General features: G+C 67.3%; 149 protein-coding genes and 9 tRNA genes (1 of these 158 running past the window's edge). 69 read left to right on the forward strand and 89 right to left on the reverse strand.

Translation table 11 applies throughout. The annotated features are described in order from the left end of the window. From DOM67_RS05380 to DOM67_RS05390, 3 genes are all read left to right on the forward strand, one after another. Window positions 1–460: the end of a DHA2 family efflux MFS transporter permease subunit gene (locus DOM67_RS05380; RefSeq protein WP_110674634.1), read on the forward strand. The gene continues 1,088 nt to the left of window position 1, outside the view; 460 of the gene's 1,548 nt are visible here — the last part of the coding sequence; its start codon lies beyond the left edge, outside the window; it ends in the stop codon at window positions 458–460. A 46-nt stretch (window positions 461–506) separates the two neighbouring features. After that, a complete protein-coding gene (locus tag DOM67_RS05385) occupies window positions 507–1,715 on the forward strand; it encodes an HlyD family secretion protein (RefSeq protein WP_110674635.1) in 1,209 nt (402 codons plus the stop codon). Between the two features lie 79 nt (window positions 1,716–1,794). Continuing rightward, a complete protein-coding gene (locus DOM67_RS05390) occupies window positions 1,795–2,406 on the forward strand; it encodes a LysE family transporter (protein ID WP_232825147.1) in 612 nt (203 codons plus the stop codon). Here DOM67_RS05390 and DOM67_RS05395 read toward each other — a convergent pair. The 3 genes from DOM67_RS05395 to DOM67_RS05405 all read right to left on the reverse strand — a co-directional run bounded on the left by DOM67_RS05395 (window position 2,324) and on the right by DOM67_RS05405 (window position 5,568). Further along, complete coding sequence (locus DOM67_RS05395; protein WP_110674637.1) at window positions 2,324–3,229, reverse strand: AraC family transcriptional regulator; 906 nt, start codon at window positions 3,227–3,229, stop codon at window positions 2,324–2,326. The two genes, DOM67_RS05390 and DOM67_RS05395, sit on opposite strands and share 83 nt — an antisense overlap. Window positions 3,230–3,453: 224 nt before the next feature. Beyond that, complete coding sequence (locus tag DOM67_RS05400) at window positions 3,454–4,251, reverse strand: MBL fold metallo-hydrolase (protein WP_110674638.1); 798 nt, start codon at window positions 4,249–4,251, stop codon at window positions 3,454–3,456. A 348-nt stretch (window positions 4,252–4,599) separates the two neighbouring features. Beyond that, on the reverse strand, window positions 4,600–5,568 hold the full coding sequence (locus DOM67_RS05405; protein WP_110674639.1) for a DMT family transporter: 969 nt from the start codon (window positions 5,566–5,568) through the stop codon (window positions 4,600–4,602). Between the two features lie 94 nt (window positions 5,569–5,662). On the opposite strand from DOM67_RS05405, the gene DOM67_RS05410 reads away from it, so the two are divergent. Continuing rightward, on the forward strand, window positions 5,663–6,574 hold the full coding sequence (locus DOM67_RS05410; protein ID WP_110674640.1) for a LysR substrate-binding domain-containing protein: 912 nt from the start codon (window positions 5,663–5,665) through the stop codon (window positions 6,572–6,574). A gap of 56 nt (window positions 6,575–6,630) precedes the next feature. On the opposite strand, the gene DOM67_RS05415 is transcribed toward DOM67_RS05410, so the two are convergent. The 6 genes from DOM67_RS05415 to DOM67_RS05440 all read right to left on the reverse strand — a co-directional run bounded on the left by DOM67_RS05415 (window position 6,631) and on the right by DOM67_RS05440 (window position 12,880). Beyond that, entirely contained in the window at window positions 6,631–7,341 is a 711-nt protein-coding gene (locus DOM67_RS05415; protein ID WP_110674641.1) for a PIG-L family deacetylase, read from the reverse strand. 69 nt (window positions 7,342–7,410) lie between these two features. Next, the gene (locus DOM67_RS05420; RefSeq protein ID WP_110674642.1) at window positions 7,411–7,899 is read right to left on the reverse strand and encodes a hypothetical protein; all 489 of its coding nucleotides are present in this window, start codon (window positions 7,897–7,899) and stop codon (window positions 7,411–7,413) included. A gap of 112 nt (window positions 7,900–8,011) precedes the next feature. Next, on the reverse strand, window positions 8,012–8,950 hold the full coding sequence (locus tag DOM67_RS05425; protein WP_110674643.1) for a DNA/RNA non-specific endonuclease: 939 nt from the start codon (window positions 8,948–8,950) through the stop codon (window positions 8,012–8,014). Between the two features lie 97 nt (window positions 8,951–9,047). Next, entirely contained in the window at window positions 9,048–10,757 is a 1,710-nt protein-coding gene (locus DOM67_RS05430; protein WP_110674644.1) for a thiamine pyrophosphate-dependent enzyme, read from the reverse strand. A gap of 283 nt (window positions 10,758–11,040) precedes the next feature. Then, a complete protein-coding gene (locus DOM67_RS05435; protein WP_110674645.1) occupies window positions 11,041–12,480 on the reverse strand; it encodes an amidase in 1,440 nt (479 codons plus the stop codon). 73 nt (window positions 12,481–12,553) lie between these two features. Then, window positions 12,554–12,880, reverse strand: a complete 327-nt coding sequence (locus tag DOM67_RS05440; protein WP_110674646.1) for a YrhK family protein — start codon at window positions 12,878–12,880, stop codon at window positions 12,554–12,556. A 156-nt stretch (window positions 12,881–13,036) separates the two neighbouring features. Between DOM67_RS05440 and zwf the strand changes: the two genes are divergently transcribed. The 3 genes from zwf (at window position 13,037) to DOM67_RS05455 (ending at window position 16,787) form a co-directional block, all read left to right on the forward strand. Beyond that, window positions 13,037–14,617 carry a glucose-6-phosphate dehydrogenase gene (gene zwf / locus DOM67_RS05445; protein WP_110674647.1) on the forward strand — a complete coding sequence of 527 codons (1,581 nt, stop codon included), beginning with the start codon at window positions 13,037–13,039 and terminating at the stop codon, window positions 14,615–14,617. 252 nt (window positions 14,618–14,869) lie between these two features. Then, the gene (locus DOM67_RS05450) at window positions 14,870–15,634 is read left to right on the forward strand and encodes a DeoR/GlpR family DNA-binding transcription regulator (protein WP_110674648.1); all 765 of its coding nucleotides are present in this window, start codon (window positions 14,870–14,872) and stop codon (window positions 15,632–15,634) included. After that, window positions 15,627–16,787 (forward strand): MFS transporter, encoded by a 1,161-nt coding sequence (locus tag DOM67_RS05455; protein WP_110674649.1) that lies wholly within the window; start codon window positions 15,627–15,629, stop codon window positions 16,785–16,787. Before DOM67_RS05450 ends, DOM67_RS05455 begins: the two co-directional genes overlap by 8 nt. On the opposite strand, the gene DOM67_RS05460 is transcribed toward DOM67_RS05455, so the two are convergent. The 5 genes from DOM67_RS05460 to DOM67_RS05480 form a co-directional block, all read right to left on the reverse strand. Next, window positions 16,771–17,328 (reverse strand): GNAT family N-acetyltransferase, encoded by a 558-nt coding sequence (locus DOM67_RS05460; protein WP_110674650.1) that lies wholly within the window; start codon window positions 17,326–17,328, stop codon window positions 16,771–16,773. The two genes, DOM67_RS05455 and DOM67_RS05460, sit on opposite strands and share 17 nt — an antisense overlap. Before the next feature lie 9 nt (window positions 17,329–17,337). After that, window positions 17,338–18,285, reverse strand: a complete 948-nt coding sequence (locus DOM67_RS05465) for a cyclodeaminase (RefSeq protein WP_110674651.1) — start codon at window positions 18,283–18,285, stop codon at window positions 17,338–17,340. Between the two features lie 36 nt (window positions 18,286–18,321). Further along, complete coding sequence (eutB, locus tag DOM67_RS05470; RefSeq protein WP_110674652.1) at window positions 18,322–19,308, reverse strand: hydroxyectoine utilization dehydratase EutB; 987 nt, start codon at window positions 19,306–19,308, stop codon at window positions 18,322–18,324. A 157-nt stretch (window positions 19,309–19,465) separates the two neighbouring features. Beyond that, window positions 19,466–20,866: an aminotransferase gene (locus DOM67_RS05475; protein ID WP_110674653.1), complete on the reverse strand. Its 1,401-nt coding sequence runs from the start codon at window positions 20,864–20,866 to the stop codon at window positions 19,466–19,468. Window positions 20,867–21,077: 211 nt separating this feature from the next. Beyond that, a complete protein-coding gene (locus DOM67_RS05480; RefSeq protein WP_110674654.1) occupies window positions 21,078–22,541 on the reverse strand; it encodes an NAD-dependent succinate-semialdehyde dehydrogenase in 1,464 nt (487 codons plus the stop codon). Window positions 22,542–22,948: 407 nt separating this feature from the next. Between DOM67_RS05480 and DOM67_RS05485 the strand changes: the two genes are divergently transcribed. The 4 genes from DOM67_RS05485 to DOM67_RS05500 all read left to right on the forward strand — a co-directional run bounded on the left by DOM67_RS05485 (window position 22,949) and on the right by DOM67_RS05500 (window position 27,280). Beyond that, a complete protein-coding gene (locus DOM67_RS05485) occupies window positions 22,949–24,043 on the forward strand; it encodes an aromatic ring-hydroxylating dioxygenase subunit alpha (RefSeq protein WP_110674655.1) in 1,095 nt (364 codons plus the stop codon). 13 nt (window positions 24,044–24,056) lie between these two features. Beyond that, on the forward strand, window positions 24,057–24,776 hold the full coding sequence (locus DOM67_RS05490) for a GntR family transcriptional regulator (protein WP_110674656.1): 720 nt from the start codon (window positions 24,057–24,059) through the stop codon (window positions 24,774–24,776). 28 nt (window positions 24,777–24,804) lie between these two features. After that, window positions 24,805–25,815, forward strand: a complete 1,011-nt coding sequence (locus tag DOM67_RS05495; RefSeq protein ID WP_110674657.1) for a PDR/VanB family oxidoreductase — start codon at window positions 24,805–24,807, stop codon at window positions 25,813–25,815. 76 nt (window positions 25,816–25,891) lie between these two features. Further along, window positions 25,892–27,280, forward strand: coding sequence for an MFS transporter (locus tag DOM67_RS05500; RefSeq protein ID WP_110674658.1), 1,389 nt, complete (start codon window positions 25,892–25,894; stop codon window positions 27,278–27,280). Window positions 27,281–27,434: 154 nt separating this feature from the next. Here the strand turns inward: DOM67_RS05500 and DOM67_RS05505 are convergent, their stop codons facing one another. The 3 genes from DOM67_RS05505 to doeA form a co-directional block, all read right to left on the reverse strand. After that, complete coding sequence (locus DOM67_RS05505) at window positions 27,435–27,908, reverse strand: Lrp/AsnC family transcriptional regulator (RefSeq protein WP_110674659.1); 474 nt, start codon at window positions 27,906–27,908, stop codon at window positions 27,435–27,437. Continuing rightward, the gene (gene doeB / locus DOM67_RS05510; RefSeq protein ID WP_110674660.1) at window positions 27,905–28,930 is read right to left on the reverse strand and encodes a N(2)-acetyl-L-2,4-diaminobutanoate deacetylase DoeB; all 1,026 of its coding nucleotides are present in this window, start codon (window positions 28,928–28,930) and stop codon (window positions 27,905–27,907) included. The genes DOM67_RS05505 and doeB overlap by 4 nt, the downstream gene beginning before the upstream one ends. 161 nt (window positions 28,931–29,091) lie before the next feature. Continuing rightward, entirely contained in the window at window positions 29,092–30,291 is a 1,200-nt protein-coding gene (doeA, locus tag DOM67_RS05515; protein WP_110674661.1) for an ectoine hydrolase DoeA, read from the reverse strand. Window positions 30,292–30,490: 199 nt separating this feature from the next. On the opposite strand from doeA, the gene DOM67_RS05520 reads away from it, so the two are divergent. The 6 genes from DOM67_RS05520 (at window position 30,491) to DOM67_RS05545 (ending at window position 38,352) form a co-directional block, all read left to right on the forward strand. After that, the gene (locus DOM67_RS05520) at window positions 30,491–31,897 is read left to right on the forward strand and encodes a PLP-dependent aminotransferase family protein (protein WP_110674662.1); all 1,407 of its coding nucleotides are present in this window, start codon (window positions 30,491–30,493) and stop codon (window positions 31,895–31,897) included. A 450-nt stretch (window positions 31,898–32,347) separates the two neighbouring features. Beyond that, the gene (locus DOM67_RS05525) at window positions 32,348–33,646 is read left to right on the forward strand and encodes an MFS transporter (RefSeq protein WP_110674663.1); all 1,299 of its coding nucleotides are present in this window, start codon (window positions 32,348–32,350) and stop codon (window positions 33,644–33,646) included. A 471-nt stretch (window positions 33,647–34,117) separates the two neighbouring features. Then, window positions 34,118–35,053 carry a glyoxylate/hydroxypyruvate reductase A gene (locus DOM67_RS05530; protein WP_110674664.1) on the forward strand — a complete coding sequence of 312 codons (936 nt, stop codon included), beginning with the start codon at window positions 34,118–34,120 and terminating at the stop codon, window positions 35,051–35,053. A gap of 194 nt (window positions 35,054–35,247) precedes the next feature. Next, window positions 35,248–36,531, forward strand: a complete 1,284-nt coding sequence (locus DOM67_RS05535; RefSeq protein ID WP_110674771.1) for an MFS transporter — start codon at window positions 35,248–35,250, stop codon at window positions 36,529–36,531. A 118-nt stretch (window positions 36,532–36,649) separates the two neighbouring features. After that, window positions 36,650–37,339, forward strand: a complete 690-nt coding sequence (locus DOM67_RS05540; RefSeq protein ID WP_110674665.1) for a hypothetical protein — start codon at window positions 36,650–36,652, stop codon at window positions 37,337–37,339. Between the two features lie 86 nt (window positions 37,340–37,425). Beyond that, on the forward strand, window positions 37,426–38,352 hold the full coding sequence (locus DOM67_RS05545) for a lysine exporter LysO family protein (RefSeq protein ID WP_110674666.1): 927 nt from the start codon (window positions 37,426–37,428) through the stop codon (window positions 38,350–38,352). 139 nt (window positions 38,353–38,491) lie between these two features. Here DOM67_RS05545 and DOM67_RS05550 read toward each other — a convergent pair whose 3' ends face one another. Then, window positions 38,492–40,081: a carbohydrate porin gene (locus DOM67_RS05550; protein WP_110674667.1), complete on the reverse strand. Its 1,590-nt coding sequence runs from the start codon at window positions 40,079–40,081 to the stop codon at window positions 38,492–38,494. A gap of 466 nt (window positions 40,082–40,547) precedes the next feature. On the opposite strand from DOM67_RS05550, the gene DOM67_RS05555 reads away from it, so the two are divergent. From DOM67_RS05555 to DOM67_RS05590, 8 genes are all read left to right on the forward strand, one after another. Beyond that, a complete protein-coding gene (locus DOM67_RS05555; protein ID WP_110674668.1) occupies window positions 40,548–41,813 on the forward strand; it encodes an ABC transporter substrate-binding protein in 1,266 nt (421 codons plus the stop codon). Between the two features lie 39 nt (window positions 41,814–41,852). Then, window positions 41,853–42,839: a sugar ABC transporter permease gene (locus DOM67_RS05560; protein WP_110674669.1), complete on the forward strand. Its 987-nt coding sequence runs from the start codon at window positions 41,853–41,855 to the stop codon at window positions 42,837–42,839. Then, window positions 42,836–43,678, forward strand: a complete 843-nt coding sequence (locus DOM67_RS05565) for a carbohydrate ABC transporter permease (RefSeq protein WP_110674670.1) — start codon at window positions 42,836–42,838, stop codon at window positions 43,676–43,678. Before DOM67_RS05560 ends, DOM67_RS05565 begins: the two co-directional genes overlap by 4 nt. Before the next feature lie 56 nt (window positions 43,679–43,734). Beyond that, window positions 43,735–44,853, forward strand: a complete 1,119-nt coding sequence (gene ugpC, locus DOM67_RS05570; RefSeq protein WP_110674671.1) for a sn-glycerol-3-phosphate ABC transporter ATP-binding protein UgpC — start codon at window positions 43,735–43,737, stop codon at window positions 44,851–44,853. Then, the gene (locus DOM67_RS05575; protein ID WP_110674672.1) at window positions 44,850–46,172 is read left to right on the forward strand and encodes an ABC transporter substrate-binding protein; all 1,323 of its coding nucleotides are present in this window, start codon (window positions 44,850–44,852) and stop codon (window positions 46,170–46,172) included. The genes ugpC and DOM67_RS05575 overlap by 4 nt, the downstream gene beginning before the upstream one ends. A 51-nt stretch (window positions 46,173–46,223) precedes the next feature. Beyond that, entirely contained in the window at window positions 46,224–47,837 is a 1,614-nt protein-coding gene (locus tag DOM67_RS05580; RefSeq protein ID WP_110674673.1) for a glycoside hydrolase family 13 protein, read from the forward strand. Window positions 47,838–47,980: 143 nt separating this feature from the next. Then, window positions 47,981–49,018, forward strand: coding sequence for a LacI family DNA-binding transcriptional regulator (locus tag DOM67_RS05585; RefSeq protein ID WP_232825148.1), 1,038 nt, complete (start codon window positions 47,981–47,983; stop codon window positions 49,016–49,018). A gap of 187 nt (window positions 49,019–49,205) precedes the next feature. Continuing rightward, window positions 49,206–50,216 carry a LacI family DNA-binding transcriptional regulator gene (locus DOM67_RS05590; protein ID WP_110674675.1) on the forward strand — a complete coding sequence of 337 codons (1,011 nt, stop codon included), beginning with the start codon at window positions 49,206–49,208 and terminating at the stop codon, window positions 50,214–50,216. 36 nt (window positions 50,217–50,252) lie between these two features. Here DOM67_RS05590 and DOM67_RS05595 read toward each other — a convergent pair whose 3' ends face one another. Beyond that, entirely contained in the window at window positions 50,253–50,798 is a 546-nt protein-coding gene (locus tag DOM67_RS05595) for a gluconokinase (protein WP_110674676.1), read from the reverse strand. 505 nt (window positions 50,799–51,303) lie between these two features. Between DOM67_RS05595 and DOM67_RS05600 the strand changes: the two genes are divergently transcribed. Beyond that, entirely contained in the window at window positions 51,304–52,650 is a 1,347-nt protein-coding gene (locus DOM67_RS05600) for a gluconate:H+ symporter (RefSeq protein WP_110674677.1), read from the forward strand. Between the two features lie 179 nt (window positions 52,651–52,829). Here the strand turns inward: DOM67_RS05600 and DOM67_RS05605 are convergent, their stop codons facing one another. The 8 genes from DOM67_RS05605 to lptD all read right to left on the reverse strand — a co-directional run bounded on the left by DOM67_RS05605 (window position 52,830) and on the right by lptD (window position 61,433). After that, window positions 52,830–53,966, reverse strand: a complete 1,137-nt coding sequence (locus tag DOM67_RS05605; protein WP_110674678.1) for a polynucleotide adenylyltransferase — start codon at window positions 53,964–53,966, stop codon at window positions 52,830–52,832. Window positions 53,967–53,974: 8 nt separating this feature from the next. Beyond that, the gene (gene glpE / locus DOM67_RS05610; RefSeq protein ID WP_110674679.1) at window positions 53,975–54,301 is read right to left on the reverse strand and encodes a thiosulfate sulfurtransferase GlpE; all 327 of its coding nucleotides are present in this window, start codon (window positions 54,299–54,301) and stop codon (window positions 53,975–53,977) included. A 20-nt stretch (window positions 54,302–54,321) separates the two neighbouring features. Further along, on the reverse strand, window positions 54,322–55,155 hold the full coding sequence (locus DOM67_RS05615) for a symmetrical bis(5'-nucleosyl)-tetraphosphatase (RefSeq protein ID WP_110674680.1): 834 nt from the start codon (window positions 55,153–55,155) through the stop codon (window positions 54,322–54,324). A 225-nt stretch (window positions 55,156–55,380) separates the two neighbouring features. After that, a complete protein-coding gene (gene apaG, locus DOM67_RS05620) occupies window positions 55,381–55,764 on the reverse strand; it encodes a Co2+/Mg2+ efflux protein ApaG (RefSeq protein WP_110674681.1) in 384 nt (127 codons plus the stop codon). After that, entirely contained in the window at window positions 55,761–56,582 is an 822-nt protein-coding gene (gene rsmA / locus DOM67_RS05625) for a 16S rRNA (adenine(1518)-N(6)/adenine(1519)-N(6))-dimethyltransferase RsmA (protein ID WP_110674682.1), read from the reverse strand. The genes apaG and rsmA overlap by 4 nt, the downstream gene beginning before the upstream one ends. An 83-nt stretch (window positions 56,583–56,665) precedes the next feature. After that, the gene (gene pdxA / locus DOM67_RS05630) at window positions 56,666–57,715 is read right to left on the reverse strand and encodes a 4-hydroxythreonine-4-phosphate dehydrogenase PdxA (protein WP_110674683.1); all 1,050 of its coding nucleotides are present in this window, start codon (window positions 57,713–57,715) and stop codon (window positions 56,666–56,668) included. Window positions 57,716–57,726: 11 nt separating this feature from the next. Further along, a complete protein-coding gene (locus DOM67_RS05635; RefSeq protein ID WP_110674684.1) occupies window positions 57,727–58,686 on the reverse strand; it encodes a peptidylprolyl isomerase in 960 nt (319 codons plus the stop codon). Between the two features lie 284 nt (window positions 58,687–58,970). After that, window positions 58,971–61,433 (reverse strand): LPS assembly protein LptD, encoded by a 2,463-nt coding sequence (gene lptD, locus DOM67_RS05640; RefSeq protein WP_110674685.1) that lies wholly within the window; start codon window positions 61,431–61,433, stop codon window positions 58,971–58,973. A gap of 276 nt (window positions 61,434–61,709) precedes the next feature. On the opposite strand from lptD, the gene DOM67_RS05645 reads away from it, so the two are divergent. From DOM67_RS05645 to DOM67_RS05655, 3 genes are read left to right on the forward strand one after another with little or no spacing between them, the layout of a single operon-like run. After that, a complete protein-coding gene (locus DOM67_RS05645; protein WP_110674686.1) occupies window positions 61,710–62,750 on the forward strand; it encodes a phosphotransferase in 1,041 nt (346 codons plus the stop codon). Beyond that, a complete protein-coding gene (murU, locus tag DOM67_RS05650; RefSeq protein ID WP_110674687.1) occupies window positions 62,747–63,415 on the forward strand; it encodes an N-acetylmuramate alpha-1-phosphate uridylyltransferase MurU in 669 nt (222 codons plus the stop codon). The genes DOM67_RS05645 and murU overlap by 4 nt, the downstream gene beginning before the upstream one ends. A gap of 60 nt (window positions 63,416–63,475) precedes the next feature. Then, window positions 63,476–63,895 carry an OsmC family protein gene (locus DOM67_RS05655; RefSeq protein ID WP_106418540.1) on the forward strand — a complete coding sequence of 140 codons (420 nt, stop codon included), beginning with the start codon at window positions 63,476–63,478 and terminating at the stop codon, window positions 63,893–63,895. A 101-nt stretch (window positions 63,896–63,996) separates the two neighbouring features. On the opposite strand, the gene coq7 is transcribed toward DOM67_RS05655, so the two are convergent. The 4 genes from coq7 to purD all read right to left on the reverse strand — a co-directional run bounded on the left by coq7 (window position 63,997) and on the right by purD (window position 67,419). After that, window positions 63,997–64,638, reverse strand: coding sequence for a 2-polyprenyl-3-methyl-6-methoxy-1,4-benzoquinone monooxygenase (coq7, locus tag DOM67_RS05660; protein ID WP_110674688.1), 642 nt, complete (start codon window positions 64,636–64,638; stop codon window positions 63,997–63,999). A gap of 47 nt (window positions 64,639–64,685) precedes the next feature. Beyond that, complete coding sequence (locus DOM67_RS05665) at window positions 64,686–65,030, reverse strand: histidine triad nucleotide-binding protein (protein WP_110674689.1); 345 nt, start codon at window positions 65,028–65,030, stop codon at window positions 64,686–64,688. Window positions 65,031–65,085: 55 nt separating this feature from the next. Continuing rightward, window positions 65,086–65,958: a phosphoribulokinase gene (locus DOM67_RS05670; protein ID WP_035472335.1), complete on the reverse strand. Its 873-nt coding sequence runs from the start codon at window positions 65,956–65,958 to the stop codon at window positions 65,086–65,088. Between the two features lie 153 nt (window positions 65,959–66,111). Next, a complete protein-coding gene (gene purD / locus DOM67_RS05675) occupies window positions 66,112–67,419 on the reverse strand; it encodes a phosphoribosylamine--glycine ligase (protein WP_110674690.1) in 1,308 nt (435 codons plus the stop codon). Between the two features lie 188 nt (window positions 67,420–67,607). On the opposite strand from purD, the gene DOM67_RS05680 reads away from it, so the two are divergent. After that, on the forward strand, window positions 67,608–68,321 hold the full coding sequence (locus DOM67_RS05680) for a 16S rRNA (uracil(1498)-N(3))-methyltransferase (RefSeq protein WP_110674691.1): 714 nt from the start codon (window positions 67,608–67,610) through the stop codon (window positions 68,319–68,321). Window positions 68,322–68,403: 82 nt separating this feature from the next. On the opposite strand, the gene DOM67_RS05685 is transcribed toward DOM67_RS05680, so the two are convergent. The 4 genes from DOM67_RS05685 to DOM67_RS05700 form a co-directional block, all read right to left on the reverse strand. Continuing rightward, window positions 68,404–68,799 (reverse strand): hypothetical protein, encoded by a 396-nt coding sequence (locus DOM67_RS05685; RefSeq protein WP_110674692.1) that lies wholly within the window; start codon window positions 68,797–68,799, stop codon window positions 68,404–68,406. Then, window positions 68,796–71,066, reverse strand: coding sequence for a flagellar biosynthesis protein FlhF (gene flhF, locus DOM67_RS05690; protein ID WP_188115185.1), 2,271 nt, complete (start codon window positions 71,064–71,066; stop codon window positions 68,796–68,798). Before flhF ends, DOM67_RS05685 begins: the two co-directional genes overlap by 4 nt. 203 nt (window positions 71,067–71,269) lie before the next feature. Beyond that, a complete protein-coding gene (locus DOM67_RS05695) occupies window positions 71,270–72,613 on the reverse strand; it encodes a lytic murein transglycosylase (protein WP_232825149.1) in 1,344 nt (447 codons plus the stop codon). Between the two features lie 97 nt (window positions 72,614–72,710). Continuing rightward, window positions 72,711–73,742: a deoxyribodipyrimidine photo-lyase gene (locus DOM67_RS05700; protein ID WP_157958796.1), complete on the reverse strand. Its 1,032-nt coding sequence runs from the start codon at window positions 73,740–73,742 to the stop codon at window positions 72,711–72,713. 486 nt (window positions 73,743–74,228) lie between these two features. On the opposite strand from DOM67_RS05700, the gene DOM67_RS19760 reads away from it, so the two are divergent. The 7 genes from DOM67_RS19760 (at window position 74,229) to DOM67_RS05730 (ending at window position 80,524) form a co-directional block, all read left to right on the forward strand. Then, window positions 74,229–74,405, forward strand: a complete 177-nt coding sequence (locus DOM67_RS19760; RefSeq protein WP_157958797.1) for a hypothetical protein — start codon at window positions 74,229–74,231, stop codon at window positions 74,403–74,405. A 289-nt stretch (window positions 74,406–74,694) separates the two neighbouring features. Then, complete coding sequence (locus tag DOM67_RS05705; protein WP_110674695.1) at window positions 74,695–77,499, forward strand: monovalent cation/H+ antiporter subunit A; 2,805 nt, start codon at window positions 74,695–74,697, stop codon at window positions 77,497–77,499. Beyond that, the gene (locus tag DOM67_RS05710) at window positions 77,499–77,849 is read left to right on the forward strand and encodes a Na+/H+ antiporter subunit C (RefSeq protein ID WP_110674696.1); all 351 of its coding nucleotides are present in this window, start codon (window positions 77,499–77,501) and stop codon (window positions 77,847–77,849) included. Before DOM67_RS05705 ends, DOM67_RS05710 begins: the two co-directional genes overlap by 1 nt. After that, the gene (locus DOM67_RS05715) at window positions 77,846–79,360 is read left to right on the forward strand and encodes a monovalent cation/H+ antiporter subunit D (RefSeq protein WP_110674697.1); all 1,515 of its coding nucleotides are present in this window, start codon (window positions 77,846–77,848) and stop codon (window positions 79,358–79,360) included. The genes DOM67_RS05710 and DOM67_RS05715 overlap by 4 nt, the downstream gene beginning before the upstream one ends. Beyond that, complete coding sequence (locus tag DOM67_RS05720) at window positions 79,357–79,854, forward strand: Na+/H+ antiporter subunit E (RefSeq protein WP_110674698.1); 498 nt, start codon at window positions 79,357–79,359, stop codon at window positions 79,852–79,854. The genes DOM67_RS05715 and DOM67_RS05720 overlap by 4 nt, the downstream gene beginning before the upstream one ends. Further along, window positions 79,851–80,120: a K+/H+ antiporter subunit F gene (locus DOM67_RS05725; protein WP_035472357.1), complete on the forward strand. Its 270-nt coding sequence runs from the start codon at window positions 79,851–79,853 to the stop codon at window positions 80,118–80,120. The genes DOM67_RS05720 and DOM67_RS05725 overlap by 4 nt, the downstream gene beginning before the upstream one ends. A gap of 11 nt (window positions 80,121–80,131) precedes the next feature. After that, window positions 80,132–80,524: a Na+/H+ antiporter subunit G gene (locus DOM67_RS05730; protein WP_188115184.1), complete on the forward strand. Its 393-nt coding sequence runs from the start codon at window positions 80,132–80,134 to the stop codon at window positions 80,522–80,524. Between the two features lie 54 nt (window positions 80,525–80,578). Here DOM67_RS05730 and hemH read toward each other — a convergent pair whose 3' ends face one another. Then, complete coding sequence (gene hemH / locus DOM67_RS05735; RefSeq protein ID WP_110674699.1) at window positions 80,579–81,553, reverse strand: ferrochelatase; 975 nt, start codon at window positions 81,551–81,553, stop codon at window positions 80,579–80,581. A gap of 256 nt (window positions 81,554–81,809) precedes the next feature. On the opposite strand from hemH, the gene DOM67_RS05740 reads away from it, so the two are divergent. Then, entirely contained in the window at window positions 81,810–83,372 is a 1,563-nt protein-coding gene (locus tag DOM67_RS05740) for a cryptochrome/photolyase family protein (protein ID WP_110674700.1), read from the forward strand. A gap of 121 nt (window positions 83,373–83,493) precedes the next feature. On the opposite strand, the gene DOM67_RS05745 is transcribed toward DOM67_RS05740, so the two are convergent. The 10 genes from DOM67_RS05745 to rnr all read right to left on the reverse strand — a co-directional run bounded on the left by DOM67_RS05745 (window position 83,494) and on the right by rnr (window position 93,353). Continuing rightward, entirely contained in the window at window positions 83,494–83,796 is a 303-nt protein-coding gene (locus DOM67_RS05745) for a DUF6482 family protein (RefSeq protein WP_110674701.1), read from the reverse strand. Between the two features lie 169 nt (window positions 83,797–83,965). Beyond that, window positions 83,966–85,732 (reverse strand): bifunctional diguanylate cyclase/phosphodiesterase, encoded by a 1,767-nt coding sequence (locus tag DOM67_RS05750; RefSeq protein WP_110674702.1) that lies wholly within the window; start codon window positions 85,730–85,732, stop codon window positions 83,966–83,968. A gap of 137 nt (window positions 85,733–85,869) precedes the next feature. Further along, window positions 85,870–86,163, reverse strand: coding sequence for a hypothetical protein (locus DOM67_RS05755; protein WP_110674703.1), 294 nt, complete (start codon window positions 86,161–86,163; stop codon window positions 85,870–85,872). Between the two features lie 28 nt (window positions 86,164–86,191). Beyond that, a complete protein-coding gene (gene dnaB / locus DOM67_RS05760; protein ID WP_110674704.1) occupies window positions 86,192–87,577 on the reverse strand; it encodes a replicative DNA helicase in 1,386 nt (461 codons plus the stop codon). 187 nt (window positions 87,578–87,764) lie between these two features. After that, entirely contained in the window at window positions 87,765–88,211 is a 447-nt protein-coding gene (gene rplI / locus DOM67_RS05765) for a 50S ribosomal protein L9 (RefSeq protein ID WP_110674705.1), read from the reverse strand. Between the two features lie 16 nt (window positions 88,212–88,227). Further along, window positions 88,228–89,079 (reverse strand): hypothetical protein, encoded by an 852-nt coding sequence (locus DOM67_RS05770; protein ID WP_110674706.1) that lies wholly within the window; start codon window positions 89,077–89,079, stop codon window positions 88,228–88,230. Between the two features lie 29 nt (window positions 89,080–89,108). Next, window positions 89,109–89,336: a 30S ribosomal protein S18 gene (gene rpsR / locus DOM67_RS05775; RefSeq protein WP_110674707.1), complete on the reverse strand. Its 228-nt coding sequence runs from the start codon at window positions 89,334–89,336 to the stop codon at window positions 89,109–89,111. Between the two features lie 23 nt (window positions 89,337–89,359). Beyond that, entirely contained in the window at window positions 89,360–89,773 is a 414-nt protein-coding gene (gene rpsF / locus DOM67_RS05780; protein WP_110674708.1) for a 30S ribosomal protein S6, read from the reverse strand. A 332-nt stretch (window positions 89,774–90,105) separates the two neighbouring features. After that, window positions 90,106–90,927 carry a 23S rRNA (guanosine(2251)-2'-O)-methyltransferase RlmB gene (gene rlmB, locus DOM67_RS05785; protein WP_110674709.1) on the reverse strand — a complete coding sequence of 274 codons (822 nt, stop codon included), beginning with the start codon at window positions 90,925–90,927 and terminating at the stop codon, window positions 90,106–90,108. Next, entirely contained in the window at window positions 90,927–93,353 is a 2,427-nt protein-coding gene (rnr, locus tag DOM67_RS05790; protein ID WP_110674710.1) for a ribonuclease R, read from the reverse strand. Before rnr ends, rlmB begins: the two co-directional genes overlap by 1 nt. 294 nt (window positions 93,354–93,647) lie before the next feature. Here rnr and DOM67_RS05795 point away from each other — a divergent pair. The 10 genes from DOM67_RS05795 (at window position 93,648) to DOM67_RS05840 (ending at window position 102,767) form a co-directional block, all read left to right on the forward strand. Further along, window positions 93,648–93,734: transfer RNA gene (locus DOM67_RS05795), tRNA-Leu, on the forward strand. 49 nt (window positions 93,735–93,783) lie between these two features. Then, window positions 93,784–93,870, forward strand: a tRNA-Leu gene (locus DOM67_RS05800). Between the two features lie 29 nt (window positions 93,871–93,899). Continuing rightward, a tRNA-Leu gene (locus tag DOM67_RS05805) sits at window positions 93,900–93,986 on the forward strand. 863 nt (window positions 93,987–94,849) lie between these two features. Continuing rightward, window positions 94,850–95,308, forward strand: a complete 459-nt coding sequence (locus DOM67_RS05810) for a MarR family transcriptional regulator (protein WP_110674711.1) — start codon at window positions 94,850–94,852, stop codon at window positions 95,306–95,308. An 83-nt stretch (window positions 95,309–95,391) separates the two neighbouring features. Next, the gene (locus DOM67_RS05815) at window positions 95,392–96,297 is read left to right on the forward strand and encodes a transporter (protein WP_110674712.1); all 906 of its coding nucleotides are present in this window, start codon (window positions 95,392–95,394) and stop codon (window positions 96,295–96,297) included. A 35-nt stretch (window positions 96,298–96,332) separates the two neighbouring features. Continuing rightward, window positions 96,333–97,097 (forward strand): coniferyl-alcohol dehydrogenase, encoded by a 765-nt coding sequence (locus DOM67_RS05820; protein WP_110674713.1) that lies wholly within the window; start codon window positions 96,333–96,335, stop codon window positions 97,095–97,097. 25 nt (window positions 97,098–97,122) lie between these two features. Further along, a complete protein-coding gene (locus tag DOM67_RS05825; protein ID WP_110674714.1) occupies window positions 97,123–98,592 on the forward strand; it encodes a benzaldehyde dehydrogenase in 1,470 nt (489 codons plus the stop codon). Between the two features lie 124 nt (window positions 98,593–98,716). Continuing rightward, a complete protein-coding gene (locus tag DOM67_RS05830) occupies window positions 98,717–99,559 on the forward strand; it encodes a p-hydroxycinnamoyl CoA hydratase/lyase (protein ID WP_110674715.1) in 843 nt (280 codons plus the stop codon). A gap of 24 nt (window positions 99,560–99,583) precedes the next feature. Next, window positions 99,584–101,731, forward strand: coding sequence for an acetate--CoA ligase family protein (locus DOM67_RS05835; RefSeq protein ID WP_110674716.1), 2,148 nt, complete (start codon window positions 99,584–99,586; stop codon window positions 101,729–101,731). 73 nt (window positions 101,732–101,804) lie between these two features. Then, the gene (locus DOM67_RS05840) at window positions 101,805–102,767 is read left to right on the forward strand and encodes an alpha/beta hydrolase (RefSeq protein WP_110674717.1); all 963 of its coding nucleotides are present in this window, start codon (window positions 101,805–101,807) and stop codon (window positions 102,765–102,767) included. Window positions 102,768–102,862: 95 nt separating this feature from the next. Here DOM67_RS05840 and DOM67_RS05845 read toward each other — a convergent pair whose 3' ends face one another. Both DOM67_RS05845 and DOM67_RS05850 read right to left on the reverse strand, forming a co-directional pair. Beyond that, window positions 102,863–103,717, reverse strand: a complete 855-nt coding sequence (locus tag DOM67_RS05845) for a DNA/RNA non-specific endonuclease (RefSeq protein WP_232825150.1) — start codon at window positions 103,715–103,717, stop codon at window positions 102,863–102,865. Window positions 103,718–103,724: 7 nt separating this feature from the next. Then, a complete protein-coding gene (locus DOM67_RS05850) occupies window positions 103,725–104,000 on the reverse strand; it encodes an Lrp/AsnC ligand binding domain-containing protein (RefSeq protein WP_110674718.1) in 276 nt (91 codons plus the stop codon). 200 nt (window positions 104,001–104,200) lie between these two features. Here DOM67_RS05850 and DOM67_RS05855 point away from each other — a divergent pair, with 200 nt between their 5' ends. Then, window positions 104,201–104,497 (forward strand): high-potential iron-sulfur protein, encoded by a 297-nt coding sequence (locus DOM67_RS05855; protein ID WP_110674719.1) that lies wholly within the window; start codon window positions 104,201–104,203, stop codon window positions 104,495–104,497. Between the two features lie 193 nt (window positions 104,498–104,690). Here DOM67_RS05855 and DOM67_RS05860 read toward each other — a convergent pair whose 3' ends face one another. The 11 genes from DOM67_RS05860 to DOM67_RS05910 all read right to left on the reverse strand — a co-directional run bounded on the left by DOM67_RS05860 (window position 104,691) and on the right by DOM67_RS05910 (window position 115,004). Continuing rightward, on the reverse strand, window positions 104,691–106,247 hold the full coding sequence (locus DOM67_RS05860; RefSeq protein ID WP_110674720.1) for a SpoVR family protein: 1,557 nt from the start codon (window positions 106,245–106,247) through the stop codon (window positions 104,691–104,693). 28 nt (window positions 106,248–106,275) lie between these two features. Continuing rightward, a complete protein-coding gene (locus DOM67_RS05865; protein ID WP_110674721.1) occupies window positions 106,276–107,559 on the reverse strand; it encodes a YeaH/YhbH family protein in 1,284 nt (427 codons plus the stop codon). A gap of 115 nt (window positions 107,560–107,674) precedes the next feature. Beyond that, entirely contained in the window at window positions 107,675–109,597 is a 1,923-nt protein-coding gene (locus tag DOM67_RS05870; RefSeq protein WP_110674722.1) for a PrkA family serine protein kinase, read from the reverse strand. Window positions 109,598–109,924: 327 nt separating this feature from the next. Then, complete coding sequence (locus DOM67_RS05875; protein ID WP_110674723.1) at window positions 109,925–110,980, reverse strand: low specificity L-threonine aldolase; 1,056 nt, start codon at window positions 110,978–110,980, stop codon at window positions 109,925–109,927. Window positions 110,981–111,169: 189 nt separating this feature from the next. Then, window positions 111,170–113,182 carry an NADPH-dependent 2,4-dienoyl-CoA reductase gene (locus tag DOM67_RS05880; RefSeq protein WP_110674724.1) on the reverse strand — a complete coding sequence of 671 codons (2,013 nt, stop codon included), beginning with the start codon at window positions 113,180–113,182 and terminating at the stop codon, window positions 111,170–111,172. A 430-nt stretch (window positions 113,183–113,612) separates the two neighbouring features. Further along, window positions 113,613–113,689, reverse strand: a tRNA-Asp gene (locus tag DOM67_RS05885). Window positions 113,690–113,720: 31 nt separating this feature from the next. After that, window positions 113,721–113,797 (reverse strand) — tRNA-Val (locus DOM67_RS05890). A 30-nt stretch (window positions 113,798–113,827) separates the two neighbouring features. Further along, window positions 113,828–113,904: transfer RNA gene (locus DOM67_RS05895), tRNA-Asp, on the reverse strand. A gap of 103 nt (window positions 113,905–114,007) precedes the next feature. After that, a tRNA-Asp gene (locus DOM67_RS05900) sits at window positions 114,008–114,084 on the reverse strand. 42 nt (window positions 114,085–114,126) lie between these two features. Further along, window positions 114,127–114,202 (reverse strand) — tRNA-Val (locus DOM67_RS05905). A 64-nt stretch (window positions 114,203–114,266) separates the two neighbouring features. Then, window positions 114,267–115,004, reverse strand: a complete 738-nt coding sequence (locus DOM67_RS05910) for an alpha/beta family hydrolase (protein ID WP_232825151.1) — start codon at window positions 115,002–115,004, stop codon at window positions 114,267–114,269. Between the two features lie 229 nt (window positions 115,005–115,233). On the opposite strand from DOM67_RS05910, the gene hpxO reads away from it, so the two are divergent. Next, entirely contained in the window at window positions 115,234–116,406 is a 1,173-nt protein-coding gene (gene hpxO, locus DOM67_RS05915) for an FAD-dependent urate hydroxylase HpxO (protein ID WP_110674725.1), read from the forward strand. A gap of 104 nt (window positions 116,407–116,510) precedes the next feature. Here hpxO and ttcA read toward each other — a convergent pair whose 3' ends face one another. From ttcA to DOM67_RS05935, 4 genes are all read right to left on the reverse strand, one after another. Next, a complete protein-coding gene (gene ttcA / locus DOM67_RS05920; protein WP_110674726.1) occupies window positions 116,511–117,413 on the reverse strand; it encodes a tRNA 2-thiocytidine(32) synthetase TtcA in 903 nt (300 codons plus the stop codon). Window positions 117,414–117,583: 170 nt separating this feature from the next. Next, the gene (locus tag DOM67_RS05925) at window positions 117,584–117,805 is read right to left on the reverse strand and encodes a hypothetical protein (RefSeq protein ID WP_232825152.1); all 222 of its coding nucleotides are present in this window, start codon (window positions 117,803–117,805) and stop codon (window positions 117,584–117,586) included. Between the two features lie 111 nt (window positions 117,806–117,916). Next, the gene (locus DOM67_RS05930) at window positions 117,917–119,701 is read right to left on the reverse strand and encodes a sodium:solute symporter family protein (RefSeq protein WP_110674727.1); all 1,785 of its coding nucleotides are present in this window, start codon (window positions 119,699–119,701) and stop codon (window positions 117,917–117,919) included. A gap of 48 nt (window positions 119,702–119,749) precedes the next feature. Continuing rightward, window positions 119,750–120,007 carry a DUF4212 domain-containing protein gene (locus DOM67_RS05935; RefSeq protein ID WP_110674728.1) on the reverse strand — a complete coding sequence of 86 codons (258 nt, stop codon included), beginning with the start codon at window positions 120,005–120,007 and terminating at the stop codon, window positions 119,750–119,752. 450 nt (window positions 120,008–120,457) lie between these two features. Here DOM67_RS05935 and DOM67_RS05940 point away from each other — a divergent pair, with 450 nt between their 5' ends. Then, window positions 120,458–124,423, forward strand: a complete 3,966-nt coding sequence (locus tag DOM67_RS05940) for a NahK/ErcS family hybrid sensor histidine kinase/response regulator (protein ID WP_110674729.1) — start codon at window positions 120,458–120,460, stop codon at window positions 124,421–124,423. A gap of 185 nt (window positions 124,424–124,608) precedes the next feature. On the opposite strand, the gene DOM67_RS05945 is transcribed toward DOM67_RS05940, so the two are convergent. Continuing rightward, complete coding sequence (locus tag DOM67_RS05945) at window positions 124,609–125,904, reverse strand: outer membrane protein transport protein (RefSeq protein WP_110674730.1); 1,296 nt, start codon at window positions 125,902–125,904, stop codon at window positions 124,609–124,611. A 333-nt stretch (window positions 125,905–126,237) separates the two neighbouring features. On the opposite strand from DOM67_RS05945, the gene DOM67_RS05950 reads away from it, so the two are divergent. The 3 genes from DOM67_RS05950 (at window position 126,238) to DOM67_RS05960 (ending at window position 130,051) form a co-directional block, all read left to right on the forward strand. Next, window positions 126,238–126,681, forward strand: a complete 444-nt coding sequence (locus DOM67_RS05950; RefSeq protein ID WP_110674731.1) for a MerR family transcriptional regulator — start codon at window positions 126,238–126,240, stop codon at window positions 126,679–126,681. Further along, the gene (locus DOM67_RS05955) at window positions 126,678–129,494 is read left to right on the forward strand and encodes a heavy metal translocating P-type ATPase (protein WP_280951046.1); all 2,817 of its coding nucleotides are present in this window, start codon (window positions 126,678–126,680) and stop codon (window positions 129,492–129,494) included. The genes DOM67_RS05950 and DOM67_RS05955 overlap by 4 nt, the downstream gene beginning before the upstream one ends. Window positions 129,495–129,601: 107 nt before the next feature. Next, the gene (locus DOM67_RS05960; protein WP_110674732.1) at window positions 129,602–130,051 is read left to right on the forward strand and encodes a VOC family protein; all 450 of its coding nucleotides are present in this window, start codon (window positions 129,602–129,604) and stop codon (window positions 130,049–130,051) included. 10 nt (window positions 130,052–130,061) lie between these two features. Here the strand turns inward: DOM67_RS05960 and DOM67_RS05965 are convergent, their stop codons facing one another. The 12 genes from DOM67_RS05965 to ffh all read right to left on the reverse strand — a co-directional run bounded on the left by DOM67_RS05965 (window position 130,062) and on the right by ffh (window position 141,997). Further along, the gene (locus DOM67_RS05965) at window positions 130,062–130,676 is read right to left on the reverse strand and encodes a YitT family protein (protein WP_110674733.1); all 615 of its coding nucleotides are present in this window, start codon (window positions 130,674–130,676) and stop codon (window positions 130,062–130,064) included. A gap of 231 nt (window positions 130,677–130,907) precedes the next feature. After that, entirely contained in the window at window positions 130,908–132,716 is a 1,809-nt protein-coding gene (locus DOM67_RS05970; RefSeq protein ID WP_232825153.1) for a DHH family phosphoesterase, read from the reverse strand. A 41-nt stretch (window positions 132,717–132,757) separates the two neighbouring features. Next, window positions 132,758–133,378, reverse strand: coding sequence for a glutathione S-transferase (locus DOM67_RS05975; RefSeq protein WP_106418574.1), 621 nt, complete (start codon window positions 133,376–133,378; stop codon window positions 132,758–132,760). A 64-nt stretch (window positions 133,379–133,442) separates the two neighbouring features. Further along, window positions 133,443–134,831, reverse strand: a complete 1,389-nt coding sequence (gene thrC / locus DOM67_RS05980) for a threonine synthase (RefSeq protein WP_110674735.1) — start codon at window positions 134,829–134,831, stop codon at window positions 133,443–133,445. 50 nt (window positions 134,832–134,881) lie between these two features. Beyond that, window positions 134,882–136,198, reverse strand: coding sequence for a homoserine dehydrogenase (locus DOM67_RS05985; protein ID WP_110674736.1), 1,317 nt, complete (start codon window positions 136,196–136,198; stop codon window positions 134,882–134,884). Window positions 136,199–136,549: 351 nt separating this feature from the next. After that, window positions 136,550–137,299, reverse strand: a complete 750-nt coding sequence (locus DOM67_RS05990) for a DsbC family protein (protein ID WP_110674737.1) — start codon at window positions 137,297–137,299, stop codon at window positions 136,550–136,552. 2 nt (window positions 137,300–137,301) lie between these two features. Continuing rightward, entirely contained in the window at window positions 137,302–138,189 is an 888-nt protein-coding gene (xerD, locus tag DOM67_RS05995) for a site-specific tyrosine recombinase XerD (RefSeq protein ID WP_110674738.1), read from the reverse strand. Between the two features lie 137 nt (window positions 138,190–138,326). Further along, complete coding sequence (gene rplS / locus DOM67_RS06000; RefSeq protein ID WP_110674739.1) at window positions 138,327–138,683, reverse strand: 50S ribosomal protein L19; 357 nt, start codon at window positions 138,681–138,683, stop codon at window positions 138,327–138,329. A gap of 112 nt (window positions 138,684–138,795) precedes the next feature. Beyond that, window positions 138,796–139,560 carry a tRNA (guanosine(37)-N1)-methyltransferase TrmD gene (gene trmD, locus DOM67_RS06005; protein ID WP_110674740.1) on the reverse strand — a complete coding sequence of 255 codons (765 nt, stop codon included), beginning with the start codon at window positions 139,558–139,560 and terminating at the stop codon, window positions 138,796–138,798. A gap of 50 nt (window positions 139,561–139,610) precedes the next feature. After that, complete coding sequence (gene rimM / locus DOM67_RS06010) at window positions 139,611–140,153, reverse strand: ribosome maturation factor RimM (protein ID WP_110674741.1); 543 nt, start codon at window positions 140,151–140,153, stop codon at window positions 139,611–139,613. An 11-nt stretch (window positions 140,154–140,164) separates the two neighbouring features. Continuing rightward, complete coding sequence (rpsP, locus tag DOM67_RS06015; RefSeq protein WP_110674742.1) at window positions 140,165–140,416, reverse strand: 30S ribosomal protein S16; 252 nt, start codon at window positions 140,414–140,416, stop codon at window positions 140,165–140,167. Window positions 140,417–140,575: 159 nt separating this feature from the next. After that, window positions 140,576–141,997: a signal recognition particle protein gene (gene ffh / locus DOM67_RS06020; protein ID WP_110674778.1), complete on the reverse strand. Its 1,422-nt coding sequence runs from the start codon at window positions 141,995–141,997 to the stop codon at window positions 140,576–140,578. A gap of 276 nt (window positions 141,998–142,273) precedes the next feature. Between ffh and ccsA the strand changes: the two genes are divergently transcribed. Both ccsA and DOM67_RS06030 read left to right on the forward strand, forming a co-directional pair. Then, entirely contained in the window at window positions 142,274–143,077 is an 804-nt protein-coding gene (ccsA, locus tag DOM67_RS06025; RefSeq protein WP_110674743.1) for a cytochrome c biogenesis protein CcsA, read from the forward strand. Window positions 143,078–143,248: 171 nt separating this feature from the next. Beyond that, the gene (locus tag DOM67_RS06030; RefSeq protein WP_110674744.1) at window positions 143,249–144,532 is read left to right on the forward strand and encodes an HlyC/CorC family transporter; all 1,284 of its coding nucleotides are present in this window, start codon (window positions 143,249–143,251) and stop codon (window positions 144,530–144,532) included. Between the two features lie 39 nt (window positions 144,533–144,571). Here DOM67_RS06030 and DOM67_RS06035 read toward each other — a convergent pair whose 3' ends face one another. Together DOM67_RS06035 and DOM67_RS06040 are read right to left on the reverse strand one after the other, a co-directional pair. Then, window positions 144,572–146,473 carry an MFS transporter gene (locus DOM67_RS06035; protein ID WP_232825154.1) on the reverse strand — a complete coding sequence of 634 codons (1,902 nt, stop codon included), beginning with the start codon at window positions 146,471–146,473 and terminating at the stop codon, window positions 144,572–144,574. Next, entirely contained in the window at window positions 146,470–147,084 is a 615-nt protein-coding gene (locus DOM67_RS06040) for a TetR-like C-terminal domain-containing protein (RefSeq protein ID WP_110674745.1), read from the reverse strand. Before DOM67_RS06040 ends, DOM67_RS06035 begins: the two co-directional genes overlap by 4 nt. Before the next feature lie 272 nt (window positions 147,085–147,356). Between DOM67_RS06040 and DOM67_RS06045 the strand changes: the two genes are divergently transcribed. Continuing rightward, a complete protein-coding gene (locus tag DOM67_RS06045) occupies window positions 147,357–148,031 on the forward strand; it encodes an SOS response-associated peptidase (protein WP_110674746.1) in 675 nt (224 codons plus the stop codon). A gap of 268 nt (window positions 148,032–148,299) precedes the next feature. Then, on the forward strand, window positions 148,300–151,152 hold the full coding sequence (locus DOM67_RS06050) for an insulinase family protein (protein ID WP_110674747.1): 2,853 nt from the start codon (window positions 148,300–148,302) through the stop codon (window positions 151,150–151,152). Window positions 151,153–151,294: 142 nt separating this feature from the next. Here DOM67_RS06050 and sbcB read toward each other — a convergent pair whose 3' ends face one another. The 4 genes from sbcB to minC all read right to left on the reverse strand — a co-directional run bounded on the left by sbcB (window position 151,295) and on the right by minC (window position 154,751). After that, entirely contained in the window at window positions 151,295–152,758 is a 1,464-nt protein-coding gene (sbcB, locus tag DOM67_RS06055; protein WP_110674748.1) for an exodeoxyribonuclease I, read from the reverse strand. 83 nt (window positions 152,759–152,841) lie between these two features. Further along, entirely contained in the window at window positions 152,842–153,096 is a 255-nt protein-coding gene (minE, locus tag DOM67_RS06060; protein WP_035475350.1) for a cell division topological specificity factor MinE, read from the reverse strand. Next, a complete protein-coding gene (gene minD / locus DOM67_RS06065; RefSeq protein ID WP_110674749.1) occupies window positions 153,093–153,914 on the reverse strand; it encodes a septum site-determining protein MinD in 822 nt (273 codons plus the stop codon). The genes minE and minD overlap by 4 nt, the downstream gene beginning before the upstream one ends. 93 nt (window positions 153,915–154,007) lie before the next feature. Continuing rightward, complete coding sequence (gene minC, locus DOM67_RS06070) at window positions 154,008–154,751, reverse strand: septum site-determining protein MinC (protein WP_110674750.1); 744 nt, start codon at window positions 154,749–154,751, stop codon at window positions 154,008–154,010. Between the two features lie 308 nt (window positions 154,752–155,059). Between minC and DOM67_RS06075 the strand changes: the two genes are divergently transcribed. Next, entirely contained in the window at window positions 155,060–157,759 is a 2,700-nt protein-coding gene (locus DOM67_RS06075) for a DUF349 domain-containing protein (protein ID WP_198651734.1), read from the forward strand. A gap of 28 nt (window positions 157,760–157,787) precedes the next feature. Further along, window positions 157,788–157,864: transfer RNA gene (locus DOM67_RS06080), tRNA-Met, on the forward strand. Between the two features lie 296 nt (window positions 157,865–158,160). Here DOM67_RS06080 and DOM67_RS06085 read toward each other — a convergent pair. Then, window positions 158,161–158,946: a DUF3750 domain-containing protein gene (locus tag DOM67_RS06085; protein ID WP_110674752.1), complete on the reverse strand. Its 786-nt coding sequence runs from the start codon at window positions 158,944–158,946 to the stop codon at window positions 158,161–158,163. Between the two features lie 103 nt (window positions 158,947–159,049). Here DOM67_RS06085 and DOM67_RS06090 point away from each other — a divergent pair, with 103 nt between their 5' ends. Then, the gene (locus DOM67_RS06090) at window positions 159,050–159,982 is read left to right on the forward strand and encodes a tetratricopeptide repeat protein (RefSeq protein WP_110674753.1); all 933 of its coding nucleotides are present in this window, start codon (window positions 159,050–159,052) and stop codon (window positions 159,980–159,982) included. 112 nt (window positions 159,983–160,094) lie between these two features. Here the strand turns inward: DOM67_RS06090 and DOM67_RS06095 are convergent, their stop codons facing one another. Then, entirely contained in the window at window positions 160,095–161,243 is a 1,149-nt protein-coding gene (locus DOM67_RS06095; protein ID WP_110674754.1) for a PatB family C-S lyase, read from the reverse strand. A gap of 82 nt (window positions 161,244–161,325) precedes the next feature. Between DOM67_RS06095 and DOM67_RS06100 the strand changes: the two genes are divergently transcribed. Further along, a complete protein-coding gene (locus DOM67_RS06100; protein ID WP_110674755.1) occupies window positions 161,326–161,775 on the forward strand; it encodes a hypothetical protein in 450 nt (149 codons plus the stop codon). 26 nt (window positions 161,776–161,801) lie between these two features. Here the strand turns inward: DOM67_RS06100 and DOM67_RS06105 are convergent, their stop codons facing one another. Next, entirely contained in the window at window positions 161,802–162,098 is a 297-nt protein-coding gene (locus DOM67_RS06105) for a hypothetical protein (RefSeq protein ID WP_110674756.1), read from the reverse strand. Window positions 162,099–162,262: 164 nt separating this feature from the next. On the opposite strand from DOM67_RS06105, the gene ybaK reads away from it, so the two are divergent. From ybaK to DOM67_RS06120, 3 genes are all read left to right on the forward strand, one after another. Beyond that, entirely contained in the window at window positions 162,263–162,733 is a 471-nt protein-coding gene (gene ybaK, locus DOM67_RS06110) for a Cys-tRNA(Pro) deacylase (RefSeq protein WP_110674757.1), read from the forward strand. A gap of 135 nt (window positions 162,734–162,868) precedes the next feature. Next, window positions 162,869–163,390, forward strand: a complete 522-nt coding sequence (locus tag DOM67_RS06115) for a DUF501 domain-containing protein (RefSeq protein WP_110674758.1) — start codon at window positions 162,869–162,871, stop codon at window positions 163,388–163,390. Window positions 163,391–163,425: 35 nt separating this feature from the next. After that, window positions 163,426–163,977 carry a TIGR00730 family Rossman fold protein gene (locus DOM67_RS06120; protein ID WP_157958798.1) on the forward strand — a complete coding sequence of 184 codons (552 nt, stop codon included), beginning with the start codon at window positions 163,426–163,428 and terminating at the stop codon, window positions 163,975–163,977. Window positions 163,978–163,985: 8 nt separating this feature from the next. Here DOM67_RS06120 and DOM67_RS06125 read toward each other — a convergent pair whose 3' ends face one another. Further along, window positions 163,986–165,728, reverse strand: coding sequence for a lysophospholipid acyltransferase family protein (locus DOM67_RS06125; protein ID WP_110674759.1), 1,743 nt, complete (start codon window positions 165,726–165,728; stop codon window positions 163,986–163,988). Window positions 165,729–165,842: 114 nt separating this feature from the next. Here DOM67_RS06125 and DOM67_RS06130 point away from each other — a divergent pair, with 114 nt between their 5' ends. Then, a complete protein-coding gene (locus tag DOM67_RS06130; RefSeq protein ID WP_110674760.1) occupies window positions 165,843–166,808 on the forward strand; it encodes an NAD(P)H-quinone oxidoreductase in 966 nt (321 codons plus the stop codon). Window positions 166,809–166,907: 99 nt separating this feature from the next. Here DOM67_RS06130 and DOM67_RS06135 read toward each other — a convergent pair whose 3' ends face one another. Together DOM67_RS06135 and DOM67_RS06140 are read right to left on the reverse strand one after the other, a co-directional pair. Further along, window positions 166,908–167,405: a hypothetical protein gene (locus DOM67_RS06135; protein ID WP_232825155.1), complete on the reverse strand. Its 498-nt coding sequence runs from the start codon at window positions 167,403–167,405 to the stop codon at window positions 166,908–166,910. Window positions 167,406–167,526: 121 nt separating this feature from the next. Beyond that, the gene (locus tag DOM67_RS06140; protein WP_110674762.1) at window positions 167,527–168,042 is read right to left on the reverse strand and encodes a tetratricopeptide repeat protein; all 516 of its coding nucleotides are present in this window, start codon (window positions 168,040–168,042) and stop codon (window positions 167,527–167,529) included. Window positions 168,043–168,330: 288 nt separating this feature from the next. Between DOM67_RS06140 and DOM67_RS06145 the strand changes: the two genes are divergently transcribed. The 3 genes from DOM67_RS06145 to DOM67_RS06155 all read left to right on the forward strand — a co-directional run bounded on the left by DOM67_RS06145 (window position 168,331) and on the right by DOM67_RS06155 (window position 171,230). Then, window positions 168,331–169,368 carry an NADP(H)-dependent aldo-keto reductase gene (locus DOM67_RS06145; RefSeq protein WP_110674763.1) on the forward strand — a complete coding sequence of 346 codons (1,038 nt, stop codon included), beginning with the start codon at window positions 168,331–168,333 and terminating at the stop codon, window positions 169,366–169,368. Between the two features lie 115 nt (window positions 169,369–169,483). Further along, window positions 169,484–170,266, forward strand: a complete 783-nt coding sequence (yaaA, locus tag DOM67_RS06150) for a peroxide stress protein YaaA (RefSeq protein WP_110674764.1) — start codon at window positions 169,484–169,486, stop codon at window positions 170,264–170,266. Window positions 170,267–170,402: 136 nt separating this feature from the next. After that, window positions 170,403–171,230, forward strand: coding sequence for a TIM44-like domain-containing protein (locus DOM67_RS06155; RefSeq protein ID WP_110674765.1), 828 nt, complete (start codon window positions 170,403–170,405; stop codon window positions 171,228–171,230). A 142-nt stretch (window positions 171,231–171,372) separates the two neighbouring features. On the opposite strand, the gene DOM67_RS06160 is transcribed toward DOM67_RS06155, so the two are convergent. Then, window positions 171,373–171,573 (reverse strand): hypothetical protein, encoded by a 201-nt coding sequence (locus DOM67_RS06160; RefSeq protein WP_110674766.1) that lies wholly within the window; start codon window positions 171,571–171,573, stop codon window positions 171,373–171,375. Window positions 171,574–171,863: the final 290 nt, after the last annotated feature.

Here is a 171,863-nt window from a genome sequence, read left to right on the forward strand (position 1 = left end):
CGCCCACCTGGCGCTGGCGATGGCGATTCTCTCGATCGGCATGGCCGCCTTTCCGCCGCCTACCCTCTCCAACGCCATCACCAGCCTGCCACCACGGCTGATGGGCCACGGGTCAGGGGCGATCAACTTCTCGATGCAGCTCGGCGGCGCCCTGGGCACCGCCGGTCTGGTGATCCTGCTCGATCGCCATACCGCGATCCACGGCCAGTTGCTCAACGCCGGAGTCAACGCCGGCAACGCGCTGTCGCAGCAGGCGCTCGGCGACTACGCCCACCTCGCCGCGCGGCTGGGCATCGCGGCGCCCCAGCAGCAGGCCGTGGCCGGCTACCTGCTGGGCCGGGTCGAGGCGCTGTGGGCGTCGATCCTGGCCTATCAGGACGGTTTCTGGACCCTGATCGCCAGCCTGCTGGCGGTGGTGGTGCCGTCGCTGCTGCTGAGCCGCTGGCGGCGGCACGCGTGAAGCCGCCGTGCATTCTCCACTCTCCGACCGAGGAAGATCCGACACCATGACTGCCGACGCCCCCGCTCGCTCCCCCCGCCTGTCGCGGCGCCTCAAGCTGGCGCTGCTCGCGCTGCTCCTGCTGTTGGGGCTGATCTGGCTGGGGCTGGCGATCGCCCACCGCCTGACCCATGTCAGCGTGCAGGATGCGCGGGTGATGGCGGATCAGGTCACCGTCAGCAGCCGCCTGGATGGCTGGGTCACCGACTTCCACCTGACCGAGGGCGATACCCTGCAACGCGGCGCTGCCGTGGCTACCCTCTACAGCAAGCCGGACCGGCGCAAGCTGGCGGCGCTGGCGGCCGGCGTCGGCGCCCAGCAGGCGCGCCTCGACTACCAGCAGGCTCGCCTCGAACTGGCCCAGCGCCAGTACCAGGGCGGCCTGGATATCTCGCGTGAGGAGCTCGACGCCAGCAAGGCGGCGGAGCAGGCATCGCAGGCACGGCTGACCCAGGCCCAGCGCGACTATCAGCGCTCGGCCAAACTGCTCGAGAAGCACTCGATCTCGCAGCAGCGCCGCGATCAGGACTACTACCGCTACCGCGCGGCGGTTGCCGAGCACAAGCAGGCCAAGCAAGAGGTGGCGGTCAATCAGGCCCAGGCCGATAACGCCCGGGTCGGTTTCCTCAACGGCGTGCAGGTGCCGCTACCCAATCCGACGATCCTGCGCCAGCAGATCCGGATCGCACGCCAGGAGCTGGCCGAGGCCCAGGCCAAGCTCGACGAGGAGCGCCTGCGCATCGCCGATCTCGAGGTCAAGAGTCCGATCTCGGGGGTGGTCAACAAGACCCTGATCGACCAGGGCGAGTATGTCAGCGCGGGCCAGCCGATCCTGATGATGCACGACCCCTCGAAGCTGTGGGTCGAGGCCAACGTCAAGGAGACCGACATCGGCCAGCTGCGCCCCGGGCAGCCGGTGGCGATCAGCGTCGACGCCTTCCCCGACCGCCACTTCTCCGGCCATGTGGCGATCATCGGCCGCGCTGCCACCAGCCAGTTCGCGCTGCTGCCGGACCCCAACCCCTCGGGCAACTTCACCAAGATCACCCAGCGCCTGCCGGTACGCATCTACATCGACAAGGGCCCGACCGAGCTGATCGGCCCGGGCATGATGGTCGAGGTGGATATCGACGTCGGGGCAGACACCGTCTCCCCCGACGTCGCCCACACCCGGAGCGAGAAGGATGCGCAGGGTAAGAGGGGCACGGCCGGCTGAGAGATCAAGATCGTTCAATCCTGACGCGCCCTCCCCAGGCTAGGCTGCCGGCGACCTCTTTCGCTCAGGAGTGCGCTGCGTGTCTCTCTCCCTTGCCCTCTCGATGGCGGCCTTCGCCCTGGCAGCCTCACTCTCGCCCGGCCCGGTCAATCTGGTCGCCTTCAACCTGGGGCTCAACCGCGGCCTGGGGCCGGCGCTGCGCCACGTCAGCGGCGCCACCTGCGGCTTCAGCGTGCTGCTGCTGGCCATCGGCGGCGGCCTGCAGTGGCTGGCCCAATGGACAGCGCTGATGCATGCGATCCGCCTGGGCGGCGTACTTTTCCTGCTCTATCTGGCGTGGCGTCTGGCGCGCAGCGACGGCGCGCTCGTGCAGGAGACTCCCGGGCGGGCGCCCTCCTTCGTTGCCGGGGCGCTGATGCAGTGGCTCAATCCCAAGGCGTGGATCGCCTCGAGCGCCGGCATGGCCGCCTACACCGCCGGTGACCCGGCGCGGGTCGTCCCCTTCGCGCTGATCTTCTTCGGCATCTGCTATCTGAGCGTGGGCAGCTGGGCCCTGCTGGGTGCCAGGCTGCGCCGACGGCTGCCGAGCCCCGCTTGGGTGCGCCGGCTCAATCGCGGCATGGGGCTGGCACTGCTGGTGAGTGCGCTGATGCTGGCGACGATGCCACTGAGCGGTAGCGGTGCGGCGTGATCGCGGTCAGCCGCTTGAAGGCGCGCTGGAAGTGGGCCTGATCGGCGAATCGACACGCCAGCGCCACCTCGGCGATCGGCTCGCCGCGCTTGAGCGCGGTCTGCCCCTGGCGCACCCGGCAGTCGGTCAGATAAGCGTGGGGCGTGATGCCGTAACTGCGCTTGAAGCAGCGCACCAGATGCGCCGGAGAGACCCTCGCCACCGCAGCGAGATGTTCGAGCGTCAGCGCCTCGCGGCAGTGCTCGCGGATGTACCTCACCAGATCGGCCAGCGGTGGCGTGTCCACCGGGGCTTGCTGACGGAACAGCTCGCCCCGCGCCATCACTGCGCCGAACAGCCTTTCGCACTCGCCGGCCAGGGTGGCGGGACTCGCCTCCGCGGCGAACAGGCGCCGGCTCAGCGCCACCAGCGACCCGTGCAACGCGGGGTCGCGCCAGTGATGCCAGGCCAGCGGCCGCCACCCACCAGCGAGATCGGTGCTGTGACGACACTGCAGCGCGGCGAGCCAGTCCGGGTCGAGATAGAACATGACGTAGGACCAGGGGGCGTCACCGCACGGGTTGCAGGCGTGGACCTCGCCCGGATTCATGGCCACCAGGGCACCGCGCGACACCGGCAGCGTGGTGAAGGCCTCCCCCGGCACCTGATATTCGTAGAGACTGCGCCCGCCGGTGACCGCGCCCAGCGAGACGCTGTCGTGGCTGTGGCGGGCATAGCTGACCTCGCGCCCGTCGCGGGTCTCGCGCAGTTCGAGAAAGCCGAGCGCCGGATGGCGCCAGAAGCGCCGACTGTCGCGTTCGGCCGGGATCGGCTTGGCAGGCATGCTCATCTCCGCGATCGATGCTGTCTGGCGCCAGCATACACCGCCGCGAGGCTCGCCGCCGGGCCGAGGGCCCGGTCACCTCGGAGGGGGTTTACAAATTCGGCGAGCGAAGGCAAGACAAGGCAAAATCGGTCGAAAAAGCGGAGTTTACACGGGGTAAATGAGCTTTTTGAGGCCGATTTTAACGCCGTATTGCCGAGCACAGACATTTTGTAAATACCCTCTCAGGGTGTGAGCGCGCGACAGTGGCGCTGCACCGACTCGGCGACCACGCGGTCCGCCTCGAGCAGAATCTCGCGTCCGGCGAAGGCCGAGTAGAGGCTATCGAACTCGAGCCGGGAGAGACGCTCACCCATCGCCGCGACACAAGCGGCGTCCAGCGGCACGTTGTTGGGGTAGGACCACATGAACGAAGCCATCCGATCCGGGGTCACCAGCAGAGTGTCACCGCTCAACAGCAGACGGCGGGCCGGCCAGTGCAGCACGCTGGCACCGGGGAAATGCCCGCCCAGGCAGTGCACCTCCAAACCCGGCAGTGGCGCGAACTGCTCCCCCTCCCAGCAGTGCAGCCGCTCGCTGGGCAGAGTGACCCAGTCACGATCCGCCGCGTGCACGTAGACCGGACAGTCGAAGGTCTCGCCCCAGGCGGCCATGGTGCTGAAGTAGTGGGGATGCGAAAGCACGATGGCATCGACCCCGCCGAGCCCGTCGAGAATGTCCCGCGTCGCCTCGTCGAGCAGCGAGAGACAGTCCCACAACAGATTGCCGTGGGGTGTGCGCAGCAGGAAGGCCCGCTGGCCGATGGCGAAGCGCGGCGTGGTACTGATCGCCAGCAGCCCCTCGGCGAGATAGCGGAAGGTATTGCTGTGCCCCGCCGCCAGGCGCCCCGGCGTGGTCCACTGCTGCCCCTCCACCGGCACGAACTGGCGCTCATCCTCGCAGATGTCACAGTGTGCCGGCGGCGTTTCGCTGGCGGGATACTGAATGCCACAGGTGGCGCACAAGAAACCCTGGTGATGCATCGCGACCTCCTCTTCGTCTCCATGAGCGATGACGACATCCTCTTCCCTCAACTGAGGGCCTGTCGAGGCTCCCATCGCGGCCGCGACATAGTGTCATGAGGTGCAAGACAAGGCGCAGCGAGTGAAGTGTAGTGGTTCTACAGTCGCGAGCTGTAACGCCGTATTGCCACCTCATGGCCAATGGCCCTTCGGGTTGGGCCGCCCGTCGCGCCATGCTGCGTTGCTCGCCTGGGCCGTGGCCCACCACGGTCGGCGGCTCGCGCATGCCGGGCGGCACCACCGCGGCTCGTGCGGGGAGTCTCGACAGGCCCCAGCTCGAGGTCAAACCCACGCTAGCCTGGATAGCGATCAGCCACCGCGGCGCGTGAGTGCCAGCCCGCCGGCACTCAGGATCGCCGCCATGCCCACCAGCGTCTGGACATCCGGTACTTCGTCGAAGAGCCAGAAGCCCCAGCCGGCGGCGAACGGCAGATAGGCATAGTCGAAGATACCCACCAGCGCCGAAGGCGCGACCTGATAGGCCCGGGCGACCCACGTATTGACCGCGACCATCAGCAGCGCATAGAGCCCGATACGCCAGATGAGAGAGAGGTCGAGCGGTTGCCAGCCCCGGCGCAGAAAGCCATCGGTCTCGGGGGATAGCGCGATCACACCGAGCGTGCCGATGATGCCCATGAGCAGGAACCCCAGGTTGAGCCCCAGTGCCAGCAGCCACGGCGATACCGCCCGGCAGTGGTGCCGGGTCGCCACCATCGCCAGCGCGTAGCACAGGGCCGCCAGCAGGGGCAGCAGCATCGCCGGGGTGAATGACGCGCTGCCGGGGCGCAGCACGACCAGCACGCCGGCGAAGCCGAGCAGCAGCGCCACGCCCTGCCGCCACCGCAGGGCCTCGCCGCCGAGCCTGGCGAGCAGGGCGATGAACAGCGGCGTGGTGTAGATGCCGACCGCCGCCACGCTCAGCGGGATCCACGGCAGCGCCGCATAGAAGGCGATCCACATCGCCAGCAGCAGTGCGCTACGCACCCCGATCCAGCACCAGACCGGAACCTCCCGGGGCAGCCCCCACCCCTGCCGCCACCAGCCGACGCTCAGCAGGGGCAGCGACACCAGCGGTGCCATCACCAACAACTGCCACAGCGATAGCGCATGTCCCAGCGATTTGACCAGGGCGTCGGCCAGCGACAGCAGCATCACCGCGACGACGATCAGCGCCACGCCCTGGCCAGGCTTGTCTTTCTCGCCGACGTTGGGGATGGTGGCAGTGACGCTGCCGCGCGGCGCCGCTCTGCGCGCGCTCGTCTCATGTCGGGTCTGCATGGCAACGGCCTCATCTGGCGGATGAGCGGGCAGGATCACCCACGCCAGCCCCGGCCAACAGCGATCTTTACGTCACCATCCATGAGTCTGGATTATGCATGCCTTGAGCCGATCGCTACCGCCCCTGGCCGCGCTGCTGCCGTTCGAGGCCGCCGCCCGCCTGGAGAGCTTCACCCGTGCGGCCGCGGAGCTCCACCTGACCCAGGCGGCGATCAGCCGGCAGATTCGTGCGCTCGAGCGCGATCTGGGCGTAGCCCTGTTCGAACGTCGCAATCGCGGCGTCTTCCTCACGCCCGAGGGCCGCGAGCTGGCCCGCACGCTCGCCGAGAGCCTGGGGCAGATCGCCCGGCACGCCGAGACGATTCGCGGCGGCGAACGCGGCCAGCGGGTGATTCTGTTCTGCCAGCTATGCGAAGCGTTCTACTGGCTGATGCCACGCCTGGCCGACTTCCATCGGCGTCATCCAGAGATCGATCTGAAGCTGATCACCTCCACTCGCCCCCTGAGCGAACAGCGCGACCCCTTCGACGTGGCGCTGCAGACCCATGGCCGCCCCAGTGGCGGCCATGCGCTGGCATTCACCGCCAGCGACACCATCCTGCCGGTGTGCAGCCCGGACCACCCCGCCGCGCAACAGGCCCCGCTCGCCCCGGCGGAACTTGCGACTTTCGAGCTCCTGCACCATCACGTAGCGCCGGCCGAGTGGATAGGGTGGCATGACTGGTTCGAGGCCATGGGAGAGACGCCAGCGACCGATCTCGGCGGCAGGCGCTTCGACAGCTACCCACTGCTGCTGCAGGCGGCGCTCTCCGGACACGGCATCGCCCTGGGCTGGGCGCGCACCACCCAGCGGCTGATCGCGGCCGGCGACCTGGTCGCCCCGGTCGATGAGCGGTTTTTCCAGCCCGAGGCGATTGGCGTCTACGTGCACCGGAACGCCACGCAGCGCCGCGCCAGCCGCGCCCTGCTCGACTGGCTGGAGGACGCACTGCAACAGGAGGGGTGAACGGTATTCGACGCACCGTGACCTGGCGGAGTGACTCGGTGCGACACTAAGGCCGCTCAGCGGCTGTCGTTGCGCTCGCGCCAGGCCGCGACGAAGGCCTCGCTGGGCAGTGCGCGGAATAGCTCGGTGGAACGGATCGCGGCCTGGAAGTAGCGATCGCGCTCCGGCGCGAAGGTGGGCACGAAGCCCGCCCGCCGTGCCCGCCGGCGCCGCTGCGACCAGTCGGCTCGGGGCGAGAGATCGCTCATCGCATCCAGCAGCAGCGCCTTGTGCTTCTGCATCGCGGGAGAGAGTGGCCACGCCAGCGGCGTCGGCGCCGACGCAAACAGCCGTTCGATGGCGATCTCCGCCGGCGGCATCCACGCCGGCTGGAACGCCGGGCCGGGGGGAAAGGCGTCGCGATAGTGGTTGGCGTAGAGCAGCACCGTGCGCGGCCGGTGGCGGCTACCGTCGAGGGCCAGGGCGAGGGCCAGCGACGCGGCGCGGTGATCCGGATGCGGATCGAACTCGGGATCGGTGACCAGCAGCGTGGCCGGCTTCAGGGTGTCGATCAGCTGACGCAGCGCCGCGACCACGTCATCGCGCTCGAGCCGCTCGTCGCGGCTTGGCGGCAGCGCAATACGGTTGAAGCGGCGGGCATCAGACAGCGGAATGGGCAGGCGCTGGCCGATGCCATCATGCATCAGCGCCCAGCCGGCGCCGTCGGGCACCCCGACCAGGGTCGAGCGCTCCGGCGGGATGCCCGACAGCAGCGGCGTGGCAAACACGTTCCAGCGCCGCCACTCGGCCTTGCGCCGGATCGCACTGTCTAGGTCGTCGTCGAGCCCGCTCAGATACTAGCGCTTGAGCCCCTTGAGCTGCTCGCCGCAGGAGAGCGTGACCAGATGCACCGACTCGGCATGATCGGTGTAGAAACCGCCAGCGGCGATCTCGGCATCATCGGGGTGCGGGGCCAGAATCAGGATCGGCCCCTCGATCGCCGGCTGCACGTGGCATCGCGCCTGCGGCGCCTGAGTCAGCCGGGCGCCGGAGAGCGTCAGGCTCAGCGTGATGGCAGTGGCGCAAGGCGGCAGCCGCCAGGCGATGCGCTGATCGCGACGCCGCGCCTCCAGCGAGTAGGTGAGCGTCGCCTGCCCCGCGCCGGAAAGGGTCACGCTCGGCAGACCGCGGCGCCAGCGCGACCGCGGCGCCAATGCCAGCGAGATCTCGATCAGCCGGGTCCGCGCCGGGGCGGCGGGGAGCGTCAGCGTGGCAGCTTGACGCTGCCAGTCAGTGGCCGTGATCGTCTGCTCCCTCGTCGCCTCCCCCGTCATCGACTGCCACATCAACCTCTTCCTCCCGCGTGAAGATCGCACGCCCTCTCCGCGCGCTCGGGGCATGGTAAGGCAAGCACGCGCAGGGGCAAGCGCTATCCACGCTGCCGTGCCGATCCCGAACTCACACGCGGATGTCCTCGGGCCCGCGGATCTCCGCTTCGATGCGAGTGCCGGTGGCACGCTCCTCCACGGAGAAGCCGTCGAAACGCGAGAGCTCGCCGAAATCGAGCTGGGTCAGCGCCTCGATACGGGCGATGCTGCGCTGGTAGGTGCGGTACTGGCCGAACAGGAAACCGGGTCCCAGCTCGTCGAGCTCGTCGGCCTGATCGATCATGTAGGCCGTGGCCGAGGGGCGGCCATCCTCGCCGCGGAAGGCGATCACCTTCCAGTAGGCTTCGGGGATGCGTACGCCGCGATAGTGCCGATCACTGGCGCGGAAGACCGGCCCGGTGAAGATGCACAGCCGCTGGTCATCGGCGCGGGCGTGTTCGAGCAGATAGTCCTCCAGCCCCAGCCAGGTACGCTGGTTGAACGCCGCCATCTGCGGCGTGCAGTTGGTGAAGTGGAAGGTGTCGGCATTGGCCTGCTCGGCCAGCTCCCCCCAGTTGGCCGAGGTGCGCCGCACCAGATGGCCGCGATCCAGCGGATTGCGCGCATAGAGATCCTCCCCCGCCTGCAGCGCAGGGTCGATGCGCGGATCAAAGCGCCAGTTGTCGTTCTCGCGTGGCACCGAGACCAGCCGGCTGCCGTCGAGATTGAGCGCAGTGAAGATCGCCAGCCGCCGCGAACGCGACATCACCAGCGAGAAGTGGGTGTAGTCGAGACGCCCATCGTCGCGCCCGGGTACCGGGGTGACGTCCTCGGCGCGCGTGCCCACCGGCGTGGGCAGCGACACCGCGAAGTCGTTCAGGAACGTTTCCGTGAACCCCTGGCGGTCGGAGAGATCCTCGCGTGCCGTCGCCGTCGCCGGAGCCATGGCGGCCCGCCGCGCTGTCACCAGCGGGCGCATGTCGCGCAGCCCGCCTCTCGCACTCTGGCCAGGCCTGGTATCGTCGTTCATCGCTGCCTCCTATCGCAGCCGTGGCTCTACAGGCGCGCGGCCGCGGCGTCTGCCGCAGCCGCGCTCTCGTCCACCCCTTTCGTTCACACCCTCTCGCTCATTTCCAGAAGTTGTTCTTGACCAGATCGACCACATCGCTCAGGCGCCCGTTGAGTACCGCCTTGCCCGAGTAGAGGGCAGTGGAGGCGACCTGGCCCGGCTCGATCTTGGGCGGCATCACCAGCTCCATGCGGTTGACCTTGACGTCGAGCAGCGCCGGACCGTCGTGGGCCAGCCATTCGGCAATCGCCCCTTCGAGTTCGTGGCGCTTCTCGACCCGACCGCCCCACAGCCCCATCGCCTGCGCCATCTTGCCGAAGTCGGGATTGTCGAGATCGGTGTAGCTGTCGAGCAGCCCCTCGACCTTCTGTTCCAGTTCGACGAAGCCGAGCGAGCCGTTGTTGAACACCAGCACCTTGACCGGTACCCGCTCCTGCTTGAGCGTGAGCAGATCCCCCAGCAGCATGGTCATGCCGCCGTCGCCGCACATCGCGATCACCTGGCGCTCCGGGAACGCCTTCTGAATCCCGATCGCCTGGGGATAGGCGTTGGCCATGGTGCCATGGACCAGGCTGGAGAGCGTGCGCCGCTCGCCGCGGGCGCGGATATGGCGCAGCATCCACACCATCGGACTGCCACCGTCGGCGGTGAAGAAGGCGTCATCGGCGGCGGCGGTATCCAGCGCCAGCGTCAGCTCCTGGGGATGGATCAGCGTATCGTCCTGGCTCTCGGGCTCGTCGTGGGCCAGCGCCTTGTGGTACTGATCGCGGCACTTTTCCAGCCAGCGGGTGTCGCTCTGGGCATCGACGATCTGTGCCAGCGCCGCGCAGGTGTCGCGGACACTGCCGACCAGGCCGATGTCGACCGGATGGCGCTTGCCGATCTGCTGCGGGTCGATGTCGACCTGGATGATGGTCGCCTTCTCCGGATAGAACTGGGTCCAGGCGAAGCTGCAGCCGAGCAGGATCAGGGTGTCGCAATCGGCCACCGCGTGATAGCCGCCGGCCAGCCCGAAGACCCCGGTCATGCCGACCTCGAAGGGGTTGTCCGGCTCGATGAAATCCTTGGCCCGAGAGGTCCACGCCACCGGCGCATTGAGCTTGGCCGCCAGCGCCAGCACCTCGGAACGCGCGTGCTCACAGCCGAAACCGGCGTAGATCGAGATCTTGCCACCGGCGTTGATCCGCTTCACCGCCGGCACCAGCTCCTCGGCGTTGGGGCGCACCACCGGATCGAAGCGGTGGGCGCGGTAGGGTAGATCCTGGCTCGGCGTCTGGGTGAACAGGTCGCCGTGTACCACCAGCACCGCCACGCCGTTCTTGGCCAGCGCCGTCTGTGCCGCCAGGGCCGCCATCCGGCGCGCCTGATCGGGATTGACGATGGTTTCGCAGAAGACGCTGTACTGGGCGTAGATCGGCTTGGGATCGACATCCTGGGGAAAGCCGACGCCACTGTCGCCGGTGGCCACCTGGGAGGCGATCATCACCACCGGAGAGCCGTTGCGGTGCGTCTCGAACAGGCCATTGACGAAGTGCAGCGAGCCGGGCCCGCAGGTGCCGGCACACAGGGTCAGCTCGCGGGTCATGTAGGCCTCGCCCCCGGCAGCAAACCCACCCACCTCCTCGTGACGCACGTGGACCCACTCCAGCTCGCTGCGACGAATGGCATCGGTGAAGTGGTTGATGGTATCCCCGACCACGCCGTAGCAGCGCTTGGCACCGGCCTCGGCAAGGGTTTCGACGATGATTTCGGCGACGTTCTGACTCATGGGATCACTCCTTCGCAACGACGTGGGCGGCGCTTTCCGCCATGACGCAGGGTAAGACCCGGCTCACCGGGTGATGACGGTTCTCTGTCGCGGACGCAACGGCGCGGGCCGTTCCTTGGCATCCTGCTTAAACCGGCCCGCCTTCGGCCTGCCGGTTTAAGCGTAGTCGCTGGCCGTGCGACGGCTAGCGCTGAAGCGCGCCAGGCTCCGCCGGAGGGCCCCGGCGGCGCGTCCCGGTGGAGAGTCCCGCGATATGCTGGCACGGCCGCGGGCCGTCAGCCGCTCACGCCTGGATCGCCGGGTCCGGCACCCGCGGAAAGCGCGGCGGATGTGCCTGCAGATAGGCGTGGCAGGCACGCAGCACGCGGGCATCGTCGTGCTTGCCGCCGGCGAGCTGGAAGCCCACCGGCAGCCCCGACTCGGTAAAGCCGCACGGTACCGAGGCCGCCGGCTGCTGACTCAGATTGAAGGGATAGGAGAATGGCGCCCACTCCTCCCAGTCGCGCATGTCACTGCCGGGGGGGACCTCGTGATTCACCGCGAACGGCGCGATCGGTACCGTGGGGGTCATCAGCAGGTGGTAGTGCTGGTTGAAGCGCTCCAGACCCTGGGTGAGGCTGGCGCGCTCGCGCAGCGCCTGGAACAGATCGAGTGCACTGAAGCGCTCGGCCCGCTGGGCGTTGGCCGCCAGCCCCGGGTCGAGCTGTTCGCGCTGGCGCGCATCGCAGTGGTTCCAGAAGTCGAGGGAGGCAGTGAACCAGAGCTTCTGAAAGATCTCGATCGGTGATTCGAACCCGGGATCGAGCTCCTCGACCTCGGCTCCCAGCGCTTCGAGATTGTGCGCCGCCTCGCGCACCCGAGCAGCGATCTGCGGGTCGACCTCGGCATAGCCCAGTGTCGGCGAGTAGGCGATACGCAGCCCGCGCAGGTCGCCATTCAGCTCGGCGCCCCAGTCGTCGGGCTGGCCGCGGGTGGCATAGGGGTCGCGATAGTCGTAGCGGCCGATCACGTTGAGCATGCGCACCGCATCTTCGACGCTGCGCGTCAGCGGCCCGATATGCGACAGCGACGGCTCGGTCGCCGGCGGCCACTGCGGAGTCCAGCCGTAGGTGGGCTTGAAGCCGAACACCCCAGTGAAGGCGGCCGGGATACGGATCGAGCCCCCGGAGTCGCCGCCCTGGTGCAGCACGCCCAGGTTGAGCGCCGCGGCTGCCGCGGCACCGCCGGAGGAGCCGCCCGGCGTCAGTCGGGTATCCCAGGGGTTGCGGGTGGCGCCGAAGACCCGGTTGTCGGTCACCGCCTTCCAGCCGAACTCCGGCGTATTGGTCTTGCCCAGAATCACCGCCCCCGCCTCACGCAGCATGCGCGCCGGCGGGCAGTCGTGCTCGCAGAGCGCGCTGGAGGTGGTCAGCGAGCCCTCACGGGCCGGCATGCCGGCGACCTCGGCCAGGTCCTTCATCGAGACCGGAATCCCATCGATCGCGCTCAGCGGCTTGCCCTGCCCCCAGCGCCGCGCCGACGCCTTGGCCGCCGCCTCGGCGCCCTCCCGGTCGACATGGACATAGGCGTTGACGGCGTCGTTGAAACGCTCGATGCGCGCCAGCGCCGCCCGGGTCGCCTCCAGCGGCGAGGCCTCGCCGCTGGCGAACAGCCGCTGGAGGGTACCGGCATCCATATTGCCCAGGTCGCTTCCCAGATCGCTATCGTGATTCGCGCTGCTCATCCTGAACTCTCCGCTTGCGTCGGTGACATCCTGTGGACGTTCAGGCTAGCAGCGCAGCGCCGGTGGCGCCGGGTCAGAAATCGTGCTCGGCCTCGGGCGGCAACTGCGGCGCCTCGCGCAGGCGCCGGATGTGGATGTGCCGCATCAGGCGGATCACCGGCCGGATCAGCATCTCGATACTGCCGATGAAGAACAGCCAGGTCCCGTAGTAGGTCAGCGCCTCGGAGAAGAAGAACAGGCTGCCGATCACGAACCAGATGCCGATCAGAATGTCGTTGATGATACTGACGACCTCGTAGCGCTTACGGATCACCAGCTCCTCATGGCCGATCCGCAGCGTCAGTGGCGGCAGAGTTGGCGGGTTGCTCTTATGCTTGTATTGGGTCTGCGCGTCAGGCATGTCTTTCTCCTCGTGACCAGGTTCGTGTCGCCGTCGGGCCGCGGATCGCGGCGCCCGCCCTGCGGCGGTGACGGCAGCACCCCGGCGTATGACGCTGACAGCAGCGTAGTGAATTGTAAACGCCGGCGCGTCCGGCACCGCATGGAGACGACTTTCATGGCAGCATCCGCACAGCGCCAATCCCGCGACATCCCGGTCGCCGACGACACCACCCTGTTCATCTTCGGCGCCAGCGGCGACCTGGTGAAACGCCTGCTGATCCCATCGCTCTACCATCTCGACCGCGACGGCCTGCTCGACGATGCCATGCGCATCGTCGGGATCGATCTCGCCGAGCACGACGACGCCAGTTTCCGCGAGCATCTCCAGGCCTTTCTCGCCGACAAGGACGCCGCCAACCACGCCGAGGGGCGCGATGCCGATCTCGACCCCGACACCTGGGCCGCCTTTGCCCAACGTCTGCACTACCGTCAGGGCGACTTCACCCAAAGCGACATCTATGCCGAGATCGCCACGTTGATCGAGGCCGGCACCAGTGCCAACGCGGTCTTCTACTGCGCCACCGGCTCGCGCTTCTTCGGCGCTATCGCCACCCGCCTGGGCGAGGCGGGACTGCTCGCCGAGCGCGACGGCCAGTACCGCCGGCTGGTGGTGGAGAAGCCCTTCGGCCATGACCTGGAGTCGGCGCGCACGCTCAACGCCCAGCTGCTGGAGGTGATGCAGGAGCGTCAGATCTATCGGATCGATCACTTCCTGGGCAAGGAGACGGTCCAGAACATCCTGGTCGCCCGCTTCGCCAACGTGCTGTTCGAGCCGTTCTGGAACAACCACTACATCGACCACATCCAGATCACCGCCGCCGAGACCGTCGGGGTCGAGAAGCGCGCCGCCTTCTACGACCGCACCGGGGCCATGCGCGACATGGTGCCCAATCACCTGTTCCAGCTGCTGGCCATGGTCGCCATCGAGCCGCCGTCGGCGTTCGGTGCCGATGCCCTGCGCAACGAGAAATCGAAGGTGCTAGAGGCGATTCGCCCCTGGACGCCGCAAGAGGCCGCCGCCAACTCGGCGCGCGGACGCTATACGGCGGGCAGGATGGGCGACGCCGAGGTGCCCGGCTATCTCGATGAAGAGGGCGTCGATCCGGACAGCCAGACCGAGACCTATGTGGCGATGAAGGTGATGGTCGACAACTGGCGCTGGATCGGCGTGCCCTTCTATCTGCGCACGGGCAAGCGCATGAGCGCCCGCGACACCGAGATCGCGATCTGCTTCAAGCCGGCGCCCTACGCCCAGTTTCGTGACACCGATGTCGAACGCATGGCGGCCAACTGGCTGATCATCCAGATCCAGCCCAACGAGGGCATGTGGTTCGACTTCCAGGCCAAGCGACCCGGGCCGGAACTCGAGATGGACACGGTCAAGATGGGCTTCGCCTACAAGGACTTCTTCGAACTGCCCGCGGTCACCGGCTACGAGACGCTGATCTACGACTGCCTCACCGGCGACCAGATGCTGTTTCAGCGCGCCGATACCATCGAGAACGGCTGGCGCGCGGTGCAGCCGTTCCTCGACGCCTGGACCGAAACCGCCGACCTGGCGGACTACCCCGCCGGCGAGGATGGACCGCAGAGCGCGCATGACCTGATCGAGCGCGACGGGCGCCAGTGGCACCAGGTCGGCTCCCCCACCGGCCCCGGCGTGGCACCGACACCGGGCAAGACGCGGCAAGAGTAGTCTGCGGGGAGAGCCAAGCGCGGACGGGGCGACTGCGCGTCGCCTCGCCCCCGTGGCCTGCCAGCACCCGCTCTCCCCGAGCGCGTGCTCTTCCCGCCATGTCCGGCTCGCCTCGCGGCCTGTCGGCCAGCCTCCAGATATCAGCACGATGGTGCACCCCGAAACACCCGCGCCGGCTCGTGGACACTCGCGCTGGATGTGCGCACGTCGCCATGCTATAAACCGCACAAATCAGCAAATGACAGCAAAAACATGCATTATGACGCAAAGCTCAATGTCCCCGAAACCCGCCAGGAGCTTCTGGCCGCGCGCCTGTCCCGGGGCGATCAACTGATCGCGAGCCGGCTGGCGCAGGAGTTCGACGTCTCGCTGGACACCATCCGCCGCGACATCATCGCGCTCGAGCGTGCAGGCATGGCACAGCGCGTGCGCGGCGGTGCCGTGGCCGCAGTACCGGCGCCACCGATCCAGTATCGGCTCCCCCAGCGCTCAGCCGCGGCCGATGCCATGATTCAGCGCGCGCTGCAGGAGGTCGCCGAAGCCAAGACCTTGCTGATCGATGGCGGCAGCACGCTGCTCGGGCTCGCCGAGCGTCTCCCGCCACGTCCGGGGCTTCTGGTCATCACCCCCTCGCCTTGGATCGCCGTCGCCTGCCAGAAGCAGGGCATCGCCGTTTTCATGCTGGGGGGCGATCTGAGCGCCTCAGGGGGTGTCAATGTGGGCGACACCGCGCTATTGGCCGCTGGCGACCTGCATGCGGAGATCGCCCTGCTCGGCGTCTGCGGGATCGATAGCACCTTCGGACTCAGCGCCGACGACGCCCAGGAGGCGCGACTCAAGCAGGCGATGGCGTCGGCTGCCGATCGCACCCTGATTCTCGCCTCCCGGGACAAGATCGGTCGTCGTGCACGCCACCGGGCCGTGCCGCTGACACAGATCGACACTCTGATCACCGACGCCGCAGCCGCTGACACGAGCGCTTTCGCGGAGAGCGGCCCGAGGATCGTACATGCCTAGCCCTGTTCGCATCTGGAGCGCGGTGGCCGCCATGTTCTTTCTCAATGGCGGTCTGTTCGGCACCTGGGCGTCGCGCATTCCGCGGGTCACCGAGCTGCACGGTCTCGATGACGCCGGGCTCGGCCTGCTGCTGCTGGGGTTGGGGGGCGGCGCGCTGATCTCGTTTCCGCTGGCCGGGCGCGCCGCCGACCATTTCGGTGCGGCACGCACCACCCGCGCCCTGGCCATCGCCTGCGCCCTGGCACTGGGTCTGGTCGCCGCGGCGCCCGGAGTGTGGACACTCGCCCTGGCGCTGGTGCTGTTCGGGGCCGTGCAGGGAGCCATGGACGTGACCATGAACGGCTGGGCCGGCGAGGCCGAACGTGCCCTCGCCAAGCCGGTGATGGCCTCCTTCCACGCCCTGTGGAGCCTGGGCGCCGGGGCAGGCGCGGCGCTCGGCTACCTGGCGACCCACCTGGCGCTCCCACTGCCATGGCACTTCCTCATGGCGGGCGGTCTGCTCTACGCGGTCACCGCGGTGGTGGCCGCCGTGCCGTGGCCCGGCGAGCGCCGCCAGTCACCGCCCAAGGCCGCGGCCCGGCGCCTGCCGTTACCGCGAGGGGCGCTGCTGTGGGTCGGCGTGGTCGCCCTGTGCGCCTCCCTCGGCGAAGGCGCCGTGGCGGACTGGAGCGCACTCTTTCTGCTCGATGCCACCTCGGCCAGCGCGGCCCAGAGCACCCTGGGCTACGCCATCTTCTCCACCGCCATGGTGATCATGCGGCTGGTCGGCGCGGGGCTGATCCTGCGTCTCGGTACCACCACGGCGACGCGTCTCGCCGGCCTCTCGGCCGCCCTGGGCGTGGCCCTGGCGGTGCTCTCCGGCACGCTATACCCCGTCCTGGCCGGCTTCTTCCTGATGGGAATCGGCTATGCCCTGGTGATGCCGCTGGCGTTCTCGCGCGCGGCCAACGACCCCGAGATGTCACCCGGCGCCGCGATCGCCAGCGTCGCCACCCTGGGCTACGGCGGCATGCTGCTGGGGCCGCCGCTGATCGGCTTCGCCGCCAGTCTGATCACGCTGCACTACGCCTTCGCCCTGCTCGGCGTGCTGTCGCTGTTCATCGTCTTGCGTGCCCGAGCGCTGGCGCCCCCCGCCGTCAGCGAGCCGGCATGACCAGCGGCCGCGCCATCAGTTTCTCCACCAGCGGCTGCGCGTCGATGGCGAAATCCTGATCGAGTTCCAGATCGCACAGACCGCAGCACTGGTAGAAGCGAATCGCCGGCGCATTGTCGGCGAGGACCCACAGCCCCACCTCGCGATAGCCCTGGTCAAGGCACCACCTCAGGGCGGCCTGCCACAGGGCGCTGCCGACGCCCTGGCGCTGTGCCCGCGGGGCGACATAGAAGCCATAGAGCTCGGCCCAGCCGGGGGTGAGTGTCTGGACCTCGGGCCGCGCGCTCTCGCTCTGGCGAAAAGGCCCGACACTCACCCAGCCGAGCGGCTCACCTGCCTGGGTGTCTGTACGGATGTCCGAATGCGTGCCGACATAGACCACCGCCCCCGCCTCGAGCTGCGAGCGCCAGGCAGCGGCACGCGCGGCGACATCCAGCCCCGCCAGCGTGGCCTCGGCGATCCAGCTGCGGTAGTTGTTGCGCCAGGCGTCGACGTGGATGGTTGCGATGGCCTCGGCATCGGCTGGGGTGGCACGGCGCACCCGCCCTGCTCACGGCGTCAGCCGAGACAGCGCAAAGCCGGCGATGGCGGTGTCCTGCACCCCGGTGCCGGTGAGGTCGCAGACGGTGATGGCGCGGGCGTCCCGGCGCGGCGACTGGCCGCCGGCGATCACCTGGCCCAGCTCATGCACCGTGAACGGCGGGCGATGGCCGGCATAGACCTTGAGTTCGCCATTGTGCTCGCTCTGGGCCTGGGTATCGGCGACGAAGACGTCGGCACGCTCCAGCACCGAGGAGTCGAGTTCGCGCTTTTCGGGGCTGTCCGATCCCATCGCCGTGACATGCACGCCCTCGCGCAGGTGTTCCCCGGAGAGCAGCGGCTCGCGCGACGGCGTGGTGGTGACGATGATGTCCGCTTCGCGGCAGGTGTTGCCGATCTCGGTGTGCACCGCCACGCTCAGCCCGTAGGTCTCCTGCATCCGCGCCGCATAGGCTTCGGCCTTGGCGATGTCGCGGGCCCAGACGTCGAGCGTCTCGATGTCGCGCACCAGCCTGAGCGCGGCGACCTGCAGCTCCGCCTGCAGCCCGGCGCCGAGCACGGTAACGCGGCGGCTGTCGCGCCGCGAGAGATGCTTGGCGGCGATGGCGCCGGCCAGCGCAGTCCGGATGTCGGTGAGATAGCCTTCGTCGAACAGCACTGCCTCGACCAGCCCGGTCTTGGCCGAGAACACGATCATCAGCCCGTTGAGGCTTGGCAGACCCAGCTTGGGATTGTCGAAGAAGCCGGGGCTGACCTTGATCGCGAAGCGCGAATTGCCCTGGATATGGGCGGTCTTGACGTCGACCTCGCCGTTGGACTCTGCGATCGCCATCGACAGGATCGGCGGCTGGACCACGTTACCTTCACCCAGCGCACGAAAGCCGGCTTCGACCGCCTCCAGGGCGGCATGATCGAGCGTGACGACGTTCTCTATCTGCTCGCGGTTGTAGAGCTCCATAGGGATGTCTCCTGCGTCCATTCACGTGAATTCGTATCAGCGCGGCGGATAGTCGATCAGGGTTCTCGCCCGCATCAGCGTCTCTGCGTCCACGCCGTTGCCCGAGACGATCAGCGCCACCTTCTGGCCGCGGATGTCGAGGGCGTGCTCCTCGATCGCGGCGAGCCCCACCACGGCAGCCCCCTCGACCAGCATCTTCTCCTGCTCGAAGAAGTGCAGCATGGCGCGGGCAATCGCCGGCTCCGAGACCCGGTAGTGATCGTCCATCACCTCGCGCACCAGCGCGAAGGTGCAGCGGTTGTCGAGCCCGATCCCGCCCCCGAGCGAGTCGGCGAGCGAGGCTTCTTCCTCGACCTCGACCGGCCTGCCCGCGGCCAGGCTATCGAGCATCGCCGCGCCTTTCTGCATGCTCACGCCGGTCACCTGGACCTCGGGGTGGATGCCTTTGACCGCGCGCCCGATACCGCCGAGCAGCCCACCACCGGAGAGCCCGATCAGCACGCGGTCGAGATCCGGCAGGTCCTCCATCAGCTCGAGCCCGATGGTGCCCTGGCCGGCCACGATCAGCGGGTCATCGAAGGGCTCGATCAGCGCCATGCCCGCCTCGGCGACCAGACGCCGCGCCTCGACGAAGGCATCGTCCTGGGAGCGCCCGATCACCCGCGCCTCCGCCCCCAACGCTTCGATGGCGGCGACCTTGTTGGCCGGCACCAGCTCGGAGAGGCAGATCACAGCCCGTGCGCCGAGTCGCCGGGCCGCCCACGCCACCGCCCGGCCATGATTGCCGGTGGAGGCCGTGGTGACACCGCGTTCGAGCTGATCCGGCGACAGCGAGGCGATCTTGTTGAGCGCGCCACGCAGCTTGAATGCGCCGCTCGGTTGCAGCGTCTCGAGTTTGAGATAGATCTCGGCATCGAAGCGCGCCGATAGGGTCTGGGAGAGGATCAGCGGCGTGCGTGCCGCCTGCCCGGCGAGTCGCTGGCGGGCCAGGTAGATATCGTGCAGGGTGACGGGGTCGGACATACAGGCTCCCGAGGCGATCATGCCAAAAGCGGCAGAGCTTTCACCCTGCCGCAGGCGCGTGCCGGTATCAATGCGCGTCGCGGTATGCCACCGCGACGCCGGGGCACATCTCTCTAGATCACCCCTTCAGCGCAGCGCTTCGGATCGGCTCTTTAGTTCACCCCTGCAGATCGCCGCTGCGCGTCAGCTCGTCGGTCACCTTGTCGATGGCACGCTTGGCGCGGGCGATCACCTCGTCGACCTGGCCGCGGTCGATCACCAGCGGCGGCGCGAAGCCAAGGATGTCGCCGTTGGGCATGGCACGGGCGATCAGGTTCTCCTCGAGTGCCGCCGCCGCGACCCGCGGGCCGACCTTGAGCGCCGGATCGAAGGGGGTGTAGGCGCCTTTCTTCGGCGCGAATTCCAGCGCCGCCATCAGCCCCTGGCCGCGCACGTCGCCCACCAGCGGGTGCTCGCCGAAGGTCTTGGCCAGCTGGGCGTTGAAGTAGGCGCCGGTCTCGGCGGCGTTGCCGACCAGATTCTCGCGCTCGATGATGTCCAGGTTGGCCATCGCCGCCGCCGCGCCCAGCGGGTGCCCGGAGTAGGTCCAGCCGTGGCCGATCGGGCCGTACTCGCCGGTGCCCTGCTCCAGCGCTTGCCAGACCCGTTCGCCGACGATCACCCCGGAAAGCGGCTGATAGGCGCTGGTCAGCCCCTTGGCGATGGTCACCAGATCCGGCTGGATGCCGTAGTGCTGGAAGCCGAACTCGCTGCCCAGGCGCCCGAAGCCACTGACGACTTCGTCCGCAATCAGCAGGATTTCGTGGCGCTCGAGCACCGCCTGGATTGCGTCCCAGTAGCCCTCCGGCGGCGGAATGATGCCGCCGGTGCCGAGTACCGGCTCGCCGATGAAAGCGCCCACGGTCTCCGGACCCTCGCGCTGGATCAGCGCCTCCAGCTGCTCGGCGCAGTAGGCGGAGAACTCGCGTTCGCTCATCTCGCCCCGCGGCCGGCGGTAATAATACGGCGCCTCGGTGTGCAGCACGCCCTCGATCGGCAGATCGAAGTGCTGATGGAAGGCGGGCAGCCCGGTGAGCGAACCGGCGGCAATGCTGGAGCCGTGATAGCCGCGCTGGCGCGAGATGATCTTCTTCTTCTGCGGCCGGCCAGTGACATTGTGGTAGTAGCGCACCAGCTTGATCTGGGTCTCGTTGGCATCGCTGCCGGAGAGTCCGTAGTAGACCTTGTTGAGGCCGTGGCCGGCGAGCTTGGCGATACGCTCGGAGAGCGCGATCAGCGGCTCGTTGGAGTGGCCGACATAGGTGTGGTAGTAGGCGAGTTCCTTGGCCTGGGCGTAGATGGCCTCGGCGATCTCGCTGCGCCCGTAGCCGATGTTGACGCAGTAGAGCCCGGCAAAGGCGTCGATCATCTCACGCCCGTCGCGGTCGACGATGGAGATCCCCTGGCCACCGGTGATGATACGCCCCGGCGCATCGCCATGGGCGTAGTCGCGCAGATGGGTGGAGGCGTGAAAGACGTGGCGACGATCGTTGTCGATCAGGCTACGCGTATCGGTCATGACGTTTTCCTTGCTGAAGGCGGAACCACCACCGCGACTGTCGATGGTGTTTGATGGTGGTTCCCGGCGGGCGCAGCGGTCACCGTGACCCTTGTGTGATACCCGCGTGATAAAGCTATGCGACGCTGATGATACGGCGCGACACCGCTCATGCGACAGCGCTTGGGCGCCAGACGAGCCGGCGAAGCGCCGTCAGCGATTCAGCGTTGGCTCAAGAAGAACTGGCCGAGGGCATATTACCCAGACAGTAATACTTGGTGTCGAGATACTCCTCGAGCCCCTGGGCGCCGCCCTCGCGGCCGAGTCCGGACTGCTTGATGCCGCCGAAGGGGATCGGCGCGCCGGTCATCTTGACGCTGTTGACGCTGACCATGCCGTACTCCAGCCCGCGCATCAGTTTCCAGATGCGGCGCACGTCATGGGTGTAGACGTAGGCGGCGAGACCGTACTCGGTGTCGTTGGCCAGCCGGATCACCTCGTCGTCGCTATCGAACACGCCGATACCCGCCACCGGCGAGAAGGTCTCCTCGCGGAACACGCGCATCTCCGGGGTGATATCGGCGAGCAGCGTGGGGACGAAGAAGTTGGCCCCCGGTGCCGAGCGCTCGCCGCCGAGCTTGCGCGCACCGCGGCGCACCCCATCCTCGACGATGCCCTGGGCCATCTCCACCGCACGGCGATGGATCAGCGGGCCGATATCGCACTCGTCGAGCCCGTTGCCCACGCTGAGCGCTTCCATGTGCGCGACGAAGCGCTCGATGAAGGCGTCGTAGATACCGCGCTGGACGAAGATGCGGTTGGCGGCGAGGCAGTCCTGCCCGGCGGTCTGGAACTTGGCCGCCACGGCTTCCTTGGCCGCGGCGTCCGGGTCCATGTCGTCGCAGACGATGAAGGGCGCGTTGCCGCCCAGCTCCAGCGACATGCGCTTGACGCTCGACGAACTCTGGCGCATCAGCAGCTTGCCCACCCGGGTCGAGCCGGTGAACGAGATGTTGCGGATGCGGTTGTCGCTGCACAGCACCTCGGAGACCGTCGCCGGGTCACCCGTGACCACGTTGAACACCCCGGCCGGAATGCCCGCCCGCTCGGCCAGCTCGGCCAGCGCCAGCGCCGAGTAAGGGGTTTCGTTGGCCGGCTTGACGATCACCGGACAGCCCGCAGCCAGCGCTGCCCCGGCCTTGCGCGTGATCATCGCCAGCGGGAAGTTCCACGGCGTGAACATCGCCGACACGCCCACCGGCTCCTTGAGCGTACCCAGGGCCGCATCGGGGATATGGCTGGGGATGGTCATGCCGTAGGCGCGCTTGGCCTCCTCGGCGAACCACTGGATGAAACTGGCGCCATAGTCGACCTCACCGCGGGCATCCTTGAGCGGTTTGCCCTGCTCGCGGGTCATCAGATAGGCGAGGTCCTCCTTGTGCTCGTGCAGCAGGCGGTACCAGTGGTTGAGCTTCTCGGCGCGCACATTGACGTTGAGCGCCCGCCAGGCGGCGAAGGCCCCCTCGGCGGCGGTCACGGTGGCGGTGATCTGGGCGGCTTCCAGCAGGGCGCAGTGGCCCAGGGTCTCGCCGGTGGCGGGGTCGACCACCGCCTCCTCGCGACCCTCGCTGCCATGGGTCCACTTGCCGTCGACATAGGCGTACTGACGGAAAAGACGCGGGTCGTTGAGTTTCATGCTGTCGCCTCCTGCGGCGCTGAGGGCGTAACGGTCAGGCGGCACCCGAGAAGAGATCCCCTCCGGCGCTGCCGAGTGCCCCCAGCTTAGGGGTTAGCGCGTGCAGAAACTTTTTGTCCCGCCGCCCTGACACTTGCGCTTTTTTTCGAAAGCGCCGCGGTAACTTGCGGTTTTTTCGGCGCGATGGACGTGCGCCACGACGGACACTCCGCTGTATACACGCATTCCTGATATCTACATCTTTTGGCTAAAAAACGCACAAAATCGTCGCCAAAAAGAGGACTCAGGCGTATTCATGTATACACGCCGTGCCATTCACCCCCGATTTCCTGACCGGCCACCCGCGCCCTGACCACCGCGCGAGCCGCCGACCGACGTCACGGCGTGAACCCGAGAGGAGATGACCCATGTCCAACCGTGGCTATCCGTTGAACGCCTGGTACGCCGCCGCCTGGGGCCATGAGATCCAGCACCGGCTCACGCCGCGTACGCTGTGCGAAACCGACCTGGTGCTCTATCGCAGAAGCGACGGCCAGATCGCCGCGCTGCAGGACGCCTGCTGGCACCGCCTGCTGCCGCTGTCGCTGGGCCGCCTGGATGGCGACAGCGTGGTGTGCGGCTATCACGGCCTGGCCTTCGACCCCCATGGCCGCTGTACCCACATGCCGTCGCAGGAGACGATCAACCCCGCCGCCTGCGTGCGCAGCTTCCCGGTGGCCGAGCGCCACGCCCTGGTGTGGGTGTGGATGGGAGACCCGGCCCAGGCCGACACCGCCACCATCCCCGATTTCCACTGGAACGCCGACCCCGCTCTGGCCGGCCGCGGCGGCACCTTCTACAGCCTGCAGTGCGAATACCGACTGGTGATCGACAACCTGCTCGACCTCACCCACGAGACCTTCGTCCACGCCGGCAGTATCGGCCACGACTCGATCACCCGCGCCCCCTTCGACGTCACCCACGACGAGCGCAGTGTCACCGTCCAGCGCTGGATGCTCGACGGCGATGCCCCGCCCTTCTGGGCCCGCCAGCTGGGCCGCGACGTGCCGGTGGATCGCTGGCACAACATCCACTTCGAGGCGCCCTCGACCATCATCGGCGATGTCGGCGTGGCCGAAGCCGGCACCGGCGCGCCGCAGGGAGACCGCTCCCGCGGCGTGACCGGCTACTTCCTGGCGGCGCTGACGCCGGAGACCGCCACCAGCTGCCACTACTTCTGGAATTTCGTCCGCGATCACCATATCGACGATCCCAACTGGACCGAGTACCTGCACTACGCCCACGTCAACGACGGCCAGGGGGTCTACGACCAGGACAAGGCGGTGCTCCAGGCACAGCAGATCGCGGTCTCGAAGTACGACCGCCCGCCTTTCTACAACCTCAACATCGACGCCGGCGCGATGTGGGCGCGGCGCATCATCGATCGCCTGATCGCCGCGGAGGAGACGCCACCCGCCGGCGAGCAGACGTCGACGCCCAGCGTCTTCGCGCGCCAGGCCTGAGGACGCGACCACCATGCGCCAATCGCTGAAAGCGCTACTGACCCTGCGCAACTGGATTCTCGACGGCACCCTGAGCGCCGGCGAGCGTCTGTGGGAGCCGACGCTGGCGACTCGACTCATGGTCTCGCGCACGCCGCTGCGCGAGGCCCTGGTCCGCCTCGAACACGAGGGGCTGGTCGAGGCCGCCGAGCGCGGCGGCTATGCGGTGCGCGGCTTCTCCCCCGACTACCTCAAGCAGACGATCGAGATCCGCGGCACCCTGGAAGGGCTGGCCGCACGTCAGGCGGCCGAGGCGCGCCACCCGGCGTCACGCCTGGCCCCCCTGCACCGGCTGGTGGAGCACATCGACACCATCGTCTCCCAGGCGCAGCTCGACGAGGAGGCGCTGAATCGCTATGTCACGCTCAACGGCGAATTCCACCAGCATCTGCTCGCCCTTGCCGAGAGCATGGCGCTGAGCGAGGCGCTGGAGCGCATCGGCAATCTGCCCTTCGCCTCACCCAGCGCCTTCGTCATGAGCTACGCCCACTCCGCCTCCGCCCACCGCATCCTGTTCATCGCCAACGATCAGCACCGCTGTCTGGTCGACGCCCTCGCCGCCGGTGAGGGCGCGCGGGCCGAGCAGATCGCCCGCGAGCACGCGCGCATCGCCCAGCGCAACCTGGACAGCGCCCTCGCCCATCCCGCCGGGCTGGATGCCGTCAGTGGCGGTGCGCTGATCCGTCAACCATGATTCCGCCGCGTGCGGCCAGGAGAGTCCCATGAACCCTCGCAGCCTGCCTTCGGTCCACACCCCGCCCCGCTGGGAGCCGGCCACCCTCGCGCGCTGTCACGACCTGGGCAGCGACGTGCGCCTGTTCGAGGTGCGCCCGGACAGCGGCGCGACCGCGCCCTACACCCCGGGTAGCCATCTGCCGCTGCAGCTCGAATTCGATGGCCACCCCCAGACCCGCCACTACTCGCTGCTCGAGGAGGCCGGCGACGCCGGCGTCTACCGCTTCGCGGTCAAGCGTCTGGTCCATAGCCGCGGTGGCAGCGAGCACCTGTGGCAGCTCGCCCCCGGTGACAAACTGACCATCGCCGGGCCGGCCAACCACTTCCCGCTGTCGTTCGCCAACCCCGAATATCTGCTGATCGCCGGCGGTATCGGCATCACCCCGCTCTACGGCATGGCGCTGGCGCTCCACCGCGCCGGCAAGCGCCTGCGCCTGATCTATGTCTCCCGGGACAGTGCCCGCGAGCACTTCGCGACCGCGCTCTCGGCGCTGGGCGCGGCGCTGGAGGTGTACCCGGATTCGGCCAGCGCGGCCCCGGCGATCCAACGCGCGGTGGCCACACTCGACCCGGCCGGAGAGGCCTATCTCTGCGGCCCGGCGGGCCTGCGCCGGCATGTACGCGCGCTGTGGGAAGCCGAGGCGCGGCCGCCGTGGGCGCTGCGCTACGAAACCTTCGCCAACGGCGGCGAGCGCCCGGAGGAGACGTTCGAGGTCAGCGTGCGCAATCTCGGGATCAGCTTCGAGGTGCCGCCCCACCGTTCACTGCTGGAGTCGCTGATCGACCACGACATCGAGGCGCTCTACGACTGCCAGCGCGGCGAGTGCGGCCTGTGCGCGGTCGATGTGGTCAGCCACGAGGGCAGCATCGACCACCGCGACGTCTACTTCAGCGCCCGCCAGCACGCCGCCGACGACAAGCTGTGTACCTGCGTCTCGCGCATCGCCGGCCACGGCCGCGTGGTGATCGATACCCGCCGTCAGGGTATCCGCGACTGACGCACGCCCTTGGCAGANNTTCTGCCAAGGGCGTTCTGCCAAAGGCGCGCTGAAAAGAGATAAAGAGGAGTAGGGCATGACACCGGACACCGCCGCTGACATCGACCCGCGCAAGCTGCTCGACGAAGCCCCGATGAGCCGCGCCCAGGTTCTGGCCGTGGCGACCACGGTCGCGCTCAATGCGCTGGATGGCTTCGACGTGCTGGCGATCAGTTTCGCCGCACCGGGTATCGTCGCCGAGTGGGGGATCAACCGCGCCGAGCTCGGCGTGGTGCTGGCGATGGAGCTGATCGGCATGGCCCTGGGCTCGATCCTGCTCGGCGGAGTGACCGATCGTATCGGCCGGCGCCCGGTCAACCTCGGCTGCCTGCTGCTGATGGCGCTCGGCATGCTGATGGCAGCGCGCGCCGGCAGCGTGGCGGAGCTGGGCGCCTGGCGCGTGCTCACCGGGGTCGGCATCGGCGGCATGCTCGCCTCGATCAACGCCACCGCCGCCGAGTACGCCAACCACAAGAGCCGCAACCTGTGCGTCTCGCTGATGGCGATCGGCTATCCACTGGGCGCCATCGTCGGCGGCACCATCGCCGCTCAGCTGCTGCGGCTGTTCGACTGGCGCGCGGTGTTCTACTTCGGCGCCCTGGTGACCGCACTGATGATCCCGCTCACCGCCTGGCTGCTGCGCGAGACCGTGCCCTATCTGTGCCAGCGCCGCCCCGCCGGGGCGCTCGACAAGATCAACCGCGAACTGCGTCGTCTCGGCCACGCCACGGTGGCGCGGCTACCGACACCACCGGCCCGGAGCGGTGGCGACTCGCCGCTGGCGCTGTTCGGTCCCGGCTTGATCCGCGTCACCCTGCTGCTGACGCTGGCCTACTTCATGCACATCGCCACCTTCTACTTCATCCTCAAGTGGGTGCCACAGATCGTCGTCGGCATGGGGTTCGACCCCGCCAACGCCGCCGGCGTGCTGGTCTGGGCCAATATCGGCGGCGCCCTGGGCGGTGCCCTGCTGGGGCTGCTCGGGCGCCATCTGCCGATCCATCGCCTCACCATAGCCGCGCTCTGCCTGTCGGTGATCATGGTGACCCTGTTCGGCCACGGTGCCGACTCGCTGGCCGGCATCTCGCTGCTGGTCGCGGTGACCGGCTTCTGCACCAACGCCGGCGTGGTCGGTCTCTACGCGCTCTTCGCCCAGCGCTTCCCGACCGCCCAGCGCGCCTCGGGCACCGGCTTCGCGATCGGCGTCGGCCGCGGCGGTGCGGCGCTGTCGCCGATCGTGGTCGGGGTGCTGTTCACCCTCGATCTCGACCTGCAGGCGGTGGCGATCGTCATGGCCCTGGGGGCCGCGGTCGCCGCGGTGGCGGTGCTGCTGCTCGGCCCTGAGCCGGGTCAGACCGAGCAGCGCCGAACCCAAGAAGAGAATACCTCCCACACCCGGCTCACGCCGGATAGCCAGAGCGGATAGACGGTGCCCCCCCCGCCGCTGTCGTCCCGGATGCTCTTACTAACGCCCAGACGCAGAAAACCCGGCATATGCCGGGTTCTTCTGATGTGAACGACACACCTGGCAAACCGGTGAGAGGGGCGGAGCTGGCATCCAAACTCAGGAAGCCTTCCCCTCAGCCCTCGGGGTCGGGCAGTACCGGCGGCCCGTGGCGCTTGACCGTCTTGGTGACGATATAGGTGAAGTAGCGCTCGATGCCGAGATCCGACACCAGCCAGGCATCGATCAGCCGCTGGTAGGCGTCGATGCTCTCCAGCTCGATCTTGACCAGGTAATCCATGCCGCCGCCGATGGCGAAGCACTCGGCCACGGCGTCGCTCTCTTCGACCAGACGCTCGAAGCGCGCGAAGCTCTCGGCGTTGTGCTGCTTGAGTTCGATCTGGACCCACACCGGGGTCAGCTTGACCAGCACGTCGGTGTCGATCCGGGCACTGTAGCCGCGGATGACACCCGCCTTCTCGAGCCGCTTGACCCGCTCCCAGCAGGGGCTGACGGAGAGGTTGATCGCCTCCGCCAGGCGCGACTTGGTGATACGCCCGTCGCGGCTCAGGATCGCCAGGATCTTGAGATCGTAGCGGTCGAGTTTCACGCTCTCTCCAACGACTGCACCACCTCGGCGACCACCGCGATGGTGTCGCCCATGCCGACCTTGGCCGGGAAGCGCCGAGCGATCAGCACGCCATCGCGCTGGGCGCGATACTCGACCGGCTCGGTACCGGTGCGGGTCATGTCATAGACCCGCGCCAGCACGTCGCCCTGCTCGACCATCTCCCCCAGCGACACCGAAAGCTCGAGCAGACCGGCGTGCTCGCTCTGCACATAGCAGCTGGCATCGGGCATATCGACATAGATCATCGGCTCGTCGGAGGTCTCCAGCTCACCCTCGACCAGGCCATAGTGGATCAGGAAGTTGCGCACGCCGCGCTCGCTGATGGCCAGGCTGGTCGGGGTCGAGGTACCGCCACCGCCGAGCTCGGTAGTGACGAAGGTCTTGCCCTGGGACTCCACCGCCGTGTCGTAGAGCCGAGTGGCGTCGAGCTCGAACATCATCATCGCGTAGGGCGCGCCGAAGGCTACCGCACCGCCCAGGCTGGCACGCTCCTGCTCCAGATCGTCGAGGCGGTGGGCGGCAGCGAAGGGCACGATATCCAGGGTGCGGCCACCGGAGTGCAGGTCGAGCGCGACGTCGCACATCGGCACCAGCACGCGGGTGAAGTAGTCGGCGATCTGGCTGGTCACGCTGCCGTCGGGGTCGCCGGGGAAGCTGCGGTTGAGGTTGCCACCGTCCAGCGGCGAGGTCCGCTTGCCGGCTTCCGCCGCCGGCACGTTCATCATCGGCACGATGATCACCCGGCCGCGCACGTCACCCGCCTTGAGGGTGTTGGCGAGCTTCATCAGCGCGGTGATGCCTTCGTACTCGTCGCCATGGTTGCCGCCGGTGAGCAGCGCCGTCGGCCCTTCGCCGTTGGCGACCACGGTGATCGGGATCATCACCGCACCCCAGGCGGACTCGTCCACCGAGATCGGCAGCTTGAGAAAACCGTGCTGCACGCCCTGGGCGTCGAAGTCGACGCTGGCGCTGATCGGACTGGGACGCAGGGATGCGGGCATGCTAACTCTCCTCACTGAAACGGGTGGCGCGTCCTCGGCGCCTGGCCGCTGAACGCATCCTTGAAAGATGACATTTCGTACAGAACCTCAGACCGCGCCGACACGATCCTGGTTGACGAAACGCTGCCGAAGACAAGCGGTTCGGCGAAAGATCGGCGCGTCTATTTGACGAACAGCTGTCGCGGAAACTCGCACAGCGGCTCGGCGCCCTTCTCGGTGATCAGGATACTCTCGGTGATCTCCAGGCCCCAGTCGTCCATCCACATGCCCGGCATGAAGTGGAACGTCATGCCCGGCTCGAGGATCGTCTCGTCGGAGGGGCGCAGACTCATGGTGCGCTCGCCCCAGTCCGGCGGATAGCTGATGCCGATGGGATAGCCACAGCGCGCGCCGCCGCGGTCGAAGCCGTACTTGTCCATCGCCGCGCCCAGCGCCAGCGCAATGTCGGCACAGCGATTGCCGGGCTTGGCCACTGCGAGGCCGTTCTCGATCCCCTCGAGCAGCGCAGACTCGCCGCGCAGGAACTCCTTGGGCGGCGTGCCCAGGAAGACCGTCCGCGACAGCGGCGCGTGGTAGCGTTTGTAGCAGCCGGCAATCTCGAAGAAGGTGCCCTCACCGCGGCGGAAAGGGGTGTCGTCCCAGGTCAGGTGAGGTGCGGCGGCGTCGCTGCCGGTGGGCAGCAGCGGCACGATGGCAGGATAATCGCCGCCATGCACCACGCCGTTGGGGTCGGTCCAGCCCTCGGTGCCGACGCGGTAGATCTCGGAGACCAACTTGCTCTTGGCCAGGCCCGGCTCGATCATCTCCAGGATGCGCGAGTGCATGCCCTCGACGATGCGTGCCGCCACGCGCATGTAGGCGACCTCCTGCGGCGACTTGATCGCACGACACCAGTTGACCAGTGCAGTGGCATCGCTCAGTTGGGCGTGGGGCAGCTCCTTGACCAGGCTGGTGTAAGCCCGCGCCGAGAAGTAGTAGTTGTCCATCTCCAGGCCGATGCTGCCGGTATGCCAGCCGTACTCCGGCAGCACCGACTGGGCCAGATACTCCATCGGATGCATGTCCGGGTTCTGCACGTAGTAGTCCGGGTAGTAGCGCACCCGCTCCTCGTGCATCCAGCAGGTACGCCAGGCGCCATTGGCATCCTGACGCCGGCCGTACCATACCGGCTCCCCCTCCAGCCCCACCAGCACGCACTGATGGACATAGAACGACCAGCCGTCGTAGCCGGTCAGCCAGGCCATGTTGGAGGGGTCGCTGACGATCAGCACATCGAGGCCACGATTGGCCATCGACACGCGCACTTTATGCAAACGGCTGGCGTACTCTTCACGCGAAAAAGGCAGGGAAACCTGGAACATGGAGCCACTCGACTAACGGGACCGAATTATCAGGACGCAGGCTGCCAGCGCGCCGAGCACCGGCCTGTCCTACCGCTTGCCGACCGGATGTGAAATTGTCATGATCAAATCTCGAAAAAATCAGGACAATTATCGGTCAATGCATCAAGGACGATAGTAGCATCGTCGCGCGTCCTGGCGTCAAAGGCTTTATTGCATCATGACAATCGACCTCACACCCTATATTTCGACCCAGGGTCCGAAGTACCTGGCCATCGCCCGCGCCCTCGCCGAGGCGCTGCGCCAAGGGGTTCTCTCCCCGGGTACCCGACTGCCCACCCACCGCGAGCTGGCAGAGACACTCGGGGTCAGCGTGCAAACCGTATCCCGGGCCTACGAGCAGGCGGAGAAGAGTGGTCTGGTGCAGGCCAGGGTCGGCAGCGGTACCTGGATCCGCGATACCGAAGGTGATGCCGAGAGCGAGTTCCTGCGCGCACCGGCCACCCTCGCCGACGACAGCCTGATCGATCTCTCGATCGCCCATCCGGTATGCCTGCCGTCGCACCATCTGCGCTTCCGCGAAGCGCTGGCAGAGCTGGCACGTACCGCCCACGCCGACGTGATCGGCGCCTGCCGTCCGATCGCCGGCTTGATCCACCAGCGCGAGCGCGCCGATGCCTGGCTCCGTGAGCGCCTAGGAGTACCCGGCGAGGTAGAGGAGCGGCTGCTCTGCAACGGTGCCGCCCACGGCCTGATGCTGGCGATCGCCACCGTGGTCCAGCACGGCGACGTGGTGCTCACCGAGTCGCTCACCGACCACGGCCTGATCTCGCTGGCGCGCACCCTCGGTTTCCAGCTGCGTGGGGTCGCCATCGACCGCCAGGGCGTGATCCCCGAAGCCCTGGAAGCAGCCATCGTGCGCCACCGCCCGCGGGCGGTATGCCTCACCCCGACCCAGCTCAACCCGACCGGCGCGACCATGGAGAACACCCGGCGTGACGCCGTCGCCCGGGTGCTCGAACGCCACGGCGTCTGGCTGATCGAGGATGACGTCCACGCCCTGCTCGAACCGCACGGACTGACCCCGCTCACCGCGCGCCTGCCGCTGCAGAGCTTCCATGTCACCAGCCTGACCAAGGCCACCGTGCCCGGACTGCGCGCCGGCTATCTCAGCGTGCCCCGCGGGCAGATGCACCACACCCTGCCGCGCCTGCGTGCCACCAGCTGGATGGCGACACCGCTGGTGTTCGAGCTGGCCGACTACTGGCTCGCCAACGGGATGATCGACACGCTGGCCCATGAGCAGCGCCAGCTACTCGCCGAGCGCCAGTCGCTGACCGCCCGCCGCCTGGCCGGCCACACCCTCGACGCGCGCCCCAGCAGCCTGCACGCCTGGATCGCGCTGCCGTCGCCATGGCGCGCCGAGGAGCTCAAGCAGCAGGCGCGCCAGGAGGGCGTGGCGATCACCACCGCGCAGCCGTTCCTGGTCGAGCAGACACCGGCGCCGCAGCGCGTGCGTCTCAGCCTCGGCGCCGAGAGCGACCTGGGGCGGCTCGCCAACGCCCTCGATATACTCGCCCGGCTGATCGGCGAAGCGCCGCCGCCGATGCTGGAAATCGTCTACTGAACCGATTGCCGGTCGGCCTCATCCTCGGGGGGCTTTCCGATTGCCGGAATCGAGACATTGACGATCTTGATGATGCTGACTTTTATGATGTAACGGATCGTTTCCTCTACGGCCTTCGCAGCACACGCGACATGCCATCTGGGGCTGAGTGATCTTCAGCGAAGCCTGTGCGCTGATCACCGGAAGCGTCGGCGTGATCGGCTGACTCGGCACACAAGCCTGGACGCTTGGGCTTTTCAGGGAACTGAATTTTCTCAGTAACCAACTGTCACATTGTCATGTTCGGCCGGGCAACCGATACCGCGATGTGAAGTGAGGGATAGGGAGTCAGCGATGTGAAGTCAAGACATGCGCAGACGCCCAATACCCCTCAGGGAAACCGAGCTTCCCCCTGTGCCGGCTGCAACTATCAGGCCCTGTCCAATATGCCGGGGCCAGAAGGAGGAAGACATGGCCATACCAACTCAACACGCCTCCCCATCAAGTGGCGCATCAAGCTTTCGCTGGGTCATCGTTGCAATGCTCGCCGCGATCATCCTTATCAACTATATCGATCGCTCGGCAATCTCCTACGCCATCGGACCGATGTCGAAAGAGCTGAACCTCAGCGATGCGCAGCAGGGCATGATCCTGGGCGCCTTCGGGATCGGATACGCCGTCACGACTCTCTTGGGCGGCATTCTGGTCGACCGGTTCGGTGCGCGCATCGTTCTGGCGGTCTCGGTTGTCGCCTGGGCGGTGGCAACCGCCCTGGTCGGCCTGGCCAGCAGTTTTCTTCTCATCCTTGTCGCGCGCGCTGCGCTCGGCCTGGCCGAAGGGCCGATGTTTCCCGGGCAGACCGGTGCCATTGCGAACTGGCTATCGGGACGGGAGCGCGGTCGCGCCCTCGGTTATTCGCTCGTCGCGGTGCCTATCTCGCTGGCGATTGGTGCCCCAATCGTCTCCTATCTCACCGCGATCACGGGCTGGCGCGAGATGTTCATCCTGCTCGGCGCCATCAGCCTTCTATGGATGCCGTTGTGGTGGGTGCTGTTCCGCAACCATCCCGAAGACAGCAGCAGGGTGAATGCCGGCGAAATCGCCGTCATCGCGGATCAGGAAACGCAGACGCCAGACGATAATGCCGTCGACGCCACGCGCGAGCGCACCAGTTGGGCCAAGTTATTGACCAACGGCACGCTGATGGCGAACAACTGGGCGTTCTTCGTGTTCGGCTACTTTCTGTTCTTCTTCATGTCATGGCTGCCGGGTTATCTGGAACACACTTTCAAACTGTCGATCACCAGCGTTGGCTGGTTCTCTGTCGCCCCCTGGCTTGCCGCTGCCTTTGCGCTGATTCTGCTCAGCAATCTGTCGGATACGCTCTTGCGGCGCACCGGTAAGCTGCGCATTGCCCGAAGCTATCTGATTGCCGCCACCCAAGGTCTTGCCGCGCTGGTGATCCTGCCGGTCGCCTTCACCGACAACCTGACACTTGCGCTGATCCTGATCACCATTGCCGTCGCCGCGTCCATGGGCGCGAACGCGGCATTTTACGCGGTCAATATCGACGTCGCCCGTGACCGTTCCGCCACGTCACTCGGAATCATGGATTTCGGCTTCGCGATCTCCGGTTTCCTGGCTCCGGCCCTGACCGGCTGGATCGTGGGGCAGAGCGGCGGCTTCGCCGAGGCGTTCATGCTGATGTCGGCTCTGGCGGCCTCTTCCGTGATCATCACGCTACTCTTCCACCGTCCAGACAAGGCATAGGGTGGGTAAAGGGACACCCCGCGCCCGACATCGGGCGCGGGACAAGAGGGAAAAAATCAGGTCAACAGGGGCTGAAAAAGGTGACGACTATTGAACTGCCACCGAACGGTCAGCCAGCGGTAACCGTCGGCTTCTGTCTGGGGCGCTGACACTTATCCATCCTACCGAGCCGCTGGGCTCACTCTTTTTCAGCATCGCTGTCGGGCGCTGCCTGCGCACGGTGAGCGCGAGCGTACGAGCTGGGCAAAATTATTGACGCTCGGCACGCTTCTGGCAGACTACTTGGCGTTATTGGTGTTCGGCTACTTCCTGATTTTCTTCCAATGACGGGATTGCCGGGTTATCCGAAACGCACTGTCCCACTGTCGATCACCAGCGTCGGATGTCTTTCCGTCTCCCCCTGGCTTGCCACTGCCGCAGACCTGGTCCTGACCAGCGATCTGAGTCCCCCCACTTCGCCCAGGAGGCAACATGCAGGTACTGATCTACCATCAGGATGCCGCCCAGTGGCGAGAGGTGCTCGCCAAGCGTCTACCCGAAGCCGAGTTCCACCTGGGCGCCGAGCACGGCAATCCCCAGGTCGACTATCTGGTAGCGTGGAAGCCTCCGGTGACGCTGCTCGAAGAGCAGCGCGGGCTGCGCGGCATTGTCAATCTCGGCGCCGGGGTCGATGCCCTGCTCAACAACCCCGCGCTGCCGCGGGAAATTCCCATCGTCAAGCTGCGCGACGCCGGCATGGGTGAACTGATCGGCGACTACGTGCGCTACGGCGTGCTCCACTTCCAGCGCGACTTCGACCGCTACCAGCGCCAGCAGCGCTCGCGAACCTGGCGCGAGGTCACGGTGGTCGACAAGGCCGAGTGGGGCATCGGCATCCTCGGGCTGGGCGCAATCGGCACCCGCGTGGCCCAGATGCTGGCCGCCGACGGCTATCCCGTGCACGGCTGGAGTCGCTCGCCCAAGCAGCTCGAGGGCATCGTCTGCCACCATGGCACTGCCGGCCTCGAAGCCCTGCTCGGTCAGGTCATGACGCTGGTGACGCTGCTGCCGGATACCCCGGCTACCCGCCAACTGATCGACCGCGACACCCTGGCCAGGCTGCCCGCGGGGGCCAGCCTGATCAACCCCGGCCGCGGTACCCTGATCGATGAAGCCGCCCTGTTCAATGCCCTCGGCAGCGGCGACGCCGACGACGACGCCCATCTGCGCGGGGCGCTTCTCGACGCCTTCCCGCAGGAGCCGCTGCCGGCGTACAGCCCGCTGTGGCGCCATCCACGGATTCTGATCACGCCACACATGGCCGGCCCCACCCCGATCGGCGCCGCCGCCGACCAGGTCGCCGAAGCGCTGGGACGCCTCTCCCGCGGTGAAGCGATCGAGACCATCGACCCCAGCGCCGGCTACTGAACGTATTCACCGACGACACCGTACACGTCGATAGCGGCGCGGATGAATCCGACCGCCGTGAGGGACTTCACGCTCGGGCGGGTCTCATCCACACTGCGGGGAGCGCCCCTCGGGCAGGCTGCGGCCGAGCCCCGATGCGCCGATCAGCCCCCCCGGGCCAGACGTGGTCCACGAGCGCCAGCGAGGTGAACAAGATGAGAGAGGTCTCCAGCACCAGCTTCGCCGTTTTTGGTGCCGTGCTCATCGCCATCAGCTATGGGTTGGCACGTTTTGCCTTCGGCCTTTTCGTGCCACAGATCCGAGACGACCTGGCTCTCACGACCTATACGATCGGGATAATCGGCGCGTTGCCGCTGGTGAGTTTCCTGCTCTCCACCGGCTTCGCCCCTGTCCTGGCCAACCGCCTGGGCGCACGCTATTCGGCAATGATCTCGGCAAGCTTCGGCGTTGCCGGGCTGGCGCTCATCAGCCAGGCGGCGAGCGCCATGACCCTAGGTATCGGCGTCTTTTCCTGCGGTATCTGCACCGGGTTGATGATGCCCGCGCTGACGACCGGCATGCAGGCACTCGTCAAGCGCACCCTGCATGCACGGGTCAGCTCGTTCATGAACGCGGGCACCAGTATCGGCATCATGGTTGCCGTGCCCACGGTGATTTTCATGACCGGCGCCTGGCGCACGGCCTATCTCTCTTTCACCGCACTGGCCATCGTCGGGCTGTGTGCCACCTGGTTTTTCCTGCCCTCGGTGTCACGGCTGACGCCTGCCAACGCGGCCCCACCGCCGCCGCTCGGTGAGCTCCCCTGGTCGCGACTGATCCGCGTCTCGCTGTTCGCGTTCTTGATGGGCTTCGTCTCATCGGCATACTGGATCTTCGCCCCCGATCTGGTGATCACGCTCGGCGGCGTTTCGGCAGGCGCCACCGGCTGGCTCTGGTTCGCGGTGGGCGTGGCGGGCCTGGGCGGCGCCGTCGTCGCCGATCTCGCCGACCGCAACAACCCGCCGATCACCCAGGCGTTGATGCTGATGATGCTCTCCACCAGCATGCTACTGCTGGCGGCCAACCCGGCGCAGCCCGGGCTGACGCTCTTTTCGGCCCTGATCTTCGGCCTCTCCTACATGAGCTTGACCGGGCTCTATCTGATGACCGGTATCCGCCTGCTGCCGGGACGCCTGTCGGCGGGCCCGGTACTCCCCTTCATGGCCGTGGCGCTGGGCCAGGCGACGGGCTCACCGGTGATCGGGCGATTGATCGATCTGTTCGACTACACCTATGCCTTCTCGCTCATCGCCGCGCTGGGTATCGTCGTGGCGATCCTCTCGCCCTTCTACCCCGGCTATATCGCTCAGGCCCAGGAGGAGCCCGAGGAGGAGGCCGGCCTGCAGGGCGCCTACGACTATCAGCTCCAGGACGAGGAGGGCCATCCCCTGGAGGAAGCGTCGGAGGACCCGCTGGAGGAGGCCCAGCACTCTGCGTGATCGCAGGCGCCGCGCCGGGAGCGAGCGCGGCAGCTTCGCTGCCACCTGCCTGCGGCGCGCGTGAACCTTTCGCCAAAATCGGTATCAACAGAACCTAGCCTCTAGCCTGGGTCAGACGATGCCCTATCTCACCTCGATGCTGCTGTCACTCGCACTGTTGCTGCTCAGCGCTACCACGGCGCTGGCCCAAAGTGCGCCAACGCCCTTCGTGGCCCATTACCGCCTGGCCATCAGCGGCTGGCCGGATGCCACCATCACCCACCGCCTGAGCCGGCACGGCAGCGTGTGGGAGAGCACGATGCAGGCCAGCCTCAAGATCGCCCACGGCGAGGAGCGCGGGCGCTTCGCCGTGGAGGGCGATGACGTGCAGGCCATCGACTACACCTCCGGCTACTCGCTGCTGGGGATCGGCGATGACTACCACCTGAACGCCGACCAGCTCAAGCGTCTGCCGGACCGCCAGACTGCGCTGTTCGAACTCGCGCGCACGGCCCCCGAAGCGCGCTGCCGCAGCGATCAGGTGTCGCCCTGCCAGCTCACCTATCAAGACCACAAGGGACGCGACAAGACGCTCTACTATCGGGTGACCGGCGTGGGAGAGGTCACCACGCCGGCCGGCAAGTTCCCGGGGGTCAGCGTCGACACCTGGGATGCCGACCCGGACAAGCGTGGCCGCCATCTGTTCCTGACCTTCGACCGCGACGTGCCCGGCCTGCTGCTGGCCAGCCGCTATGTGCGCGACGGCGAACAGCGCAGTCAGCTCAGCCTGCTCGATGTCAGTTTCCCGCGCGATAAGGGAGTTGAATGACCTAGCGTCTCGAATTACAGTTTCGACTCTTCAACGGGCGCCCCAACAGGGCGCCCGTTTTCATTGCTCATCTCGCCGAGGTCGCCATGCTGCTGGGCTTGCTGTGGATACTCTTGCCGCTGATCGTCGGCTACCTGATACCGGTTCGGCACGCCGGCCTGCGCCGCGGCATCGACCGCGGCGTGAGCGCCTCGGTCTACGTCATCCTGCTGCTGATGGGCATCAGCCTGGGCGGGATGGAGAACCTGCTGGGGCAGCTCTCGACCATCGGCGCCACCGCGGCCACCCTGTTCCTGGTGATCTCGCCGCTCAATCTGCTCGCCCTGTGGTGGCTGTCGCGGCGGCCAATGGCACGGGTCGAGCGCATCGCCGGCGACGATGCCGCGCCACTCGGCAAGTGGCAGGCGATGAAGGGCTCGGTGCTGCTGTGCGCCGTGGTCGCGGTCGGCGTACTGCTCGGCGCGGGCATGCGCCTGCTCGGCTGGCACCCGGCGGCCCAGGCCGAGACCCTGGCCACCTGGACGCTCTACGCTCTGCTCGGCCTGATCGGCTGCCAGCTGCGCAATTCGGGGCTGGGGCTGCGACAGATCCTGCTCAACCGGCTGGGGCTGGCGATCGCCGGGATGGTACTGGTGAGTTCGCTGCTCGCCGGACTGCTTGCGGCGCCGCTGCTGGCGCTGCCCTGGAACCAGGGCATGGCGCTGGCCGCAGGCTTCGGCTGGTACTCGCTCTCGGGGATTCTGATCGGCGACCAGATCGGCCCGGTGCTGGGCGGGGCGGCCTTCTTCAACGATCTGGCCCGGGAGCTGCTCGCCTTTCTGCTGGTGCCACTGTTCATCCGCGGCGCGGTGCCGCTGGCGATCGGCTACAGCGGCGCCACAGCGATGGACTTCACCCTGCCGGTGATTCAGAAGCACGGCGGCATCGCCTGCGTGCCGGTGGCCATCGTCAGCGGCTTTCTGCTCTCGCTGCTCTCACCGCCGCTGATCCTGCTGCTGCTCTCCTTCACCTGACGCCGCACGACCTTTCGCCTGCCAGCGTCATCCGGCACCACGGCGCCTGAAAGGCGACGCCCCGCCGATCACGATCGGCGGGGCGTCGGGTCATGCGGCCCGCCGCTGACGGCGGGCTCGAGCCAGGTCGGCTTGCGACCTAGAACCACACCTCCATCTGCGTACCGAAGGTCCACTGCCCGCCGGTGAAGTTGTCCTTGCCCAGGGCATCGTCACCCGCGAATTTATTGAGTTCGCTGTCCCAGTCGCTGTAGCTGGCGAAAAGACGAATCTCCGGACGCTGCCAGAAGCCACCCACCTGGGGCTTGAAGGTCGGCGCCAGGGTAAAGCGGGTGTAGCCCCCCTCCACCGCATTGCGACCCTTGTAGCCCTTGGGATCGAGATCCATCCACTGATAGCTGGCTTCGTATTGCATCTCGAAGTTCTGGGTCAGCTCGTTGGCGAAGCGCACGTTGAAGGTCGCCCAGTCGTAGCTGTCGCCGTTGGCGTAGCGGTCGTCGCTGGTCTGGGCCAGCACCGCGGGGGCCAGGCGCCAGCTCGGCGCCACGTAGGTGGTGCCGTAGAGCGCCAGCCGCGTGGTCTTGGCGTCTTTGGTCAGGTTGCCATCGGAGCCCAGCGCCTTGACCTCGGCCCCCAACCCTTCGCCGTGAAGCAACGCGGCGACAGTGTTGCCGTCACTGACCCCGAAGAAGCTGTCACCGTGATAAGCGAGCATGCCATGGAAACCGTGGTCGGCCGCCCTGGCGCGGCTGCCGGTGTCGCGCTCGTCGTTGTCGTTGGCGGAGAGGCCGCTGAGCATCCACTGGAACGGGCCGACGTAGTTGTTGGTGGAAAGAATCAGGGCGTCGGTGCTGCCGGTCAGATCCGGGTTGTCGCTGGTGACCACGGGGAAGTCGCTGAAGCTGCGCCCGTAGAGCGTCAGGTTGGTGCTCCAGTCGTCGTTGACCGCCACGTCGTAGACACCGGCGCCGGTACCGGCAAGGAAGATGACGTCACTGTCGAGCCAGTGGATATCGAAGTTGTTGCGATCGAAACGCTTGCCGGCCCAGATCTTGGCGTTCTCGAAGGGACCGGTGAAGCTGGGCAGATCGCTGAACTCGACGAACGCCTGGCGCACGTTGAGCTGCGACTCGTCGGCGGTCCAGTCGTTGCTGGTGGTGGTGCTGTCCGCCAGCATGATGCGGTAGAGCGACTTGGCACCGTTATCGAAGGTCTGGTTGTAGCTGAGCACGGTCTCGACATAGGTGTCCGGCTCGTTGCCCAGACGCCCCACCGCGCCACCGGTGGCCCCCGCCGGGGTCAGGTAGGGGCCGCCGGGGGCGCTCTTGCCATCATCACCGAGCAGCAGCCCGGAGCGCGCATAGACACTCAGCGAGAGGCCGTCGTCACCCTGCTCGGCCGCCTCGGCGCTGCGGTTCTCGGTCTGGCTCTCGACCGCGGCGAGACGCGTATCGAGGGACTGATCCTCGAGCGAATCGAGTTTCTGCTCGGCCAGGTTGGCGCGCTGCTCGGCGGTAGCCGCGCGCTGTTCGGCCGCCGCCACCCTGGCTTCGAGCGCCGCCAGGCGCGCTTCCAGGCTCTGGTTCGACTGCGCCTGCGCCGAGGAGACGGCGCCCAGTGAGGCCAGCGCCACACCGATGGCGAGCCCGGTCTTGCGAAATCCCGGTGTCGCCCGGCGCGGGCGGCATAGCCGAGAACCTTCGATCACATCGATCGCTGATCTGGACATGACATGCTCCTGTTGTGGTTGTTGTCGTCCCCTCGCCCGCCGGACGCCCCACCGCCTGCGCGTTGGGGCGTCGCGTCGCTCTCCACCGGTCCCATCCCGAGCCCCCTGCTCTGACCACGGGATGGCGGTGTCAGCGAGTCGTGACGCAAGGCGGAACTTAAACGTTTAAGAGCTGCCTGAAAACATCGACGAAAGGCGCTTTGACCAAGGTCTAACGCCCTCGTCCCGGGGCATCACGAGCGCTCGGCGCGCTTCTGCACTCAGCCCTCGCCAACGCCCTTTACAACCAAAGTCCGGGTTGAGCCGGCGCGAGCAAGTGGCATAACTTGGCCAGGAACTTAAACGATTAAGACAACGACCGGATAGCTCCCCAGATGCGTCGCATCCGGTCGTGAACCTCGGGCGCACGGCGATAACCCGACGATAGTCGCCCACAACAACAACCGGCACTCCCCAGGAGCCCAGGATGAAAACACGTTCTCTGCTAATGCTGGCGACCACACTGACCGTCGCGGGCCAGGTCCAGGCCGCCGATCTCACCATCTCCTGCGGCGCGGTCGGCGCCGAGCTTACGCTGTGCAAGGAGGGCGTCGCGCGCTGGGAGGCACAGAGCGGCCACAGCGTCGAGGTGGTATCGACCCCCAACTCGGCCACCGAGCGGCTGTCGCTCTATCAGCAGATCCTCAACGCGCGCTCCGGTGACATCGACGTGTTCCAGATCGACGTGGTGTGGCCAGGCATGCTCGCGCCGCACCTGATCGACCTCAACGAATACCTGCCCAAGGGCACCACCGACGACTTCTTCGAGGCCATCGTCGACAACAACACCGTCGATGGTCGGCTGGTGGCGATGCCGTGGTTCACCGATGCCGGGGTGCTCTACTACCGCAAGGATCTGCTCGAGAAATATGGCCTTGAGGTGCCCACCACCTGGGAGCAGTTGACCGAAGAGGCGCGAACCGTCCAGGCCGGCGAGCGCCAGGCCGGGCACAAGGATTTCTGGGGTTTCGTGTTCCAGGGGCGCGCCTACGAGGGGCTGACGGTGGACGCCCTGGAGTGGATCGCCAGCTATCCCGATGGCGGCACCATCGTCAACGATGCCGGCGACATCACCGTCGACAATCCGCAGGCGGCCAAGGCGCTGACCCTGGCGGCGAGCTGGATCGGCGATATCTCACCCCAAGGGGTGCTCAACTACACCGAGGAGGAGTCACGCGGGGTGTTCCAGTCGGGCAATGCGCTGTTCATGCGCAACTGGCCCTACGCCTGGGATCTGGTGCAGTCCGAGCAGAGCGATATCCGCGACAAGGTCGGCGTGGTGGCACTGCCCGCCGGTGGCGCCGATGGCCACAGCGCGGCCGTGCTCGGCGGCTGGAACCTGGCAGTCTCGCGCTACAGCGAGCACCCGCAGATGGCCGCCGATCTGGTCGCCTTTCTGACCTCTCCCGCAGAGCAGAAGCGCCGCGCCATCGAAGGCTCCTACAACCCGACCCTGCCGGCACTCTACAAGGACAAGGAGGTGCTCGCTGCGGTGCCCTTCTTCGGCACCCTCTACACCACCTTCACCTCGGCGATTCCACGCCCCTCGGCGGTGACCGGCGACAAGTATCCGCGGGTCTCCAACGCCTTCTTCAACACCGTGCATGAAGTGCTCTCCGGCAAGATCGGCGCGGCCCAAGGTCTGGCATCACTGCAGAGCGAACTCGAGCGCATCAAGCGGCGCCGCTGGTAAGCGGCCGGGAGGCAATCCATGGCAACTCGGCAACCCACAATGGCGCAGGCGCCGGCCGCCCCGAGTCCGGGCGGCGCGGTGGACGCCACTCAGCCGGCGCGGCCGCGTCGCGAACGCGGCACCCGGGTACGCCGGCGCCGGGTACGCGCGGCCTGGCTGTTCCTGACCCCGATGCTGATCGGCCTGGCGCTGGTCGCCGGCTGGCCGCTGGCGCGCACCTTCTGGTTCAGCGTCACCGATGCCAGCCTGTCGAGCCTCGAGGGCGCCAACTTCATCGGGTTCGAGAACTATCTGGTCTATGACAACGGCTGGTACGGCATTCTCGCCGACCCGCTGTGGTGGCAGTCGGTGTGGAACACGCTCTACTTCGCGCTGGTCTCGGTATCGCTGGAGGCGGTGCTGGGGGTGATCGTGGCGCTGGTGCTCAACGCCCACTTCCGCGGCCGCACCCTGGTGCGCGCGGCGATGCTGATCCCGTGGGCGATCCCCACCGTGGTCTCGGCCAAGATCTGGGCGTGGATGCTCAACGACCAGTTCGGGATCATCAATCACCTGCTGATGACCCTGGGTGTGATCGATGCACCGCTGTCGTGGACCGCCGACGCCAGTCTGTCGATGTGGGCGGTCATCATGGTCGACGTGTGGAAGGCGACCCCCTTCGTCGCCCTGCTGGTGCTGGCGGCGCTGCAGATGCTGCCCTCGGATTGCTATGAAGCGGCCAAGGTCGACGGCATCCATCCGGTGCGGGTGTTCTTCCGCGTCACCCTGCCGCTGATCACCCCGGCCCTGCTGGTGGCGGTGATCTTCCGCGCCCTGGACGCACTGCGCGTGTTCGACGTCATCTACGTGCTGACCTCCAACGCCGCCTCGACCATGACGATGTCGATCTACGCCCGCCAGCAACTGGTGGAGTTCCAGGACGTGGGCTATGGCAGTGCCGCCTCGACGCTGTTGTTCATGATCATCGCGCTGGTCACGGTGGTCTATCTCTATCTCGGACGCCGCCAGCTGGGAGGTGGGTCATGACGCTGCGCAGACTGAAGAGCATCGCGCTGACAATCGGCTTCTGGATGCTGGTGGCGGTGCTGGTGCTCTATGCCATTTTCCCCTTCTACTACGCCATCGTGACCTCGCTGAAGCCGTCGAGCCAGCTGTTCGAGGTGAGCTACTGGGTCGATAGTCTGGACTTCTCCAACTATGTCACGGTGCTGTCGCAGCCGACCTTCCTGGCCGCGATCCGCAACTCGGTGGTCGTCGCCATCAGCGTGGTGATCATCGCCCTGCTGCTGGGCCTGACCGCGGCCTGGGCGCTGGGCCGAGTGCGCTTTCGCGGGCGTACCACGGTGATGATGATCGTGCTGGGGGTGTCGATGTTCCCCCAGGTGGCGGTGCTCTCGGGGCTGTTCGAGGTGATCCGTACGCTCGATCTCTACAACTCTCCCGGCGGGCTGATCCTCAGCTACACCATCTTCACCCTGCCGTTCACGGTGTGGATCCTGACCACCTTCATGCGCCAGCTCCCCGATGAACTGGAGGAGGCGGCGATCGTCGACGGCGCCTCACCCTGGGTGACCCTGACCAAGGTGTTCATGCCGCTGTTGTGGCCGGCAATGGCCACCACCGGTCTGCTGGCCTTCATCGCGGCGTGGAACGAGTTCCTGTTCGCACTGACCTTCACCCTGACCGACTCGCAACGCACGGTACCGGTGGCGATCGCGCTGATCTCCGGCGGCAGCCAGTACGAGCTGCCGTGGGGGCCGATCATGGCCGCCTCGGTGATCGTCACCGTGCCGCTGGTGGTGCTGGTGGTGATCTTCCAGCGGCGTATCGTTTCCGGGCTCACCGCCGGTGCCGTCAAGGGCTGAACGCCTCTGAGGCTTTCGGCCACTACTGATTTCCCCGTTCTCGGGTAGGAGAAACTATGGCTGGTCTGACGCTCGAACGAGTCAACAAGCGCTTCGGCAGCACCCAGGTGATCGACGACGTCTCGATGCAGATCGACAACGGCGAGTTCATCGTCTTCGTCGGCCCCTCGGGCTGCGGCAAGTCGACCCTGCTGCGCCTGATCGCCGGGCTCGAATCGATCACCCACGGCGACCTGATGATCGACGACCAACGGGTCAACAACCTGACACCGCCGGAGCGCGGCATCGGCATGGTGTTCCAGTCCTATGCGCTCTATCCGCACATGAGCGTCTACGACAACATCGCCTTCGGCCTGAAACTGGCCAAGCAGGAGAAGCAGACGGTGGACGAACGGGTCCGCCACACGGCCAAGCTCCTGCAGCTTGACGGCCTGCTGGAGCGCCTGCCCAAGGCGCTCTCCGGCGGCCAGCGCCAGCGCGTGGCGATCGGCCGGGCGATGGCCCGCGAGCCCAAGATCCTGCTCTTCGACGAGCCCCTCTCCAACCTCGACGCGGCCCTGCGGGTGCAGACCCGCAACGAGATCGCGCGGCTCCACGAGCGCCTGGGTTCGACCATGATCTACGTCACCCACGATCAGGTCGAGGCGATGACCCTGGCCGACCGCATCGTGGTCCTCAACGCCGGCCATGTGGAGCAGATCGGCACCCCGCGCGAGCTCTACGAACGCCCCGCGTCACGCTTCGTCGCCGGCTTCATCGGCTCACCCAAGATGAACTTCATCCAGGTCACCGCCGAAGCCGACGCCGGGCAAGGCTGCCGCGTGGAGATTCCGGCCGTCGGCGAGCGCACCCTGCCGCTGGCCTTCAGCGCCGGCAGCGGCAGTTCCAACGAGGCGACCCTGGGCGTGCGCCCGGAGCATCTGATTCCCACCCCCAGCGAGCGCGGCGAGGGGCTGGAGATCGTCAACGTCGAGTATCTCGGCAGCGAGGCCTACCTCTATCTGGAACGCAACGACGACGAGCTGCTGGTGTGTCGCACCCAGGCGCCCAGCCCGTTCCAGCGCGGCCAGCGGGTGACGCTCGACTTCGATCCGCTGCACGGCCATCTGTTCGACCACGACGGCCGCGCGGTGCCGCCGCTTGAACGCCACGCCGCGCAGGGAGCCGCCTCATGAGCGGTGCCGACACACACCGATCCGCCGCCAGGCGAACCCGCCCCGGACCACCCGCGAACCGGTGGCGCTGGCGCGTCGCCCTGGGCCTGCTCGCGCTGCTGGGTAGCGCCGGTGGGGCCCAGGCCGCCGAGATCGCCATCGCCTGCGGCGGGGGTGGCGACGGCGACTACTGCCCCACCGCAGCACGCGCCTGGGCGGCCCAGAGCGGCAATAGCGTCAAGGTGGTGACCACACCCAACGCCACCACCGAGAAGCTGGCGCTGTTCCAGCAGCTGCTCAACAGCCACTCCCAGGATGTCGACGTGATGATGCTCGATATCGCCTGGCCCGGGCTGCTGGCACCGCATCTGCTCGACCTCGGCGAGGCCGTACCGCCCGACCAGCGCGAAGCCTTCTTTCCCGCGCTGATCGAGGCCAATACCGTCGACGGCCGCCTGGTGGCGCTGCCCTGGTACACCGATGCAGGCCTGCTCTACTACCGCCAGGATCTGCTCGACAAGCACCAGCGCCCGGTACCCGAGACCTGGCAGGAGATGACCGCCACCGCGACCAGCATCCAGCAGGCCGAGCGCGCCGCCGGCGATGCCGAGATGTGGGGCTTCGTCTTCCAGGGCCGCGCCTATGAGGGCCTGACCTGCAACGCGCTGGAGTGGATCGCCGGTTACGGCGGCGGACGTATCGTCGACACCGATGGCGAGATCACGCTGGACAACCCCCAGGCCACGGCGGCGCTGACCGAGGCAGCGAGCTGGATCGGCAACATCGCCCCACGTGGCGTGCTCAACTACACCGAAGAGGAGGCGCGCGGCGTGTTCCAGAGCGGCAACGCGGTGTTCATGCGCAACTGGCCCTACGTGTGGTCGCTGGCTCAGCGTGAAGGCAGCCCAGTGCGCGGCAAGATCGGCGTCGCACCGCTGCCCCACGGCCCCGATGGCGACTCGGTGAGCACCCTGGGCGGCTGGAACTTCGCCGTCTCGCGCTACACCGAGGCGCCCGAGGCCGCGATCTCGCTGGCACGTTATATGACCAGTGCCGAGGTGCAGCGTCGGCACGCCCTCAACAACGGCATGAACCCGACCCGGATCGCGCTCTACGACGATCCCGAGGTGGTCGCGGCCAACCCCACCATGAGCGTGCTGCGCCCGGTGCTGATGAACGCCGTGGCGCGCCCCTCGGCGGTGACCGGCGAGGCCTATGCCCGGGTCTCCAATGCCATCTTCAACGGTGTGCACGCGGTGCTCTCCGGCCGCGCCCAGCCGGCGGCGGTGCTCGCCGATCTCGACCAGACCTTGACCCGACTCAAGCGGCGGCAGTGGTGATCGCCACGCCGGCCCCGAGCCCCTGATTCGCCTTGTGACGAGGAGTTCCGCATGACCCAGCAGCAGTGGTGGCGCGATGCCGTCATCTATCAGATCTATCCGCGCAGTTTCATGGACGCCAACGGCGACGGCATGGGCGATCTCGCCGGTGTCACCGCACGCCTCGACTATCTCGCCGCCCTGGGGATCGATGCGCTGTGGCTATCGCCGTTCTACCGCTCGCCCCAGGCCGATGCCGGCTACGACGTCGCCGACTACTGCGACGTCGACCCGCTGTTCGGCACCCTCGACGATTTCGACCGCCTGCTGGCCGGTGCCCACGAGCGCGGCATGCGAGTAATCGTCGACCTGGTGCCCAATCACAGCTCCAGCGAACACGTCTGGTTCCAGGAGGCGCTGGCCAACCCGCCGGGCAGCCCGGCACGGGCGCGCTACATCTTTCGCGACGGGCGTGGCGAGCAGGGCGAACTGCCGCCCAACAACTGGCAGAGCATCTTCGGTGGCGCGGCCTGGACCCGGGTCGAAGACGGCCAGTGGTATCTGCACATGTTCGACAGCACCCAGCCCGATTTCGACTGGCAGAACCCCGAGGTGGGCGACGAGTTCGAGCGCGTGCTGCGCTTCTGGCTCGCCCGCGGGGTCGACGGCTTCCGCGTCGACGTGGCCCACGGCATGATCAAGCAGCCGGGCCTGCCGGACTGGGACGGCGAACAAGTGATGGTCGAGGGCGGCAACCGTGGCCCGATGTGGGATCAGGATGGCGTGCACGACATCTATCGCCGCTGGCACCGAATCCTGGCGGAGTATGGCGACGACCGCATGATGGTCGCCGAGGCCTGGCTCAAGCCGGAGCGGGTGGCGCGCTACATTCGCCCCGACGAGATGCAGCAGGCGTTCAACTTCGATTACCTGATCGCCCACTGGGATGCCGCGGAGCTGCGCACCATCATCGACCGCTCGCTCGCCGTCACCGGCGCGGTCGGCGCCACCACCACCTGGGTGATGTCCAACCACGACGGCGTGCGCCATGCCTCGCGTCTGGGGCTGTCGAATCCCGGCGCGCGGCCGCAGAAGATCGGTATCGGTGACGAGCAGCCCGACGAGGCACTGGGCCTGCGCCGAGCTCGCGCGATCATCATGCTGACCCTGGCGCTACCCGGCTCCGCCTATCTCTACCAGGGCGAGGAGCTGGGCCTGCCGGATCACACCAGCATGCCTGACCGCTACCGCCAGGATCCGGGTTTCTTCCGGACCGGCGGCGAGGATGGCGGCCGCGACGGCTGTCGGGTGCCGTTGCCGTGGCGCGCCGACGCCCCGGCCTTCGGCTTCAACGACAGCGGCGAGCGCTGGCTGCCGCAGCCGGACAACTACGCCGACTACGCCGTCGACCGTCAGCTCGATCGGCCGGATTCGACGCTTACGCTCTATCAGCAGTTGCTCAAACTGCGCCGCGACCATAACCTTGGCCAGGGCGAACTGGCGTGGGCACCGAGCCCGCGCGAGGATGTGCTGGTGCTGACCAACGGCGACGTTAGGGTGGTGCTCAACCTGGGCGATACACCGATCGACCTGCCGGCGGCCCCGCTGCTCGCCCAGAGCCAGCCCGGCGTGGTGAACGGCACGACGCTGGCTGGCAATGCGGCGGCATGGTTGAGCGCCACCTAGGCAAAGCCCAAGGCGGGATGGCGGCCGCTGCCCTGGCCGCCATCCGATCCCCGACGAGGAGACTCACCTATGCCCCCGGCCACGGCCATCGCTACACGGCGCCAGCAGCGCACGACGCGGCACCCCATCCCCCGCGTGCGACCGTGAGTCAAACCAAGCGCATGACGCTGAAGACGGTGGCAGCACGTCTTGGCGTCTCCGCCGCCACCGTCTCCAACGCCTTCAACCGTCCCGACCAGCTCTCCCAGGCCCGCCGCGAAGAGATTCTCGCCGCCGCGGCGGCGCTCGGCTACCACGGCCCCGACTCCCGCGGGCGCATGCTGCGCACCGGCCGTTCCGGCATCATCGCCATGCTGCTGGCGGAAAACCTCTTCTACAGTCTGAGCGACAGCGTCGCCAGCGAGCTGATCGCCGGTGTCGCCGCACAGCTGGATCAGCACGGCCACTCGCTGATGCTGCTGCCGGGACGCCTGGAGCAGAGCGGCGGCGGTGTCGACATGGCCGACGGTGTCATTGTCTACGGCCTGCACGGCGCCTCCTCGCGCATCCTCGACCTGATCGCGGATCGCCCCGCGGTGGCCATCGACATCGATCTGCCGGGTATCCCGGCGGTGCATGTCGACAACTACCCGGCCAGCCTCGCACTGGCTCGCCACGCCCTGCGCCATCCGCCGCAGCGAGTCGCCATCGTCGGGCTGCGCCTGACCCAGTCCCACGTGGGCCAGATCGGCCTGGAAGCGCTACTGTCGGCCGATCTCACCGTCACCCGGCGGCGTCTCGACGGGATCTTCAAGGCGCTGACGGAGGCCGCCATCGATCCCGACAGCGTGGCGCTGTGGAACGTCGACCAGAACACCTACGAAGGCTGCGTGCCGGTGGTCGCCGCGCTGCTCGACCAGCCCGCGGCGACACGCCCGGACCTGCTCATCTGTCTCTCCGATCGTATCGCCCTGACCGCCATCGACCTGGCCGAGCGACGCGGGCTGCGGGTGCCGGAGGATCTGCGCATCACCGGCTTCGACGGCATCGCCGAAGGTCAGCGGCGGCGCCCGCGACTGACCACGGTACACCAGGACAACACCGCCAAGGGCCGGCTGGCGGCGGCCATGCTGCTCGATCTCGAACCGCGTCGCTCGCGCACCCTGGATACCGAGCTGCTGATCGGCGATAGCGCCCCTTGAGCACGGGCTCTACCCCACCTCCGGCAATCCGATCGGCTACAACCATGGCCGCACAGCCAGCGCCAGGGCAGCGTGCTAGTCTGCTCGAAAGTTACCGCTAACCATCATCTTAATCGGACCCGCCTCGGGCGCGATATCCCTATCGATCGCCAGCGTCGGGCGCCGCTGCCGCGCTGGGGAGATCGTCATGCCGCGCCGCGCTTCGGGACGCGTCACGCTTCAGGATATCGCCGATCGGGTCGGGGTCACCAAGATCACCGTCTCGCGCGCCCTGCGCGAGCCGCAGCGGGTCTCGCTACCGCTGCGCCAGCGTATCGAGGCGGCGATCGCCGAGCTCGGCTATATCCCCAATCACGCCGCCGGGGCGCTGGCCAGCGGCCGTAGTCACAGTGTCGCGCTGCTGATCCCGTCACTCTCCAACGCGGTGTTCTCGGATATCCAGCGCGGCATCGAGGAGGGTCTGCGCGCCGCCGGCTATCAGCTGCTGATCGGCCATACCGGCTACTCGATACTCGAGGAGGAGCGTCTGATCGACACCTATCTGGGCTATGGAGTGGATGGCCTGGTACTGTCGGGGACCCGCCATACGGAGCATGCCGAGCGGCTGCTGCGACGGGCCGGGGTGCCGGTGGTGGAGACGCTGGAGCTGACCCCGACCCCGCTAGACATCAATGTCGGGCTCGATCAGACCGCCGCCGGCCGGGCGCTGACGGAGACCTTTCTCGCCCACGGCTACCGCCGGGTCGGCTTTCTCGGTGCGCGCATGGATCACCGCGCCCAGCTGCGCATGGCAGGCTGGGAGGCGGCGCTGCGCGCCGCCGGTCTCTCCACCGAGTCCTGCCTGACCACGCCGCAGCCGTCGAGCTATCGCCTCGGCGGCGAGATGCTGGGGTCGATGCTGGAGCGCTGGCCAGCGCTGGAGGCGGTGTTCTGCTGCAACGACGACCTGGCCGCTGGCGCGCTGTTCGAGTGCCAGCGCCGGCGCCTGGCGGTGCCCGACGCCCTCGCCCTGGCCGGCTTCAATGGGCTCGACATCGTGGAGGCGACGACACCGCCACTGGCCACGGTGGTGACACCCCGCCGGCGAATCGGCGAGGTGATCGCCGAGCGCCTGCTGGCGCGCCTCGCCGGCCAGCCCTGCCGGCCGCACAGTGAGGATCTGGGGTTCGAGGTGCGCTGCGGCGGCAGTATCGGCTAGCCCACCCCGTTCTTGCCCAGCGCGCCCTCGAGCTGACTAGGAGGCCGCACTGCCGGACTGATGGGCATAGCGCTCGGTCAGCGCCTCGGCGGCACGCTCGACCACGGTCTCGATGCTGGCATCGATATCCACCGTCACCGCCTCGTCGGCGCCGGGGGCTTCCAGCGTTGCGAGCTGGCTGTCGAGCATCGCCTCGCCCTTGAAGAAGTGATCCTCACGCGACTGGATGCGTTCGAGCAGCAGCTCGCGGCTGCCGCACAGGTAGACGAAAGTGAGCGCCGGATCGCCCTCGCGCAGCGTGTCGCGGTAGCGGCGCTTGAGCGACGAGCAGCCCACCACCAGCGTCTCGCCCGCCGCACGCGCCTCCCCCAGGATCTCGCTCAGCCGGGCGAGCCAGCCGGCGCGGTCGTCGTCGTTGAGCGGCTCGCCCCGCGACATCTTGGCCACGCTCGCCTCGGAGTGGTAATCGTCACCGTCGAGGAAGCGCCCCTCCAGACGCGCCGCCAGGCGCTGCCCGATTTCGGTCTTGCCGCAACTCGACACGCCCATGACGACGATGCGATGTCCCTGATTGGTTTTCATGCGTCGGACTCTTTTCGCTGATGAATCGTTGTGCCGATGAATCGTTCTGCCGGCGGCGCTCGGCGCCGATGGCCGCCGGCAAACGGGTGATGCCCTCTCAGAGGGTGTTTACAAACCCTCTGACGAAGAGCGCCGGGGGCGGGGCAAAGCGAGGGGCCTTTGCCAGAGATGGCAAGGGTAGCGCCCAGGGAGGGGGTCACAGCCCCCTCGCAACGCCCTGCCGCCGGATAAGCCCACATCGTCTGGCGGTTGTGAAAGGCGTTCTTAGGCGTAACCACCAGCGAGCGGCTTGTCTCTACACCTTTAGGCGCATTGTTGCCGCCGAGCTGTTACCGGTAACATCCATTTTCGCCAACTCCACACCGAAGCACAACGCCACCAAAGGCGCATAGCGTCCCGCGGGATATCGCCCCCGGCAGGTACTGGACGCACCACGTCCGCGGCGACATCCGCCAGCGCCTCAACTGCCAGCAGGTGCTTCGCTCACAAAGGGTTTTTCATCCTCATGGACAGTCCCACCTCTCTGATCCTCGCCGCGCTGGGGAGCATCATCGTCCTTCTTTACCTGGTCATGCGTCTGCGCCTGCACGCCTTCGTGGCGCTGCTGGTGGTCAGCGGTGTCGTGGGTCTGGCGACCGGCATGGGCGTCGAGGAGCTGCTGAACACCATCGAGAAAGGCATGGGCGGCACGCTCGGCTTCGTCGCCACCGTGGTCGGTCTGGGCGCGATGTTCGGCAAGATGCTGGAGGTCTCCGGCGGAGTCGATCGCCTGGCCAGCACGCTGCTCGGCAAGTTCGGCGAGAACCGCTCGCAGTGGGCGATGGGGGTCACCGGTTTCCTCGTCGCGATTCCGGTGTTTCTCGACGTCGCCTTCATCATCCTGGTGCCGCTGATCTATGCCCTGACCCGGCGTACCGGACGCTCGCTGCTCTATTACGGCATTCCGCTACTCGCCGGGCTCGCGGTCACCCACTCGTTCATTCCGCCGACACCGGGCCCGATCGCGGTGGCCAAGCTGATCGGAGCCGACCTCGGCTACGTGATCCTGTTCGGCGCCATCTGCGGCCTGCCCGCCATGATCATCGCCGGGCCGCTGTTCGGACGCTGGATCGCCAAGCGTATCGACGCCCAGATTCCCGACTACATGGAGCTGCCCAAGGAGCCGGCCGACACCCGCGATCTGCCCAGCTTCAAGCTGATTCTGGCGATCATTCTGCTGCCGCTGGCGCTGATCGTGCTCAACACCGTCTCCGGCGTGATTCTGCCGGCGGACAGTCCGGTGCTGGCTGCACTGACCTTCCTCGGCCACCCCTTCGTGGCGCTGACCCTGGCCACCCTGCTCGCCTTCACCTGCCTGGGCACACGCCGCGGCATGACCCGAGAGCAGGTGATGGAGGTTGCCACCAAGGCCCTCGAGCCGGCCGGCATCATCATCCTGGTCACCGGGGCTGGCGGCGTGTTCAAGCAGGTGCTGATCGACTCCGGGGTCGGCGGCGTGATGGGCGACATCATGGCCGAGAGCGCGCTGCCGCCGATTCTGCTGGCGTTCCTGATCTCCACCGCCGTGCGCGTGATCCAGGGCTCCGCCACCGTGGCCATGATCACCGCTGCCGGCCTGATGGCACCGGTCATCTCGACCCTGGGCCTGTCGGGTCCGGTGCTCGGCCTGATCGTGATCGCGATCGCCTCGGGGGCCACCGTGCTGAGCCACGTCAACGACTCCGGGTTCTGGCTGGTCAACCGCTACTTCGGCCTGACCGAAGCGCAGACCCTGAAGAGCTGGACCGTGATGGAGACCATCATCGGCCTGACCGGTCTGGTGATGGCACTGATCGTGGGCCTGTTCGTCTAGACCGGAAGCACTACGTCAAACGCCCGCGGCGAGTGATCGCCGCGGGCGTTGTCGTCTGGCAGTGGGCATCCGGGAGGGGGCGCGTCTCCGAGGAGCGAGGGCTGAAGCGAGAGGGGAATGAGCGCGCGCCGAGGATGAGGTGACTGGTGCGAAGGCCCCTTCACCTCGCTGCCCCTTGTCTACGCCGTCTCCAGCGCCTCGCGGATGGTCTGCTCTCGCCGCCGGGCCAGCTCCTGACCCAGCTGTGGCCCACGCAGGCCCTCGTCGAGCAGCGCCTGGGGCAGGATCTGGGACGCCAGTCGCCAGGCCAGGGCGAGATCATTGGCCAGCGCCGGGGCTTCGTGGGCGATCAGCGCCAGCAGCGGATCGAGGCGTTCGGGCCGACGCCAGGCGTCGATACCGTCGAGCCAGCGCATGATCTCTCCGGCACGCGAATCGGCATGGTCACAGCGCTGGCGTAGCTCGCGGGTGAGCGCCGCCTGGCGCATGGCGTCACGGTAGCGGTTGGGTGCCTTGACGGCGTCGTTGAGCGCGCGCTGGTCATCAGCCGCGAGATGCTCACCGAAGCGCGCCCAGCGCCAGACCGCCGGCTCGGCGAGATCGTTCGGCACGCTCTCCAGCCGCGCCAGGGACGCCGCCAAGGTATCGTCGGCCAGCGGCGGCATCAGCACCGCCAGCGCGCCGCACGCCTGCAGGGTCTCGAAATAAGCCTCGGGGTTGGCCTCAGCCAGGGCCTTTTCCGTCTCGGTCCAGACGCGCTCAGCGACCAGGTGCGCGATCTCGCCGCCCGCCACGAGCTGACGCATCAGCGCCAGGGTCTCGCCAGCGATGGCGAACCCCAGGTGACGATAGCGGGCGAGAAAGCGCGCCGCACGCAGCACCCGCAGAGGGTCCTCGACGAACGCCGGCGACACGTGGCGCAGCAGCCGGGCCTCGAGGTCGTCGCGCCCACCGTAGGGGTCGACCAGCTCGCCGTCGGCACCCTCGGCCATGGCATTGATGGTGAAATCCCGCCGCGCCAGATCCGCCTCCAGCGTCACCTCGGGGCTGGCGTGAACCTCGAAACCGGTATAGCCGTGACCGCGCTTGCGCTCGGTGCGCGCCAGCGCGTACTCCTCATGGGTCTGCGGATGCAGGAATACCGGGAAGTCGCGCCCCACCGGCTGGAAGCCGCGCTGGCGCATCTGCTCGACGCTGGCACCGACCACCACCCAGTCGCGGTCGCCGACCGGCCAGCCCAACCGGGCATCGCGCACCGCGCCGCCGACCAGATAGACCTCGAGACCGTCGAGACAGGGATCGTTGCCAGCGTGCATGACGCCTCCTATCGGCTGACCCGTTCAGGATGGCGATGCGCCCAGTCGACGAAGCCGCCATCCAGACTGTAGACCTCGCTGAAGCCCTGACCGGCGAGCCAGGCGGCGGCCTGCTGGCTGGAGTGGCCGTGGTAGCAGACTACCACCAACGGCTGCGCGGGGGGTGTCTGCTCGACCAGTTCGGCGGCACTGGTGTTGTCCAGATGGCGGCTGCCGGGAATGTGCCCCTGGGCGAAGCTCAGCGGATCGCGGATATCGACCAGGGTCAGGGTGCGACCCTCGCCCAGCCACTGGATGAGGGTGGCGGCATCGAGATGTTCGAATGGGTGTGGCATGTACGCCCTCTGAGATGGATTCAGCGTCGCATCTGATGCGACGGTTCGGCGATGCGCTCGCCGCTGTCGAGATCGAGCGCCGTGAGCGAGCCGCCCCAGACACAGCCGGTGTCCAGGGCTTCGGCGCGCACGCGGGCCCCAGGCGTTTCCCCCTCCAGCGCGGCCCAGTGGCCGAACAGCAGGGTGAGATCCGCTTCGCGGGGATGCCGGCGCGGATAGGTGAACCAGGGCGCGAAGCCCGCCGGTGCGCTATCCAGCCCCTCCTTGGCGCTGAAGTCGAGGGTACCGTCGGCATCGATGAAGCGCATCCGGGTAAAGACATTGACGATGCTGCGCAGGCGGTCCAGCCCCTCCAGCGCCGGCGACCAGCGCGCCGGCCGGTTGCCGTACATCTCGGCGAGAAAGTCATCGACCGCATCGCCGCCGAGCACTGCCTCGGCTTCCGCCGCCAGCTCGCGAGCCTGGGACAACGACCACTGCGGCAACAATCCGGCATGGGTCATCACCCGATTGCGGGCCGAGTCGGCGACCAGCAGCGGCTGGGCGCGCAGCCAGTCCATCAGGGCGTCGCAATCCGGCGCTGCAAGTATCTCGGCCAGGGTATCGTTGCGCTTGAGCTTGCCGTGCCCCCGCGCCACCGCCAGCAGATGCAGATCGTGGTTGCCCAGCACCGTCTCCGCCGCGCCCTCCAGCGCCATCACCCGGCGCAGGCAGGCGAGCGAACCGGGTCCGCGGTTGACCAGGTCGCCGGCCAGCCACAGTCGATCACGGGAGGGCGAAAAGTCGAGCCGCGACAGCAGTGCGTCGAACTCAGCGTAGCAGCCCTGCAGGTCGCCGATGGCATAGGTGGCCATAGTCGTCGTCCTTCTCGATGGTCGGTTCTAGGCTTTGTACGAAAACTACCTGCGCTCGGCAATACGGCGTTAAAAATCAGCTCAAAATGCTCATTTACACCCCGTAAACTCCGCGTTTTCGCCGATTTTTGCCTTGTCTTGTCTTCGCTCGCTGACTTTTCGTACAAACCCTAGGTCGAGGGCTGGGGAGCCCTCCGGGATGAACGGGTCGGCACCCGGCGCAGCTCAGTGCACCTGGTTGGGGGTCGCCAGCCGGAACGGTTCGATGGTGACCTCGAAGGCCTCCTGGCTGGCGAGATCGGTGCAGCCGTAGCTGCCCTGCATCACTCCCACCGGGGAGGCCAGCACCGCGCGGCTGGTATAGCGGAAACTGTGACCCGCGGCGATCGCCGGCTGCTTGCCGACCACGCCATTGCCACGCACCTCCTGCACCTTGCCGTTGCCCTGGGTGATCTTCCAGTAGCGCGACAGCAGCTGGATCTCGCGGGTCGAGCGGTTGTGCACCGTCACCGTATAGCTGAAGACGTAGCGCGATTGCGCCGGATCCGACTCGTCGGCGCGGTAGTCGGGCTCGACCTCGACCCCGATCTGCGCAGCCAGTTCATTCATGCCTCGCGCTCCGTGACCCGGTTGGCGATGGCGACCAGCTCCGCCACCTCGAGCGTCTGCGGGCGGCGGCCGGGGTCGATCCCCAGCGCCTCGAGTTCGCTGGCCTCGACCAGCCCCTTGAGGTTGTTGCGCAGCGTCTTGCGCCGCTGGCCGAAGGCATCGCGCACGATCTCGGCGAAGCGCGCCTCGTCGTGCGCCACGACGGGCAGCTCGGCGTGGGGTGTCAGGCGCACGATGGCAGAGTCGACCTTGGGCCGCGGCACGAAGGCTTCCGGCGGCACCACGAACAGCGACTCCACCTGGCAGTGGTACTGGGTCATCACCGACAGTCGCCCCCAGTCGGGCCCACCGGGCTCGGCGGCGAGACGCTCCACCACTTCTTTCTGCAGCATGAAGTGCATGTCGGCTACGGCGCCGCGCGATGCCAGCAGATGGAAGATCAGCGGCGTGGAGATGTTGTAGGGCAGGTTGCCGACCACCCGCAGCGGGCGGCCATCCTCAGCCGCCAGCGCCGGGAAATCGAACTTGAGCGCATCGCCCTCGTGGATCACGAAGTCCGGATAGGCGAAGAACTGCACCCGCAGCCCAGGGATCAGATCACGGTCGAGTTCGATCACCTCTAGCGCACCGGCGGCCTGGAGCAGCGGCTCGGTCAGAGCGCCCTGCCCCGGGCCGATCTCGACCAGGCGCTCCCCCGGACGCGGCCCGATGGCGCGCACGATGCGTGAGATCACGCCGGCATCGCGCAGGAAGTTCTGACCGAAACGTTTGCGGGCTCGCGGCAGCGCGCCACGCGGATAATCGGCTGGGTTAGCCATTGACAACGAATTCCTTCAGAGGTCGTTTACCTGAAAGCTGCACGGGACAGCGGTGTAAACACCCTCTCGGTGAGAGAGATGAGTCAGTGAGATCGATGAGTGGCCATCTCGCAGGCCACTTCCAGCGCCACCCTGAGACTGCCGACATCGGCTTGGCCACTGCCGGCAAGGTCGAGGGCGGTGCCGTGATCGACCGAGGTGCGAACGATGCCCAGGCCCAGGGTGATATTGGCCGCCTGGCCGAAGCCGGCATACTTGAGTACCGGCAACCCCTGGTCATGATACATGGCGAGCACAGCATCGGCGTCATTCAGATGGCGCGGCGTGAACAGCGTATCGGCGGGCAGCGGGCCGACCAGATCGAGCCCCTCGGCGCGCAGCCGCTCGAGGGTCGGGATGATGATCTCGAGCTCCTCACGGCCCAGATGGCCATCTTCGCCGGCGTGGGGATTGAGCCCGCTCACCAGGATGCGCGGCGCGGCGATGCCGAAGCACCGGGTCAGCTCGGCGGCGAGAATCCGTGTGACCCGCGTGAGAAGCGCGGCGTCGAGCGCCTCGGCGACCCGTGCCAGCGGCAGATGGGTGGTGGCCAGGGCGACCCGTAGCGGCCTCGGTGCGCGTCTGGTGTCGATCGTCGAGGCGGTCATCGTGGCGAGCATCATCACCACCTCCTCGACACCGCAGGCGTCTCGCAGGTACTCGGTATGGCCGGTGAATCCCGGGTGCCCGCCCTCGATGATCGCCCCCTTGTGCAGCGGCGCAGTGACCATGGCCGCGGCGCGCCCGTCACGACAGGCGGCGATGGCGACATCCAGGGTCTCGAGCACGTAATCGGCGTTGCCCGGATCGAGCACGCCAGGATGCGACGGCCGCCGCAGCGCCACCGGCCACACTGGCAGATGGCCATCCCGCGCGGGCGGCACCGGCGCAGCGGGGTCGAGCGGCTCGATCTCGACCGCCCAACCCAGCCCAGCGGCGCGTGCCGCCAGCAACTGCGGGTCGCCGATGACGACGACCCGCGCAGCCAACGCCGGCCAACGCCGCGCCAGGGCCAGCGTCAGCTCGGGGCCAATACCCGCCGGCTCGCCGCTGGTCAGCGCCAGCAGCGGTGCCTCGGCCTGTGTCGACGGCACCGGCGACTCCTTTACTGCTTGTCGAGGCGATTGTCGACGTAGGCGCTGGCGCGAATCTCCTGCGTCCACGCCTCGAGTTCGTCGTTGACCTTGCGCTGGAAGATCGCCTGGCTCGCCTGCTCGCGGGAGATCTGCTTGCCATCACCACCGCGGCTATCGATCAGCTTGACCAGGTGGAAGCCGCTGGGGCTGCGGATCGGCTGACTCACCTCACCTTTGGTGAGATCGGGGATGACGTCGGCGAAGATGGTCGGAATCTGCGCCGCCGGACGCCAGCCGAGATCGCCACCCTTCAGCGCCTGGCCACCGTCGGACTCGGAGACCGCCAGCTTGCGGAAATCGGCGCCACTCTTGAGCTCCTGATAGAGCTTCTCGGCCTTGGCCTGGGCCTGGCGCACCTGATCCGGGGTCGGCGACTGCGGCACCGCGACCAGGATCTGGGCCAGATGATAGGAGACGTTGCTGTTCTGGCCGGCCTGCTCCAGGAAGCGGTCGATCTCGCGATCCGACACTGTCACCTTGTTGGCGACCTCGCGCTGCTGGACCTGACGGATCAGCAGCTCGCGGCGCACCTGCTCGCGCACCTCGACCAGCGACTGCCCCTCTTTCTCCAGGCGGTCGGCGAACTGATCCAGGGTCATGCCGTTGTTCTGGGCGATACCGCGCATGGTGGCATTGAGCTGGGTCTCGTCGACGTTCAGCTTGCCCTTCTCGGCCATCTGCAGCTCGATCTGCTCGGTGATCATGCGGTCGAGCACCTGATGCTCGAGGGTCTTCTCCGGCGGCGCGGAGATGTTGCTGGACGCGAGCTGGCTCTTGACCTGGGCGACCCGCTGCTCGAGCTGGCTGTGCATGATGGCGTCGTCGTTGACCACGGCGACGATACGGTCCAGCGGCACCACCTCGGCCATCGCCGACAGTGGCGACAGCAGCATGACCAGCGCCAGGGGAATCCACACTCTAGGACGCATGCCTACCTCTCTTGCTTGATGAAGGACAACTCTAAGGGAATACTGCACAAATGCCTGCGCGGGCGAATCGCTGCGTTGCGCGGTGCTAAGAATCCTCACATATACCCCATATGCTGCGGTTCTTGCGCTCCGGGCGCCTTGCACTTCATCCCGCTCGCCTATTTGTTCAGCACTTCCCTTGCTTGATGAATCACGGATCTTGCTCGCTGCATCACGACGCTTGATCGGCTGACCTCGTATCTGGCGTCGCGACTGACGCTGGCCCGGCACCCGCCGGGCTCGGCTCAGAATTTGGTGGGTTCGTAGCCCGGCACCGCGGTGGCAAAGTAGCTATCGGCATTCTGCCCCACACCGCCGAGACCCTTGAACACGAAGCGCAGGAACAGGCCGCGATCGGTGTAGTCGTCGTCGATGGTGTAGGCGGTGTCATTGTCGTCGACCCACTCGCGCCAGACCACCTGCACCGCGCTGCAGCAGCTGTTGAACTGCACCCCGGCCAGCGTCTCCAGATCACGTTTGTTGGTGTTGTCGTAGAGATAGCGGCCGATCAGATCGAGCGACGAGGTCGCCTTGTAGGCGAACGAGACGTCGAAATCCTCGCGGTTGTAGCTCAGTTGATCGTCGGCATCGCTGGCCGGATCGAAACCTTGGAGCTGCCAACGGTAGCCAAGGTTCAATACATGGCCGACCGGACTCAGATACTGCAGGTAGGCGGAGGCCTTTTCGGTCTGCGAGCGGTGATCGTCGTAGAACCACTCGTAGCGCGAGCGCCACTGGTCATTGATGCGCCAGTCGAGCTGGGTGATCACCGGCGAGCGGTCACGCGTGCGCCGATAATCGTCATAGCGCCGCTGCGCGGGGGTGAGATTGTCGCTGTCGTCGAGCAGGGTGACGTTGCGATCCTGGAAGTAGGCGCTCTGCCCGACCGACAGCGCCAGCCGCTCACGCCCGGTGTCATCTTCGAGGAAGCGGGTCGAGGCGCCGTAGGAGAGCTTGTTGACGTCACCCACACGGTCGGCCCCGGTGAAGCGGTAGGGCGACCACAGCTGGCTCCACGAGATCGCCTGCTCGTCGGTATCGAAGACCGGATACTCGGACTGATTGCGCTCGGGCACGTAGGCGTAGTAGAGCCGCGGCTCGAAGGTCTGTTTGAAGCCCTGGTCGAACGCGGTCACATCGCGCTGGAAGATCAGCCCCGAATCCAGCGAGTAGACCGGCACCGTGCGCGACAGCGTCTCGTCGCGGTTGGTGTCACGATTGCCGTAGTCGAGCTCATAGTTGGTCTGCCACAGCTGGAAGCGCGGCTCGAGGAAGCCCCAGCTGGGCTGGGCACGCCAGCCGATGGCCGGGGTCAGATTGAGGCGCGAGCCGTTGGCCGACTCCCGCAGCGGAATGTTGCGAACCCGGTTCTCGTCCTCGTCGAACCAGTTGCCCTGGGCATCGACGCCGTGCAGATCGCGCCAGAAGTAGGAGGCGTTGGAGTTCCACTCCTGATAGAAGCCGCTATCCTGCTGCCAGCGCGCATTGGCGGTCAGACTGGGCAGGCGGTAGTAGGGGCGATCGTTCTCGTCGATCGGGTACTGCATGCGCTGGTAGCCCTGGGCGCGGGCGTCCAGATACCAGGTGGTGCCCTGGTAGGAGAGCCGCGCCAGACGCTCGAGGTATTCGGTGTCCTGCTCGGCGAAGTCACTACCGAAGTCGTCGAAGTAGCGGCCATCACTGGCGGCGCCATAGCGCAGTGCATAGTCCAGACGGTCGGTGAAGTAGCCGTAGTGACGATAGTCGACGAACCAGCGATCCTTGCCATCGAAGGCGTCATTGGCAACGTTGGGATTGTCGTTGTTGCCGCCGCGGTCGTTGGCCAGGTAGGCGCCATCGAGGGTGCCGCGATCGCTGCCGAAGAGATAGCGAAATTCGCCGCCCATGAGCAGGCCGTGATCGGTGATGACCCTGGGGGTGATGGTGGCGTCGTAGTTGGGGGCCAGATTCAGATAGTAGGGCTGGCTGTAGTCGAGCCCATCGCTGGTAATCCCCACGGTCGGCCACAGAAAGCCGCTCTGGCGGCGGTCGTCCACCGGGAAGCGCACCCAGGGCCAGTAGAATACCGGCACATCGCCCATCTCGAGGCGCGCGTTGGTGGCGGTACCGTAGCCTTGGGCGCGGTCGATGGTGACGTCGCTGCCGACGATCCGCCATAGCCGGCTGTCCGGCGCACAGGTGGTGAAACTGGCCTCGCGCATGCGATAGCGGCCATCGTCGAGACGCTCCAGCGCCTGAGCATCGCCGCGTGCGCGCTGATCGTGGATCACGTAGTGGGCGTCGTCGATCCGCGCCGCGTCGCTGTCGAGCGAGACCTGGCCGTCGTCGCCGCGCACCAGCAGACCGGGGTAGCGGATGGTCAGGGGGCCGTCGGCGAAGGCGGTATCGCGGGCGGCGTTGACCCGCACCTGCGGCGCCTGCAGCTGGCTGTCGCCACGCCGCAGCACCACCTCGCCCCCGAGGATCGTCTCGCCGTTGTCGCCGTACTCCGCGGTGGCGGAGTTGGAGAGGACCTCTTCCGGCGTCCGCCCCTCGGGCAGCAGATAGCCGGGCTGGACATAGCGCCCGCCGCACAGTTCGCCGGCCGGTGCCTGATCGCCCCAGGGTACCCAGTCCAGTTGGTCCGCCGGTAGCGGTGCCGGAGGGGCCGCCTGGGCGGTCGATGAAATCACGCCGGTGAGGGCAGTCCAGACCAGTCGCTTGCCCATGTCCTCTGTGTCCTTGCCGAGTGGAGCCGGTATTATACAGACCTCGCCGGCACTTGCCGCGGGGTCGTTCTCTGTTGTCTGGTCGCGCTCGCGTCACGATGAGTTGGCGCATCCGGCCAAAGGCGGCACACTGGCGCCGCCAAGGGCAAGCAAGCCCTCTCCGCCGGCAGGGCCGCGTCCAGACGTCATCTGCCAAGTCATCGCCCAAGCCCAAGAGCGGCTTCAGCATGCGGTGACATCCGCACCCCGTCAACTCGATCCAACCTGGGAGTCTCGATGAGTTTGCGCCTTGCTCAGCTGCGCACCTGGATAGCCCGGCACCACGCCGTTGCCGCCGATACCTGCCGCTTCGAGCCCGTCGCCGGCGATGCCAGCCTGCGCGGCTACTGCCGGGTGTATCTGCCCGACGGCACCACGCGCATGCTGATGGATGCCCCACCCGAGCTCGAGGAGAGCCACGCCTTCGTCGCTATCGGCCGCAGCTGGCGCGCAGCCGGCCTGCCGGTGCCGGCGATCCACGCCGTCGACCTCGACCAGGGCTTCCTCGAACTCGACGATCTCGGCGACGACAGCCTGCACCACCACTTCGTCGATACCGACTCGGCGCGGCGGGGTACGGCCCAGGCCATCGATCTGCTGCTGCGCCTGCAGCGGCTGGCATCACCGGCAGAGCTGCCGCCCTACTCCGCCGCCTTCATGGAGGAGGAGCTGGAGCGCTTCCCCGACTGGGGCCTAGGGCGCTGGCTGGGTCTGGAGACGCCAAGCTGCTGGGCGACCACCAAACATCAGTTACTGGCGCGCATCGCGGCACTGCCCGAGGTCGCCGTGCACCGCGACTTCGATGCCATGAACCTGATGCGTGTCGATGGCGAACTGGCACTGATCGATTTCCAGGGCGCCCTGGCGGGTCCGCTGGGCTATGACCTGATCTCGCTGCTGCGCGGGCGCTACCAGCGCTGGTCGCGGGCGGAGATGGATAGCTGGATCGACGACTTCCACCGCCGCAGCCGGGAAGACTTCGGCGCCCACCTGCCGGATGCCGCAACCTTCCGGGCTGGCGTCGAGGCGATCGGCGCCCAGCGCCAGCTCAAGATCCTGGGTCAGTTCTGCCGCCTCTGCCTGCGCGACGGCAAGCCGCGCTATCTCGACTGGCTGCCGCACTTCTATGCCCAGCTCGACGCCGGCCTCGAGGCACTGCCCGAGCTGGCCGAATTCCACGCCTGGCTGCGCGAGACCTACCACCCGGCGATGCAGGCGCGGCTGGCCCGGCACCATGCCGAGCAGGCACAGGAGCCTTCGAAGGGAGCCTCGACATGAAAGCGATGATCCTGGCCGCCGGGCTCGGCAGCCGCATGCGACCGCTCACCGACCACTGCCCCAAGCCGCTGCTGCCGGTGGCCGGCAAGCCGCTGATCGAACACCATCTGGAACGGCTCGCGGCGGCCGGCTTCCGCGAGGTGGTGATCAACGTGAGCTACCGGGGCGAGCAGATCGTCGCCGCCCTCGGCGATGGCCAACGCTTCGGCCTGCGTCTCTCCTTCAGCCGCGAGCCCACGCCGCTGGAGACCGCCGGCGGCCTGCGCCATGCCCTGGCACTGCTGGGCGATGCCCCCTTCCTGCTGCTCAACGGCGACGTCTGGAGCGATATCGACCTGGCTCAGCCGACGCTGACCGCAGGCGATCTGGCCCATCTGGCGATGGTCGCCACCACCGACTTCCACCCTCGCGGCGACTTTCATCTCGACGCCGATGGGCGCCTGCACGCCGAGGGCGAGCCGCGTCTGGTCTATGCCGGGGTCGGCGTGATCCACCCGCAGCTGGTCGCCGATCTCCCCGACGGCGAGGCAGCCAAGCTGGCGCCGCTGCTGCTCGCGGCGATGCGCGCCGGGCGGGTGGGTGGCTGGCACCACCGCGGCGACTGGGTCGATGTCGGCACGCCGCAGCGCCTGGCCGACCTCGAGAGCCGGCTGCGCCGGGCGTAACCTCAGCCTGGCGGGAGTGTTATGCTGCCGCCACGTTATCCGAGTGAAGGAATCGATTGCATGAAAGCCACAGTCAAGTGGACCGACGGCCGCCAGTTCGTCACCGAATCCGGCAGCGGCCACAGCGTCGTGATCGACGGCAACCCCGACCACGGCGGGCGCAACACCGGGCCGCGACCGATGGAGCTGGTGCTGATGGGGCTCGGCGGCTGCACCTCGTTCGACGTGATCCAGATCCTGGAGAAGGCGCGCGCCGACGTCACCGACTGCGTCGCGACCCTGGAAGCCGAGCGCTTCGACGGCACGCCCAGCGTGTTCACCAAGATCCATGTGCACTTCGTGGTCACGGGCCGTGGTCTCAAGGAGGCCCAGGTCAAGCGCGCGGTCGACCTCTCCGCCGAGAAGTACTGCAGCGCCTCGCTGATGCTGGCCAAAGGGGGCGTGGAGATCACCCACGACTACGAGATCGTCGAGGCCTGAGCGCCGTCACGTCCGGCGAGCCATACGCAAAAACCGCGACTCCGGTCGCGGTTTTTGTTTGCCTTCCCGACGACTATCCGCCGCCCTCGACGGCGCCACACTCAAAGGCGATAGACACTCTTGGTCATCACCTTCGACACCAGCCGCATGCCCCACTTCACCGGCAGCGGAAAGCGACTGCCGCCGGATTCCAGCGCCATGCGCTCGTGCTGCGCCTCGTCGATACGCATCTGTTCGAGCACCGCCCGCGAGCGCTTGTCATCGATCGGCAGCTTGCGCAGATGCGCCTCCAGATGGTGCCCGACCTGCTCCTCGGTGGCGGCGACGAAGCCCAGGCTGATGCGGTCGCCGATCGCCCCGGCCAGGGCGCCGAGCCCGAAGGAGGCGGCGTAGAAGGCGGGGTTGAGATAGCTGGTACGACCATCCAGCTCCTGCAGGCGCTGGTCGCACCAGGACAGATGATCGACCTCCTCCGCTGCCGCCTCTTCCATGCGCTCGCGGGTGTCGCCCAGCTTGGCGGTCAGCCCCTGGCCCTGATAGAGCGCCTGGGCACACACCTCGCCGGTATGGTTGATGCGCATCAGCCCGGCCACGTGGCGGCGCTGCTCGTCGTCGAGCGCGCCCTCGGGCTGGGCGAGGGCCGGCGAGGGCCGACGCGGCTGCGCCGCCCCCGGCACCAACGTGCGCAGTACGCTGTCGAACTGGTGAATCAGATTGTCGCTACGCGACAGCTGGCGCGCCATGTGAGTCTCCTTACCCGTGTGCGGAAATACCCCAGACCCCGGACCTATCAGCCCGGCGGCCAGGTCAGCTTGCGCCCACCCAACAGGTGCATGTGGATATGATAGACCGACTGCCCGCCATCTTCGTTGCAGTTCATCACCACGCGGTAGCCGTCCTCGGCGAAACCGAACTGCTTGGCCAGCCTGGCCGCGGTGTACTGCAGTCGGCCGACCAGGGCCAGATCCGCCTCTTCGATGTCATTGAGGGTGGCGATCGGCTTCTTGGGAATGATCAGCACATGGGTCGGTGCCTGGGGATTGATGTCACGGAAGGCGAGCACGTGCTCGTCTTCATAGACGATGTCGGCCGGAATCTCGCGGTCGATGATCTTGCTGAACAGCGTGGGCTCCATGGGGTCTCCTTCGGATAGGAAAGGATCCGGCGTCAGCGGCTGACGCCATCGCACATCAACGAAAACGGCGCTGCGCCAGCAGCTGGCGCACCTTGGGCGCCAGGATCAGATCCATCGCCAGCGACAGCCGCGCCCCCGGCACCACCAGGGTGTTGGGACGGCTCATGAAGGCGTCATGGATCATGGTCACCAGATAGGGGAAATCCACCGCCTCCGGGTCGCGGAAGCGGATCACCACGAACGACTCGCCGTCGTTGGGCACGTCCTGCAGCTCGAACGGGTTGGAGGTGTCCACCGTCGGCACGCGCTGGAAATTGATGTGGGTGCGCGAGAGCTGGGGCTGGATGTAGCGCACGTAGTCGTGCATCCGCCCGAGAATGGTCTCGATCACCGCCTCCTGCGAATAGCCGCGCAGCTTGGTGTCACGGTCGATCTTCTGCAGCCACTCCAGATTGATGGTCGGTGCCACCCCGATCAGCATGTCGACGTGCCGCGCGATATCCACCTCGTGGGTCACCAGCCCGCCATGCAGCCCTTCGTAGAGCATCAGATCGGTACCGCTGGGAATCGGCTGCCAGTCGGTGAAGGTGCCGACCTGCCAGCCGGCCTCGATCATGCGCTTGTCTTCGGCGTGGATATAGTGGCGATAGGTGCCCTTGCCGCTGTCGCCGTACTCCTGGAACAGCGTATCCAGACGATCCAGCAGATTGGCGTTGACCGAGAAGTGCGACAGCTCCGCCTTGCGCTCCGGCTCGGTCTGCAGGATCTCGGCCAGCTCCGCCCGCGAGTAGCGGTGGAAGGCGTCGCCGTCGATGAAGGCGGCGTGGACGTCCTCCCGCGCGAACATGCGCTCGAAGGTGCGCTTGACCGTGGTGGTGCCGGCGCCGGAGGAGCCGGTGACGGCGATGATCGGGAACTCACGCGACATGCCGCGCCCCCCTGCCGAGCCGGATGGCCCTCGACACGTCCCGGGCCACCGCGGGGCGGCAGATCGCCGCGATGGCGTCGCGATATGGCTGTAGCTGCGGCATGGCGCTGGTTCCCCGATCCCGGCGCAGCTCTTGGCTGCGCGCTGGGTTGATTAGCTGCGTGACGCGACGTCCTCGCGCTCACGGGCGATCGCCCGATGGGCAATGTCGCGGCGATACTCGGCCCCCGCCCAGGTGATCTCGGCGACGCCTGCGTAGGCCCGCTCGGCGGCGGCGGCAACGCTCTCGCCCAGCGCGGTCACACATAGCACACGCCCGCCGCTGGTGACGACGCGACCATCGTCGCTCTGCGCGGTGCCGGCATGGAACACCTTGCAGCCGCACTGCTCGGCGGCGTCGAGGCCGTCGATCGCATCCCCCTTGGGATAGCTGCCGGGATAGCCGCCGGCCGCCATCACCACGCCGACCGCAGCGCGCGGGTCCCAGCTCCCCTCGGCGCGATCCAGACCCTGCGCCAGGGCAGCCTGGCACAGCCCCACCAGATCGCCCTCCAGGCGCATCAGGATCGGCTGGGTCTCGGGGTCACCGAAGCGGCAGTTGTACTCGATCACCTTGGGCGTGCCCGTGGCGTCGATCATCAGCCCGGCGTAGAGGAAACCGGTGTAGGGGTGCCCTTCCGCGGCCATGCCGGCGACGGTCGGGGTGATCACCTCGTCCATGATGCGCTGATAGACCGTCTCGGTGACCACCGGTGCCGGCGAATAGGCGCCCATGCCGCCGGTATTGGGGCCGGCGTCGCCATCGTAGGCGCGCTTGTGGTCCTGGCTGGTGGCCATCGGCCAGACGTGCTCGCCGTCGACCATGACGATGAAGCTCGCCTCCTCGCCGTCGAGGAACTCCTCGATCACCACCCGGGCGCCGGCATCGCCGAAGGCGTTGTCCTCGAGCATATCGCGGATCGCCGCCGCCGCCTCGGCGTGGGTCATCGCCACCACCACGCCCTTGCCGGCGGCAAGACCATCGGCCTTGATCACGATCGGCGCGCCCTGCTGGTCGAGATAGTCGAGCGCCGGGGCGACTTCACTGAAGGTCTGGTAGGCCGCCGAGGGGATCGCATGGCGGGCCAGGAAATCCTTGGTGAAGGCCTTGGACCCTTCCAGCTGGGCCGCCGCGGCCGAGGGGCCGAAGATCGCCAGGCCCGCCTGCTGGAAGCGGTCGACCACGCCCGCCACCAGCGGCGCCTCGGGGCCGACGATGGTGAGTTCGACATCGTTGTCGCGGGCGAAGGCGATCAGCGCGTCGAAGTCCATGGCGTCGATCGCCACGTTGGTCAGCCCCGCCTCGCGGGCAGTGCCGGCGTTGCCGGGGGCCACGAACACCGTGTCGACCTGTGGCGACTGTGCCGCCTTCCACGCCAGGGCGTGCTCGCGCCCGCCGCCTCCTAGGATCAGAACCTTCATCGCTCGCCTTTCGTTGCGCTGTCACCGAATATGGAAGAGGCATTATGTCAGAAAGGCCCGGGCCAGAAAGCCCCCGAGCGCATCGCACCTGTTCCCGGCCGCCGCCAGACCGCTGCCGTTGGCCCCGGTGCCTGCGCCTGAGGCACAATAGGCGCCCGATTCTCATCCCCGAGTGCCCCGCTGCCTGCATGAACCTGATTCTGCTCGAACCCGCCGACTGGATCGACGCCAGCCACGCCCGCGTGTGCGATCCGCGCCGCCTGACCCATCTGCGCGAGGTGCATCGCGCCGCCCCCGGCGATAGCCTGACCGTGGGCGCGCTCGACGGCGCCATCGGCCGTGGCGAGCTGCTGACGTTGACCGCCAGCGAGGCGCTGTTCCACGTGCCCGCGCTCGACCGCGAGCCCCCGGCGCCACTGCCGGTACACCTGCTGCTGGCGCTGCCACGGCCGCGCATGCTGGCACGCAGCCTCGAGCACATCGCCGCGCTGGGGGTGAAGCAGCTGACGCTGCTGCATACGCGTCGGGTCGAGAAGAGCTACTGGCAGTCCCCGGAGCTTCGCCCCGACAAGATCCATCAGCACCTGATGCTGGGGCTGGAGCAGGCGCGTGACACCCGTCTGCCCGAGGTGACCCTGGAGACGCGCTTCAAGCCGTTCGTCGAGGATCGCCTGCCGGCGCTGCTGGCGGGCCGGCGCGGGCTGATCGCCCATCCGGGCATGCCGCAGGCGTGCCCACGCGGTATCGACGAACCGACGCTGCTGGCGATCGGCCCGGAGGGCGGCTTCGTCGATTACGAGGTGACCCGCTTCGAAGAGGCGGGGTGCGAAGGGGTCCATCTGGGCGAGCGCATTCTGCGCGTGGAGACCGCGGTGACCGCGCTGCTGGCGCGGCTATTCTGAGCAGGGTGATGACAAGTCCGAGCGGGTAATGACCAGCGATCTGGGCGCAGCGGCCGGCGGTGGTCGCTGTGGCGGCGCCGGCTCAGGGTGCCAGCCAGCGACCGGGGTCGTGGCTGAGCTCGACCCCCAGAAAGCGGCGCGCGGCGACGCTCAGGTTATCCAGCCGCGACTGGCTGATCGCCGCCGACTCCAGATGCAACAGCGTCGGCAGCGGGCCGACATCCACCGCCATGCGCTTGAGCCAGCGGTAGTCGAGGGTCGCGTCCACCGGCCGGCTCTCTACCCAGAGCAGCGCGTGCCCGGGTGCTGCCCGCGCCGCCTCGGCCAGGGTCACCGGCTCCCAGCGCCGTCCGCTGCGCGCGTTCAGTGACTTCAGCAGGCTCTCCAGCGCGCCGCGTCGCGGCTCACCCAGCACCAGCAGCGGCCAGCGGTCACGCTGACGCTGCCAGGCGCGCAGCCCGGCGGCCTGATCGCTCACCGCCCGGCGTCCGTCGCCGCCCCGGCCATACCCTTGGCGCGGCGCAGGGTCTGGTGGGCGCTCAGCGCATCCATCAGCCCCTCGAGCAAGGCCTTGGGCCGACGCCCGCAGCGGCGCTGGGCGATATCCGACAGCCGTGCGCGTACGTCCGTGGCCCAGCCGGCTTCCGCCTGGGCCAGGTGCAGTGCCAGCGCGGCCAGGGCGGCAGCGAGCTGCCAGCGGTGGGCACGCTCTTCGAGCTCGGGGCGGCGTGTCTTGAGTAGCCGCTCGGCCTGCTGGGTCAGGCTGGGCAGGCCCTCCAGGGCCAGCGCCGCGGCCAGCCGCGAGCCGCTGTCGAAGCCGGTGCGGGCACTGCCGATCCAGAAGCGCCGCCCCAACTGGCGACCGTCGGCCTCGTCGTGCCAGGTCCCTTCCCAGGCGATCACCGGCAGCCCCTCGCTATCGCCGCGGCGCTTGGCCAGGGTAGTCTCGAGGCGCCTGAGATCGAGGCGCGCCTGACGCCCGCGGTGGAACATCGTGATCCCCGGCTGCGCCTCGCCCAGCGCCAGCGCCTCATCCAGGCGCAGCCACTCGCCGCTATGGCGCACGCGGCGACTGGCGCTGGTGGCGGCGAGCCAACTGCGCCGCTGCACGTCGAGACCGGCGAGCAGCTCGACATCCGGCAACTGGTTCAGCAGGTGCCACTCGGCGCCCAGCGAGTCGGCCCAGGCAAAGCGCGCGTCGTCTCCCGCCGGAAGTTCATGACGCGGCCACACCAGCGGCTGCGGCATACCCTGGGCATCCAGCGCCACCAGTGGCATCGCTTGCCCCTGGCCACGCACCGGGGTCGGCTTGGACCACCACAGCGCCCGCGGCGCCCCCTCCCCGCGCAGCCCGGCCTGACGACTCGCACTCATCATGCGCGCGGCGAAGGCGCCGCTCTCGGCGCCGTGGTTGCGCGGCCAGGCGTGCTCCAGCCAGGCCATCCCCTGCACCTGCCGGCGCAGCGTGGAGAGCGTGGCCTCCAGCGCCTCGCCCTGGCGCAGCACGCCCTGGGAGAGCGCCTGCTGGCGCGCCTGGGCCGGCGCCGCCGGAGCACTGCCGGTGACGCGCGAAAACGGCGACTCACCGCCTTGGGCGAGCGCTTCGCGCAGCAGCACATCGCGCTCCACCGGCTCCAGATCTTCCGGCACCCGCTGTCCGCGCGAGAGATAGCAGAGCTTGAGCCCGTGGCGCATCAGCACGTCCAGCACCGGCCCCAGGCGGGCAGCTTCGTCGAGCTTGGTCAGAATGCAGCCCCACAGCGGCTCGCCGGCCTCCTGCGAGGCGCGCTGCCACGCCTCGACCACCTGCTCGAGGGTATCGCCGTGGCGCGCGGCGTCGAGCACCAGCAGCCGGCGCACGCTGACCGGCGCGGCGCCGAGACGAGCGATCTCGCCCATCAGCCGCTGGTCGCGCTGACTCATGCCGACGGTGTCGATCACCATCATGCGCTTGCCGCCGGAGCGCCCCATCAGTCCGCGGCGGGGCTGGGCCAGCCGCCCCAGCAGCGCGCCCAGGTCACCCTGCTCGTCCAGTGCATGCACTTCCACGCCGAGCAGACGCGCATAGATGCGCAACTGCTCGGCGGCGCCGATACGGTAGCTGTCGGTGGTCACCAGGGCAGCCTCGCGCGGGCCGTGGCGCATCACGTAGCGCGCCGCCAGCTTGGCCGTGGTGGTGGTCTTGCCGGCGCCGGTGGGGCCGACCAGCGCGAACAGCCCGCCCGCCTCGAACAGCGCCTCCTCGCTCTCCAGCACCTCGAGCCGCGCCGCCAACTGGCGCTCGAGCCACGCCTGCCAGGCGGGCGTCTCGGCCTCCTCGGCGGACTCCTCGAGCAGCGCCGCCGGCAGCGTCTCCAGCAGCGTTTCGCAGAGTACGTGACTGAAACCGGCCTGGCTCAGTTGACGCAGGATCGCATCGCGCACCTGCTGCCCCGGGGCCGGCGCCGGGCTCGAGGTCTCGCGCAGCAGCGCGCGCATGTCCTCGAGCATGCGCCGGTTGAAGGCTTCCCAGGCCGCCGGCGACTCGGCCGCCGTGGCCTCGTCCGTCGACGCGCCATCGCCTTCGGCATCCGCCGCGGCCGGTCCGGCCAGCGCCTGGGCGTGGGCCTGCTCGGACATGGCGACGATCTCCACGCCGCCGTCGACGACGCGGTTGGATAGGATCAGAACGTCCTCGCCCAGGGCCTGGCGCACCTGACGCATGGCCTCCCGGGTATTGGCACCGGTGAATCGCTGCACTCCCATGACTCGCCTCGCGGCGCCGCGACGACCGATGCGCACTGGCATCGCGCCGCAGCGCTCTCAAAACCGATGAAAACCCCGAGTGTGACACGGGGTGGCGGGCTGCAAACAGCGGAAAAGACGCCGAATCGCGATCCATTCGGCACCCGTCACACCGACCGCGCGGGTCGAGGTGGCGGGTGCTGCCGCTGACGCAACGCTCGCTGTCAGAGCGCCTCGAGGCGCTGGATCAGCGCCTGGGTGGGATAGCCGTCCGGGGTGACGCCGATCGACCGCTGGTAGGCACGCAGCCCCGCCCGGGTGTTGGGGCCGATCCGCCCATCCGGCGTGCCGACGTCGAAGCCACGCGCGTTGAGTGCCTGCTGCATCTCACGCACCTGGGTCCGCGACAGTGCCGGCTCCGAGCGCGGCCACTGCCCCTGGATGCCGGGCCGGCCGGCGATGCGATCGGCCAGCGTGGCGACCGCCAGGGCATAGCTGGTGGAGGCGTTGTAGCGCATGATCACGCGGAAATTGGGCCCGACCAGGAACGCCGGCCCTTCGGCCCCGGCCGGCGCGATGACCGACGCTTCGGCGAAATCCGGCAGCGCCCCGCCGCCGACCCGCGCCACGCCCTGGGCCGCCCAGGCCTGACTCGAGTGGCGCACCGAGAGTTCGGTCTGGGCGTAGTCGAAACCGGCCGGCAGGCTCACTTCGGCGCCCCAGGGCTGGCCGCGCTGCCAGCCGGACTTGGCCAGGTAGTTGGCCGTCGAGGCCATGACGTCGGGAATGCTGCCCCAGATATCGCGCCGGCCGTCGCCATCACCATCCACCGCGTAGGCGAGGAAGCTCGAGGGGATGAACTGGGTGTGTCCCATGGCCCCGGCCCAGGAGCCGCGCATGTGATCGCGATCGATGTCACCGTTCTGCAGGATCTTGAGCGCGGCCATCAGCTCGCCCCGGGCGAACGCCTGGCGACGACCTTCGTAACCCAGCGTCGAGAGCGCGTCGATGGTCTCGAAGCTGCCGAAATTGCTGCCGTAGTTACTCTCGACGCCCCAGATCGCGACCACGATGCTACCGGGTACGCCGTATCGCTGCTCGATGCGCTCGGCCAGCGCTCGATGGGCGTCCAGCCGGGCGCGACCATTGGCGACACGCTGATCCGAGACCGCGCTGTCCAGATAGCTCCACACCTGGCGGGTGAACTCGGGCTGGGAGCGGTCGAGCTCGATGACCCGCGGCTGATAGGTGGCGTGGTCGAAGGCCTCGGCCAGGGTCGCCTGGTCGATGCCCTCGCTGGCGGCCTGGCGGCGGAAGTCGGCGACCCAGGTGTCGAAGCCGGCACGCGCCTGCGGCGTCACCTTGTCTTCTGCGGCAGCGTCGGGGCGGGCAGCGCTATCGGCCGCCGTCCCACTCGCGCTCCCGCTGGACGCCGACTCGGACGACTGCGCGGCAGCGGGGGCAGGACTCGCCGCCTGGGTATCGGCCACGCTCTGACAGCCGACCAGGGCAACAGCGAGGCACAGAGAGAGGGTCAGGGGGCCTTTGAAGGGAACAGAACGCGTCACGATGCACTTCCTTTATGCTGGGGTTCCTCGCGCCTGCGCCGCTGGCGGGCGTCGGCGTCAGCCCAGTGTAGCGCATCCCGTGCAATACCCGCGTGGGCTAGTAACGATCGAACCAGGAGCCCGTACTGCGCCGTGGCGGCGCCGTGGGCGTCGGCTCGAGGTGGCGCGGCGTCTCCTGGCGCAGCGCCGTGGTAGCCCCGGCCAGCTGCGCATCGGTCGCAGCGTCAGCGCGTAGGAAACTGGGCTCGCGGCCACCGGAAGGGTCGATGCACGGGGACTGGAAGCGGCTGACGTCGATCCCGTGGACCTGCTGGCGGCGCAGATATTCATGCCACAGCAGCTCGTGGCGCAGATAGCGCTGCGGGGACTCGGCGCCGGCCGGGATATCCAGGCGCTCGCACACGGCGTAGAGCTGACGCGCCGAGACACAGCCCAACGCACGCCAGCGCAGCAGCGCGCGAACATCCTCGGGCGCCCAGTCGGCCGGAGCGTCACGCAGCTGGCGCAGCCGCGCCTGGGCCGCCGGCTCGCCCCCTGAGATCGTCGCCCTCAGCGGCTCGACGTCGCCGAGCAGGCTGCCGAGGGAGGGTAGCCCGCGCGGGGCATCGTGTGGCCAGGGCGGCAGCGTGACCGGCTGCCCCGGGCTCCTCGGCGCCAGGGCGCTCCTGCCCCGGGAGAGGGCGACGAACTCACCGAAGGAGAGTTCGCGCGTGCCGGTATCGTCATGATGGGCGGGAAACAGCGGCGAGTCGGGCAGCACACAGAGCTGATCCGGCGCCAGCGCCGCCTGTACGCGGCGAGTCGTGGCGCACTCGTTGGCGCCCTCCATGGCGTGGGTGATCACCCGCTGGGCGCCGATCCGCTGGACCAGCCGCGGCAACAGCTGCTCGGGCTCGCCGACGCAGACCAGCAGATCGCTGCCTCGTGTCAGCAGGGCGCCACGCAGATCGATCAGACTCTGCCACAGCAGCGCCCATTGGGGCACCGCTGGTGGCGTGTCCTCGAGCCAGCTCGGCTCCAGCACGAAGACGCACAGCAGCGTCTCCGCGTGCGGTTCGACCGCCAGCAGATCGTTGTCGCTCAGGCGCAGATCGCGCCGAAACCAGATCAGATCGCAGGAAGATTCCATGCCGCAGCCTCCAGACTCGCGGTCGAACACGGCAGCCACCAACAGGGCCGACAACCACCTGCCGCCGCCCCTCGATAGCGGGAGGCGCCAGTGCGCCATATTTGTACAAAAGCTATCACCACATGAATACCATGTACAACGAATCCACGATCCGCTCCCTATGGCTCCCCCTCGGGCGGCGTGATACAGTCGTTAACGAGCGTCGGCTCGGCTACCAAAATATCCAATACTTTCAAGTCTTTTCGGAGCTCCACGCAGAAAGCCGCGGCGCCCCGGAATGCCCATCACCGAGCCCAGACCGTGCACGTGCGTCGTCCTGGAGAAACGTTTTGAATCGGCAGAACGTTTTTCGACCGAAGCGTTTGCAAACACTGACGCGCATCGAGCCCGAAGAGCGTTCCGCAGAGAACGCCGCAGCCCCGGCGACGCCGGGCGCGCCCCGCACGAACAGCGCTTTTCGCAGTGCGAACACAGAGGAGAGACACCATGCCGGGCCACATGCCTAGCCAGCTGTCGCTGACATGCGCGACCTGCCGTATCGGTGCCCAGACTCCGTCGTCCCACGCCGGAATGCTCACCCTGGAGGGCCGCACCCCCGCGTGGATGCTGGCACCCCGCGGTGCGCGCCGCCCCTATCTGACCGATCCGCCCCGCCTGATCTGAGTCCGCCCGCTGCCCGTCACGTCGTGCCGGGTCGCGCGCGCCAGTCGCCGCCGGCCATCGGCGGAAACCGCGCCGCTCCGGCGGCCCAGTTCATCCGACCAACGCGTATCTCGTGGTGTCCAGCGCTAGCACGCTGAGGCGCGGACGAGTCCCTGAGAGTGGGCGAGATCGCCTACACTAGGACCGCCGGGCGCCGTCACACCGGCCCCTCGACGTACGCAGAAAGTCAGTCCGAGCCGTTTGCGCTCGTCGGCTGTCCGTTCGGGTCCTTGAGAAGAGCGACAACTTCATGTCATTGCCGCTGATCGTGCTGCTGCCTCTGCTGGGCAGCCTCATACCGCTGTTGAGCTCCAATCGACAGCGCAATCTCAACGCGGGATCGACCGCGATTCTGCCCGCCATCGCGCTGGCCATCGCGCTCTACCATGCACCGAGCGTGCTCGGAGGGGAGGTCCCCCGCTTCAGCCTCAGTTGGGTGCCACAGCTGGGGCTCGACCTGGCCTTCCGGCTCGACGGGCTGTCGCTGCTGTTCGTGATGCTGATCCTCGGCATCGGCCTGCTGATCATCCTCTACTCGCGCTACTACCTGGCGCCCGAGGACAGCATGCCGCGCTTCTATGCCTATCTGATGCTGTTCATGACCTCGATGCTGGGCATCGTGATGGCCGACAACCTGCTGCTGCTGTGGGTGTTCTGGGAGCTGACCAGCCTCTCCTCGTTCCTGCTGATCGGCTACTGGTACAAGCAGAGCGAGGCGCGACGCGGTGCCCGCATGGCACTGACCGTGACCGGTATGGGGGGGCTGGCGATGCTTGCCGGCTTCCTGCTGCTCGGCCATATCGTCGGCACCTTCGACATGCAGACGGTGCTCGACAGCCGCCAACTGATCCAGGCCGACCCGCGCTACCTGCCGGCGCTACTGCTGATCCTGCTCGGCGCCTTCACCAAGTCGGCCCAGTTCCCGTTCCACTTCTGGCTGCCCCACGCGATGTCGGCCCCCACGCCGGTCTCCGCGTTCCTTCACTCGGCGACCATGGTCAAGGCCGGCGTGTTTCTGCTCGCCCGTTTGCACCCGGCGCTGGCCGGCTCCCAGCTGTGGCTCTATATCGTCACCCTGACCGGCCTGGTGACGATGATCTACGCCGCCTACTTCGCCCTGCTCAAGTACGATCTCAAGGGGGTGCTGGCCTTCTCCACCGTCAGCCACCTGGGCATGATCACCATGCTGTTCGGGCTCGACAGCAAGCTGGCGGTGATCGCGGGGCTGTTCCACATCATCAACCACGCCACCTTCAAGGCGTCGCTGTTCATGTCCTCGGGCATCATCGACCACGAGACCGGCACCCGCGACATCCGCAAGTTGAGCGGGCTGCGTCACAGCATGCCGATGACCGCGGCACTCGCCGGGCTGGCGGCTGCGTCGATGGCCGGCGTGCCGCTGCTCAACGGTTTCCTGTCCAAGGAGATGATGCTGACCGAGGCGCTCGGCAGCGGTATCCTCGGCGGCCTGGCGTGGCTGATCCCGGTACTGGCGACCCTCGGCAGCGTGCTCTCGGTGGCCTATTCGCTGCGCTACGTGCGCAATGTCTTCTTCGGCCCGCCGGCCACGGACCTGCCCAAGCCCCCGCACGAGGCGCCCTTCATGATGCGCCTGCCAATGCTGCTGCTGGTGGGGCTGTGCGTGCTCATCGGGCTGCTGCCGGCGCTGATGGTGACCGGCATTCTCGAGGCCGCGGGCCAGGCGACGATCCTGGCGCCGCGCCCAGAACTGCACCTGGCGATCTGGCACGGTTTCAACCTGCCCCTGCTGATGAGCGCCATCGCGCTGGCCGGCGGGGTCGCCATCTACAGCGTGCGCCGCACCCTGTTCAGCTTCCAGCGTCAGTTCCCCCAGCGCAATGCGCTGATGCTGTTCGAGTACGCCGTGCGCCAGCTGCTCGGCGCCACCCAGCGCGGCATCGATCGCCTGGAGAACGGCTCGCTGCAGCGCTACATGCTATGGCTGATCGTGGTGGTGCTGTTCCTCACCGGCAGCGGACTGCTCGATCTCACCCAACTGAAGGGCGAGCTGCCGCTCAAGCCGCTGGATGGCCTGCTGATCGTGGGTGCGGCGATCACCATTCTGGCCGGCCTCGGCACCGCCGTGCTGCATCGCCGCCGCCTGGTCTCGCTGATGATGCTCTCGGTGGTGGGGCTGATGGTATCGCTGGCGTTCGCGCGCTTCTCGGCACCGGACCTGGCGCTGACCCAGCTGGCGGTCGAGGTGGTCACGGTGATCCTGCTGATGCTGGCGCTGTTCTTCCTGCCACAACGCACGCCCAAGGAGTCGAGCGGCGCGCGCATCGTGCGCGACGTGCTGCTGGCGGCCAGCTTCGGCGGTATCGTCGCCAGCCTCAACTACGCCCTGCTGACGCGTTCGCTCGACAGCATCTCGGGCTACTTCCTGGCCAACAGCGTCAGCGGCGGCGGCGGCCACAACGTGGTCAACGTCATCCTGGTCGACTTCCGTGGCTTCGATACCCTGGGCGAGATCACGGTGCTGTGCATCGCCGCCATCGGCATCTACAAGCTGCTCAATCGCCTGCGTCTGTTCATGCCGTCGAGCGACAGCGAGGGCCGGCCGTGGTCGAAGGACCTGCATCCGATGCTGCTGGCCACGGTGTCACAGACCCTGCTGCCGCTGGCGCTGCTGGTGTCGGTGTTCATCTTCCTGCGCGGCCACAACGAGCCCGGCGGCGGCTTCATCGCCGGCCTGGTCACCGCGGTGGCGCTGATCCTGCTGTACATCGCCCGCGGCGTCGACTGGGCCCAGCAGCGTCTGACCTTCCAGTACCAGCCGATCGCCGTGGCCGGGGTGGTGATCGCCGCCCTCACCGGTGTCGGCAGCTGGTTCTTCGGCCACGACTTCCTGACCTCCGCTTTCGGCCACTTCTCGATTCCCTTTATCGGTGAAGTGGAGCTGGCCACCGCCATGCTGTTCGATCTCGGCGTCTATCTCACCGTGGTCGGCGCGACGCTGATGATCCTGGCCAATCTGGGCAAGCTGACCACGCGTCACCGGCCCAGCAAAGAGAACGACAAGGAGACCGTCTGATGGAAGCGCTCTTCGCCACCGTAACCGGCTTTCTGGCGGCCAGCGGTCTCTACCTGGCCCTGCGCGGACGCACCTTCCCCGTGGTCGTGGGGCTGACGCTGCTCTCCTACGCGGTCAACCTGTTCCTGTTCTCCACCGGCGGCCTCACCACCGATGGCGCTGCAGTGATCCAGGCGGGCAAGACCCACTACGCCGACCCGCTGCCCCAGGCGCTGGTCCTCACCGCGATCGTGATCGGCTTCGCCATGACCGCGTTCTCGGTGATCCTGGCCATGCGCGTGCGCGGCGACCAGGGTAGCGACCAGGTCAATGACCAGCGTGTCGAGGACGCCAAGGAGGAGAAGTCGTGATGCAGCATCTGATCATCCTCCCCATCCTGCTGCCGCTGTTCACCGGGCTTGCGATGCTGATCAAGCGCGACGCGACCATGCAGCCGCGGCGCACCATCAGCCTGGTGAGCACCGCACTGCTGGTAGTGATCGCCATCGCGCTGGTGATCAAGAGCAGCGAAGGCCAGATCAGCTACTACGCCCTGGGCGACTGGCAGCCGCCATTCGGCATCATCCTGGTGCTCGACCGTCTCTCGGCGCTGATGGTGTGCCTGACCAGCGTGCTCGCCCTCGGCAGCCTGGCCTACGCCTGCGCCGGCGACGACAAGAAGGGCAGCAATTTCCACGGGCTGTTCCAACTGCAGCTGATGGGCATCAACGGTGCCTTCCTCACCGGCGACATGTTCAACCTGTTCGTGTTCTTCGAGGTCCTGCTGATCGCCTCCTACTCGCTGCTGATGCACGGCGGCGGCAAGGACCGCACCCAGGCGGGCTTCCACTACGTGGCGCTCAACCTGGCCGGTTCGGCGATGTTCCTGATCGCCCTCGGCGTGCTCTACGGCACCACCGGCACGCTCAACATGGCGGACATGGGACTACGCATCGCCGAGCTCGACCCCGAGCGTCAGGGGCTGCTCAAGGCGGGCGCCTTCCTGCTGCTGGTGGTGTTCGGACTGAAGTCGGCGATCCTGCCGCTCTACTTCTGGCTGCCGCGGGCCTACGCCAGTGCACCGGCGCCGGTGGCGGCGCTGTTCGCGATCATGACCAAGGTGGGGATCTACGCCATCCTGCGCGTCTACACCCTGGTCTTCGGCGACAGTGCCGGCGACCTGGCCAACTTCGCGCAGCCGTGGCTGTGGTGGTTCGCCCTGGCGACGATCGCGCTGGGCGGCATCGGTGTGCTCTCGGCGCGGGATCTGCGCACCCAGGTCGCCTATCTGATCCTGATCTCGGTGGGAACCCTGCTGGCCGGCGTGAGCATGGACCGCGTGGCCTCGCTCTCGGCGCTGCTCTACTACATGCTGCATACCACCCTGGTCAGCGGCGGCCTGTTCCTGCTCGCCGATGCCATCGCCGATCAGCGCGGCAAGGCCGGCGCACGCATCGTGCCCGGACGCGGCGTCACTCAGCCGGCACTGCTGGGGCTCGCCTACTTCGTCGGCGCGGTCAGCGTGGTCGGCCTGCCACCGCTCTCCGGGGCGATCGGCAAGGCGCTGCTGCTCAACGCCGCGCAGCCGGGCGAGCAGCCATGGCTATGGTCGCTGCTGCTGCTGTCGAGCCTGGCCGGGCTGGTGGCGATGGGGCGCAGCGGCTCCACCGTGTTCTGGAAGGCGGGCAAGCCCGACGCTGAAGGGCCGCGGCTCAAGCCAAGCATGCTGGCGGGTCTGATCCTGCTGCTGGGTGCATCTCCCCTGCTGTCGCTCTTCGCCGGCCCGATCACCGAGTTCACCCAGGCGAGCGCTGCGCAGTTGCTCGATCCCGGCGCCTATACCCAGGCGATTCTCGCCCCGACTGCTGGAGGTGGCTCATGATTCCTCCCCTACGCTGGCTACCGATGCCGGTCTTGTCGCTGCTGCTGCTGGTGGTCTGGCTGCTGCTGCAGCAGAGCGTGGCCCTCGGCCAGTGGCTGCTGGGCGGCGCACTGGCCGTGGTGATCCCGCTGCTGTGCCGTCCGTTCTGGGAGCGCCAGCCGCGAATCAAGCGCCCGCTCAAGCTGCTGCACTACGTCGTGCGGGTGCTCAGGGACATCGTGGTGGCCAACCTCGAGGTCTCGAAGTTGATCCTCGACCCGCGTGGGCGCATGCGCCCGGCATTCGTCGAGTACCCGCTGTCGCTGACCGAGAACTTCCCCATCACCATTCTCGCCAGCACCATCACGATGACCCCGGGCACCGTCTCGGCCCACCTGCGCCTGGACGGCCGCACGCTGCTGATCCACGCCCTCGACGTCGCCGACATCGATGCGCTGATCGCCGATATTCATCAGCGTTACGAACGCCCGCTCATGGAGATCTTCGAATCATGATCGCTACCGCGCTGTGGATCGCGCTGGCACTGTTCAGCGCCGCTATCGCCCTCAACTTCTATCGCGCAGTGATCGGCCCCAGCCTGCCCGACCGGGTGCTGGCGGTCGACACCATGTACATGAATTCGATCGCGCTGATCGTGCTGTTCGGCATCTGGGTCAACAACAAGGACTATTTCGAGGCAGCACTGCTGATCGCCATGCTCGGCTTCGTCAGCACCATCGCGGTGTGCAAGTATCTGCTGCGCGGCGACATCATCGAATAGGAGCACGACACATGCTGGATATGCTGCTCGAGGGGGCAATCGCCTTCATGCTGATCGCCGGCGGGATCTTCGCCTTCATCGGCTCGCTGGGTCTGACCCACCTCAAGGACTTCTACATGCGCCTGCACGGGCCGTCGAAGACCACCACCCTGGGGGTGGGCTGCACCCTGATCGGGTCGCTGATCTTCTTCAGTCTGGAGAATGGTCCGGTGGTCCAGGAACTGCTGATCACCGTCTTCGCTTTCATCACCGCGCCGGTGTCGGCGCACATGCTGGCCAAGAGCGCGCTGCACCACAAGCTCAAGCCGGACCCGCGTACCCGCGGCAACCCGCAGGAGCTGGAGCGCGACCGGCCCAAGCATACGGTGGAAGAGGCGCCCCAGGGCGACTCCCCGCTGCCCTGACACACAGCGACGGCGTTCGAGCGCCGTCGCTGTGAACCGGGTGGCAGGAAGCGTTCACCAGCCCGCGGTATTCTCCGCGACCAGCTGGCTGAGCAGGTGGATATGCTCGGGGCGATCATTGAGCGCGGGGATGTAGCGATAGCGCCCGCCCCCGGCCTCCTGGAAATACTCGCGGTTCTCGGCGTCGATCTCCTCCAGGGTCTCGAGACAGTCGGCGGCGAATGCCGGGCTGATCACATCGACGCATTCGGTCTTGTCGGCGCCCCACTGCTTGAGCGTCTCGTCGGTATAGGGCTTGAGCCACTCCTCGCGACCGAAACGCGACTGATAACTCTGGAACCAACTGCCCTCTTCGAGTTCGAGCGCCTGTGCGAGCAACTCACTGGTGCGCTGGCAGTGACGTCCGTACGGGTCGCCGTTGTCGACGTAGCGCTTGGGGATGCCGTGGTAGGACATCAGCAGCCGTCCGCGATCCCCCTGGGCCTCCCAGTGCTCGCGCACGCTGGCGGCGAGGGCGGCGATATAGTCCGGATGGTCGTGGTAGTGATTGACGAAGCGCAGCTCCGGGCAGGGCGCCAGCGCCTTGGCCAGGCGCTGGAATACGGCGCCGGTGGTGGTACGCGAGAACTGCGGATAGAGCGGCAGCACCAGAATCTTGTCAACCCCGGCGTCGCGCAGCGCAAGCCCTGCCTGCTCCATGCTCGGTTGGCCGTAGGTCATCGCCAGCTCCACCGGCACCGCCTCGCCGGTGCGCTCGGCCAGCGCCGCCGCCAGCGCACGCTGCTGGCGCCGCCCGATCGCCAGCAGCGGCGAGCCCTCTTCCTGCCACACCGAGGCGTAGGCCTTGGCCACCTTGGGCGGGCGAATGCGCAGGATCACCCCGTGCAGAATCGGCCACCACAGCCAGCGCGGCGCATCGATCACCCGCGGATCCCCCAGGAACTCCGCCAGATACTCTCTCACCGCCTTGGCCGTGGGCGCCGCTGGCGTTCCCAGATTGACCAGCATGACTCCGTAACGGGCCGCCATATTCTCTCCTTGTCCGCTGATGCCGTTGACTAGGCACTGTCTGAAAAGTACTGCGCTCGCCCATGCGGCGCTGAGAATCGGCGCACAATGCTCATTTACAACCCGTAAACTCCGCATGTTCGCCGCTCTTTGCCTTGCCTGCCCGTCCCTCGTCGACTTTGCGGATAGCGCCTGGCGACAGTCTACCACTCCCGCCTTGCTTAACCGCGATTAACTTATACGATTAACATCATGTGTATAAGTCATGGATAACATCATGTCGCGCCCCCTGATCCTGATACTCGGCGACCAGCTCAGCGAGACGCTCGACGTCCTCGCCCAGGCGCCGGAGGAGGCGGTCATCGCCCTGTGCGAGGTCCGCGCCGAGGGCGAGTACGTGCCGCACCACCCGCAGAAGATCGTGATGCTATTATCGGCGATGCGTCACTTCGCCGACACCCTGCGCGACAAAGGGTATCAGGTGCACTACAGCACCCTCGATGACGACGACAACCGCCACGACCTGCTCGACGAGGCGGAGCGCCTGGCCGACGCCTATGCCTGCGACGAGATTCGTGTCACTCACCCCGGCGAGTGGCGGTTGTTCGAGCGCATCCAGCGTCGCGGCACCCGCTGGCGGCTCTATCCAGACAACCGCTTCTACTGTTCGATCGAGGCGTTCGGGCAGTGGCTGGCGGGGCGCAAGCGCTGTCGCATGGAGGATTTCTACCGCCATCTGCGCAAGCAGACCGGGCTGCTGATGTGCGCAGGCGAACCGGCCGGAGGCCAGTGGAACTTCGATCACGACAACCGAGCGCCGATCGCCGACGATCTCGACTTCCCCACCCCACCGCGCCACCGTATGGACGCCACCACCCGGGCGGTGGCCGAGCAGGTATCGACCCACTTCGGCGATCATTTCGGCACCCTGGAAGGCTTCAACTGGGCGGTGACACGGCGCCAGGCGCTGGGCGACCTGCGCCACTTCATCGACCATGCGCTGGCCGACTTCGGCACCTATCAGGACGCCATCAGCGACAGCGAGCCGCTGCTCTACCACTCGCGCCTCGCCGCCGCCATGAACATCGGCCTGCTCTCGCCCCGGGAGATCTGCGAGGCGGTGGCAGCGGCATGGCAGGAGGGGCACGCGCCGATCAACGCCGCCGAGGGCTTCATCCGCCAGATTCTCGGCTGGCGCGAATACGTACGCGGCATCTACTGGCAGCGTATGCCCGGCTACAAGCAAGAGAACCGGCTCAACGCCCGACGCGGCCTGCCAGCCTTCTACTGGCACGGTGAAACCGATCTGCGCTGCCTGCAGCGGGCGATCGAGATGACCCGCGACAACGCCTATGCGCACCATATCCAGCGCCTGATGGTCACCGGCAACTTCGCCCTGCTGTGCGGTGTCTCCCCCGCCGCCCTGTGCGACTGGTACCTGGCGGTCTACGCCGACGCCTTCGAGTGGGTCGAGCTGCCCAACACCCTCGGCATGACCCTCTACGCCGACGGCGGCTATCTCGGCTCCAAACCCTACTGCGCTTCGGGCAAGTATATCGATCGCATGTCGGATCACTGCCGCCACTGCCGCTACGACGTCAAGCAGGTGACCGGCGACGACGCCTGCCCGTTCAACAGTCTCTACTGGCATTTTCTGGAGACCCACCGCGCGCAGCTCAAGGACAATCAGCGCATGAAACTGATCTATGGCAGTTGGGACAAGATGCAGCCGACACGCCAAGAGGCGATCCTGGCGCAGGCGCAGGCCTTTCTGGATCGACTGGACAGTGAGAAGCCGTATGGCCGCGGCGAGCATGCCGAAGGCTACCAGCGCCGCTGATGCAAAGGCACGACACCGCTATCAGGCAAGTCCTCGTCGACTTGCCGCGGTGTGTGGATGAAGCGTCGGTTGGTTGGGATCGAGGCGCGGATTCAGCGCCGGGGATGGCGTGAGTAAGCGCTCAGAAGACCAGCGGCATGCGTGACAGCAGCGGGTCGTGGTAGTGCGGCTCGTGGCCGACGATCTCGTCGTTGGCGACCTGCTGAACGAGATAGGCACGGTGGATACCGGCCTGCTTGAGTTCCCCGTAGACATCGTCGAGAGAGCGGAACAGCATCGGTTTGCTGCGTCGCGTCAGCACCTGAGTCGAGCCATCTTCCGGCTCCACCATCACCTGGTAAAAGCGGCTGCCGGCGTGGGCGATGACGCGAATCTCGAAGTTGTCGTGATCGCGGGAAAAGCGTTCGAGCTCCTTGAGGTCCATGGTTCCCTCCTGTTCGGGTTGCATGTGCGAATACGGCGTCCAGCCTTCCCTGCTGGACACCCGACTGGCGCGCGGCCCATCTGGACTCGCGCATCCTGACCATTAGGTCGGATCTTTGTTAAGACTATATGTCAGCGCGGGAGTTTGCAGTACAAAAGCGCCACCCCGGTCATCGCTTCGGATAGCGCTGCTCCCTCCGCAGGCTCACCACCACGCGGCCATGGGGAGCCCGTTTGGCCGCGCTCTTGAAGCGGCTCCATAGGTCGCCGAAGCTGTCGACATGAGCATCCGTCGGTACCCGCAGCGCGATGATCGACAGCCGGGTGTGCGGGAAGAAGCGCCACTGGTCGAAGCGATCCTTGGCCTCGAAGCCGCCGGCGCGGCGCTCGGCCTCCGGCAGCAGCTTGAGACTCTCGACGCCGAAAGCCCGCTGCAGCGCGGCAAGCCGCCGATGCAGGTCGGCGCTGCTGTCGAGCAGCAGGACGAAGTCATCACCGCCGAGATGGCCGAGGAAATCCTCATCGCCGACGAACTCGTCCAGCACCCGTGCCACGGTCAGGATCATCTGATCGCCGAGCGCGTAGCCGAAGCGGTCGTTGAACGGCTTGAAGTGATCGAGATCGAGATAGCAGGCGACGAAGGGCGTGTTCTGCCGCTGATAGTGGTCGAGGGCGGCGCGAATCGGCCGATTGCCCGGCAGTTGGGTGAGCGGATTGGCCTGACGCGCCAACTGTACCTGCTGTTCGGTAAACAGCTGCAGCAGATTGATGACATGACCGATGCCCAGATAGCGACCGGCATCGGTGATGATGAAATCCTCGTCGCGCATCGACTCGTCACGCCCGGTCACCTTGCGCGAGACCCGCTCGAGCGGTTCGCCCGCCTCCACGCACAGCGCCCGTGTCTGCATCACCGTCTCGACCGGCTGGCGCCCGTGGAGATCGAAGCCGTAGCGCCGACCCAGCAGCGCCATCAGCTGTTGGCGTCCGAGCAGGCCGAGCGGCCGTTGGCACTCGTCGACCACGGCCAGGGCATTGGCGTCCGGATGGCGACTGAAATGGGCCGCCGCCTCGGACAAGCTCAGGTCGCGGGAGAGCGTCGGCAACGCCACGCTGAGACGGCGAATCTCGGTCACCACAGCGCCCTGACGCCGCGCCGCGGCCAGCGTATTCAGCTGCGATTCCAGCGCTGCACGCGTCGTCTTCGGCACCGGGCTGGGCCGGGCGAAGAGCCAGCCCTGGTAGAAGTCGGCGCCCAGCTCCAGCAGCGTCTCTAGCTCGCCCTCGCGCTCCACCCCCTCGGCGACCACACGGCTGCCCAGGCTATGGGCGATATCGATGATCGAGCGCACCAGGCGGCGCTTGACCCGGTCGCGGTCCAGATTGCTGACGAAGTGGCGGTCGAGTTTGACGTAGTCGGGATTGAGCTGCGACCACAGGCGCAGCCCGGCATAGCCATCGCCGAGATCGTCCAGGGCGATGGCGAAGCCCATCGCCTGATAGTGCCGGGCGGCATCCGCCATCAGGTCGGGATCGACCCCTGACGACTGCTCGGTGATCTCGATCACGATCTGCGGCGGGCTCAGGCCGTGGACGGCGAGTAGCTCCACCGTCTGGCCGCTGATGTGTGAAGGGTCGACCAGGACTTCGGGCGCGACGTTGAGAAACAGCAGCTCGCTGAGCCCGGTGGCGACCCACTCCTCGACCGCACGCTCGCGGCAGAGCTGCTCCAGCGACGCTAGCTCGCCGGCTGCGCGGGCGGCCTGGAACAGCGGTAGGGGTGAGTCGCAGGGCGCGCCATAAGGGCCAAGGGCCAGCGCCTCATAGCCCAGCACCCGCCCCGCAGGCACGCTGACGATCGGCTGGAAGTGCATGCCCAGCTCGCGCGTCTCGAGCAGGCGTCGAAGCGCCAAAACGGCAGCATCGGTGTTGTTCATGCCGGTCAGTGTGGCAGCGGTGTCATGCCCAGCAGCGTGACAGCGACGCATGACAGTGCAATGACAACAGGCCTGCCGGCCAGCACCGCAGCCACGCCGGGCGCGCGGCGCGGCTCCGGGAGACGCTAGCGCAACACTTACTGGTAGTCGGCGGGGTCGATCGCCTTGCCCAGGGAGTTGCGGTCGATCCAGCGCCCCGCCTTGGCTTCCTTGTAGCGGAACACCACGCGGTCGCCCACCACCACCGGCAGCTCCGCATCCTCGGTCTGATAGCTGTAGAGCTCGCCATCCACGGTCAGCCAGTGCCGGTAGAGATCCGGCATCCCCAGCCACTCCTTGAACGGCCCCTCGCGCTCGAGCTTTTCCAGTTGTCCGCGAACCTCGATCTTGGGGACGCGTTGACGCCGCCCGCGCTGAAAACCGCCTGCCATCGCTTTGACTCCTCAAACCTGTGATGCGTTACTCGTAATGCTGGCCGTAGCTGTCCGGGGCCAGATCCTCGAACCGCGTGTACTTGCCGATGAACGCCATGTGCACGGTCCCGATGGGACCGTTACGCTGCTTGCCGATGATCAGCTCGGCCAGCCCCTTGTTGTCGGGATTATCGCTATTGTAGACCTCGTCGCGGTAGACGAAGGCGATGACGTCGGCGTCCTGCTCGATGGCGCCGGATTCACGCAGGTCCGACATCACCGGGCGCTTGTTGGGGCGCTGCTCGAGCGAGCGGTTGAGCTGCGACAGCGACACCACCGGGCAGTTGAACTCCTTGGCCACGCCCTTGAGCGAGCGCGATATCTCGGAGATCTCCGCGGTGCGGTTCTCGGACAGCCCCGGCACCTGCATCAGCTGCAGATAGTCGATCATCACCAGTCCGACATTGCCGTGCTCGCGGGCGATTCGACGCACCCGCGAACGCAGCTCGTTGGGCGACAGCGCCGGGGTGTCGTCGATGAACAGCTGCTTGTCCTTGAGCAGGTTGACCGCCGAGGTCAGTCGCGGCCAATCCTCGTCCTCGAGCTGGCCGGTCCTGACCCGGGTCTGGTCGATGCGCCCCAGCGACGACAGCATACGCAGCATCAGCGACTCCGCCGGCATCTCCATCGAGAAGACGATCACCGGCTTGTCACCGGCGACCACCGCATGCTCGACCAGGTTCATGGCGAAGGTGGTCTTACCCATCGACGGGCGCCCGGCAATGATCACCAGATCCGAGGGCTGCAGCCCCGAGGTCATCTCGTCGAGGTCGCGGAAGCCGGTCGAGATGCCGGTCATCTGGCCCTTCATGTTGAACAGCTCGTCGATGCGATCGACCGCCTTGGTCAACAGCTGGCTCATGCCCTGAGGGCCGCCGAACTTGGGCCGCGACTCGCTGATCTGGAACACCAGCCGCTCGGCCTCGTTGACCAGCTCGTCAGAGGCGCGCCCATCCGGCGAGTAGGCGCTGTCGGCGATCTGCCGCGAGGCCTGGATCAATTTGCGCAGGGTGGCCCGCTCGCGCACGATGTCGGCATAGGCACGAATGTTGCCCGCCGAGGGCGTATTGCGCGCCAGCTCCGCCAGATAGGCCAGGCCACCGACACTTTCGAGCTGATCGCGCCGCTCCAGCGCTTCCGACAGGGTGACCACGTCGAGCGGCTGGGTCGCCTCGGCCAGCTCTGCCATGGCGTTGTAGGTGAGCCGATGCTCCTGACGATAGAAGTCATCCGCCACCAGCCGCTCGGAGACGGTGTCCCAGCTGGAGTTGTCGAGCATCAGCCCGCCCAGTACCGACTGCTCCGCCTCCAGCGAGTGCGGTGGCAGCTTGAGCTTGGCCGTCTCTTGATCGTTATCGACGCGTTCGTTCATGCCTGGCCATCACCCTCGACAATTCGCTGCCGTCATTTGCCGCACATTCTACCCAGCCGGCGCCGCGACTCGCCACGCTCGCCGGCGCCGCTCGGGCGTGCCGATCGTGTGGAACACGCACCCATCAAAAAAGGCACGTGGGGCCTGGGCCCCACGTGCCTTGAGCATCGCTGCGCGGGAAAACCGATTACTCGGCAACCACCACGACGCGGACGCTGGTGCTGACTTCGGCGTGCAGCTGCAGCGCGATGTCGTATTCGCCGGTCTGGCGAATCGGACCTTCCGGCATGCGCACTTCGCTCTTGGCGACGTCGAGACCGGCCTGGACCAGCGCTTCGGCCAGGTCGCGCGGACCGATGGAACCGAACAGCTTGCCTTCGTCGCCAGCTTTGGCGACCAGCGACAGTTCGATTTCGGACAGCTGTTCGGCACGGCTTTCGGCTTCCGCCTTGCGCTCGGCGGCCTGAGCTTCGAGCTCGGCACGCTGGGATTCGAACGCGGCGACGTTGTCCTTGGTGGCCGGCACGGCGAGGCCGTAGGGCACCAGGTAGTTGCGGCCGTAACCGGGCTTGACGGTGACCTTGTCACCCAGTTCGCCAAGCTTGCCGATGTTATCGAGCAGAATGACTTCCATTCTCGTGAACCTCTCGTCAATCACTGCGTGTCAGGCGACCGCGAAAATCCGCGAAGGTATCCACCAGTGCCAACAGCAGTACAATCAAAATCGTGGGCCAGGTAGTCAGCAGCAACGCATAGAAACCGACCAGCCAGAACCCGCTCATTCCCTTCAAACCGATCAAACCATGAACCAGCGCCACGCCAGCCACCAGCAGCGGCACCCAGGCCAGCAGGCTGGCGGCGGGCACCGCCAGCAGCATGCCCAGGGCAGTGGCGCCGATCAGCAGCGCCAGCTGCCCACGCGAGAGTTTCAACGAGTGAAACTCCTCGCGGAACCCGCCGGGGTTGTAAAGCCCCGCCTGCCAGCTGCGGGCCAGGGCCAGACAGCCGATGCTCACCATCAGCACCACCAGGCCGGTGACCCCGCCGATGACCAGTGCGGCCATCTGCTGGGTGTCCACGCCCTGGGCCGAGAGCCGATCCAGCATGCTGGAGACCTCGGTCGAGCTGCGCCGCAGCTCGTCGAGCAGCGGGCCGGCACCGCCGGCGGGCACGAAGATGCCCAGATGGACCAGCACCATGCAGACCGCGGTACCGGCGAGCAGGGTATCGGTCCAGCGCAGGCGCGCCCGCAGCACGGTAGCCATCAGCGCCACCAGCAGAATGCTCGCCAGCGGCACCGAGTCGCCCTCCATCCACCACCAGCCGGCGGGTATGGCAGCGGCGACCAGCACCGGCGCGGCGCTAGTGAGGCCACGCCTCAGCGTAACCAGCCCGGCGACCGCGGCACTGAACCAGAACAGCCAGGGCACCAGCGCCGTCAGCGCTGCCACACCCACCGCCTGCGGCGTACCGCGCATGATCCAACGGGCCAGTCCCAGCATGACGCCTCGCTATGGTTATCCGGGCCGGATTATTGGTGGCTGTCGGAGTACGGCAGCAGTGCCAGGTAGCGCGCGCGCTTGATGGCGGTAGACAGCTGACGCTGGTAACGCGCATGGGTACCGGTAATACGGCTGGGAACGATCTTGCCGGTTTCGGTGACGTAGGCTTTCAGCGTATCGATGTCTTTGTAGTCGATGTACTTCACGCCTTCGGCGGTGAAGCGGCAGAACTTACGACGACGGAAAAAACGTGCCATGTGAGTCTCTCCTCAAGCGGTGATCAGTTGGCTTCGGTAGCGGTTTCGGAACGCTCGGAACGCTCACGGTCGCCACGCTCGGAGGACTTGTCGTCACGACGACGGCTGCCCTTGTCGTCGGCCGGCTTCATCATCGGCGATGCTTCGGTGACGGCTTCCTTGTTGCGCACGATCATGCTGCGGATGATGGCGTCGTTGAAGCGGAAGATGTTCTCGATCTCGTCGAGGGTCTCGCCGCTGCACTCGACATTCATCAGCACGTAGTGCGCCTTGTGGATCTTGTTGATCGGGTAGGCCAGGTGGCGACGGCCCCAATCTTCGAGACGATGCACGGTGCCGCCGTTTTCGGTGACGAGGCTGGTGTAGCGCTCGACCATGGCCGGAACCTGCTCGCTCTGGTCCGGGTGGACCATGAACACGATTTCGTAGTGACGCATGTTAGCTCCTTTCGGTTTGGCAGCTTCTGCGGGGTGATCGCGGTAACGCGCACCGCGAGAAGCAAGGAGTCGATTCCGGATCGCGCAAGCCTGCCACGCGCCGGATATTCGGACCTGTGAACGCCTCGCCGCTCCGTTGCCGGAACGCACGAGCGCGGCTCTGCGAGCAGAGCCTGCCCACAGAACCGCGTAATTGTAGAGATCGAGGCAGCCATGCGCAACCGCTGACGCCGTGGTGTCGGCAAAGATAGCGGACCGGAGATGGCACATCGAAGAGCGGGTACAGCGGCGACATGCGTTACCGAGACCCGCTGGCGCAGCGGGAATCGGCCTCAACCTTGGGCGGCGTGGCGCTGGCGTACCACCTCGAACAGACACACCCCGGCGGCAACGGAGACATTGAGACTGGTCACCTGCCCCTGCATCGGCAGCTTGACCAGCCCATCGCACGCCTCCCGGGTGAGGCGCCGCATGCCCTTGCCCTCGGCGCCCATCACCAGCGCGCAGGGGCCGCTGAAATCGGCCTCGAACAGCAGCGTGTCGGCCTCGCCGGCGGTACCGGTGATCCACACCCCCTGCTGCTTGAGCTTCTCCAGGCAGCGCGCCAGGTTGGTCACCTGGAACACCGGGACGCTCTCCGCCGCGCCGCAGGCGACCTTGCGCACCGTGGCATTGAGCGGTGCCGACTTGTCCTTGGGCACGATCACTCCGTGCACGCCGGCCGCATCCGCACTGCGCAGACAGGCACCGAGGTTGTGCGGATCGGTGATGCCATCGAGGATCAGCAGCAGCGGCGGCGTCTCCTCCTGCCACTGCTCCAGCCGCCACCACAGCGCAGTCTCGTTCTCGGCCACCAGCGGCGGGCAGAAACCGACCACCCCCTGGTGCGCCGCCGGCCCCGACAGCGCATCCAGCACTTCGCGCGTCACCCGCTTCAGCTCGCAGCCGGCGGCATGCGCCTGGGCCAGCAGGTCGTCGAGGCGCTGCTCGGCGTGCCCCTGCTGGACCCAAAGTACCCGCGGCGGCTGATCACGCGCGAACAGCGCGCGGACCGCGTGCACACCGTAGACCGGCTCGAGACCGTCGGGGGTGCGCGGGCGCTCCGGCGTGGGCCGCGACTTGCGCGGCCGTTCGCGCTGGGGACCCCGTGCCATCAGCGCTTACCGCGCCGCGGCCCGCGGGAGCGGCGCTGACCGCCGCCACTGTTGTCGTCGCCGCCCTGGCGCTCACGCTTGCCCGGGCGCTGCTTGCGCTTGCGCGCCCCCTGTTCGGCAGATGCCTCGCTGGCGCCGCCGCCCTCGGGCTTGCGCGTGCGCGGCGTCTTGCGGTGGCGCGGTGCGGCATCGGCGAGATCGAAATCGATCTTGCGGTCGTCGAGGTCGACCCGCGCCACGCGCACGGTGACGCCATCGCCCAGACGATAGGCGACGCCGCTGCGTTCACCCTTGAGGCGGTGCTTCTCCGCCTCGTAGTGGTAGTAGTCGGAGGGCAGCGAGGTGACGTGCACCAGCCCCTCGACGTAGACGTCATCGAGGCGCACGAAGATCCCGAACTGGGTCACCGAAGCAATGGTGCCCTCGTAGGTCTCGCCCACTTTGTCGGAGAGGAACTCGCACTTGAGCCAGTCGGTGACGTCGCGGGTAGCGTCGTCGGCGCGCCGCTCGGTCATCGAGCAGTGCTCGCCCAGCTCCACCATCTGCTCGAAGGTGTAGGGGCACCAGGTGGTCGGCTTCTCCACCGGTGCGCCCTCGGCGCGCATCACCGTCTGCGTCTGGCGCGGGCCACGGATCACCGAGCGGATGGCGCGGTGCACCAGCAGATCGGGGTAGCGGCGGATCGGCGAGGTGAAGTGCGCATAGGCCTGATAGGCGAGACCGAAGTGCCCCTCGTTGTGCGGCGAATAGACCGCCTGGCTCATCGAACGCAGCATCACGGTCTGGATGATGTCGGCATCGGGGCGATCCTTGATCACCTCGCGCAGCGCCTGGTAATCCTTGGGCGAAGGGTCGTCACCGCCGCCCAGGGTCAGACCCAGCTCGCCGAGGAACACCCGCAGGTTCTCCAACCGCTCGCTGGCCGGCGGCTGGTGAACGCGGTAGAGCGCCGGCAGGTCGTGCTTGTCGAGGAAGCGCGCGGTGGCCACGTTGGCCGCCAGCATGCACTCCTCGATCAGCTTGTGGGCGTCGTTACGCGTCCGCGGCACGATCTTCTCGATCTTGCGCTCGTCGTTGAAGACGATCTGGGTCTCGGTGGTCTCGAAGTCGATCGCCCCGCGCACTTCGCGGGCCTGGCGCAGCACCTTGTAGAGCGCGTGCAGGTTCTCCAGCGATGGCACCAGCTCGCGGTAGCGCTCGCGCAGCGCCTGCCCTGCCTCACTGTCGCCCTCGTGCAGCATGGTGCCGACGTCGGTGTAGGTGAGTCGGGCGTGGGAGCGGATCACCGCCTCGTAGAACTTGTAGCGGCTGATATTGCCGCTCTGCGAGATGTTCATCTCGCACACCATGGTCAGGCGATCGACGTGCGGGTTGAGCGAGCAGAGGCCGTTGGAGAGCAGCTCCGGCAGCATCGGCACCACTTGACCGGGGAAGTAGACCGAGTTGCCACGCACGTAGGCTTCGCCATCGAGCGCGCTGCCGCCACGCACATAGTGCGAGACGTCGGCGATGGCGACGATCAGCTTCCAGCTGCCGGACTTGGTCTTCCACGCGCACACCGCGTCGTCGAAGTCCTTGGCGTCTTCACCATCGATGGTGACCAGCGGCGTATCGCGTAGATCGATGCGGGCGTGCTTGTCCTGCTCCAGGACCTCGGCCGACATGCCGGCGATCTGCTGATCCACCTCGGGCGGAAAGGTCGCCGGGATGTCATGGGTACGGATGGCGATATCGATCTCGAGGCCCGGGTCCATGCGCTCACCGAGCACCTCGACCACCTCACCCACCGGCTGCTGGCGGGTCTCCGGCTGGCGGGTGACGTTGACCGAGACGATCTGCCCGTCCTTGGCACCCCGGCTGGCGCTGTGCGGGATGATCACTTCCTGACTGATCCGCGAGTTCTCGGGAATCAGCACCGCGAACTCAGGGGAGTTCTGGCGGAAGACACCGACCAGCGTCTGGGTGTTGCGCGCCAGCACCTCGACGATGGTGGCTTCGTCGCGCCCACGCCGATCGCGGCCGCTGACCCGGGCCAGCACCACATCGCCGTCGAACACGCGGCGCATCTGACGCGGCGGCAGCACCAGGTCGGGCTTGCGACCATCATGGCGAATCAGAAAGCCCATGCCGTCGCGGTGGCCCTGAATACGCCCCTTGATCAGATCGAGCTTGTCGATCAACGCATAGGCACCCTTGCGGTCGCGCAGAATCTGGCCATCGCGCTCCATCGCGGCGAGACGACGACGCACCGCTTCCTGCTGGTTGTCGTCCTCAAGCCCGAGCATGGCGCTCATGTTCTCATGGGTGATCGGCTTGCCGTACTCCTCGAGCCGGGCGAGCAGGTACTCGCGGCTGGGTACGGGATTGTCATATTTTTCCGTTTCGCGAGCCGCGTGCGGATCGTCGTCCAACGTCCAATGAGTCATGCAGCCATCGTCCTTGCTTCGGGGTGGGAGTCACGCGGCGGGCGGCAATTGCCGTTATTTACTTTATGGGTCATGCGTCAAGTATAGCGGCCACGCCCCTCCGACCCAACCATCGGCAGCGTTGCAAGCGCGCGGATCTGCCGACGACAGGCCACGCCCACCGTTTCCGCTGCCCCAGAAACGCCATGACGATAAGGAGTTACGCCTCGCGCAGGGGCCAGCGCGAAATAGCGGAAGGTTTATCGACAAAGGCTTGCATTCGGCCGCAGAGTCGGTATTATACATCGCGCCTTGGCCCAGATGGCGGAATTGGTAGACGCGCTAGCTTCAGGTGCTAGTGTCCTTACGGACGTGGAGGTTCAAGTCCTCTTCTGGGCACCATCGAGGTCGTCGACGCGACGATCATCGAGGTAGACAGGGCCAGGATCGAGCCCGGATGGCGGAATTGGTAGACGCGCTAGCTTCAGGTGCTAGTGTCCTTACGGACGTGGAGGTTCAAGTCCTCTTCCGGGCACCAATCTCGATCCCGCGCAGCAAGCATGACAAGCCCAGGTGGCGGAATTGGTAGACGCGCTAGCTTCAGGTGCTAGTGTCCTTACGGACGTGGAGGTTCAAGTCCTCTCCTGGGCACCACGCTGTCATGCTTCACACGATGTGATGTTTTTGCGGGACACCCCCTGTCCTCGCTGCAATTTCCCCTAGCTTGTCCCGTGAGTCTTGGACCGAGAACTGTCTGAATCAGGCTTGGCATAGGCGTTTTTGCGTCTTTCGCTGGCGCTCTGGACGACGACGCCTTGAGCATCCATTTTCTCCTCACGCGCCTCTGACTCGCACGCTCTCACCGATCGATCCCTTCCCTTTCCGCGCCATCGCTCTCTTCTTGGGCATTGGCTCATGGCCTGCCCGCGTACTTCGTCCATCCGTTCGTTCGTTGACCCCCCTCTTTTTCTCTACCCACGCCCTGCCACCACGCCCGGCTTTGCCCGCATCGTCTCGGATCGCGCGCTTCGGAGCGCTCGCATGCCCTTGCATATCCGGCCCACGCCCCTCGGGGTAGCGCTTCGCGGCACTCTCGCTCCCCCCATCGCTCACCCGCATCGCGCATCTGCCGACGCGCTCGAAACAGAGATCCTGCCTCCCCGGCCCTAGTTATTAGACGTAATGATTATGGATCATAACTATTTTCTTGCGGATACTCGCCTCGCACGTCGCTGCTGCGCTGGCGGGAGAGGGTTGCGCCGGCGGCACATCCGGCCAGGTGACTCTGCCACCGGCCTCGATCCTCCATCCGCGCCCTTGCCGGAGAACAACCATGCCAAAAACAACAAGGCAAAAAACTGCTGTTCTGCGCTCCTATCGATCCACCAGCCGCTATCATGGGGAGAACGCTTCGGGCTCTACGCCGTGTCGCGCCCCACTCCCGCGCTCCGGGCGGGGCACTCGGCCGGGGTCCGGTACTGTCTCGCTCTCTCTACGCCAGGCCCGATCCCGCGCGCATGACTTCAGATGCCCCAGCTTCCCCCGACACGCTCGACCAGTCGCGCCTGACGCGTCTACTCGGGTTCCGCATCACCCGCACCGAACTGCGCATACGCCGCCTGTTCCTGGAGTGCATGGCTCGCTTCGAGCTCAAGCCGGTGGACTATTCGCTGCTGGTACTGGTGGATGCCAACCCGGGCGTCAATCAACGCCAGCTGGCCGAGATACTGGACGTCTCACCGCCCAACCTGGCCATCGTGGTGGCGCGACTGATGAAGCGCGGGCTGCTGCGCCAGGTTCGCGGCCAGCAGGATCGGCGCATGCAGCACCTGCATCTGACCGCCGCGGGCAAGGAGCTGCTCGACGAGACCGAGCTCGCGGTACGCGAGATGGAAGCGCGGCTGCTGGAGCAGCTCGGACCGACCCACGGCGAGGCACTGCTGGCCGCACTGGCGCGGCTCGAACATCTGGCCTGAGCCGTGCCACCCGGGCACTGCTGAGCCTGGCCCTGACCCTCGCCGCGGGGCTGCTGCTCGCCCCCCAGGCCGACGCCCAGTCGATGCCGCAGACGGTGCAGCTGCGCTCCGGCCTGAACACCGGCGGCACCAGCTTCATGGATGGCTTCGGCCGCCTCGGGGAGGGCTGGACCTACATTCAGTACGCGCGCCTTTCGCACCTCGATGCGATCAAGGACGCCAACGGCGACGACTCCCCCGCCTTTCGTGATCCGCAGATCGACACCACCGCACTGATCACCCAGTTCGCCTACACCTCGCCCTATCGTCTGTGGGGTGGCTGGCTCGGCTTCACCGCCCTGGTGCCGATGGTCAATCTGCACGCCTCCTTCGCCGACGACAGCCCAGTCACCCTGCGCGACAACGGCTTCGGGCTGGGTGACATCACCTTCGGCCCCTATCTGCAGATGGCCCCGATCCTGCGCCAGGGGCGCCCGGTGTTCTCCCAGCGCTTCGAGTTCGACGTGATCGCGCCGGTGGGCAAGTTCGCTCGCGACCGCGCCCTCAACCCCGGCGATGGCTACTGGTCGCTGCTGCCCAACTGGGCCATGACCGTGCTGCCCACCCCGGCGTGGGAGATCAGCGCCCGCCTCAACTACCTCTACAACTTCGAGACCGACCGCGCCGGCGCCCCGCCCACCATCCCCGGCTTTGCGTTCCACAACGGCCAGGCCGGGGATGCCGCCTGGATCAACCTCGCCAGCTCCTACGCCGTCAACGATGCGCTGCGCCTGGGCATCAACGGCTTCTACCTGCGCCAGTTGAGCGACAACCGCACCAATGGCGAGCGCGTGGCCGATTCACGCCAGACCCTGCTCTATCTGGGGCCGGGCGGTTCCTATCGCTTCGACGCCAACAACCTGCTCAACGTCAATCTCTACTTTCCGCTGAAGGTCGAGAACGCCGCCGCCGGCAACAGCCTCAACCTGCAGTTCGTCCACAGTTTCTAAGGCGCGATCATGCCATCGCGCAGAGGAGTCTAGACATGCAACTCTACGGCAAAACCCTGGTGGTCACCGGTGTCGCCTCGGGTATCGGCAACGAAGTGGCGCGTCTGGCGCGCTTTCACGGCGCCCGGGTGATCGGGGTCGACCGCCATCCGGTCGACATGACCCTGGACGCCTTTCACCAGGCCGATCTGAGCGATCCGCAGGCGATCGACGCCCTGGTCGCGGCACTGCCCGCACGCCTCGACGGGCTGGCCAATATCGCCGGGGTACCCGGCACCGCCGATCCGGCGCTGGTGGCAAGGGTCAACTATCTGGGTCTGCGCCATCTGAGCCAGGCGCTGCTGCCGCGGCTCACCGGCGGCAGCGTGGTCAATGTCGCCTCGATCCTCGGCGCCGCCTGGGCCGAACGCCTGGCAGCCCATCGCGCCCTCGCCGACACCCCCGACTTCGCCGCCGGCGAGCAGTGGCTGGCGGCCAATCCGGTGCCGGCCGAGAGCTGCTATCAGTACTTCAAGGAGGCGCTGATCGTCTGGAGCGCACGCTGCTCGCGCCCCTGGTTCGCGAGCCACGACGTGCGCGTCAACTGCGTCGCCCCCGGCCCGGTGTTCACCCCCATCCTGGACGACTTCGTCACCATGCTGGGCCCCGATCGGGTGGCCGCGGATGCGGCCAAGATGAAGCGCCCGGCGTTTGCCGACGAGGTGGCCGAGGGGATCGTGTTCCTGCTCTCCGACGCTGCACGCTGGATCAACGGCGTTAATCTACCCATCGACGGCGGCCTGGCAGCCACCGCCCTGTGACCCCTCACCCCTGTGGAGATGCGCCATGAGCGATACCCCCATCCGACTCCCCGACCCCGCGCGCTGGCACGCCAAGCTGTTCGACGGTGACTGGATCGAGGCCGACGCCACCCTGACGGTGATCGAGCCCGCCGCCGGCACGCCGCTGCATACCGTGGGCAAGGCCGATGCCGCCGCCGTCACGCGCGCCGTGACCCAGGCCCGGGAAGCCCAGCGCGCCTGGGCCGCGACCCCGCCCCGTGAACGCGCCGCGGTATTCCATCGCGCCGCCGCGCTGCTCGAAGCGCAGGCGCCCGCGGTGGCGAGCCTGATCGCCCGTGAGACGGGGGCGATCCTGCCCAAGGGCGAGCACGAGGTGCGCGAGGCGATCGTACTGCTGCAGCGCGCCGCCGCCATGCCGCTGCAGGCCACCGGTCAGGTCCTGCCGAGTACCCCCGGACGACTGAGCCTGGCACGCCGCCTGCCGCTCGGTGTGGTCGGCGTGATCTCACCGTTCAACTTCCCGCTGGTGCTGTCGCTGCGCTCGGTGGCGCCGGCGCTGGCCGTGGGCAACGCCGTGGTGATCAAGCCCGATCCGCGCACCCCTTACGCCGGCGGCTTGGCAATCGCCGAGGTCCTCAGCGCCGCCGGCCTGCCCAAAGGGCTGCTGCACGTACTGCCGGGGGATGCCGAGGCCGGCCAGGCGCTGGTCGAGGCGCCTGGCGTGCCGATGATCGCCTTCACCGGCTCCACCGCCGCCGGGCGTCGGATCGGCGAGCTGGCGGGGCGCCATCTCAAGAAGGTGTCGCTGGAGCTGGGCGGCAAGAACTCGCTGATCGTGCTCGACGACGCCGACCTCGACCAGGCGGTATCGGCGATCGCCTTCGGTGCCTACTTCCACCAGGGCCAGATCTGCATGGCCACCGGCCGTGTGCTGGTCCAGCGCCGCCTGGCCGCGGCACTGACCGAGCGTCTGGCCGAGAAGGCACGCCAGCTGCCGGTGGGCGACCCGGCCAAGGACACGGTGGCGCTGGGGCCGATCATCGACCAGCGCCAGCTCGATCACGTCAAGGCGATCGTCGATGACAGCGTCGCCGCCGGTGCAGTGCTCGAAGCCGGCGGCACCCACGAGGGGCTGTTCTACGCCGCCACCGTGCTCTCCAACGTGCGCCCGGGCATGCGTGCCTTCGACGAGGAGATCTTCGGCCCAGTGGCCAACGTGATCGTCTTCGACGACGACGACGAGGCCGCGGCGCTGGCCAACTCAACCGACTACGGCCTCTCCGCGGGGATTCTCTCGGCCTCGGTGGGACGCGCCATGGCGCTGGGCGACAAGCTCCACACCGGGCTTCTACACATCAACGACCAGACCGTCGCCGACGAGGTGGTCAACCCCTTCGGCGGCACCGGCAGCTCGGGCAACGGCACCAGCGTCGGCGGCCCCGCCGACTGGGAGCAGTACACCCACTGGCAGTGGGTCACGCTCAAGGAGACGCCACCGAGCTACCCATTCTGAACGCTGCCCGCGGCGCCGCATCGGCGCCGCGGGTCGCGCCGTATCCGTCACCTTTCCGCTGCCCCCGTCGCGCCCTTTTGGCGCCACGCCGCAGCTCACTGCCCCCGACTCGCGAGGTTTTGCCATGTCAACGTCACATATCGAAGAAGAGACCGTCACCTACACCATCGACTCCGGCGTCGCCTGGGTGAAGTTCAACCGCCCGGAGAAGCGCAACGCCATGAGCCCGGCCCTCAACCGTCGCATGCTGGAGGTTCTCGACGCCCTCGAGTTCCACCCGGAGGTCGGCGTGCTGGTGCTCAGCGGCGAAGGCAGCGCCTGGACCGCCGGCATGGACCTGCAGCAGTACTTCCGCGATACCGAGGCCCACGGCCTCGCCGGCACCCGCCAGGCCCAGCGCGAGAGCTACGGCTGGTGGCGCCGCCTGCGCTGGTACGAGAAGCCGACCATCGCCATGGTCAACGGCTGGTGCTTCGGTGGCGGCTACGGCCCGCTGTTCGCCTGCGATCTGGCGTTCGCCGCCGAGGAGGCCAAGTTCGGCCTCTCCGAGATCAACTGGGGCATCCTGCCGGGTGGTGGCGCCTCCAAGGTGGCGGTGGAGCTGCTCTCGTTCCGCCGCGCGATGTACCACGCCATGACCGGTGAGCCGATCGATGGCGCCACCGCCGCCGAGTGGGGGCTGGTCAACGAGGCGCTGCCGCTGGCACAGCTGCAGGCGCGGGTCGCCGAGGTCGCGGCACTGCTGCTCGAGAAGAACCCGATCGCCCTCAAGGCGACCAAGGATGCCCTGCGCCGGGTCCGCGAGATGACCTACGACAATGCCGAGGACTACCTGGTACGCGCCCAGGAGGCCGCCAACAGCCGTGACGACAGCGGACGCCACGAAGGGCTGCGCCAGTTCCTCGACGAGAAGCGCTACAAGCCCGGTCTGGGCGCCTACGACCGCGCGCACTCCCGCGACGCCTGAGCTCAACCGATAGGAGGCAGCATCATGTCGGACTCATCGCAGCAGGCGTCCCGGCGCCTGCCAGAGGGCGCGGTGCGGCGTCTGCTGACGCCGCGAGCGATCGCCATCGTCGGCGCCTCGGCCACCCCGGGCGCACTCGGTGCCGCGGTGCTCGGCAACCTGACCCGCAACGGCTATGCCGGCGAGATTCACCTGATCAACCCCAAACGTGCGGAGATCGCCGGCCGCCCGTGCCTGGAGAGCATCGCCGCGCTGCCCGAGGGGGTCGATGTGGCACTGCTGGCGATCCCCCAGGCGGGGGTGGTGGAAGCGGTACGCGAACTCGCCGCCCGCCGGGTCGGCGCGGTGGTGATCTTCTCCGCCGGCTTCGCCGAGGCCGGCGAGGCGGGACTGGCGCAGCAGCGCGAGATCGCGCGCATCGCCGCTGACGCCAGCATGCTGGTGCAGGGCCCCAACTGCCTGGGAGGCATCGACTACCGCCAGCGCCTGCCGCTGACCTTCATCGAAGTGGCGATCAGCGAGGACGAGGCCGAGCGTCACCGCTGCCAGCCGGCGATCGGCATTCTCTCCCAGAGCGGCGCCATGATGACGGTGCTCAACACCACCCTGGCGAGCCGCGGGCTACCGCTCGCCTGCGCCATCTCCACCGGCAACGAGGCGGCCAGCCACCTGGAGGATTATCTCGACTATCTGCTCGACGATCCGGATACCGCGGTGATCGCGATGATCGCCGAGCAGTTCCGCCAGCCGCAGCGCCTGCTGGCGCTGGCACGGCGAGCCGAAGCCCAGGGCAAGCGGCTGATTCTGCTGCATCCGGGCAGGAGCAGCGCGGCCCGCGCCGCCGCCGCCACCCACACCGGCGCCCTGGCCGGGGACCATGCGGTGATGCGCACCCTGGTCGAGCGCGCCGGGGTGGTACTGGCCGAGACCCTGGAGGAGCTCGGCGACATCGCCGAGATCGCCCTGCGCTGCCCGGCGCTCCCCTCGGCCGGTACCGCCATCGTCGGTGAGTCCGGCGCGTTCAAGGCGCTCTGCCTCGATCTGTGCGAGGCGCTCGAGCTGCCCCTGCCGACGATCGGCAGTGCCGACTCGCTGGCGCTGCGCGAGGCACTACCGCCGTTCGTCGAGGTGAGCAACCCGCTCGACCTCACCGCCCAGGGTCTGGTCGACCCGCAGCTCTACCGGCGTACGCTGGAAGCCCTGTTCGAGGACACCCGTTTCGGTACGGTGCTGGTCGGCCTGATCCAGACCGACCCGGTCACCTGCCGGGTCAAGCTGCCGCCGGTGCTGCAGGCGGTGCGCGAACGGCGCCCGGCACTGCCGCTGATCTGCGCCGGCCTCGACGAGGGCGCCGAGATCCCCGCGGACTATGTCAGCGAGCTGCGCGCCCTGGGCGTGCCCTACTTCCCCAGCCACGAGCGCGCGCTGCGCGCCATCGCCCGGCTGCATCCGCTGGCCACCCGCGACAGCGGGCGCGTGCCGCCGGCGGCACACGGCCTGGCGCTGCCCGAGCAGGGCGGCGTGATCCCCGAGTATCGCGCCAAACAGCTGCTGGCGCCGCTCGGCGTACCCTTCGGCGCGGGCGAGCTGGCCACCTCGCTGACCGAGGCCCAGCGTATTGCCGCCCGCCTGGGTGGCGCGGTAGCTCTCAAGGCCCAGGCATCGGCGCTGAGCCACAAGAGCGATGTCGGCGGGGTCGTACTCGGGGTCGAAGGCGAGACGGAACTGGCCCAGGCGTGGGAGCGGCTGCATCAGGACCTGGCGCGCCTGGCACCGGACACACCGCTGGATGGCGTACTGGTCGAGCGCATGGGCGCCGCCGGCTGCGAGATGATCGTCGGCGCCCGCCACGACCCTCAGTGGGGGCCGGTGGTGCTGGTCGGTTTCGGCGGCGTCACTGCCGAGGTGCTGCGCGACGTGCGCCTGCTGCCGGCGGATCTGACGCCGATGGCGGTGCGACGCGAGCTGGATAAGCTGCAGGGCGCGGCGCTGCTCCATGGCCACCGCGGCAGGCCAGCCTGCGACGTGAATGCCCTGGCCGAGCTGGTGGCCGCGCTGGGCGCACTGATGCAGGCCGAGCCGCGGCTGGTCGAGATCGACCTCAACCCGGTCATGGTCTACCCCGAGGGCCAAGGATTGCTCGCCCTGGACGCCCTGATGCTGATCGCTTGACCAGGCTGTCTACGAAACCTAGCGGCCACGCCGGTGGGCGTGGCCGCCCCACTCATCTGCCGAGGAGAACGCCATGTCGGAACCGTTCGATCTTTCCCGTCTCGATCCCGAGGTCCAGACAGTCCTGGGCGAGATGGCGGCGCACTCGCTGCCACCGCTGGAGACCCTGCCGATCACCCAGATGCGCGAGGTCTACCGCACGCTGGGCGATCACCTAGGCGGTGAGGCAAAGCCCATGCACGAGGTCCGCGATCTCTCCGCCGAGGGGCCGCTGGGCCCGATCCCGCTGCGGCTCTACCGCCCGCGCCCGGCGGATGCTGCGCCGACAGCCGCGACGATCTATCTCCACGGCGGCGGCTGGATCATTGGCGATCTCGACAGCCACGACAAGATCTGCCGGCGCCTCGCCCACGCCTCCGGCGAGGCCCTGATCGCGGTGGACTACCGCCTGGCCCCGGAGCACCCGGCGCCGGATGGCCCCGAGGACGTGCTCGCCGCGATTCGCTGGATCGCCGCCAACGCCGAATCACTGGGCCTGGATGCCTCGCGCCTGGCGGTGGCCGGCGACAGCGCCGGCGGCGGCCTCGCCGCCATGGCCTGCCAGCAGCTGCGTGACAGCGCGGTGGCGCTGCGCGCCCAGGTGCTGTTCTACCCCGGTCTCGACCTCACTCCCGAGTCGGATGCCCTGCCGTCACGCCAGCGCAACGGCCAGGTGCCACCGCTCACCACCGAGTTGATGCGCGCCATGGCCGAGCCCTTCATCGGCGGCTTCGACACCCGCGACCTGCGCGTCTCGCCGTTGCTGGCAAGCGATCTGCAGGCGCTGCCACCGGCACTGATCGTGACCGCCGAATTCGACGCCCTGCTCGATGAAGGGCGGCTTTATCGCGACAAGCTGCAGGCAGCCGGCGTGGCGGTGAGCTATGTGGAGGTGCCGCGCATGATCCACGGCTTCATCGAGATGGCCGGCGCCGTCTCCGCCGCCGTCAGCGTCCTCGACCAGGCCGCGGCGTTTCTGCGCCAGCGACTGGCGTGACCCGAGGGAGCGGCATCACACGCTAACAGCGGAGTTGACCGGTTCGGTTGGCAGCGGTGGGTCGGCCACGCGGGCCGGGCACCGAAGCGCCCCGCTCAGTGATAGCGGCCGGGGCGCCGGGAGACCGCCTCGAGGCCCCAGCCGGTGGTATCGACATGCCCTTCGAGGCGCTGCTGGACCTGCTCGCTCAACTGCGGGAAGAAGTCGAGACCGGTACGCGCCTCGATCTCGTCGATGGTCACCAGGAAACGGTCCAGCGGCTCCTTGCCGCTGACCGACTGAGGCATCAGGAAGGCGATCGCCCGCGGCGTGTTCCCCGGCACCACGATGATCTTGTAGAACGCCTGCGGGATCTGCGAGAAGCCGACCCGATGCAGCCACTGGTCGTCATAGACCGGCCCGGTCAGCACCCAGACGCTGCCGAAGCGGGGCACGAAATCGTCCATCACCGCCTCTTCCAGGCGCTGCCACAGCTGCCGATTGAGCTTCGGTCGCTGCGGTGTGATGTTGGTCATCAGAAAGCTGTCGAGCTGGGCGCTCCGCCCATGGGTGACCGCCATGGCGTAGTTGGGTGCCATATGGCCGCGGTCATAGCCACTGCGGGTGTAGTCGCTGCTGGTGATCGGCCACAGGCTGCGCCAGTCGGGCGAGAAATGGTCGGGCCGCGGCAGGCTGTGCGGGTCATCCACCCGTGTCAGCGAATAACCCACCCACAGCGGGCCGGCACGCAGATCGGACCAGCCGAGCAGGAAGCCGTCATTGCGCAGCACCCGGTTCCAGCTGCGCCAATCGGTCCACTGCCACTCGGGCACGCCCATCCAGCTGAGCTGATCGCGTACCCCGCTTTCGTGGTAGTACCAGAGCCCGCCGATAACGACGACGAAGACGATCGAGATCTTGGAGGTGCGCCAGAGCCGCGTCAGCGCTCCGGCGGATCGACGGCGCCCCACCCCGCGCTCAGAGGCCGACCGAGAACATGGCGTCGAGGTCGTGGCGCGAGTGCACCTGCATGGCGTTGAGCGTTTCGGTCTCACGGATGCCGTCGACGCTCATCAGACGCTCGGTGACCAGGGTCGCGAGGGACTCGAAATCCGGCGTGCGCGCGATGGCGATGAGATCGTAGCGGCCGCAGGTCGAGTAGACTTCGCTGATCCCTTCGAGATCGGCGAGACGTTCGGCGACACCGCGAATCCGGCCCTTTTCGACGTTGATCAGAATGACCGCGTTCTGCATCTCTCTCTCCCACCGGCGGGTGGCCCCGGGCGGGACCACGACAATCAAGAATGAAGGCTCGGACGCGAGTATATCAGCTCTCGGACGGCGCCTGCGCTTGAGCGCCACCACTGTGGGCCGCCATACTCAGGCCACGCCCGAGGCCTCGCGGCGGCACGCCGCACCGCCCCTGCCCATCGCCCACACCGAGGAGCCTTAGCATGTCCATCGATCGCCGCCGTTTCCTGTGCCGTGGCGCCGCGCTCTCCGCCGGCCTGCTGCTGGCGCCCGGCTGGCGCGCCTGGGCCCAATCCGCTCCGATGCTCGACCCCGGCGCCAGGCAGGCGCGGGCGGTGCGCTACGTCGAGCAGGCCAGCGCCGCCCAGGACGACCCCGCCTACCGCGCCGGACGGCGCTGCGCCAACTGTGATTTCTTCAGCGCCGGCCAGCGCTGCTCGCTGTTTCCCGAGCACCGCGTCTCTCCCGACGGCTGGTGTATGAGCTGGACCTCGGAATAACCCCAAGCGCTTATTTCCATACCCGCTGATGGTGGGCGCGGGGGGCAGAGCAAAGCGAGGGTCCTTTGCCATGGATGGCAAAGGTAGCGCCCAGGGAGGGGTTTACAGCGCCCTCGCGACGCCCTGCCGCCGGATAAGCCCACTTCGTTTATCGGTTGTGACAGACGTGCCAAGGCACGCACACCGGTGGGCTTCACGCCGACTCGCGCCCCGCCTCGGGGATCGGCCACTGGTAGCGGCGCACCGTATCACCGTTCTCGATCGACTCCAGCTTGACCGGGAAGCCCCACAGCTGATGCAGGTGGCGCAGCACCGGGAACAGGCTCTGCCCCAGCGGCCGGCGCCGGTCCTGCACGTGGCGCAGGGTCAGTGAGCGGTCACCGCGGATATCCGCCTCCCACACCTGGATATTGGGCTCCCGTGCCGACAGCGCGTACTGCACGCTGAGCGCTTCGCGGATACGGCGATAGCCGCGATCATCGTGGATCGCCTCGATCTGCAGGCTGTCATCACGGTCATCGTCGACCAGGCTGAACAGCTTGAGATCGCGGATCACCTTGGGCGACAGGAACTGCTGGATGAACGACTCATCCTTGAAGTTGTGCATGGCGAAGTGCAGCGTGTCGAGCCAATCGCTGCCGGCGATCTCGGGGAACCACTCGCGATCCTCATCGGTCGGCGCCTGACAGATACGCTGGATATCGCTGAACATGGCGAACCCCAGCGCGTAAGGATTGATGCCGCCGAAATAGGGGCTGTCGTAGTCCGGCTGGCTGACCACCGAGGTGTGCGACTGCAGGAACTCGAGCATGATCCCCTCGTCGATCAGGCCGTCATCGTAGAGCCGGTTCATCAGCGTGTAGTGCCAGAAGGTGGCCCAGCCCTCGTTCATCACCTGGGTCTGGCGCTGGGGATAGAAGTACTGGGCGAGCTTGCGCACGATGCGCACGATCTCGCGCTGCCACGGCTCGAGCAGCGGGGCATTCTTTTCCAGGAAGTAGAGCAGGTTCTCCTGCGGCTCGCTGGGGTAGCGGCCATGGCGATGCAGGCCGAGGGGGTCGTTCTCGCTATCCAGCAACAGACTGTCGGCGAGCGGCGCGGCGCGCTCGGGAATGGTGCTCCACAAGGTATTGACCTGGGTCTGGAGGTAGGCCTCGCGCTCCTCCTGGCGTCGCGCCTCGGCCTCGGCGGAGATCGGCGATGGCCGCTTGTAGCGGTCGACACCGTAGTTCTGCAGCGCGTGGCAGGCATCGAGCAGCTGCTCCACCGCCTCCACCCCGTGGCGCTCCTCGCACTGGGCCACGTATTTGCGCGCGAACACCAGGTAATCGACGATCGCCGAGGCGTCGGTCCAGGTCTGGAACAGGTAGTTGCCCTTGAAGAAGGAGTTGTGGCCATAGCAGGCGTGGGCGATCACCAACACCTGCATCATCAGCGAGTTCTCCTCCATCAGGTAGGCGATGCAGGGGTCGGAGTTGATCACCAGCTCGTAGGCGAGTCCCATCTGACCGCGCCGATAGGCCTGCTCCACCGACAGAAACTGCTTGCCGAACGACCAGTGGTGATAGCCGACCGGCATGCCCACGCTGGCGTAGGCGTCCATCATCTGCTCGGAGGTGATGATCTCGATCTGATTGGGGTAGGTGTCGAGCCGGTACTCCCGCGCCAGCTCGGCGATCGCCTGCTCGTAGCGCTCGAGCGTCTCGAAGTTCCAGTCCGAACCGGTGGCAATGGGCTTGCGTCGCGTCATCGGTGTCTCCTCGGTGGCCATACCGACCTCAGCTTTCGGCACGCTGACGGAAGAGCTCGCGGAAGACCGGGTAGATGTCCTCCGCCTGCACGATCTGCTCCATCGCGAAGCGCTCGGGATAGGCTGTCTTGATCGTAGCGTAAGCGTCCCACAGCGCCTGATGGGCGTGGGGTGTGATCTCGACGTAGGTGAAGTACTGCAGCTTGGCCATCAGCGACTCGTCGAGCAGCTTGAGACAGGTCGCGGAGTCGTCGTCCCAGTTGTCGCCGTCGCTGGCCTGGGCGACATAGAGATTCCACTGCTCCGGCGAGTAGCGCGCCTCGATGATGCGATCGACCAGGGTCAGGGCGCTGGAGACGATGGTGCCGCCGGTCTCGCGCGAATAGAAGAACTCCTCCTCGTCGACCTCCTTGGCCACGGTATGGTGGCGCACGAAGACCAGCTCGACCTTCTCGTAGTTGCGCTCGAGGAACAGGTAGAGCAGCAGGAAGAAGCGCTTGCCGATGTCCTTGTGCGCCTGGGTCATCGAGCCGGAGACATCCATCACGCAGAACATCACCGCCTGATTGGACGGCATCGGCTGATGGGTGAGATGGTTGTAGCGCAGATCGTAGGTATCGAGGAACGGAATCGCGGCGATGCGCTTCTCGAGCCGCGCGATCTCGGACTTGAGTTCGTCGATCCGCGCCGGATTGCGTAGCACCGGGTCCTGACGCTCCTCTGCCGCGAGCGCCTCCTGGGCCTCGCGCAGGGCGCGCTTGAGCGGCGCGCGCATGCCGATGCGCCGGGCCTGGGCCTCGCGCATCGAGCGCACGATGTTGATCCGCGCCGGCACCCCCTCCTTGGAGATCCCGGCGCGCACCGGACGCGTCTCCTCGAGCACGCGCAGCTGCTTGCGCTCGAGATGCGGCAGTGCCAGCCCGTCGAAGACGAAGTCGAGGAACTCCTCCCGCGACAGGGTGAACACGAACTCGTCGACCCCCTCGCCCTGGTTCGACGCCTGCCCCTCGCCGCTGCCACCGCCCCCTGCACCGCCGCTCGGCCGGCGCAGACGATCGCCCTCGGCGAACTGCTTGTTGCCGGGGCTGACGATGGTGCGACGCCCGCCCGGGCCGTGCTGGAAAGAAGGCTCGGAAATATCGCGGGAGGGGATCGAGACCTTCTCGCCGCGCTCCATGTCGGTGATCGAACGCCGATTGACCGACTCCTCCACCGCGCGCTTGATATGCGCCCGGTAGCGCTTGAGAAACCGCTGGCGGTTGACCGCGCTCTTGTTGCGCGCATTGGGCCGCCGGTCGATGAAATAGCTCATGGCACCTCCCGCAGACTGGCTGCGGCGGCGGCCCGCGGAGGCTGGCCGCCGCCCGTAAGACGCGCGGCGACCCGCCCCGCGCGCCCGCTGACCTCGGCGTCTGGCCGCGGTCGACCTACTGCGACTTGCGCACGCGCAGATACCATTCGGAGAGCAGCCGCACCTGCTTCTCGGTATAGCCGCGCATGACCATGCGGTCGACGAAGTCCTCGTGCTTGCGCTGGTCGGAGGCCGACGCCTTGGCGTTGAACGAGATCACCGGCAAGAGCTCTTCGGTGTTGGCGAACATCTTGTGCTCGATCACCCCCTTGAGCTTCTCGTAGGACTGCCAGTTGGGGTTCATGCCGTTGTTGTGGGCCCGCGCGCGCAGCACGAAGTTGACCACCTCGTGGCGGAAATCCTTGGGATTGGAGATCCCCGCCGGCTTCTCGATCTTCTCCAGGTCCTCGTTGAGCGCCTGACGGTCGAACAGCTCGCCGGTCTCCGGATCGCGGTACTCCTGATCCTGAATCCAGAAGTCGGCGTAGGTGACGTAGCGGTCGAAGATGTTCTGGCCGTACTCGGTGTAGGACTCCAGATAGGCGGTCTGGATCTCCTTGCCGATGAAGTCGACGTAGCGCGGCGCCAGATACTCCTTGATGAAGCGCAGATAGCGCTCGTGGGTCTCCTTGGGCAACTGCTCGCGCTCCAGCGCCTGCTCCAGCACGTAGAGCAGGTGCACCGGGTTGGCGGCGATCTCCTGGGTGTCGAAGTTGAACACCTTGGAGAGGATCTTGAAGGCGAAGCGGGTGGAGAGCCCGGTCATGCCCTCGTCGACCCCGGCGGCGTCGCGGTACTCCTGGATCGACTTGGCCTTGGGATCGGTATCCTTGAGATTCTCGCCGTCGTAGATGCGCATCTTGGAGTAGATGCTCGAATTCTCCGGCTCCTTGAGCCTCGAGAGCACCGAGAACTGGGCCAGCATGCGCAGGGTGTCGGGGGCGCAGGGTGCCGCGTCGAGGGAGGAGTGCTCGAGCAGCTTCTGGTAGATCTTGATCTCTTCGGAGACCCGCAGGCAGTAAGGCACCTTGACGATGTAGACGCGGTCGAGAAACGCCTCGTTGTTGCGGTTGTTGCGGAACTGCTGCCACTCGCTCTCGTTGGAGTGGGCCATGATGATGCCGTCGAAGGGAATCGCGCCCATCCCCTCGGTGGGGTTGTAGTTGCCCTCCTGGGTCGCGGTCAGCAGCGGATGCAGCACCTTGATCGGCGCCTTGAACATCTCGACGAACTCCATCAACCCCTGGTTGGCCCGGCACAGGCCGCCGGAGAAGCTGTAGGCGTCGGGGTCGTCCTGGGAGTAGAGCTCGAGCTGGCGGATATCGACCTTGCCCACCAGCGAGGAGATGTCCTGGTTGTTCTCGTCGCCGGGCTCGGTCTTGGACAGCGCGATCTGGTTGAGCCGCGACGGGTAGAGCTTGACCACGCGGAACTGCGACAGGTCACCGCCGAACTCCTTGAGCCGCTTGGCCGCCCAGGGCGACATCGGCCCGTGCAGGTGGCGCGTCGGAATGCCGTACTCCTGGGAGAGCAGCTCGCCATCCTCCTCCGGCGAGAACAGCCCCAGGGGGGATTCGTAGACCGGCGAGTCCTTGATCGCATAGAAGGGCACGCGCTCCATCAACAGCTTCAGGCGCTCGGCCAGCGATGACTTGCCGCCGCCCACCGGGCCCAGTAGATAGAGGATCTGCTTGCGCTCCTCGAGCCCCTGGGCGGCGTGGCGGAAGTAGGCGACGATCTGCTCGATCGCCTCCTCCATGCCGTAGAACTCGGCGAAGGCGGGATAACGGCGGATCACCTTGTTGGAGAAGATCCGCGACAGGCGGGGGTCCTTGGCCGTATCGATGGTCTGCGGTTCACCGATGGCAGCGAGCAGACGTTCGGCGGCGCTGGCGTAGACGCTGGGCTCCTTTCGACACAGTTCGAGATACTCCTCCAGGCTCATCTCTTCTTTCTGAACCCGCTCGTAACGACTCTGGACGTGATCGAAGATACTCATGGAAGCCTCCTGGTCGTGACCCCCAACCGCTCAGGGCACTCACCCTGTCAGCCGGGCTAGCTGACTATCAGCATAGACAGATGCACGGAGCGCCGGGTAGACCCAAGAGTCGAGTCACAACGACGCAGCGTCGACAAGCTCGCTTTAGAACACGCTACCACGATCAGGGTTCGATGCACGGCAATTTGCGCGGAAAAAATGAAGGCCCCGACCAAGGTCGGGGCAAGCACTTGAAAGCGCTGAGAAATCACGCACCTGGCGCGACCGGAAGGGGCTTCTGACGGCCCGGAAAGCACCTGCGACGATAGCGGGAAGCCCCGCGACGGGTCAGCGGGCGGCGTGATCCATCGCCGCGCGGGCGTCGGCGAGCAGGTCGTCGAGCAGCTCGGTGGTGGTGTTCCACGAGCAGACGAAACGCGCCCCGCCGGCGCCGATGAAGGTGTAGAAGGTCCAGCCCTTGGCCCGCAGCGCCTCGATCACCGGCGCCGGCAGGCTGACGAAGACACTGTTGGCCTCGGTCGGGAACATCGGCCGGACACCGGGTAGCGCCGCCAGCCCCTCGGCGAGATAGCGCGCCATGGCGTTGGCGTGGTCGGCATTGCGCCGCCAGGCGCCGGTCTCCAACAGCCCCAGCCAGGGTGCCGCGATGAAGCGCATCTTGGAGGCGAGCTGACCGGCCTGCTTGCAGCGATAGGCGAAATCCTCGGCCAGGCCCTTGTTGAAGAACAGGATCGCCTCGCCCATCGGCAGACCGTTCTTGGTGCCGGAGAAGCACAGCACGTCGACCCCGACCTGCCAGGTGAGTTCGGCCGGCGTGGCGTCCAGGGCGCTGCAGGCGTTGGCGAAGCGTGCGCCATCCATGTGCATGCGCAGATCGTACTTGTCGGCCATGGTGCGGATCGCCAGCAGCTCCTCCCGCGAATAGACGGTGCCCACCTCGGTGGCCTGGGTGATCGAGACCACCCGCGGCTTGGGGTAGTGGATATCGCTGCGGCGCACCACCAGACGCTCGATCCCCTCGGGGGTGAGCTTGCCCTCTTCGCCGGGACAGGTGAGCAGCTTGGAGCCGTTGGAGAAGAACTCCGGGCCGCCGCACTCGTCAGTCTCGATGTGTGCCAGTTCATGACAGATCACGCTGTGATAGCTCTGGCCGAGGGCGGCCAGCGCCAACGAGTTGGCGGCGGTGCCGTTGAACACGAAAAAGACATCGCAGTCATAGTCGAACAGCTCGCGAAAGCGGTCGGCGGCGCGGTGGGTCCAGACGTCGTTGCCGTAGGCGAGGTCGTCACTGGCGTTGGCCTGGATCAGATAATCGAGTGCTTCCGGGCAGATGCCGGAGGTGTTGTCGCTCGCCAGAAAGCGAGGAGTACAGTCAGAGGTCATTGGGCGGGTCCTTGTACGATCCCTCCCCCGCGAGCCAGGCTCGTGCGGAGGTCAGGCATGAGCGCCTGAATCACGCGAAGCGCAAGCCGCGNNCGCGGCTTGCGCTTCCTCAACCCCAGCAGTCTAACACCTGGCCGCGACGGCGGAAGCCACCCGCCATGGGCGGCACGCGCTCGTCCGCCGACGCGCTCAGAGCCGCGCCGCCAGCCGCGTACCCTGATCGATCGCCCGCTTGGCGTCGATCTCGGCGGCCACGTCGGCACCGCCGATGCGATGGGTACCGATGCCGGCGCGGGTGAGATCGTCGAGCAGCGCAAGCTCCGACTCCTGTCCGGCGCACACCACCACGCTGTCGACCTCGAGTACCCGCGGCTCCCCCGCCACGCGCAGGTGCAGGCCAGCGTCGTCGATGCGCACATAGTCACACTCTGCCCAGCTCTCCACCCCGCGCGCCTTGAGCGCCGCCCGGTGCACCCAGCCCGTGGTCGCCCCCAGCCCTGCCCCCGGCTTGCCCGCCTTGCGCTGCAGCAGCGTGATCTGGCGCGGTGGCAGTGGCGTCTGCCGCGGCTTGAGCCCGCCCGGCTCGGCCACGTCGAGATCCACCCCCCACTCGTCGCACCAGGCGTCCAGGTCCAGCGCCGGCTGCCCGCTGTGGGCCAGCAGCTCGGCGACGTCGAAGCCGATCCCGCCGGCCCCGATGATCGCCACCCGCCGTCCGATCCGTTCCGGATGCAGGATCGCCAGCGGATAGGGCACGACGCTGGGGTGGTCGGCGCCCTCCAGGTGCAGCTCCCGCGGCTTGACCCCGGTGGCCAGCACTACCTCGTCGAACGCCAGCAGCTGCTGGGCATCGACCTGCTGATCGAGGCGCAGATCGACACCCCAGCGCACCAGCTGACGTTCGAAGTAGCGCAGTGTCTCGGCGAACTCCTCCTTGCCGGGAATCCGCCGGGCGTAGCGAAACTGACCGCCGATCTCCGGCTCACGTTCGAACAGGGTGACCCGGTGGCCGCGCTCGGCGCAGGCGATCGCCGTGGCCAGCCCCGCCGGCCCGGCGCCGACCACGGCGATCTGCTTCGGCGCGGCAGTCGGCGCGAGCACCAGCTCGGTCTCGTGACAGGCGCGCGGATTGACCAGACAGCTGGTCAGCTTGCCCTGGAAGGTGTGATCGAGGCACGCCTGGTTGCAGGCGATGCAGGTGTTGATCTCGTCGTCGCGCCCCTCGGCGGCCTTCTCGACCCAGCCCGGATCGGCCAGGAAGGGGCGCGCCAGCGAGACCAGATCGGCGTGCCCCGCGGCCAGCACACGCTCCGCCACCGCCGGCATGTTGATTCGGTTGGTGGCCAGGGTAGGAATGCCGACGGCCGCGCGCACCGCCCGCGAGACGCCGACGAACGCCGCCCGCGGCACGCTGGTAACGATGGTCGGCACCCGCGCCTCGTGCCAGCCGATGCCGCAGTCCAGCGCATCCACCCCGGCCGCCTCCAGTACCGTGGCCAGGGCCACGATCTCGGCCTGGGTACTGCCCTCCTCGACCAGATCGATCATCGACAGGCGAAAGATCAGTACGAAGTCTTCCCCACAGCGGCGGCGAATGCCGCGCACGATCTCCAGCGCGAAGCGCTGCCGCCGCGTCGCGTCGCCCCCCCAGGCGTCATCGCGCTGATTGCTGCGCGCGCACAGGAACTGGTTGATCAGATAGCCTTCCGAGCCCATCACCTCGACGCCGTCGTAGCCGGCACGCTGGGCCAGCTCGGCGCAGCGCACGAAGTCCGCGATCTGCTGGTGCACCTCGGCATCGCTCAGGGCATGCGGGGTGAAGCGACTGATCGGCGCGGCGATGGCGGAGGGGGCGACCAGCGCCGGCGAGTAGGCGTAGCGCCCGGCGTGCAGGATCTGCAGGCAGATCGGCGTCTCTTCGGCGTGCACCGCTGCCACCACCTGGCGGTGCGCCTCGCACTCCGCCGCCTCGCTCAGCTTGGCGGCATGAGCGAAGACCGCACCTTCGGCGTTGGGTGCGATACCCCCGGTCACGATCAGGCCGGCCCCGCGGCGCGCCCGCTCGGCGTAGAAGGCCGCCAGGCGCTCGAAGCCACCGGGCGCCTCCTCGAGATTGGTATGCATCGAGCCCATCACGACCCGATTGCGCAGGGTCAGCGAGCCCACACGCAGCGGGCGAAAGAGATTCGGATAAGCGGTCACGGTCGACTCCACGCAGCGGTGTACGGCAGCATTCAAACGCACGTATGAACGCTAGTGTAACCCAATCCGCGGCGGCGACCATTGCACCAAAGCGGCATCGTCGGGGACACACTCATCGCGCCCCAGGGCCATCGCTTCGAGCGAGCGGAGCCCCTGGCAAGCCAGGTGAGCGAAAAACACGGAAGTGTGAGCGGGAAATAGCCACGGAGAGCGCAGAAGAGAGGGCGACAGCGCGAAGGAATGCGCACCAGAGGGCGTGCCAACAAAGCACGTGCAAGAAGAGAGTCCGCCAAGAGTGCGCGCGGAGGGTGCCGATCGGCAGTGGCGCAAGATCTCGAAGCCAGAAACGAAAAAACCAGCGCTTGGCTGGTTGGTTCGCTCACAGCGACTGTCGTGGCGCTGCGGATACTCGATACTGTCGAGACGTCGATGGCGGACCGGACGGGACTCGAACCCGCGACCTCCGGCGTGACAGGCCGGCATTCTAACCAACTGAACTACCGGTCCGCATATATCGGTAACCATCATCCTGAGACGATGGTGGGTGGTACAGGACTCGAACCTGTGACCCCCAGCATGTGAGGCTGGTGCTCTAACCAGCTGAGCTAACCACCCAAAACGTCTGACGCTGCGCGGCACGAAGTGTGGCGGACCGGACGGGACTCGAACCCGCGATCTCCGGCGTGACAGGCCGGCATTCTAACCAACTGAACTACCGGTCCACTCGAAGCATCGGGTCTGAGTCGTGAAACACCTACCTGATACCCACTACGCGACTTGCAAATGACATCCGGGAAATTGTCGCTTCCCGAACATCGCTGGAAATGGCGGACCGGACGGGACTCGAACCCGCGACCTCCGGCGTGACAGGCCGGCATTCTAACCAACTGAACTACCGGTCCCCAGTTTCCAATACGTGATCCACAGTGCCAACGCTTGCGCGATGGTGGGTGGTACAGGGTTCGAACCTGTGACCCCCAGCTTGTAAGGCTGGTGCTCTCCCAGCTGAGCTAACCACCCGTGGTCACGTGGCGCTGCATTCTACCGGTAGCCGGTTGAAAGTCAACCGCTTTCCCGCAACGATTTATCCCTGCCGTTCATCGACTTGCGCCAGGCGCCGGCTGATCAGGGCTGCAGCGGTATCGATCAGTTCAGCCTGACTCACGCCGAGGCGCCGGGGCGGCTGCCAGTCATGGTCGCCGCCGTCGAGAAAATGGCACTCGAGCTGCGCCGGCAGCGCATACCCTTCGACCTCCGCACGGGTCCCGAATGCATCCCGCGTGCCCTGCAAAAGCAGCAGCGGACACTCGAGCTCAGGCCAGTGATCGAGGCGCAGGCGCTCAGGCTTGCCCGGCGGATGGAAGGGATAGCCGCACAGCACCAGCCCCGGCAGCGGCTCCCGCGCCGCCAGCAGGCTGGCCACCCGCCCACCCATCGACTTGCCGCCCAGCCACGCCGGCGCTTGGCCGTCAGCGTCGATGGCCCGGCGCCAGGCGCTCAGCTCCGCCACCAGCCCCTCGACCCGCGGCGGTGGCCGTCGCCGACCCTCGCGCCGCATGCGCGCCATGTAGGCGAACTCCACCGCGATCACCTGCACGCCGCCAGCGGCCAGCGCGTGGCGCAGACGGCTCAGGAAGGGAGAGTCGTGCCCCGCCCCGGCACCGTGGCTCAGCAGCAGCCGCGGCCTCTGCTGCGCCCCGCACACCCGTAGCCCGCCGAGCGCGGTCTCGTGCAACGTGTCATCGCCCCGCGCCAGCGCGGTGGCGATCCGCTGCCGATCTTCGGCGTCGAGTGCCGGCATGGCATCTGCGTGGGTCGTCATCTCCCCTCCTGTCTTGCCCGGATCGTTACCCGGCCCACGCATCGTCTCGAGCCACGACGGAAGTGTCCGAGAACGTCCTGGTGGACGTTGTCAGGCATTCCCCTGAAGCCCCGTTTCTGCGTAGGATGAAAAAAACCTGTTCGATCGGTCAGGCACCCAGCGCGGCAGCGCCACGCCGCCGCTCGCCGTCGATCCCCCCGACAATACAATACGCTTGCGAGGATAACGCATGAGCTTGAACGTTCTGGTGATCGGTGCCGGCATGGGCGGGCTGACGGCCGCGCTGGCGCTCAAGCACCGCGGACACCAGGTGGCCGTGGTCGACCGGGTCGCCGAGCTGCGCCCGGTGGGCGCCGCCATCTCGGTGTGGTCCAACGGGGTCAAGATCCTCAAGGCACTCGGCGTAGGCGAGGCGCTGGAACACGTCAGCGGTGATATGCAGCGCATGAGCTACTACACCCGCGACGGCGCACGACTCACCGACTTCAGCCTCGCCCCGCTGTATGCCGAGGTCGGCCAGCGCGCCTGCCCGGTGGCCCGCGCCGCGCTGCAGCAGCTGCTGCTCGATGCGGTGGGCGCGGAGGCCGTCACCCTGGGCACCGCCTGCACCGACTATCGCCAGGATGCTTCCGGCATCACCGCGCACTTCGACGACGGCAGCGAGCGCCACGCCGATCTGCTGGTAATCGCCGACGGCACCCATTCGCGACTGCGCGAACAGGCGCTGGGCCGGCCGGTGCCGCGGCGCTACTGCGGCTACGTCAACTGGAACGTGCGCGTGCCCGCCAGCGAGGATCTGGCGCCACTGCATGACTGGGTCCAGTACGTCGGCGACCACCAGCGGGTCTCGCTGATGCCGATGAGCGGCGATCCGGCGCACCCGGAGTTCTACTGCTTCTTCGATGTCCCGCTAGCCGCCGGCAGCGACAACGACCCCGCCCGCTACCGTGAGGAGCTGGCGCACCACTTCGCCGGCTGGGCGTCACCGGTGCAGCGGCTGATCGCTCGCTTCGACCCCGCCGCCATGGCGCGGGTGGAGATTCACGACATCGCCCCGCTGGAGACGCTGGTCGCCCCCAGGGTGGCGATACTCGGCGATGCCGCCCACGGCATGGCACCGGATCTGGGTCAGGGCGGCTGCCAGGCGATGGAGGACGCCTGGGTGCTGGCCGAGTCGCTCGAGGCCAGCGGCCACGCCATCGCCGAGGCGCTTGCGCACTACGACGCCGCCAGGGTGGCGCGGGTGGGCGAGATCGTCAGCCGCGCGCGCAAGCGGGCCGAGACGACCCATGGCGCCGACCCCGCCGCCACCCGGGCGTGGTACTCAGAACTCGCCGCCGAGGACGGTCGCCATATCATGGGCGGGATGAGCAAGACGATCCTCGGCGGGCCACTCGGCTAAGCCCGCAGCGGCATCGCCCAGACCCGCTGGCGGCGACCACCGGCGGATGTAGGCGTCTATCGTGGGTCGTGGCTCTCGATCGGGCGCGAAGCGCCAACGGCCGCTCAGGCCTCGCGGGATAGCAGGTCGAGCGCCGCGATTCGCGTCTGCTGACGCTGGCGCTGGCTCTCCTCGAGCCCTTCGAAGTCGAACAGCTCGCGATCGGCCAGCTGCGAGGGGGCAACGTTGGTCACCGCCTTGAACATCGTCTCCAGGCGCCCAGGGTGCTTGGCCTCCCACTCCGCCAGCATCTCCTTGACCACCTGGCGCTGCAGATTGGGCTGCGAGCCGCACAGATTGCAGGGGATGATGGGGAAGGCCATCTGCCGCGCATACTCGGCGATATCCGCCTCACGGCAGTAGGCCAGCGGGCGAATGACGATGTTCTTGCCGTCGTCGGAGAGCAGCTTGGGGGGCATCGACTTGAGCGTGCCGCCGTAGAACATGTTGAGGAACAGCGTCTCGAGCATGTCCTCGCGGTGATGGCCAAGGGCGATCTTGGTCGCGCCGATCTCCTCGGCAAAGCCGTAGAGCGAGCCCCGGCGCAGACGCGAGCAGAGCGCGCAGGTGGTCTTGCCCTCCGGGGTCTTCTCCTTCACCACCGAGTAGGTGTCGCGCTCGAGGATATGGTAGGCGACATTCTTGGTGGCGAGATAGTCGGGCAGCACGTGCTCGGGGAAGCCCGGCTGCTTCTGGTCGAGATTGACCGCCACCAGCTCGAACGCCACCGGGGCGTTGCGCTGCAGGTTGAGCAGGATATCCAGCATGGTGTAGGAGTCCTTGCCGCCGGACAGGCACACCATCACCTTGTCGCCTTCGTGGATCATGCCGTAGTCGATGATCGCATTGCCGACCTGGCGGCGCAGGCGCTTCTGCAGCTTGTTGAATTCGCGTCTGGCCTTGGCAGACGCATCGGCCTCGGCAGTCTCTGCCTGCCGGCTATCGAGGGGATCGCTGGCTCGTTGCATGCTTCGCTCTTTCGCGCCGCTGCCCGCAACACGGCAAGGGTCGCCGGTCGCCGCTGGACGCGGGTGTCATTCGTGGGGTCGTGGGGCGCCTATGCTAACACCGCCCCGGGCGGCGGCGAAGCGCTGGCGTATCGATCACCGAAGACCAGCGCGAGTGACGGCAGCGGCGCTCAGATCACGTGCATCACGCCCAGATAGCGCACCGTCACCCCCACGAACAGCACCGCGATACCCGCGCGCTGCAGCTTGAACTCGGTCGGCGTGAGCACCATTCGCCGCTGCCAGAACAGCAGCACGCCGCGCAGATCGCGGGTGCGCCGCACGTAGCGCAGGTAGCTCACCCCCACGACCAGCAGCCCGAATAGCAACAGGCCATTCTCCATCCAGTTCATCGTTGCCTCCTCGTGTTGTTGGCGTACTCGTTGTCGGTATCGTCACTGTTGGCATCGTCGACCAACGACACCGCCCCGGTGCGCCGGGGCGGTGTGCGGTCAGACTTCGGTTCAGTGGTCGACCGCGGCGCCGGCACCGCGCGGCACGCGGATCTCCTCGACGATCTGCTGGATTTCCGCCGGCGGCGGCGCGGTGAAGCGGCACACCACCAGCGACACCACGAAGTTGAAGATCATGCCCAGGGTGCCGATCCCTTCCGGCGAGATGCCGAACCACCAGTGCTCGGGGCTGTTCATTTCCGGCGCCACGAACTTGAAGTAGACGATGTAGCTGAAGGTGAAGATCAGCCCCACCAGCATCCCGGCGATCGCCCCCTCCTTGTTCATGCGCTTGTAGAAGATGCCCATCAGGATCACCGGGAAGAAGCTCGACGCCGCCAGCCCGAAGGCGAACGCCACCACCTGGGCCACGAATCCCGGCGGGTTGATGCCGAAATAGCCGGCGATCACGATCGCCACCGCCGCGGCGAGGCGCGCGGCCAGCAGCTCACCCTTCTCGGAGATGTCCGGCTTGAGCTGCTTCTTGAGCAGGTCGTGGGAGATCGCCGACGAGATCACCAGCAGCAGCCCGGCCGCGGTCGACAGCGCCGCCGCCACGCCCCCGGCAGCGACCAAGGCCACCACCCAGGCGGGCAGATTGCCGATCTCGGGGTTGGCCAGCACGATGATGTCGCGGTCGATATAGACCTCACCGGGATTGTCGGTGGGGGCGTTGCTCAACAGCCGCTCGCCGTGGATGCCACGCTCGCCGGTATAGACCGGGGCCCCCTGGAACGGATCGCCGGCGGACATCTGCACCTCGCCGTCAGCGTTCTTGTCGTTCCACGCGATCAGCCCCGAGTTCTCCCAATTGTGGAACCACTGCGGCAGCGACTCGTAGGCGGTGTTGTCGACCGTCTCGATCAGGTTGACCCGGGCGAAGGCGCCCACCGCCGGCGCGCTGGTGTAGAGGATGGCGATGAAGAACAGGGCCCAGCCGGCACTGACCCGCGCATCGCGCACCCGCGGTACGGTGAAGAAGCGCACGATCACGTGGGGCAGCCCGGCGGTGCCGCACATCAGCGCCGCGGTGATGAAGAAGACATCGATGGTCGACTTGGTACCCGAGGTGTAGGCGCTGAAGCCGAGTTCGGTCACCAGCTGGTCGAGCCGGGTCAGCAGATAGACCCCGGTGTCGTTACCGGCGGCGTCGAGCAGCGTGGCGCCGAAGCCGGTCTGCGGCAGGATATGCCCGGTCATCATCACCGAGAGGAAGATCGCCGGCACGGTGAAGGCGAAGATCAGCACGCAGTACTGCGCGACCTGGGTGTAGGTGATGCCCTTCATGCCGCCGAGCACGGCGTAGAAGAACACGATCACCATGCCGATCGCCACGCCGATGTCGACGTCGACCTCGAGGAAGCGGGCAAAGACGATCCCGGTACCGCGCATCTGCCCTGCCACGTAGGTGAAGGAGACGAAGATGACGCAGATCACCGCCACCGTGCGCGCCACGTTGGAGTAGTAACGGTCACCGATGAAGTCCGGCACCGTGAACTTGCCGAACTTGCGCAGATAAGGCGCGAGCAGCATCGCCAGCAGCACGTAGCCGCCGGTCCAGCCCATCAGGTAGACCGAGGCGTCATAGCCCGAGTAGGCGATGATCCCCGCCATCGAGATGAACGACGCCGCCGACATCCAGTCGGCCGCGGTGGCCGCACCGTTGGCGATCGGCGAGACGCCGCCGCCGGCGACGTAGAACTCCTTGGTGGAGCCGACCCGCGAGGCGATCGCGATGCCGATGTAGAGGACGAAAGAGCCCCCCACGAAGAGATAGGTCAGTAATTGAATATCCATCAGGCCTGTCCTGTGTGTTGGTTCTTGTTGGTTGCGATAGATGTCCAGTTACTGCTCTTCGACGTCGAACTCCCGGTCGAGCCGGTTCATCTTCCAGGCGTAGACCACGATCAGCACCAGGAAGGCGTAGATCGCGCCCTGCTGGGCGAACCAGAAGCCGAGCTTGAAGCCAAAGACGTGAATCGTATTGAGCGGCTCGACCAGCAGCACGCCGAAGCCATAGGAGACGATGAACCAGATCACCAACAGCGTGGCGATCAAGCGTATGTTGGCCTTCCAGTAGTCCTGTCGGCTCTTTCCCTTCATGAGACTCCCCCTCTCGCTGCTCGAAAGCTCCCCCCGCCCACTGGGCGCACACGGGTGCGTCCTGCCCGATTTGCGTGCCGATCGCCGGGCGCGCTGCTGAGCGCTCGAAAATCAACGGCTTGTCGGGTTCGGCGACACGAGTGCAGCCTATGTCAGAGGGGGCTTGCGGGGGCAGGCTGACTTTAGTCGATGGGTGACGGGCGGCTCGACGCATTAACGTTTTCTTTATTAATAACAGTCATGTAGAGAATTCGTTCAGACATTGAACCTTGGTCTATCAGGCCAAAGCATGAGCGTCCGAGGCGCGGGCATCGCCCGCGTCTGTCACACTAGACGCCCTGCACGGCGCCAGGGCGCTGGCGAGGCGCGCCGCGGCAGGCGATCATAGCGGGGGGCGACCCAAAGGGAATCACACGGGCGCGGAGGCGCCCGGCGCAAGCGGGGAAACACATGTTCGAAGGCGGCTTACTGATCGTCGTGGCACTGCTCTACGTGGCCACGCTGTTCGCCATTGCCTGGCGCGGCGATCGCCACGCCAGGCGCCACGGGCCGGCCAGCCGGCGGCCGATCGTCTACAGCCTGGCGCTGGCGGTCTACTGCACCTCCTGGACCTTCTACGGTAGCGTCGGCCAGGCCGCCACCTCGGGCTGGTCGTTCGCCAGCGTGTTCATCGGCCCGGTGCTCACCTTCCTGCTGTTCTGGCCGGTGATCACCAAGATGATCCGTGTGGCCAAACGCCAGAACGTCACCTCGATCGCCGACTTCATCGCCTCGCGCTACGGCAAGTCGCAGTCGCTGGCCGCCTTCGCCAGTCTGATCGCGCTGGTCGGCACGCTGCCCTACATCGCACTGCAGCTCAAGGCGGTCTCCACCGCCTTCCGCGTGATGACCAGCGACGGCCACTCGGTCAAGGCGCCGATCGTCGACGACACCGCCTTCTATATCGCCATCGTGATGGCCGTCTTCGCGATCCTGTTCGGCACCCGCGATACCAACGCCACCGAGCACCACGAGGGGCTGATCCAGGCGATCGCCTTCGAGTCGGTGGTCAAGCTGGTGGTGTTTCTGGTGCTCGGGGCCTATGTCACCTGGGGCATGTTCGACGGCCTCGGCGACCTGCTCGGCCGCGCCGACACCTATCTGCAGCTGCAGCAGCAGCTCACCGAGCAGAACTTCGACACCAGCTTCTGGACCCAGACCCTGCTGGCGATGCTGGCGGTGTTCTGTCTGCCACGCCAGTTCCATATCACCGTGGTGGAGAACACCAACACCGACGACGCCAAGCGCGCGCGCTGGTTGTTCCCGCTCTACCTGGTGCTGATCGGGCTTTTCGTGCTGCCATTGGCGGCGGCCGGCCTGTCGCTGTTCCCCGGTGAGAATATCGCCCCCGACAGCTACGTGCTGGCGCTGCCGATCGTCGCCGACCAACCTTGGCTGGCCATGCTCACCTTCGTCGGCGGGCTCTCGGCGGCCACCGGCATGGTGATCATGGCGGCGGTGGCCAATGCGATCATGATCTCCAACGAGATCGTGCTGCCGGCACTCTTCCGCCTGCGCTGGTTCGAGGAGAAATCACGCGACTACGGGCGCCTGGTGCTGCTGGCGCGGCGTATCACCATCGTCGCCATTCTGGCGCTGGCCTACCTGTTCTACCAGCTGGTGGCGGAGTACAGCTCACTGGCCGCCACCGGCCTGCTCTCGCTCTCCGCCGCCGCCCAGTTCGCGCCGGCGCTGCTCGGCGGGCTCTACTGGAAGCGCGGTAACCGCCTCGGCGTGGTCACCGGGCTCAACGTGGGCTTTGCGATCTGGGCCTACACCCTGCTGATGCCGGCACTGATCCGCGCCGGCCTGCTGCCGGAGGCGTGGCTGGCCGGCGGCCCGCTGGGTCTGGCGTGGCTGTCGCCGCTGCACCTGTTCGGGCTCAACGTCACCGACAGCTTCGCCCACGGGGTGATGCTGTCGCTCGGCTTCAACCTGTTCTTCTATATCTTCATCTCCCAGCTGACGCCGCAGCGGGTGGTCGAGCGCATTCAGGCATCGCTGTTCGTCGACAGCATCGAGACCCGCCAGACCACGGTCAACCGCCCTTGGACCGGGGCCACCACGGTGGGCGATCTCAAGGTGCTGTGCGAGCGCTTCCTGGGCCAGTCCCAGGTCGAGCGCGCCTTCGATGACTACGGCCGGCGCAACGCCAAGCCGCTGGAGAACAACGCCCGCGCCTCGATCGATGTGATTCAGTTCACCGAGCGCCTGCTGGCGTCGGTGCTCGGCGCCTCGTCGGCGCGCATCGTGGTCAACTCGGCGCTGCAGGGCCGCGGCATCGGAATCTCGGACGTGATCTCGATCGTCGACGAAGCGTCGCAGGTGCTGGAGTTCAACCGCGCCCTGCTGCAGGCGACCATCGAGAACATCAACCAGGGCATCGGCGTGGTCGACCAGAACCTCAATCTGGTGGTGTGGAACCAGCGCTACCTGGAGATCTTCCGCTTCCCCGACAACCTGATCCGCGTCGGCACACCGATGGAGAAGGTGTTCCGCTACAACGCCCACAACGGCGAGTACGGCCCCGGCGACCCGGAGGAGCACGTCGAGCAGCTGATCGAGAACATCAGAAGCGGCCAGCCCCACCGCTACGAGCGCTACCGTCCCGACGGCAGCGTGCTCGAGGTGCTCGGCAATCCCATGCCGGGCGGCGGCTTCGTCTACACCTACCAGGACATCACCCAACAGAAGCGCACCGAAGAGGCGCTGATCCGCTCCGAGAGCAATATCCGTATCTACACCGACAACGTGCCGGCGCTGATCGCCTACTTCGACACGGATTGCCGCTATCTCTTCACCAACCGCGCCTACGAGGCGGCGATGGGCATCGACCGCAACGCGGTGATCGGCGAGCGCGTGCAGAACGTCATGCCAGCGGCCGCGGCGCGCCAGCGCGGCCCCTGGATGCGCCGCGCGCTGGACGGCGAACGGGTCAACTTCGAGATCTCGCTGGATGACGGCGACGGTGGCGTGCGCTACATGCTGGTGACCTACACGCCCCACTTCGGCGAAGGCGGGCGGATACTCGGCTTCTTCGCGCTCTACCAGGACATCACCGAGCGCCGTCTGGCCGAGATCGCCCTGCGCGAGACCAACGAGAATCTCGAGGAGCGCGTGCGCGAGCGCACCCAGGCGCTGTCCAAGGCCAACGCCGCCCTGCGTCAGGAGAACCGGGTGCGCGCCGAGGCGGAGCAGGCCCTGCGTCAGGCCAAGCAGACCGCCGAGGATGCCAACGCCTCCAAGACCCGCTTCCTCGCCGCCGCCAGCCACGATCTACTGCAGCCGCTCAACGCCGCACGGCTGTTCACCTCGGCACTGGGCCAGCAGGTGGCGGACGGCGACCACCGCCGCACCATCGGGCATATCGACAACTCGCTGCAAGCCGCCGAGGAGCTGCTGGGCACCCTGCTCGACATCTCCAAGCTCGATGCCGGGGCGCTGACACCGCGCCGCAGCCAGTTTCCGCTGGCCGACATCCTGCGCCCGCTGCGCGCCGAGTTCGAGGTGATGGCCGACGACCGCGGCCTCGACCTGGACATGGTCACCACCGGCCTGTGGGTCGACAGTGATGCCCAGATGCTGCGACGCATCATCCAGAACTTCCTCTCCAACGCCCTGCGCTACACCCAGCAGGGGCGCGTGCTGCTGGGCTGCCGCCGGCGCCATGACCGGGTGGTGATCGAGGTATGGGATACCGGGCCCGGTATTCCCGACTCCAAGCTCAGCGAGATCTTCCAGGAGTTCCGGCGCCTCGATCAGGCCTCACGCCACAAGGAGAGCGAGCGCGGGCTGGGGCTCGGCCTCTCCATCGCCGAGCGCATGAGCCGGGTGCTCGATCATCCGATCCAGGTCCGCTCCAAGGTCGCCGCCGGCACCGTGTTCTCGGTCTCGGTGCCACTGGTGGCCGGGCGTCGGGGTAGCCCCAAGGTGGAAGAGAGCACGCCGCGCCGCAGCGGCAACAAGCTGATCGGCACACGCATACTGTGTATCGACAACGAGCGCCTGATCCTCGAAGGCATGAAGGCGATGCTCGAGGGCTGGGAGTGCGAAGTGTTCACCGCCACCTCCATCGGCGGCGCCAAGTCGGCGATCCGCAACATGGGCGGGGACCCCGACGCCATCCTGGCCGACTACCACCTCGACAACGAGGTGACCGGGCTGATGGCACTGGAGGCGCTGGAGGAGCTGTGCGAACAGAGCGTGCCGGGGATCGTGATCACCGCCGACCGCACCGAAGAGGTCGCCGACGAGATAAAGCGCGGCGGCTACCAGCTACTGCTCAAGCCGGTACGCCCGGCCGCCCTGCGCGCCCTGCTCACGCGGACGCTGCAGGCCTCGCGGGCGACACGTGCCACGGGTGACGAGAGCCCCTGAGCCAACGGCACGCTGAAACGAAGACGCGCCGCAGATGGCGGCGCGTCGGCATAGCTCGAAAGAATCAGCTCCAAAGAATCAGCGCGAAAGGATCAGATCGACAGAATCAGCGCGAAAGGTTGGCGGTTGAGATACCCGTCTCGCCACCGGGGGTGCAAGACGGGTTCTCGGGCCTGAGCTCGGGATTAGAAACGGTAGGTCGCCTGCACCCCGAACAGGTTGAGCGAGTTGTCGTACTCGGCCTGGTAGGAGGTGCCGTTGGCTTTCTGCTGGTCGACGTCGGCACGATGTTCCCAGATGTAGCTGTAGGCGGCATCGATGGTCAGGTCGGGAATGGGTGTCCAGCCGGCACCGATCGAGACCAGGTTACGGTCCGCCGTGGGCACGCGCGGGGTGCGATGGGCATCCTTGACCGGTGACTGGTCATAGGCGATACCACCGCGCAGGGTCCAGGCCGGATTGACCTTGTAGGAGAGACCGGCGGCGTACTGCCAGGTGTCGCGATAGTCCTGCTGCTCGTTGATATCCAGCCCCTGGCTGTTGTCGACCACCAGCTGATCGAAGCGACTCCAGCGGATATAGGTCGCCCCGGCCATCACCGTCCAGCGGTCGTCGATCTGGTGGGTGACCGAGAAGTCGATGGTCTCGGGCAGGGTGATGTCGAGTGAGGCATCGCCGGAGCTGTTGAGGAAGACCGCGCCCCCCGGGCCGACCCCGCCGAAGACGTTGGAGGCATCGACATCGCCGGTGAGGTGGTAGTCGACCTTGGAGCGGTAAGTCAGGCCCAGGGTGGTGGACTCCACCGGGCGGTAGATCAGACCGATGTTATAGCCCCAGGCATCGTCGTTACCCTTGACGTTGACGGTGCCGTCACTGGAGGCGGCTGGGTTGAGCGGGTTGGGGGTCTTGCTCTCCAGCTCGCCCTTGATGTGGTTGTAGGTCACCCCGAAGCCGATGGCGAACTTGTCGTTGAAGCGATACGACAGCGTGGGCTGGGCGGTGATGACCTCCAGGTCACTGTAGTTGCCGAAGTAGCGTCCCTTGAAGTCGTCGCCGTAGTCGGTGACCAGGCCGAACGGCGCATAGACGCCGAGACCGAAGCTCCAGCGGTCGTTGATCGGTTGTACGTAATAACCGAATGGCACCGCCTTGTGCGGAATCATGTCGCCGTCGGTGCTGCCCTGGGTGCCGACCACGCCTGCAAGTGTCGGCTGGGTGCCGCTGTCATTGCTGATGTCCGAGCTGGCATCGATGTAGTGGGTACCCGCGGTGACCTGAGCGCGGTCGAGGAACGACATGCCCGCCGGGTTGCCGAAGACGATGGAGCCGTCCTGAACGTTGGAGGAGCGTCCGGCCCAGGAGGTGCCCTGGCCGCTGACACTCTGTTCCTGAAGCTGAAAGGCGCCGGCCATGGCCTGACTGGAGGCGGCGGCACTCACCAGCGCGATGGCCAGCGACAAACGGTTATAGCGAAAAGACATGGCTTGTTCCCCTCTCCCAGTGGTCGCCCTTGCGCTTGCGCGTCTGGCGATCATCGCCGAAGGCGCGGTTTTCGCACTCCCTCAGCACTATTTTTCCCATCCCTTTGTCACTCAGCGCCGCATCAGCGTCAATGCGCAAACGGTCGTTTTAATCGCATTTTTGACTTCTCTTTAGTCGTAATACGAATCGCTATGTCGCTTTCGCCCTCCTTGGCCCCTGGCGGCGCCCTCCCCGCCTTGCCGGCACCGATCAGGAGTGATAGAGGCTCGCCTTGACCCATGTGTAAGACCTAGGTTTTACACTGCTGTCGAAAAGCGAGCGAGGAGCCCACGATGAAAGTCACCGAACTGGCGCGAAGCGCCGGGGTCACCGCCGAGACCGTGCGTCACTACACCCGCCAGGGCCTGCTGACGCCGCAGCGTGATCCGGACAACGGCTATCAGCTCTACGACCAGCGCGACCTGGGCCGGCTGCGATTCATCCAGCGCGCGCGCACCCTGGGTTTCAGCCTCAAGGAGATCGCCGAGATTCTCGACCAGGCCGACCAGGGCGATTCGCCATGCCCGCTGGTGCGCGATCTGCTCGCCGCGCGGCTGCCGCGTATCCATGCCCAGATCCGCGAGCTGCAGGCGCTGGCCGAGCGCATGGAGCACGCCCTCGAGGATTGGTCGCAGATGCCCGACGGTGCCCCCGACGGGCACAGCATCTGTCGCCTGATCGAACACACGTCCGACGGCGCCCACGACTGCCAGGCCGCGCCGGGGAGGTCCGTTTGAACCGCTATCGTTATCGCGTCGATGCCATGCACTGCCAGGGCTGCGTCAAGCGGCTGCGCGCGGCAGTCGGCGCCGTCGACGGTGACGCCACCCTCGACGCCGACCCGGCGCAGCGCGAGCTGACCGTCACCACCCAACTCGACGAAGCACACCTGCGCCAACTGCTCGACAGCGCCGGCTATCCGGCCTCACCGCTCGACGAGACCCGCGAAGCAGCGAGCGATACGGCGCTCACCCTGCAGGTGCCGGCGATGCACTGCCAGGGCTGCGTCAAGCGCATGCGCGCGGCGATCCAGCAGGCGGATGCCGCCGCCGAAGTCAGCGGAGAACCCGACCAGCAGCGGCTGCGCGTGGTCTCTGCCCTGCCCGCCGAGCGCGTCGCAGCGCTGCTGACGGAGGCCGGCTATGCGCCGGCGCCCTCCACCGCGCCGGCCCAGGGCCAAGCGACAGCGCAAGATGAGAAAGCGGCAGCGCAAGATGAGAAAGCGGCAGCGCAAGATGAGAAAGCGGCAGCGCAAGACGCAACCGCGGTGACCGCGCAGCCCGATACGGCGACCGGCACTCAGACTGCCCAGCCCGCCCCGCAACGGCTGGCGATCGGTGGCATGACCTGCGCCGGCTGCGTCAACGCGGTACAGAAGGCGCTCGCCGCCACCCCTGGGGTGACCCGCGCCCAGGTCAACTTCGCCAGTGAGACCGCGCAGGTCGGCGGCAGCGCCGATCTCGAAGCGCTGATCACTGCGGTGCGCGGCGCCGGCTACACGGCGACGCCGATCGCCGATCTGCGCCAGGCCAGCGCCCAGCGCCAGCGCGACAACCGCCGCCAGTGGCGCCGCCATCTGCGCGAGGCGTGTGTCAGCCTCGCCCTGGGGATACCGATGATGCTGGCGATGTTCGTCCACCAGCCCCGCCTCGAGGGCACCGAGCGCTGGGTCTGGATGGCCCTGGGGCTAGCCACGCTGGGCGTGCTCGCCAGCGCCGGGCGGCGCTTCTTCGAGGGTGCCTGGAAGGCCTTTCGCCACCACCAGGCCAACATGGATACGTTGATCGCCCTCGGCACCGCCGCAGCCTGGCTCTACTCGATGACGGTGGTGCTGTTTCCCGGTCTGATCCCGCCGGCCTCGCGCCATCTCTATTTCGAGGCCTCGCTGATGATCGTGGGTCTGATCGGCATCGGCCAGGCGCTGGAGCTGCGTGCCAAGGGGCGCAGCAGCCAGGCGCTGTCGCGGCTGCTCGATCTGCAGAGCCGCACCGCGCGGGTGATTCGTCAGGGTCAGGAGAGAGAAGTCGCGATCGAGCGTGTGCAGGTGGGCGAGCGCATCCGGGTGCGTCCCGGCGAGCGCCTGCCGGTGGATGGCGAGGTCGAGAGCGGCGAGAGCCATATCGACGAATCGATGCTGACCGGCGAGCCCGACGCGGTACGCAAGGGCCCCGGCGACAGCGTTAGCGCGGGGACGGTCAACGGCCGCGGCAGCCTGGTCTATCGCGCCACCCAGGTGGGTGACGACACCCGCCTCGGACGTATCGTCGATCAGGTCGCCCAGGCGCAGGAGTCGCGCCCACCGATCGGTGCCCTGGCCGACCGTGTCGCCGGCATCTTCGTGCCCAGCGTGATGATCATCGCGGTGCTCACCGCACTCGCCTGGCTCAACCTCGGGCCAGCGCCGCAGCTGGTGCACATGCTGGTGGCCGCGACCACGGTACTGATCATCGCCTGCCCCTGTGCGCTGGGACTGGCGACCCCGATCTCGACCATGCTCGGCATCAGCAAGGCCGCCGAGCACGGCGTGTTGATCCGCGACGGCGAGGCGCTGCAGACCGCCAGCCGCCTGAGCACGCTGGTGGTCGACAAGACCGGAACCCTCACCGAAGGGCGCCCGCGGGTGACCGGCAGCCACTACTGGCAGACGGAGGCGCGCGCCCAGGCGGCCGTGGTCGCGCTCGAGCGCGGTTCGGAGCATCCACTGGCGAGCGCCCTGCTGGCGCATCTGGGCGACGCGCGCGAGACGCCGGCGGTCAGCGCCTTCGAAAGCCTCGCCGGGCGCGGCCTGGTCGCCAACCTGGCGGGCAGCGGTCAGGCACTGCTCGGCAACGCCGCGCTGATGCACGACCACGCCATTGATATTCAGGCTGCGGCTGAGACCGCCGAGAGCTGGCAGCAGCAGGCTGCGAGCGTGGTCTATCTCGCCCTGGACGGCCAGCTGGCGGCGCTCTTCGCAGTCCGCGACGCCCTGCGCGAAGATAGCCGCGCCGCGGTGACACGGCTGCGCCAGGCGGGGCTTAAGGTGGTGATGCTGAGCGGCGACAATACCGCCGCCGCCACCGCCATCGCCCGCGAAGCGGGGATCGACGAAGTCCACGCCGAGCTGCTGCCGGGGGGCAAGCAGGCGGCGGTGGCGGCGCTGCAGCAGCGTGGCGAACGTGTGGGTATGGTCGGCGACGGCATCAACGACGCCCCGGCGCTGGCCCAGGCAGATGTCGGCTTCGCCATCGGCCAGGGCACCGACGTCGCCATCGAGAGTGCCGGCATCACGCTGATGCGCGACTCGCTGCACGGAGTGGCCGATGCCATCGCCATCAGCCGCGCCACGCTCACCAACATCAAGCAGAATCTGTGGGGGGCGTTCGGCTACAACACCCTCGGCATCCCCATTGCCGCCGGCGTGCTCTATCCGCTCACCGGAATGCTGCTGTCGCCGATGCTCGCGGCGCTGGCGATGTCGGCCTCCTCGGTCACGGTGGTCGCCAACGCCAGCCGCCTGCGCCGCTTCACCCCGGGCGGTGGCACGCCCTCCGATCAGGAGCGACACTGATGCTGATACTGCTCAATACGCTGGGCCTGGCGCTCATCGTCTTTATCGTGTGGTGGTTCTGGCTCAAGGGCTGAGCGCCAGCGCCCCGTCGACCCACAGGAGACCCCATGTCCTCCGCATCCGACACCTCCAGCAACGGCGCACCGCCGCTCGACGGGATCGTCGAGAGCGTGCTCTACACCGCCGACAAGGCCCGCGCCCGGGCGTTTTTCGAGCGCGTCCTGGGCCTGGAGCCGCATCTCGCCGACGAGCGCTTTCTCGCCTACCCGGTGGGCGCCAGCATGCTGCTGGTGTTCCAGCGCGGCGAGACCGACACCACGGTGACGCTGCCCGACGGCATGGGCACGATTCCTCCCCACGACGGCGCCGGCCGCCAGCACGTGGCGCTGGCGATCGGCGCCGAGCAGTTGCCCGCCTGGGAGGCGCACCTCGACGCCGAGGGCGTGATCATCGAGGGGCGCACCCGCTGGCCCCCGGGCAGCGAAAGTCTCTACTTCCGCGATCCGGACGGGCATCTGATCGAGCTGGTGACACCGGGGCTATGGCCCTGCTACTGACGCGTACCGCTCAGTTGCGGCTGACCCCGGTATAGCGCCCCGGCCGGTGGTTGAGGGTCAGAATGCCGCTGAGCACCGCCGCCCCCAGGATCGAGTAGAGCACGTTGCTCACCGGTAGCACGGCGAACGCCGCCAGCATCACCAGGCCATCGAGCCCCAGTTGCACCTTGCCCGCGCTCCAGCCGTAGCGGTCATGCAGGTGCAGCGCGAGGATATTGAAGCCACCCAGGCTGCCGCGGTGGCGAAACAGCGAGAGCACCCCCAGTCCGATCAGCGCGCCGCCCATCAGCGCCGCGAACAGTGGCGTCACCGTCCCGATCTCGACCCAATCACCGATATGCCAGCTGAGCCAGGAGAGCAATGCGATGGCGGCGAAGGTCTTGAGCGTGAACTGGTGCCCGATCCGCTGCCAGGCGAGCCAGTAGAACGGCAGATTGACCACGAAGAACACCGGTCCGAAAGGCCAGCCGGTGGCGTAGCTGATCAACAGCGCGATCCCGGCCGTACTGCCGATCAGAATCTGGGCGTGCTGATAGAGCACCACCCCGAGCGCGGCACAGGCCGAGCCAAGCAGAATGGCGAGTACGTCTTCATGCATCCGATGACGGATCTGTGGGCTGTCCATCGAGGGTTCCCTTGGCGTTGGATGGCCATCGCCGTGGCGCGGTGGCGCCGCCGGCCTGGCGGGGAGCGCGGCGCTTGTGGCGCCGCTGCGTCTCTCGCGGTGCGCGAGGCGGCTCATGATAGCGCCAATGCCGGCGGGGTGGTGGATCTCGTAGGGGCGGAGCAGCGCCATGCAGGTGGGCACGGCGGGCTCGACAGCGATGATCGTGGAGAGACGACGGTGTCGGGGCGCTCAGGCGCTCAGGCGCTCGGCGTGTTCGACCATCAGTTGCAGCGACTCGCGCCCTTTCCAGCGGTTGCGCGAGAGCTTGAAGCCGCAGCGTACACGGTCGCCGACCGCGATCGGATGCGCGGCCCCCGGCGCCAGGGCGCGGAACCAGATGGCGCGGGTGACGCTGGCATCGCGGGAGAGCTCCAGCATCAGGTGGTTGCCCTCCGCCCCCACCGCACGCAGTTGCTCGACGTGAAAAGTCGCCTCGAACAGCGGCGCCTCGAATTCGCGCCCATAGGGTGCCAGCGCCGCCAGCTCGTCGAGGGTGGCCAGTGACAGCTGCGCCGCGTCCAGCTCGCCGTCGGTCCATACCACCGGATAGAGCTCACGCCCGCCCAGCTGCTCGCCCACCGCCTGCAGGAAGGCATCGCGGAAACGCTCGAGTTCACCCAGCGGCACCCCCACACCGGCGGCGCCACGGTGGCCACCGAAGCGCGGTAGGCTCTCCGGCGCCAGCTCGTGAACGCGCTGCAGGGCGTCGCGCAGATGCAGCGCCTCGATCGAGCGCCCCGAGCCGGTGAGCATCTCCGGCGCAGTGGCCGGGGTCAGCACCAGGGTCGGCCGGCCGTAGGTCTGGACCAGGCGCGAGGCGACGATCCCCTGCACCCCGGCATGGCCCTGCGGCAGGTGGATCACCAGCGCCGGCGGGGCCTCGGCCAGCTGCGTCAACGCCAGCCCCCGGGCCTGCTCGACCATGTCCGCTTCCAGCGCCTTGCGCGCCTGGTTGTCGTCGTCGAGCACCTGCAGGTGGCGTCGGGCCAGGTCGTCGTCCGTCGCCAGCATGAAGTGCAGCGCCGCGTAGGGGTCATCGAGACGCGAGCGTGCGTTGATGCGAGGCCCCATCTGGAAGGCCAGGGTCTCGGCGTCGAACGGCACGCTGTCACTCCCCAGGCGCTCCGCCATCACCCGCCAGCACGGCGCCTGCATGCGATTGATCAGACGCAGGCCGTAGGTCACCACCGCACGGTTGGCGGCACTGCCACCCAGCGAGACGCAGTCCGCCACCGTGCCCAGGGCGACGTAGGAGAGCCAGGGGGCGAGCTTGGGCGTCGACCCGGAGAGCACGCCCTGCTCGATCAGTACTGCCCGGGTGAGCGACATCATCAGCCACGCCACCATGCAGCCGGCGATGGTCTTGTCGGGGTAGTCGCAGTCGTCGCGGGTGGGGTTGATGGTGGCGTAGGCCGAGGCCGGCGGCCCCGCCAGCGGCAGCGCATGGTGATCGGTCACCACCACATCGATGCCGGCGTCACGCAGGCGGGCGATCCGCGGCTCGTCGGAGGAGCCGCAGTCGGCGGTGACCACCAGCGTCGGCCGCGGCTTGAGCGCCAGGGTACGCTCGACCAGCGGCAGGCTGATGCCGTAACCATCGTTGATGCGGTGGCCGATCAGACTGTGCAGGCGGGTGGCGGGCACGCCGAACAGCTCGGTCAGCGCGCGCAGGATCACCACGTGGGAGGTGATGCCGTCGACGTCGTAATCGGTAAGGATACCGATGTGTTCGCCCTCGCTCACCGCCCGCGCAATCCGCTCGGCACCGCGGCGCGCATCGGCCAGCCGCTCAGGGTGGCTGAGATGACGCAGCGCCGGATCGATCAGCGCCTCCAGCGGCCCTGCATACCCTGCCAGACGTCCGGCCAGGACCCTCGCCTGCAGCTCGGAGAGCCCAGCATCCTGGGCGCGTCGATAGAGCGCGGCGTCGCGCTCGCGTGGGAGCAGGCGCGGACGGGTGAGTTCATCGAGCGATGACCGGGAAAGATCGGGGTCCAAGCAGCCTCCTGGCATGATTACCCTGACGCGGCACCTCTAGCTCAGGTGAGCGCGATCATGACGTGCTGGCGGTAGGCGGGACGCGACTGCAGCCGCGCGTACCAGGCTGCCAGATGCGGCAGGTCGGGACGCTCGATATCCATTTCGAACCACGCATAGGCAAAGCAGCCCAGCGGAATGTCTCCCATACCCCACGCCGTCCCCGACAAAAAGGGCTGTTCGGACAGCGTCCGATCTACCCTGCCGAGTAGCGTGCCGCAGGCGGCCAGTCCTTCTTCGAGCGCCTTGTCGTCGCGCTGCTCCGCCGACAGGCGCACCGTATTCCAGAACACGGCCTTGAAGGGGGAGGCCAACGACGAGGTCGTCCAGTCCATCCACTTGTCGGCCTCGGCACGCGCCGCGGGATCTGCCTCATGCAGGGAGCCGCGCCCATATTTGGCGCACAGATAGCGCACGATCGCGTTGGATTCCCACAGCACGAGGTCGTCGTCCTGCAGGCAAGGGATCAGACCGTTGGGATTCATGGCCCGGTAGGCGGGTTCGTCGACCACGCCATAGGCGCCGCCCGCATCGATTCGTTCGAAGGGCAGCGCCAGCTCCTCGGCACACCACAGCACCTTCTTGACGTTGGTCGAGTTGGTGCGTCCCCAGATCCTCAGCATGATCCCTATCCTCGCAGGATTGGACCGGGCGCGTCGGGCACCCGCCCCCTCGTTTGCGCCGCTATCAGCGGCGATTGTCGGCGACGAAGCGCTGGACCGCAGCGAGCTCCGCCGGCAGCACGCTGTAGCGCTCTTCCCGCGCCAGCAGGTCATCCATGTGCGGCGGCAGCGGGGCGCCGGTGAAGCCCGCCTTGACCACCGCCTCGGCGAACTTGGCCGGATGCGCGGTGGCCAGGGTGATCATCGGCGTGGCGCGGTCGGCACGCACCCGCTCGACGGCGCGATAGCCGGTGGCGGTGTGCGGGTCGAGCAGCTCCTTGGTGCGCTGGTGCGCCTCGCGGATCACCTCGAGGATGGTGTCGTCATCGACGCTGAAGCTCGAGAACTTCTCGCGCAGCCGCGCCAGCGGCGCCTCGGCGAGTGCCGCCGGCTCGCGCTGGAAGCGTTCGAGGAGCTCGCGCACGGCAGTGCCGTTGCGTTCGTAGGCGTCGAACAGCAGTCGCTCGAAGTTCGACGACACCACGATATCCATCGACGGCGCCAGGGTGGCGGCGAGTTCACGCTTGGAGAAGTCGTTGTCGGCGAGCGTGCGGTGCAGGATGTCGTTGGCGTTGGTGGCGATGATGAACTGCTTCACCGGCAGCCCCATCTGACTCGCCATGTAGCCGGCGAAGAGGTTGCCGAAGTTGGCCGAGGGCACGCAGAAGCTCACCTCGCGATGCGGCGCACCGAGGGCGACCGCAGAGGCCACGTAGTAGACGATCTGGGCCATGATACGCGCCCAGTTGATCGAGTTGACCGCCACCAGGCGGGTGCCGCTGAGGAACGCCTGGTCGGCGAAGCTCGCCTTGACCATCGCCTGGGCGTCGTCGAAGTTGCCCTCGATGGCGATGTTGAAGACGTTGTCGGCGAGCACCGTGGTCATCTGCCGCCGCTGCACCTCGGAGACGCGGTTGTGCGGGTGCAGGATGAAGATGTCGAGATGATCGCAGTGACGGCATCCCTCGATCGCCGCCGAGCCGGTATCGCCGGAGGTCGCGCCCATGATCACCGCACGCTCGCCGCGCTTGGCCAGGAAGTGATCGAGGATGCGCCCCAGCAGCTGCAGCGCGACGTCCTTGAACGCCAGCGTGGGGCCGTGGAACAGCTCGAGCAGGAAATGATTGGCGTCGAGCTGGTTGAGCGGCACCACCGCGTCGTGGCTGAAGGTGGCGTAGGCGTCGTGGACCAGACCACGGAAGGTCTCGTCATCGATCTCGCCGCCGACGAAGGGCTGCATCACCTGAAAGGCGATCTCCGCATACGACAGCCCCGCCATCCCCGCCAGCGTCTCCGCCGACAGCTGCGGCACCGTCTCCGGCACGTAGAGCCCGCCATCGCTGGCCAGACCGGTCAACACCACTTCCTCGAAATTCAGCGCCGGCGCCTGCCCGCGCGTACTGATATAACGCATATTGGTTTCCACTCGGTCTTGGGCTGCTAGCCCGTGCTGTCAGTCGCGACTTATTCCTGCTCGTCCAGGGACTCGACCCGAATCCGCGTCACCGGACCGGCGATATCGGCCAGCGACTCGAGCTGGCGAATCGCTTCGTTCATGTGCTGCTCGCGGGTGCGGTGGGTCATCAGAATGATCGGCACCAGCTCACCCTCGGTGGCCTCTTTCTGGATGATCGCTTCGATCGAGATGCCGTGTTCGGAAAGGATGGTGGCGACCCGCGCCAGCACCCCGGGGCGATCCACCGCCAGCAGCCGCAGGTAGTAGGCGGTGACGATATCCTCCATGGGCAGGATCGGCAGCGCGTTGGCCTCGTCGTTGACCCCGCTGAAGGCCAGGTAGGGCACCCGGTAGTGGTGCGCGGTGGTGATGTCGCGGGCCACGTCGAGCAGGTCCGCGACCACCGCCGAGGCGGTCGGCTCGGCCCCGGCACCAGCACCGTAGTAGAGCGTCGGGCCGGTGGCGTCGCCCATCACCGCGATGGCGTTCTTGACCCCATGGACATTGGCCAGCAGGCGCTCCTTGGGGATCAGGGTCGGATGCACGCGCAGCTCGACGCCGCTGTCGCTGCGCCGGGTGATGCCCAGATGCTTGATGGTGTAGCCGAGGTTGTCCGCCTGCTCGACATCGTCCGCGGTGATCCGGGCGATACCCTCGGTGTAGGCGCGGTCGAACTGCAGTGGCACGCCGTAGGCGATCGAGGCGAGGATGGTGAGCTTGTGAGCGGCGTCGATACCCTCGACGTCGAAGGTCGGGTCGGCCTCGGCATAGCCCAGGGCCTGGGCCTCGGCGAGCACGTCCTCGAAGGCCCGGCCCTCGTCGCGCATATGGGTCAGTATGTAGTTGCCGGTGCCGTTGATGATGCCGGCGAGCCACTGGATACGGTTGGCGCCCAACCCCTCGCGCAGCGACTTGATCACCGGGATGCCACCGGCCACCGCCGCTTCGAAGGCGACGATCACGCCCTTCTGGTGAGCGGCACGGAAGATCTCGTTGCCATAGACCGCGATCAGCGCCTTGTTGGCGGTGACCACGTGCTTGCCATGCTCGATGGCGGTCATCACCAGCTCGCGGGCGACGTCGTAGCCGCCGACCAGCTCGACCAGCACGTCGACGTCGGGATTGCGTGCCACGTCGAAAATGTCGCGGGTGAGCTTGATACCGGTGGTGTCGCAGTCAGGGTTGTCGCGGCGCGCGCCCACCTGCTCGATCACGATCGGGCGACCGGCGCGACGCGCGATCTCGTCGGCGTTGCGCGTCAGCACATTGAAGGTGCCCCCGCCCACGGTGCCCAAACCGCAGATACCCACTCTCACCGGTTTCAAGATATCACTCCCCTGTCTCGCGGCGCTGCAAGATTGCCGCCCCGCATGATTGTCTGAAGGCCCACTGCCACGAACCTTGGGTTGGGGTCGGCCATGCCCCCTGGCCGCCCTTCTTGCGCGCCCCTGGCGCCGGCTGCAGCGCCGCGGGGGCCGGTCACGGTAGAAAGCCCCGCCCCCCTTGTCAAGGGAACCACTGCTCAAATGCCTGCACGAGCGAATGACTGCGTTGCGCGGTACTCGAAGGCTCGCCTAACCCCATGTTATATCTCGCCTTCTGTGTTACGTGCGACTTGCCCTTCATCTCGTTCGGCGATCGATTCAGCGTTTCCCAAGCGGCGGCAGGGCCCGGTTTCAGCTCTCGCCGCTGGGGTCGATGCCGAGCATCGCCGCCAGGCGCTTGGCCGGCAGATAGCCCGGTACCATCTTGCCATCGGGGAAGATGATCGCGGGGGTCCCCTGGATACCGGATTCGACCCCCAACTGGTACTGCTTGGCGATCGGTGCATCACAGCTCGCCGGGGCGTCCACCGCATCGCCGCGGAAGGCGGCACTCATCGCCTCGGAGCGGTTGTCGGAACACCACACCTTGGCCAGCTGGCGCGCGGCGTCGGAGTCAGGGCCCATGCGCGGGAAGGCAAGATAGTCGACTTCGATGCCCATGGCGTTGAGCTGGTTCATCTCGGCGTGCAGCTTATGACAGTAGGGGCAGGTGGTATCGGTGAACACCGTGAGCCTGGCCTTGACCTTGCCTGCCGGCTTGTAGACCACCCGCTGATCCTCGGGCACCTTGTCGATCAGCGCCTGGCGGCGTGCATTGGCTGCCTGCTCGGTCAGGTTGACCATGCCATCCTTGGCGTTCTGGTAGAGGTCGCCGACGATCAGATACTCACCCTTGGCATCCGCGTAGAGCGTGTTCCCCCCCTTCAGCCGCACCTCGTAGAGCCCCGGCAGCGGCGAATCGTCGATCGACTCGATCGGCAGCGGCTGGCCGCTATGGGCATTGAGCTTGGCGGCCAGATCACTGGGCGGCTTGGCGAAGGCAACGGGCGTCAGGCAGAGTCCGGCCAGCGCCAGCGCGGCCAGGGTCGAGCGACTTCTCATGTTCAACCTCTCGGGTGATGTTGGGCGTGCAGGGCTTCCAGGCGGGCCTGGGCCACGTGCGTGTAGATCTGCGTGGTGGATAGATCACTATGCCCCAGCAGTAGCTGTACGACACGTAAATTGGCGCCATGATTCAATAGATGCGTGGCAAAGGCGTGGCGCAGGGTGTGCGGCGACAGCGGCTTGTCGATCGCTGCCAGGCGGGCATAGTGCTTGATCCGGTACCAGAAGGTCTGGCGCGTCATGCAGGCGTCTGCGCGCCCGGGGAAGAGCGCGGGCTGGCGACTGTCGCGCATCAGCTCACCGCGCCCCTGGCGCAGATAGCGCTCGAGCCAGGCCAGGGCCTCTTCGCCCAGCGGGACCAGACGCTCCTTGTCGCCCTTGCCCCGCACCAGCACCACGCCCTGACGCAGATTGACCGCCGCGACGCTGAGCCCCACCAGCTCGGAGACGCGCAGGCCGCAGGCGTAGAGCAGTTCGAGCATGGCGCGGTCGCGCAGGCCCAGCGCCGAGTCGACGTCCGGCGCCGCCAGCAGCCGCTCGACGTCGCGCTCGTCGAGGGTCGCCGGTAGACCGGGGCGGATCTTCGGCGGCTCGATCTCCGCCAGCGGGTCCTGGGCGATCAGCCCCTCCCCCAGCGCCCAGCGGTAGAAGCGCCGCAGGCACGACAGCAGCCGCGCCACCGAGCGCGCATGGTAAGTCTCGCGACGGCCATCGACGAAGGCGTTGACGCTATTCGCAGCGGGCGCCAGCAGCCGCTCGTCGCGGCTGTCGAGGAAATCGATCCAGACCGACAGGTCGTGGCGGTAAGCGCTCAGCGTGTTTTCGCTGACACCACGCTCGAGCCACAGCGCATCGAGGAAGGCGTCGCGGCGGTCGTGATCGTTCATACGCTCATGGGCCCGTGATCAGCAGCAGGGTGACGCAACCCCGCAGCATAACGCAGAAGACCCCGTGCGNNCGCACGGGGTCTTCTCGGTTGGCGATGCCGTCGCCCCGGCCATCAGGTGCCGGGGCATCATCGCACTCAGCCCAACTTTTCCTTGATACGCGCGGATTTGCCGCTGCGCTCGCGGAGGTAGTAGAGCTTGGCCTGACGCACGTCACCGCGACGCTTGACGTCGATACCAGCGACCAGCGGGCTGTAGGTCTGGAAGGTACGCTCGACGCCGACACCGTGGGAGATCTTGCGCACGGTGAAGGCGGAGTTCAGACCGCGGCTACGCTTGCCGATGACCACGCCTTCGAAGGCCTGCAGACGCTCGCGGTTACCTTCCACGACCTTGACCTGGACAACCACGGTATCGCCGGGGGCGAAGGCCGGGATTTCCTTGTTCATCTGCTCGTTCTCGAGCGCCTGGATCACCTTGTTCTTGCTGCTCATGTCTTGCTCCTGGTTGAGAGGAGTGCCCCTGGGGGCGGCTCCGTGATCCCGGCGCGAGTTCGCTGAACCGGCGCGGAATCGGACTGTGAGTGACGCATGCAGACGTCTCGCCTCATGCACCGCCGTCGCGTGCGACGTGTTCCTCGATGAACTCGTCGAGTAGCTGCTGCTGCTCGCGGTCCAACGTTCGGCTCTCCAACAGATCCGGACGCCTGAGCCAGGTGCGTCCGAGAGATTGCTTCAGGCGCCAGCGTCGAATCGCCGCGTGATTGCCACTGAGCAGCACCTCCGGCACCCGGTGACCATCGATCACCTCGGGGCGGGTATAGTGCGGGCAATCGAGCAGGCCGCTGGCGAAGGAGTCCTCGCTCGCCGAGTCGCTGTGGCCGAGCACGCCGGGCACCTCGCGGGACAGGGCGTCGATCAGCACCATCGCCGGCAGCTCGCCGCCGCTGAGCACATAGTCACCGATCGACCACTCTTCGTCGATATCGGCCTCGACCACGCGCTCGTCGATACCTTCGTAGCGCCCGGCGACCACGATCAGACTCTCGCGGGCCGCCAGTTCCCTGGCGCCGGCCTGATCCAGACGCCGGCCCTGCGGCGAGAGGTAGATCACCGTCGGGCGCCGGCCCTCGGCGGCGGCACTGCGGCGGGCATCATCGAGCGCCGCACGCAGTGTCGCCACCTTCATCAGCATGCCGGGCCCCCCACCGTAAGGGCGATCGTCGACCGTGCGATGTCTGTCCGTGGCGTAGTCCCGAGGATTCCACAAGGCCATTTCGAGCAGACCTCGCTCCACGGCCCGACCGGTCACACCGTGCCGGGTAATGGCCTCGAACATCTCCGGGAACAGGGAGACGACACCTATCCACACGGTACGCTTCTCCTCCCCTGCCGCACTCTCGCCCCCGCTTGCGCGGGAGACTAGAACGTCGGGTCCCAATCGACCGTCATCTCGCCGGCGGCGAGATCCACCGCGACGATCACGTCGTCGGGCAGAAACGGCAGCAGCCGTTCACGGTCGTCCACGCTGTCGGTACCGGGCTTGACCACCAGCACGTCATTGGCACCGGTCTCGAACAGATGATCGATCCGGCCCAGTCTGACGCCCTCGCGGGTCACCACGTCGAGCCCTTCCAGCTGATGCCAGTAGAACTCGCCGCTCTCCAGCGTCGGCAGTGCCGACTTGGCCACCGACACATCGGCGCCGGCCCACTGCTCGGCCAGCTCGCGGGTATCGACACCTTCCAGTCGCACCACCAGACCCTTGCCCTGCGGCCGCGCCTCGAGCAGCTTGCGCGTCTCGCGCTGGCCGTGCAGCGTCAACACCCACTCGGGGTAGTCGAAGATGCCCTCGGCCGGGCTGGTGTACGAATAGACCTTGAGCCAGCCCTTGACACCGTGCGGGCTGGTCAGGCGGCCCAGCAGCACCTGCTGCGGGTCGTCGTCATGCGCCGCTGCCGACATCACGCTCGAACTCAGGCCTGGGCCTTGCGTGCTTCTTTGACCAGCTCAGCGACGCGGTCGGAGACCTGCGCGCCCTGGGACTCCCAGTGAGCGACGCGGTCGAGATCGACGCGCAGACGCTCTTCCTGACCGCGCGCGATCGGGTTGAAGAAACCGACGCGCTCGATGAAGCGGCCGTCGCGGGAAACGCGAGAGTCGCTGACGGTCAGGTGATAGAAGGGACGCTTCTTGGCGCCACCACGTGCCAGACGAATGGTAACCATTGCGTTGATAATCCTTCGGTTAAGTGAATCGTTACGCCACGGAATTGAGTCTTCCCGGGCGTAGGCCCGAGACGAAGACGCAGCATTCTACGGAAAAGCCCGCCAATTGGAAACCTTTTGTTGAGGTTCGCCACCGCCAGGCGGGCACGGGCAGCCGGCTCAACGCCGGGGGAAACCGCCGCCGCCACCCATGCCGCCCATTCCCCCCATACCGCCGCCGGGCCCACCCGGGCCACCGCCGCCCATCATGCCCGACATGCCACGCATCATCTTCTGCATGCCACCTTTCTGGCCGGCTTTCTTCATCATCTTCTGCATCTGCTTGTGCTGCTTGAGCAGACGATTGAGATCGGGCACCTGAAGACCGGCGCCGGTGGCGATGCGCCGCTTGCGCGAGCCATTGATGATCTCCGGCTTGCGCCGCTCCTGCGGGGTCATCGAGTTGATCAGCGCCTCGAGCTTGCCGAACTCCTGCTCGGCCCCCTTGTTCTGGGCCATCTCGGCCATCTGCCCCATGCCGGGCAGCTTCGACATCAGACCGCCCATGCCGCCCATCTTCTTGAGCTGCTGCAGCTGATCGCGGAAGTCCTCGAGATCGAAGCCCTGGCCCTTCTTGACCTTCTTGGCCAGCTGCTCGGCCTTGCCCTTGTCGACGTTGCGCTCGGCCTCCTCGATCAGCGACAGCACATCGCCCATGCCGAGAATGCGCGAGGCGACGCGATCGGGGTGGAACGGCTCCAGCGCCTCGACCTTCTCACCCATGCCCATGAACTTGATCGGCTTGCCGGTGATGTGACGCACCGAGAGCGCGGCACCGCCACGCGCATCGCCATCGGCCTTGGTCAGGATGACCCCGGTCAGCGGCAGCGCATCGTGGAACGCCTTGGCAGTGTTGGCGGCATCCTGACCGGTCATGGCGTCGACCACGAACAGGGTTTCCTGCGGCTGGATCGCCCGGTGCAGCGCCTGGATCTCGGCCATCATCGCCTCGTCCACGGCCAGGCGACCGGCGGTGTCGACCAGCACCACGTCGTGGAACTGGATCTTGGCGTGCTTGATCGCCGCCTCGGCGATCGCCACCGGCTGCTCGGCGCTGGTCGACGGGAAGAAGTCGACCTCGACCTCCCGCGCCAGGGTCTCGAGCTGGTCGATGGCGGCCGGGCGGTAGACGTCGGCGGAGACCACCAGCACCTTCTTCTTCTCGCGCTCGCGCAGGTACTTGGCCAGCTTGGCCACCGAGGTGGTCTTACCCGCCCCCTGCAGGCCCGCCATCAGCACCACCGCCGGCGTGCCCTTGAGGCTCAGCGCCTCGTTGGCCTGGCCCATGATCGCTTCCAGCTCCTGCTGCACGATCTTGACGAACTGCTGGCCAGGGGAGAGGCTCTTGGAGACCTCCTGGCCCACCGCGCGCTCACGCACACGATCGACGAAATCCTTGACCACCGGCAGCGCGACGTCGGCCTCGAGCAGGGCGCGACGCACTTCACGCAGGGTGTCCTTAATGTTGTCTTCGGTCAGGCGCGCCTGGCCGGTGATCGACTTCAGCGTCTGCGACAGGCGATTGGAGAGACTTTCGAACATGGAACGCTCCGGGCGGCGATGCCGGGCACCGCAGGGTTCGACCAGGGGATCGCGGCGCCGCTGAAAAAGAATGTGGCCGACCATTATACGCGTGAGCGCCACGTCTCTCCACGTGCCGATGCGGGATGGGCGGCCCATCCCCTGCAGCGAGGGTCACGGCTGGGCGCAGCGACGTCGATTGGGTATAGTGGCCGACGCTATGCACAGGATTGATTTCGATACTCCTTCACCGTTCGGGCGGACGCCTCGCGGCCGCTCCATGAGGCTTTGACACCGATGCCGGCGCTTCCCTTCGCCCTGGTCGCTATCGTCTGCTATCTCGCCGCCGGACTCTGGCAGAGCCTGAGCCTGGCCCGGCGCGTCGCCGAGCGCCCGCGCTGGGTGCGCACCGCCGGGGTGATCGCGCTGCTCTGCCATGGCGTGGTGGTCGGCCTGACCCTGCTCGGCGCCCGCGGGCTGCACATGGGGCTGACCCAGAGTGCGACGCTGATCGGCTGGGTGGTGGTGGCACTGCTGCTGCTGTTCAGCCTGTTCAAGCCGGTGCTCAATGCCGGCGTCTGCGTCTTCCCGGTGGCCGCCGTCACCATCGTCGGCGCCATCGGCATGCCCAGCACCATGACCGAATCGGGGATCTCCCCCGGCCTCTACTTCCATATCCTCAGCTCGATCGCGGCGTTTTCGTTCTTCGCCATCGCCGCGGTACAGGCGGTGCTCCTGGCGTTCCAGCACCATGCGCTGAAGCGGCGCCAGACCCTGGGCATCGTCCAGGTACTGCCTCCGCTCACACGCATGGAGCAGTTGCTGTTCGAACTGATCTGGTGCGGCATGCTGCTGCTGACGGTGGCCATCATCAGCGGCTTCGTGTTCGTCGATAACCTATTCGCCCAGCACCTGGCCCACAAGACCATCCTGTCGATGCTCGCCTGGCTGATCTTCGCCGCCCTGCTCGCCGGTCATCACTACCTCGGCTGGCGCGGACCCAAGGCGGTACGCTGGACGCTGGCCGGCGTCGGCGTACTGGTGCTTGCCTTCTTCGGCACCAAGTTCGTACTCGAGTACATTTTCCACTACAACGCCTGATGCCACGTTCACGCCGGGCCATCGACGCTTGGCGGTTGCGCGCGCGCCGCTCTCGGGCCAAGCTCGAACGAGCGACCGGCTCGCGGCCGTGATGCCGACCCCGTCTCGATGCCCCTGCCGGCGTCTCGGCGAGGCCGGGTGCGTCTCAACGAACAAGAGGAAAGCGCCGTCTTGAACGACGACATACCCTTGGGCCTGATGCTGGGCCTGCTCTTCGTGCTGGTCTGCCTGTCGGCTTTCTTCTCCAGCTCCGAAACCGGCATGATGTCGATCAACCGCTACCGCCTGAATCACCAGGCCAACAGCGGCGGCCGCGCAGCCAAACGCGTGGTCGAGCTGCTCAAGCGCCCCGACCGCCTGCTCGGGGTGATCCTGATCGGCAACAACCTGGTCAACAACCTGGCCGCCTCCATCGCCACCATCGTCGCCATCCACTTCTTCGGCGATGTCTCCGGCCCCGCCATTGCTACCCTGGCGCTGACCATCGTGGTGCTGATCTTCGGCGAGGTGACCCCCAAGACCTATGCCGCGATCAAGCCCGACCGTATCGCCCTGCCCGCCTCGCTGGTGCTGGCACCGCTGCTGCGCCTGTTCTACCCGCTGGTGTGGCTGGTCAACGCGATCTCCAACAATCTGCTGCGTCTGCTCGGGGTCAAGCAGCTCGAGGCGGGCAAGGACAACCTCACCCGCGATGAGCTGCGCAGCGTGGTCCACGAGGCAGGGCCGCTGATCCCCAGCCGTCACCAGGCCATGCTGCTGTCGATCCTCGACCTCGAGAACGTCACCGTGAACGACATCATGGTGCCGCGCCATGAAGTGGTCGGGCTCGATCTCGACGACGATCTCGATGCCCTGCTCGCCCAGATGCGCCAGAGCCAGCACACCCGCCTGCCGATCTACAAGGGCGACATCAACGACATCGTCGGCATCCTGCATCTGCGCAACGCCTCTCGCTTCTTGACCAAGCCCGACCTCACCAAGGCGGCGATCGTGCAGGAGGCGCGCGAGCCCTACTTCATCCCCGAATCCACCCCACTGCACACCCAACTGCTCAACTTCCAGCAGCAGAAGCGGCGGATCGGCGTGGTCGTGGACGAGTATGGGGACGTGCAGGGACTGGCGACGCTGGAGGACATCCTCGAGGAGATCGTCGGCGAGTTCACCACCGACGTGGCCGGCACCTATCGCGATATCCATCCGCAGACCGACGGCGCCTACGTGATCGAAGGCACGGCGAATATTCGCGAACTCAACAAGGCACTGGGGTGGCAGCTACCCACCGACGGCCCCAAGACCCTCAACGGGCTGATTCTGGAACAGCTCGAATCCTTCCCCGACGCCGCGGCCTGCCTGCAGATCGGCACCACCCGGCTGGAGATTCTGGAGATCAAGGAGAATCTGATCACCTCGGTACGCTGCTGGCAGCAGGGGGTCAGGCGGCGCAGCGGCGAGTAGCCCTCAGGGCCGCCGCCAGCGCCGGGACCGGCGAAGGGATCAGATCAGACCACCGCGACGCTGGGCCAGCTCTTCATCGGCGCGCTGCTTGAGTTCCCGCACCCGTGTCTCGAGCAGCCCCCGGGTCGCCTCACGGGCATTGACCGGCTCGTCGAAGGCGAGGATCACCCGGGCGCGCACCCGGCGTGGCCACTTGCTCAACGCCTTGCCGCCGCAGTTGGAGGTCCATGACCCCCACAGCCCGCCAAGCGCCGCCGGCACCACCGGCACCGGATTGCGCGCCAGCACCAGTTCCAGACCGCGACGGAAGGCGTGCACTTCACCATCCGGCGTCAATCGCCCCTCGGGAAAGATCATCACCACCTCATCGTGGCACAGCGCCCGGCTGACCTCGTCGAGGGCGCGGCGCACGCCGCCCGGATCGCGCCGATCGGAGTCCACCGGGATGGCACCGGCGATACGGAAGAACCAGTTGAGCCAGGGCGACTCGTAGATCGGCCGGTCCATCATGAAGCGCAGCGGCCGTGGGCAGGCACCGCCGAGGACCAGCGCATCCATGAAGCTGACGTGGTTGCACACCACCAGCGCCGGGCCGGTGGCGGGGATATGGTGGCGACCGCGAAAGCGCAGCCGGTAGAGCAGACGCACCAGCACGAAGATCGACAAGCGCAGCGCCGGGCGCGGGTTGCAGATCAGCAGGCCGATACCCACCAGCAGCGCGACCCAACCCAGGCAGTAGAACAGCGTCGCCAGCGAGAGTGACAGCAGGCTGAGCACGACGATCCCGAACAGCGCCGAGCCGATCATGAACAGCGCGTTGAGAATGTTGTTGGCAGCGATCATGCGCGCCCGGTGCGCCTCGGGGCTGGCCAGCTGCATCAAGGTGTAGAGCGGCACGCTGTAGAGCCCGCCACCCAGGCCGACCAGTGCCAGCAGCGTGCTCATGCGCCAGAACTCGGTATTGCCCAGGAGCGTGACCAGCGGCAGTGGCGCCTGGGCCGACACCGCCGTTCCCGCCAGCTCGATTCCCGCGACCCCGATCACCAGCACCCCGACCGGCACCAGCCCCAGCTCCAGGCGCCCGGCCGAGAGCCGCGCGCACAGCAGCGCGCCGGCGCCCACCCCGAGTGCGAAGGCGCCGAGCAGGAAGCTGACCGCACCCTCCTCGCCGTGGGCGACATCGCGTACCCAGGCTGGCAGTTGGGTCAGATAGCAGGCGCCCAGGAACCAGAAGAAGCTGATACCGATCAGCGCCAGACGCAGGCGGCGCCCGCGCAGCCCGTCGCGCATCACCTCGAGGGTGCCCGAGAGCGGACGCCAGGCGACCCGGCCGGTGGCGCTGGGCGGCGCCGGTGGCACTCCGAAACTGGCCACCAGCCCGGCCAGCGCCACGGCGACCAGGGCCAGCGCGATCGCCGCACGGCCCAGGGCGCCATCGAGGGACGCCAGCACCCCAGCCAGCAGCGTGCCGAGCAGAATCGAGACGAAGGTGCCCAGGTTGACCCAGGCATTGCCCTTGACCAGCTCGGTCGCCGCCAGATGCTGCGGCAGGATGGCGTACTTGACTGGCCCGAACAGCGCCGACTGGGTGCCCATCATGAACAGCAACGCCAGCAGCAGCGCGAATAGCTCGAACCACACCGCCGCGGCCGCGGCGAGCATGGTCACCAGCTCGAGCAGCTTGAGCCGGCGCACCAGGCGCTGCTTGTCGAGATGATCGGCGAGGGTGCCGCCCCAGGCGGAGAACAGGAAGAACGGCAGGATGAACAGCCCCGCCGCCAGATTGGTGAGCAGACCCGTGTCCCAGCCGTAGCGCGGCACGGCGACGAAGGTCAGCAGCAGCAGCAGGACGTTCTTGAACAGGTTGTCATTGAAGGCGCCGAGCGCCTGGGTCCAGAAGAAGGGCGCGAAGCGGCGTCGCGCGAGCAGCGCACGGCTCACGTTGCGTCCGGCAGGTGCCGCAGGCCGCGCAGGGTGGTCGAGAGCAGTTGGTCGAGCAGTTCGCCGACCTCCATCGGCTGACCCTGCCAGTAGCCGAGGCGGTCATTGAGCCCCAGCTGTACCAGGCCGTGCACGCTGCCCCACAGGGTGCGCGCCATCCGCCGCGCCTCGACCGCGGAGAGCGCCGGCTGGTGCCGCCGCAGCGCCGCCTCGACGCGCACGAACAGCGCCTCGATGATATGGTTCTGGCGTTCGTCGAGTTCACCCTCTTCCGCCAGCGGATACTCGAACAGCATCTGCCAGCGATAGGGCTCGTGATGGGCGTACTGCCAGTAGGCGGTGGCCAGCGCCTTGAGCTGCGGCTCCGGCTCGGCCTCCTCGAGCCCGGCAACCGCCGCGCCCATACGATCGAGGGTCTCGATGTTGACGTACTGCAGCAGATTGCTGAAGCTGCCGTAGAGCTTGAGCAGTGTGCTCGGCGCGCAGCCCACGTCCCGCGCCAGCGAACGCAGCGACAGCGTATGCACCGAATTGCCCTGCAACCAGGCATCACATGCCGCCATCACCTGGGCATGAAGCGCCTCGGGCGCGTGCTGTCGGGGTCGAGCCATCGAATCCCTCGCTCGGAAAATCATGAGTCGCTGTTACGCCCCGCCGGGTGCGGGAATGTTGTTGTCGATTTAAAATCGAACAGCGTTTCCCAGCATATCGGTAATCTCTGCAAACGCAAGCGTCCATACGGCTAACACATCGATTTCGCGAGGCTTTTGCCAGCGCCGTCGGCATCGCGACGAGGCCCCGCCAGGGCCGGCGTGCTAGACTCCGCCCAACGCTGGCAACGCCCTCGATTCAACGCACTCGATTCATCACCCCGGGAGAGATCATGGCCGGTCGCCTACATATCGACGACTGGACGCGCCATCCGTCGCTGGCGACGGTGGGCCACCTCCAGCGGCCGCGTCTGAGCCCCAACGTGGCACCGCGGCAGTGGACCTCCATCCTGCGCCGGGAAGCCGACAGCACGCGGCTGTGCGACGCTTTCTGGGGCCTGACGCCCGAGTGGCTGGAAGTGCTCGACAATGCCCCGCACTGCGCCCGTGCGGAATCGCTGGAGAGCCGCCCGATGTTCCGCGAGGCGTTCGCCACCCGGCGCTGCGTGGTCCCGGTGACCGGGGTCTTCGTGTGGCAGCAGAGCGTGCGCGGCAAGCAGCCCTATCTGGTGACCCAGACCGAGCGCGCGCCGCTGCTGCTGGCCGGCCTGTGGACCCGCTACCGCCAGGACCACGGCCCCGAGCGTGACTCCTTCGCCCTGATCACGGTGCCCACCTCGACCTTCCTCGGCGCGCTCACCGACCGCCTGCCGGCGATCATTCCCCTGGCAGCCCTGGACACCTGGCTGGCCGAGGCGACGTCGGCGGCCCAGGCGCGGGAGTGGCTGACCCCGGCGCCGCCGGAACTTCTGGGCGCCTTTCCGGTCTCCAAGCGGATCAACGATCCGGCTCGCCAGGATTGGGCGTGCGCCTATCCCACCGGCCCGATGCAGGTGTGGTCCGCCTAGCGCGCACGTGGTTGTTTGGCACATCGTGTTCGACTCATTTCCGATTGCGCCCACTTAGGGAAACGCTGAATACATCGACGAGCGAGATGAAGCGCAAGGCGCATGGAACGCAGACTCGAAGCAACGCGTCGCACGAGACATAACATGGGGTTAGGCGAGTGTTCGACCGGGCTGGCGCACCACTACCCTGCAATACAGCGATTCGTTGGGGACGCCGAGTCCGCGCAAACCTTTTGTGAACACCCTCTTAGACAGACAGGGAGCATTCATGCCTCACCCCCGGATATCGCGCGCGTCCGCCTGCGCCTGGCTGGCCGGACTCGGCCTCATGACCCTGCTCGGCGTCTGCCAGGCCGCCGCGACGCCAACGCCCGAGACAGCCACCGCCGAGGCGCCGCCAGCGACCGGCGACGCGCCGATCCAGAGCCCCAACGACAGCCGCGCCTACCGCGCCTTCACCCTCGCCAACGGGCTCGAGGTGCTGCTGATCAGCGATCCCCAGGCCGACAAGGCGGCGGCGGCCATGGATGTCTCGGTGGGCAGCGACAACGACCCCGCCGACATGCCGGGGCTGGCGCACTTCCTCGAGCACATGCTGTTTCTGGGCACCGCGGGCTATCCTGACCCCGACGGCTACCAGAGCTTCATCCAGCGCAACGGCGGCTCGCACAACGCCTTCACCGCGGCCCAGGACACCAATTTCTATTTCGATGTCGACCCTCAGGCCTTCCCCGAGGCGCTGGATCGCTTCGCCCAGTTCTTCGTCTCGCCCCAGTTCAACCCGGACTACGTCGACCGTGAACGCCACGCGGTGAACTCGGAGTACCAGGCGCGCCGCGCCGACGATGCCCGCGGCATCGCCGAGGCGCTGGGCAAGGTGCTCAACCCCGAGCATCCGATCAACCACTTCTCGGTCGGCAACCTCGACACCCTCAACAGCGACCAGCGCCCGCTGCGCCAGGCGCTGGTCGACTTCTACCGTGCCCACTACGATGCCAACGTGATGCACCTGGCGGTGCTCGCCCCCGCCTCGCTGGACACGCTGGAACAGGAGGTCCGCAGCCGCTTCGCGGCGATCGCCGATCACGACCTCTCGCGCCCCGAGATCGACACCCCGCTGGCGCTGCCCGGCCAGCTGCCTGCGCGCCTGCGGGTCAAGACCCACGAGAGCCGTCAGCGCGTCGAGTTCCTGTTCCCGATCGCCGACCCCATCGACGATTATGCCGACAAGCCCGATGCCTACGTCGCCAACCTCCTCGGCCACGAGGGCGAGGGCAGCCTGCTCGCCGCGCTGCGTCGCCAGGGCTGGGCCGACGGGCTCTCCGCCGGCACCCGCGAGGCCGACGGCCGCCACGCCCTGTTCGACGTCTCGATCAGCCTCACCGCCGAAGGTGTCGCACATCTCGACCAGATCCAGGCCAGCCTGTTCGATCAGATCCAGCGTCTGCGTGACCAGGGCGTGGACGCATGGCGCTATCGCGAGCAGGCCGACCTGGCGCAGCAGTCGTTCCGTTTCCAGCAGCGCCAGGAGCCGATCCAGACGGTGAGCAACCTGGCCATGAGCCTCGCCTACTATCCCCTCGCCGACGTGCAGTATGCGCCCTATCGCATGGATCGCTTCGACCCTGCGGCCATCACCGCGCTGCTCGACCGGCTCACCCCGGACAACCTGCTGCGGGTCTATAGCGGCCCCGAGGTCGAGGGCGACCACACCACGCCCTACTTTGGCGCGCCCTATACCCTGACGCGGGTCTCCCAGTGGCCTGAGGCGCAACCCCTCGACGGCCTCGGGCTGCCCGAGCCCAATCCCTATATTGCCGACGACCTGAGCGTCGAGACCTTTCCCGCCGCCGCCCCCGAGCACCTCGTCGACACCCCGAGTGTCGAGCTCTGGCACCAGGCGGACAGCGATTTCGGCGCCCCCCGGGTCGAGTGGCGCTTCAGTCTGCAGTCCCCGCAGGCCGCCAGCGATGCGCGCCATGCCGTGCTCACGCGGCTGTTGGCGGGCTGGCTCAACGATGGGCTCAACGAGCGCTTCTACCCCGCCTCGCTGGCGGGCCAGGAGTTCGTCGCCTATGCCCACGGCCGTGGCATCACCCTGGCCTTTTCCGGCTGGCGCGACCACCAGGCGCGTCTGATGCAGACCGTGATCGAGCAGCTCCAGCACGGCGAGATCAGCGCCGACAGCCTCACCCGGGTCAAGCAGGGGCTGGCGCGCAGCTGGCGCAACGCGCCCCAGGATGCACTCTACCAGCAGATGCAGCGCACCCTGGGCGAGGCGCTGATGCGCCCGCAGATCAGCACCCGCAACATGCTCGCGGCGCTCGACGAGATCGACCTGCAGGATGTGCGCGACTATCGCACACGCTTCCTCAGCCAGCTCTACCTGCAGGGCCTGGCGGTGGGTAACCTGGATGCCGAGCTGGCGCAACGCGAAGGCCTGCTGGTGGCCAACGCGCTGCAGCCGCGGCTGCACGCCGACGACATTCCGCCGCTCACCGCGCTCGAGGTCCCGGCCGATGCCCCGGTGCTGCATCCCAACACGGCCCGCGACGATTCGGCGGTATTGCGCTATCTCCAGGGCCCTGACCGCTCGCTGGCCAGCCAGGCGCGCCTGGCCGTGCTCGGTCAACTGATCGGCCCGCCCTTCTTCGCCCAGCTGCGCACCGACGAGCAGCTCGGCTATATCGTCAACGCCGGCTACGCACCGCTGCTCGATGCTCCCGGGCTGAGCCTGCTGGTGCAGTCCCCGAGTGCCGACAGCACCAAGATCGACGCGCGCATGGACGCCTTCCTGACACACTTCGATCAGCGCATCCGCGCGCTCGATGCGAGTGAGCTAGCGCCCTACCGCGAGGCGGTACGCCAACAGTTGCTGACCCGCGATCAGTCGCTGGAGGAGCGCGCCAACCGCCTGTGGCAGAACCTGGCCTACCCGGAGGTCGACTTCGAGCGTCGCCGCCATCTCGCCGCGGCGGTAGCCGAGGTCACCCCACAGGCGCTCGAGCAGGTGTGGCAGGCGCTGCGCCAGCATCCGGCCCTGCGCATCACCGCCGATCCCGGCGACCAGGCCAGCGACGTGGATGCGTTGACCCGCGGCTTCACCCCGCTGCCGCGCTGAGCGATCACCCACCCACGACAACGCAGCGCCCCGGCCATGGCCGGGGCGCTGTGCATCGTGTGATGGTGATCGCTATCGTGCGGGCAGGCAGTACGCGGACGTCTTCATCGGCTGCTGCGACGATGGATGGCAGCGCCCGCCATCAATAAGCGTCGAAGGCCTGCTCCGGCATGATCGACTCGACGTACATCACCAGCTCTTCGAGCACCTGACGCTCGCGCGCGTCGAGCGCGGTCTGGTTGAGCCGTTCGATCTCACGCGCGAACTCCTTGAGGGTAAAGGCGCCGCTCTGCGGATCGTTCATCCGCGACCAGCGGAAGGCCTCCCACTGCGCCTTCTCCTCGCTCTCCAGCGTCTCTGGATAGCTGCGTGCACGCATGCGGAACAGCATCTCCTCCAGCCGCGGATCCTGGAAGGCGAAGCCGGTCTGGCCCAGCGCCTCCGGCGGCGTGGCGTGGACCCGCTCCATCGCCTGACGGTCATGCGGCGAGAAGAAACCGCCGGAGTAGAGCATCAGGTCGGGGTCTCGCGGCGGCTCGGCGGGCCCATCGGCAAAGGCCGCAGCCGCCTTGCTGGCGGCCTCCGGGTTCTGCAGCAGGGTCTGCCAGTGACGCTCGCACAGGGCGCGATCGATGCTCAGGCGCTCGGCCACCGTGGCGTCCACCGCGGCGATCGGCAGCAGCACCGGGCTACGGTTGAGATGCACCACCTTGAGCGGAATGCGCGACTCGCCCTCGGCCAGTTCGCTCTCGCTGACGAACAGTCGCGCCTTGATCTCCTCCAGCGACAGCGACGCCAGCGGCGCCGGGTCCACCGCCAGATCGTAGACGATCACCCCGTTGGGATTGCTGGGATGCTTGGCCAGCGGCACCACCAGCGCGCTGCAGCCGCGGCTCGCCGGGTAGCGCCGCGACACGTGCAGCATCGGCTTGCGCGCCTCGACATCGAGCAGCGTCGCGACCCGGCGCTTGTCGCGCAGCGACAGCAGATGCTCGAAGAACTTGGGATTGGCCGCCCGCAGCCGTTGCGCCAGGGCGATGGTCGCGCGCACGTCGGCCAGCGCATCGTGGGCCCCGGCGTGCTCGATACCGTTGGCGGCGGTGAGGTGCTCGAGCTTGAAACTGGGCGCGCCATCCTCGCGCTGCGGCCACTCGATGCCGTCCGGGCGCAGCGCGTAGAAGGCGCGCACCGCATCGATCAGATCCCAGCGCGAGTTGCCGTTCTGCCACTCGCGGGCGTAAGGGTCGAAGAGATTGCGGTAGAACAGATGACGACTCACCTCGTCGTCGAAGCGCAGGCTGTTGTAGCCCAGCGAGCAGGTGCCCGGCACGCTCATCTCGGCCAGAATGCGCGCGGCGAATTCCGCCTCGGGCAGGCCCCGGCGCAGCGCCGCCTGGGGCGTGATACCGGTGATCAAACAGGCCTGGGGGTGCGGCAGGTCGTCATCCGCGGGGCGCGCATAGAGGGTCAGCGGCTCGCCGATCGGATTGAAGTCGGCGTCGGTGCGAATGGCCGCGAACTGCGAGGCGCGGTGGCGCCGGGGATCGGCGCCGAAGGTCTCGTAGTCGTGCCACAGAAAAGTCAGTGCCGCCTTGGCCTTGGCCATACCGCTCTCCGCCTGCGCAAAAGCGCAAGCCTAGCACACGCCCGGGCGCGACTCATGCCCCCGGGGCGCGATTCGGTGGCGGCTCAATCGCGGTTGGGCAGGGTCACGTTGAGTTCGAGCACCGAGCAGTCGTTGTCGCTGTCGAGGCTGATGCTGATCGCATCCTGGTCGACCTGGACATAGCGCCGGATCACCTCCAGCAGCTCCTGCTCCAGCATCGGCATGTAGTCGGGCTGGCCGCGCTGGCCGCGCTGGTGCGCGACGATGATCTGCAGTCGCTCCTTGGCGACCGACGCGGACTTCTTGCGTTCACCCTTGAGAAAGTCGAGTAGTCTCACCGGCGGCCCCCTCCTCCGAACATGCGCGAGATCAGGCTCCGCTTCTGCGCCGCATGGAAACGCAGCGGCACCTCTTCACCCATCAGCCGCGCAACCGTGTCCAGATACGCCTGACCGGCGTCGCTGTTGTCGTCGTGGACCACCGGCACACCCTGGTTGGAGGCGCGCAGCACCGCTTCCGACTCGGGGATCAGGCCGATCAGCTCGATCGCCAGGATCTCGCGGATATCCTCCAGGTTGAGCATGTCGCCGTCGTCGACCCGGTTGGCGTTGTAGCGCGTGATCAGCAGGTGCTCCTTGACCGGCTCACGATTCTGCTCGGCGCGCCGCGACTTCGACGACAAGAGCCCGAGGATACGGTCGGAGTCGCGCACCGAGGAGACCTCGGGGTTGGTCACCACCACCGCCTCGTCGGCGAAGTACATCGCCAGCTGGGCGCCACGCTCGATCCCCGCCGGGGAGTCGCAGATGATGTAGTCGAAATCCTCGGCGAGATCGTTGAGCACCTTCTCGACACCCTCGAGGGTCAGCGCATCCTTGTCGCGGGTCTGAGAGGCGGGAAGGATATGCAGGTTCTCGGTGCGCTTGTCGCGGATCAACGCCTGGTTGAGGCCCGCCTCGCCCTGGATGACATTGACCAGGTCATAGACCACGCGCCGCTCGCAACCCATGATCAGATCGAGGTTACGCAGCCCCACGTCGAAGTCGATGACCACGGTCTTGTTGCCGCGCAAGGCCAGTCCCGTGGCAATGGCCGCTGCGCTGGTCGTCTTGCCGACGCCACCCTTACCGGAGGTTACAACGATGATCTTGGCCAAGATGAACTTCCTGTTACCCGATAGATTGTTGATCACGCCCGCCCGCAGCGGGGAGACACCTTATCGTTTTCGGCGCCGCTCGGCCCTGCCGCTTCAGGTCAGGGCCGAGATGCGCAGCTGATCTTCCCTGAGCTGCACCTGGACGCTCGCCCCAAGCATGCGCGGGTCGATGTCCTCGAGACGCTTGTAGGTACCCGCCACCGAGAGCAGCTCCGCATGCAGGTCATGGCAGAAGATGCCCGCCTCGCGATCACCATGGATACCTGCCAGGGCACGCCCGCGCAGCGGCCCGTAGACGTGCACGCTACCCGCGGCGAGCACCTCTGCCCCCGGATTGACCGCGCCGATCACCACCAGATCGCCCTCTGGCGCCGATACCTGCTGGCCCGAGCGGACCGTGCCGCGATGGATGCGCCCGCCGGTCTGCCCTCCCTCGGCAACCGGCAGCGGCAGCTCGGTCTCGACCTCCACCACCGGCTCGGCCGGGCTGGCCTCGACCGCCTTGGGGCGGCTCTCCTGCGGCGGAAACCAGCCCAGGCCAAGCGCCCAGGCGGACTGCTTGACGGGATCGGGACCGCCGCGCACCGCCACCGGCAGCAGCTTGTGCGCGCGGCACACGGCGCAGATACGTTCCAGCGCCAGGTGCGGCTCGTCGAGCCGCTCGACGCTGAGCACCACCGGCGTGTGCTGGAAGAAGGCGGGGGCCTGGCTGACCTTGCCGGCCAGCTGGGCGCGTACGCGCTCCGGGTCGCCGCTGGTCAACTCCATGACCGTCATGGGCAGCATGCCACCTTTGAACGTGAAGGCAGTCTCTGCCCGATCCCTGTTGAGACTCATGACCGAACTCCGCAGCGGGGAAATAGGGGTTACGCTATGCGAGGGCGTCTACCGCTGCAACCGATCATAAGGCCAGCTAGACCTTTTGTCAGGTGTCGCCGACGGCCGACGCCCATAGCCCAACACTCTTTTACCGCGGGCCGTCAAATGGTTAGATAGGCGGCTGCCGCCGATGCCACGCCGCCCGCCGCATCGGCCACCGCCAGCCCGTCGTTTTTCAGGATGCCAAACCTGCCATGCCAGGACTCTTTCAACGCCTACTGTCTCCCCGTCGGCGGCGCCCGCGTTGGGACCACCAGGACCCCAGCGTGCGCGCCCACGCCGCGCTGCAGCTCGATGCCGGCGACCACGCCGCGCTCAAGACGCTATCCCGAGACAGCGATGCCAGCGTACGTCAAGCCGCGCTGTCGCGCCTGAGCGATCCCGATACGCTGCTCGCGTGGCACCGGGAAGCCGCCTCGCCCGAATCGCTGGCGCGCCTGATCGATGTGATCGGCGGGCGCGAGATGCCCGCCCTCGACCTCTCCCGCCGCCTCACCCTGGTAGATAGCGTGGACGAGCACGCGCTGCTCGATGCGCTGGTCGAACAGGGCGACAACCAGACGCTACGGCTGACCGCCCTGGCCAGAATCGAGGATGAGACGCGGCTGATCCACCACGCCAGTGACAACGGTATCGCCGCTGTGCGCCTGGCGGCGGCCGAGCGGGTGTCGAGCCCGGCCGGGCTGAGCACCCTGGTCAAGCAGGCCAAGCGCGACAAGCAGGTGGCACGGCTGGCCCGTGAACGGCTGGCACGTCAGCGCGCCGATGCCGAGCAGCAGGCCGCCGCCAGCGCCGAGCGTGAGCGGCTGCTGGAAGCCCTCGAAGCCCACGCCCACCGTCCCTGGGAGCCGACCTACGACACACGCCTGAAGCACTGGGTGAAGGCCTGGGAAGCCCTCGCCGACGGCGCCGGCCAGCCCCAGCACCAGCGTTTCGACATTGCCGTCGCGCGCTGCCGTCAGCGCATCGCCGAACACGAGCACCATCACCGCGAACTGGAACGGGTCAAGCGCGAGAAAGCTGCGGCCCAGGCTACCCGCGAGGGCATCCTCGAGGCCCTGGAACAGGCGCTCAATACCGTCAGCGCAAGTGAACCGATGACCGCCGAAGCGATGGAAGCGCTGGCCTCGCGCTGGCATCTGCAGAGCGAGCGCTGGCAGTCGGTCTCCGACGACTACGGCGTCAGTGATGCCTACGCTGCACGCCATGCCGAACTGGAGCACCGGGTACAGACGCTGTGGCAGGCGTGGGAGCGCCTGGCACAGCTCGACCCCGAGCTGCGCCAGGCGCTGGAACAGGGTGACGACACCACGCCGATCCTGGCCCGCCTCGACTGGCCGAAGACCCTCCCACCGACGGCACTGGTCGAAGATGCGCGGCGCCAGGCGGCGACCGCCGTCGCCCCCCAGGAGGCGGCGCGCGACAGCAGCGCGCCGGCGTGGGACGAACAGGTACTCGGCACCCAGCTCGACCAGCTCGAAGCCGAACTCGAGAGTGGCCGCTACCGCCCCGCGGCGCAGATTCAGCGCCAGCTGCGCCAGCAGCTCGACGCCAGTACTGCCACGCTGCCCGCCGCACTCGAGCAGCGCTGGAAGCAACTCACCGCCAGGCTCGCCGAGCTGCGCGACTGGCGCGGCTTCGTCGCCGCGCCCAAGCGTGAAGAGCTGCTGACAGCGATCGAGGCGCTGGCCGAGGCGCACGAGCAGAGCGATGCCGAACGCCATCGCCGGCATCAACAGCTGATCCGCGAGTGGCGCCAACTCGGCGATGCCGCCGCCAACCGCGAGCTGGCGCAGCGCTTTCGCGCCGCCTCCGACGCCCTGCACACCCAGCTGGCTGCCTGGGAGAGCGAGCTCGCCAATCGCGAGCGCGACAATCTCGCGCGCCGTGAAGCACTCTGCGAGCAGTTGGAGACGCTGCTCGACAATCCCGCCGAGGATGCCGACCCCGACGCCCTGAGACGTATCCGAGATGCCGCCCAGGAGCAGTGGGATCAGCACTGGCCGGTGCCCAAGCGCCGCGCCGCTGCCCTGGGCCGGCGCTTCGCGCGGCTGCGCCAGCGCCTGCAGACGCTGATCGACGCCCGCGCCGGAGATAACGCCAGCCACAAGCGCGAACTGGTGGCCGAGGCCCAGCGCCTCGCCGAACAGGAGGGGCCGGCGCAGCAGCGCGCCGATCAGGCCAAGCAGCTGCAGCAGCGCTGGCGCGAGCTGGGCCGCGCACCCAAGGGGGTCGAGCAGACCCTGTGGCGCCAGTTCCGCAGCCACTGCGACACCATCTTCGCCGCGCGCGATGCGCTGCGCGGCGAGCAGCAGGCACGCCAGCAGCAGCGCTTCGATGCCATGCAGGCGCTGATCGACAAGCTCGATGCCTGGCAGCCGACCCACGCCGGCGAGCGCGACGTGCTGGATGCCGCCCTGGCGGAAGCTCAGCGCCTCTCGCCGCTGCCGCACAGCCGTCGTAGCGAGGGCATGGAGCGGCGCTGGCAGGGCATCGTGCATGCCCGCGAGGTGACCCTGGAGCGGCTCGAGCTGGTCGCTCAGGCGCGCACCTGGCCCGACTATCGCCGCTGGCTGGAACAGATGATCGCCGGCGAAGCGCTCGATCCCGAGCCGCCAGCCGCGCTGCGCCAGCGCCTGCAACAGCGGCAGATGCAGATGCAGACACCACTGAGCGCATACGACGCCGAAGAGGGGCTACAGCGCTGCCTGGTCCAGTTGAGCCTGCTCGCCGGCGAGCCGATCCCCGAGACCCTCGAGCCACTGCGTCTGGAGGTCCAGGTGGCACGCCTCAACGACGCCCTGGGGCGCCCGCCGACACCGCCGGAGGAGCTCGAGCAGACGCTGCTGCGGCTGTTCACCATCGCCCCGCTGGAGGCATCGCTCTGGGCACGTTACGCCTCTTCGTTCGACGCCCTGCTGGGTAGGCTGAGTCGTGCAGGTCACGAAGGTGTTGACACGCGCTAAGACTTACGTATAATTCGCCCCACGTTGATGCGGGGTGGAGCAGTCTGGTAGCTCGTCGGGCTCATAACCCGAAGGTCGTCGGTTCAAATCCGGCCCCCGCTACCAAATTATTAGGCCGGTGCCTTTCGAGGCACCGGCCTTTTTTTGTGTCCACCTTCCCTGGTGGCCACCCTTACGGGCCGTCGGCAGAGCCGACGTCAAAAACCGCTCCCGACGGTTTTTTGTGTCCGCCCTCCCTGGCGGCCACCCTTCGGGACGTCGGCGGAGCCGACGTCAAAACCGCTCCCGGCGGTTTTTTTGTGTCCTCGATTCCCGCGTCCTGGCTTTGATGTCCGAAATCCAGGTCGCACCCCTCTGGTGTCAGCCTCGATGTCAGCCCCTGGCGAGCCTCTTCGACGTCTTCACTCTTCTCCGCGCAGCGGTGGCTGGGCCATTCCCAGGCGTCCGATGCCGGGCAGCCGCAGTGCCGGCGGATCGAGATCGACACCGACGCCGAGCCCCAGCAGATTGAACTCGATCCCCTCCTCCCGCGCCGCGGTCACACCCAAAAGCCCACCCAGCGAGAGCTGATAGCCGGTATGCGACGGCGCCCGGGCCAGTATGCCGTCGAGCAGATAATCCTTGCCGATGGCGTTGGCCGGAAAATCCACCGTCAGTTCCGGCACCCGACGCACCACCCAGGCGACGAAGGTATTGCTGTTGGGCCCAGGCCAGATGCGATAGCGCCCGGCCTCGGGATAGGTCGGCACCAGTTGCTCGATGGTGGTGATGGCTCGCACCGCCGGCGCCCCGCGCAGCTGTGCCAGCAGCTCGGGGGGATTGCCGTACCAGGCCCGGTCCGGCTGCGCCACGGCGACCTCCACCGTGGGCCGGCGCCAGCTCACCACCTGATAGACCCGATAGTGCGCGGCGTTCTCGGCCTTGGTCGCGATCCAGGTATGCACGCCGAAGGCACCCCGCCAGGCGAAGGCGCGCGCCGCATAGACCTGCACCAGCGCCGTCGGCGTGGTCGCGGGGTCCGGCGCCAGCCCGCTGACGCTGCGCGAGGCGCGCTGCCAGTCGCCGCGCCAGTCCACCTGCTGCGACAGCAGCAGCCAGGCCGGCCCGAGCAGGAGACACAGGAGCAGCAACAGCCCGCCGCAGAGCAGTTTGAGAACGACGCGCAGGCTGCGGATGGCACTCGACATGAGACGCTCCCCCGTTCGAAATGGTCCGCCGGGGGTTGAATCACCGGCCGCTGACCCGCATAACACTCGCCAATCCCGTACCGCACATCAAGGGCACTTCTTCATGGCAATCGTCGATCCCCGCACAGGCCAACCGCTCACCAGCCCCGACGGCCAGGACAGCACCGCCGCGGCGCAAGCCCCGGCGGAGGACGTCATCGTCGACGTCACCCTGGACAACTTCCAGCAGGTGGTGCTGGAGGGCTCGATGCAGCGCCCGGTGCTGCTGCAGAGCTGGGCAGACTGGTGCGAGCCGTGCAAGAACCTCAAACCGATTCTGGAGAAGCTGGCGCACGAGTACGCCGGCGCCTTCGTGCTCGCCAAGCTCGATATCGAGGCCTATCCGCAGATCGCCTCGCAGCTGGGGGTGCGCTCGGTACCCGACGTCAAGCTGATCGCGCAAGGCCAGCTCTACGACCAGTTCCAGGGCGCGCTGCCGGAGAAGCAGGTGCGCGAGTGGCTGGGCAAGTATATCGAAGCACCGGCCGACGCCGCCGAGAGCCCTGAGGAGATGGCCCAGGCGGCACTCGCCAGCGGCGATACCCAGACCGCCCAGGCGATCTACCAGGAGCTGATCCAGCAGTATCCGGACTATCACGACTATCAGGTCGACCTCGCCGGCGTGCTGGTGGCTGCCGGCCAGAGCCAGGATGCCAAGCAGATACTCGACAATCTGCCGCCGGAGCACCGTGACTCGCCCAAGGCGCGCGGCGTGCGTGCGCGTATCGAATTCGGCGAAGAGGCGCCGAGCGCAGCCGAGATCGAAGCCCTGGGCGAGCGGGAGGATAGCGAGGCGCGCTTCCAGCGGGCGCTGCGCGCGGTGGCCGACGGTGACTACGAACGTGGCCTGGAGGGCCTGCTGGCGCTGATGAAGGCCGACCGTGCCTACGCCGACGACGCCGCTCGCAAGACCCTGCTGCGGGTCTTCGATGCCCTCGGCGCAGAACACCCGCTGACGGTCACCTACCGCCGCCGGCTGTTCGCCATGCTCTACTGAGCCACCGCTACCGAGCCTTTGCGCTGGCACGGCAACCTGACCGCGCGCCCCATGCTGTCTCCCGCGACACCCGGCCTACGCCGGGTGTCGCGCGTCAGGGAGCTGACACGGGTCAGCCCAAGACCCGATCCAGTCGCGCCAATGCCGCTTCCAATGTCTCGCTCGGGGTGCCGAAGTTGAGCCGCACGAATCCCGGCCAGCCGAAGTCGGCGCCGTTGGAGAGCGCCACCCGCGCCTCCTCGAGCAGGCGCTGCTGGGGTGACTCGGCGAGCGCGCTGCCACGCAGATCCAGCCACGCCAGATAGGTCGACTGCGGCGGTGACAGCATCACCCCAGGCCAGCCGGCGACATGCCGCTCGAGTCGGGCCAGATTGTCGCGCAGTTGGGTGAGCAGCGCCTGGCGCCAGGCTTCACCCTCGGCGTAGGCGACCTCGGCGGCGTGCAGCCCGAGCACGTTGACGCCCGGCAGCAGGCCCGCGGCGCTACGCTGGAAGCGTTCGCGCAGAGTGTCATCGGCGATCACCGCGCAGGCCGCCGAGAGCCCGGCGGTGTTGAAGGTCTTGGAGGGCGCCCAGAGGGTGATCAACCGCTCGGCGAGCTCGGGACACAGCAGACCCAGCGGCTGGTGCGGCTGCTCCGGATCGAGGATCAGGTCGCAGTGCAGCTCGTCGGAGACCACGATCAGCGCGTGCCGCCGCGCCAGCTCGGCCAATCCACGCAGCTCGTCGACATCCCACACCCGCCCGGTGGGGTTGTGCGGATGACACCACAGCAGCACCCGGGTATTGGGCCGAATGGCCGCCTCCATGGCATCCAGATCGAGCCGCCAGTCGCCGTCAGGAGTGGCTGGCGGGGCCAGCTCGAAGGTCTGCGCTTCGCGCCCGGTATAGCGCGCCACGCTCAGGAACGGCGGATAGATCGGCGTCGCCGTGAGCACGCCCTCACCGGGCTCGCTGAATGCCAGCGCCGCCAGGTGCAGCGCCGGCACCACGCCCGGCACCCAGCACTGCCAGGCGGCGTCGATCTGCCAGCCGTAGTGGCTCTCGCTCCAGCGGCAGAGGGTGTCGCGCAGCGCCGGCGTGGCATCGGCATAGCCGAACACGCCGTGGTCGACACGTTGCTTCAGCGCCTCGATCACCGCAGGCGGCGAATGGAAGTCCATGTCGGCGACCCACAGCGGCAGCACATCCTCGGCGTACTGCTGCCATTTCTTGGTCGGGTACTGCCGTCGATCGATCGGCGTGGCAAAATCGAAACTCACGGTAACGTTCTCATCCGGTTGATGATTGTCGGCCAGCCGTCGTCTTCTCAGGGAGACGCCGGCTGGCAGTGAAGGAGCGCCAATGACAGATACTCTCTGCCGCGACAGTGCCGCACGTCCGTTCTACACACGGGTGATCGCGGGCAGCTCGGCGCTGGTCGGCCACTGGCTGCTGCTGGGGCAGGCCGACCCCGACCGCCTGGCGATGATTCTGGCCGATACCGCGCGCCTGGCCAAACTTGGCGATCCCGACGGCACGCCGGACGGTGCCACCCTGACCGTCTGGAGCGGCGATGCCGCACCGCCGCGCTGGGCCGCACGCACGGCGCTGTTCCTGCTGGTGCAGATGCCCGCCAGGCCCACGCCGCGGGACACCGACGAGGCCTGCGCCTGGGCCTACTGCTGGTTGCGCAACCGCGACTTCCCCTCGCTGGAAGCGGCCCGCGACGCGCTGCCGGCGCACTTGCAGGCGCCACTGCACGAGGTGCTGGAGGACGCGTGGCAGGACCACCACGGCCAGCGCCTGATCTGAGGCTTATGGCACCAGCGTCGCTGCGCTCAGCGCTTGGGCACGAAACCGTCCGACTTGTCCGCCAGCCAGGTGACGAAAGCGCGGATATCGGGGTGGGACATCAGCGCCTCACGGCTGGCGTAGTGGTCCGCCAGCTCGCGTTCGCTGAGCATGCGATGGAGATGCGAGTGGCACGGCCGACAGATCCAGAGCACGCGGGTCTGCATCTGCTCGCGCCCGTAACGCTTGCGGTAGCGCGGCTTGCGGTGCAGCGCGCGGGGAATCAGATGGTGGCGGGTCAGCGGCGCCCGGCGCCCGCACAGACCACAGCGGTCATGGCTCATCGGTTGGCGTTCACGCGATGCTTGAAGAGGGCGGCCCGCGCCGGCCGCTTCTCTCTCCAGATTAGGGGGGAGGCCCGTGGCACGCCAGTGTCGTTGCCACGCGTCTCGCTTGCCGTTGACTCGTTTTCCATCACCCCGTTTCTCTTGCATCAGGAGTACTGCGCATGACACCAGCCGTCCGTCTGCTCGAATCCCGCGGCGTCGCCCATCGGGTCACCGCCTACTCGGTCGAGATCGCCTCGGAGAGCTACGGTCTGGACGCCGCCCGCGCCCTGGCGCTGCCACCGGCGACGATCTTCAAGACGCTGCTGGCGCGGCTCGACGACGGGCGCCTGGTGGTCGCCCTGGTGCCCGTCGATGCCAGCCTCGACCTCAAGGCGCTGGCCAAGGCCGCAGGTGCGCGCAAGGCGCAGATGGCCACCCCGGCCGAGGCCGAGCGTGCCACCGGCTATCTGGTCGGCGGCATCAGCCCGCTGGGACAGAAGCGCCGTCTGGCGAGCTTCATCGACGACAGCGCCCTCGCCCTCGACGAGATCCACGTCAGCGCCGGCAAGCGCGGGCTGGAGCTGTCACTGGCCCCCCGTGACCTGATCACGCTGCTGGAAGCCACGCCAGTGGCGCTGGCACGGCACTGAGACGTCACCGGCCCGGGGATGATCGATTGCCCGGCCCCACCCGGGCCGACTATCATGCGCGCTCTCCGCAGTCATGCGCGCTCCCGGCGATAACGCGCCGCCACCGCTGCCACACGCTCACACGGGATATCCAGCATGGTGATTCGCACCGATCAGACTCCGACCGAGGCCCAGCTGGCGATCATCGCCGAACAGCTCGGCCGCCCGCCGCGCGGGCTCGAAGCGGTCGCCGCCACCGATAGCCAGGGGCGCCCGCTGGTCCTGCGCATGGCGCCGATCGTCGACGACGCGCCCTTCCCCACGCTCTACTGGCTCTCCTGCGAACGCCTCAAGGTCGTGCTCTCGCGGCTCGAGGCGAGCGGCGTGATCAAGGAGCTGGAGGCACGCCTGCAGCAGGACCCGGCATGGCTATCCAGTTACCACGCCAGCCATGCCGACTATGTTGCCCAGCGCTGGTCCTACATGAGTGACGCCCAGCGCGAGGAGATCGAGCGCCGCGGCTTCGCGCCGCTGATGCGCGAGCGTGGCGTCGGCGGGATCACCAACTGGGATCAGGTGCGCTGCCTGCACACCCAGTACGCCCACCACCTGTGCGGCGACAACGCCATCGGACGCTGGCTCGACGCGACCTACGACGTCGCCGCCACCATCCCCTGACGGCCGTCTCACCCGATCGCTGAAGGAGCGACAACGTGCATATCTGTGTCTATCTGGGTTCCCGCGAGGGCAAGCATCCGCAGTTCGCCGCCGCGACCGAGGCGCTTGGCCGGGCCATTGCCGCCCGCGGCTGGGGGCTGGTCTACGGCGGGGCGCGCAACGGTCTGATGGGGCGGCTGGCCGATGCCTGCCTCGCCGCCGGAGGAGAGGTGATCGGGGTCATGCCCGAGCATCTGGTCCAGCGCGAGGTGTCGCACCAGGGCCTGACGCGGCTGATTCGCGTCGCCAACATGCACGAACGCAAGGCGACCATGGCCGCCCACGCCGATGCCTTCGTCGCCCTGCCCGGCGGTATCGGTACGCTGGAGGAGCTGTTCGAGATCTGGACCTGGCGCTATCTGCAGCTGCACCACAAACCGGTGGGCGTGCTCGACGTGGGCGGTTTCTACACCGGGCTGCTGAATTTCCTCGATACCACCGTGGAGCACGGTTTCCTGGACGCCAGCACCCGCCGCGAGCTGATCGCCGACACGGATATCGAGCAGTTGCTGGACCGGCTGGCGGCGGATCGCGATCCGGCCGCCTGACCTCCGGCTCAGTCCGCGCTCAGCGCCGGCGTCACCGCGTCGGCGCCGACATAGCGGCGCCGCTTGTCGGGCTTGAGCCGGGTGACGTCGACCACCACCAGGCCATCCACGCAGAAGCCGAAATCGGTATCCACGCCGAACCCCAGAAAGCGTACTGCCCCGGGTTCGGCGACCTCGCAGTACTGCTTGTAGAGCACCGGCACGCTCACCCCCATCGCCTCCAGCTGCTCGCGCAGGCGGCGGAAGTCCTCGTCACGATCGCCGCCGTCGAACAGCCGCTCCGCCTCCATTCGCCCGGCGTCGGAGAGCACGAACGGAGCCCGCGGACGCACGCCCTCCTCGGGGTCACCGTAGTAGTGGCGATAGTAGCTGATCACCAGCTCACGGGCGCGCAGCGGCAGCGCGGCCGATAGCGAGACGGGGCCGAACAGCCAGCGCACCTGCGGATGGTGACGCAGATAGGCGCCCAGCCCCTGCCACAGATAGTCCAGGCTGCGGCGCCCCCAGTAGCGCGGCTGGACGAAGCTGCGGCCGAGCTCGAGCCCGTGACGCAGCTCGTCCCAGGGTGCCGTCTCGAGGTGAAACAGGGTCGCGGCGTAGAAGCCGCTGGGGCCGTGGGCGTCGAGAATCGCCCCCGCCTCGCCCAGGCGATAGGCCCCAGCGATCTCCAGATCACGATCGTCCCACACCAGCAGGTGGCGGTAATAGTCGTCGAAGGCGTCGAGATCGCGCCGCCGGCCGGTGCCCTCGCCGACCCGGCGGAAGGCGATCTCGCGCAGCCGACCGATCTCGCGCAGCACCACCCCGTGGGGCGGCCCCTCGACCAATAGAATCTGCTTGCCATCCTTGGTCTCGCCCAGCCTGCGCGCCTCACGCAGCGCTTCACGCAGCGCCTGCCGGCTCTCCGGATGGGCGATCGCCGCCTCGCCACGGAACAGCCCCTTGCGCCCCTGCCCCAGCCGGTAGACGTGCTTACGCAGCAGCTTGAGCGTCGCCTCCGAGCGCAGGCCGCCGCGGGCCAGTTGCTCCAGCGGCAGCAGGTCACCGATGCGCACGCGGAGCTGGCGATCGCGCAGGCGGAACATCTCGTGCGGCAGCAGCAGGGTCCCGATCTCGTCGCGCACTGCCGCCAGGGCGTAGAACAGCCAGGAGTTGCGTCCGCCCACATGCAGTGGCAGCAGTGGCGCGTTGGTGCGTCGCGCCAGATGGAGGACCCCGGCCTGCCAGCGGCGGTCGCGAATACCCCGCGGCCCGGCCCGAGAGACCTCACCGGCGGGAAACACGATCACCGCTTCCTCGCGATCCAGCGCCGCCTCGATCGCGGCCAGACTGCGCCGATAGCCGCGCCGGTTCAGGTTGTCCAGTGGCAGCAGACAGGGCGCCAGTGGTTCGATCTGGGCCAGGATCGAGCTCGCCACGATTCGTACGTCACTGCGCACATCGGCCACCAGGCGCAGCAGCGCCAGCCCATCGAGCGCGCCCAGCGGGTGGTTGGCGACGATCAGCACGCGTCCGAACACCGGGATATTCTCACGCTCCCGCGAGGAGACGGCGTAACCGAGACGGAAGTAGTCGAGTACCTGCTCGACGAAGGCCAAGCCACGGGTCTCGCGGTGGCGTGTCAGGAAGTCGTTGATCTCACGCTCGTGGATCAGGCGACGCATCAGCGCCGTGGTGCAGTGCCGCAGCCATAGAGGCAGGCGACGAAAGCCGCCGAGGTGTCGTTCGAGCAGCGTGCCGGTGTCGATCATGAGCCATCCCCTCTCTCACTTGGGAGGCTGCCAGCATGGCGCTGACATATGACAACGGCGTGGCCATCGCCGGGCTGCTAGAGTGTGGTGATCACGTCATGGAGGAGCACACCGATGCACGCGATCGCCATCGAATCGCAGCGCCTGGTCTGGCGCGAACATGAAGCACCCGGCCCGGTAGGGGCTGGAGAGGTGCGTATCGAGGTGGCCTGGGCCGGGGTCAACCGCGCCGATCTGATGCAGCGCGCCGGCAAGTACCCGCCGCCGCCGGGCGCCCCGGACATTCCCGGGCTGGAGGTCAGCGGCACCATCGTCGAGGTGGGGCCCAGGGTCGAACGCTTCCGCCGCGGCGACGCGGTCTGCGCGCTGCTGGCCGGCGGCGGCTATGCCGAGCAGGTGGTGGTGGACGAGGCACAGGTGTTGCCGATTCCCGCCAATCTGGGCCTGCGTGAGGCGGCGGCACTGCCGGAGGTATTCGCCACCGCCTGGCTCAATCTCTACATGGAAGGCGCAGCCCAGACCGGCCAGCGGATCCTGCTGCATGCCGCTGCGAGCGGGGTGGGCACCGCGGCGATCCAGCTCTGCCGCGCCTTCGGCAACCCCTGTTTCGTCACCGCGGGGAGTCAGGAGAAGCTAGACGCCTGCAGTCGCCTGGGCGCCGACGCCGGCTGGAATCGCCACGACGGCAGCTTCGTCGAGGCGGTCAAGGCGTGGGGCGGTGCCGACATGATCCTCGACCCGGTCGGCGGCGATTACGTGGAGCAGGACCTGGCGGTGCTGAACGCCGATGGCCGGCTGGTGCTGATCGGACTGATGGGCGGCATGGACGCGAAGCTCGATCTCGGACGCATGCTGATGAAGCGCCAGCGCGTGATCGGCTCGACCCTGCGCTCGCGTTCACCCAAGGCCAAGGGAGCGATTCTGGACGCCCTGCACGCCCAGGTGTGGCCCAAGCTCGCGAGCGGTGAGATCAAGCCCTTGATCGCCGAGAGCTGGCCAATCCAGGAAGCGGATAGCGCTCTCCAGCATCTCGATGACAACGCCAATATCGGCAAGGTACTGCTGCGGGTCAGCGCTTAGGCCGGGTTTGACAAGGAGTCATGCCTGAAAAGGCGTCATGTCTGAAAGGGACGGCGTTCGCCCAGACGCGAACCCGGCCCCACCGCGCCGCCGGGTGGCTCACTCGGCGGCGAGCCTGAGGGTCTCGCTGTAGGTCAATTGCAGCAGCCTGGCATCGTCTCCCGCGCGGTGGCGACGGATGTCGTAGTCGTGCACTACCTGCTCCTTGGTCTCGCGCCAGAGCATCATCTGCGCCTCGGAGAGCAGCCGGCGCAGCGCCTCCAGGCGGAAGCGCGGCAGCATGCCGGCCTGGTCGAAGAGCAGCGCCAGCCAGGTGTTGTCGTAACCCCAGCTGTCGCTGTAGGCAACGCCGATCTCGGCCAGCTCGTCATTGAGCCAGCGCGCCACCTCGACTGCCGGATAGCCCTCACGGATCAGCCGCGCCCGCGAGATGCCATGCAGCAGCTCGGCCTTGGCGTCCCAGTGGGTCCAGGTGTCCGCGGGTTGAATCAGGAAAGCACAGCGCGTGCCGTCGGCCCTGGCCAGGCCAACCTCGATGGGGTAGCTGCCACGGCCAAAGCCCGAAGCTTCGATGTCTAAAAGGACAGGCAGCGACACGGGGTGGACTCCCTCTTCATGATGCCGTCGCATCTGGCGACGCCGGTGTGGCGTCATCATGACAGTGTTGGCGCGGGAGTTCACCCCGACCGGACGCGGCACCGGCAGGCGCCGCCGGGGGTCAATGCGTCAGCGGCGCGGCCTGCGGCGCTTCGAGCAGGGTCTGGCCGGCGAGATGATCGGCATACTGGGCCCAGGCCTCGGCCCGTGCCGGATCCTGCGCCAGCCCCAGCTCACCGCCGAGATACGCCTGCGCCAGCCGCTCGGCAGCCTGGTGATGGCCGTTCTCGCCGGCCCGCGCATACCAGGTCACCGCGTGGTGTTCGTTGGGCTGGTACTGATTGCAGCCGTATTCGTAGAGACATCCGGCCTGGAACTGAGCGTGGCTGTCGCCCTCCTGCGCGGCCTGCAGCACATAGCGTGCGCCGGTGGACTTGTCCTGGGGCGAGACGCCGCGCGCCAGCAACACGCGACCGTAGAGCGAACGCGCCGGCAGATGGCCGGCATCGGCACAGCGCTTGAACCACTTGAGCATCAGCCGCTGCTTGCCGGGTGAGCGGGTCATCCAGCGCGTGTGGCACAGTCCGGAGGCGAGACGAAACTCGAAGCGCGTCAGGAAAGAGAACGTCTGTGGCATAACTGACAGTGACCTTGATGACGAAGACCGTTAGCGGCTCGGTAAACCTGTCGATCTGGACGCATCTTTGTTCTGCGACAACACGGTTGTTAACGACGTCGGAATCGACTTGCTGCAGGCCTGCCCGGGGGGTGCCCGGCGGCGAAAGGCCGCAAGCATACGCCTCCCCGATGGCCGACTCAACCCCCGCCGACAGGGTGGCGTTTGCCGCCCCCGAAAGGCCCCAGTAACATACGATTTTCAGTCGTCTTTTCGGCCCTCGTCCGAGGGCCCTGATGGGAGCGCAACATGCAACGACGCCCACTCGGCAAGACCGATATGCAGGTCTCGCGCCTGTGCCTCGGCACCATGACCTTCGGCGAGCAGAACAGCGAGCAGGAGGCCCACCAGCAGCTCGATCGCGCCATCGACGCCGGGATCAACTTCATCGATACCGCGGAGATGTACCCGGTACCGCCCAAGGCGGAGACCCAGGGGCGCACCGAAGCCTATATCGGCAGCTGGCTCCGGCAGCGCGGTCGACGTGACGACCTGATCATCGCCAGTAAGGCCGCCGGCGCCGGCCGCGGCATGGAGCATCTGCGTGGTGGCCCGCGCCATACCCGCGAGCAGATTCATCAGGCACTCGATGCCAGCCTGGCGCGCCTGCAGACTGACTATCTCGACCTTTATCAGCTGCACTGGCCCGATCGCCACGTCAACTGCTTCGGGCAGCTAGGCTATGTGCCGGGTGACGACAGCGAGGCCACTCCGCTGGAGGAGACCCTGGGGGCGCTCAAGGAGGCACTCGACGCCGGCAAGATTCGCGCCGTGGGGCTCTCCAACGACACCCCCTGGGGTGTAATGCGCTGCCTCCACCTCGCCGATACCCTGGGGCTGCCGCGCGTTGCCAGCGTGCAGAACCCCTACAATCTGCTCAACCGCAGCTTCGAGGTCGGCCTGTCCGAAATCGCCCATCGCGAAGCGGTCGGCCTGCTGGCCTATTCACCGCTGGCCTTCGGCGTGCTCTCGGGCAAGTACCTGGATGGACAACGCCCGGCCGATGGCCGCCTGACGCTGTTCGAGCGCTTCTCTCGCTACACCTCCGATATTGCAAAGGAGGCGACCCAAGCCTACGTCGAGATCGCCCGCCGCCACGCCATCGACCCGGCGCAGATGGCGCTGGCCTTCGTCACCGCGCAGCCCTTCGTCACCAGCAATATCATCGGCGCCACCACGCTGACCCAGCTGGAGTCCAATCTCGCCAGTGATCAGCTGACGCTCTCTGCCGAGGTCATGGAGGAGATCGAAGCGGTGCACCGTCGGATCTCCAACCCCTGCCCCTGAATGCTCACCGGGACGCTGACGCGGATCGTACTTGGGCGGATATACAGTTCAGTGCGGCCCGCGTCGCCCCCGTCATCGCCTCCGCGCCCCTGCCGCTCGACAAGGAACCTATGCCATGCTCAGCATCATCTCTCCGGCCAAGACGCTGGATTTCGAGACCCCGGCGACCACCAGCGAGGTCACGCGCCCCGACTATCTCGAGCAGAGCCGCGAGCTCATCGAGATTCTCCGCGGCTACTCGCCCCAGCAGCTCTCCGAGCTGATGGGCATCAGCGACAAGCTGGCCGGGCTCAATGCGGCACGCTACGCCGAGTGGCAGACGCCATTCACCCCGGACAACGCCAAGCCTGCCGCCCAGGCGTTCCAGGGCGATGTCTACGTGGGTCTGGAAGCGGCCAGCTTCAGCGCCGCCGACAACGCCTTCGCCCAGTCGCACCTGCGCATCCTCTCCGGCCTCTACGGGCTGCTGCGACCGCTGGATCTGATTCAGCCCTATCGCCTGGAGATGGGTATCCGACTCGAGAATCCGGCCGGCAAGGATCTCTACACCTATTGGCGTGATCGGCTGACCCGCGACCTCGACGCAGCGATCGCCGAGAGCGGCAGCGCCACCCTGGTCAACCTCGCCTCCAACGAGTACAGCAAGGCGATCGATCTCAAGCGGCTCGCGGCGGATGTCGTCTCGCCGGTGTTCAAGGATGAGAAGAGCGGTCAGTTCAAGATCATCAGCTTCTATGCCAAGAAGGCGCGTGGCCTGATGGCCGCCTGGCTGATTCGCGAACGCGTCGACTCACCCGCCGCGCTGACCGACTTCGATGTCGCCGGCTATCGCTATGCGGCCGAGGAATCCAAGCCGGGCCAGCCGGTCTTCCTGCGCCGCGAGCAGGATCGCGATTGAGTCGACGCTTCACCCCGGATGCAGCATCCGTTCAGCTCCCATTCATGCAATGTTGAGACAATAGGGGCAGTGACCGGGCCTCCAGGCTTTGTCTGAAAAGTCGACGAGATCCGCTTCCCCCCTCAGGAGATATGCCATGCGCAACCTCTTCATCATGCTGCTGGTCGGCATGCTCGGCATGACAGCCGCCGTGGAACACGCCGAGGCCAAGCGCTTCGGCGGCGCCAAGAGCTTCGGCTCCTACTCGCGCTCGGCCCAGCAGCCAGCCACCGCCCCCGCCCGTGGCAGCGCCACGACGCCGCCACGACAGCCGAGCCCGGGGCTGTCGCGCTTCGCAGGCCCCCTGGCCGGCCTGCTCGCCGGCGGCCTGCTCGCCTCGCTCTTCTTCGGTGGCGCCTTCGACGGCATTCGTATGCTCGATCTGCTGCTGATCGCCGTGGTGCTGTTCATCGCCTTCCGCTTCCTGGCGGCGCGGCGACGGCACGCCCATGCCAATGCCGGTGAGGGTCACGCTGCCCAGCGCGACGCGCATACGGCGCAGCCGATGCCTTTCTCCACCGGTGGATCGACCGGCGGTGCAGGTATCGCCAGCGAGCCGGCGTGGTTCGATCGCGAACGTTTCCTGGCGGGTGCCAAGGAGCACTTCATGACCCTGCAGCGGGCCTGGGACAACAACGATCTGGAGCGCATCCAGGAGTACGTGACGCCCGAGCTCTACAACCTGCTCAAGGCGGAGCGCATGGCGCAGCCGGCCAACAACCGCACCGAGATCGTGCGCCTGTTCGTCGAGCTGGGCAGCGTGCAGGAACTCCAGGGCGATGCCGAAGCCACGGTACTGTTCCACGGCGTGCTGGAGGAGAACGGCGAAGAGACCGAGTTCAACGAAACCTGGCACCTCAAGCGCGCGCTGCGTGATGGTGCCCCCTGGTATGTTCAGGGTATCGAACAGAACGCCGCCGTCTAACGACACCGATTCTGCACAACAAAAAACCGGGCCCTGGGGCCCGGTTTTTTATTTACCGCTTTTTTGCTCACCACCATGTCAGCGCTTTATGACAATCAGGGGTGCTTTCCTGTTTTCTCGACTTCAGCGCTGACGCGTGACGTCAATTCTTGGCGTCTTCGGCCTTGTCCTGGATGTTTTCACCGGTGTTTTCCACTGCCTGCCCGGCGTCATCCATCGCATTGTCCACTGATTCACCCGCTTTTTCGGCCGGACCATCATCGTTGTCGCAGGCTACGACGCCGAACGCCATCATGCCCAGCATCATCGCCATGGCCATCTTTTTCAGTAGATCAGAACGCATATCAACACTCCTTTGGATACGACTCCATGTATGACCCTAACAAGATAGTCGCTAACGTCTGCCTCATCCAGCATGAGGAGACGCCTTCCCCATTTCCTCCGCGATAAGCGAAAAGATGCAGATCACTGTCGGCAAATGGCGTCAGCGCCGATTCTGGTGGGATCGGGTCAAATACGATCCGGCCAGCACCAGCCAACTATCCACAGGCGGTCGCCACCAAATCTCGATAACAGGGGTGGGGATAAGTCGATGCGGGGTGCGGCAACCCAGGGGAGGTTCACAGCGCCTGG

The sequence above is a fragment of the Salinicola sp. RZ23 genome (genome assembly GCF_003206675.1).
Classification (GTDB): domain Bacteria; phylum Pseudomonadota; class Gammaproteobacteria; order Pseudomonadales; family Halomonadaceae; genus Salinicola; species Salinicola endophyticus.

Bases quoted from the DNA above. Each gene is read 5' to 3' on its own strand.
- DOM67_RS05385 (WP_110674635.1), top strand. From the start codon at position 507: ATGACTGCCGACGCCCCCGCTCGCTCCCCCCGCCTGTCGCGGCGCCTC.
- DOM67_RS05395 (WP_110674637.1), bottom strand. From the start codon at position 3,229: ATGCCTGCCAAGCCGATCCCGGCCGAACGCGACAGTCGGCGCTTCTGG.
- DOM67_RS05400 (WP_110674638.1), bottom strand. From the start codon at position 4,251: ATGCATCACCAGGGTTTCTTGTGCGCCACCTGTGGCATTCAGTATCCC.
- DOM67_RS05405 (WP_110674639.1), bottom strand. From the start codon at position 5,568: ATGCAGACCCGACATGAGACGAGCGCGCGCAGAGCGGCGCCGCGCGGC.
- DOM67_RS05410 (WP_110674640.1), top strand. From the start codon at position 5,663: ATGCATGCCTTGAGCCGATCGCTACCGCCCCTGGCCGCGCTGCTGCCG.
- DOM67_RS05420 (WP_110674642.1), bottom strand. From the start codon at position 7,899: ATGTGGCAGTCGATGACGGGGGAGGCGACGAGGGAGCAGACGATCACG.
- DOM67_RS05425 (WP_110674643.1), bottom strand. From the start codon at position 8,950: ATGAACGACGATACCAGGCCTGGCCAGAGTGCGAGAGGCGGGCTGCGC.
- DOM67_RS05430 (WP_110674644.1), bottom strand. From the start codon at position 10,757: ATGAGTCAGAACGTCGCCGAAATCATCGTCGAAACCCTTGCCGAGGCC.
- DOM67_RS05435 (WP_110674645.1), bottom strand. From the start codon at position 12,480: ATGAGCAGCGCGAATCACGATAGCGATCTGGGAAGCGACCTGGGCAAT.
- DOM67_RS05440 (WP_110674646.1), bottom strand. From the start codon at position 12,880: ATGCCTGACGCGCAGACCCAATACAAGCATAAGAGCAACCCGCCAACT.
- zwf (WP_110674647.1), top strand. From the start codon at position 13,037: ATGGCAGCATCCGCACAGCGCCAATCCCGCGACATCCCGGTCGCCGAC.
- DOM67_RS05450 (WP_110674648.1), top strand. From the start codon at position 14,870: ATGCATTATGACGCAAAGCTCAATGTCCCCGAAACCCGCCAGGAGCTT.
- DOM67_RS05455 (WP_110674649.1), top strand. From the start codon at position 15,627: ATGCCTAGCCCTGTTCGCATCTGGAGCGCGGTGGCCGCCATGTTCTTT.
- DOM67_RS05465 (WP_110674651.1), bottom strand. From the start codon at position 18,285: ATGGAGCTCTACAACCGCGAGCAGATAGAGAACGTCGTCACGCTCGAT.
- eutB (WP_110674652.1), bottom strand. From the start codon at position 19,308: ATGTCCGACCCCGTCACCCTGCACGATATCTACCTGGCCCGCCAGCGA.
- DOM67_RS05475 (WP_110674653.1), bottom strand. From the start codon at position 20,866: ATGACCGATACGCGTAGCCTGATCGACAACGATCGTCGCCACGTCTTT.
- DOM67_RS05480 (WP_110674654.1), bottom strand. From the start codon at position 22,541: ATGAAACTCAACGACCCGCGTCTTTTCCGTCAGTACGCCTATGTCGAC.
- DOM67_RS05485 (WP_110674655.1), top strand. From the start codon at position 22,949: ATGTCCAACCGTGGCTATCCGTTGAACGCCTGGTACGCCGCCGCCTGG.
- DOM67_RS05490 (WP_110674656.1), top strand. From the start codon at position 24,057: ATGCGCCAATCGCTGAAAGCGCTACTGACCCTGCGCAACTGGATTCTC.
- DOM67_RS05495 (WP_110674657.1), top strand. From the start codon at position 24,805: ATGAACCCTCGCAGCCTGCCTTCGGTCCACACCCCGCCCCGCTGGGAG.
- DOM67_RS05500 (WP_110674658.1), top strand. From the start codon at position 25,892: ATGACACCGGACACCGCCGCTGACATCGACCCGCGCAAGCTGCTCGAC.
- doeB (WP_110674660.1), bottom strand. From the start codon at position 28,930: ATGCCCGCATCCCTGCGTCCCAGTCCGATCAGCGCCAGCGTCGACTTC.
- doeA (WP_110674661.1), bottom strand. From the start codon at position 30,291: ATGTTCCAGGTTTCCCTGCCTTTTTCGCGTGAAGAGTACGCCAGCCGT.
- DOM67_RS05520 (WP_110674662.1), top strand. From the start codon at position 30,491: ATGACAATCGACCTCACACCCTATATTTCGACCCAGGGTCCGAAGTAC.
- DOM67_RS05525 (WP_110674663.1), top strand. From the start codon at position 32,348: ATGGCCATACCAACTCAACACGCCTCCCCATCAAGTGGCGCATCAAGC.
- DOM67_RS05530 (WP_110674664.1), top strand. From the start codon at position 34,118: ATGCAGGTACTGATCTACCATCAGGATGCCGCCCAGTGGCGAGAGGTG.
- DOM67_RS05535 (WP_110674771.1), top strand. From the start codon at position 35,248: ATGAGAGAGGTCTCCAGCACCAGCTTCGCCGTTTTTGGTGCCGTGCTC.
- DOM67_RS05540 (WP_110674665.1), top strand. From the start codon at position 36,650: ATGCCCTATCTCACCTCGATGCTGCTGTCACTCGCACTGTTGCTGCTC.
- DOM67_RS05545 (WP_110674666.1), top strand. From the start codon at position 37,426: ATGCTGCTGGGCTTGCTGTGGATACTCTTGCCGCTGATCGTCGGCTAC.
- DOM67_RS05550 (WP_110674667.1), bottom strand. From the start codon at position 40,081: ATGTCCAGATCAGCGATCGATGTGATCGAAGGTTCTCGGCTATGCCGC.
- DOM67_RS05555 (WP_110674668.1), top strand. From the start codon at position 40,548: ATGAAAACACGTTCTCTGCTAATGCTGGCGACCACACTGACCGTCGCG.
- DOM67_RS05560 (WP_110674669.1), top strand. From the start codon at position 41,853: ATGGCGCAGGCGCCGGCCGCCCCGAGTCCGGGCGGCGCGGTGGACGCC.
- DOM67_RS05565 (WP_110674670.1), top strand. From the start codon at position 42,836: ATGACGCTGCGCAGACTGAAGAGCATCGCGCTGACAATCGGCTTCTGG.
- ugpC (WP_110674671.1), top strand. From the start codon at position 43,735: ATGGCTGGTCTGACGCTCGAACGAGTCAACAAGCGCTTCGGCAGCACC.
- DOM67_RS05575 (WP_110674672.1), top strand. From the start codon at position 44,850: ATGAGCGGTGCCGACACACACCGATCCGCCGCCAGGCGAACCCGCCCC.
- DOM67_RS05580 (WP_110674673.1), top strand. From the start codon at position 46,224: ATGACCCAGCAGCAGTGGTGGCGCGATGCCGTCATCTATCAGATCTAT.
- DOM67_RS05590 (WP_110674675.1), top strand. From the start codon at position 49,206: ATGCCGCGCCGCGCTTCGGGACGCGTCACGCTTCAGGATATCGCCGAT.
- DOM67_RS05595 (WP_110674676.1), bottom strand. From the start codon at position 50,798: ATGAAAACCAATCAGGGACATCGCATCGTCGTCATGGGCGTGTCGAGT.
- DOM67_RS05600 (WP_110674677.1), top strand. From the start codon at position 51,304: ATGGACAGTCCCACCTCTCTGATCCTCGCCGCGCTGGGGAGCATCATC.
- DOM67_RS05605 (WP_110674678.1), bottom strand. From the start codon at position 53,966: ATGCACGCTGGCAACGATCCCTGTCTCGACGGTCTCGAGGTCTATCTG.
- glpE (WP_110674679.1), bottom strand. From the start codon at position 54,301: ATGCCACACCCATTCGAACATCTCGATGCCGCCACCCTCATCCAGTGG.
- DOM67_RS05615 (WP_110674680.1), bottom strand. From the start codon at position 55,155: ATGGCCACCTATGCCATCGGCGACCTGCAGGGCTGCTACGCTGAGTTC.
- apaG (WP_110674681.1), bottom strand. From the start codon at position 55,764: ATGAATGAACTGGCTGCGCAGATCGGGGTCGAGGTCGAGCCCGACTAC.
- rsmA (WP_110674682.1), bottom strand. From the start codon at position 56,582: ATGGCTAACCCAGCCGATTATCCGCGTGGCGCGCTGCCGCGAGCCCGC.
- DOM67_RS05635 (WP_110674684.1), bottom strand. From the start codon at position 58,686: ATGCGTCCTAGAGTGTGGATTCCCCTGGCGCTGGTCATGCTGCTGTCG.
- lptD (WP_110674685.1), bottom strand. From the start codon at position 61,433: ATGGGCAAGCGACTGGTCTGGACTGCCCTCACCGGCGTGATTTCATCG.
- DOM67_RS05645 (WP_110674686.1), top strand. From the start codon at position 61,710: ATGAGTTTGCGCCTTGCTCAGCTGCGCACCTGGATAGCCCGGCACCAC.
- murU (WP_110674687.1), top strand. From the start codon at position 62,747: ATGAAAGCGATGATCCTGGCCGCCGGGCTCGGCAGCCGCATGCGACCG.
- DOM67_RS05655 (WP_106418540.1), top strand. From the start codon at position 63,476: ATGAAAGCCACAGTCAAGTGGACCGACGGCCGCCAGTTCGTCACCGAA.
- coq7 (WP_110674688.1), bottom strand. From the start codon at position 64,638: ATGGCGCGCCAGCTGTCGCGTAGCGACAATCTGATTCACCAGTTCGAC.
- DOM67_RS05665 (WP_110674689.1), bottom strand. From the start codon at position 65,030: ATGGAGCCCACGCTGTTCAGCAAGATCATCGACCGCGAGATTCCGGCC.
- DOM67_RS05670 (WP_035472335.1), bottom strand. From the start codon at position 65,958: ATGTCGCGTGAGTTCCCGATCATCGCCGTCACCGGCTCCTCCGGCGCC.
- purD (WP_110674690.1), bottom strand. From the start codon at position 67,419: ATGAAGGTTCTGATCCTAGGAGGCGGCGGGCGCGAGCACGCCCTGGCG.
- DOM67_RS05680 (WP_110674691.1), top strand. From the start codon at position 67,608: ATGAACCTGATTCTGCTCGAACCCGCCGACTGGATCGACGCCAGCCAC.
- flhF (WP_188115185.1), bottom strand. From the start codon at position 71,066: ATGGGAGTGCAGCGATTCACCGGTGCCAATACCCGGGAGGCCATGCGT.
- DOM67_RS05700 (WP_157958796.1), bottom strand. From the start codon at position 73,742: ATGGAATCTTCCTGCGATCTGATCTGGTTTCGGCGCGATCTGCGCCTG.
- DOM67_RS19760 (WP_157958797.1), top strand. From the start codon at position 74,229: ATGCCGGGCCACATGCCTAGCCAGCTGTCGCTGACATGCGCGACCTGC.
- DOM67_RS05705 (WP_110674695.1), top strand. From the start codon at position 74,695: ATGTCATTGCCGCTGATCGTGCTGCTGCCTCTGCTGGGCAGCCTCATA.
- DOM67_RS05710 (WP_110674696.1), top strand. From the start codon at position 77,499: ATGGAAGCGCTCTTCGCCACCGTAACCGGCTTTCTGGCGGCCAGCGGT.
- DOM67_RS05720 (WP_110674698.1), top strand. From the start codon at position 79,357: ATGATTCCTCCCCTACGCTGGCTACCGATGCCGGTCTTGTCGCTGCTG.
- DOM67_RS05725 (WP_035472357.1), top strand. From the start codon at position 79,851: ATGATCGCTACCGCGCTGTGGATCGCGCTGGCACTGTTCAGCGCCGCT.
- DOM67_RS05730 (WP_188115184.1), top strand. From the start codon at position 80,132: ATGCTGGATATGCTGCTCGAGGGGGCAATCGCCTTCATGCTGATCGCC.
- hemH (WP_110674699.1), bottom strand. From the start codon at position 81,553: ATGGCGGCCCGTTACGGAGTCATGCTGGTCAATCTGGGAACGCCAGCG.
- DOM67_RS05740 (WP_110674700.1), top strand. From the start codon at position 81,810: ATGTCGCGCCCCCTGATCCTGATACTCGGCGACCAGCTCAGCGAGACG.
- DOM67_RS05745 (WP_110674701.1), bottom strand. From the start codon at position 83,796: ATGGACCTCAAGGAGCTCGAACGCTTTTCCCGCGATCACGACAACTTC.
- DOM67_RS05750 (WP_110674702.1), bottom strand. From the start codon at position 85,732: ATGAACAACACCGATGCTGCCGTTTTGGCGCTTCGACGCCTGCTCGAG.
- DOM67_RS05755 (WP_110674703.1), bottom strand. From the start codon at position 86,163: ATGGCAGGCGGTTTTCAGCGCGGGCGGCGTCAACGCGTCCCCAAGATC.
- dnaB (WP_110674704.1), bottom strand. From the start codon at position 87,577: ATGAACGAACGCGTCGATAACGATCAAGAGACGGCCAAGCTCAAGCTG.
- rplI (WP_110674705.1), bottom strand. From the start codon at position 88,211: ATGGAAGTCATTCTGCTCGATAACATCGGCAAGCTTGGCGAACTGGGT.
- DOM67_RS05770 (WP_110674706.1), bottom strand. From the start codon at position 89,079: ATGCTGGGACTGGCCCGTTGGATCATGCGCGGTACGCCGCAGGCGGTG.
- rpsR (WP_110674707.1), bottom strand. From the start codon at position 89,336: ATGGCACGTTTTTTCCGTCGTCGTAAGTTCTGCCGCTTCACCGCCGAA.
- rpsF (WP_110674708.1), bottom strand. From the start codon at position 89,773: ATGCGTCACTACGAAATCGTGTTCATGGTCCACCCGGACCAGAGCGAG.
- rlmB (WP_110674709.1), bottom strand. From the start codon at position 90,927: ATGGCACGGGGTCCCCAGCGCGAACGGCCGCGCAAGTCGCGGCCCACG.
- rnr (WP_110674710.1), bottom strand. From the start codon at position 93,353: ATGACTCATTGGACGTTGGACGACGATCCGCACGCGGCTCGCGAAACG.
- DOM67_RS05810 (WP_110674711.1), top strand. From the start codon at position 94,850: ATGACTTCAGATGCCCCAGCTTCCCCCGACACGCTCGACCAGTCGCGC.
- DOM67_RS05815 (WP_110674712.1), top strand. From the start codon at position 95,392: ATGCCGCAGACGGTGCAGCTGCGCTCCGGCCTGAACACCGGCGGCACC.
- DOM67_RS05820 (WP_110674713.1), top strand. From the start codon at position 96,333: ATGCAACTCTACGGCAAAACCCTGGTGGTCACCGGTGTCGCCTCGGGT.
- DOM67_RS05825 (WP_110674714.1), top strand. From the start codon at position 97,123: ATGAGCGATACCCCCATCCGACTCCCCGACCCCGCGCGCTGGCACGCC.
- DOM67_RS05830 (WP_110674715.1), top strand. From the start codon at position 98,717: ATGTCAACGTCACATATCGAAGAAGAGACCGTCACCTACACCATCGAC.
- DOM67_RS05835 (WP_110674716.1), top strand. From the start codon at position 99,584: ATGTCGGACTCATCGCAGCAGGCGTCCCGGCGCCTGCCAGAGGGCGCG.
- DOM67_RS05840 (WP_110674717.1), top strand. From the start codon at position 101,805: ATGTCGGAACCGTTCGATCTTTCCCGTCTCGATCCCGAGGTCCAGACA.
- DOM67_RS05850 (WP_110674718.1), bottom strand. From the start codon at position 104,000: ATGCAGAACGCGGTCATTCTGATCAACGTCGAAAAGGGCCGGATTCGC.
- DOM67_RS05855 (WP_110674719.1), top strand. From the start codon at position 104,201: ATGTCCATCGATCGCCGCCGTTTCCTGTGCCGTGGCGCCGCGCTCTCC.
- DOM67_RS05860 (WP_110674720.1), bottom strand. From the start codon at position 106,247: ATGACGCGACGCAAGCCCATTGCCACCGGTTCGGACTGGAACTTCGAG.
- DOM67_RS05865 (WP_110674721.1), bottom strand. From the start codon at position 107,559: ATGAGCTATTTCATCGACCGGCGGCCCAATGCGCGCAACAAGAGCGCG.
- DOM67_RS05870 (WP_110674722.1), bottom strand. From the start codon at position 109,597: ATGAGTATCTTCGATCACGTCCAGAGTCGTTACGAGCGGGTTCAGAAA.
- DOM67_RS05875 (WP_110674723.1), bottom strand. From the start codon at position 110,980: ATGACCTCTGACTGTACTCCTCGCTTTCTGGCGAGCGACAACACCTCC.
- DOM67_RS05910 (WP_232825151.1), bottom strand. From the start codon at position 115,004: ATGACGACCCACGCAGATGCCATGCCGGCACTCGACGCCGAAGATCGG.
- hpxO (WP_110674725.1), top strand. From the start codon at position 115,234: ATGAGCTTGAACGTTCTGGTGATCGGTGCCGGCATGGGCGGGCTGACG.
- ttcA (WP_110674726.1), bottom strand. From the start codon at position 117,413: ATGCAACGAGCCAGCGATCCCCTCGATAGCCGGCAGGCAGAGACTGCC.
- DOM67_RS05925 (WP_232825152.1), bottom strand. From the start codon at position 117,805: ATGAACTGGATGGAGAATGGCCTGTTGCTATTCGGGCTGCTGGTCGTG.
- DOM67_RS05930 (WP_110674727.1), bottom strand. From the start codon at position 119,701: ATGGATATTCAATTACTGACCTATCTCTTCGTGGGGGGCTCTTTCGTC.
- DOM67_RS05935 (WP_110674728.1), bottom strand. From the start codon at position 120,007: ATGAAGGGAAAGAGCCGACAGGACTACTGGAAGGCCAACATACGCTTG.
- DOM67_RS05940 (WP_110674729.1), top strand. From the start codon at position 120,458: ATGTTCGAAGGCGGCTTACTGATCGTCGTGGCACTGCTCTACGTGGCC.
- DOM67_RS05945 (WP_110674730.1), bottom strand. From the start codon at position 125,904: ATGTCTTTTCGCTATAACCGTTTGTCGCTGGCCATCGCGCTGGTGAGT.
- DOM67_RS05950 (WP_110674731.1), top strand. From the start codon at position 126,238: ATGAAAGTCACCGAACTGGCGCGAAGCGCCGGGGTCACCGCCGAGACC.
- DOM67_RS05960 (WP_110674732.1), top strand. From the start codon at position 129,602: ATGTCCTCCGCATCCGACACCTCCAGCAACGGCGCACCGCCGCTCGAC.
- DOM67_RS05965 (WP_110674733.1), bottom strand. From the start codon at position 130,676: ATGGACAGCCCACAGATCCGTCATCGGATGCATGAAGACGTACTCGCC.
- DOM67_RS05975 (WP_106418574.1), bottom strand. From the start codon at position 133,378: ATGCTGAGGATCTGGGGACGCACCAACTCGACCAACGTCAAGAAGGTG.
- thrC (WP_110674735.1), bottom strand. From the start codon at position 134,831: ATGCGTTATATCAGTACGCGCGGGCAGGCGCCGGCGCTGAATTTCGAG.
- DOM67_RS05990 (WP_110674737.1), bottom strand. From the start codon at position 137,299: ATGAGAAGTCGCTCGACCCTGGCCGCGCTGGCGCTGGCCGGACTCTGC.
- xerD (WP_110674738.1), bottom strand. From the start codon at position 138,189: ATGAACGATCACGACCGCCGCGACGCCTTCCTCGATGCGCTGTGGCTC.
- rplS (WP_110674739.1), bottom strand. From the start codon at position 138,683: ATGAGCAGCAAGAACAAGGTGATCCAGGCGCTCGAGAACGAGCAGATG.
- rimM (WP_110674741.1), bottom strand. From the start codon at position 140,153: ATGTCGGCAGCGGCGCATGACGACGACCCGCAGCAGGTGCTGCTGGGC.
- rpsP (WP_110674742.1), bottom strand. From the start codon at position 140,416: ATGGTTACCATTCGTCTGGCACGTGGTGGCGCCAAGAAGCGTCCCTTC.
- ffh (WP_110674778.1), bottom strand. From the start codon at position 141,997: ATGTTCGAAAGTCTCTCCAATCGCCTGTCGCAGACGCTGAAGTCGATC.
- ccsA (WP_110674743.1), top strand. From the start codon at position 142,274: ATGCCGGCGCTTCCCTTCGCCCTGGTCGCTATCGTCTGCTATCTCGCC.
- DOM67_RS06040 (WP_110674745.1), bottom strand. From the start codon at position 147,084: ATGGCTCGACCCCGACAGCACGCGCCCGAGGCGCTTCATGCCCAGGTG.
- DOM67_RS06045 (WP_110674746.1), top strand. From the start codon at position 147,357: ATGGCCGGTCGCCTACATATCGACGACTGGACGCGCCATCCGTCGCTG.
- DOM67_RS06050 (WP_110674747.1), top strand. From the start codon at position 148,300: ATGCCTCACCCCCGGATATCGCGCGCGTCCGCCTGCGCCTGGCTGGCC.
- sbcB (WP_110674748.1), bottom strand. From the start codon at position 152,758: ATGGCCAAGGCCAAGGCGGCACTGACTTTTCTGTGGCACGACTACGAG.
- minC (WP_110674750.1), bottom strand. From the start codon at position 154,751: ATGAGTCTCAACAGGGATCGGGCAGAGACTGCCTTCACGTTCAAAGGT.
- DOM67_RS06085 (WP_110674752.1), bottom strand. From the start codon at position 158,946: ATGTCGAGTGCCATCCGCAGCCTGCGCGTCGTTCTCAAACTGCTCTGC.
- DOM67_RS06090 (WP_110674753.1), top strand. From the start codon at position 159,050: ATGGCAATCGTCGATCCCCGCACAGGCCAACCGCTCACCAGCCCCGAC.
- DOM67_RS06100 (WP_110674755.1), top strand. From the start codon at position 161,326: ATGACAGATACTCTCTGCCGCGACAGTGCCGCACGTCCGTTCTACACA.
- DOM67_RS06105 (WP_110674756.1), bottom strand. From the start codon at position 162,098: ATGAGCCATGACCGCTGTGGTCTGTGCGGGCGCCGGGCGCCGCTGACC.
- ybaK (WP_110674757.1), top strand. From the start codon at position 162,263: ATGACACCAGCCGTCCGTCTGCTCGAATCCCGCGGCGTCGCCCATCGG.
- DOM67_RS06115 (WP_110674758.1), top strand. From the start codon at position 162,869: ATGGTGATTCGCACCGATCAGACTCCGACCGAGGCCCAGCTGGCGATC.
- DOM67_RS06125 (WP_110674759.1), bottom strand. From the start codon at position 165,728: ATGATCGACACCGGCACGCTGCTCGAACGACACCTCGGCGGCTTTCGT.
- DOM67_RS06130 (WP_110674760.1), top strand. From the start codon at position 165,843: ATGCACGCGATCGCCATCGAATCGCAGCGCCTGGTCTGGCGCGAACAT.
- DOM67_RS06140 (WP_110674762.1), bottom strand. From the start codon at position 168,042: ATGCCACAGACGTTCTCTTTCCTGACGCGCTTCGAGTTTCGTCTCGCC.
- DOM67_RS06145 (WP_110674763.1), top strand. From the start codon at position 168,331: ATGCAACGACGCCCACTCGGCAAGACCGATATGCAGGTCTCGCGCCTG.
- yaaA (WP_110674764.1), top strand. From the start codon at position 169,484: ATGCTCAGCATCATCTCTCCGGCCAAGACGCTGGATTTCGAGACCCCG.
- DOM67_RS06155 (WP_110674765.1), top strand. From the start codon at position 170,403: ATGCGCAACCTCTTCATCATGCTGCTGGTCGGCATGCTCGGCATGACA.
- DOM67_RS06160 (WP_110674766.1), bottom strand. From the start codon at position 171,573: ATGCGTTCTGATCTACTGAAAAAGATGGCCATGGCGATGATGCTGGGC.